This is a genomic window from Pantoea sp. AG702, from assembly GCF_003182295.1.
GTDB classification, from domain to species: Bacteria; Pseudomonadota; Gammaproteobacteria; order Enterobacterales; family Enterobacteriaceae; genus Pantoea; species Pantoea ananatis.
The window spans coordinates 1-228,090 of the sequence record NZ_QGTU01000008.1; the positions used below are offsets into that span (position 1 = coordinate 1).

Consider the following 228,090-nt stretch of genomic DNA (forward strand, 5'->3'; position numbering starts at 1 on the left):
GAGTCAGAAGCCGCTTAAGGATGCGGGCTGGCTCATGAAGCTACCCGAAGATGAGTTAGCAGAACAGAGCGCCGCGCTGGCGAAAAGCCTTCCGGCTGGCTGGCTGCCGCGCATTCAGGAACTCCAGAAAAAAATGATGGAATGGCTGGAGGCCAAAAAGGCCGAAGCCGCCGCCAGGGAGAGCGTTGAGGCGCTGCGCCAGAGCCAGGCGCAGACGGAGCAGGCAGGCCAGGACAACCGGGCGCGCTTTCGTGAGCTGCTGGAGCAGAACGGCGGCACCGTCACGCCTGAGATGAAGGCGCTGCGTGCAGAATATCTGGAGCAGCAGGAAACGGCGACCGAGCTGGCCGGACTGATTACCCAGAGGGAAAAGCAGCTGCCGGGGCTGGCCGACGTGACCGGGCAAAAGGCTCACGCTTACATCACCTGCCATGAGCGCATCATGGACGAGCGCATTGATGCGCTCATTGATGAATTCTTTATCTTCCACGCCATTGAGCTGAGCAGCCTGCTGAGAATGAAGTACAGCCAGTTTGAACGCGATGGCTCACCCCATGCGCCGGGTGTGCTTGAAGGGGCAAACGATGCAGACACGCTGTACCGTGGATATATTATGGAACTGATGCTGCGCTGGACGAACACAAAGCTGCCGCTGATGTTCCGTGATGACGTCATCAGCCTTGCAGGCACGCACCCCTTCCGGGGAGCCTGGCAGGACCGGCGTAAGCGTAAACGGTTCCCCGGCCAGAAATAACCCCTCAGCCCGGCACCTGCCGGGCTTTTTTACGTCTGCTGCGTGAGTGCATGTCTATGCTGCATGAAAACGCATGAGTCTCAGGCATCCAGACATGGCAGCAAAGGCCAGCAGCGGCGCGGCGCGAAGCCACTCATGCAGGTGCATGAAAACCGCTACATGAAGTGCGCAGGCGTGGCGGGGCTACGAGCGCGCGCGGTGATGTCAAATGGGTGCCATACTAACTATTTTAGATATGACCGAATTTGTTGACGTTATCGTTAGTTACTCAGAAATGCGGCCTTTGAAACTATTGACGAGGTAAAGTTAATCCGTATCTCGGTGCCAACGACAACTCACCTCCAACAAGTAAGAGCCAAGCTAAGAAAACATGGCAAGATCATAATAAAGTGATATCACTCTCACTTAAGATAACAGCGAGTGATACAATATTGTGGACTATTCAATCATAAATGGAGAAATGGATGACCCAGCCCAAAGTTTTCATATCGTATAGTTGGAGCACCCCAGCGCATAAGGAAAGGGTTAAGTCAATTGCAGACAGGCTTTTAAGTGACGGAGTAGATGTTGTAATTGACATTTACGATTTACAGGAAGGCAATGACAAAAATGCCTTTATGGAAAAAATGGTTATTGATACCAGCATTACAAACGTACTTGTAATGTGTGACAAGGCATATTCTGAAAAAGCAGACCATAAAAAAAATGGGGTGGGAACTGAGTCGCAAATCATTTCGCAGCAAGTATATACAAAAGTCGATCAGTCGAAATTTATTCCTATTGTTTGTGAATACGATGAACAATCTGAGCCTTGCCTACCGATTTTCATGAGTTCATTAATATGGATTGATTTGTCAACCCCTGAGAAAGAAAATCATAATTGGGAAAGACTGGTTAGACTTCTCCATGGAAAACCAGCAGATATCAAACCAAAGTTAGGAAAGAGCCCTAGTTACTTAGAGAGCGGTCAATATGAGCCTGTAAGTGAGCCCCATGCTAAATTCAATAGTCTAAAGCAGGCTCTCATGCAAGGTAGATCTGGAATTAATTATTATCGCCGTGATTTTATTGATTCAGTAGTACTCTACCTTGATGGTATGAGAATTCGTATTCAACCTGAAAATAATGACACAATTTCGTTAGGTAAAAAAATTATTAGCGATATTGCTGCAATGAAACCAGTCAGAGATTATATATGTGAATGGCTCGCCCTCGAATCAGAGTTTACAGAGCACCAAGTGCTTTCTTCAGAGTTATTAAAGTTCTTTGAGAGAATACTCGCACTAACCTATGTCCCAAGCGGCGTCAACTCCTGGTCTTCAAATTGGTATGATGCGCAAAAAATATTCGCATTTGAAATGTTTCTATATACCATAGCCACCTTCATTAAATTGGAGAAATTCCAGTTAATTCGTGATGTATTATCTGCAAGATTTCTTTCAATTGATAACAATCTGGCACCAGAGCGCAGACTTGTTTCAATAAGTGCTTTTTTAACCGAATCAGAAACCTTGCAAGCAGGATTTGAAGAGAGCTCCAGATACTACTCTCCAGTAGCAGAACTGATAAAAAGAAACGCTGATAGAAATGATTTTAATTTCAATGACCTAATGCAAGCCGACCTCTTAATTCTTTTTTATGCATTCTGTAACGAAGGTATATATTGGTATCCTAACACCCTTCATTATGCAGGTTTTAACTATAAACCAGAGTTATTTATACGAGCCACTCAACATTCATATTTTCAAAAACTAGCATTCCTTGTTGGAGGGAAATCTACACAAGATATTAAAGATAAAATTAATGCTGGTGCCGACAGGCTATACTCATCCAACTATAGGTCTAGTATGATTGGCTCAGGTTTTTCAAGCATGATGAACAGTGACTATCTTGATTCTATTCAATAATAAAAGCCGCTCTTAAGAGCGGCTTTATGAAACATACATTCTTACTGATCATTCTCGCGCCTGGTAGTTAGAGAATATAGTCAGCGCGGATATTTAATAGTTTTTCAGCTCGAATCTCTTGATTATTAATCCATCATGAAGTTCAAAATATAAATTGCTCTCAATGCTCTTTCTTAACCAATAATATTTATGAACTAATGGTATCACTGATGGTATCACTGATGGTATCACTGATGGTATCGAAAGAACCTCATAAAAAAATAATAATTAAAAACAGTCACATAGGGCCTTTTTCGATTCCTGCAGGGGACACCATATGTTAGCCCACCTAAGTATTTTAAAGTCTAGTCAACTCTTCAACTTCAAACACTTACCTTCCGTTTGTAGCCCGTTAACGTACACTGTCATATTTCAAAATCCACGCTGTTTTGTTGGTACATATGTTGGTATTTTAAGTTCGATAATGCAGATACCATCAGAAGAGGGTTTTTAGTATGGCGCTAACTGAGTTAACAGTAAGAAATACAAAGCCTTCTGATAAACCTGTCAAATTGACAGACGGTAATGGTATGCATCTTTTGATCACCACAAGTGGTTCCAAATACTGGCGTTTCCAGTATCGCTTCGCTGGCAAACAGAAAATTCTCGCACTGGGTGTATATCCTGAGGTTTTGTAAGCACACCCGTTTTAGTTCCACGCACTTTTTGAGGTTTCCGGTTTTTCGGCCATCAGCCGGTACTCCTCCGGCGTCAGGTTATTCAGGGATTCATGAGGCCGCTCGCTGTTGTATTCCATCAGCCAGCGACTTGTGATTTCCCGAGCTTCATTCAGCGTTCTGAACAGGTAAAAATCCAGGATTTCTGTTCGGTACGTCCGGTTAAACCGTTCGATAAAGGCGTTCTGCGTTGGTTTTCCCGGCTTGATAAATTCCAGCATCACTCTATGCTCTTCAGCCCACTGTGCCAGCGTCAGTGAGACCAGTTCTGGTCCGTTGTCCATCCGCAGTTTCAGTGGATAACCCCGGTTTGCCACGATTCTGTCCAGCACCCTGACCACCCGCTGTGCCGGGATATTCAGATCAATTTCTATGGCGAGGGCCTCACGGTTAAAGTCATCAACCACATTAAAGGTCCGGAAGCGTCTGCCGCAGACCAGCGCATCATGCATAAAATCGATGGACCAGCTCTGGTTAAGCGCTTCCGGCGTAGCCAGTCGCGCCGGGTTACGTGCGGGTAAACGCTGTTTTCCCTTGCGACGAAAATTCAGTTTCAGCAGGCAGTGAATCCGGTGAACGCGTTTATGGTTCCGGGTGTTACCCTGCCTGCGCAGCAGCTGGAACAGCTTTTTGAAGCCGTATCGCGGGTAGCGCTCTGCCAGCTCAGTGAGCACCTGGATCACCGGTTCATCACGCCGGGTATCGGGCTGGTAACAACAGACCGTCCTGCTCAGCGATAACGTCCTGCAGGCCTGGCGAATGCTCATGGTAAATTGCGCAGTCAGGTAACCGACGAGCTCACGCTTTATCGCTGGTTTTAAAGCTTTTTTTCGATGACTTCTTTAAGTGCCCGGCATTCAAGGCTGAGATCAGCAAACATCTGTTTGAGGCGACGGTTTTCATCCTCCAGGTCTTTCATCTTTTTTATATCAGAGGCTTCCATACCGCCAAACTTCGCTTTCCAGTTGTAATAGCTGGCTTCAGAGATACCGGCTTCACGGCAGACATCTTTAACGGCACGTCCGGCTTCGACGGACTTCAGAACGGCAATGATCTGGTGTTCGGTGAATCGGGCTTTACGCATGGTGATCTCCTCACAGGACATAATCAGTATGTCGGAAGATATCTAAAAGTGAATGGTTCGGTTTACCGGGATACTTACACAGTTTTTACTCTCCAAAGTCAAATATAAGCCAAGCTTATGTATAATTTCAAAAACAACCAATCCAGATGACAGGAAAATTCTTAACTAGTTGTTTTAAAATTAATTTAAAGGAAGAGACTACAATTAATTAGAAAATTCTTAATTTTTCCACTGAAACATTCTAATATGTACAGAAAAATTGCAGTGATTTAAAGCTATTAGCATAACTCACTGATTAAACGATAAATTCTCAATTCAAGGTTATGCGTAATGGACGAAATTGAAGGCTCGCTTTACAAAAACTCCAATCTGTCACTCAGCCAGAAACTTGAAAAGTCGCGAGCAGAGTTACTTGATCTGACAGCAAGAAATCGTTTACTCAACATACCAAAATCAAAAACTACAAAATTTTTAGAAGTAGTTAATGAAAGGTCTGACATTCTGTACAAGATGCTTTTTGAAGAAGGCAAGCCGTTCACTTTTCTTCATGGTCGAGAAGATAAAAAGGCAGATGAAAACAATGAGAATAGTGAGACAGACTCAGATTCCGAAGATATTATTTTCTTAGATGACTCTGAAACCAACCATAATGATACAAAACTTCAGACAAAGCTCACGCCAAAAACATTACAAAAAAAATTATTAGATTTATATTATGACTCAAAGACCCTTGAGGAAGAGCAAGGCGTAAACATCCTGTTTCTATCGCTAGGAGCGCTTAAATGGATAGATCCTAATAACAAAGCAAACATACGGCATGCACCTCTTGTATTGTTGCCAGTTGAATTAATGCGAGCTAAAGCAGGAGAACGCTTTAAAATTAAAGTCAGGGATGAGGACATCATTAGCAACCTGTCGCTTGAGACATTCCTCAGCCGTGTTCACCAAATCACCCTACCTCCCCTGAGTATCGATGACGATTTTTCTTTAACGAATTACTTCGCAGAGATAAAACAAGCTGTATCATTTAAAGAAAGCTGGGAAGTATTAGAAAATGAAGTCAATCTAGGTCTATTTTCCTACGCTAAATTTATGATGTATATGGATTTAGATCCTGATAACTGGCCTTCGGATTCAAAAATCACAGATCAGGAATCAATAAAGTGTCTTTTAGAAACAGGCTTTTCTGGTGGAGAGTTAATCTCTGACGACATTGTAATTGACTCAGTCATTCCCCCCCGAGAAATGCTTCATATTTTGGACAGTGATAGCTCACAAACTCTTGCCATTCACGAAGTACGTAATGGTAAAAGCTTGGTTATTCAGGGTCCTCCAGGAACTGGTAAATCTCAGACAATCGCAAACATCATAGCTTCAGCTATAGCAGACGGTAAAAAAGTATTGTTTGTAGCTGAAAAAATGGCGGCCCTTGAAGTAGTTAAGCGCAGACTTGATCAGGCGGGTGTTGGAGATGCTTGTTTAGAGCTACATAGCAATAAAACCAACAAAAGAGCATTCCTTGAAGAACTGAAGCGAGTCTGGGAACTCGGTTCACCTCGAGGAGAATTTCCAGATACATTAGTCAATAATCTCACAGAAAGCCGAGATATTCTCAACAATCACCCCGCAAGAATTCATAAAACGTACATGCCATCTGGATTAACGCCATATAAGGTTATGGCGCAACTGGTACGTCTCAGACAATCAGGTTTTGATCCTAATGATTATAAGCTTAGCGGGTATGAATCATGGAGTAACGACGATTTCGCCAAAAGACATGCACTTATTGATGAATTAATTGAGAGGATAAGTGATATTGGCATTCCTGATTCGCACCCATGGAATGGTATCGATAGAACTGAGATACTTCCTAGTGAAGTTGAAAGACTCACTGCTTCATTAACGAACCTGAAGTCTGAACTTTCAGATTCTATTGAAGAGTCTATCAATCTTTCTAAACTAACAAATGAAGCCTATCATATAAGCTCATTAAAAGAATTACAGGAATTCATTCAAATAGCTGAATTAATTAACTCAGCGCCTAATTTATCACCTGAATCGTTAAGTTCGCCATTGTGGGCCACTTCTAAATATGAGACAAAAACGTTAATTGAAACTGGATTCTCATTTAAAGAGCTCTACAGCAAGCTTGAAAAAGAATTACATGCAGATAAATTCAACACCGAGGTCGCCAGCCTTACAGAAGACTATCGTAAATTACCTGTAGATATTAATATTAATGCTTTTACTACTGCCAATAAACTGAAGACACTTACACCTAAAATCTTAAAAGAGTCTTCAAGATTACAGCAGGAGTTGGGTTCTAAAATCGGATTCTCGACTTTAAGTGAGATTGAAAGTCTTATTGAGTTGGGTGAAAGTATTACTCAAGCTCCAAATGTGAGTCCAGAAGCATTCATTGCCACTGTCTGGGAAGGTGGTATTGAAAAAGCGGCAAGTCTGGTTGCAGATATTAAACAACTTAGTATTTATAAAGAAAAAATCAATCTCATCTTTGTTGAAAAGGCGTGGGAAACAGATGTAGAAAGCACACGAAACAGCCTTGAAAACAACACTGGCGCTTTTAAATTCCTTAATAGCGAATGGCGAAAGTCGAAAAAGCTTACCCTTTCATTGATAAATGATAAAGGTTTGACGATCCCTCAGCAGGTTGAGTACCTCGATCTGTTGATAAAAGCACAGAAATTAAGAAAATCCATCATTGATTTGAATGAGTTCGGACAGTCTGCATTTGGTTCAGACTGGCGAGGTGAGAATAGCGATAGTGAATTGCTGAAATCACTTGTAGAATGGATGCGTACCTTACGTGGTATCAACTCTGAAGCTCGAATAATTGCAAGTCGCCTCTCCAATAAAGACGCCTTAGCATATCAAGTGAGTCAGCTTAAAAAACTCACCCATGAAGTTTTAGATGAAAGCCGTATTCTTTGGGATTCATTGGGAGCCACACCAGAAGAGTATTTTGATAACTATTATTCCGTTAAAAGCATTCCACTGGAATCACTCCTTGTAAAGTCTGATGTGCTAAGCACTATGGACTCCGCGTATAAAGATGTTTTCGTCAAAAATGAATCCTCTGTTTCTGATCGTATTGAATTGTTGAGTTTGTTATCAAGCGCCCAGCAAAAAATGAATATCATTTATACTTTCGATAATTTAGCTCAGTCAACCATGTATCCATTATGGTTGAAAGAAAACAGTGACTGGGATCTGTTACTTCAATCTCATTCCTGGATTGAATCAAATGACGACTTAAGAATCTTAGCGTCTAAAATAGATGACAGACAGGGTTTAGTTCATAAATCAAGAAGTTTGAGTGAGTCTATCCAAGCGCAATTTGCGAAACTCACATCAGTGATTACTTCTCTTAAATCTTCCTATGGATCAATTTTCAAAAATGAAAATGTTCATGAAATACCATTTAATCTAGTCTATGACAAGATTACTCTTTGGATAGATAATTCTGAACAACTTTCAAAATGGGTTGCCTGGCAAAACCGTGTAGAGCTGGCGAAAACATTTGGTATTTATCCATTAATCTCCGATTTGAGTAGTGGAGTTCTTTCCTCCGAACGTTTACTAGGTACTTTTGACAGAACTTATTTCGACTCAATTCTGTCTTTAATGGTCGAAGATGAGCCAGAACTGGCTCGTTTTGATGGTGATTTGCATTCAAGAAGAGTAGCAAGCTTCGCTGAGATGGATCTGCGAAGAATTAAAGCTTCGAGTTTTGAAGTCGTAAGAGCTCACCACAGAGCAATTCCCTCTAAAGTTGGCGTAGGCCCTATAGGTGTACTGCGGGGTGAGATGGCACGCAAACGCGGTCATATGGCGATTCGACAGCTCATGACAAAAGCTGGAGCAGCTATTCAGGCATTAAAGCCAGTTATGATGATGAGTCCTCTGTCAGTTGCCCAGTTTTTAGTGCCAGGTAAGCAGTCGTTTGATTTACTGGTAATGGATGAAGCCAGTCAGATTCAACCTGTAGATGCATTAGGAGCTATTGCACGAAGTAAGCAGATAGTTGTTGTCGGAGACGAACGTCAGTTACCTCCAACCTCTTTCTTCGCCAAAATGACAGGTTCCGCAGATGAGCAGGATGATGACGAGTCAGCACAAGTGGCAGACATTGAGAGCATACTGGGACTTTTTGTTGCCAGAGGGTTGCCTCAAAAAATGCTTCGCTGGCATTACAGAAGTCGTCACCAGTCATTGATTGCTGTGTCGAATAGTCAGTTTTATGAAAACAAGCTTTTTATAGTTCCCAGCCCCTATACACAAGAAGCAGGTATGGGCCTGCGTTTCCATAAAGTTGAAGATGGCGTATTCGAATCTGGAAGCAATGCAAATGAAGCAAAACGCGTAGCAACAGCAATTCTCGAACATGCAAGAAGCCACCCTCATTTATCTTTAGGTGTGGCTACCTTTTCTGTTACCCAGAGAAAGCGTATTCAGGACGAGCTTGAAGTGCTTCGCAGGCTGAACCCTGAGTTCGAGGATTTTTTCTATGCGCACCCAAGCGAACCGTTTTTTGTTAAAAACCTTGAAAACATTCAGGGTGACGAACGCGACGTCATTATCATTTCTGTTGGATATGCCCGAAATCCACAAAACTATATGGCAATGAGATTTGGTCCCCTTGGAGCTGAGGGCGGTGAGAGACGTTTGAACGTTCTAATCAGTCGCGCCAAAAGGCGTTGCGAAGTCTATGCCTCTATTGATGACGATGATATCGATCTTGAAAGAGCTAAAGGCAGAGGTGTATTCGCTTTTAAACTTTTCCTGCAATATGCAAGAACAGGTCGCTTGTCAGTAGCAGAGCAGAGTGGCCGTTCAATGGACAGTCTTTTCGAAGAACAGGTTGCAAATGCTCTGCAAAAAGAAGGCTTTCAGGTTCACCCTCAAGTTGGTATTGCAGGTTTCTTTATTGATTTAGCCATTGCCGACCCTGATATGCCAGGCCGCTACCTTATCGGGATTGAATGCGATGGTATGACTTACCACTCTTCCCGTTCTTCGAGAGAAAGAGATCGCTTACGTCAGGCAGTGCTTGAGGATCATGGTTGGATCATTCACAGGATTTGGAGCACGGATTGGTTCCAGCGCCCCGAAGAGCAACTACAGAAAACTCTCTCTGCTATTCAGGCGGCTAAGAAAGAGCTCGAAAATCGTTCTGAAACTTCTCTATCTCGGTCAAGAGCTGTACCTGTCGAGATAGTGACAGTTGAAAGAGAGACTGTCACAGAGATTGGTCTTGAGACAATTGAAGGCAGTTTCAATGAAGCTGTGGCATATGTTGAGGCGGTTCCTGACGTTGACACAAGATTCCAGATTCATGAAACCCCAGTTGGCGTGCTAGCTAAGATAGTTGAGCAAATTGTTCTTGTGGAAGCCCCAATACATGTGAATGAAGTGATTACACGTGTCAGGTCCGCATGGGGTCTGCAACGTGCAGGGGCCCGTATTGAAGCCATTGTTAAAGATGCGATAAAAATTACAACCTCAAATTCCTCATTTTTCATGGAAGATGACTTTTTGTACAACGATAATCTTTCCATAACATTGAGAGACAGAACGAATGTTAAATCAGCAGGATTAAGAAAGTCGGAAAACATATCTAATAAGGAAATGGAGACAGGAATTATTGAAATTATTAATAAAAGTTTCGGTGCTACCCAAGACGAGCTAGTCAATTCTGTATCAAGGGCTATGGGCTTCAAGGCTACAAGTGGTACTTTAAAAGGCATCATCACTTCCATAATTCAAAAAATGGAAAGTGATAATAAAATCGTTTTTAAAGAACCAATGTACTATATCATGTGATACTATTTTTGTGGCTTGCACTCTAAGGCCGCTAAATGCGCTGAAACCTGAGACACAAGAATATCATTCTCGTGTCTCACTTAATAAAGAGCCCCCGTTAAGCTCGCTCGGATCTGTTAATTTAAAAGCATATATGCTGAACGGAAGCACTTACCCCCATTTTAATTTGAGCTGCGTATAGTGTTTTATATCCAAGGTGAAGAAGATGAAAAAAAATCTAAGATTTATAACTTAAAGAAAACTCTTCTTATAGTTGCTTTTTTTTGATTTTTTCTTACGATAATCGCTGTTAAATTTAGATTAGGAACAAAATCAGCATTACTTTTTCTTCCAGTTTTAATTGCAATAACTTTTACTCGTTGTGCTTATCCCAAATACAAAAAAACCATTAAGTCCCCTGTCGATTTTATACTTTATTTTTCAGCTTCTCTTACTGCTGTGAGCTATATTGTAATAAAGGATGGTTACTTAAATGAGATTCAATCGAAAAATTGAAATTGATCCTCTGTTAATATTCATCATCACATATAGCATGGCTATAACTACATTAGTGAAATGTTGCATTTCTTACTGTGATGCTTACACAAGAGACTGGAGCGTGTCTGATTTATTCTCATCTCTGGTGAGAATCTCATTAAGCTTACGGATGCCCTTCACTGAAAAAACATTTTTAAGAAGATTTTGCTCATACTCGTTCATTTAAATCACCCTGCATACATTTTCACATACCGCATAACATAACATGTTGTATAATAGCTTATCACATAAGTCTGAGCGAGTGTTTACTTGCAACAGTGAATAAATGACACTTCGAGTAAGTTAAATAAACTTTAACTTTCCAAATGCAAAAAATTCAATCCTAAACTAATTTCTCATGGTGAATCGGTATGATTTCCAAGCCAACCTTATAGGAGTTACAAAGTAGATAATAACGAATGAAAAAGCCAGAACAACAATATATGGAATAGTATTTGAAGCTTCAGCATTCATAATACCATCGAATCCAATAAGGGCCAAAATAAAAAAAGCAATCATCCCTCCCCAAAACCGCTTACTAAGATCGCTAACAAGTTTCTGAAGAGTGTCTTTATTTTTTCCATCTTTTTTTAAGATGCTTTTGAGTTTATCAATATCCTTGATTGAAAAGCCGTTATCACGAAGCTCTTGCTCAAAATTGCTCATTTAATTATTCCTGAATCGATATAAGACAACTGGAATATATCATTAAATCAAGCCAATTTACCACAAAATTCGTTTGCCGAATACTCACCATCAAGTCAGAACGTATAAGCCATGTCTCATAGACATTTACACATCAGATTAATATTTAACGATAAAACATTAAGCATGTATATTTAAAATCTGCCCTCAAATTAGATTGACTGCCTTGTGGTGAAGTTGTGTCTAATTGATGCTGAAATCAAATATATAAAAACCTCGTTTATCTTTTTTTAAAAATTAACTTTATCAGCATTACAAGCAATTAAAAAACATCTTTCAATACCTGTTCAGCACTCTCGAATTTATCGCATCGGAAATAGACGTGATATACCAGTACCAAAAAACCTGGCTTTATGAGTGTTACTTTAATTTATATATAAAAAACCCTCCATACAATTAAAAGTCACATAAAACTAATAATTTCAAATAATCAACCACTAGTTCCTGCACCGTCACCTTAAAACAGTTTTTTACCTAAGGTTTATTAAACTTATTAATACCTAATTAGCTTAAATTAGAATTACGATTCATGATTGCCGGACGTTACAAAACAGTACTATCCGTATCTCATATTCGGGATAGACAGTATGTTCTTGATAGCGACAACTGCTTCCGGCTCACCGTCAACATCGAAGTTATAGTGAAAATGTTCTGGCGGCATCCCTGCCTGAGGCTATTATCTGGCATCGCGAGAAAAGCATACTCGATCGCATAAAATACGTACATAAGTTATCGCTTCAACGAATCTCTGAAGGGCAATCTCCCGACATCCCTTCCCTGTCTGTTCATCCACCGCCGCGTAAATTTTGCAGACAAGATCGAGCCTTAACGATTAGCCTATCTCCAGCACTAACGTCGAACGGTACTAAAAATATCCGGCCGATTAAGGTTAATATAATCGACGCCCGCCGCCGCGATTTCCTGATGAATTGCTATGTCGTCACCACCGTAATAAACCATGATTTCAAGCTCGGCCTGACGGCTCGCTTCAAGGATGGCTCGATTACGCATCTGTTCTACGCTCAACTCAATGAGCGATGCATGATGGACGGTTCTCACAAGAGAGGGCGACATCGCGATATCAAGGGTGATCATTTTACGAAAGTCCGGCGCGGCGGCCTGAAGACCGCGGCGCATTTCCTCGGAAAACGAAAAGAAGAACGTGTCGCGGACCATACCGAGATCCCGTACCAATGCAGCTACTTTAACCGGATCGCAGTATTTCAGCTCGATATAAACGCCCGCGCGACCGCGCAGATGTTCAAGATAAGCATCAAGCCGCGGCACCATGGCACCTTTAAAGCGCTCGTCGAACCCGCTTCCTGCATCCAGCGCATCGATATCGCGCGATAAGGCATGACCCACAGGGCCGGTGCCGTTAGTGGTACGATCCAGCGTTTCATCATGGATGACATAGAGCACGCCATCGGCACTTTCCCGCACATCCAGCTCAATGTAATCAGCCCCCTGTTCCAGCGCCAGGTCTGCGGAAAAGAAGGTGTTCTCTGGCGCGAAATGGTTGGCGCCACGGTGTGAGACGATTCGGGTCATTAGGGTAATTTCCTGTTAGCTGGCAGCATGGACATGTTTGCCGGGATGGCAGAATACGGAGAGGTTGGCATGAAGATCGACGATGCGTTTACCGGACGAATTAAAAATCAGGGTCAGCGCGGATTGGCATGCGATACCGATTCGGGAACCGGGCGCATGACGCACTGCTTCACCGTATTCCAGTGCATGGAGCCTGCCGGCTGGCGTGTCGATCGTGTAAAACACTTCGCGTCCCATCGGCTCAACGGTCATCACCTCTCCACACAGCGGCGCATCATCAGGGGCAACCAGGCTGATATCCTCCGGACGCAGACCAAAACAGACGGGGCCATCGTATCCGTGATTCAGTTCGAGTGACATTTGTCCCAGTTGCAGAAAGCGCCCCAGGGCTTGCCCCTTCACCAGATTCATTGGCGGCGAGCCGATAAATCCTGCCACAAAAAGATCGTCAGGACGTCGGTAAAGATCCTCTGGCGTACCGATCTGGACGATTTCGCCCTGATTCATACAGATAATCCGATCGGCCATGGTGATGGCTTCCATCTGGTCATGAGTGACGATCAAGGTGGTGAAGCCAAGACGCTTCTGAAGATTCTTAAGCTCTGTCCGCATGGTGATACGGAGTGTTGCATCAAGGTTAGAAAGGGGTTCGTCAAGTAACAGGATATTCGGTTCCTTGACCAGGGCGCGAGCCAGCGCCACGCGCTGCTGCTGCCCACCTGAAAGCTGCGACGGACGTCGATCGAGTAGTGCGCTGATTTGTACAAGACTGGCCGCTTCTTCCACGCGCCTGGCGATTTGATCTCTATCTAATTTTTTAAAGCGCAACGGAAACGCGATGTTCTCACGCACCGTCAAATTCGGGTAAAGCGCATAAGACTGAAAGACGATACCGACATTACGATCGCGGGCATCAATGCGATTGACATTGTGCCCGTCAAACGCGATCTCACCACTGCTTGGCGCATAAAGCCCCGCCAGCAGAAACAGCGTCGTTGATTTACCACATCCAGATGGCCCGAGGATGGCGACGAATTCGCCGTTCTCAATGGTAAGATTGATCGGTTTCAGGACCTGGGTCTCGCCCCAGTTTTTGGTGACATTGTTGAGAGTGATCGAGGCCATGACAATTATCCCTTAATACCGCCAAAACTCATTTGGGTGATGTATTTCTGCGTGAAGGTGTAGAGAACGAGCACGGGGAGCAGGTAAATAATGCCGACGGCGGCGATCATGCCGTAATCCGCGCCGGTATTGTCCTGTGCAACAAAGAAGAGGTAGAGGCTCATCGTCATCTGGCTTTTGTCGATGAGTAATGTCTGAACAAAGACGTACTCCTCCCAACCGCGCAGAAAGGTAAAGGTGGCGATCGCAATCAGTCCGCTGCGCACCTGGGGCAACACCACCATGCGGAAGGCCTGAAAACGGGTGGCACCATCAGTCACCGCACTCATCTCAATATCCCAGGGCACGCCGTCAAAAAAGCCTTTAAGAATAAAGATCGCATAGGGCAGTTCCAGCGCACTCATGACCATCACCACGCCGGAGAGATGGTTGAGCAGGCCCATATAGTGGAGCTGGATAAAGATGGCGATGGTGAGTGCCAGCGCGGGGAAAGCATGTAACAGCAGCAAACCGCGAAGAAAATTTTCCCGGCCGGCAAAGGCAAAGCGGGATAGCGCGTAGGCTGCTGGCGTGGCGACGATCGTCACAATCAGCGTCTGAGAGACGGCAAAGATCAGGGAGCTGCCCAGTGCCGTCCAGACCGACGGCATCAGATCCACACGCGTTGTGCCGGTATTCGCGATATCCCGCAGCCAGAGAAACCGGTAGTTGTGCAACGTCAGATAGGGCATCAGAAAGATCATCACGAGGAGCAGCACGATGATGCCGAGCGCACTCCAGGACAATACCGGCCTGCGCAAGCGCTCTGCCATAAAAGCAAGCACGATCGCGCCGAGATAAGCCACGCCCGCAATGGCGCTGGTGCGCCAAAGAACAAGCCGACTGATAGATGCATCAGAGGTGGTCAGGGATTTCGCAAGAAGCCAGAGGTAAGGCAGCAGGATCGGAACCGAAATCAGCGTCAGGAAGAGAATGACCACAGAAAGGAAGCCGACACGATTGACGGTACCTCTGCGTTCAAGACGGGCCCATTTCGATGTGGCAACCGATGTGGTTTGGACGAGTGACATCACAATACCTCGATTTTCGGCGCGGCGAATGTCGCGCGCATATTGCTGACACGCCACTGTATTAAGGTCGCGGCGACGCCGATCACCATCAACCCCAGCGCCAGGGCCGCACCATAGGCATAAGCACCATTTTCAAAGGCACGACGGTAGATGTAGAGCGCATAAGGTGTGGAGTCGTAAACGGGACCGCCCCCGGTGATGAGCAGAATGTATTCGTAGGTCGTCATCAGGGAGAGCCCCTGATAGATCGTAATAAATCGAATGGGCTGAGACAGCGCGGGGGCCACAACATAACGCAGCACGCCCCACTCGCTCGCCCCATCTATCCGTGCCGCATTGGCAAGATGTGAAGGGATGGAACGAATCGCTGACGTCAGAATGACCATGGCAAAGGATGCGCCGACCAGGCCATTTGCCACCACGATCAGAAACAAGGGGAAATCATTGCGCAGATTCATCGGCTGCAGCCCGAAGGAACCCGTTATCTGATTAAGCAAACCGGACGGCGTGGGATCGGCCACCCATATCCACAGAATGCTGTAGAGCACGGCCGGTGACATGCGCGGCAAAAGCCAGAGACCGCGAAACAGATTCCCGAGTCGGTCAGGGATTGCCGTTGATGTGATAGCCAGCAGCGCACCCAGCCCGACATTGAAAAGAAACAGCGTCGCCGTTACATAAATCAGCGTTGTTAGTAGCACGCCAGGAATACGCGCATCACGCGACACAATCCGCTCAAAGTTATGCAGTGTAAATTGACCGACCCGAAGATTCGCGCCCATATCGGTAAAGGCGATAACGGTATTGACGATGATGGGCGCCAGGAAAAAAACGACCAACAGCGCGATAGCGGGCGCGAGATAGAAGACGGGCCGGGCGGGCCGGTGCGCCCGAGGCTGGAACTGCGACATCATCTCACCTCCCTCAATATTAACGATCGCATTGGGCGGGCTAAACCCTATTTGCTGGCAACGGACGAACGGATTTCTATATCGTCGCCGAACTGGAGTTCTAACTCTTCAGCGATAAAATCCACGGCCTGTTTTGCGGTCATTTTCCCTGTTTCCACGGCCTGAAGGCCGCTGAACAGCACCTTGTTGTAGCTGCCAAACTGCGTCTGATTGGGCACGAACTTCGCATGCGCCATCATGGGCGAGGCAGCAGACAACACCCAGTTATCCCGGTATTTCGGCATCGCCGTTTGCGCGTTGCTGATGGCGGTGTGATAGGAGGTTACGGCATGTTCGTTGTTAAAATAGGGCAGCGTTGCTAATGCCACGAGTTCGGCAGCGATGTCGGCATTTTTACTTTTGGCATTCACCGTATAGAGAAGCGGATGCGACAGGTTTGAGGGCTGGCCGCCCTTTTTGGCCGCGGGGGCGGGGATCCAGCCTATCTTATGAAAATAACCGTCTTTGTCCGACGGCCAGACAGCCCCATTTTTGTCACCCAGTTGCCAGGCCACCGCCCAAACGCCCTGGTGGAAAATAAACGCCTTCTCCTGCTTGAACGCACCCTGAATGGCATCCCAGCTCATCGCCGTATTATCGACTGGCGTGACGCCCTGCTTAGCATTACGCGCATACCAGCCAAGGGCGTCGGCCATTTCCGCTTTGGGGAAGATGAGTTTGCCGGTCTTCTCATCCATAAATTTCACGCCGTATGACTGAAAAACCATAAGATAATCAATACCCACGTTCGGGCGGTGCAGCATGCCATACTGGGCCGCTTTACCGTCCACGACCTCTTTGGCCAGCGCAGTCAGATCGTCAAGCGTAAAATCACCGGATTCCACCCTGGCAGGGATAGCGTTAATAAAAGCTTCATCCTTGCCGATTTTTCTCAACATATCTTTGTTGTAGAAAAACATGCGTATTTCGGCATCCTGCGGTATGCCATAAATCTTGCCATCGTTTGCTTTTGCTGCATCCCACAGCACAGGCAGGATATCGCTGTAGACCCACGGCGCAGCAGCGATCTTATCGTTCATTTGCAAGGCATAACCGTCCTTAGCAAACTGGCCAATCCACTCATGAGGCAGTACATAGATATCCGGCCCCTGCCCGACGGACATCGCCTTCAGCATGTCCATCGCGAAGTCGTCCCAGCCTTTGACCGCACTGCTGTTGGCCTGAATCACAATATGTTTATCGACACCCGCAGCCTTGAATTGCTTGTTCATGATGTCGGCGGCATCTTCAATATTGGTGATGCGGTTGGGTGCGCTGCGCTCAGCAAGCGTGGAGAGTTTGATGGTGATCTCTTCGGCATGGGCAATGCCGACACAGAGCGCGGAAATCATTACGCTTGCCAGGAGAGTGCGTTTTTTCGACATGGTTTTTATTCCCGTTGTACCTATTATTTAAGTAAGTTAATTTATTTAAATGACAGGTTCATGACCACGCGACAACGACAGGGAGAAGCGGCATTGACTTCATCGAAGCATTGGGAAGGAATCGGAACAACGCAGTCTGCGGTGCTGCGTTATCTGCGTCGCAACCACGCCGCATCGCGTGCCGAGCTCGCCGAGGGCTGTGGCGTAACAGCGGCGGCCGTCAGCATGATGACCCGCGATCTCATCAGGCGAGGGATCATCGTCGAAGGGGCGCGTCGCCCGTCTGGCCGGGGCGCTCCGCACATTGATCTCACGCTGAATTCCGCCATTGGTTATGCCGTTGGAGTTCATGCCAGCCGCTTCTCCATTACGCTGATGCTGCTTGATTTCACAGGGAAGCGGGTTGACGAAATTGAGCTGCGCGGCCTTTACGATACCTTCGCCACGGCCCGATCAGCGATTCAGAAGGGTCACAGAGCCCTGCTTGAGAGAAACCACATTCCGGATACTTTAGTGATTGGTGCAGGCATTGCCATGCCCACGCGATTCCAACGGGGCGTTGCTCCCCTTCATCTGGCACCCGAGGTGCTTTCCTGGGATGAACCCGGACTATTCGAGTCCATTCAGCAGGCGCTGGGCTGTCCGGTGTTAATCGAGAATGATGCCAATGCTGCAGCGATGGGTGAAATGGCACTGGGTAATGCGGCTAATCATGAAGACTTTCTCTATCTCTATCTGTCAGAAGGCGTCGGCAGCGGCATTATTTTGAGTAGACAGCGTTATCGCGGTCATCTTGGCAACGCGGGCGAAATTGGTCTGTTACTGCCACTCGACAGGCCCCGCCCCTCCTTTACTGACCTTGCGGCGTGGTGTCAGCATCGCCTCGGCCAGATACCGGATGGGCGCTCACAAGACATCTGGCAGCGATTCCTTACTGAAAACGTCAGCGTTCTCGACGAATGGATCGAACGAACAGGCCCGGAAATCGCCCGTCTGGGCTTTATGCTGAACGCTGTTCTTGCCCCTGCGGCGATCTATGTGGGGGGAACACTGCCTCAAAGCGTTCGTGAACGGCTCGCGGTCTGGCTCGACTTCTCCAGGCTGGATAGCTTAAAGGGCAGCCGTGTCGTGCAACCCGAGATCTGCCTGCCGGATATCTCCGCCACGGATACCGTCGCATTTGGGGCCGCCGCCATGGTTCTGCATAACGTTGCCCAACAGGATGGCGGGGATCGCCAGGGATTTAGCTGACATCTCAGTCTCACTGCGTGGTTAAAATGCAGCGCCCATGAGTGGGGCGCATTCAACGTGAAAACAGTTCCCCCCTGTAATCCTGACTCAGAGGGCGATGATTAACAGGCCTGGCTTCCCACAGGCTTTTAGATCCGACCAGAATGGCCCGTTCAACATTGTGCCCTGTCAGGCCCGGTAAATATCAATCCTGCCAGCACGATTACGGGTAGGAAATAAACAGTATTGCTGTACTGTTAAAAGCCCCTGCCACAGGTTGCCCCTTCAATTCCGCTTGCAGCTTATAAGTCGTTGAGCCTTGCTCCGTTGAAACCAGCCTTTGGGATTGTATCAACTGCCCATCGATAGTTAATTCGGCTTTCATGCCGTTACTTAAAGGGACAGAGGAATCTTCACTTGTCAGATCGATAATATAGTTGGCCGGTCCCGAGCAATACACGCTGATATCCTTTTCCCGCGTCTGTCCTTCAGCCTCTCCCACATGGACTATGCCAAAATCGATATCCACATTAGGAGTTTCCATCGCGCACCAGGTTTGGGTCGGCGGCGATAACTTGCAAGAGTTATAACTGGAGGTAAACGTTGTGCCGAGCACCGAATTAACATCATTGAGATAGCGTAAACAAACCCGGCCGCGCGTCAGCCGCGAATCTGACCCCACATTGTCAGGGACGGTCGCCATATATTGCCCGCCTGGATCTATTTTCTCATGCAGACAATCGATAAATTGATGTATGTCATCGGTGGGGCAGCCTTCCCCGCGAGCAATGATATTTTCGGGTGGCACACTGGTATTCCCGGGGCCTACACAACTGCCACCACTTTGTGGATAGCTCGGGGATAATTCCCATTTGCAGACAACGCGCTTTATCCCGCTGATCGACAACCCTGGCCCCCATCACGCGTAGCGGAATGAGCACGCGCGGTAAGCCATCTTCCCGCATGTAACCTGAAACCGCGATTACAGACCATTCAGGCCTGGGGCTCATATATAACGCTGATTGCCCCTGCCGATGATAACGACCAGCACTTTGCGGCCCGGGCGCAGCGAGGACAGCCCGGGCATTCACAGATAACACCGCACGATAAAACTGGCCCGCAAGGGGCAAAAAAGCGTCAGGGTTCATCGTTCTCACCTTTTAACGTGCCCGTGAGGCATTCAGGCGGGTTAGCCTAAATGCTCTCAACGCTCCGCTGCGGGCCCCAGTGGTGTTTTTTGGCAGAGGGCGGATTGCACCGCTCCTGTGTACCCGGCAAATAAAAGTGACCGTCTGTTGAGCTTGGCGTGCCACCGGGACAGCCCGCCATCCCGCGTTGCCCGTTCTTTCCTGGAAGGCCACTTCCGCCATTGCTGTCCGCTCCGCCATGACCGGCGTAGCAGGCTGACACGGATAAGAGCCACACCATTCCTGTTAGCGCCGCTAAGTTACGCATATTCTTCGCCCTGATTATTCAACGGTGATGGTGTCCGGTTTTTGCGCCACGATGGTAAGTGAGGTGCCTTTAATCGCCTGACTGACCGCTTCCCGAATCGTCATGGTTCCCTGCACAGGATTGACGTGGACAGCGCCGGTTCGTGACAAGTCCGTCTCAATAAAACAGCCAGATGCATGGGCTAACTGCTGTGCCGTTTCGTCAAAGCGTGGGAAATTTATACTGTAAGTCCCTTTGACGTCACATTTACCCAGAGGAATGTGACCATTGGATGAAGGGCTGCATGCCGAAGCGAGGATAGCGAATATCATTACGCCAAGGCACTTGAGGGGGACTGAATTCATAAACCTCTCCGGCAGGGAAAACAGGCATTCATTATTCCCACAACGGATGTTGCCTGTCAGCAGGGGGAATATGTCTGAGTGTGATCACAGGTCCGCGGGCGTCTTTCATCCGATTCTTTGAACCGCCCCGTCCTGCGTCAGACTCACCAGAGCGCGGGCCGCAGCATCGGGAAGCGCCACAGCGCGAGACAGATCAGAATGTAAAGTGAAACGGCAGCCGGGTCAGGGAAGAGATCACTGGAGGAGATGAGGAGGTCGATGCCATCCCTGGCTTTACCACGATTTTACGGTCAGTTTTCAGGTGTGCTGTACGCGTTACGATTACGCGCTGTGCGTTACGCTGAACCGTACCGGGCGTGGAACCCTTTCCTGTCAGAGCCTCATGCCCATTGTTGCTGCTGATTGACAAGATATTGTGGTTGATTGATCGCCTTGCGCGCAATCCAGTAGAGCAGAACTCGCTCATCGTCGCTGTCACGATCCGCCATTGACAATAATTTTAGCGCCAGCGTAGATTTCGTGACAGGCTGCTGCTCTGTGCTCAATTCGATCACTGCCTGACCGATAATGCAGCAAACTTCATCCTCACTGGTGATGGATTCATATGTCCGGTCTTTCATATTTCCTCCTGTTGAATGGACTTTAAGCCTGGCAAAAAAACACGCAACCTGCCGGTAAAAACCGCTACCTGTAACATTCCCTTACTTCTGTTTACCTGAACTCATCCCATGGTTAGTCTGGTTACGTTTATCGTGCCTGCCATTCATGCCGCTCTCACGGCATTTCATTCCATTCTGCATTCCGTTCATGCTCTTTTCCCTCCCGCGCGTCAGGCATTTGTTTAATCTGGCCGCAGTTTCCAGTTTTCCTGTGGGAGTAAAAATAATGAATGAGCGACAACAGGCTGTTGGTCAGCGTACACGCTGGTTAACCCTTTTCGGCACAGTGATTACCCAGTTTGCGTTGGGATCGGTTTATACCTGGAGTTTGTTTAACGGTCAGCTGTCGCAAAAGCTGGCGGCATCGGTGAGCCAGGTGGCCTTTTCATTTGGATTACTGAGTCTGGGCCTGGCGGTAGCCTCTTCGCTTGCCGGTAAGCTGCAGGAACGTTTTGGTGTCCGTAAGGTGACGATTGGCGCGGGAGTAATGATGGCGCTGGGCTTATGGCTGACTTCACATGCCGATAACCTGGTCATGCTGTACCTGAGCGCAGGCATTCTGCTGGGGCTGGCTGACGGCGCAGGTTACCTGATGACATTGTCTAACTGCGTGAAATGGTTTCCTGAACGTAAAGGGATGATATCCGCCTGCGCGATTGGTGCCTACGGCCTGGGCAGCCTGGGTTTCAAATTTATCTGTGGGGCGCTACTCGCTGAGTTTGGGCTTGAAAAAACCTTTATTCTCTGGGGGTTATTAGCCATGACGATGATAGTTATCGGTGCGCTGATGATGCGCGATGCGCCATTGCAACGTTCGTCAACGGCGCAACATCAGGCAACCCGCAATTATACGCTCGCTGAGTCAGTGCGCCTTCCGCAGTACTGGATGCTGGCGCTGATGTTCCTGACGGCGTGCATGAGCGGGCTTTACGTCATTGGCGTCGCCAAAGATATCGGGGAAGGCCTGGTGCACCTCAGCACTCAGACAGCGGCTAACGCGGTCACCGTCATTGCCGTCGCTAACCTGAGTGGTCGGTTGGTGCTGGGCGTCCTGTCGGACAAAATGGTTCGTATCCGGGTTATTTCCCTGGCCCAGTTGATCGCTCTGACAGGCATGAGCGTATTACTGTTTACGCACATGAACCAGACCACCTTTTTCCTGTCGCTGGCCTGTGTCGCCTTCAGCTTCGGCGGCACGATTACCGTGTTCCCTTCCCTGGTCAGTGACTTTTTCGGCCTGAATAACCTGACGAAAAACTATGGTCTGATTTATTTGGGGTTTGGCATTGGCAGCGTGTTGGGATCGCTGGTTGCCTCACTGTTTGGCGGTTTTACCGTGACGTTCAGCCTTATCATGACGCTATTGGTCATGTCCTTACTGCTGTCGCTCACTATCCGGATGCCGCAGAGTCAGTCCGGGAGCGCGCCGCAGCTGCAACGCCAGTAATTTCAGAGGCCAGGACAGCCTGGCCTCCATTTTTAGCCGCGAAACAGCGGTTCCGCCATGCCGGCCACGTCCAGCTCAACCGCGAAAATATCTCCCGATTCCGGGTAACGTTCCCGATCTTCTTTACTGAGATTTTCTCGTGAACTGGTGATATACAACGTCTTTAACTCGCTGCCGCCAAAGGCCACCATCGTTGGCCACTTAACCGGCAGCCTGATCTCATCGACGATTTCACCATTCTGAGGATGGATGCGCACAACCCGGCCGCCATCGAAGAGCGCCGACCAGTAAAAACCTTCGCGGTCTACCGCTGCACCATCGGGTAAACCGCCGCTGGCGTCAAAACGTCGAAAAACCTCCCGCTCGCCTGGTTCGCCCTGCGCATCCAACGGATAGCGGTAAAGCACTGCATTGGGCGTATCCGTGTGATACATCCATTGGCGATCGGGGGAGAATGCCACGCCGTTTGAGATCTTGATATCACGCGCTTTCACCTCAAGTTTCAGGTCTGGCGTCACACGGCACAGCAAACCGCCGTTTTTATCCTGTGGCTCCCACAAGCTGCCGCACCAGAAATTGCCCCAGGGATCGACACGTCCGTCATTGAACCGGCTTTTCTCCGCGATACCGGGATTATCAGCCACTTTTTTCTGTGGTTTGCCCTGCTCATCCAGCAGCCACACGCCACCGCGCAGCGCGGCGATGATACCGCCCTGTTCACGCAAGCCTATGCACCCTACCTCCTCCTGCTGAGGAAAGGTCGTCAGTTCGCCACTAAGGGGATCAAAACGATGAATCGCCGGTGCCAGGATATCAACGCACCACAATACCTGCTCCTTTACCGACCAAAGCGGGCATTCCCCTAACTCCGCCTGAAGTGGCAGAATATTTTTTACCTTGTGAGCCATGTTTGCCTCCCTTTATAGACCTGCTAATAATGTAGCTCCGATTTCCCCAACCGGGACAACGCTTTTCTTACTTGTTTTTAAGACAGGTCTTACGCATATTAGCGCTTATTCATCCTGTTCTGATTGGAATAGTCAGATTCTTTATCCGCCACCGCCCATTTTGAAATATAAAGAAATAATTATCGAAGTAACTCTACACTGGCTACATGTTTACTCCACTATTTCAGCGTAATATTTTAAGCATCGAAAAAGTGGAGATGTCGTATGAAAGCATTAAGTACCACAGTCCTGTCCACAGTATCAGCGGGTTATTTTATCAGCGGGTCAAAAATGATATCAGGGCAGGATAGCGACAGGCGGCAACAGGAAAGGATGTCCGCCAGATATGAGAAAAACTGAAGGGCAAAGATTTCACACAGCATAATATAAAAAAGAAGGTGGGATTCAATCCCACCTCGTTTTATTCGTTAACTCTTCACCGCGTAATTACACTGATACCAGGTTTTCTTCAGGCCTGGTATTGTGCTGTCCTGAGCAGGCAGATTTTCTACCTTATCAAAACCCTTATCCATGCAGTATTTCGCCACATCAATTTCCATGGCATCGCGATTAACTTTTGACGGATCGAAACGGTACTGTACCGTATTTGAGGAGGTGTCTTCATCGACCCGCTCAAACGCCCCGGGTTTGCTGGCGGTACAGCCGCTCAGCAAAATAAGTGCCAGTGCACCAATAAGTGTTTTTTTCATTTTTCCCTCACATTTTGACGCAGTGTAAGGTGCTGCAAAATGCGTATCTATAGGAATAGTACGCGACTGTCGCGTATTTACGAAGTTTTACCAATTGATTCAATACGGTTAAACAGTTGGCATAATGTGCCATTAAACTGCGAAACTGCATCTAACGAGAAACAGTCAAAGCACAACACCAGGTATGACTCTACTAATAAAAAGCCTCACTAAAAAAAAGCCTCTCAATTTAGCCCGCGTTAAGCGGGCTTTTTTTGCTTATCCCTCACCGGAAAGCGCAATCATTCTACGAAGCAGATTCGCGGCCTGCTTGTCCGGGAGTGCGAGAATTGCACTATAGAGATCGATGGACATGGCACACATTGAAGAGCGGTCCACTGCCGTGTCTGCTGGCATATTGAGCTGCTGCAGCTTGTCGCCCCATTTCTGGTAAAGGCGATCAACAATATTCTTCAAATCATCCTGAGCCTGATCGCGATCCATCGGCTGTTCTTCCGCCAGGCTGTTAAGCAGCAAATATTCAGTGGCTTCCGCCTCTTTTTGGTTCAGCGCGGCCGGCAGCGTTTTTGCCAGATTCACGCCGCCCTTTACCTGCGGATAGAGAAACTGAAAACAGAGGCCGGGATCGCGTTTATTTAGCGCCTGCATTTCTTCGACAGAAACGCCAATGTAATTAACGATGGCATGGTTTGACGCGCGCATCAGACGCTGATTAATCACATCCGTCAGCCAGCCTCTCAGCTCGCCAACGGCCTGAATCATGGGTTCCCCTTCACGCAGTTTGTGGGCGAGTTCGCGTGTCAGTAATTGCCACAGGGCCGGTTCCTGAGTACGCAATACCCGATAGACCGTTGCCTGCGCCATATAGTCCGCAGCCCGTTCGTAGCGTTTTTCCTGCTGTTGCTGAGGCAAAATCCACTTGAACAATAAAATATTCGACAGGATGAGCGGCAGGATAAACAGGACGATGCCCTGCCAGACGCGCAACCGGGTCGTTCTGACCAACATAAAAATGATAATCGCCAGCAGCACAAAGGCCACCAGCGTAATTAAAAGCAGGGAAGTCATACTACGTTGTTAATCCTTACGCACATCAATCAGTACCGGGCAATGCGCGCGTTCAACAACGGCCGCACTCACAGATCCTTTCAATAAACGGTTAAAGGGAGACAAATGGCGTCGCCCCATAATAATCATGCTGGCGTTTAACTGTTGCGACTGCGCCACAATCGTGTCCGCCGCTTCGCCGGCCAGTATCATGCCCCGCGCCTTGATTCCAGCCTGCAATAAGGGGGCCAGCGCATGGCGCACCACCATTTCAGCGGTATTCTGTTCATCCTGAGCCGCGACAAAATCCGCCGGATCTTCACCTGCATCAATATCGATAGGCTGGTTGCAGGATGAATAAGCGGGATCGATGCAGCATAACACCATCACTTCTGCACGATGTGCCAGCGCTTCTTCAATCGTCAGGGAAATCACTTTCTTCGCAACGGGGGTGTTATCAATAGCCATTAAGACTGTTTTCATCGGGACGTTATCCTTCAACAGCGGCGATTTTGCCAATTTCGCGAATCAGCGCCTGTTTACATTGCAGCATTTCCTCACGATAACGTGCCTCGTGTTTCTTAAAACGTGCCGTAGGCACCAGTAATGACACCGCAAAGCGGCCGAAGATCGTATCCAGCGCGAAAGCCATGGTTGAAACGCCTTCAAGCGTTTCACCGCGATCGTAGGAAATACTGGTTTTACGCACCTCGTGAATCATCTGCAAAAGCGCCGCCAGCGTTTTAACCGTCTTATCGGTCAGTTCGCGCCAGTCATCGCCTACTCTCGCCTGCACGTCGGCATCGCTTTCCAGCGCCAGCAACGCTCTGCCGCCTGAGGTGCTGTAAAGCGGCAGATCCAGTCCGATGCGCGGCACCACGCGCAGCTCGCGTGACGCCACAACATAATGCACAACCGCCAGCTGTGAGCCGCTTGCGCGGGCCAGCGATACGGTTTCATTGGTATCGGCAGAGAGTTTTTCCAGCAGGGGTTTCACTAAATCCACCACATCCGTGTTGACGCTGGACAGAAGTTTCAGCAAAGCCGGCCCCAGGCGCAGCCCACCCGCCCCGCTGCTTCGCACCAGCTCTGCGCTATCCAGCGCCGCCACGATACGTTGTACGGTGGAACGCGGCAGATCGACCACCTGCGCAATCTCGCCCAGACTCATGCCACTGGGATGTTCGCCTAAGGCATTAAGAATTTTTGCCGCCCGGGCAATCACCTGAATGCCGCCCGTTTTTTCATCCTCGCGGCTGGATGATTGATGAGTCATAGCGTCGTCCTTTTTGAGCTGACTTACTGTAACCCGAAAAGCGCACGTTTTACAGCATGTACCGCATTGCAATACAGCATATTGCCATGTAATATCGCCGCGCTGTATCGCATTGCAATACATCGAACCATAATAATGAGAGCACCTGCTATGACAACCCGGCCCGGCAATGCGCCGACGCTGCATCCCTTTACCTTGCGACTGGCATTAGGCCTGCTTGGCGTCTGGATCGCCGCACTGACGTCAGGCCTTAACGATCGGGTCAGTGATATCGCCCTGGCCGATATTCGTGCCGCGCTGGGCATCGGCTACGACCAGGGTAGCTGGATTGTTTCTGTTTATCAGGCCGCCGAAGTCGCCGCCATGATGATTGCGCCGTGGTTTGCCGTGACGTTTTCCCTGCGCCGTTTTTCGCTGATCATGTCCGCCGGTTTTTTATTATCCGGCGTGCTGCTGCCGCTGATGACGAACCCTGCTCTGTTTATTGCCTTGCGCGTCGTGCAGGGCCTGTTTGGCGGCGCGCTTCCCCCGATGCTGATGACCGTCGCGCTGCGATTTTTGCCCCCTCCGGTTAAGCTTTATGGCCTGGGCGCCTATGCGCTTACCGCCACATTTGGCCCGAACATGGCCGCCTCGCTGGCGGCCTTTTGGACAGATGAAGTCAGCTGGATGTTTGTGTTCTGGCAGGTCGTGCCCGGCATGCTGATTGCCCTCGTATTGATGGCCTGGGGATTACCTCAGGATCCCCTGCGCACCGAACGGTTTCAGCAGATCGACCTGTTTGGCATGCTTACCGGCTGTAGCGGCATGGCGCTGGTCGTTCTGGTGCTCACGCAAGGCGAACGGCTCGACTGGCTGGATTCGCAGCTCATTGCGGCCATGCTTCTTGCGGCGTTGCCGCTACTGATTGTGTTTTTGATTAACGAGTGGTTTCATCCGCTGCCGCTGTTTAAGTTGCAGATGCTGAGGCGGCGTAATTTGATGCACGGCTTGCTGGTACTGGCGGGCGTACTCATTGTGTCACTGTCCGGCTCGGCGCTGCCCTCAACCTATTTTGCTCAGGTTGAGGGGTTCCGTATTGCCCAGTTTGCGCCGCTGGCCTTAACCATCGGCTTACCGCAGCTGATTATCGCGCCCTTTATCGCCGCCCTGCTGAATATTCGCTGGATCGACTGTCGCTGGGTGCTGTCGCTCGGCCTGGGGTTGCTTATCGCCGCTTGTCTGCTCGGCATGCAGATCACCACCGGCTGGGCGAGAGACAACTTTTGGCTGATTCAGGCCTTACAGGCCGCGGGCCAACCGATGGTCATTTTGCCGGTCCTGATGAGCGCCACCAGCGTCGTTGCCCCGCCGGAAGGCCCGTTCGCCTCGGCGATGTTTAATACCGTCCGGGGATTCTCCAGCATCGCCGCCTCAACCCTGGTGTCATGGTTCGTCAGCCATCGTGAGCAGTTTCACTCCAGCATCCTGATTAATCAGGCGGCCAGCAGACCCTGGCTGATGACGGCCCCCGACAGCGGCCAGGCCAGTGGCCGCTATCCGCTTCTGCCAGACGGCAGCGCAAGCTCTGTTGAAAACCTGCGCGCTTTCGCCACCCAGGTCAAGCACCAGGCGCTGGTGCTCGGCCTGAGTGATACCTGGCTGCTGCTGATCGGTTTTGCGCTACTGCTGCTGCTGATCACTGCTCTGCTACCCAAACGGGTCTGGCCGCCACAAACCTTGATCCACTCTGCAACCTCCACGTCGGGATAACTGAATATGCGTGCTTTAGTAATGAGAAAAAACCTGCTGCTTTCACTGCTGCTGCTGGTTTTACTGGCGATGGCGCTGGCTGTCTGGGCGGTCATGACCCGTAACGATCATCGTACTAATGATGCCTGGGTGAATGCTGATTACACCATCGTCGCGCCAAAAGTGTCCGGCTATGTCGCCCATATCGACGTGAAGGATAACCAGCAGGTGGCGGCGGGCGAACGCTTAGCCACGCTGGACGATCGCGATTATCGCGTGGCGCTTGAAAGCGCCGAAGCTGATTTGCAGGTCAGTGAAGCCAAACTGTTGAGCAGCCAGGCACAGCTGGAGCAACAGCAGTCAGTTATTGCGCAGCAAAAGGCCAGCGTCGCGGCCAGCCAGGCCACGGCTCAGTATGCCGGTCAGAGTGCTGAACGTTATAACCGCCTTTATAAAAGCGGCACGGTGGCCGCAGACGAGCAGCAAAAAGCCAGTTCTGCACAGCGTTCGGCCACGGCCACGGTGCGCCAGAGCGAAGCGGCGCTGGCTGCCGCCATTAAGCAGGTTGGCGTATTGCAGGCGGCCGTCAGGTCGTCACAGGCCGATGTCGCCGCGGCGAAAGCCAACGTCGATCAGGCACGTCTGAATCTTTCCTACACCCGTATTGTGGCGCCGGTGGCAGGCATGGTGGGACAGCGTACGGTACGGCTGGGGGCCTGGGTTTCCGCTGGCACGCGTCTGCTGGCGGTTGTACCGCTGCAGCAAACCTATATCACAGCCAACTATCTGGAAACGCAGCTGAAAGATGTTCGCCCCGGGCAACCCGTGCGCATCAAAGTGGATGCGTTACCCGATCAGGTCTTTACCGGCCATGTTGACAGCATTGCACCCGCGACGGGCGCGACATTCTCGGCGATTTCTCCCGACAATGCGACCGGCAACTACACTAAGATCGTTCAGCGCTTGCCGGTGAAAATTGTGCTGGATAAAGGGCAGCCGAATCTGGCCCAGTTACGTGTCGGGATGTCCGCCGTTCCGGAAATTAACACTCAGTAAAAAATGTGAACAAACTCTCAGAACCAAACTATTTCTTTTCGGTCTGAATACGCGTAGATTAGCCCCGATCCTGTACTGAGTTATTCAGTTCGTCCGGGAAACCGTTGACCGTTGACCTGAACGGCGGCCTTATCCCTTCTGTCCGCGTTGCGCTGGATCGGGATCGCCAATATCGTAACCGCTCAGAGGAGTTCGTGTGTGAAATATGCATTGATGGGAATTTCTTTCTTCGTACTGCTTTGGGTCGGCACCTTTGTGCTGATGCTGTAGTTTCTGCAAGCAGTCCGTAGGGGGCGACAGACGGTCGCCCCAGTGGCGTACTATATTTGTTCTTCCATGCTTTTCACGCTGCCCGGCAGAATGCCATCAGCACGAAACATCGCTTTAATCCCTCTTACTGCCTGACGAATACGATCGCTGTTTTCAATCAGCGCAAAGCGGACATGCGTGTCACCGTAATCACCAAATCCCACGCCTGGCGAGACGCAGACTTTCGCCTCCTGCAGCATATGCTTGGCAAATTCCAGTGAACCGAGATGAGCGTAGTGGTCAGGTATTTTTGCCCACACGTACATAGAGGCTTTAGGGATATCAACCATCCAGCCCGCTTCGTGGAGCCCTTTTACCAGCACATCGCGACGGCGTTTATATTGCTCGGCAATATCACGCACGCATTGCTGATCGCCTTCCAGCGCCGCAATCGCCGCCACCTGCAAGGGCGTAAAAGTCCCGTAATCGTGATAGCTCTTGATACGTGCCAGCGCAGCGACCAGTTCTTTGTTCCCGACCATAAAGCCAATGCGCCAGCCTGCCATGTTGTAGCTTTTAGACAGGGTAAAGAATTCGACTGCCACATCGCGTGCACCCGGCACCTGCATGATAGAAGGCGCTTTCCAGCCGTCATAAACGATATCGGCATAAGCCAGATCGTGGATCACCAAGACGTTATACTGCTTCGCCAGCGCAATCACGCGTTCGAAAAAGTCCAGTTCAACGCATTGAGACGTCGGATTCGAGGGAAAGCCCAGTACCATCATCTTAGGTTTAGGATAGCTTTCCCGGATGGCACGCTCCAGCTCATTGAAAAAATCAATGCCTTCCACCAGCGGTACAGAACGCACCTGGGCACCGGCGATCACTGCGCCGTAGATATGAATAGGATAACTGGGGTTAGGCACCAGCACCGTGTCGCCGTGATCGAGCGTTGCCAGCATCAGGTGGGCCAGGCCTTCTTTGGAGCCAATCGTGACGATAGCTTCAGATTCCGGATCGATATCAACCTGATAACGCTCTTCATACCAGCGTGAAATCGCGCGGCGCAGACGAGGAATTCCCCGCGACGTCGAGTAACCGTGCGTATCTTCGCGTTGAGCCACCTGGCACAGTTTTTCTACGATATGAGGCGGCGTCGCCCCATCAGGATTACCCATTGAAAGATCAATGATGTCTTCACCGCGCCGACGCGCAGCCATCTTCAGTTCAGCGGTGATGTTAAATACGTAAGGCGGCAGGCGTTCTATGCGTGAGAAACGACGGGTTGTGCTGTTATCAGCCATGATATCCTCTGGAAAACGTTAGCGCCCGGACCGTCCGAGCGACGCTGGTCACTGCGGTGACCACAACAAGAACATAACGTGCCAATAACAACTTTGTCGATAGGAGCAGAAAATTTTTTATATTTGCGGATGGAGCCGCTCAAGCAGCCAGTCATTCACCCAGCGGTCATTTAACAGATAATTATGTTGTAGTGTGCGCTGTAGCGTGAAGCCATTTTTTTCCAGAATCCGACGTGATGCCCAGTTCCCCTCTACCACCATCGCCTTGAGTTTGAGGAAATCAGCATCAAACAAACACTCACACAGTGCCTCCAGGGCTTCACTGCCAAAGCCCTGGCCACAGTGGCGATGCAGCAGCATGTAGCCGATCTCGGCCTGGCGGGCAGGCTGCCACTCCGGCGTGCAGCCCAGTAAGCCAATGGCCTCTCCGCTATCGCGCCGCCTGACGACCAGACACAACATGTGAAAGCTGCCCACCTGCCAGGGTGCCAGACGTTGGGTGAAACGTTCACGGATATCATCTTCGTCGGGAATGTCACTCACCCACTTCATCGTATCGCGATCTTCATGCACAGCCCTGAACAGTTGCCAGTCTTCAGGACGTAATGTCGTTAGCGTCAAACGTGAAGTCATTACCTGCATACTCTACTCCCGAGCGAGGGCTTAAACGAGGATAACGGCGCGAATCACCTTGTCAGGCGTCCGCGCCCTGCCCCAAATTCAGCGAGGAATAATCTGTTCCCCTTTAATGCACTCAACATTTCCGCTTTTCCCTGTTTTAGATAAATTGATCTAAAACATGAACAGCCGCGCTGACCGTCAGGCATGCTGGCGCATCATCATCACATTTTTTATCATAGCGTTCTTTAACATAGCTGAAGAGTCGCCTGTGACTTCACACTTTAACATGCTCCTCGCCGTCTTTGATCGCGCCGCGCTGATGCTGATCTGCCTGTTTTTTTTGACGCGAACCCGGCCTTTTCGTCAGCTGTTGCAAAAGGATGAGCATACCTCGCTGGAAAAAGCCGCCGTCATTGCGATTTTTTCCCTGTTCGCCTTATTCAGTACCTGGTCAGGCGTTAACGTGGAGGGATCACTGCTTAACGTGCGGGTGATTGCGGTGATGGCGGGCGGCATTCTCTTTGGCCCCTGGGTGGGAATTGCCACAGGCGTGATTGCCGGCCTGCACCGCTTTCTGATTGATGTTCATGGCGTTACCTCTGTGCCTTGCCTGATCACCAGCATCATAGCCGGGATCGTCTCGGGGGGAATCAACCGTCGGGTGCAGCGCGAACGGCGCTGGTTGGTAGGGATTCTGGGCGGTATGTTTTGTGAAAGTCTGACGATGCTGCTGATTGTGCTATGGGCCAAACCTGTCGCGCTGGGGCTGGCGATTGTGTCTGAAATCGCCCTGCCGATGATTCTCGGTGCCTCCAGCATTGGCTTAATCGTGTTGCTGGTGCAGAGCGTAGAGGGCGAGAAAGAGGCCATTGCAGCGCGTCAGGCCAAGCTGGCGCTGGATATTGCTAACCAGACGCTGCCGCTGTTCAGGCAGGTGAACAGCGATTCACTTCGCAACATTTGCGATATTATCCGGCGGGAAATCAAAGCGGATGCCGTCGCCATGACCAATAAACAGAAGATTTTGGCCTATGTTGGCTATGGCGAGCACAACTATCAGCACGGCGATGACGGTATCAGCCCCACCACGGCTCAGGCGATTCACAGCGGAAAAATCATCATTAAAAACAATGATGAAGCCCATCGGACAAAAGACATTCATTCAATGATCGTCATTCCACTGCGGGAAAAAGGACAGGTTACCGGCACCTTAAAAATCTACTATCGCCGTGCGTACCGTATCACGGGTTCACTAAAAGAGATGGCCGTGGGCCTGTCGCAGATAATCTCCACCCAGCTTGAAGTTTCCCGCACCGAGCAGCTGCGAGAGATGGCCAATAAAGCGGAACTGCGTGCGCTCCAGAGTAAAATAAATCCGCATTTCCTGTTTAATGCGCTCAATGCGATTTCATCTTCTATCCGCCTTAATCCGGATACGGCGCGTCAGTTGGTCATTAACTTATCGCGTTATCTGCGTTACAACCTCGAACTGAATGACGATGAGCTGATCGATATTAAAAAAGAGCTGTGGCAGGTAAAGGATTACATCGCCATTGAACAGGCTCGCTTCGGCGACAAGCTGACGATGATTTATGACGTGGATGAGGATTTGCATTTCTCGCTGCCCAGCCTGCTGATTCAGCCGTTGGTCGAAAACGCCATCGTGCATGGCATTCAACCCTGTAAAGGCAAAGGCGTGGTCACGCTGAGCGTGCGCGATTTGGGCGACAAGGTCCGCATTGCCGTGCGGGATACAGGACAAGGCATCAGCGATGAGGTGATCGACAAGGTCGCGCGCAACGACATGCCGGGCAATAAAATCGGTCTGTTAAACGTGCATCACCGGGTCAAATTGCTTTCGGGCCAGGGGCTGCATATCGTGCGTCATCAACCCGGCACAGAGATTGCCTTTACGCTGGGCAAAAACGGACAGCCACTGGTGGGGAATCTTGCATGAAAGCCATCATCGTAGAGGATGAATTCCTTGCCCAGCAAGAGCTGAGCTGGATGATTCAGCAGCACAGTAAAATTGACATTGAAGCCTGCTTTGATGACGGACTCGACGTGCTGAAATATCTGCAACAGCACCGGGTTGATGTGATCTTTCTCGACATTAATATCCCGTCTCTGGATGGCATGTTACTGGCGCAGAATATCCATCAGTTCGTTCACAAGCCGCTCATTGTCTTTATTACCGCCTGGAAAGAGCATGCGGTCGAGGCCTTTGAGCTGGAAGCATTTGACTATATTCTCAAGCCCTATCATGAGTCACGTATTATCACGATGCTCAACAAGCTGGAAGCCAGCTGGCAACAGCAGCATACGATTACCCAGGCACCGAGTGCGCAACATGCCCTCACGGTTAACCTGATCAAAGATGAGCGCATCATCGTGACCGACGTAAACGATATTTACTACGTTGAAGCCCACGAAAAATTAACCTTCGTGTATACGCGCCGCGAAGATTACGTGATGTCGATGAACATCAGCGAATTTTGCGCACGCCTGCCTGAACAGCAATTCTTTCGCTGTCACCGCTCGTACTGCGTCAACCTGAATAAGATCAGAGAGATTGAACCCTGGTTCAATAATACTTATCTGCTGAAGCTAAGGGACAAGGATTTTCAGGTGCCGGTCAGTCGTAGCAAGGTCAAAACCTTCCGGCTGCTCATGCGTTTGTAGGGGAATGGCGGAATGGACACAGCCCTTCCCACCGGGAAGGGCAACGGCAGGCATTAGATAATGCGGCCCAGCGTTTGGCGCAGGTGCGCGCCAGCGCCTAATAATCCGGGTTGATCGTGGGTGATCATATAGACCGGAATCGTGGCGACATAATCGCGAAAGCGCCCTTTGTCTTCGAAGGCCGCCCGGAAGCCCGACGATTTGAAGAACTCCAGGAAGCGCGGCACGATACCGCCCGCGATGTACACTCCACCGAAGGTGCCAAGGTTCAGGGCCAGGTTACCGCCGAAACGTCCCATAATCACGCAGAACAGCGACAGTGCACGACGGCAGTCGGTGCAGCTGTCAGCAAGCGCACGCTCACTCACTTCTTTGGGCTTGAGATTTTCGGGTACGCGATGATCGACTTTCACAATCGCCCGATAGAGATTGACCAGCCCCGCGCCGGACAGAACGCGCTCGGCCGACACATGGCCTAGCTCTTCCCGCAACACTTCGAGGATTTGATCTTCTTCTTCGCTGTTGGCCGCAAAGTCAACGTGGCCGCCTTCGCCGGGCAGACTGACCCAACGCTTATCAACATGGACCAGATGACTCACGCCCAGCCCGGTACCCGCGCCGTAAATGGCCACAGGCTTATCCTTGATCGGCTCTTTGCCACCAAACTGAATGACATGTTCCGCACCCAGCATAGGGATGGCCATGGAAACCGCGGTGAAGTCGTTAATAATTTCCAGGTGTTCAAAACCGATGTTTTCTTTCAGCTTTCTGGTCGAAAATGCCCAGTCGTGGTTGGTCATCTCAACCCAGTCATCGGTAATCGGGCAGGCAATGGCGATACAACCGTCTTTGATATCCTGCTTTTGTTCATCAAGATAGTGGCGGATGACGGCTTCGAGGCTGTCGTAGTCTGATGTTGCGAATGTTTTGGCCTGGGAGATGCTGCCGTTTTCCACCTCACACAAAGCGAGACGGGCATTGGTGCCGCCGACATCGCCGACCAAGGCATAAGTTGTCATTCTTCTGGTGCTCCGCTTGGGGGTCTTAAAGAGTTGGAGGACACTATAAAATCCTGCCGATAAAACAACAACGCTCACCGAAGTTATTGGTGAGCGTCTGACTCGTGTGTGCAACAGCCTAACCGCGTTAGGCTGGCCTGCACAGAGGCAACTTTCCGAATCTCAACCGCCGTTGCGCTGGCTCAGGCAGGCTGAGACTTTGCGCAATAACGGCGGCAGGTCATCTTTTTGCATCACCACTTCAATAAACGACAGCCTGCGCTGCTGTGTGAGCTGCGCCATCAGCGCCTGGAGCTGCACGGTTTCACTGATGCGCCAACTCTGCGCCTGGCATTCCAGGCTCATCGCCTGCGGCAGCGCTGTCCAGTTCCATTGGGCAATATCATTATAACGTTGCGCGGCGCCGTGAATCGCCCGCTCCACAGTATAGCCTTCATTGTTTAGCAGAAAAATGAGGGGATGCTGTTGATCTCGCAGCATGGATCCTAACTCCTGGATGGTCAACTGGGCCGAACCGTCGCCAATAATCAGGATAACGCGCTGCCCGGGCCAGGCCGTTTGCGCACCAAACGCGGCGGGTAACGTATAACCGATAGAGCCCCAGAGCGGCTGCACTAAAAGCTGTGCCCCAACGGGCAACCGCAGAGATGCGGCACCAAATGCCGCCGTTCCCTGGTCCGCCAGAATAATATCGCCAGGCTGCAGAAACCCCTGCATCGCCTGCCAAAAAGCAGACTGGCTGATAAGAGCGGCGTCGGGAACCGGCTCTGCCGCCCGTGGCGCACAGGCGGCCTGCCAGCCTGCCCCCAGGCGTTCGAAGACGGGCAGCAGCGCCTGCAATGCCTCTGCCATCGACAACGGGGCAAACGTCTGTCCCGCTACGCTCGCGCTGTGCGGCTGAATATCGATAAGTCGTGCCTGACTGAACTGCTGCGTAAAACCCGCCGTAATGGTGTCGGTAAACCGCACGCCAGCACAAATCGTCACGTCCACCTCTTCAATTTGCTGCCGCACGTCACCTTCACTGCCTTCGCCGGCATAGGTACCGACAAAGCCCGGCTGCTGTTCATCCAGTACACCTTTACCCATTAACAACGTGGCACAGGGAAACGCACGTCCTGCCCGTAAGGCCGCCAGCGCCGGCTGCTGTTGCCAGCGCTGGGCAAGAAAATCGGCGAGCAGCGAAACCCGCTTCGCAGGTGCCAGCAACCGCTCTGCCGCCTGCTGAAATGCGATGCGCACCTCATCAGACGACGCGGTAATGGGCATTAGCGGCTGATCAGGCGCAGAGGTTTGCCGCTGTGCAACGTCAACCGGCAGCATTAAATAGCCCGGACGATGCTGCTGAAGCGCAGTCAGTATAACCCTGTCGATTTCAGCCGTGGCATTGTCAGCCGTCAACGCTGCCGTTGCGGCGCTGACCTCCTTCGCCATTCGGATGAAGTGACCGAAGTCCCCGTCTCCCAGCGTATGATGCACACAATCCCCCTGCTGCATCGCCTGGCTTGATGGCGCGCCCACGATGTGGATGACCGGCAGGTATTCGGCAAAGCTGCCCGCCAGACCATTAATGGCGCTGAGTTCTCCCACGCCAAAGGTGGTCAGCAAGGCGGCTGCGCCCGTGCAACGCGCGTAGCCGTCTGCGGCGTAAGCGGCGTTCAGCTCATTGGCGCATCCCACCCAGCCAATATCCGGGTGCGCAATAACGCGGTCCAGAAACTGCAGATTGTAGTCACCCGGTACGCCGAACAAATGCCTGACGCCGCACTCCTGTAAGCGAGCCAACAGATAATCACCAACCGTAAAATCGGACATAGCGAATTCCTTTGAGGGGATTGTTCTGATAAGTATCTGACATGGCGAAAATTTGGCGAGAATGGCAGCAAATTTAGCCGATGCATTGCATGGCAAGCCCGCGTTACGACCGTGCATTATTCCGTGAATATGCGACTTCACACGAATTAATACTGAGTGTAAGCGTATACACTGAGGCGTTTTTGGCACATTTATTTGTTTTTCACTCAGGACCTTACTATGACAGCTTTCCCTCATCCGGACCGATATCAGCATATGCAGTGGCGTCGCAGTGGGCGCAGCGGCCTGAAACTTCCCGCGATTTCACTGGGCCTGTGGCATAACTTTGGCGACAACACGCAACTGGACGTGAGCCGTCAACTGCTGCGCCACGCGTTTGACCACGGCATTACGCATTTCGACCTGGCGAATAACTACGGCCCGCCTCCCGGCTCCGCCGAAGTGAATTTTGGCCGCATCATGCGTGAAGATTTTCAGGCTCATCGCGATGAACTGATTATTTCGACCAAAGCCGGTTACACCATGTGGGAAGGTCCTTATGGCGACTGGGGCTCCCGAAAATATCTGGTCGCGAGCCTGGACCAGAGCCTGCGTCGGATGGGGCTGGAATATGTCGATATCTTCTATCACCACCGTCCGGATCCGGACACGCCGCTAGAAGAAACCATGCGGGCGCTGGATCATGTGGTCAGGCAGGGTAAAGCGCTGTATGCGGCGATTTCAAACTATCCCGCGGAACGGGCGGCCGACGCGATGGCGATTCTGCGCGATCTGGGTACGCCGTGCCTGATCCATCAGCCTCGTTATTCGCTCTTTGAACGTACACCGGAACAGGGATTACTTCAGACGCTGGATGCGCATGGAGCAGGCTGTATTGCGTTCTCGCCGCTGGCGGGTGGCGTGCTGACCGATCGCTATTTGCAGGGCATCCCGCAGGATTCTCGCGTTGCCAGCGGCAGCAAATTCCTGAACGAAAGCCAGCTTACCGACGAAAAGATGGAAAAAGTCCGCAGGCTTAATGCTATTGCGCAACAGCGCGGCCAGAAGCTGGCACAGATGGCGCTGACGTGGGTACTGCGCGATCCCCGCATTACCTCGGTACTGATAGGCGCGAGTAAAACGGCGCAAATCGATGATGCCCTACAAATGCTGAGTCAGGCGCCCCTCAGGGATGATGAACTGGCCGCAATTGAGTCCGCGCTGCTGTAACCGCACCGCCTGGTTCGCCAGGCGGCTGCGCCAGAAAACTCTCAAACCTTTAGCTTTAACGGTTTTTCAGACGGCTTCCACAGGTTTCTCCGGCCTGATACCGACAAAATAGCGTATCAGCAGCGGAGACACGCTGCCGTCAGGAGAAAATCATGATTCGTGGAATCTTACTGGCTGCCGTTGTAGCCATGTTAATGCCGCTGGCAATGCACACCGCTCAGGCCTCAGATACATCCGTGCGTCTCGCGCCCGGCGTAACGCTTCATCTGGGCGATCGCGACCGCCGAGGTTATTACTGGGACGGTCACCACTGGCGTGAGCCGCGCTGGTTTAACGATCGCTATGCTTATAAAGAGCGTCGCTGGTGGCGACACGAAGCGTGGCGACGTCATCAGCAGTGGGAACGCGAACGCCGCTGGCACGCACGCGACAGACAACGTCGCTGGGAGCATGAGCATCGCCACTGGCACGCTGAACGCCGCGAACACCATCGCTATCCTGAACGCTATCGCTAAAGCGCGCCTGTTGGCCCGAACGGGTTGGCAGGCCACCTGAGGTGTAGTGCCAGCTCTACTTCACTCTGGCCATGACAAAGCCATCCCAGCCCTTTTCGCCTACGGTTTGAATCGCCGTCGCGTCCAGCCGGGGATCGCTGGTAAGCAGTTGGAAAAATTCACGCACGCCCTGCACGTTGCAGTCTGTGGAAGCCGCCTCTGTTACCGCCCCGCCTCGTACAACGTTGTCGGCAATAATGACCGTGCCGGGGCGCGCCAGAGTGACTGCCCAACGCAGGTAGTGCGGATTGTTTCGCTTATCCGCATCGATAAAGATCAGGTCGAACGGCCCCTGCAGTTGAGGCAGCACGTCCAGCGCTGCACCGAGACGCAGATCGACACGTTCGGCCAGCCCTGCACGGTGGATGTTCTGCCTGGCAACCTGCGCATGATGGCTGTCAGCTTCGAGAGTGGTAATTTTCCCTTCCGCACCCAGCGCCTGAGCCATCCAGAGGGTGCTGTAACCTCCCAGCGTGCCAATTTCCAGCACGCGTGAGGCATTAATCATTTTGATAAACAGCCCGAGCATCTTGCCTTGCAGGGCAGAAACATCGTGAGCAGGCAGCCCCGCCTGACGGTTGGCGACAAGCGCGGCTTGAAAATGGCTATCGGCAGGAATAAGTTGCTGAGAAAAGTAGTCGTCGACCGCAGCCCATTTTGGCTGGTCTTCTGAAGGATAATCCGGTGTCCGCATCGTTCCGCTCCTGAATCAACAAGACAGAAGAAAATATAAACGGATGCGGATAAAGCTCAAGGCAACAGGCTTTAAAAGCTAAAGATGGGCTGCCTGACGGGTTGCCAGGCAGCGGCATTACATTCCCATCATCTGGCCGATCAGCAGATAGGCGTTAAGACTCACCACCAGCACCACGATGACGCGGCCGGTGTTTTGCATCAGTCGTGAATTGACCAATGCCTCGCCCATCAGCTCACGGTTGCCGGTGAAGGCCAGCAGCGGAATGAGAGCCAGCGCGATACCAAAGCTCAGCAACACCTGACTCATGACTAACACGCGCGTAGGATCCCAGCCGGCCCAGATCACAATAAACGAAGGCACCATGGTTACTGCGCGTCGCACCCACAGCGGAATATAGAATTTTATGAATCCCTGCATGACCACCTGTCCGGCCAGGGTGCCCACCACGGTAGAAGACAGCCCCGCCGCGACCAGGCTTAAGCCAAACACCGTGGCGGCAGCGTGGCCCAGTAACGGCTGCAACGTGGTGTAAGCCTGATCGAGCTCGGCAATCCCGCTGTGGCCGCTAAAATGGAAGGCGGCAGCGGCCGTGGCCATCATCGCCAGATTGACAAATCCCGCAATGGTCATGGCAATGGCGACATCAAGCTTGGTGGATGAATAGCGCCGGGCCTGACTGTCACTGCTTTTTCCCTGGGTCAATGCAGAATGCAGATAAATCACGTGCGGCATAATGGTGGCGCCCAGCACACCCGCAGCAAGAAAGACCGCATCCGCGTTGGGCAGAGACGGCAGCGCCATGCCTGTCACCAGTTCACTGACCTTGGGCTGGGAGAAAAACAGCTCCACAATGTACGCTGCCGCCACAAACAGCAGCAGGCCACCAATCACCAGCTCCAGCGGCTTTTGCCCACGGTTTTGCAGCATCAAAATAAGCACGGTGGCCACGCCGGTAAGCACAGCGCCCTGCATCAGGGACACACCCAGCAGCAGTTTAAAGCCCAGAGCGGCACCGATAAATTCTGCGAGATCGGTCGCCATCGCGATGATCTCCGCCTGTACCCAATAGAACCACACCGCCGGACGGGGAAAACGATCGCGGATGTGTTCCGCGAGGTTTTTGCCCGTCGCAATGCCCAATTTGGCTGACATCAACTGGATAAGCATCGCCATGATATTGGCCCATACCACGACCCAAAGGAGCTGGTAACCGTAAGCAGCACCCGCCTGGATATTGGTCGCAAAGTTGCCCGGATCGATATAGCCGATAGCGGCGATAAAGGCGGGCCCCAACAGGGCGAGTTTCACTTTTCTTGCTCCGCGAGCGGCGCGCTCGGCGGCACGGCTTTCAAACATATTGGCTACCCTGTCGTTGGTTTACCTGTGCAGCTTAAAGCGACACAGGTGCAAGTGAAATGCGGTTTTAGTAATCAGTGTAATAGATAGTGCTATAAAGTATAGCCATTGCTATAAATTGGAGGTGCAGAAAGCCTCAAGGTCAGGCGCAATTCCCCTACTCTACGTGTTGTTTAAATTACAGACAATAGGTTTAAGTGAATATGATGTGAACAATTTGGTTACAGGGCGTGATCGGTGAGAGTATTCTGAGAAAATTGGCGATATTGAATACTTATATTGTGGTGGAGATCTCGTTTTTCGGTAAGCCGTTACATAGAATACGCAGCAAAATACAATCCTCCTCAAATTTGGAGCAATCATGTCCCATATTTTGCAGTTTCTTTTAGCACTAGTGGTCGTTGGCGTGCTGGCCCTGCTGGTCAGCCACGACAGAAAAAGTATTCGGGTTCGCTACATCGTACAGCTTCTGGTTATCGAGATCGTTCTGGCATGGTTCTTCCTGAACTCGGAAGCCGGTCTGGGATTCGTCAAAGGATTTGCCGGTTTCTTCGATCATCTTCTGAAATATGCCGCTCAGGGTACCAACTTCGTGTTCGGTAACATGAATGATAAAGGCCTGGCGTTCTTCTTCCTGAACGTATTGTGCCCCATCGTGTTCATCTCAGCCCTGATTGGTATTCTTCAGCACTTCCGCATCCTGCCATGGGTCATCCGTGGAATTGGTACCGTGCTGTCTAAGATCAACGGCATGGGCAAACTGGAATCTTTCAACGCCGTAAGCTCTCTGATTTTGGGACAGTCTGAGAACTTTATCGCGTACAAAGATATTCTGGGCAAAATGTCTCAACGCCGTATGTACACCATGGCGGCCACTGCGATGTCGACGGTTTCCATGTCTATCGTGGGAGCTTACATGACCATGCTGCAACCTAAGTATGTTGTCGCCGCGCTGGTGCTGAATATGTTCAGTACCTTTATCGTGCTGTCGCTCATCAACCCTTACCGCGTTGACAGCGAAGAAGATCTGCAACTGCAGGATCTGCATCAGGGTCAGAGCTTCTTTGAAATGCTGGGCGAGTACATTCTTGCCGGTTTCCGCGTCGCCATCATCGTTGCAGCCATGCTGATCGGTTTTATCGCACTGATTTCGGGCCTGAACGCGCTGTTTGACTTCATCTTCGGCGTGACCTTCCAGGGCGTGCTGGGTTATGTCTTCTACCCCTTTGCGTGGGTGATGGGCGTGCCATCAGGCGAAGCCCTGCAGGTCGGCAGCATCATGGCAACCAAACTGGTTTCCAACGAGTTTGTAGCCATGATGGATCTGCAGAAAATTGCCGGTCAGCTGTCACCGAACGCGGAAGGCATCCTGTCAGTATTCTTAGTCTCATTCGCCAACTTCTCGTCTATCGGCATCGTCGCTGGCGCCATCAAGGGACTGAACGAAGAGCAAGGTAACGTGGTTTCACGCTTCGGTCTGAAACTGCTGTACGGCTCAACGCTGGTCAGCGTGCTGTCTGCGGCGATTGCAGGCCTGGTACTGGCATTCTGAGTTCGCGTTCTGCCCACATTAAGGCGAGTCAAACGACTCGCCTTTTTTGTCACCCTCTCATCCATAACCCCTTGTCCGCCGGAACCTGAGTGCCGGGCAAGAAAGTTGACCCCATCTGTCGCCCTGATAAATACTGCCCTTGTCTGCTAAGCGGAAGATCTCGCGGTTTACCACGCACCTCCGCATCGTTCAGTTATCGACTGTGTTTGCCATACAGGAGCCATTATGAGTCTGGATCCACAGGGTTTTATTCTTACCCTGCCCTTTGCAGACGTTCAGCCCGCGTTTCAGGCTGTCATTGACGATGCCCTGGCCCACCTGAGCGCTGACTATCGGGATAGCCTGCACAGCGTTTATCTTTACGGCAGCGTAGCGTCGGGAAACGCCGTTGAGGGAGAATCTGATTTGGACCTGTGCCTGATATTCCGCCATTCACCTGATCGGGCGCAGCAAAACAGCATGGCCGATCTGAAAAAGGCGCTGGCCGTGAAGCATCCGGTAGTGAGTAAAGTCGATTTTGATATCGGCACGCTCAATGAGGCCCGCGCGCCGGAGAACAGCCTTTCCTGGGGATTCTGGCTGAAGCACCATTGCCGCTGTCTCTATGGCCAGGATCTCTCTGTGCTTTTTGGGCTTTACAGGCCATCCCGCGCGCTGGCCTGGGCGATAAACCGCGATGTCACAGAGGTGCTGAGCGAGTATGCAACGCGCCTGTCCCGCGCCAGCCAGCCCTGGCAGCAGCGACCACTTCAGCGCGCGGCTGCCAGAAAACTGATTCGCGCCACCAATATGTTACGTAAAGATAGCGACACGGACTGGCCGCGCAGCCTTGAGGAGCACGTTGAGCGGTTTGTTGCGCGTTATCCGGCGCGTGAAGCGGCAATGGCCTTCTTTTTCGCAGAAAGTCAGGCACCACGGGCGACGGCTGAGGCGTTTATTCTACAGCTTAATGACTTCCGTCGATGGCTGACGCAACAATTAGGCTGAATTCAGGCACAACGCCAGGTGATAAACGCCTGCTGTGTTGCAGAAAGATAACGTCAAAGAGGATAAATCGCACAGGCACGCTATATACGCTTGTGTGTGGATTGACGAAGAGAAATATCAGAAAGGCTGAGAAGCCAGAGATTTGGTGGAGATAAGCGGGATCGAACCGCTGACCTCTTGCATGCCATGCAAGCGCTCTCCCAGCTGAGCTATACCCCCACATCTGGAAATCATTTTTTCAGTGCCAAACTTTTGGGAAGAAGTTTGGTGGAGCTAAGCGGGATCGAACCGCTGACCTCTTGCATGCCATGCAAGCGCTCTCCCAGCTGAGCTATAGCCCCGAACCGAAAAAACCGTCGTGTTAAGCGACGGACGGCATAATATGCAACCCCCCATGGAGTGTCAACGGCAAAATCACATTCTGTGTTTGATCGCTGAAAAAGACGGCAAACTCAGCGTGATGACGTGCGTTTGTTTCTCTCCTGCCCTTGTTAACATCGTGAAAGGAGCCTGGTTGAAGAGTAACTTTTTATCGGCAGTTAAGTTAATTCACGGTTAAATATGTTATGGGAATTATCTTGTCTTCCCGGTAATGTCGTGTAAAACTTAGCCCGCTATCTAATACGGCTGCATGGTTTTCTCCAGCGCACCGTTCTTCAACCAGGCGTTTTCGCTCCAATACTAAAATCAATAGAGAATATATGTCGCTGCATACACCCAAAGAGATCGCCCAACTGGCGATTCAGGCTGGCGTGGCAAAAAGCCATGCTTCCATTAGCTCCTTAATCATTCTTGGCTTCATGGCAGGTGCCTTTATTGCTACAGGTTTCTTGCTGGATGTTCATGTCATTAACTCTCTCCCTGCTGACTGGGGCTCATTTGGCGGCTTCTTAGGGGCTGCGGTGTTCCCGGTGGGATTGATCCTGACCATTCTGGCCGGTGGCGAACTGTTAACCGGTAATATGATGACGTTGCCTGTTGCCTGGTTTGCACGCCGTATTAGTGGCTACAGCGTATTACGCAACTGGTTCTGGGTAACGATTGCCAACTTCCTTGGCAGCATCGCTATCGCCTGGTTCTTTGGCCACATGCTGGCCATGACCGAGGGTGATTACCTGAAAAAGACGCTGGCGATTGCGAATGCCAAAGTCCATGCCGATTTCCTGCATGCGTTCATTTCTGGCATCGGTTGTAACTGGCTGGTATGTCTTGCCGTGTGGCTGGCCTTCGCCAGTAAAGATGTGGTCGGCAAAATTTTCGCGATGTGGTTCCCGGTCATGGCGTTTGTGGCCATTGGTTTCCAGCACGTTGTGGCGAATATGTTCATTATTCCTGCTGCGATCTTTGCCGGACAGATGAGCTGGGCTGAATATTTGCCTAACTTCGTGGCGGTATTCTTAGGTAATGCCGTCGGCGGTGCCGTTTTCGTTGGTCTGGCTTACTTCCTCGCTTTCCGCCCCGCAGCCGAGCAGCCAAGCACTGCGCAATAAACAATCCCCTGCCTTTTGTTGAGAGACAAAAGGCAATTTCGTTTCCTGTTACTTTCACGCGTTACGATTTGCTGTAATATGTATGGCTAATGTATTGAACAGGGACAGCATCGTGAAAAAGGAATGGCTAACTCCGGAAGAACTGGCAATCGAAACGGGCTACAGTCGGCAGACGGTGAACAAATGGATCAAACGCGAGAACTGGACGACCACGCCAAAACCCGGCGTTCAGGGCGGAAAAGCCAGACTGATTCATATTGATGAACGCGTGAAAAGTTTCATTCAGTCGACGCGCAACCTTAATGAACCCACGGCAAATTATACTCCCCCACCGAATTCATTACCTGCGTTATTGATAAGTTCTGTCCAGCAAATGAGTCAGAACGAGCAAGATCAGCTCACGGCGTTGATTTTGCGGGAAGGGATAAAAGGTGTGCTTGACCGACTGGGCATTCACGAACAATAAAAAAACCGGAAGCGCGATGCTTCCGGTTTTTTTTCGTCTCAGACAATCACGTCCCGCGGCCTGGCCTTCATCGGTTAATGCCAGAAAGCGCTCGGCCGCAAGCCGCCTCTCGTGGAAGAGAACGGTTACTGGCTCTGTGCTTCACGCTCAGCAATAAAGGCCAGTGCTTTTTCAATACGCTCAACGCTGCGGCTACGGCCAATGGCTTCCACCGTCACATCCAGTCCGGGAGACTGACCGGCGCCGGTGACGGCGACGCGCAGCGGCATGCCGACTTTGCCCATGCCCACACCCAGCTCATCCGCGCTCTGCTGAATAGCCTGATGCACCGTTTCTGCATTCCAGTCAGTCAATGCGACCAGCTTGTCGCGAACCACTTCCAGCGGCTGACGCGCGACTGGACGTAAATGCTTTTTCGCGGCATCGGCATCGAATTCTGAAAAATCCTGATAGAAATAGTGACACGATGCGGCCATCTCTTTCAGCGTCTTGCAGCGCTCGCCCAGCAAGGTCACCAGCTTTGCCAGTTCCGGGCCAGTGCGGGTATCAATGTTCTGCTGTTCAATATGCCACTGCAGATGGGTTGCCACGTACTCAGGCGGCAGCGCATTAATATAGTGGTGATTTAGCCACTGCAGTTTTTCGGTATTAAAGGCGCTGGCCGATTTACTGACCGCGTCCAGGCTAAACAGCGCCGTCATCTCTTTGACAGAGAAAATTTCCTGATCGCCATGTGACCAGCCCAGACGTACCAGATAGTTAAGCAACGCCTCTGGCAGATAGCCGTCATCACGGTATTGCATCACGCCTACTGCACCATGACGTTTAGACAGTTTCTTACCGTCGTCACCCAGAATCATCGAAACGTGGGCATAAACCGGTACCTGTGCGCCTATCGCCTTCAGGATATTGATCTGACGCGGGGTGTTGTTGATGTGGTCTTCACCGCGCACAACGTGGGTGATGCCCATATCCCAGTCATCGACCACGACGCAGAAGTTGTAAGTCGGTGAGCCATCGGTACGGCGGATAATCAGATCGTCCAGCTCCTGGTTACTGAACTCAATCGGACCGCGAATCTGATCGTCAAAAATAACAGAGCCTTCCTGTGGATTACGGAAGCGCACTACATGCGGCTCATCAGCGGCATGATGCTCATGGCTGTCACGGCAGCGGCCGTCATAGCGGGGTTTTTCGCCGTTGGCCATCTGCGTTTCACGCAACGCTTCAAGACGTTCTTTCGAGCAGTAACATTTATAGGCAGTACCCGCTTCCTGCATTTCATCAATGACGGCGTTGTAGCGGTCGAAGCGTTTGGTCTGGTAATAAGGGCCTTCATCCCAGTCCAGGCTCAGCCAGTTCATCCCATCCATAATAGCTTCGATGGCTTCCGGTGTAGAACGCTCAAGATCGGTATCTTCAATGCGCAGTACAAACTCGCCCTGATGATGACGGGCAAAGAGCCATGAGTAGAGTGCGGTACGAGCGCCACCTACGTGTAAGAAGCCGGTAGGGCTTGGCGCGAAGCGAGTTTTGATTTTCATTCAGTATTGCCTTAAATGCGCAGGTTCGTTGTCTGGATGACAAAAAACGGGTTAGACGCGAAAACAGTGCGCATATTCTAGCATCTGATGATGAATCCTCAATGCATGCAAGACAGCAGAGCGGCAGCAAAGCCTGTATTTCTGCTAAGAAAACCAGCACATTGGATAAAATCCCTACGGGATGTTTAAAATTAAACCGAACGCACAATTATGTTTTAAAAAGCGTTGACTCAAAATCAACTATCCCTATAATGCGACTCCACACAGCGGGGGTGATTAGCTCAGTTGGTAGAGCATCTCCCTTACAAGGAGGGGGTCGGCGGTTCGAACCCGTCATCACCCACCACTCTTAAGAAGGTTTAAGGTGGCCCGCAGTGACAAGAGATAAGATATGGGTGATTAGCTCAGTTGGTAGAGCATCTCCCTTACAAGGAGGGGGTCGGCGGTTCGAACCCGTCATCACCCACCATATCTTAGTCAGATGACACTCTTGTGAAGCAGTACCGAAGTGGGTGATTAGCTCAGTTGGTAGAGCATCTCCCTTACAAGGAGGGGGTCGGCGGTTCGAACCCGTCATCACCCACCACTTCGGGTCGTTAGCTCAGTTGGTAGAGCAGTTGACTTTTAATCAATTGGTCGCAGGTTCGAATCCTGCACGACCCACCAAATTCAGAAAAAAGCGCCTTCAGGCGCTTTTTTCGTTTCTGTGCGCCAGTGTCTATAGTGCAGGATGAGAACCTGCTGCAGGTTCGACTGAATCGCAAAGCGGTTCAGGCTGATGCGTCAGCATCACCCGAAGGGCGAGGCCCACCGGGCCGAGGCAATCCTGCACGACCCACCAATGTTGAAAGGCGCCTTTTTGCTGTGCGTAAAACGTGCGGGATGAGAACCTGCCGCAGGTTCGACTGAATCGCAAAGCGGTTCAGGCTGATGCGCCAGCATCACCCGCAGGGCGAGGCCCACCGGGCCGAGGCAATCCTGCACGACCCACCAAATTTATCCGTCCTGACGCCAGACTGTAAGAATCTTTTCGTAAAATTAACATTTTGGGGCATTAAGCTTTTGCGGCAAGCGTCCGATAACCTAAAACGTCTATTTGCAAGGAGATCATAATGACAACGATATTAACCAGCACGCCGAGTATCGGAAGCAGCAGTTCATCAGACACAACCAACTCAAGTGATACCGCATCACAAATCGCCAGCCTGAATAAGCAGATTTCTCGTCTCAACGACCAACTGAAAAGTTTGGGTGACGATAAGACGATGACCACAGAGCAGAAAAAGAAGCAGCAAGATACGATTAAGGCACAAATCCAGGTTTTAGAAGCGCAAATCCAGCAGTTACAACGCAAAGAGCAACAGAAAGCTGAAGCAAAGCAGGCGCAAAAAGAAGGTAATACTGCATCTGCAGATGGCGTTAACCGCCCGACGCAGACCAATCAACTCGATGTCTATATCTAAAACGCCGGTCTTGACTCGCGTTGTTGCGTCAGCAATCTTGCCTGCTGACGCACCTCCTGCCAGATCGCTTCGGCCGCTGGCGTTAATGAGCGATTTTTACGCTTAATTAAAGTCAGGGTGCGATTGATCTCCGGATAAAGACGGCGCACCGTCAGCGCCCGTCCTGCCGGAAGCGGTAACGCTAGCGCCGGTAAAATGCTAATCCCAATGCCGGCATCGACCATAGGAAACAGCGTCGCGGGATGGCCGATCTCCTGAACGACATTAACGTTGATATTTTGCTGGCGTAAAGCCGCATCAATTAATACCCGGCTACCTGACGCGTAATCCTGCAGCACCATCGTTCGCCCATCTAACAGAGACCAGTTTGCCTGAGCAACGTCGGCAAGCGGATCGTCCTCACGACATAACAGCAAAAAAGGTTCATCCAGAATAGCGCAGCCGTCAAAATCGGTGTCGTTAAGCGGTCCGATCACGATGCCAAAATCCACTTCAGCATTGCGGACGCTTTCTAACACCCACTGCTGTACGCGGTCGTGCAAAATGATTTTTATGTCCGGATAGCTATGCTGGCTGGCAGCAAGGCACTGCGGCATCAGGTGCGCAGAGATGGTCTGACTGGCCGCGATTCGCACCGTGCCACTGCGCTGTTCACCGTAGCTGCGAATATCAAGCAGCGTTGTGTTTATCTCTTCGAGCAGCCTTTCCATGCGGGAGGCCAGCTGTTGGCCGGCCTCGGTCAGCACGACTTCGCGCGTCGTCCTGTCCAGCAGGCGAACGCCAATTTCATTTTCCAGCTCTTTTATGCTGTGGCTTACGGCCGACTGGCTCAGACCAATAGCCTGCCCTGCCTGACTAAAACCGCCGTAATGCGCTACAGCAACAAAGGTGCGTAGCTGACGCAAAGAGTAATTCATCGATTTCTCACATAGATTAATCTAATAAATCAATTTTATTTCTAAACCCACATCGCGCACAATCACCTCAGCCTAAATTTAACCGGATTTTAACGATGGGATTTTTACGTATAGACCCAATGATGATAAAGCTTATCATCACCGTATTATTGGCCTCTTTTATTCCTGCCAGAGGTCATTTTGTTGACTTTTTTCAGTACCTGACCACCGCCGCGATTGCGCTGCTTTTCTTTATGCATGGCGCCAAATTGTCGCGGGAAAAAATCATTGCCGGTAGCAGCCACTGGCGGCTCCATCTCTGGATTATGTGCAGTACCTTTGTGCTGTTCCCGGCTATCGGTATGTTAATTGTCTGGTGGCATCCGGTGAAAGTTGGTGCCGAGATTTATACCGGCTTCCTCTATCTGTGTATTTTACCGGCCACGGTACAGTCAGCTATCGCCTTTACCTCAATGGCGGGCGGAAACGTTGCTGCCGCGGTCTGTAGCGCCTCGGCATCTTCCCTGCTGGGCGTATTTATCTCCCCCCTGCTGGTGAATCTGGTTATGGACGTTAACAACAGCGGACCGGGTGATGGCCTTGAGCAGGTGGGTAAAATCATGCTGCAGCTGTTGGTGCCTTTTGTTTTAGGCCATCTGTCACGTCGCTGGATCAGCGGCTGGGTGGAAAGAAACCGGAGTCTGATTGGTATTACGGATCAAACCTCTATTCTGTTGGTGGTCTATTCCGCCTTCAGTGAAGCGGTGGTAAACGGCATCTGGAAACGGGTTGGCGTTGATACGCTGCTGTGGATTCTGGCGGGATGTCTACTGCTGCTGACTATCGTTCTGTTGATTAACTACTTTGCCTCTCGCCTGTTTGGCTTCAGCCGTCAGGATGAGATCGTTGTCCTGTTCTGTGGTTCCAAAAAGAGTCTGGCAAACGGTGTGCCGATGGCGAACATTCTGTTCCCCGCCAGCGCCGTGGGCATTATCGTCTTGCCACTGATGATCTTTCATCAGGTGCAGCTGATGGTGTGTTCGTTTATTGCCGGGCGTTATAAGAAAACCAATGCGTTGCAGGCTAAAAAAGATAAAGCCGCCGTGGTGGAATCGCAGAAATAACCGAAACGCGTAGGAAATCGCTGCCTCGTTTGCTCAATATAACGAGGCAGCGTAATTACTCACCGCGCTTCAGGGGCTTCACCAGGCCTTCCAGCCCTTCAATTTTAATCGTCAACGTCAGTTGCATCAGCTCACCTAAACGTCCTGAAGGAAAGTCGCCACTGCGGGCGAACCACAGCAGGTAAGGCTCAGGCAAATCAATCAGCACCCGGCCTTTGTATTTGCCAAACGGCATGACCGTGTTAGCTATTTCAACCAGATACTGTTTGTCCATGTCAGGCTCCCAGCAGACGAATCATTTCAGCTTCATCGATCACTTCGATGCCCAGTTCCTGCGCCTTCGCCAGTTTTGAACCGGCCGCTTCGCCCGCGATAAGCAGATCGGTTTTCTTCGATACGCTTCCACTGACTTTCGCGCCGAGTTCGGTAAGGCGCGCTTTCGCGTCGTCACGGTTCATCTGTGACAGCGAGCCGGTGAGCACCACGGTTTTGCCTGCAAACGGACTGTCAATCTCTTCCGCTTTAACCACCATCACCTGGGGCCAGTTGATACCAATGTCTTCGACCAGTTGGCGAATCACGTCGCGATTGCTCTCTTCTTCCATAAAGTGACGTACGTGCTTCGCCACCACGGTGCCCACATCCTGCACTGCGATCAGCGCGTCCAGATCGGCATCCATTACCTTTTGTAGCTCGCCAAAGTGGTTAGCCAGGTTAGCCGCGGTCGCTTCGCCAACCTCGCGAATACCGAGCGCATACAAGAAACGCGCCAGCGTAGTGGATTTGGCTTTTTCCAGAGCGTCGACCACATTCTGCGCCGATTTCGCCCCCATCCGATCCAGGCCGGTTAAGGTTTCACGGGTTAATCGAAACAGGTCTGCCGGCGTCTTGACGTACTCTTTCTCTACCAGTTGATCGATAATCTTATCGCCCATCCCCTCGACGTCCATGGCGCGGCGCGAGACAAAATGTTTCAGCGCTTCTTTACGTTGAGCACCACAGATCAACCCGCCGGTACAGCGTGTGACAGCTTCGCCTTCGACGCGTTCAACATCGGATCCGCATACCGGACAGTGGGAAGGGAACAGGATTTCACGCGCGTCTTCAGGGCGTTCGCTGACAACGACATTCACCACCTGAGGAATCACGTCACCGGCACGGCGAATCACAACTTTATCGCCAATACGCAAACCAAGACGTTCTATCTCATCGGCGTTATGCAAGGTCGCATTGCTGACCATTACGCCAGCGACCTGCACCGGCTCCAGGCGCGCCACAGGCGTAATCGCGCCAGTGCGGCCCACCTGGAATTCAACGTCGCGCACGACGGTCATCTGCTCCTGAGCGGCAAACTTAAAGGCTACCGCCCAACGCGGCGCACGGGCGACAAAGCCCAGCTTCTCCTGCAGATCCTGAGAATCGACTTTGATCACGACGCCGTCGATGTCAAACCCCAGTTCTGCACGCTGCGCGTCAACCTCGTGGTAAAAGGCCAGCGCTTCATCCACGTTATGAACCAGACGAATACGATCGCTGACCGGCAAGCCCCACGCTTTAAACTGTTGCAGACGCGCCATATGGCTGCGCGGCATCTCGCCGCCTTCCAGCAGGCCAATGCCATAACAGAAAAACGTGAGTGGTCGTTTTGCCGTAATACGGGGATCGAGCTGGCGCAGTGAACCTGCCGCGGCGTTGCGCGGATTGGCAAAGACTTTGCCTTCGGTGCGGCGCGCTTCCGCATTCAGCTTTTCAAAGCCGTTTTGCGTCATAAACACCTCGCCCCGCACTTCGACGCGGGCAGGAATGTTCTCGCCTTTGAGCCGCAGTGGGATCGCGCGGATTGTCCGCACGTTGCTTGTAATATTCTCGCCGGTTGTGCCGTCACCGCGGGTTGCCGCACGGGTTAACAGTCCGTCTTCATACAACAGGCTCACGGCCAGGCCATCCAGTTTGAGTTCACAGCAGTAGACCAGATCGTCACTGCTTTTTAGCCGATCCTGCACGCGCTTGTTAAATGCTCTGAAGCTGGCTTCGTCAAAGGCATTATCCAGTGACAGCATAGGCACTTCATGGCGGACCTGCTCAAACACCATTAAGGGAGCCGCCCCGACGCGCTGCGTGGGTGAGTCAGGCGTAATCAGGTCAGGATGCTGTTCTTCAAGCTCGCGCAGCTCGCGCATCAGGCGGTCATATTCCGCATCCGGTACTTCCGGTGCGTCCATAACGTGATAAAGGTATTCATGATGGCGCAGCGTCGTGCGCAGTTCGGTGATGTGTTCCTGGACGGATTTCATATAACCCCATCAGATAAAAAACCCCCGACAGGCGGGGGTTTATCATAACAAATTGAAAAAGTGTGGATTAGTCCCGGGATTCAACCACATCGCGGATACGCGCTTTGTAGGTTTCCAGTTTTTGTGGCGTCATCATACGGCGCTCGTCATCGAGAACCACACCGCCCACATCGTCCGCAATACGCTGTGCGGACTGTAGCATCAGCTTAAAGTTTTGATTCGCATCGCCATACGACGGCACCATCATAAAAATAGACACGCCGGGCGTGGTGAAATCAGTCATTTCATCCGGATTGAACGAGCCAGGTTTCACCATATTGGCCAGGCTAAACAGCACAGGGCCGCTGCCCGCCGGGCTGAGGTGACGATGGAAAATATTCATTTCACCAAACTGAAAACCGGCCTGCAAAATCCCCTGTAACAGGGCTTCACCATTTAGCTGACCACCGGAATGAGCGGCGACATGCAGAACCAGCACCGCTTCTTTCGGCTTGCTGCTGGTTGCAGGGCGCGCTTCAGGTTGCTTAGGCGGCGGCGGGCTGACGACCTCAGGCGCGGGTTCAGGCTCAGCCTGATAAACGGGATTGGGCTGAACGCTATCCAGCGGGTCAGAATCCAGCAGAGGATCTGCCTGTACCGGTGGCGCAACAAAGGTTGGCTGAGGCGCGGGCTGTTGGCGTGCAGGCGCTGGCCGCGGCTGTGCGGATTCAGGCTTAGGTGCTGGCGCAAACAGGGGATCGCTTTCCGGCGCTGATGTGGCAGGCTGGCGTGCACGCTGTGGCGTTACAGGCGCGTGCTGCTCGTCTGGCTGCGTATCGCGAATATCATCGAAGTGAGGTTCCTGATGGTCGCGGGCATGGCGCACACGCACTTCACCCACGCCGTCATCAACGTCGTCGGTAAGCGTCTCATCATCATGTTCATCACGTTGTTTCAAACGTTTGTGCGGGCGATCGCGGAACACTGAAGAGCGCTCTTTACGGCTGGTCCACAGTCCGTGAATAAGAAGCGCTATAATGGCGATCGCGCCAACAACGATTAATATCAGACGCAAATCCTGCATCATTGTATTCTCTGTTGTTCCAATACCTTGCCACCGCGGCAAACTTTATTCTCTAACTGTATTTGCCCTGCCAGATAAGTGCAAGTCTGTGCAGTATTTTCTCACAAATAAGATAGACCACCCACGCTTTTTCGCTGTTTTTTTACCCAAACGGCACCTGGAGAGGTGAAAAAGCCAGGTTATAGTAGACGCGCCTTACCATCTTCAGGAGAACGGGCTTTATGGTTGTCAACAATTCGGTTTCCGCTTTTAACGGTTTGCATTACTTCAGCGAGGGCTGGAAGCTGGTCAGATTGCCCGGTATTCGACGCTTTGTGATTATCCCTTTACTGGTCAACATCCTTCTGCTGGGCGGGGCTTTCGTGTGGCTTTTTTACCAGCTTGATAGCTGGATCCCGCAGTTAATGTCCCACGTTCCCGACTGGCTACAGTGGCTGAGCTATTTGCTGTGGCCGCTGTCGGTGATTTCCGTGGTACTGGTGTTCAGTTACTTCTTTTCCACCCTTGCCAACCTGATTGCCGCCCCCTTTTGTGGGCTACTGGCCGAACAACTGGAAGCGCGCCTGACCGGGAAACCGCTACCTGACAGCGGCTGGGTAGGCCTGCTCAAAGATGTTCCCCGCATTATGAAACGCGAATTGCAGAAGCTGGGCTACTACCTGCCACGCGCGCTGGGCTTACTGCTGCTCTACTTTATTCCGGGCTTTGGGCAGACCGTCGCGCCCGTTTTATGGTTTATGTTCAGCGCGTGGATGTTATCAATTCAGTACTGTGACTATCCTTTCGATAACCACAAGGTGGGTTTTCAGCAGATGCGCCAGGCGCTGCGTCAACACAAGACGGCAAACATGCAGTTTGGTGCACTGGTCAGCCTGTTTACGATGATTCCGGTCGTTAATCTGGCCATTATGCCGGTAGCTGTTTGTGGCGCAACGGCAATGTGGGTCGATCGTTATCGTGCGAAGCTTGCTCGTGGCACCTGAGCTAAATCATCAACTATCCTTATGCAATTTTTGGCAGGTCTTATTGCCATGAGACATATAGATATATGATTTCTTTCCTTCCGCCAGAAAGAAGAACAGGTATGCTCTGAGGGTTCCCAATAATTCATACAGTTAAGGACAGGCTATGAGCAAGATTTATGAAGACAACTCTTTAACAATTGGTCATACGCCGCTGGTTCGACTGAACCGCATCGGTAACGGCCGCATCCTGGCGAAGGTGGAGTCCCGTAACCCGAGCTTCAGTGTGAAATGCCGTATCGGTGCCAATATGATTTGGGACGCGGAAAAACGCGGTATTCTTAAGCCTGGCATTGAACTGGTTGAGCCGACGAGCGGCAACACCGGCATCGCGCTGGCCTACGTGGCGGCGGCACGCGGCTATAAACTGACACTCACCATGCCGGATACCATGTCTGTTGAGCGGCGCAAGCTGCTGAAAGCGTTAGGCGCAAATCTGGTGTTGACCGAAGGCGCAAAAGGCATGAAAGGTGCCATCTCAAGAGCTGAAGAGATTGTTGCCAGCGATCCAGACAAATTCCTGCTGCTGCAGCAATTCAGCAACCCGGCTAACCCGGAAATTCATGAAAAGACCACCGGCCCGGAAATCTGGGAAGATACGGATGGCGAAGTGGACGTGTTCATCGCCGGTGTGGGTACCGGCGGTACCCTGACCGGGGTAAGTCGTTACATAAAAAACACCAAAGGCAAAAAAGAATTGATCACGGTCGCGGTTGAGCCAACCGACTCACCGGTCATTGCCCAGGCAATGGCGGGCGAAGAATTGAAACCCGGCCCCCACAAGATTCAGGGGATCGGTGCTGGCTTTATTCCAGGCAACCTGGAGCTGTCGCTGATTGACCTGGCAGTGGCTATCACCAACGAAGAAGCTATCTCCACTGCACGTCGTCTGATGGAAGAAGAAGGCATCCTGGCCGGTATTTCATCTGGCGCCGCCGTTGCTGCCGCGCTGAAGCTGCAGGAAGATGAAGCTTACGCCAATAAAAATATCGTCGTGATTCTCCCCTCTTCCGGCGAACGCTATCTCAGTACCGCCCTGTTTGCCGATCTCTTTACCGAAAAAGAGCTGCAATAGCCCGAAACGGGTGCGGATAAATGCCTAAAAAGCACCCGGATGGGTGCTTTTTTGTGGCCCAGATCTCACTTTCACCATGTCGCAGATTGATTTCACTCACGTGGCTCTGGTATTTAGACTGCCAATTATTTCGAAGCCTGAAATTAATCCTCCTTTGAAGTGGATCAAGCTGAGTCAAGATTCAGATTTAGTGAAAGGGCAAATCACGGCATAATTAACCGGTGACGTGCTCAAATCGCTTTTTGACACTCAGCGGGAATGAAAGACTCATTCAAGCGCATTATTAGACAGTAAGATGTATACCCGCGCACCTTCACAGGCTAAAGTTAGGGCTCCAGGCTAGACTTTAGATCCATAACACTAATCCTGAAAAAGTTGGGGAAATAGAATGTTCCAGCAAGAAGTTACCATTACCGCACCAAACGGACTGCATACTCGCCCTGCTGCGCAATTTGTCAAAGAAGCTAAAGCCTTCCAGTCAGAAATCACTGTCACCTCCAATGGTAAATCTGCCAGCGCTAAAAGCCTGTTTAAGCTGCAGACACTGGGTCTGACCCAGGGCACCGTTGTGACCCTTTCTGCGGAAGGTGAAGATGAGCAAAAAGCCGTAGAGCATTTAGTTAAGCTGATGGCGGAACTGGAGTAATCTCCTTTCTGCACCGCTTTAAAACGACTCTTCTGCGCCATTGCGTGCAACATCTTGATCGCGGACAAACTGTCCGCGTTATTGCTTTCGTAGAGTACGTGTCCCACGACTATGGCAATGCAACGAGTCCAGTCAGCCATCGTGATTAAAAGGTAGGGTTATGATTTCAGGCATTTTAGCATCACCAGGTATCGCTTTCGGCAAAGCTCTGCTGCTGAAAGAAGACGAGATCGTCATCAACCGTAAAAAGATTTCAGATGATCAGGTTGAGCAGGAGATCCAGCGCTTTCTTCAGGGCCGCGGCAAAGCGGCTGAACAGCTGGAAGCCATTCGCATCAAAGCCAGCGAATCCCTGGGTGAAGAAAAAGCAGCGATCTTCGAAGGCCACATCATGTTGCTGGAAGATGAAGAGCTGGAGCAGGAAATCACCGACCTGATCAAAAAAGATCACGCAACTGCCGATGCCGCGGTGAATTCCGTGATTGACGCTCAGGCTAAAGCGCTGGAAGAGCTGGATGATGAATACCTGAAAGAGCGTGCGGCGGACGTGCGCGACATCGGTAAACGCCTGCTGCAAAATATTTTAGGTCTGCACATTGTCGATCTGAGCGCAATCCAGGACGAATCTATTCTGGTGGCGAAAGATTTAACGCCGTCAGAGACCGCACAGCTAAACCTGAAAAAGGTGCTGGGCTTTATTACCGACCTGGGTGGTCGGACGTCGCACACGTCTATCATGGCGCGTTCGTTAGAAATCCCTGCGATCGTCGGCACCGGTAACGTGACCACCTCCATTAAAAACGGTGACTTCATCATTCTGGATGGCGTGAACAATGCGATTCACGTCAATCCGTCTGACGCCGTTCAGGAAGAGCTGAAAGCGGTTCAGAACCAGTACCTGTCCGAAAAACATGAACTGGCTAAGCTGAAAGATCTGCCCGCGGTAACTCTGGATGGTCATCAGGTTGAAGTCTGCGCCAACATCGGCACCGTGCGAGATATCGCCGGCGCAGAGCGTAATGGCGCTGAAGGTGTCGGTTTGTATCGCACCGAGTTCCTGTTTATGGATCGCGATTCGCTGCCGACCGAAGAAGAGCAGTTCCAGGCGTACAAAGCCGTTGCTGAAGCGATGGGCTCGCAGGCCGTTATCGTGCGTACCATGGACATTGGCGGTGATAAAGACCTGCCTTACATGAATCTGCCAAAAGAAGAGAACCCCTTCCTCGGCTGGCGTGCTATTCGTATCGCGATGGATCGTAAAGAGATCCTGCATGCTCAGCTGCGCGCCATTCTGCGTGCCTCCTCGTTCGGCAAGCTGCGTATCATGTTCCCGATGATTATTTCGGTCGAAGAAGTCCGCAGTCTGAAAGCCGAGCTGGACATGCTTAAAGCGCAGTTACGCGAAGAAGGCAAAGCGTTTGATGAGTCAATCGAAGTCGGCATTATGGTCGAAACGCCTGCCTCAGCCGTGATTGCCCGCCACCTGGCTAAAGAAGTCGACTTCTTTAGCATTGGGACAAACGATTTGACGCAGTATACTCTCGCAGTAGATCGTGGTAATGATTTGATTTCGCACCTGTATAACCCAATGACACCGTCAGTGCTGAACCTCATCAAGCAAGTTATTGATGCGTCTCATGCTGAAGGTAAATGGACTGGCATGTGTGGTGAGCTGGCAGGTGACGAACGTGCTACACTACTGTTACTGGGAATGGGGCTGGACGAATTCAGCATGAGTGCCATTTCTATCCCTGGCATCAAGAAAATTATTCGTAATACACATTTCGAAGATGCGAAGGCGTTGGCAGAGCAGGCACTGGCTCAACCTACGGCGGAAGACTTAATGAACCTGGTTAACAAGTTCATTAAAGAAAAAACGCTCTGCTGATCCACGAGATGCTGGCCCCAAATTACTGCTTAGGAGAAGATCATGGGTTTGTTTTCTAAACTTTTTGGCGAAAAAACAGATAGCGCTGGGACAATTGATATCGTAGCGCCTCTGTCAGGCGAAATCGTGAACATTGAAGACGTACCAGATGTGGTGTTTGCAGAAAAAATCGTGGGTGACGGTATTGCGATCAAACCAAGCGGCAACAAAATGGTTGCTCCGGTTGACGGGACTATCGGCAAGATTTTCGAAACCAACCACGCATTTTCAATCGAATCAGATAACGGCATTGAGCTTTTTGTTCACTTCGGTATTGATACCGTTGAACTTAAAGGCGAAGGCTTCAAACGTATCGCTGAAGAAGGTCAGAAGGTTAAAAAAGGCGACGTGGTTATTGAGTTCGATCTGGCGCTGCTGGAAGAGAAAGCGAAATCAACCTTGACGCCTGTTGTCATCTCCAACATGGATGAAATCAAAGATCTGACGAAGCTTTCTGGTCAGGTCATTGTGGGTGAAACCCCTGTGATTCGCATCAGGAAGTAAACGAAAAACGGCACCTGAGGGTGCCGTTTTTTTATGTTCGTTTTCCGCGTTAATCCGGCTGCCAGCGCGGCAAACGCAGCGTGAGCTCCAGCCCGCCTTCCGGTCGGTTAACGGCGTGCACTTCCCCATGATGCGCCAACACCACTTTACGTACGATAGCCAACCCCAGCCCGTAACCTTTGCCCATCAGCGGAGAATTCACGCGTACAAACGGGTCAAAGATACTGGAAAGTTTGGTTTCTTCCACACCCGGCCCCTGGTCACGTACGTGAATAGCCAGCCACTGCGATTCCACCTTCAGGCTCACATGAATACGTTGTCCCGGCAGCGAGAAGCGCAGGGCATTACGTAATACGTTTTCAATGCCACGGCGGCACAGTTCCGCATTACCACGCACCGTATGATCGGCGCGCTCATCAACGTCATACACGACATCCACACCGGGGATCTGCGCTTCATAACGTAAGTCTGTCACCACCGCCTCCAGCAATCCCGCAAGGTCAAAATAGTGTTCTCCCGGCATGCTTTCGTGTTCTGCACGCGCCAGAGTCAACAGCTCGCCGATCATCTTATCAAGTCGTTGCGCTTCTTCGTCAATGCGATCCAGTGAGGTACTGACATTCTCTGGCCTTTGACGTGCCAGCCCGGTGGCCAACTGCAGGCGAGCAAGCGGTGAGCGCAGTTCGTGAGAGATATCATGAAGCAGCGCCTCACGCGCCTTCACCAGCGTATCCAGCCGTTCTACCATGGCATCGAATGCCTGAGCCACGCTCGACAGCTCATCGTGGCGTTTACGCAGTGCCGGATAAAGCCGGACGCGTAAATCCCCATTAGCCACGCGCGAAAACCCTTCGCGTAGCTGTCGCATTGGCCGGGTCAGGTTCCAGGCCAATAGCAAACTGAACAGCAGCCCTACCGAGCCAGCAAAAATAAACATGGGTTCAGGTATGTTCAGAAAGTTGTGTGGTCGCCCTTCCCGACTCAGCTCACGCATTCCTCTGAGGTCGTACATCAGTTCATAATCGTTGCCGTCTGCACCCTTTACCTGACGCACCAGCCGATTGGGGAAAAACGATTTATCAGTGGTATCGGAAACCGGCGGCGGCGCGCTGGCGGCGGGCTGAAGGTCATCAACAGGACTTATGCTCAGGAACTGGCGTTCCTCAGGCGTCCACTCTGCTGTCATCACCTTGAGTGCGGCTGGCCCTTCACGTTCCAGCACGGACGTGGCGGATGCCATTAACACATCCGCCAGACGCTGTGTTACCTGGAGTTCAGGCGGATGGTGGCGGGTTCCGGAAAGTGAAAACCCCAGCCAGATAAGCTGGCTGATGATGAAAAATACCAGCCAAAAGCCCAGCAGGATTTTCCAGAACATGCGTCCGCGATAGCTGTGACTCATCGAATGCGATAGCCAATGCTGCGAACGGTTTCAATCGTAATGCTCTCCGCCGTGAGCGCACTGAGCTTCTGACGAATATTACTGATGTGAACATCCACGCTGCGATCGTAAGCTTCGCGCGGTCGGCCCAGACCTTTTTCTGACAGTTCGTCTTTCGTCACTACCCGGTCGGGTGAACGCAGCAGCAAATCGAGCAGGTTAAATTCTGAGGCGGTCAGGTCAAACGTTTTGCCCTTCCACTCCGTAATCCGCCTGGCAGAGTTAAGGGTGAGCTCGCCCCACTGCAGTATCTCTTTTTTGTCCTGCTGCGGTGCAAGCTCCTCAACCCGGCGCAGGACCGCGCGCAAACGCGCAACCAGTTCACGGGGATAACAGGGTTTGGGCATATAGTCATCCGCGCCCATTTCCAGCCCGATGACCCGATCAATATTATCGCCTTTGGCGGTCAGCATAATTACCGGCAGGCGGCTTTGCTGACGTACCTGGCGCAGCACGTCGGTGCCACTCATATCGGGCAACATAATGTCCAGTATCATGGCGCTAAACTCCCCCGACAGCGCTCCCTGAACCCCGGCACTGCCGGTTAACACCAGCTGAGCGTCAAAACCTTCTGTTATCAGGTATTGGCTTAACATGGTGCCTAACTCTACGTCGTCATCTACCAGCAAGATTTTCATTGTTATCTCTCATGCGTAACTGGCGCTATTTTGAACCGAGCCAGCGTAATGCGCAGCCGGTTTTACGCGATCCTTACAGATGCGACTAAGCATAGTGCCAACTCCGGTAAATAAAAAAGGCTTATGCGCCCTGGTGGGCAACACACGCCTTTTTTAACGCATCGGTATTGAGGAGGACGCTACTGATAAATTCCGGTTGAGAGATAGCGATCGCCCCGGTCGCAGACGATAGCCACCACCACACTCCCCGGATTCGCCCGGGCGATGCGCAGTGCGCCAGCAACCGAACCGCCGGAACTGACGCCGCAGAAGATGCCTTCACGTCGCGCTAACGCGCGCATGGTTTCTTCGGCTTCCTGCTGTCCCATATCAATGATGTCATCCACCAACTCAGGGCGATAAATGCCCGGCATGTAAGCCTGGGGCCAGCGGCGGATGCCGGGAATGCTGCTGCCTTCGGTAGGCTGCAGGCCAATCACTTTAACGCCGGTCTGGTGATCCTTTAAAAACCGGCCTACGCCAGTAATGGTTCCCGTGGTACCCATGCTGGAAACAAAGTGGGTCATTCGCTGTTTCGACTGCTGCCACAGCTCAGGCCCGGTGGTTTGGTAATGGCCGAGCGGGTTATCCGGGTTATTGAACTGGTCCAGTACCCTTCCTTCGCCCCGTGCCGCCATCTCCTGAGCCCGATCGCGTGCGCCTTCCATCCCCTGCTCGCGGCTAATCAGCACCAGTTCTGCGCCGTAGGCGCGCATCGCATCCTGCCGCTCCTGACTCATGTTGTCGGGCATCAGCAGCCGCAGCCGATACCCCTTCATCGCGGCAATCATCGCCAGCGCAATGCCGGTATTGCCACTGGTGGCTTCGATCAACTGGTCGCCCGGCGTAATGTCGCCGCGCAACTCGGCCTGGTGGATCATCGACCAGGCGGCCCGATCTTTCACTGAACCGGCAGGGTTATTGCCTTCCAGCTTAAGCCAGACTTCACTGCCGTTGTCAGGCGCCAGGCGCTGTAATCTGATGAGCGGCGTATTGCCGATGGTGTCTTCCAGAGTGGTCACGATGCATTTCCTGGCAAAACCCTCTCCGCCCTGATCCAGGCCACAGCCCGGGTTATCGCGGTATTCAGGTCATTAAAAAGGCGGGACACTGTCCCGCCCTGCGTGAAAAAAGAAAATATCAGGCGCTGTGTGCAAAGGCAACCGCCCGTAACGGTGTCGCGCCCTGGTACAGTCGGGCCTGCTGCAGCCCCACGAACAGGCGCTCTCCGCGCAACGGCGCGGTCTGTTCACCGTCAAAGACCAGCGAGAAGGGCTCGCTCTGCCATCCCGTTGGCTGCACCACCAGCTGCCAGAAGTGACCACGAGGACTGACTTCTAAGACCTGAACGGGCAGCGGCGTTTCCAGGCTACTTCTGCGCGAAACGTCGATTTCCCACGGGCGCAGGAACAGATCGACCGCGCCCTGATGTGCAGAGGTATAGCCTAACGGCCAGTGGTGCGCCCCGACATGGAACTGAGAACCATGCACTTCACCGTCGAAGCGGTTAACCTCACCCAGGAATTCCAGCACGAAGCGCGTGGCGGGATCGCGCCAGACTTCATCCGGCGTCCCCACCTGTTCGATGCTGCCCTGGCTCATCACCACCACGCGATCGGCCACTTCCATCGCCTCTTCCTGATCGTGGGTGACGAACACGCTGGTGAACTTCAATTCTTCGTGCAGCTGACGTAACCAACGGCGCAGCTCTTTACGCACCTGAGCGTCCAGCGCACCAAAGGGCTCATCCAGCAACAGGATTTGCGGTTCCACGGCCAGGGCTCTTGCCAGCGCGACGCGCTGCTTCTGCCCTCCCGAAAGCTGGGCCGGGAAACGGTTCGCCAGATGGGAAAGCTGCACCATCTCCAGCAGGCGCGTGACGCGTTTTTTAATTTCCGCACTGGACGGACGCTCACGGCGCGGCAGCACGGTCAGGCCAAAGGCAATATTGTCGAAGACCGTCATATGACGGAACAGCGCATAGTGCTGGAAGACAAATCCGACCTGGCGATCGCGGGCGTGCAGGCGGCTGACATCGTGGTCGTGAAAACGAATCTGACCGCTGTTCTGATGTTCCAGTCCAGCAATGATGCGCAGCAGCGTGGTTTTACCGGAACCGGACGGCCCCAGTAAGGCCACCATCTGGCCAGACGGAATATCCAGTGAGATATCGTTCAGCACCGCTGTGCGACCAAAGGATTTGTTGATCTGGTTAATCTCAATGCTCATGATTGTCCTCCAGTTGCAGGCGTTTGTGCTGTTGCTCTAAACGCCATTGCACAATGCTTTTCAGAAACAGCGTCACGATTGCCATCACGGTCAGTAAGGCTGCGGCAGTAAAGGCGCCCACCGTGTTGTAATCCTGATGCAGTAATTCAACCTGAAGCGGTAAGGTGTAGGTTTCACCGCGAATAGAACCCGAAACCACGGAAACCGCGCCAAACTCACCAATCGCGCGGGCGTTGGTCAGCACGACGCCATACAGCATGGCCCAGCGAATATTCGGCAGCGTCACGCGACGGAACATCTGCCAGCCCGAGGCACCTAACAGCACCGCGGCTTCATCTTCATGACTGCCCTGGCTCAGCATCACCGGCACCAGTTCGCGCACCACAAACGGACAGGTAACGAAGACGGTGACAAGCACCATGCCAGGCCAGGAGAACATCACCTGAATATTATGGGCATCCAGCCAGCCGCCCGCCGGGCCGTTAATGCCCCAGAACAGGAGATACATCAGGCCCGCCACGACAGGCGATACCGCAAAGGGAATATCGAACAGCGTCAAAAGCAGCTGACGTCCCGGAAAGGTAAAGCGTGTCACCAGCCAGGCCAGCAGCGTGCCGAACACTAAATTCACCGGCACGGTAATCAATGCGACCAGCACCGTAAGCCATATGGCATGGAGCATATCGCTGTCGGTCAGATTGCTTAAGGTGACGCCCAGTCCTTTATGCAGGGCCTCCCAGAAGATGGACACCATCGGCACGACCAGCAGCAGCAAGGATATCAGCGCACCGATACCAATAAGCAGCCACTTGGCCCAGTTAACAGGCTGGCGGTCGGCATGATTGAGTTGCGAAATCTCTGCCATTAATGGCCTCCCAGACGACGACCAAAGCGGCTTTGTAAAGTGTTGATAGCGAAAAGTAACAGCAGCGATGCCGCCAGAATGACCGAGGCAATGGCGCTGGCTGCCGGATAGTCAAACTCCTGCAGGCGCACGAAGATCATCAGCGAGGTCACTTCGGTTTTCCAGGCGATGTTGCCGGCAATAAAGATTACCGCACCAAACTCGCCCAGGCTGCGGGTAAACGACAGCGCGGTGCCCGCGAGTAAGGCCGGTGCCACTTCAGGCAGAACGACCCGGCGGAAGCTCTGCCAGGGCGTGGCGCCCAGCGTTTGAGCCGCTTCCTCATATTCAGGCCCCAGCTCTTCCAGCACCGGCTGCACGGTACGCACCACAAACGGAATACTGGTGAAGGCCATCGCGAGCGCGATACCGATCCAGGTATAGGAGATCTTGATATCAAAATGCGCGAACCACTGTCCATACCAGCCGTTCACGGAAAACAGACCGGCCAGCGTCAGGCCAGCAACCGCGGTCGGCAGCGCAAACGGCAGATCCATCAGACCATCGAGCAGCGTGCGGCCCGGAAAACGGTAACGCGTTAAGATCCACGCCATTAACATGCCGAATACGGCATTAAACAGTGAGGCCACACCGGCCGACAGCAGCGTGACCTTATAGGCTGCGATGAGCTGCGGATTGGTGACCACGTCCCAGTATTGCTGCAACGTCATCTGCGACAGCTGCATAATCAGTGCGCTGATTGGCAGCAGCAGCACCAGACAGGTAAAGAGCAGGCTGGTGCCCAGGCTGAGACCGAAACCGGGCAGGACGCGTTTTTGGCTGGCTGCAAACATGATCACCGCCCCGCCGCTAATAACTGGTCTAGCTCGCCACCGCTGGCGAAATGGGTTTTCATCACGTTATCCCAGCCGCCAAAAATGTCTTCAACACGAAACAGGTTCGTGGCAGGAAAACGGGCTTTTTGCTGCGCCATTAACTGCGGATTGTTCACGCGGTAATAGAAATCCGTAATAATTTTCTGCGCCGCAGGAGAATACAGCCAGGTCAGATAGGCTTTCGCTGCATCGGCTGTTTTATTCTGCTCGACGTTTTTATCTACCCAGGCAACGGGAAACTCCGCGAGAATATCGGTTTTAGGCACCACGACTTCGTAGTCGTCTTTGCCGTACTGGTTGCGGATGTTATTCACTTCAGACTCAAAACTGATCAACACATCGCCCAGACCGCGTTCAGCAAAGGTGGTCGTAGCACCTCGGCCACCGGTATCGAAGACTTCAACATTTTTCAGAAATTTTGTCATAAAAGCGCGGGTTTTAGCCTGATCGCCCCCGTCAGCGTTGCTGGCGGCGCCCCAGGCAGCAAGATAGGTATAACGTCCGTTGCCCGAGGTTTTGGGATTAGGAAAAATCAGCTTCACATCGTCACGGGTTAAATCGGACCAGTCGTGAATCTGCTTTGGGTTTCCCTTGCGCACCAGGAACGCCATGGTGGAGTAAAACGGCGAACTGTTATTCGGCAGGCGGGTTTGCCAGTCGGCAGGGATCAGTTTGCCTTTATCGTGCAGCACCTGCACATCGGTGACCTGGTTATAGGTCACCACATCGGCACGCAGGCCTTGCAGGATCGCCAGCGCCTGTTTGGATGACCCGGCATGGGACATCTTAATGGTCAGCTTGTCGTCAGGATGGCTGGCATCCCACTGGCTGACAAAAGGCGCATTCAGGGCGACAAATAATTCACGTGCGACATCGTAAGAGCTGTTCAACAGCTCGGTCGCGTTTGCGGCACCGGCCAGACTCAGCGACAGTGCGAGTCCGCTCACGATTTTTTTCATCGCTGGTAAGGTCATGGTTCACCCTGAGGAAATTTGATGCAGATCTCATCTGCAGATACAGCAGTTTATTTATAACTCAGCGTAAACCCGTAACGGTTTTATATATCGTTTGCTGATTTCAAAGTCGAAAAAGGCATAAGGCGGCGGGAAAAGACAGACGAAAAACAGAATTGGACGCGCAGGGCCGGTTATGCCCTGCGGTTGAGCAGTGTGAAAAAAGACTTAGCGCTGCCAGACAATTTTGCTGAGCGTCCAGCTCTTGAGTGTGTCATCCGACGGCATCAACCCTTCTGGCCCGTGCCAGGTTCCGCTGTAGACATAGCGAAGATGCTGACTGTTGGGCGCGCGGCACTCCACGTCACGGTTGTCCAGTCCGCTCGCCAGCACGCAGTTGTTGAAGGCTTTGTCGAATTTGGCGCTGAACGCGTCACCGATTTTGCTGCCATCGGCGCTGGCGATACGGCTGTCCAGCACCTCAACGCGATCGACCTGCGTCTGACCATAAATCACCAGCATCACTTTGCCGTCATCCATAGCCTGCCAGAACGACACCACCTGGCCGTTATGGCCGCGCATGCCCTGACGCAGATCGTACTTCCCTTTTAACCCCTCTTTTATGGCGGCTTCGGTCATGGCCGTTGAGCCATTGATGCCGCCCACGCCCTGCTCTGTGGCCGTAAGCGAGGAACCAAACCAGTTCCACGGCAGCGCAGCAGACCAGTGATAGCTCAGTGGATTCCACCAGCTTACCTGCTGGCTGCTGTTAGCATCAGTACCGGAGGAACTGGCACACCCACTGACCAGCATGGCCACAGTCAGTAACGTGTAACGAACAGCTTTCATGAAAACTCCTGTTAATAAAAGAACATTAAGGCAGAACTGATTGGAGTCGCAAAGCAGCAAAAAGTTTATTCAGCATGCGGTTGGGGTAAAAAGCAGGCGCGAAGCCGAACGCTGCTGAATAACCAGAGCAGCGCGAGCAGATCGAATAGCGTCAGTAACAGGGGAAGCGGTGAACTGAGGAAGTCCGCCAGATACAGCTGTACGCCTTGCCAAATCAGGTTAATTGCTACGGAAAGCATCAACACCTGACGCCAGCTGCGCCACAGTCGGGGCAGACGCGAACGATAGCCGGTCAGCAGCAGGCCCGCCAGCGCCGGTAAGCCAAGCGCCAGCCCTACCCAGAAGGCCTGGCGATCGGGGTAAAAGAGCGCCAGAAGATCGTTTCCCTGCTGGCGTGAGGCGCCAGCCATGATCAGCAGCAGCCAGGTACGCGACTGCAGCAGCAGAATCAGCCAAAAAAGAAACGGCAGACGCAGCTGACCTTTATCGTCGTACTCTTCAGGCGGCCAGACGGAATTAATATTCACGATCTTCGATTAAACGTTTACCCAGCAACACCACATCGACCGTTTCATAGTCGAGTTTTTCATAGAAGGCGACGACCTGATCGTTCTCTTCACGCACCATCAAATGGATTTTTGGGCAGCCGCGCGCAATGAGTTTTTTTTCAAGCCGGTTCATCAAGGCATTGGCAAAACCACGCCCCTGATAATCAGGATGCACGGCCAGATAGTAGGCCGCCCCGCGATGCCCGTCGTAGCCGCCCATGACCGTTCCGACAACTTCACCGCCCACTTCAGCCACCAGAAAAAGATCGGCGTCGTGATGCATTTTGCGTTCGATATCCAGTTCCGGATCGTTCCACGGGCGTAACAAATCACAGCGTTCCCAGAGCGTGATCACTTCTTCAAAGTCTTCCTGGCGGAAGGTGCGGATTTCCATCTTCTTTTCCTGCTATTTACCACAATTTGCTGATTATCACGCTTTCTTCGTCAGGCGCAACCCTCCCCACTGGCGGCAACGTTAAAAAAAGGGATTTGGCTGTTAGTGGGCTGAAATACAAAGTAATAACCTGAAATGCTTGAAAGATCGCCCTGTCGCTAACGTTACGCTATAACACTTTGCATGATTGTTGCTTATGGACCTGCACATGCATTTGCTTAAACGTTTGATTCACCGCCGCCAGCTTCTGCTGTCAGGACTGGCGCTGGCTGTTTTGTCCCCGCGCGCCGTACAGGCGAAAGAACAGCAGGCTTCGCTCTCTTCTCGTCACTCCTCACCCAAGCCACCCGCCAGTAACGGTAAACGCATTGTGATGATCGATCCGGGGCACGGCGGGATTGATTCGGGCGCCGTGGGCGAAGAAGGCGCGGAAGAGAAACATATTGTCTTAGAAATCGCCAACAACGTGCGCCGTGAGCTGCAGTCCCATCCGCGCATTGAGGTGCGGCTGACGCGCGACAGCGATCACTTTATTCCGCTTTATCAGCGCGTGGAAATTGCCCATCAGCATGGCGCGAATCTGTTTATGTCCATCCATGCCGATGGCTACACCAGCCCGGATGCCAACGGCGCCTCAGTCTTCGCCCTGTCCAACCGCGGTGCCAGCAGTAGCATGGCGCGCTATCTGTCAAACAGAGAGAACGATGCCGACAAGGTCGGTGGCGCAAAGGTGGAAGCGCAGGATCACTATCTGCAGCAGATCCTGTTTGACCTGGTGCAAACGGATACCATTAAGAACAGCCTGACGCTGGGTAAACATGTGCTGGATCAGATCCGGCCGGTGCACCACCTTCACAGTCAGCACACCGAACAGGCCGCTTTTGCCGTATTAAAATCGCCGTCGATTCCCTCGGTACTGGTGGAAACCTCGTTTATCACCAACCCACGGGAAGAGCAGCTATTGGGCACCAGCGCGTTTCGTCAAAAAATCGCGTCGGCTATCGCCACGGGAATAATCAACTACTTTGATGAGTACGATCGCCGAATGTCATAATGAATCAGCTATAATCACGTCCAATTTTTACCAAGAGAAGCTCATCACATGCCAGATATCTCCCGTGTAAAAACGTTCCTGTTGGATTTGCAGGATGAGATTTGTCGCAAGCTGACCGCCGAAGACGGCGGTGCCCATTTTATTGAAGACAGCTGGCAGCGCCCCGGCGGCGGCGGCGGACGAAGCCGCGTGCTGCGTGATGGCGCCGTCTTTGAACAGGCCGGCGTCAACTTTTCGCACGTTCATGGCGATCAGATGCCCGCGTCCGCTACCGCGCATCGGCCTGAACTGGCCGGGTGCAGTTTTGAAGCCATGGGCGTGTCGCTGGTGATTCATCCGCACAATCCCTATGTTCCGACCAGCCATGCCAACGTCCGTTTCTTTATTGCCGAAAAACCGGGTGCCGAGCCTATCTGGTGGTTTGGCGGCGGCTTCGATATGACACCGTTTTACGGTTTCGAAGAGGATGCGCTGCACTGGCATCAGACGGCTTTTGATCTCTGCCAGCCTTTTGGCGAGGACGTGTACCCGCGCTTTAAAAAGTGGTGCGACGACTATTTCTACCTAAAACACCGTGACGAGCAGCGCGGGATTGGTGGCCTGTTCTTCGATGATGTTCATCTGCCCGGCTTTGAAAAAAGCTTCGCGCTGATTCAGGCGGTGGGCCGGGGATTCCTGGACGCCTATCAGCCTATCGTGGCACGCCGCAAGTCGTTGCCGTTTGGCGAGCGTGAACGTCAGTTTCAGCTCTATCGTCGTGGTCGCTACGTGGAATTTAATCTGGTGTGGGATCGCGGCACGCTGTTTGGCCTGCAAACCGGAGGCAGAACGGAATCGATTCTGATGTCTCTGCCGCCTCTGGTACGCTGGGAATATGATTATCATCCTGAGCCGGATTCGCCAGAGGCCGCGCTCTACCGCGATTTTCTGCCGGTGAAGAACTGGCTTAACCTGCCCGAGTGACGTTCGTCTTCCTGCCCCGCGTAACGGGCAGGAAGACAAAGTTAACAGCGCTTTCATGCGCGAAGGTGAAAATTGGGGCTGCATGCGGCCCCGTTGTGTTACAGCGGCTGGGTTTGTGCTTCTACCACCGCCAGCGCCACCATATTAACGATGCGCCGCACGGAGGCGATGCGGGTGAGTACGTGCACGGGTTTGGTCATCCCCATCAGCACCGGCCCCACCGTCACGCCGTCAGCGTGCGAGACGCGCAGCAGGTTGTAGCTGATTCGTGCCGCCTCCACGTTGGGCATAATCAACAGGTTGGCGCTGCCTTTCAGCGGGCTGTCGGGCATGATCTCCCGACGAATGCTCTCTACCAGTGCCGCATCGCCGTGCATCTCGCCGTCAATTTCCAGCTCAGGTGCGCGCTGCTGCACCAGCGCCAGTACGTCACGCATTTTTCGAGCGCCAGGAGAATTTGAGGTGCCAAAGCTGGAGTGCGACAGCAGGGCAACCCGCGGTTCAATACCAAATCGCCGCACAGTTTCGGCCGCCATTAACGTGATGTCCGCTAACTGCTCGGGTGTGGGATCTTCATTTACGTAGGTATCCGCAATAAAGGTGTTGCCGTGCGGCAGCAGCAAGGCATTCATGGCCCCTGCCACTTTCACATCGGAACGCAGGCCCAGCACTTTCTCCACAATCTCGTAGTGCTCGTTGTAATCCCCGATGGTGCCGCAGATGAGCGCATCCGCTTCACCGCGATAGACCATGATGGCCCCAATGAGCGTCGGATTACCGATCACCGCGCGCTGTGCCTGCTCGGGCGTTACGCCGCGCCGCTTCATCATCTGGTAATACTCGTTCCAGTATGCTTTAAAACGGGGATCGGATTCGTTGTTGACGATTTCGAAATCCTTTCCGGCTTCGATCTTCAGCCCCTGCTTTTCAAGGCGCATCGCGATAACGTTCGGGCGGCCTATCAAAACAGGTTTTGCAAGCCCCAACGACACTAATTCCTGCGTCGCATGCAGCACCCGAACCTCTTCCCCCTCTGCCAGCACCACGCGCTTCGGCGCTTTGCGCGCCTGAGAGAAAATCGGTTTCATAAACAGATTGGTTTTATAGACGAATTCCGTGAGCTGTTCGCGATAGGCGTCGAAGTCGCTAATGGGCCGGGTCGCCACACCGGAATCCATCGCCGCCTTCGCCACCGCCGGGGCGATCTGCACAATTAACCGGGGATCGAAGGGTTTGGGGATCAGATATTCCGGGCCAAAGCTCAGGTCCTGATCGCTATAGGCCGAGGCCACCACATCGCTCTGCTCCGCCTGCGCCAGCTCGGCTATCGCGTGCACCGCCGCCAGCTTCATCTCTTCATTGATGGCCGTTGCGCCAACATCCAGCGCTCCCCGAAAGATAAACGGAAAGCACAGGACGTTATTCACCTGATTAGGATAGTCAGAACGGCCGGTGCAGATAATGGCGTCGGGCCGCACGGCCTTAGCGAGCGGCGGCAGAATTTCTGGCTGCGGATTCGCCAGCGCCAGAATCAGCGGATCGCTGGCCATGGTTTTGACCATGTCAGGCGTCAGGACGTCCGGGCCAGAGCAGCCCAGGAAAATGTCGGCGCCTTCAATAACCTCGGCCAGCGTACGTTTTCCCTGATCCTCAACCGCATATTCGGCCTTGGTCTCCGCCATATTGGGCTCGCGCCCACGGTAGATCAGCCCTTTTGAATCGCACACCTGAATATTGTGCTTCTGCAAACCCAACGCGACCAGCAGATTCATGCAGGCAATCGCCGAGGCGCCCGCGCCGGAGACCACCAGCCGCACGTCGGAAATCGCCTTCTTGATAATACGCAACCCGTTTAACACCGCCGCCGTGCAGATAATCGCCGTGCCGTGCTGATCGTCGTGGAACACCGGGATTTTCATGCGTTGCCGTAGCTGCTGCTCAATGTAGAAACACTCTGGCGCTTTGATATCTTCCAGGTTGATGCCGCCGAAGGTGGGTTCCAGCGCCGCGACAATCTCGATCAGCTTATCGGGATCGTGCTCATCGACCTCAATATCAAAGACGTCAATACCGGCAAACTTCTTGAATAAAACGCCCTTGCCTTCCATCACCGGCTTACCGGCCAGCGCACCAATGTTGCCCAGGCCCAGCACCGCCGTGCCGTTAGAAATGACCGCCACCAGATTACCGCGTGCGGTGTATTTATGGGCGGCCAGAGGATCGGCGGCAATTTCTAAGCAGGGTGCGGCGACGCCGGGTGAATAGGCCAGGGCCAGATCGCGCTGGGTGGCCAGCGGTTTAGTGGGCGAGACCTGAATCTTGCCGGGAGTGGGATACTGGTGAAAATCGAGCGCACTTTGCTTCAGTTGGTCATCCATTTGACATCCTTCTTCGCAAGGTAAGTGAACGCCCAGTATAGAAAGCAGACAACCACAAAGCGGTGAGGCGCTTCAAAGAACCTCATTTCTTAAGGCACAGATTGTTACAGTCTGGTCTGCGTCATTTGTCATGGCTGCTATTCTTAATAACCGGGCAGTCGTTATCCGCAGAAATGTCATCTCGGATGATTGCGCGCTACCCCCATCGCACAACATTCAGAGAAAACGCATTTTCACTGCACCCTGTCTGTTGCAAGGTGGTGAGTCGGCGTTACTGCGACCGGTAATGTCTGCACTGATTAGGGCACGAGGCCAGAGGTGTTCCCTTTCGTTACAACGTTTTTTTCAAGGAGTGTAGAAATGAACCAGCTTGAAGCCCTTAAACAGTTCACTACCGTGGTGGCTGACAGTGGCGATATCGAATCGATTCGAAATTATCACCCACAAGATGCGACCACCAACCCCTCGCTTATTCTGAAAGCATCTGCTCTCCAGCCTTACAAACACCTGATTGATGACGCCATCGACTATGCGAAAAAGCAGGGCGGCAGCAAAGAGACGCAGATCATCAACGCCAGCGACAAAGTGGCAATCAATCTCGGTATGGAAATCCTGAAAAGCATACCGGGCCGTGTTTCGACCGAAGTGGATGCGCGCCTCTCCTTCGATCGTGGCATGTGCGTCACGAAAGCGGAAAAGCTGGTTCGCATGTATGAAGAACACGGCATTGACCGCTCACGCATCCTGATCAAACTGGCTTCCACCTGGGAAGGCATTAAGGCGGCTGAAGAACTGGAAAAAAATGGTATCCAGTGCAACCTGACCTTGCTGTTCTCCTTCGCGCAGGCCCGTGCCTGTGCCGAAGCCGGTGTTTACCTGATTTCACCTTTTGTGGGCCGTATTTACGACTGGTACAACACCCGCAAACCGATGGACCCGTATCACGTGGATGAAGATCCCGGCGTGAAATCCGTACGCCGCATTTACGATTACTACAAGAAGCACCGCTATGACACCATCATCATGGGCGCCAGCTTCCGTAAAGTTGAGCAGGTGCTTGCCCTGGCCGGTTGTGACCGCCTGACGCTTTCGCCTAACCTGCTGGAAGAGTTGCAAAACAGTGAGGAGCCCGTAGAGCGCAAGCTCGAACCCTCAACCGAATGTTTCCACCAGCCTTCCCCGCTGTCCGAAGCCGAATTCCGTTGGGAACATAATCAGGACCCGATGGCGGTAGAGAAACTGGCTGACGGTATTCGTCAGTTCGCCGTTGACCAGCAAAAACTGGAAGATGTGCTGGCAGCGCGCCTGTAGTTTTCCCCCTCTTTTACCGGGCGGGAGCACTCCCGCCCTGATGCTTAACAAGGGAGACCCTTTATGTCCTCACGCAGAGAGTTGGCTAATGCGATTCGCGCATTAAGTATGGATGCGGTACAAAAAGCAAAATCAGGTCATCCTGGTGCGCCAATGGGCATGGCTGATATCGCCGAAGTCCTGTGGCGCGATTTCCTCCAGCACAACCCAACCAACCCCGCCTGGCTGGATCGTGACCGCTTTATCCTTTCAAATGGCCACGGCTCCATGCTGCTGTACAGCCTGTTGCACCTGACCGGATACGATCTGCCGATTGAAGAACTGAAAAACTTCCGCCAGCTCCACTCTAAAACGCCGGGCCACCCGGAAATTGGCTATACGCCAGGCGTGGAAACGACCACAGGTCCGTTGGGCCAGGGCCTGGCGAACGCCGTTGGTCTGGCGATTGCTGAGCGCACGCTGGCGGCCCAGTTTAACCGTCCCGATCACGATATCGTCGATCACTTCACCTATGTTTTCATGGGCGACGGTTGTCTGATGGAAGGCATTTCTCATGAAGTCTGCTCGCTGGCCGGTACGCTGGGACTGGGCAAACTGATTGGCTTCTACGATCACAACGGTATTTCTATTGATGGTGAAACCGAAGGCTGGTTTACCGACGATACGCACAAACGCTTTGAAGCCTATAACTGGCATGTGGTGGGTGAAATCGACGGTCATGACGCCGATGCGGTTAAAGCCGCGATTCAGGAAGCGCAGAGCGTCACCGACAAGCCGTCACTGATCATCTGCCGTACGGTCATTGGCTTCGGCTCACCGAATAAAGCCGGTAAAGAAGAAGCCCACGGCGCGGCGTTAGGCGAAGAAGAAGTGGCGCTGACCCGTAAGCAACTGGGCTGGAACTATCCGGCGTTTGAGATCCCCAAAGAGATTTACCAGCAGTGGGATGCCAAACAGGCCGGCGCTGAGCGCGAAAAAGCCTGGAACAACAAACTGGCGGCCTATAAGCAGGCTTATCCAGAGCTGGCGGCCGAGTACGAGCGCCGCATGAACGGCGGCATGCCGGCAAACTGGGAAGCGGAAACCGCGAAGTTTATTGCCGAGCTGCAGGCCAATCCGCAAAAAATTGCCAGCCGCAAGGCCTCGCAGAATGCCCTGGAAGCCTATGGCAAACTGCTGCCAGAGTTTCTGGGCGGTTCTGCCGACCTGGCACCGAGCAACCTCACCATCTGGTCTGGCTCAAAATCCATCAAAGACGATCCGGCCGGAAACTACATCCATTACGGCGTGCGTGAATTTGGCATGACGGCGATCGGTAACGGCATTGCCCACCACGGCGGCTTTGTGCCCTATACCGCCACCTTCCTGATGTTCGTTGAGTACGCCCGTAACGCGGCGCGCATGGCGGCACTCATGAAGGCCCGGCAGATCATGGTGTATACCCATGACTCCATTGGCCTGGGCGAGGACGGCCCAACCCACCAGCCGGTTGAGCAAATTGCCAGCCTGCGCGTGACGCCAAACATGAGCGTATGGCGCCCCTGTGACCAGGTGGAGACGGCAATAGCCTGGCAGGCAGCGATTGAGCGCCACCATGGCCCGACAGCGCTGATCCTGTCGCGTCAGAACCTGGCTCAGCCTGAGCGTACCGCAGAGCAGGTGGCTAACATCAAGCGCGGCGGTTATGTGCTGAAGGAGTGCGACGGCACGCCAGACATCATCCTGATTGCGACCGGCTCCGAGGTAGAAATAACCCTGGGTGCCGCGACGAAGCTGACAACTGGCGGTCACAAGGTGCGCGTGGTTTCACTGCCCTCCACTGACCTGTTTGACGCACAGGATGCCGCTTACCGTGAGTCGGTGCTGCCTTCTGCGGTTAAAGCGCGCGTGGCGGTAGAAGCAGGCATCGCCGACTACTGGTATAAATATGTTGGCCTGGACGGTGCCATTGTGGGCATGACGACCTTCGGCGAGTCGGCGCCGGCCGAGAAGCTGTTTGCTGAATTTGGCTTTACGGTGGAAAACATCGTCAGCCATGCAGAAGCACTGCTGAAACCCGCATAATCCACTTGCTGCTGAGCGACCTGCTGCTTTGCGTCAGGTCGCCTGGCCAACACGACGTGCCAGCCCTGCGCTGGCACGTCGCTTTTCTGAACGCCTGTTTTCGTCTCTCTCAGCCTCTCCCACTTTCTCAGCCCTACTCCCGGCAAGGGATGCAGGCTATCTCACGCCTGCACCGTTCGGGAGCCATGCTGCTTTGCGAGCGCTTCAGTCGGCGTAACAGGTTTACTTGAGAAAATGGCTCAGTAATAACAACGAGAGCGAAACGTTAATGGCCCCGCCGATGCGCGTGGCGATCTGCGCAAACGGCATCAGGCCCATGCGGTTACCGGCGGTAAGAATCGCCACATCGCCCGTACCGCCCTGCCCACTCTGGCAGCAGGAAACAATGGCAACATCGATGGGATGCATGCCAATCTTTTTCCCGACAAAGAAGCCCGTTGCGACCAGCGCACTGACCGTGCTGATAATCACCAGCAGGTTGGTGAGCGTAAACGCGGTAACCAGAATATGCCAGGGCGTGATCGCGACACCGACGGCAAACAGAACCGGATAGGTTACCGCCGTGCGGAAGAAGCGATAGACCACCTGAGAACCGGCCAGAATACGCGGAGAAACCCCATTCACCAGTTTTACCAGCACGGCCAGAAACAGCATCCCTACCGGCGCAGGCAGCCCTGTCAGCTTCTGCCCTAACATCCCTACCATATAGAGCAGCACCGCCAGCAGCGCCCCGGACGCAATCGCCGTCACGTCAACTTTACCGGAGAAAACGGACTGCAGCGGCTCGGGTTCAACATTGGTCACGTTTGGCATCAGCTGGCCTTCCCCGGTGAGGTGCGGATAACGTTTACCCAGTTGGTTCAGACAGCCGGAGATAATAATGGCGGTCACGCCGCCCAGCATAACCATGGGCAGGATGCGGCCCAGCGCCACGCCCTGATCCATATGGAGCAATGCCGCATAGCCGATGGAGAGCGGAATGGCACCTTCACCGACGCCTCCCGCCATAATGGGCAGAATGATGAAAAAGAAAATCTGGAAGGGTTCCAGCCCCAGCGCTAAACCCACGCCCATGCCGACGATCATCCCCACGATTTCACCACAGAGCATGGGGAAAAAGATGCGCAGAAAGCCCTGGATCAGCACCGTGCGGTTCATGCTCATGATGCTGCCGACAATGATGCAGCAAATGTAAAGATAGAGAATATTGGTCGATTTGTAGAATTGCGTCGTGGACGTTACCACGATATCGGGAAGCAAACCGTAGTACACCAGCGCAGAAGGAATGAAGGTGGCGCAGATAGCTGCTGCCCCTAAACGGCCCACCACGGGCAGGCGTTTGCCAAACTCTCCGCAGGCAAAGCCAAAAAAGGCCAGCGTGGCGACCATGACCACGATATCGCTTTTTAGCGTTCCACTCAGGCAGTCTACCGCAATGAGCGCACCGGCCAGCACAAACAGCGGCAGAGGAATAATCCCGACTTTCCAGTTATCCATAATATGCCACCACTGCTCTTTCAGGGTTTTCCTGCGCGGTGAACGGGTCAGCGTGTCAGACAGAAAAGAATTATCAGGTGAGCTCATTATTATCCTCTTTGCGTCATCGTTTTTTTTTCAGGATGCCGGGAAAAAAGGCGGAATTACGTGAAGAAGAAGGTATCTGGCATAAAGTTTTAATGGTGTTATTTCCAGAGCGTGATCCGCATCGTGATAATCGCCGTGGTGTTTATGGTTTTTATTCCCCGCTGCCGTTACTCAGCCTTTCAAGGGGCTTTTTTAGCGTAGGTAATCGATAAAAATCACTATTTATCAAACAATTAAACCGATGTAGTTGCTATTGTTAAAAAGATGATACATTGAAGTTATTATTCCAAAATACGTGTGACAGTCATGAAGTTGTCATTTCAAACGAAGCTGTTTCTTTCGCTCGTGGTTTTTTCGTCTGTCCTGTTCGTGTTACTGGGAAGCTATTATTACGTCAGCATCACCCGGCAGCTTTATCAGGCGATGAGCATGCGCGCGAAGGTTCAGGCAGACGAGATCGCGCTGATTCCGGAACTGAAAAAAGCGGTGGCGGATCGTGACATCACGACCATCAATGTGCTGATGAAGGCTATCGCTCGGAAAAGCGATGCCAGTTTTATTGTGATTGGCGATAACCAGGCCCTGCATCTTTTTCACTCGGTGACGGCGGACCGAATTGGCAAACCGCTGGTGGGCGGCGATAACGCAGCGGTGCTGGCAGGGAAAAGTATCACCACCATTCGGACAGGCGGCCTGGGAATGTCACTGCGAAGTAAGGCGCCTATTCTCAACGATCGCGGCCAGGTCGTCGGTATTGTTTCTGTTGGCTACCTCGCCCGCTATCTGGATGCCATCACCTTCAGCAACATGATCAACCTGTTGATCGTGGCGGCGCTGGTGCTTATTGCCCTGTTTATTTTCTCCTGGTTTTTTACCTGTAATATTAAAAAACAGATTTTCTCGCTGGAACCGCGCGAGATCGGCCTGATGGTCCGCCAGCAAAAAGCCATGATGGAATCGATCTATGAAGGCGTCATTGTTATCAATGAACAACTGCGGATCGAAGTGATTAATCAGGCTGCCCGCAAGCTGCTGGGACTGTCACAGTCCGCCGAGGCGCTGCGCGGCGAGTCTGTCAGCCAGATCGTCTCCCCGGTGCCCTTTTTATCGCAGCCCGTAATGCTGGAAAAAGATACCCACGATGAGATTTGCCAATTTAACTCGCTGACCGTCATCGCCAGCCGGGTGCGCATCATGCTGGAGGACGCGCTAATGGGATGGGTGATCACCTTTCGCGATTTTAACGACATCGATTCCCTCAGCGCCCAACTCAGCCAGGTGAAACGTTATGTCGATAACCTGCGCATCATGCGTCATGAACAGCTTAACCGCATGAACACGCTTTCCGGGCTGCTGCACATGGGGCGTTTTGACGAAGCGATTGGTTACATTGAAGCGCAGTCCGAGCACGAGCAGGAGTTGCTGGACTTTGTCTCGGCCCGATTCACTTCGCCTCTGCTGTGCGGCTTATTACTGGGCAAAGCCGCTCGCGCCAGAGAAAAAGGCGTCATTCTCCACTTTGATCCCGCGTGCCTGATGGATAAGCCGTTTCCCGCGCTTTCCGATGCCGAACTGATTTCGGTGATTGGCAACCTGCTGGACAACGCCATTGAAGCCACCCAGCGCGCCCCGTTGCCTCATGAACCTGTTGAAGTACTGATTAAACTCAGTACCCGTGAGCTGATCATCGAAGTGGCGGATCGCGGCGTGGGCATTACGCCGGCAATCCGCGAGCGCATGTTTGAACGTGGCATGACCACCAAAACCCGAGGCGATCACGGCATCGGGTTGTATTTAACCGAAAGCTATATTACCCGTGCAGGGGGAACCATTGAGGTCAGCGACAACGTGCCCCGTGGCGCGGTGTTCTCGCTGTTTATCCCCTGTGCGCAAACCAACAGCTGTCCCGTAACGGAAACGGAGAACGTCCGCGATGCAACATGATCCTGTTACCGTCCTGATTGTTGAAGATGAGCCTGAACTGGCTCAGCTTCATGCAGAACTGATTGGTAAGCACCCTGAGCTCAGGCTGGTCGGCATAGCCAGCTCCCTGGCAGAAGCCAGACAGCAGCTTGAACTGACCGCGCCACAGTTGGTGCTGCTGGATAACTACCTGCCTGATGGCAAAGGCATCACCCTGATTGGCGATCCGTTGCTGGCCAACGCGAACTGCTCCATTATTTTTATTACGGCGGCCAGTGATATGGATACCTGCAGCCAGGCCATTCGCAACGGTGCCTTTGATTACGTGCTTAAACCGGTATCCTGGAAACGCCTTAACCGCTCGCTTGCCAACTTCATCGCCTTTGCAGACCAACAGCGCACATGGAAAATTGTCGATCAGAAAAATGTCGATGTGCTGTATCAGTTGCAGGCGAAGAACTACCCGCACGATAACGGCAGCAAAGGCATTGAGGAAAATACCCTGGCCCGGGTTCAGACACTGTTTACGCCCGCCACAACGCGCGTTTTTTCGGTCGATGAGGTGATGACAGAAACCGGGCTGAGTAAAACGACCGCCCGCCGCTACCTGGAGCACTGCGTGGAAACCGGCTTTCTGACGGTCGAAATGCTGTATGGCAAGGTGGGCCATCCCCGGCGCATGTACAAACGCACCTGACCGAACGGGTGTCCCGTGCTCGCCCTGCGCCGGTTCAGTCAGGTGGCTTTCAGGGGCAAAATGCGGCGCCAATCCCATGACGTCACCGGTACGTCTGGCCCGCATGCTGTAATCCGAAACAAAAAAAACTGTCCTTTGCTCTTCCCGTCATCCGCAAACTGATTACTATAGGTTTTCACCCGATTCCTATAGCGAAGCCCTCTCCGTTGAAAATGCGCACTCCTTACGTACTGGCTCTACTGGTTTCTTTGCTTCCCCTTAAAAGCATGGCGCAGGTTGCGCCCGATCCGTTGCTGGCATCCCAAATTGTTGACCGCTATGCGGAGCATATCTTCTATGCCAGCGGTGCGACAGGCATGGCGCTGGTCGCAATAGATGGTAATCAGCGGGTTTTCGCCAGCTTTGGTGACACGCGGCCAGGAAACAATATTCGTCCCCAAAAGGATTCGTTAATTCGTATTGCCTCACTCAGCAAGCTGATGACCAGTGAAGTCATGGTGAAGATGGCCGAGCGCGGGGAGATTCGCCTTGACGATCCGCTCAGTAAATATGCACCGCCCGGAAAGCGGGTGCCCAGTTTTGATGGTCAGCCCATTCGGCTGATTAACCTGTCTACCCATACCAGCGGTCTGCCGCGAGAGCAGCCCGGCGGCAAACCCCATCGTCCGGTGTTTGTCTGGCCGACACAGAGTGAACGCTGGCGTTGGTTAAACACGGCCAGCCTGAAAGCCGCCCCCGGCACCAATGCGGCCTATTCCAATCTCGGTTATGACCTGCTGGGCGATGCGCTGTCGCGCGCGGCCGGTAAGCCTTATCCTGCCCTGCTGCAGCAGTTAATTACCCGTCCACTGGGGATGAAAGACACCACCTTTACGCCGTCACCTGAGCAGTGCGCACGCCTGATGGTGGCGGAAAAAGGCGCCAGCCCCTGTAATAACACGCTGGCGGCCATCGGCAGCGGTGGCGTATATTCGACGCCTGATGATATGGGCCGCTGGATGCAGCAGTTCCTCAACTCCTCGGTAAATCACCGTACGCCACAGATCGACCGCCTGCAGACGCTGATCTACCGTCGCGACCAGTTGCATAAAGTTGACGGCATGGACGTGCCGGGCAAAGCCGACGCGCTGGGAATGGGGTGGGTTTATATGGGGCCGGCCAACGGTCGCCCTGGCATTATCCAGAAAACCGGCGGCGGCGGCGGCTTCATCACCTATATGGCGATGGTTCCCCAGCAAAACGTCGGGGTTTTTGTGGTCGTTACCCGCTCGCCTCTGACGCGCTTTACGCCGATGAGTGACGGCGTAAACAACCTGCTCGCTGAGCTGGTAGGCAATCAGAACGGCTCGCCGATGATGGTCCAGGCGATTCCTTAACCGCTCACCGCTGATGAGGCTGACTGGCTCACCCAAAGCGTGGGCCAGTCGTCACTGCTGTGCCAGGCATCGCAGGTTGACTCCTCGGCATACTCGGCTAAAACAAAATGCTCGCCGTCAAACTGCCAGCGGGTCGCGGTACCACAGTCGCCAAGTCCGCGTCCTTTGCCAAAGGTATAGAGCTGCCCGCTTGCCGCATCATAATCTGCGTTAATCAGCTCCAGCTGGCGCTCTGATGCGCCCGGCGGGGTAAAAGGCAAGGTCAGCGTAATCCCACGCGCCACATAGGGCGGCGCACGCGTTACTTCAAAAGCCAGATCGATCACGTTATATGCGCCCATTTCACAGCTGACCAGCAGCAGCGCTTTTTTGTCTGTCAGCGGCGAGACGCTGACTTCGCGGCGCAGGGGATCAAGGGAACAGGTATCCGAATTTACCCGCCACGTTCCGTAGTCGATCAGCCCGCTGGTCTCGTCACGCGTCAGTGGCGCAGGCGCAGCCATCGCCGGCGGCAGTTGCGGTACGGCCGGTGCGGCCGGGACGCCGGTTCTTCCTCCGCGCCTGACCCAGGCACTCATGCTATTCACCCGGCCCTGCACATCGTCCATAAATAACAACGCGGCTTTCATACCGCGCAACGAAATCTGCGGACCGGCATTGAACGTCAGCTGCAGGCTTTTCGCATCCATGGTCAGTTCAAGAAATTCGTTAATGGCGATAGGATTGCTGGTAGCAAGATGGTGTGGCTCAACCGTCCAGTGCTTGAAGTCAGGCCGCAGCCGACGTTGATCGACTAAAAGATTATCTTGCAGCGCCGGGCCGGGCAGCGCGCCGCTGTATGCACTGCCGTAATCGATGCGCAGTAACGGTTTGTCATCGGATCCCGCACTGCGGGAAAGCGTCATAACCAGGCCCTGGTCGCCAGGTATGCTGCGCGCAACGCAATGCGCCGCATTATTGCAGGTGAGTTGCCAGTCAGAAAACAGCTTCTGTACCGGATCAGCCTGAGCAGCGGCAACCATAAAAACAGACAACGCAAACAGCGATTTCATCCCATACCACATTAAGAAAATCGAACCCCAACTTCTTTGAGTGGAAGATGATAGCGCAATAGCGCACGTCACGAGGGCCGCATTCTGTGAAGTGCTCAGCAAGCGCAGCTAACCGACTAAAAAACATCCGCTTTACAACAAAAGAAAGGCGGTGATCTCTGCAGAATAGTCATCATGCTGTTTCACTCTGTTGCGCTCAATCGGATTCGTCGGACATTCCCGCCAGTCGAATCGGTCAAATACACATAAACGGTCAAAAACAGGCATGTTATAGTCGCCACAGGTGCAGGCATAAAAGCCTGTCAGGCCTGTTTCTTACGGTTAATTAACCCTAATTTAGTGATATCAGTCACGTCTTTAATATACCTATTACATAGTTTTTCATAAAAAACCCAACAAATATCTCTTTACGCACGCTGTGAGAAGAGTGACCTGCGTAGCCACGCTCAGGCCACATTTTTGCCGCGTGCCTTCCAGTACTTTATAACCCTCGGAGGCCAGCATGTTGCCGATTGAACGCCAGCAGAGAATTATTGATGAATTAATGCGTAATGGACGCGTGATTGTCGCTGAACTGACCGCCTTATGTCAGGTTTCGCAGGAAACGATTCGTCGGGATTTAGCCCAACTGGAAAAGAAAGGCATACTCCAGCGAAGCCATGGCGGCGCTGTTCCGGTTAAACAATATAATGCAGCCATTCAGATAAATAACCGGGCCATTAATGAGTATGAATTATCTTTCCGGCAGCGAATTAATGAACATGTCGATGCCAAAATGACCATTGCTAAGCGGGCGCTGGGGTTTATTAGCCCAGGCGATTGTTTATTACTCGATAGTAGTACCACGTGTTTTTATCTGGCCCGACAGTTACCGGATATTGAATTAACTGTATTAACTAATTCTTTACGCATTGTGCAGACCCTGGCGGCGCGCAGCAGTATTCGCACGATCTGCCTGGGTGGCGAATATTCCGATCGCTATGAAGATTTTCACGGCATCGTAACTGAACAACCGTTAAAAGAGTTTCAAATAAATAAAATCTTTTTTTCCTGTAGCAGTTTGGGCAACGACGGTTATTTACGCGAGGGGAATGAACATAATGCACATTTAAAACAACAACTCATTCTGGCAGCTGAACGCAAACATTTATTAATGGATAGCTCTAAGTTTCTTCGGCCCTCATTCGCGCGTGTTTGTCATTATCGCGATGTGGATTTTCTTATTACCGACCAGTTAAAAGATAAAGAGCTGGAACAGGAACTGGCGTGGAACGGGGTAAATATTATCGACTGTTCACAACGGCCTCAGTCCGTGCAGCTTATTAATCAATAAATGGAGTCACTATGAAAAAACAGCTTATCGCCTGCTCCCTGATCGCATTATTCGCATTCCAGGCTCAGGCAGCAGAAAAAATACGTATGGGCATCGTGGTGAAAATTGGCGGTATTCCATGGTTCAACGCGATGGAAGCCGGGATTAAAAGTGAAGCGGCGAAAAGCGGCATAGATGCATGGATGGTCGGACCCACCGCAGCCGATCCCGCCTTGCAGGTTCGCGCTATTGAGGATTTGATTGCGCAGAAAGTCGATATCATTGGCGTGGTTCCCAACGATCCTAAAGTCCTGGAGCCCGTCTTACAGCGGGCGCGCGATGCGGGCATCAAAGTGATTACCCATGAATCACCGGGTCAGAAATTCGCCAACTGGGACTTTGAGTTAGTGGATGCAGCCACCCACGGCATCAACCATATGAAAGCGCTGGCAGCCTGTATGCACGATGAAGGGCAATACGCCATGTACGTTGGCAGCCTGACGGTGCCGCTCCACCAGCAGTGGACCGACGCTGCGCTGGCGTATCAAAAACAGCATTATCCCAAAATGCAGTTGGTCACCGACAAATTTGGCGTAGGCGAATCGCTGGATGATTCTATCCGTACCACCAACGAGCTGATGTCTAAATATCCCAATCTGAAAGGGATTTTAGCCTTTGGCTCACAGGGCCCTATCGGCGCAGGCCGGGCCGTAATGAACCGCAATAAGGTTAACCAGGTGTGCGTCATCGGAGCCTTCAGTCCGGGCCAGGGCGCGCAGCTCGTCAACCGGGGCGCGATCAAAGGCGGCTATATCTGGAATCCCCATACGGCCGGTGAAGTGTTTGTCCGTCTTGCCGAGATGATGGAGAAAAACACGCCCATTAAAGATGGCATGACCATTGAGGGATTAGGCAAGGTCCGGGTCGATGACACGACGCACACCCTTCTGGGCAATAACACCGAAAGCCTGGATAAAGCCAACCTGCCGAAACTGATTAAGCTGGGGCTGTAGAGATGAGACCTGTCGCACCGCAGACGCTCGTGACGTTAGATGCGTTGTCGAAAACGTTTGGTGGTCATCGTGCGCTGAGCGATATTTCGCTGACGCTGCTGGCCGGAGAAGTGCACTGCCTTGCCGGGACCAATGGTTGTGGCAAAAGCACGCTCATTAAGGTGATTTCAGGCGTTCATGCGCCGGATGAGGGCAGCGAGATCCGTCTGGGCGAAGGGGAAATTTTGCCCCGCCTCTCGACCCAGCAGGCCAGAGACTTTGGTATACAGGTGATCTATCAGGATCTGTCTCTGTTCCCTAACCTGAGCGTGGCCGAAAACATTGCGTTTGAACACAACCTGCGTGGCCTGTTCGGCTGGCATCAGCGTAAAAGACTGCATGCCAGCGCCCGACGTATCGTTGACGAGCTTCAGTTTGAACTCGATCTCAACGAGAAAGTGGCGCACCTCTCCATTGCTCAGCGGCAACAGGTCGCGATTTGCCGGGCACTGGTTGCCGATGCCAGGCTGGTGATCATGGACGAACCCACAGCCTCGCTAACCCGAACAGAAGTGAATCAGCTGCTGCGCACGGTGCGCTATCTCAAACAGAAAAACATCTGTGTGGTGTTTGTCAGCCATCGACTAGATGAAGTACTGGAAATCTCCGATCGGGTGACGGTTATTCGGGATGGCCGCAGGGTTGGCAGCTGGCCAGCACAGGACATGACGCCGCACCGTCTGACGGAACTGATGACCGGACAGAAGCTGGAATATCCGTTGAAAAACGTCACGCGCAGGCGCGATCGCGTGTTGCTGGAAGTCGAGCACCTCAGCCGGAGCGGGCAGTACCACGACGTGAATTTTCGTTTGTACGAAGGCGAGGTGCTGGGGCTCTGTGGCCTGCTGGGTTCGGGTCGTACCGAGCTGGCTCTGTCGCTATTTGGTATGACCCAGCCCGACAGCGGCAAGATTTGGCTGGACACGAAACCGGTACGCTTCCGTAGCCATGAAGACGCCATCAAAGCCGGTATTGGCTATGTCTCAGAAGACCGTCTGACGCTGGGGCTGGTTCAGCAACAGTCGGTGGCCGATAACATGGTGTTGCCGATTCTCGATAAGCTGCAAAACCGCTTTCACCTGATTGATGAATACCGTAAGAACAGGCTAATCCTGCAGTGGATTCAGCAGCTTGGCGTCCGGGTTGCCGATCCCGAGCAGGCAATTTCCACGCTTTCCGGCGGCAACCAGCAAAAGATTGTTTTAGCCAAGTGGGTACTCACTCAACCTCGCCTGTTAATTCTTGACTCGCCCACCGTCGGCGTCGATGTCGGCGCGAAGGCCAGCATCTACCAGCTGATCCACGAACTGGCGCGAGAAGGCTTATCAATTATGTTGATTTCCGATGAAGTCCCGGAGGTCTGGCACAACTGCGACCGCATTTTGCATTTCCGCGAGGGGACGATCCATGCCGAATACCAGCCAGACCGAGTGCAAGAACAGCAACTGGCGGAGGTCATCAATGCCTGACTTATCCCGTTTACGTCCTCATTCCAGCCAGGGCTGGCTGACCTGGGTTTTACTGCTGTTTATTGGGGTGTTTTCGCTGTCCAGCGACCAGTTCCTCAGCGTACAAAACCTGCTGGATTTAGCCGAAAGCTATGCGGTCACCGGCATCTTCGCACTTGGGCTCTTTGTGGTGCTGGTCACCGGCGGCATCGATATCTCCTTTGCTGCCGTGGCCTCGGTGGTGCAGTACTTCATCGCCTCCCTGTTTGTGCACTATCAGTTTGATCACGCCCTGCTGAGTATTGGCCTGGCGGTGGCCTGCGGCACGCTGTTCGGCATGATCAACGCCTGGCTCATTACCTGGCTGCGGGTGGTCTCCATCATCATCACGATCAGCATGCAGTCGCTGCTGTTTGGGCTGCTGATGTGGTCAACCGGCGGACGCAGCCTCTATCAGTTGCCTGAATGGTGGATCACCCTTCGCAGCGTGCTGCCGTTTGAGTGGCAGGGCCAGACGTTTCAGCTTGGCCTGCCCCTGCTCGTCCTGCTGGTCATCGCCACCCTGACGGCCGTGTTACTCAACAAAACGCATCTGGGCCGCCAGCTTTATGCCGTGGGCGGTGATGCGGAGTCCGCGCGGCGCATCGGGATTCGCGTTGGTTTGATTCACCTCTTTGCCTACGGCTGGCTGGGGGCGATGGCGGCCATTGGCGGACTGGTGCAGGTTTATCGCATGGGTGAAGTGGTGCCAAACGCGTTGGTCGGCGGTGAACTGGATGTGCTGGCTGCCACCGTGCTGGGTGGTGCCAGCCTGATGGGCGGAAAAGGCACGGTCAGCGGCACCTTAATGGGGGTTTTCCTGATCGCCATTTTAAAGAACGGCCTCAACCTGATTGGCGTATCCAACTATTTCATGAACATCGTGGTCGGTGGCGTGATTATGGTCGCCATCGCCGTCACGCACTATAAAAAGCGCAAAGAGACTGACGTCAGCTTTGTCTGATGGGAGAAGCACACATGAAACCTTTAACTGCGTTGAAACCTGACGGTACCAATACCGGCCTGCTGCTGCTCATCGCGTTTGCGCTGGCGCTGTTCAGCATCCTGCTGCCCGGCCGTTTTTTTACCGATTCCACCTTTCTCAGCATGGCCTTTCAACTGCCTGAGCTGGGCTTGCTCACCCTGGCGATGTTTATTGCCATTCTGAGTGGCGGATTAAACCTGGCGATTATTACCACCGCCAATCTGACCAGCCTGTTCATCGCCTGGGTGCTACTCGGCATGTTGCCAGACGGGGCGGGAACCGGTCAGCAGCTGGCCTGGCTGCTGCTGGCGGTGCTGGGTGCCATGTTGATTGCTGCACTGATTGGCCTGATCACCGGCGTGATGGTAACCCGCATCGGTGCCCATCCCATTCTGGTGACCCTGGCCACGATGATTACCCTCAACGGCATCGGCATCTGGCTGACAAAAGGCGCCGCGGTGAGCGGCATGCCGCCGGTGGTGCGCGCTTTGGGCGCCGACACGCTGCTGGGCATTCCTCTGCCGCTGTGGGTCTTTTTCGTGGCCGCGGCGCTGCTGGCGGTGTTCCTGGGGAAAACCCGTGCAGGTAAGTGCATCTATATGGGCGGAAGCAACATTAATGCCACCTGGTTTAGCGGAATTAATACGCATCGCATGATCGTGCTGGTGTATGTGATTTCCAGCCTGCTATGCGTGCTGGCGGGGCTCGTGATGATGGCGCGATTTAACTCTGCGCGTATGGGCTATGGCGATGCGTACCTGCTGCTGACCGTGCTGGCCATTATTCTTGGCGGCACCGATCCCAACGGCGGTTTTGGCCGTGTGACCGGCGTCGTGCTGGCGCTGATTGCCCTGCAGATCCTCTCAACCGGCTTCAACCTGATGAATATCAGCCAGCACGTCAGCCTGGCGATGTGGGGCGCAGTGCTGATTGTGGTGCTGGCCGTGAAACAGGGTAAAGCCCGACTCAATGAACGCCGTGCCATGAAGCGCAGCAAGCGCCTGAGTGCGGTACTGAATCCTCTGACTGAGAAAAAGGAAGTATGATGCGAATTCAAATCTCCCCGTCGTTGATGTGTATGAACCTGATGGAGATCAAGCAGCAGTTGGCTGTGCTGAACACCCGCGCTGACTTCCTGCATGTTGATATCATGGATGGTCACTACGTCAAAAATATCACGCTCTCACCGTTCTTTATTGAGCAAATTCGCCCGCACACGCCAGTGGCTATCGATGTGCATTTGATGGTTGAGCAGCCCACCGATTTTATTGAGGCAGTCGCCAACGCCGGAGCGGACTATATTTGCCCGCACGCAGAGACGATCAATCGGGATGCCTTCCGGGTGATCAACCTGATTCGCAGTTTGGGGAAAAAACCGGGCGTGGTATTGAACCCCGCCACGCCGGTGTCCTTTATTCACCATTACCTGCATCTGCTGGATAAGATCACGGTGATGACGGTGGATCCGGGTTATGCCGGGCAACCCTTCATACCGGAAATGGTGGAGAAGATTCGGGCACTCAGTGCGTTAAAACGCGCCCACGGCCACCACTATTTGATTGAGATCGATGGCTCCTGTAATCAACGCACTTATCGCACCCTGCTGGAAGCCGGAGCGGAAGTGCTGATTGTCGGCACCTCGGGCCTGTTCAACCTGCATGACGATCTCTCCACCGCCTGGACAATGATGCGCGACAGTATTGATGCCGCGCAGGGACTGGCGCAGGAGTCTGCATGAAATCACGCTGGCTTGGCATTGATATTGGCGGCACCAGTACCCGTTTGCAGCTGATGGAAGAAGGCCGGAACTGGTGCGGCTTCCGTAAAGTGCCGACCGCCAGTTGGTCGCAACAGGCGGATGCGCTGGTCGCGCTTGGCGATCTGATTTGCGAAACGCTGGAGGCGCAGCCGGTAAGCGGGGTGATGCTTGGCCTGCCCGGCATTCTCAGTCGTGACCGCCAGCAGGTGATCTCGCTGCCCTTTATTCAGGCGCTGGATCAACAACCCGTCGTGGCACGGCTCAGCGCGCGCCTTGGCGTTCCGGTTGCCATGGATAAAGATGTGAACCACCTGATGCTGTGGGATCTGCTGCAGCTGGAGACGTTACCCAATAATGCCGTGGGGTTATATCCCGGCACCGGTCTGGGTAACAGCCTGTGGCTGGAAGGCCGCTTTTATCATGGTCATCATGGCGGCTCAGGCGAGCTGGGCCATATTCCGCTGGCGAACAACGACCTGCCCTGCCCGTGCGGCAACCGGGGCTGTGCCGAAACCCTGATATCCGGTCACTGGCTCAGCACCTGGGCGGCAGCACAACAGCCGGATACGGGGATTTCGCAACTCTTTACCCGGCATGGCGATCACCCTGATCTGCGGGCGTTTGTGCAGCGGCTGGCACAGCTGATCGCCAGCGAAATGAACATTCTGGATCCCGAGTACCTGATTCTGGGCGGTGGCGTACTGTCGATGGCGGATTTTCCCTTGGTGCAGTTGCGCAGCGCCATTCAGCAACATCTGCGACCGCCCGTTACGCGCCAGGGTTTAAAAATCGTTTTCAGCCATGCGACCGATCATACGGGCTGTCGCGGTGCCTGTCTGGCCGCCGAGCGCTGTTTTGGAGGGGAAAAATGAAAGGCAAAGTGTGCGTGTTCGGTTCCTTCAACCTGGATATCGTGGCAGGCATGGCCCGCTTTCCGCTACCGGGTGAATCATTAATTGCCCAGCACAGCATGATGGGGCCCGGCGGCAAAGGGGCGAATCAGGCCACCGCCGCGCTTCGTGCGGGCGCCCGGGTGCACTATATCGGCAAAGTGGGCAACGACGACTTCGGCATATTTGCCCGCCGGCATCTGGAAAAAACCGGCTTTGATGCCATTACGCTGTTCACCTGCAAAGAGAAACCCACCGGCAATGCGTTGATTTACGTGGCCGGTAATGACGCTGAGAATATGATTTCTGTTTATCCTGGGGCGAATCTCACCGTCAGCGCAGCGGAAGTGACGCGCTGCAGGCCGACTGTTGCCGCGGCGGATATTTTGCTGGTACAGCTGGAAAATAATCTGAGCGCGATTCAGCGCATGATCGATCATGCCCGGGCGGCAAATACCTTTGTCATCCTTAATCCGGCACCGTTTCAAAAAATCAGTGACGCTCTGCTGGCAAAGGTCGATCTGCTGACGCCCAACAGTACCGAAGCCATGCTGCTGACCGGCGTGAAGGTCACGGACCTCGCCAGCGCCCGGCAGGCCGCCCTTGTGCTGCACCGCAAGGGCGCACGTCAGGTAATTATTACCCTGGGTACGGCGGGGGCCTTACTGTCTGACGGGCAACAGCTGCTGCATATTCCGGTGTTTCCCGCCACGCCGCTTGATACAACCGGCGCGGGCGATGCCTTTAACGGTGCGCTGGCTGCCCGGCTGGCCGCCGGCGTTTCTCTGGAACAGGCTGCACTGTTCGCCGCAGCGTTTGCCTCCCTGTGCGTTGAACGACAGGGAGCCGCTCATGCTATGCCCGCTTATGCCGATGCACTGGCGCGCCTGCAGTCGCACCCGGAATGCGTGGCCGAGAGCGTGCTGGCCTGCGCGTAACATTCAGGCAGAGGCGCCTGGTGGCGCGTCTGCTCTGTACTCCATCAGAGCGTGAGCCAGCCTGCAATAAGCGCATGCTGCAATAACATAATGGTTTTGCCATCGCGGATGCGCCCCGCTTTCACCCACTGCATGGCCTCAGGAAACGTGATTTCCAGCACGTCGATGGCTTCATCCTCTACACCGCCGCCCGCATTTTCCCGCAGCGCGTCGTGATATTCAGCCGCAAAGAAATGCACCAGCTCGGTCACGCCGCCCGGCGACATGTAAACCGAATAGAGGGTTTCCACCTCGCCCACCGCATAGCCGGTTTCTTCAATGGCCTCTTTGCGAATGCAGTCTTCAGGCGAGTCATCATCCAGCAAGCCTGCACAGGCTTCAATCAACATACCGTCTTCATTACCGTTAACGTAGGTGGCAATGCGGAACTGGCGCGTCAGTACCACGCTGTTCTTGTCACGGTTATACAGCAGAATGGTGGCACCGTTGCCGCGGTCGTAAACTTCACGCTTGTGACGCACGAGTTCGCCCCGGTTGTCGGTAATCTCATAAGTGATATTACGCAGGACAAACCAGTTCTCTGACAGCAGCTTATCTTTGATGATGTTGATCTTGAAGGACATGGACGCTCCGCAGCGACAGAAAGGGAGCCTGAGATAATAGGACGTACGTTAAAAGAAAACTATCTGAATTACGGGCCTTGCGCACGTCATCGTCCATCCTCACAGGCAAAAAAAATGCCAGCACGCTGGCTGGCATTCTATGCGAAACGTCTCGGTTACGACGATTTACCGTCGTGCTCGTGATGATCGTGTTCGGTCGCTGCAATGGCGTTCACACGCTTACGCACGCCAAACCAGCCCAGTACCAGAATCACCGCAATCAACGGAATGGAGGCGATAGTATAGGTGCCGTTTGGATAGTCGAACGCCATCAATACCAGTACGCTGAACAGGAACAGCAGCGTCAGCCATGAGGTAAAAGGCGCGCCTGGCAGCTTGAAGCTGACGTCGTCTGCCTTGCCTTCTTTGATCGCTTTACGCAGGCGTAGCTGGCAAAGCACGATAAAGCCCCAGGAAGAGATAATGCCGAGTGACGCCACGTTTAATACGATCTCAAATACCTGAGACGGCACATAGTAGTTAAGCACCACGCCGATGATATAGACGCCGACGGTCACCAGAATCCCGGCATAGGGCACCTGCTGGCTGCTCATTTTAGACATGAACTTCGGTGCGGAACCGCCCATCGACATTGAGCGCAGAATACGGCCGGTCGAGTAGAGACCGGAGTTCAGGCTGGATAACGCCGCACTCAGCACCACAATATTCATAATGCTGCCAATGTAAGGCACGCCCAGCTTAGAGAAGAAGGTCACAAACGGACTTTGCCCAGCCTGGTAGGCATTCCACGGCAACAACATCACTAACAGCACCACGGAACCGACATAGAACAAACCAATACGCCAGATAACGCTGTTGATCGCCTTCGGCAACATGGTTTCCGGATCTTTACACTCGCCTGCTGCCGTACCGACCAGTTCAATCGAGGCGAAGGCAAATACGACGCCCTGCACCAGCACCAGCGCCGGCAACAGGCCGTGCGGGAACAAGCCGCCGTTATCCGTGATCAGGTGGAAGCCGGTTGCATTTCCATCGAGCGGTTTACCCGTGCCGAGGAACACGACACCGACAACCAGGAAAATGACAATCGCCAGCACTTTGACCAGCGCGAACCAAAACTCCATTTCGGCGAACCACTTTACGCCGATCATGTTCATGGTACCGACAATCGCCAGCGCCCCTAACGCAAATACCCACTGCGGCACATCACCAAACGCGCCCCAGTAATGCATATAAAGCGCAACGGCAGTGATATCCACAATCCCGGTCATGGCCCAGTTAACAAAGTACATCCAGCCCGCCACATAAGAGGCTTTCTCGCCCATGAACTCACGAGCATAGGAGACAAAGCTTCCGCTGCTGGGACGGTGTAAAACCAGTTCGCCCAGTGCGCGCAGGATGAAGAATGAGAAGATACCGCAGACCAGATAGATGATGGCGAGGGCCGGGCCTGCCGCCTGTAAACGGGCGCCTGCGCCCAGAAACAGCCCCGTACCGATGGCTCCCCCGATGGCAATCATCTGCACGTGACGATTGCCCATGGCCTTCTTATAGCCGGAGTCGTGGGAATTGAGCCAGCGTCGTTTCGCAGCGCGCATGTCCGCTGCGGATTTCTTTGTAGATTTCATAGCCTTCCTGTTTGTCCTGACCATAAGTCATAGCGCATCCAAACGATTGCGTTCAGCACTGCGAAATGGGTTGTCTTCCTCTGTGCGTCCGCCTGTGAGTTTACGGAAAGCGGCGCGGGAATTTACGGCGATGAATCCTAACCGTTATGTAACATCGAAGCAAAATATACCGAGGGGATATGCGGGACGATTTGTAAAAAATTTTTCTGAGATCACAAAAAAACCGGCCATTGGCTGGCCGGTAAACACTACAGGGATGGAATAGAGAGGGTTTAGCGGTAAATCTCTGCGGTGCCGGTCCAGAGGCTGGAATCACCCGGCGTGTTCACACCGATGACCCGGAAGTGGCTGGCGCCTTCGGCTTTCGCCTGTTGTGAAAGCTGGCGAGTCACATCGTCAAGTGAACCATTTACGCTGGAAACAGAGACGCTGCCGATTTTTTGCAGATCCTGTGCCTCGCGTTGGTCCACCGCCGTGGCGGCCAAGGTAGAAAATGACGCAGTGGCCAACAGGGCGGCGGTGAGGTAAGCAGGTAATCGTTTCATAAATACTCCTGTACTCGCGTTGGTCGCTGTGGTTAAACACGTTATTGATTATTGGCGAGACAATGCAAGGCAACCTTTGTGAGTTGTAAAGCTGTGCGAGTAATGGTCGGTCTGACGTCGGGATTCCTGGGAAACGTCAATCCGGGTGAGTAAAGCTGCTGAACGGTCTCATTTCGGGCTATTTCATGACAGGTCGCCTGGCGTCCTCTGCCACCTCTTTTATCCTTCCCTGTTACTGAAGGGGTTATTTGTTGTGATTGTTAAACGCTCTGTTACCCGAAGTATTGCGCAGTCTTTAACGCTGATTGTGTTGCTGGCTTTGCTGACAACCGGTCTGGCTCTGCTCACCCTTTCCAGCAGCCTGCGTGACGCGGAAGCCATTAATCTGGCCGGTTCGCTACGGATGCAGAGTTACCGGCTGGCCTGGGATGCCAGGCTGGAGCCTCGCCTGCTGGTAGCGCATCTGGCGCAGTTCCAGCACACCCTTGATGCCCCCGTTTTACAAGGCCTCGACCGCCCCTGGGTGCCACATAAAGTTATTAACCACTATCAACGTTTGCGCGCGGGCTGGCCGGAGTTAGCTCAGCATCTTGATGCCGATGCAGCAGAAGCCTGGCAGCTTCAAATGCCGGTCTACGTGGGGGAAATTGACCGCTTTGTCCTGGAACTGCAGCGTTATGCTGAACTGAAAATGCGGGTGGTGGCGATCAGTAGCCTGACGGGCCTGGTGGCGATCGTGGCGCTGGCGTTGATGACGATACGCTTTACCCGTCAGCAGGTCGTTAAGCCGCTGAACGCGCTGGTCACCGCCAGTCGTTATGTGGAAAAGGGCAATTTTGCGTTCCCGCCTCTGCACGTCGAGCAGCAGAATGAACTTAAGGTGCTGTCACACACCTTTAGCAGCATGGCCGCCCAGTTGCACGCGCACTATCAGCTTCTGGAGCAGCGGGTCCGCGATAAAACCCGGGATCTGACCCAGGCAAACCGCACGCTTTCGCTGCTCTATCAGAGCTCTCAGATTTTAACGCGCGGCCCCCTGCATCCGGCTCTGTTCGACAGCGTGTTAGCCAGCGTGCTTGACAGAGAAAAGCTTGCGTTTATCCGCATGGAAGGTGAGCAGTTTACCTTTGAGTCCGGGCAAATCGCCCCTTCTCAGGCCTGGCATCAGTTACCCTTGCAGCAGGGCGATCACCCTATTGGCACCCTGCACTGGCAAACGACCGTTACGACGCCGCCTGCAGCATTAATGCAGAGCCTGGCGGCAATGCTGGCCCGGTCAGTCTGGATCTGGCAGACCCAAAAACAGCAGCAGCAGATGCTATTAATTGAAGAGCGCGCCACCATTGCACGCGAGCTGCATGATTCGCTGGCTCAGGCACTGACCTACCTGCGTATTCAACTGACGCTGCTGCGGCGCACTGTCGATGCGCGCGATAGGGCAGCACATGACATTATTGCCGAATTCGATCTTGCGCTGGCTGAAGCTTACCGTCAGCTCCGTGAGTTGCTTGCCACCTTCCGTTTAACGATTGAAAAATCCGATCTGATGGCCGCACTGCACGCAATGATCGCCTCCTTGCAGAAGCAGTCTGAGGCCGACATCCATTTCACCTGCCAGCCAGGGCTTGAGGCGCTGGATGCTCAACAGCAGGTACACGTACTCCAGATTGCCCGCGAGGCGCTGCTTAACGCCATTCGCCATGCAAATGCACAGATGATTACCCTCGACTATCAGCACTCAGATGAAGGCGAACATATACTGAGCGTGACGGATGATGGTATTGGGATCGGCACGACAGAGGAACCGCAGGGGCATTACGGGCTGACGACCATGACGGAGCGGGCTGAACGGCTAGCCGGATCCTTACAGATTAAGGCACAGCCACGCGGAACACGTGTCACACTGCGCTTTCCATCGCGTCCGGCGCTGCCGCGTGAGTAGTGCTGTTGCCCGCCATTGTGTATTTTAATAACATCCTGAGATCATACAAGATGTGGCAGATCAACACCTGAAGGCAGAATTAACCATTACAATCAACATTCTGCGCATCACCATTCTGGAACGGTCTGGAAAGCCGATCGTTCGCATTGCCCGTACCGCCGTCTGACATCCAGTGCACAGGGAGCTAACATGGCACAACCTGCTTTAACCATTATGATCGTGGACGATCATCCCCTTATGCGCCGCGGCATCCGCCAGCTACTGGCGCTGGAGCCGCAGTTGCAGGTCATCGCTGAAGCCAGTAACGGGACTGAAGCGCTGGCGGAAGCCCGCCGTCTGACACCGGATATCATCCTGCTCGATCTCAACATGAAAGGGATGTCAGGGCTGGATACGTTAAAAGCGCTTCGTCATGAAGGCATCAGCTCACGTATTCTGGTGCTGACGGTCTCTGACGCGCGCAGTGACATTTACGCCCTGGTGGATGCAGGAGCGGACGGCTATTTACTCAAAGACAGCGAACCCGAAATCTTGTTGCGCCAGATCATGCAGGCCCTACAGGGTGAGACGGTGTTTAGCGATGCGGTAAGGCACGCTCTGTCCATGCGACATAACAGTGACGATCCCTTCCGCTTGCTGACCGAACGCGAACGCGGCGTGATGCAGGAAGTGGCGCGGGGCTTGTCCAATAAAGACGTGGCTCATGCACTTCATATCTCGGAAGAAACGGTGAAGGTCCACATTCGTAATGTCCTGCGCAAACTTGATGTACGTTCACGCGTTGCTGCAACAATTATGTGGATTGAGCGCCGAAACAGTTGATAAAAAACGCGCAAACTTACACATTCTCTACAATTTCTCCACTTTTCAAACCCGCCTCGCACGTAAAGTAGAGTCCTACCCGTGCGTGGTTTGCGTGGATTTTTCCGTGCGTCACGCGCTGCATCGCTCATATTAATAATAAAAGCAGTGAGGAGTGTCGGTTCAATGTCGAATTTCTTTATCGACCGCCCAATTTTCGCCTGGGTTTTGGCTATTTTATTGTGTCTTTGCGGCACGCTCGCCATTATTTCACTTCCTGTTGAGCAATATCCCGATCTCGCCCCGCCCAACGTGCGTATTACCGCCACTTATCCCGGCGCCTCAGCGCAAACGCTGGAAAATACCGTCACTCAGGTTATCGAACAGAACATGACCGGTATCGATAACCTGATGTATATGTCCTCCAACAGCAGTAATACCGGCCAGGCGCAAATCACCCTCACCTTTACCGCGGGTACCAATCCTGATGAAGCCCGTCAGCAGGTTCAGAATCAGTTGCAGTCGGCCCTGCGCCAGTTACCTCAACCGGTGCAGTCACAAGGGGTGACCGTCAATAAAACCGGCGACAGTAACATTTTGATGGTGGCGTTTGTCTCAACTGACGGCAGCATGAACAAACAAGATATTGCTGATTATGTCGCCAGTAATATTCAGGAGCCCTTAAGCCGTATTGATGGGGTGGGTGAAGTGGATGCCTACGGTACGCAATATGCTATGCGCATCTGGCTCGATCCCTACAAGCTAACCGCCTATGCCCTGACCACCGATGATGTGGTCAATGCCATCAAATCCCAGAATACCCAGGTTGCAGTGGGCCAGGTGGGCGGGCTACCGGCCGTCAATAATCAGGCGCTGAACGCCACGGTGAACGCGCAGGCGATGCTGCAAACCCCCGACCAGTTTAAAGCGATTACCCTGAAGAATAATCCCGATGGCTCCGTGGTGACGCTAGGTGATGTCGCAACGGTGGCGCTCGGCGCTGAAAAATACGATTCCCTCAGCCGCTATAATGGCCAGTCCGCCTCCGGCCTGGGCATAAAACTGGCCTCCGGTGCCAACGAGATGAACACCGATAAACTGGTGCGGGGGCGGCTGGATGAATTATCACACTATTTTCCGCACGGGCTGGAAGCGAAAATCGCGTATGAAACCACGCCCTTTGTTAAAGCCTCTATCACCGACGTGGTCAAAACCCTGCTGGAAGCTATTCTGCTGGTATTTGGCGTGATGTATCTGTTTATGCAGAACTTCCGGGCCACGTTAATCCCTACCATCGCGGTGCCCGTCGTGCTGCTTGGCACCTTTTGTGTGATCTTTGCCTTCGGCTACAGCATCAACACCCTGACCATGTTCGCTATGGTGCTGGCGATAGGCCTGCTCGTGGACGATGCGATTGTGGTCGTGGAGAACGTTGAACGTATCATGAGCGAGGAAGGGATCTCGCCGCGCGCTGCCACCCGCAAATCGATGGGGCAAATCCAGGGGGCACTGGTCGGAATTGCGCTGGTACTCTCCGCCGTATTTATTCCTATGGCCTTTTTTGGTGGCACCGTCGGGGCAATCTACCGCCAGTTTTCGGTGACTATTGTCTCCGCCATGATCCTGTCGGTGTTGGTCGCGATGATCCTGACACCCGCCCTGTGTGCCACGCTGCTTAAGCCCATCGCCAAAGGGGAACATCACGGCGAGCGCGGCTTCTTTCGCTGGTTTAACCACCATTTCAACCGCAACGCCGACCGCTATCAGCGTGGTGTCGCCCACATTCTGCGCACGGGCGGCCGCTGGCTGCTGTTGTATGTGGGGATTATTGGCATCATGGCGTTCCTGTTTCTTCATCTGCCTTCGTCTTTTCTGCCCCAGGAAGATCGGGGCATGATTTTGACCCAGGTCCAGCTTCCCGCCGGTTCCAGCATGAATCAGACCTCGGCGGTAGTGGCAAAAGTGGAAAAGTACTACCTGACGAAAGAGAAAGATAACGTGCTGTCGGTCTTCTCAACGATCGGTTCCGGCCCTGGCGGGAACGGGCAGAACGTCGCGCGTCTGTTTATTCGTTTGAAAGACTGGGGTGACAGACCCGGGGCCGATCGCACGTCGTTCGCCATCATTAAGCGCGCCGGAAAAGCGTTCAAACACATCAATGAGGCCACGGTCATTGCGAGCAGTCCGCCGGCGATTACCGGTCTGGGCAGCTCATCGGGCTTTGACCTGGAAATACAGGATCATGGCGGCATCGGGCATGACAAGCTCATGGCGATGCGCGACATGCTGCTCGACAAGGCCAGCAAAGATAAGCTCCTGTCCCGTGTCCGTCATAACGGCCTTGATGACAGCCCGCAGTTGCAAATTGATATTGATGAGCGCAAAGCCCAGGCATTGGGCGTATCACTGGATACCATTAACGACACGCTAGCCACTGCCTGGGGCTCAAGCTACGTGAACGACTTTCTGGATCGTGGACGGGTAAAAAAAGTGTATGTACAGGCTGATGCGCCCTATCGCATGCTGCCCGGCGATGTCGATAAATGGTACGTGCGTAACAGCAGTGGCACCATGGTGCCCTTCTCGGCATTTGCCACCAGCCGCTGGCAAACCGGTTCACCGCGTCTGGAACGCTATAACGGCTACTCCTCCCTGGAAATCGTGGGGGAAGCCGCAGAGGGCGTGAGTAGCGGTACAGCGATGAATGAAATGGAGAAACTGGTCGAATCCCTGCCGCTTGGCGTGGGTTTCCAGTGGACGGGAGCATCCTATCAGGAGCGGTTATCGGGCTCTCAGGCACCCGCGCTGTATGTGGTTTCGCTGCTGGTTGTCTTCCTCTGCCTGGCAGCCCTGTATGAAAGCTGGTCGATCCCGTTCTCTGTCATGCTGGTCGTCCCGCTTGGCGTGATCGGTGCGCTGATTGCCACCTGGACGCGCGGGCTGGAGAACGACGTCTATTTCCAGGTGGGCTTGCTGACCGTGGTCGGGCTTTCGGCCAAGAACGCCATCCTGATTGTCGAGTTTGCTAACGAGCTTAACAGTAAGGGAGGCGAACTGATTGAATCGACGCTGGCGGCGTCACGCCAGCGCCTGCGGCCGATCCTGATGACGTCGCTGGCCTTTATCTTCGGTGTGCTGCCGATGGCGATCAGCAGCGGCGCAGGCTCCGGCAGTCAGCATTCTGTGGGAACGGGCGTGATGGGCGGGATGATTTCTGCCACGATTCTGGCCATTCTGTTTGTGCCGCTGTTCTTTGTGCTGGTGCGTCGCCGCTTTCCCCTGAAAGAGAAGCATCGGGACTGATTAACCCGCTTTCCTGACGGCGCCTCAATCAGGCAAAAAAAACGGCCTCTGTTCGCAGCGGCCGTTTTATTCGTGTGTGTGGTCAGAATTACAGCAGAGGGGAAAGTGCCCTGCTTTTCTCCTCACGTGTTACTTGTTGCGTAACATCGCTTCGATGAATTCTTTCCAGTTCCCCATTTCGGTGTCAATCATAGAACCCTCTCTTATTGTAGTGGCAATATTACGCCTTTTTTTTCGCCTGGTGAATACGTTTACACCTGTCATTACTATCGGCAAAGGCGACAAAAAGCTGAGTATTTTCTGATCTGCTGGCTGACGCACACTTCAGCAAGGGCCTAAGCTGACAGGTTTTAATGCGGTTTTGACCAGGACGTAGCCTAAAAATCGCAATTAAGGAAATTCTTAATTCCGAAATGATAAACCGCGAAATCATTAGAGGCAAAACTGAAACCGTTTACCCCTGACGGGAAACGCCTCCATGCAGGGTATTTTTCGGTACAGGCGCGATCGGGCGGATGCTGCATCAGATCACACTATGGTAAACTCCAGAGCTGATTTTAATGACAGGAGCAGGCGATGAGCGCGCAGTGGGTCATGTTTGGGATTAAAAATTGCGACACGATTAAAAAAGCACGTCGCTGTTTAGAGGCGGCGGGCGTGGACTATCGCTTCCATGATTATCGTGCTGACGGCCTGACCGGTGACCAGCTGCAGCAGTTTATCGACGTACTGGGCTATCAGGATCTGCTCAACACGCGCGGCACGACCTGGCGTAAGCTGCCCGAGGCAGAGCGCGAGGCCGTCACCGATGCCGCCAGTGCAAAAGCGCTGATGCTGGCCCAGCCCGCTATCATCAAGCGCCCTGTCCTGCGCGCACCCGACGGCTCGCTGCTGCTGGGCTTCAGCGAATCTCTTTACCAGAATCGTCTTCAGGAGAAGTCATAATATGTTTTGTCCGGTCATTGAGCTGACGCAGCAGCTTATTCGTCGCCCTTCTCTCAGCCCCGATGACGCCGGATGTCAGGCGCTGCTGATTGCACGCCTGGAAGCGATAGGTTTCCACATCGAAACCATGAACATCAACGACACGCTGAATTTCTGGGCCACGCGCGGCGAAGGCGAAACCCTGGCGTTTGCCGGCCACACCGATATTGTTCCCCCGGGCGATGCCAGCCGCTGGATTAATCCCCCGTTTGAACCCACCATCCGCGACGGCATGCTGTTTGGGCGCGGTGCAGCGGATATGAAAGGATCGCTGGCCGCCATGGTTGTTGCCGCCGAGCGGTTTGTCGCCGTTCATCCTCATCACAAGGGGCGTCTGGCCTTTTTAATTACGTCTGACGAAGAAGCCAGCGGCGCGAACGGAACGGTAAAAGTGGTTGAGCGCCTCATGGCGCGTAACGAGCGTCTGGATTATTGCCTGGTCGGAGAACCTTCCAGCAACGAAGTCGTGGGTGACGTCGTGAAAAATGGTCGTCGTGGCTCCATCACCGCGAACCTGACCGTGCATGGCGTACAGGGCCATGTAGCCTATCCCCAACTGGCGGATAATCCCGTGCACCGTGCTCTGCCGGCGCTTAACGAGCTGGTCGCCACGGAATGGGATCAGGGTAACGCCTTTTTCCCGGCCACCAGCATGCAGATCGCCAACATTCAGGCGGGAACCGGCAGTAACAACGTCATCCCCGGCGAGCTGTTTGTGCAGTTCAACTTCCGTTTCAGTACGGAACTCACCGATACCCTGATTCAGCAGCGTGTCGCAGAACTGCTGGACCGCCATCAGTTGCGTTACACCATTGAGTGGAAGCTTTCCGGCCAGCCATTCCTGACCTCACGCGGCAAGCTGGTTGATGCCGTGGTCAACGCCGTTACGCACTATAATGAAATTAAGCCGCAGTTGCAGACTTCTGGTGGAACCTCTGACGGACGTTTTATCGCTCGTATGGGCTCGCAGGTGGTGGAACTGGGTCCGGTGAATGCCACGATTCACAAAATTAACGAATGCGTGAAAGCATCAGACTTACAAATGCTGAGTCGGATGTATCAACGCATCATGGAACAATTGATCGCCTGACAGCGAGGGAAGGAGCGGGCCTATGGAGTTTATTAAAGATTACTGGTGGATCCTGGTGATCCTGCTGATGGTGGGCGTGTTAATGAACGTCTATAAAGATCTGAAACGCATCGATCATAAAAAATTTATGGATAACAAACCCGATCTCCCGCCTCATCGTGATTTCAACGACAAGTGGGACGAGGACGACAACTGGCCGAAGAAAAAATAACGGTCATGCGCCCCCGCCATCGCGAGGGCGCGCGGTTACATCATCATAATGACATCGTCATCGCCAGGTTTTGCCCCGCCTGAGGCTTCATCGAAGTAACGTTTCGGCACGGTATACTGCAAATGATGCAGCGCAAAATCCATGCTGCGCTGATCGATGGCATGCGCCAAATCCTCTACGATATTCAGCGTGACATCACCGCCTAGCGCGGTTAAACGCTGTTCCGCCTGTTGCGCCTGCATCAGCGGGATATGGTCATCATAATCACCATGGATCAGATGCACGGTAGTCCGCGTGCTGGCCTTTTCCGGTAGCGTCACAAAGCGACCGCTAAAGGCAACCGCCCGGCCAGCCAGATCGTCGTGGGCTTTGATGCCTTCCAGCACCATGCTGGCCCCCTGTGAAAACCCCACCAGTGCCGTGGCTTCGGGACGCACCCCGCTTTTCTGCTGCCAGTGACGCACGGACTCGACAAACTGCGGCATGCTGCTGTCTACACAGGCCTGCTCGCTTTTATCATGCAGGCCGGCTTCGTTAAACCATTGACCGCCCGGCCCCGGCGATCCCACCGACACCACCAGCGCCGCCGGAAACGTTTTAGCAAACCAGCTGCCAATTTGGCCCATCGCGTCGGGATTGTCCCCCACGGCATGATAAAGCAGAAACAGCTGGGCAGCCTGAGTGGGCTGCTGAACAATTACATATTTCAGTGTCATATCGACCTCCTGCGACTACTCTACGCCCCCGGGCGCAGGATGATAGTGGGAATATTTGAATGTCTTGGTGGATTTATTGCAATTGCTCACGCAACGCTTCGCCTTCTCTGCCGGGTAACGCCAGTAGCGCAGCGGCGGCTTCAGCGCGTAAGGCCGTAATCAGCGTCTTGCGTCCGTTGAGCCGGGCAGACTGAGCCAGTTCAGCCAGGCTGGTGTCGGCATTCACCGCCTGTCGCAGGAGCGGCAAAGGCTGCTGGCTGATGCCAACCAGCCGCTGAAGCACCGCCAGGCTCGCTTCCAGCGGGCGTTGCGCCCAGGCAAAACCGGCGGCCAGCCAGGCATCGTGCCGGGTAAACGCGTGGTCACAGGCTGCCGGTAGCGGCAGGTCCAGCGGAATATGCGGTCTGAGCAGCGGCCAGTCACGGGCCAGGCTTCCCTCCGCCTTCTGCTGCAGCGCTTTGCCGGCCGTCGTCAGCCCCAGCACGGCCATCGCCGCATAACAACCGCTGCTGGCTTCTCGCTGACTGCCAATTCGCGCCAGCGTAAAGCCACAGGCTTGCCAGAAAGCCCAGAGAGGTTCAGTGTAGCCAAAGCTGACCGAGAGGTAATCATATCCGGCGGCATCCGCGCAGGCGGCGGCCACCAGTTGCTTACCGATTCCCCGGCGGCGCGCAGGTGCGGCAATGGCAATCCGGCTAATTCGCAAGGCGCGCAGCGTGGCGGCTTCCGTCAGCCCGGCGTGCGCGGCCAGCGACTGCGCCACCAGATTACCGCGAGGCCGCCTGTGGCCCGCCCATACCGCTTGCGCCAGTTCATCCGTCAGCCCGCCCTCTTCTACCAGCCATAGCGCGCCCTGTAGCGCCGGAACCTCGCCCGCCAGCCACAGATGCATGCCTGGCGCATCCAACAGGCGACGCAGATCCAGCGGTGAGGTGCGGTAATGCGCACTGGTCAGCAGTTGGTAAGCCGCCTGCTGGGCGGCGAAATCAGACGCCTCTGCTCGCCGGGGCGCACGCTCCTCCAGGGACGGGGTTTCAGCGGCATCCTCAAACAGCAGAGCCTGGTTGAGCCAGTGTTCCAGGGGATCGTGGCGAGCCCAGCGTAACGGTTCGTCCAGCGTAAAGTAGCGCACCTGCTGCAGCTCAGCGCAGAACTTGAGCATAAAGCCACGGCCGCTGCCTTCGTAACCCTGAATGGTCGTTACCAGCAACACGCGCGGGAAACGTGCTACCAGCGCATGGAGCAGCGGAGCGGGAATGGCCGCGGCTTCATCCACGATGAGCCAGTCAAACTCAGGCTGGTCGGGCAGCGCCAGAATCGCATCCGGTGCCATAAACCGATAATGTTCTCCGGCGAAAGAGGCTAACACTGTGGTGGTAATTTTTGCCGGTGCGGTTACCAGGCAGCGCGTATTCTGTCGCGCCAGCATGCCTGCGAGCGCCGATTTGCCTCTGCCGCGCGCGGCGGTGATGACCGCCACGCCAGCGGAAAAATGCGCCAGCTCTTGCAGAATGCTTTGCTGCTGACTCGCGGCCTGACAGTGCCAGGCCGGCCGTGACGACCAGTTGGGCAGCGCGAGCGGCTGCGGCTGCTGATGCAACAGCGCCTGCTTATCGTCTTCCGTCAGGCGTTGCAGGTGATGGACAAAATGGGGCGTGGCAATCGGCTCGCTGACATCAGCCCAGCGCAGGCTGTCCGCATCGGGCTGCTGCGCCCAGCGCGCCCAGGGGGGCACTAACAGAAGCAGCCAGCTACCGGCCGTCAGCGTTCCGGCCAGCGCCGCCAGCGCCTCGGCATGGAACCCCTGACGGGCATCAAACACGGCATGATGGAATTCACGCCCCAGCAGCGTACGAAATGCGGTCGGGGCGCAGTGCGTGCCGGTTTCCGGCGGGTTATCGCTCAGCCACAGCCAGTCGCCTTCCAGCGTCTGGCTCCATGAGAGCGCGGTGTCCCGGCACCAGTCGGCTTCGCCGCCGATCACGGCCAGCCGCCGTATACCGGCGGCCTGCATGGCGCAGGTCGCTGCTTTCAGGTTCATCCTTTAAGAGCAAAGGTGTCGCACTGGCCAGGGTTACCGCTGTCGAATCCGCGTTTGAACCAGGTATACCGCTGCGCGGACGTACCATGCGTAAAGCTTTCCGGCACAACCCGGCCCTGGGTTTTCTGCTGCAGACGATCGTCACCAATGGCTTCGGCTGCGTTTAACGCTTCCTGTAAATCCCCCACTTCGAGGATTTTTTCCTGTTCCATATAGTGGCCCCAGACGCCCGCAAAGCAGTCGGCCTGAAGCTCCATTTTCACGGACAGTTGATTAATCTGAGTCTGGCTGGCCCCCTGCTGCATCTGACGTACCCGGGGTTCAATGCCCAGCAACTTCTGCACATGGTGGCCGACTTCATGCGCAATGACATAGCCCTGGGCAAAATCGCCGCCTGCCCCAAGCTTGTTTTTCATTTCGTCATAGAATGACAGATCGATATAAACAGTCTGGTCTGCCGGGCAGTAAAAGGGCCCCATAACAGACTGTCCGGTGCCGCAGCCGGTGCGCGTAGCGCCGCGATACATCACCAGCTTCGGCGGCGTATACTGTTTGTTCATCTGTTTGAACAACTTGTCCCAGGTGTCTTCGGTTGTCGCCAGCATGACCGACGTAAACTTTGCCGCCTCATCCTGATTCGGGTTGGCGGTGCGCTGCTGCTGTTGGTTGCCCGATGTCACCTCGCCCCCGGTCAGCAACGGGGTCAGGTCATAACCGTAATAACCCGCCACCGCGACCAGAATCAGCATGATAATGCCCGCCTTGCCGCGTGGCAGAGGAATGCGTCCTCCCCGGTTACCGGATGACTGATTACGGCGATCTTCGACATTGTCGCTTTCGCGACGTCCTTGCCAGCGCATGGTTTTTGCTCCCTGTGGCGTATTAACTCAGATGGCATGATTTTAGATGCGTGACGGCGCAATCACCAGCTTTACACCAAAATGAAAAAGGAGAGCCTGCGCTCTCCTTTTCGTGACCTGCTGAGCGTTACTCAGTCAAGTTTGACGCCCAGGCGACGGGCTACCGCTTCATAGGCTTCAATCAGGCCACCCAGGCTCTGACGGAAACGGTCTTTGTCCATTTTATCCAGGGTTTCTTTGTCCCACAGGCGCGCACCATCGGGTGAGAATTCGTCCCCCAGTACCACTTCGCCGTTGAACAGGCCAAACTCCAGCTTGAAGTCCACCAGAATCAAACCTGCCTTATCAAACAGGTTGCTCAGTACGTCGTTGGCTTTATAGGTCAGCTCACGCATACGGGCCAGATTCTCTTTGCTGACCCAACCAAAGGTTTCGCAGTAAGATTCGTTAACCATCGGATCGTGTTTAGCATCGTCCTTCAGGAACAGGTCGAACAGCGGCGGGTTCAGCACAATCCCTTCTTCGACGCCAAGACGCTTCACCAGCGAACCGGCCGCACGGTTACGGATTACGCATTCGACCGGGACCATGTCCAGCTTTTTCACCAGCGCTTCGTTATCTGACAGCAGGGCTTCCATCTGTGTCGGGATGCCCGCTTCCTGCAGCTTCGTCATGATGAAATGGTTGAACTTGTTATTCACCATGCCCTTGCGATCAAACTGCTCAATGCGGGCGCCGTCGCCTGCTGATGTATCGTTGCGGAATTCAAGTATCAGCAGATCCGGGTTATCGGTGCTGTATACGGTTTTCGCTTTACCGCGATACAACTCAGCTCGCTTTTGCATCTTATTTAACTCCAAACATGAAAGATCCGGTTCTGAGGCAGGCATTTTGCGTTGATTGCCGTGACGCAATCGATTACCTCGTCTCGCGCTATTATGCCAAAAAACGAAATAAAAAGGCCGGAGAATCTCCGGCCTGGGGTAATTTTTTATTTGTTCATTGCGGCCTGGAACACTGCCACGAGCGCGTCGTTTTGCGCCTGCGTCAGCACATGGCCTTTAGGATCAATAAATTGCAGGCTGGTACGGTTGTCGAGGTCACCAACCTGAACCTTGTAATCGCCGTTTGGCAACTCAGGATCTTTGGCGCCCACGCTGTCCCAGGTGCTGCTGCCCGGCGCTTTGTAGGTCACTTTCATGCTGCCGGTTGAGCGCGTGCTGTCGGTGACGTCCATTCCTACACGGCTCATGGCCGCAGGCAGACGCTGCCAGGCAACATTGAACGGCGTGCGTAACACCAGCATAGGCAGGCCGGTGTCGTCGGCACCGCTTTGCACATCAATCGCACCACTGACGCGGCCGGCGGCAGCGTTTTCATTCGCGGTGGCGATCTTGTCCATCCCTGCGGCGATGTCGTTCAGCATCTGCGCGGTATAACGCTGAATCTGCACTGGCGAGGTCACGCTGTTGCCTTCCTGCTGCAGCTCCAGCAGACGGACGGTCAGGACCTGCTGATAACTCTGCGACTGAACGCTGATTTGGTAACGACCACGGTACTGCTTATCTTCGTCTGCACGGTTCCACTGTACCCAGTCGGTGGTCAGCTGTTGTCCGGCGTCATTACGGGAAGCGATCGGGAAGTTATTAGACTGGACGACACCCACAACCTGCGACCAAATCGATCCGCGGCTGTTATCAAACATCAGCACACCAGTGTTATTACTGAACTGGGCGCGTGAGCCGTTCATCAGAGCCAGAGGCTGGGCTGGTGGACGAATATCTAGCTGCTTGCCAACCGGTGCTTTGCTGGTTGAAGGCGGAATATCGTATTCCCCGTTCTGGACAGGCAGAATCATGCCCGACGGTGCCTTCAGCTCCCGCAGACCACTGGCCTGCAGGTAGGACTCATCACCGCTGACCTGGCGTTTGTAACGCTGATCGTTCGAACAGGCCGACAATAGCATCAGGGTGGAAAGCCCCACCACTGTTGCAATCGTTGACCGCTTTACTGAGTAATTCATTCAAACTCCCTAAATTATCGCAAACCCGCTTTCACCAGCGCCTGCTCCACTTTCGGCTGTGCAACCGCAGTCAGTGGTGTCATTGGCAGACGCAGCGTGTCATTAGCGATTAATCCTAGCTGTTTTGCCGCCCATTTAACCGGGATTGGATTAGGTTCACAGAAAAGCGTCTGGTGCAGGTGCATCAGACGCTGATTGAGACGGCGAGCTTCAACGAAATTACCCTGCTGTGCGAGCCTGCACAGCTCGGCCATTTCGCGTGCTGCTATGTTAGCCGTCACCGAAATGACGCCTTTGCCGCCCAGTTGCATAAAGTCCAGTGCGCTGGCATCGTCGCCGCTCACCAGGATGAACTCATCATTAACCAGCTCTTGGATCTGGCTGACACGGGATAAGTTCCCCGTTGCCTCTTTGATTCCGATAATATTTTTGATTTCGGCGAGGCGGGCAACGGTTTCCGGCAACATATCACAGCCGGTGCGCGAAGGTACGTTATACAGCATTTGTGGCAGGCTGGTACTGTCGGCAATCGCTTTAAAGTGCTGAAACAGGCCTTCCTGCGTGGGGCGGTTATAGTAAGGCGTGACGGTGAGGCAGCCAATAACGCCAGAATTTTCAAAGCGTTTGGTTAGAGAGATGCCTTCAGCGGTGGCATTCGCACCGGTTCCGGCAATCACGGGAATACGCCCATCCGCCAGTTCCAGGGTTTGCAGCACGACATCACCATGTTCGTCATGGCTCAGCGTGGCAGACTCGCCGGTGGTGCCGACGGAAACGATCGCCGCCGTACCGCTGGCGACATGGTAATCAATCAGTTTTCTCAAACTCGCACGGCAGACATTACCTTTGTCATCCATCGGCGTAACGAGTGCAACAATACTTCCCGTAAACATTGGCGATCCCCTCGACAAACAAGTGCTTCATGGTACGTTTTACACTTAGGGAAAAGCAAGCAAGCTCCGCTATTCCCGCGCTTGTCAGCAGTTTTTTTTATGTTTACCTTATGGTTATTAGCAAATGCACAGGGAATCCTATTTTGCAGCAATCTCAACCCCACCACTTGGTGATCACCGCACTGGGTGTTGACCGCCCGGGTATCGTCAATACGATTACCCGTCACGTCAGCAGTTGCGGTTGCAACATCGAAGACAGTCGCCTTGCCATGCTTGGGGATGAATTCACGTTCATTATGCTGCTGTCCGGTAGCTGGAACGCCATTACGCTGATTGAGTCAACGCTGCCGCTTAAAGGCGCAGAGCTGGAGCTGCTCATCGTGATGAAACGCACCCATGCGACCGCCCGCCCTCCGATGCCGGATACGGCGTTTATTCAGGTCGAAGTCGCTGACTCACCGCATATTATTGAGCGCTTTACGGATTTAACGGACAAGCACCTGATGAACATCGCTGAACTGGTGTCACGCATTCAGCCAGCCCAGCACGACAGGCCCGCTACGCTCTATATTCAGATGACGGCGCACAGCCCGACGCGGAGCGATGGTCCGGCCTTTGAGCAGGCCTTTAATGAATTATGCCAGGAGCTTAACGCGCAGGGTTCGTTGCGTCTCTACAGCCTGAGCGATGCCGATAATCGTGAACTGGCCGCACCCGGCAGGTAAAGACGAGCGCCCCCGTGACTGTTCTGCTACGTTAAAAGTGCAGTCAGGTGAGGAATACGTCTGAAACAGATAATTTTCCATTTGGCAGTTTCTCGCCTCTTGGTGTATTAACCACAGCATGAACTCAAAATGGAGAGATGTGATGAATCCACTGAAAGCCGGTGATACCGCACCGAAATTTAGCTTGCCCGATCAGGATGGCGAACAAGTAAATTTAGCCGACTTCCAGGGGCAGCGTGTTCTGGTCTATTTCTATCCAAAAGCCATGACGCCGGGTTGTACCGTGCAGGCATGCGGTCTGCGTGACAACATGGATGAGCTGAAAAAAGCTGGCGTCGAGGTGCTGGGGATCAGCACGGATAAACCCGAAAAGCTGTCACGTTTTGCAGAAAAAGAGCTGCTTAACTTCACGCTGCTGTCGGACCAGGAGCATCAGGTTTGCGAGCAGTTTGGCGTCTGGGGTGAAAAAACCTTTATGGGGAAAACCTACGACGGCATTCATCGCATCAGTTTCCTGGTGGATGCGAATGGCAAAATCGAAAAGGTGTTCGACGATTTCAAAACGTCAAACCACCACGACATCGTGATGGACTACCTCAAGTCAGCCTGATGTCTTCAGGGCGCGGCATCGTCCGCGCCCTGAACGTTTAGCGACTCAGCGTTTCATCCAGCGGGGCTTCAGGCCACGCGTGCACCACCGCCTTGACCAGGGTGGCGAGCGGAATCGCAAAAAACACGCCCCAGAATCCCCACATTCCGCCAAAGATCACCACTGACAAGATGATCACCAGCGGATGCAGATTGACTGCTTCTGAGAACAAAATCGGCACCAGCACATTGCCGTCCAGTGCCTGAATCACCAGATAGACGGTTAACAGCGTCCAGAACTCGCTATCAAGCCCCCACTGAAACAACCCTACGCCAATAACCGGAATGGTGACCAGCATCGCGCCGATATAGGGGATCAGAACCGAAACCCCCACTAATACGGCCAGCAAAAGCGAGTAGTTAAGGCCGAGGAACATGAAAGCCAGCCAGCTGGCGATCCCAACCACCACCATTTCCAGCACCTTGCCGCGAATGTAGTTAGTAATTTGCTGATTCATCTCCTGCCACACTTCCCCCGCCAGCCCGCGATTGCGCGGCAGCACGCGCCGAACGGCGTTCAGCATCTGCTCTTTGTCCTTCAGCAGGAAGAACACCATGAGCGGCACCAGCACGAGATAAATCATCAGGGTCATCAAGCCTACCAGCGAGGCCAGGGAATATTTCACCAGCGAATCGCCTACCCCGCTAAGACGACCGCGCAGGTTTTCAACGATGACGTCAATGATGCCCGCATCGACCAACGCGGGGAAACGTCGGGGTAAACCCGCCGCATACAGATAGAGCTTGTTCAGCATGTTGGGCAGATCCCGCGTCAGGTTAATGCCCTGCTGCCAGGCGACGGGGGCGACAATCAAGACCAAGACCAGCAGAATCCCGGCAAACAGCACCAACACGATGCTGGTCGCCCAGCTCCGCGTACAGCCAATGCGTTGCAGCCGTACCGTCGGCCATTCAAGCAGGTAAGCGAGAACCAGCGCCACCAGCAAGGGCGCCAGCAACCCACTCAAAAAGAAAAGAATGCAGAATCCCGCCAGCAGAATCACCAGCAGGCCAATCGCCTGCGGATCGCTAAAACGGCGTTTGTACCATTGAATCAATAAAGCCAGCATGCCGTTGGGTCCATAACGTCAAAAAGGGCCATGATTGTACCGGATATTCTGGTGCGGGAAAGATGTGAAAAGCAGTCTGTGGCCTGACAGCTTTCGTTGACCGGGCGATGGCAGGCCTGCACGGCCCTGTTAACGGGAGTTTGAACCTGGCTGAGGCTGTGTCCACTGGCAGGCGAATCACCACCGATTCTATTTACAGCGGGCCGAACGCCTTTCCGGCCCGCTGTCGGTCAATGTTCTGGGGTCAGGCTTCGTTTACCCAAATACGCATCTCCCCTTCTCCCCGGTTCGCCCAGCAGAACCAGGGAATAAACGTTAACGTCTGGCTCTGCGGTGCAGCCGGTGCGCGGTCGTAGTTCCACAGCGGCTGTTGCGCTGGCTCGTGGGCGGTCTTTTTCACCCCTTCAGCCTGGATTAACACCTTGTGCGCAAAGACGCCTTTCCCTTCAAAGGTGTTGAACGCCGCAGACGCGGGCAGCCATACATTGTGTAACTGCTCGCCGTTATCGGCCTGCTCCAGGCAGTAGACTATCGGCCCGCGCTGGACAGCCACCTTACCCGCCACATGACGCACGAGCGGATTACCGTACACCCGGCGCACCGGCATCGGAAGCGTTAGCGTGAGCGTGTCGCCCTCCTGCCAAATCCGTTCAATGTACAGGTAGCCTTTGCGGGCGCGATCCGTCACCACCTCACCGTTACAGCTCACCTGCGGCGCCTCGCACCAGTCAGGCAGTCGTAACGCCAGAGTATGTTTTACGGGCTGGGTGGCATCCACAGAAATCGTGACCGTTTCCTCCCAGGGAAAGTTACCGCTGATACGGATACCCAACGTGCGATCGCCGACGGGCACATCAACCCGGTTGCCGACGTAGAGATTGATAAAGAGCGCATTCTCGTGCGGCGTATAGATATAGTGACCGAGCGAGGTCAGTAAACGCGCGATGTTTGGTGGGCAACAGGCACAGCCAAACCAGCGCTGGCGCACCGGTTTCACATGATCGTAAAGATGGTTGAAATGCAGGGTTTTCGGCTGCACCTCCAGCGGATTGACGTAGAAGAAATGTTTCCCGTCCAGCGCCATACCGCCCAGTACCGTATTATACAGCGCGCGCTCCATCACATCGGCGTACTGGCTGTCGGCTTCCATTTCCAGCATACGTCTGGCAAACATCATCAGGCCGATGGACGCGCAGCTTTCGGCATATACCGTGTCGTTAGGTAAATCATAATCGCTGCTGAACGCCTCACCGCTGCTTTGGGAGCCGATTCCGCCCGTAATATAAAGCTGCCGCTGAGCCATGTTGTGCCACAGCCGCAGGCAGTCCTGACGCTTTCCTTCGTCCTGACTCAGACGCGCGAGGTGCGCTACGCCGGTCATCAGATAAACAAACCGCACCGCGTGGCCCACTGCGTGCTGCTGTTCGGCAAGAGGCTGATGCGCCTGGCTGTAAGCCTTGTCCTTCACCATCCATGCCGGGCCATAGGTATGCCAGTAGGAAGTCTGTCCGCGTTTCTCGTACTCAATATCATAGAAGTGAGGCTGGGTGCCGCGCTGCGTGACAAACGTATTCACCAGCGCCAGATAGCGTGGTTGCTGAGTCACTTCATACAACCGCATCAGCGCCAGCTCGATCTCGGGATGGCCAGGATAACCGTGCAGCTGATGCTCCTCAGGGCCAAACACGCTGTCGATATGGTCGGCGAGCCTGCACACCACCTCCAGTAAACGGCGTTTGCCGGTCGCCTGATAAAATGCCACGCCCGCCTCAATCATGTGCCCGGCGCAGTAAAGCTCGTGGCACTCAGCAAGGTTGGTCCAGCGATCTTGCGGCGCTTTCACGGTGAAGTAAGTGTTGAGATAGCCATCCTCGCACTGCGCCGCCGCGATCAGCTCAATCACCTCATCGGCCGTTTTCTCCAGTTCCGCGTCAGGCTTCTGGCAAAGCGACCAGGCCACCGCCTCCAGCCATTTCGCTACATCGCTGTCCTGAAACACCATGCCATAGAATTCCCCGTCCTGCTGGCCAGCCGCGATGCGAAAGTTTTCGATGGCATGGCTGGGATCGGCTTCCTCGATCCGATCGTTAAGCGCCTCCCACTGATAAGGAATGACCACCTCCCGCACCAGTTGTTGATACTTACCGAGAAACGGATCGTGGATAGTCAGCTTATGCAGATCGACTTCATTGACAGACATCTTACTCTCCTCAAGACGGAACATGGCGAATACGCAGGTCGTGGGCGATCTGCGCCATCATCGGGTTAGTGAGCTTGCAGGCGCTGATGGTGAATGCCAGCAACAGATGGAACAGCGCCGGTAACAGGGTTTCCGTGGCGGTAATACCGTGCAGGGAGGCAGCCGTCTGATTGCCGATCCCCGGCTTATAAGTCACGATGACAAACAGCAGGCTGATAATGACGGCGCTGGAGGCCCAGGCAAGCTTGATAAAGAACAGGTTAAACGCGAAATTCATGCCCGACGAGCGGACACCGTTTTTCCATTCGCCGTAGTCATCAGCAAAGGCCATCAGGGCAAAATGCAGCGGCAGAGTGAACCCGAGGATGATGCCATTACTGAGGATCACCACCAGCCACAATATCTGCCATGACGGCCCGACCGGCAGGAACCACATCATGACTGCGAGTGCGGCCAGCACAAGGTTGGTCCAGTAATACAGCCGGACGGTGTCAATCCGCCTGGAAAGCGGGTTCACGATCACCGATCCCACAATGGAGGCTAACGTCACCATGGTAAAAAACAGCGACGTGAAAGCCGTGCTGCCCTGTAACACATAGGTAATGAAGTACATGTAGCCGCCGCCGCGAATGTTAAACACGTTAATCAGCAAAAAAGACATCACCAGCATCAGCAACAGCTGATCGTTTTTGCGTAGCCCGGCCAGATGCTCACGCAGGGTAAATTTGCCCAGGCTGTCCAGCGGTACGCGCTCGCGGACCCAAAAGAAGCAACACAGGAACATCACGACCGCCAGAGCGCACAGGATACCGACGCCAGACTGATAGCCCAGGGCCGCATTTCCCTTACCCAACACCGCGACCAGCCACGGCAGCCCTACCGAAACCAGAAACCCGGCCACCCCGCACAATACAAAGCGCCATGACTGGCAGGCCAGCACTTCTGTGTGGCGGGTGGTCATGGTGTTGATCAGCGCGCAATAGGGCACGTTGATGGCGGTATAGCTGACAGAGAGCAGCAGATAGGTGGCAAACGCCCAAACAATTTTCATGTCCATGCTGACGGCGGGCACGGTGAACGTCAGCGCACCAATGAGGCCAAGGGGAACGGCCACCCAGAGCTGCCACGGGCGGAAGCGCCCCCAACGGCTATGGGTTCTGTCGGCAATGACGCCCATCACCGGATCGGAGACCGCGTCAAACACGCGCAGCACCATAAACAGGGTGCCGACCAGCGCGGGCGTTAAGCCAAACACATCGGTGTAGAAAAACGTCAGGAAGTTGGTGATCAGGCAGGTGATCACCGTGCCACCGGCGTCACCCAAGCCGTAACCTATTTTCTCTCGCAGGGACAGCGCACTCTGCGTAGCCGACGGGCTAAGATCGGCCTGAGCGATAGTCGTAGAAGTCATTTAAAATGCCTCATGCAGGACAGAGAGGATTGCCCGCTTTATGCCGGGCTTATTGGTGTTTTAGCGCTTAACCCGATTTATTTTGTCAGGAATCCGTTCACCAACAAGAGCACAAAAAAGTATAAAAACGGGGTAATTCCGACCTGTGAAGCAAAGTGTGAACTGGATCAGGTACATGTCTTTTTTTTAGTTAATAATCAGAGAGAAAGACATTTATTACCTCTGTAGCAGCGGGAAAATGAATAACGATGTTCGAATTATCCATAACGTTTCCGATACAGGTGCAAAATGGCGGGCTGTTTATTTCGCGCGGCGTGGGAACCCATCCTGCACGCAGGCTGACCTCCTGGGAGATCATTTTCGTTGAACGCGGGCAGTTAACGATTCGGGAGGATGGCGAGCTGTTCAGCGTGCAGGCGGGCGAAAGCCTGCTGCTGAGGCCAGGGCATTTGCATGTGGGGGAAGGGATTTTTCCGGCCGATCTGAAATTTTACTGGCTGCATTTTGACTGGCAGAAACAGCCTGAGCAGCATGGCTTACACCAGGCACTGCTCCACCTTCCCCAGCATACTCGTGTTGGCGATCCGGCCTATATCATCGCCCTGTTCCGGCAGTTCCTCAGCGAGCAGGAAAACATTCATCGCAGCGTCGCACTGGAATGTATTTTACTGCTTATACTGCAGCAGCTCGCGGCTCCGGCGCTGCACGAGGATGTTGTCGACAGCCCCGGCGTTGACCTGGCCTGGAAAGCCAATCAGCTTATTCGCACGCAGTATCACCTGGCGCTTTCACCCTCCACGCTGGCGAAAACGCTGCATTGCAATGCCGATTATCTGGGACGTGTTTACCGGCGCGTGTTTCGCCTGACGCTGACGGAAGCCCTTCACCGGCAGCGCGTATTAATGGCAGAAAAGCTGCTGATCGGCGATAAGCTGCCGTTAACCGAGGTAGCGCGTCAGTGTGGGTTCAATGATGTGGGCTATTTCCGTCAGATATTCCGTAAGCATACAGGCTTAACACCTGCCAGCTGGAAGCGACGCTACTGCCGCGAGCATATCAATTCCTGATGGCTCGCCCGGATTGCCGGGCGGGCCAGAAACCGTTAGCGCACAGTCTTGATCAAGAGGCTTTTACGCGTTTGGCAACCACGGTGCAGTTGCGACCGCTGTTCTTAGCCTGATACAGGGCATCGTCAGCCCGCTTCAGGCTGCTTTCCAGCGGCGGCCGCCGGGCATCCCATTCCGCTACGCCGATGGAAATCGTGATATGGCCGACCGCCTCGATAGCGTTATCCGCGATGCTGATGCGAATGCGCTCGGCCGTCGCCTCAGCTTCTTTCAGAGGCGTGTTAGGCAACAGCATTAAAAACTCTTCACCACCGTTACGGCAGACCACATCCGACTGCCGGGCGCTCTGTCGTAGCGTCTGCGCCACCTGCCGAATCACCCGATCGCCGACGTCGTGTCCCCAGTTGTCATTGACGCTTTTGAAATGATCGATATCCAGGGCGAGCACGGCAAAAGGCTGGCGCATCGTCTGGTAGTAATCGAGTACCGCGTTAAGCCCGCGGCGGTTGAGTAACAGCGTTAGCGAATCGGTCTGCGCTTCCGAACTCAGGCGACCAATTTTGTCCTGTACCAGCCCAATACCGGTTAACAGCGCCCGTTTAACCTGGGCGGCCTCAAAGTACCATGCCCGAATGCCGCCAATTTCGTAGGTGGCGCTTGAGGCATCAATCTTGCTGGCCTTGCGGGCCAGTTGCCAGAGCGGCATGGCAATCATCCGTGCCAGAATGACCGCCACCAGCAAGGTCAGTAAGGCAAAGGGCACTGAATGCTTCAGGACTTTCAGGAGCAACCCCGACAGCGGTTGCAGCGTGACGTCGACAGGTTTCAACGCCACCACCATCCAGCCCGTCGTGGGGACGATGGCGTAGCCGGCCAGCCGGGTCGGTTTGTCGGGCTCAGTTAAGACCAGCGAGCCGTTATCTTTTTCCTGACGTTCCCGATCGCTCATCAGTGGCGACATGGTTTTGCCCACCATCTGGCGGTTCTGGTGATACAGCACCTGATTATCGCCGTCGAGAACAAATACGCTGGTGCCGTCGCGATAAAACTGTTCACCCAGCAGCGCATTCAGAATACTTTTCTTTTTCAGGTAAATCGTCCCGCCAATATAGCCCAGATAGCGTCCCTGGTTATTCCAGATGGGCCATGAGACAAAAATCAGCAGGTTATTGGCGGCAGAGAGTGTCGGTCTGCTAATCAGCGGTTGCCGGGTCTGCAGCGCTTCGCGGGCCGCATCGCTGGTCAGATGCATCCCGGTTAAGGTCAGCGATTCGGGAGAAATTGCGCGCACCGTACCCGTTTCATCCACCACGGCGACCGAGTTAAAACTGTCGGTCTGCTCACGTAGACGGTTCACTTCCGCTTTGAGCAGTGCCTCATTATTGAAATCTTTTCCCAGTAAATTAGCACTGAAGTGCAACTGGGACTGCGCCAGCCGGAAAAAGACTTCGCTGGTGGAGGCCAGTTTGGCAGCGTAAGCGCGGTTAGCTTCCAGGGTGCTGTCGATCAGCACCATGCGTTGCACACGCCAGGTTGCATATAAATTATTGGCAAGCGTGATGACTATGCTGGCAATAACCAGCAGCGCAATAAGCGTGCGTAAGTCCGCCCGGGGACGGAAATTTATGAGCATGGCGGGAACGCCACAGTGCAAAGATTCATTTTGCTGTGCCTGACTCTGTTGTTTTTATCGTGATTTGGGTCCTACAGCGTGTAAGTTTACACGCTGTAGGACAATTTGAGCAGGTTTAAGCGCGGCATTAACCAAAAAGTCAGCCCGTATGGCTTTTAATCGATTAACCCGTTTTGATCATAAAAGGGCCAGGGGCCATCATAGTCTCCAATCGCACACTGATGCGTGGTCATTCCCTGCTGCGGATGCCAGCGATGCAGTAAAAATCCTGCCGGTTCCAGCATGAAGTTTGCCGGGCCATCCGGTTGCAGATCCAGCGCAACCTGATGAGATACGCCGGGGGCAATGCAGGCCAGCGTACCGGCAAAGCGGGTCTGAATCGCGCGGTGTACATGGCCACACAGCACACGTTCGACCTGCGGATGACGACTGACGATCGCCGCCAGCGCATCAGGGGCGCGTAAACGCTGGCGATCCATATGATCGATACCGCAGACAAAGGGCGGATGATGCAGCATCACCAGCGCGGGGCTGTCCGGTGACGCGGTCAGTGCGGCATCCAGCCAGTCAAGCTGCTGTTCATCAAGCTCGCCCCACGGCTGCTGCGGCACGCTGGAATCGAGCGCCAGTAGCTGAACCCCCTTAACCTCCCGTTGCCAGTTGAGCGTCGGGCCCTGTTGCAGATAGGGATGATCGGGAAACGCCGCCCGTAGCGCCTGGCGATCGTCATGATTTCCCGCCATCAGGTAAAACGGCAACGCCAGGGTGGCCAGCGCCTGCCGCAGCGTCTGATACTCTTCTGCCGTACCAAAATCCACCAGGTCGCCGGTTATGACCACCGCATCGGGCCGGGGCGTCAGGCCATTCAGGGTTGCGATCGCCCGTAACAGGGCATTATACGTATCGACTTTTTTATACGACAGACGACCGTGCGCTTTAATATGCAAGTCGCTGATTTGAGCAATCAGCACAGGTTTAACGGACAAACGTTGACTCCTTAAAGGGTAAATTCGAGTGCGGCCTGCTTAGCCAGCGACCAGCTCACTCGCTGCCCGGCGTGCCAGGTTTCCCGTGCGTGACGTTCAACCTGAATCGGCTTGTCCAGCCCGATATCAATCATCAGGCGTTGAGACGCGCCGAGAAAGGTGCTGGCAACAATGCAGCCGTGCTGCGCATAGCGGCCTTCGTCTGCCAGCAGCACATCCTCTGGTCGACAAAAACGCACCGGATGGCCTTGATCGTCACGTGCGATGCAGTTAATCGCGCCAACGAAATCCGCCACAAAACGCGAGGCCGGACGCTGATAGATGGCCTGCGGCGTATCGATCTGCACCAGGCGCCCCTGCTCCATGACGGCGATACGATCGCCAAGCGCCATAGCTTCCTGCTGATCGTGAGTGACATACACGGCGGTGATAGCCAGCTTTTTTAACAGGCCCCCGATTTCCAGACGCAGACGCTCACGCAGTTTGGCATCCAGCGCCGCCAGCGGTTCGTCAAACAGCAGCACTTTAGGCCGTGCCGCCAGCGCTCTTGCCAGCGCCACGCGCTGTTTCTGCCCGCCGGAGAGCTTGTCGATATGACGATGTGCCAGTGACGTGAGATCGACCAGTTCCAGCATCTCATTGACCCGGGCCTCACGCTCGTGGCGCGGAATGCCCTGCACTTTCAACCCATAGGCTACGTTCTGCGCCACGTTAAGCGTGGGAAACAGGGCGTAGTTTTGAAACACCATTCCTACGTTACGCTTCTCAATAGGCAGGTCGGTCACGTTGCGATCGTCAAACCAGACTTCACCCGGCGCGTCAGTGCTCTCCAGCCCACTGATAATGCGCAACGTTGTCGTTTTGCCACAGCCGGACGGGCCCAGCAGAACCAGGGTTTCCCCTGCGCGTACGCTAAGATCCAGCGGGTGCAGCGCCTGATGGTGATGAAAGCGACGCGCACAGCCGCGTAGCGTGACGTTAACCGCATCAACAATCATGCTTTTTCCTCCCTTGGTTGTTGGCGAGACTGGCGTTCAAGCCAGTGATTACAGGCGTTGAGCATCAACAGCAGCGGTAGAATCATTAAAATAAAGATCAGGGTATAAGCAGAACCGACTTCCAGCCGCATCGAGGCGTAGCTGTCGGCCAGGCCCACTGGCAGGGTTTTGGTCAGTGGCGTATGCAACATCCAGGTGATATTAAATTCGCCTACCGATAACGTAATTACCATAAAGGCCCCGGCGAGAATGCCGTTGCGGCAGTTGGGAACCACCACGGTGAAAAAGCGACGCCAGAAGCCGGCCCCGAGGCTGGCGGCAGCCTCCTCCAGTCGGGGCAGTTGTATCGCCTGCATCACCGCCAGTACCGGGCGGATCATAAACGGCAGCGTAAAAAGGACGTGACCAATCAGGATAAACACCCAGCTGTCACGCAGGCTGCTGAACTGGCCATACAGCAGGATAATGCCCAGTGCGGTGGCCAGGCCCGGAAGCGCCACCGGCAACATCAGGCACTCTTCAATGCGCGATGCCCAGCGAGAGGGCGATTTCAGTAAGCCCCAGGCGGCCGGTACGCCGATCGCCACGTTGACGATCAAGCAGCTGACGGCAATGAGCAACGACAGCCAAAAGGTGTCGCTGTACATCTCCCAAACCTGCGCCACCCATTTCAGCGTCAGTCCGCTGCGCAGGCCAACAAAATAGTTCTGCGTCACGCCCGCCAGCATAGACAGGATCACCGGCACAATCATGAACAGTGCAGTCAGTGTGGTGATCGCGACCTGCAGGTAAAACAGCCCACGGCGCTTCATGATGACGGCTCCTGTTTTGACTGGGTGAGTACGCGCGCCAGCATTAAGCCAGCCCAGGCGACAGCGCCCATGACCACCGATAACGCCGCCGCCGTGGCGAAGTTAGCGTAGTTGGTGAATTCGCCATAAATGGTCAGCGGCAGCACACTCAGGTCGGTTCCCAGGGTAAACGCGGTGCCAAATGCGCCCATACTGGTGGCAAAGCACAGCGCACCGCTGGAGAGCAGTGCCGGTTTAAGTCCCGGCACGATCACATCCCAGACAATGCGCCACTGGCTGGCGCCTAACGAACGGGCGGCTTCTTCCAGCGAGCGATCCAGTTTTTCACTCGCGGCCACCAACGTCACAATGGCGCGCGGCAGCGAAAAGTAGAGATAACCAATGAACAGCCCGGTGAGTGAGTAAGCCAGCGTCCAGCGCTCATCAAACAGGCGCAGGCTGATCTGCGCCAGCACGCCCTGTCGTCCTGCCAGCATCACCACTAAAAACCCCACCACCACGCCGGGAAACGCCAGAGGAAAGGTCAGCAGTGCCAGCAGAGTGCCGCGTCCGGTGAAACGCTGGCGAGCGAGGAAGCACCCTACGACGGTGGCGATGACCAACGTCAGTAGCGTTACCGTCAGCGACAGCAGCACGGTATTCACCAGGCTTTGCAGATACTGCGGCTGGGTAATTACCGTCCAGTAGCCACTGTGATGTGTGCTGCGATCCGGCGTCATGCCCATCTGTAATAATCGGGCAAAAGGTAACAGCCAGAACGCGGCAAAAAACAGTAAGGCTGGCAGCAGCATCCATGGCCAGTTTGCCCCCTGCTCGCGTCGGCGTGACCGGTGGCGCGTTGCCACCGGTAAATCGCTGCGGGCGTCAGACGCTGCCATTACCGAATCTCACTCAAGTAGCGGGCAGAGAAGGCTTTCTGTGCATCGGCCATCTGCTGATAGTCCACGGTATGCGCGCGCGCGTAATCACTGTCTGGCAGGAAGCGCTTTTTGGCCTCGGCAGACATGGCTGAAGGCCGTACCGGGCGCAGATAGGCATTGGCCCAGATAGCCTGGCCTTTATCCGACAGCACGTAGTCCATGACTTTTTTGCCGTTAGCGGCGTGCGGGGCGTTTTTCACCAGGCTGATGACATAAGGCACCGTGACCGTCCCTTCCTGCGGGATCACGAACACCACATTGGCATGATCTTTATATTTGGCGCGATAAGCGTTGAAGTCGTAATCCAGCAGAATGGGGATCTCGCCGGAGATCACCCGGGCATAGGCCGTCTGTTTCGGCACGACAGGCTTGTTCGCCTGCAACTTTTTAAACCAGGTCAGCGCGGGAGTGAAGTCCTGCATACTGCCGCCTTTGGCCTGATTCACCGCCACGGCGGCCACGTAACCCACAAACGCACTGGCCGGATCGAGATAGCCCACCATCCCTTTGTATTCTGGCTTCAGCAGATCGTCCCAGGATGTTGGAATGGGTGCACCGCCCAGCGCATCTACGTTGACCATAAAGCCCATCGTGCCGGAATGCAGCGCAACCCATTTCCCTTCCGGATCTTTCATGCCTGCCGGCACCTGATCCCAATTGGCCGGCTTATAGTCAGCAATCACGCCTGCCTGAGCCGCCTGGATACCAAAGCTGACGCCGTAATACACCACGTCGGCAACGGGATTATCTTTCTCGGCGACCAGTTGAGCCAGTGCCTGCCCGGAGTTCTTGTTGTCCTGCGGCACCACAATGCCGGTATCTTTTTTGATGGCCTGAAGCTCGGTCGCCCAGTCTGCCCATTCAGGTGGACAGTTGTAGCAGATAGCATTCTCAGCAGCCTGCACCAGCTGGCTGGAAAATGCACAGGCGGTGAAGAGCGCCGCCCTGGCAAGCACGGTGATTTTATTGTGTGTAGACATGATGGTTCCCTGATGTTGACGAATGAAAGACTGCAGCGATGCTCTCGCCTGAACGCAACCAGTGGTCCAGCAGGCACGAGTCATCATGAGAGGGTTGAAGAAGCATATCGATGGCACAGGCACCTAACCGATCGCTGGGCTGTACCACGCTGGCCAGCGAGGGTGAAAGCTGTTCGCCTATAGCAATGCCGTCAAACCCCATGACCGACAGCTGGTGCGGGACCTGAATGCCGGCACGGGCGGCCGCGCCCAGCAGGCTGATCGCCAGGAGATCGTTACTGCAGATGACGGCGGTCAGTGGGTCCGGGCTGTTGATCAGCGGTAAAAGGGGCTCGAATCTGGATTGGGTATGGCTGGGCATATCAATTAGCGCCCTCGGGACAAATCCTGCCTGCTGCATCGCATCGCAATAGCCAAGATAGCGCTGACGGGCACGATCCGACTGCAGCATCGGTCCCGCCGCCATCACGATATGCTGATGACCCAGCGCAATAAGGTGCGCCGTGGCTTCGGCCATTGCGCGGCGGTTATCGACATAGACACAGCGCCAGTTTTGCTGTTGCGGCACGTTATGCGCCAGAACAAAGGGCATTCGCGCCTCTGCCAGCGGGGCTAATACGGTGCTGCTGTCCGCGTCGGAGACGGTCAGCACCATGCCCGCGACGCGCTGGCGCAGCATATGTTCAATCATGGCGGCTTCACGCTCTGGCTGGTAATCGGTCGTGGCCACCAGCAGGCCATAGCCCGCCAGACGCGCCTGTTGCTCCATGGCCTGAAGCTGCAAGGCAAACACCGGGTTACTGAGCGAAGGCAGCAAAACGCCCAGCGTCGTGGAGCTTTGCGTACGGAGCTGGCGCGCAATGTGGTTAGGTCTGAAACCCAGTTGCTCCGAGGCCTCCAGCACTTTTTTCAGCGTGCCGGGCTTAAGCAGATGGGGATCGGAAAAGGCACGCGCCGCGGTTGCTCGCGAAACGCCGGCCAGAACCGCCACGCTGATTAAATCACTCATTTCACCCCCGGTTAATCGATAATGAGATCGATCTCATTGGCGCTTAACCTAACGGGGTTGTGTGACATCAACATCACGGGAAGATGACATTGCGGTGACAGCGGTTCACCACGTCGTCAATGCGCGGGCAGCAAGACGAATGCCTTTTTCTGACTACTGATACAGGGCGGTTGGGGTTGGCAAGCACCCGATAAGCCCGGAAGGGGCAATGCGCCAATCCCGACTACCATAACGCCATTTCATTCTTCCCTGGCTGTGGTTAAGATACGAAGACCGTAGCGCTGTTGATGAAAAAACAGAACATTTCCGCTGCTTACCTGTCCAAATCAGGGATTCATTACAGGATTAAGGCATGTTGAACCGGTTTAAAAAGACGCTGCTTGCTGCGCTACTCCCTGCACTGATGTTATCCGGCCCGTTGACCGCCCGTGCGGATATCAGTGATTCGCTGCCGGATATGGGGACCACGGCAGGATCGACCCTGTCGATTAATCAGGAGCTACAGATGGGCGACTTCTACGTCCGCCAGCTCCGCGCCAGTGCCCCGCTGATTAACGATCCTTTGCTGAATCAGTACATCAACCAACTTGGGCAGCGGCTGGTTTCGCATGCGGACGCCGTTAAAACGCCCTTCCACTTTTTCCTGATTCAGAACGATGAGCTCAACGCCTTCGCCTTCTTTGGTGGCAACGTGGTGTTGCATGCGGCCCTGTTCCGTTTTACGGATAACGAAAGCCAGCTGGCCTCAGTCATGGCCCATGAAATCTCCCACGTCACGCAGCGCCATCTGGCGCGGGCAATGGAAGATCAAAAACGTAATGCCCCGCTCACCTGGGTGGGCGCGCTGGGTTCAATTTTACTGGCGATGGCCAGCCCACAAATGGGCATGGCGGCATTGACCGGTACGCTGGCCGGCACCCAACAGGGGATTATCAGCTTTACCCAAAATAATGAACAGGAAGCCGATCGCATCGGTATTCAGGTGTTACAGCGCGCCGGTTTTGACCCGCAAGCCATGCCCAACTTCCTGCAAAAACTGGCCGATCAGAGCCGCTTTTCTTCGAAGCCTCCGGAAATCCTGTTAACCCATCCCCTGCCTGACAGCCGTCTTGCCGATGCGCGCAACCGTGCGAACCAGATGCGTCCGGTGGTGGTGCAGTCGTCTCAAGACTTTTATCTGGCCAAAGTGCGGTCCTTAGGCATGTATTCGACTGGCCGTAACCAGTTAACGGACGAACTGCTTACGCAATATGCTAACGGTAATTCCCGCGAACAGCTGGCCTCGCAGTACGGTAAAGCTGTGCAGTTCCTGCAGGCTAAAAGCTTTGGTGAGGCGAAAAGGATCGTGGCACCGTTACTGGCGAAACAACCTGAAAATGTCTGGCTGCTGGACCTGATGACTGACATTGATATCGGCCTGAATCAGCCGCAGCAGGCGATAGCGATGCTGACCGCGACCCAGGCCTCAAAAACCAGCCCGGTCGTCCAGTTGAACCTCGCTAATGCCTATGTGGAAGCGAAACAGCCGGCGAACGCCAGCCGCATTCTCAACCGCTATACCTGGACCCATAAAGACGATACCAACGGATGGGATCTGCTGGCCCAGGCTTCCGCGCAGCAGGGGCTGACAGATGAGGAGCTCTTTGCCCGCGCCGAAAGTCTGGCGCTGAGTGGCCAGCTGGATCAGGCCATTAGCGCCCTAAGCCGGGCCAGTTCACTGGTGCCGCTCGGCAGCCTGAAACAGGCCCGTTACGATGCCCGCATCGACCAGCTACGCCAGCTCCAGCAACGCTTTAAGCAGTATCAACGAGGATAAACAGTATGGTGACCTTTTATCATAATCCGCGCTGCAGCAAGAGCCGGGAAACCCTGGCGCTGCTAGCAGAGCGCGGCATCGCCCCGGAGATCGTGCACTATCTGGACACGCCGCCGGATCGCCAGACGTTACAGATCCTGCTGCAAAAGCTGGGTATGCAAAGTGCCCGTGAGTTAATGCGTCGTAAGGATCCGCTTTATGCGGCGCTGGGGCTGGATCGGCCTGACATCGGGGAAAGCGCGTTGCTGGACGCGCTGCTGGAAAATCCCAAACTGATTGAGCGACCGATTGTGATCAACGGCGATCGCGCCCGCCTGGGACGTCCGCCAGAAGCGGTACTGGAAATCCTTTAGAGGCCAAGGGTTTCTTTTACGAAGGGAATCGTCAGCTTACGCTGGGCGCTAATGGATGCGCTGTCGAGACGATCCAACGTATCAAACAGCGTGCGCATTTCTCGGTCAAGGCGCTTTAGCAAAAAGCGCCCGACGTCTTCAGGCAGTTCAAATCCCCGCAGTCCGGCGCGCAGCTGTAAAGCCTGCAGTTTATCCTCATCGGAGAGCGGCTGTAGACGATAAATCTGCCCCCAGTCGAGGCGCGATGCCAGATCGGGCAGATGCAGATTGAGCTGACGCGGAGGACGATCGCCGGTAATAAACAACCGGGTATTTCCGGTTTCCAGAATGCGGTTATAAAGATCGAAAATCGCCATTTCCCAGGCCTCTTCTCCCGCAATGCACTGAATATTATCGATGCAAACCAGCGGCAGTTGCTCCATGCCTTCCAGCACGTCCGGGACAAACCAGGTGCGTTTATCGAGCGGCACATAGCCCACGGCTTCGCCGCGTGCAGACATTTCAGCGCAGGCGGCATGCAGCAGATGGCTGCGACCGCCCCCTTCACGAGACCAGAAATAAAGATAGCTGCCATGTTGCTGGCTAAGCGCACCCTTAATCGCGGCAATAAGCGAGGGGTTTTCACCCGGCCAGAAGCTGGCGAAGGTTTCGTCGTCAGGTAAATAGAGTGGCAATGACAATTGTGCCGGCGTGTTCAGAAGCACCTCAGCAAGAGAACAAGCAAAAATCGGGGCAAGTCTATCATAGTTTTCGGCCAGAGATGAATCGGGCATCCCTGCCCGACTTTTGACCGCTGACGGTGGGATTACGGCTCGCGGTTGTCTTCCGCATCCAGAATCACTTCTTCTGGACGCAGGAGGGAAATGACGCGAAAAATTAAAGCCAGCGCAACGCCGACCAGCGTGGCCAGCGCCATGCCTTTCAGCTCGGCAGCCCCGATATGCACTTTCGCCCCGCTGACGCCAATAATCAGGATAACGGAGGTCAGAATCAGGTTTTGCGCTTTGTTGTAATCCACTTTGGACTCAATCAGGACACGGATACCTGACGCGCCGATAACGCCATACAGCAGCAGGGATACGCCGCCCATCACCGGCACCGGAATCGCCTGAATAGCGGCCGCCAGTTTGCCGACGCAGGAGAGTAAAATCGCGAAAATGGCCGCGCCGCCAATCACCCAGGTACTGTAAACGCGGGTAATCGCCATGACGCCAATGTTTTCGCCGTATGTCGTGTTCGGGGTGGATCCAAAGAACCCGGAAATGACCGTCGATAAGCCATTGGCGAACATGGAACGATGCAGTCCGGGATCGCGCACCAGATCTCTTTTAACGATATTCGCCGTCACGACCAGATGGCCCACATGCTCGGCAATGACCACCAGAGCGGCGGGCAGAATGGTCAACATGGCAATCCATTCAAAGCGCGGCGTATAAAACGTCGGCAAGGCAAACCAGTGCGCCTGTTCAACACCGCTCCAGTCCACGATGCCCATGAAGGCGGAAAGCGCGTAACCGGCCAGCACACCGATCAGGATAGGAATGATCGCCATAAATCCACGGAATAAAACCGATCCAAAAACGGTAACCGCCAGGGTCACCAGCGAAATCAACACGGTTGTGCCGTTTGGCGACTGGCCTTCGGCTGGAAGCAGCCCCGCCATATTCGCGGCCACGCCAGCCAGTTCCAGACCAATGACGGCGACGATGGCCCCCATTGCTGCTGGCGGAAACATCACGTCCAGCCAGCCTGTTCCGGCTTTTTTAACGATCAGCGCGACAAGGCAGAACAACACGCCACACAGAATAAAACCGCCCAGCGCCACTTCATAACCCAGCGGCAGCAGGAGCAACACGGGTGAAATAAAGGCAAAGCTGGAACCCAGATAGGCGGGGATTTTTCCCTTACAAATAAACAGGTACAGCAGCGTGCCGATACCGTTAAACAGCAATACCGTCGCCGGATTGATGTGGAACAGAATTGGCACTAACACGGTGGCGCCAAACATGGCGAACAGATGCTGCAGGCTGAGCGGAATCGTTTGCAGTAATGGCGGCCGTTCGCTAACGCCGATAGCGCGACGAGTCATTAAAAGTCCCCTTGAGTGAGTGGTCTGTTTTCAGGCAAAAAAAAGCCGACTCTCTGGTCGGCTGGTTCATTTCTTTATGTGTTACAACAGAAAAAAGCGGCTCGGCCTGCTTCTGCAGGCTGAAAACAGCGTGATGCATGGCGCCGCGGATTTTCGTCATTACTTGGTGCCGAAGATTTTATCACCGGCATCACCCAGGCCTGGGATGATATAACCCTTGTCGTTAAGCCCCTGATCCACAGAAGCGGTGTAAAGCTCCACATCCGGATGCGCTTTTTCCAGCGCGGCAATCCCTTCAGGTGCCGCAACCAGCACCAGCACTTTGATACTGCTGCAGCCCGCTTTCTTTAACAGGTCTATCGTGGCAATCATTGAGCCGCCCGTGGCCAGCATGGGGTCAACCACCAGTGCCAGGCGCTCTTCGATATTCGAAACCAGTTTCTGGAAGTAAGGCACCGGCTCCAGCGTTTCTTCATCACGGTAGACGCCAACAACGCTGATGCGCGCGCTGGGTACGTGCTCCAGTACGCCTTCCATCATGCCCAGACCGGCACGCAGAATAGGCACGACGGTGATTTTTTTACCTTTGATTTGATCAACCTGAACCGGGCCATTCCAGCCCTCAATGGTGACCTTTTCGGTTTCCAGATCGGCGGTCGCTTCATACGTCAGCAGACTGCCGACTTCAGAGGCCAGCTCGCGGAAACGCTTTGTACTGATATCATGCTCACGCATCAGTCCCAGTTTATGTTTGACCAGCGGGTGTTTGACTTCCACGATCTTCATTGTTGTTCTCCCGGAGTGAGTTGAGCTAAAAAAAAATCGCGGGATTATACCGCCTTTTCGCCGCAGTGCCACATGTGCTTGCGCAATCAGAGGCATTTTGTCATGGCAAAGTAAGGATTGATGAAAATCGCCGGGGACGCAATCTGAGACTCGCAAACGTTTGCCTGCGCTGGTAGAATTGCCGCGCTTTATATTAAACCACCAACCGCAACTCGCGTGGGGACCTCGCAGTGACCGACAAGACCTCTCTCAGTTACAAAGACGCCGGTGTTGATATTGATGCTGGTAACGCTCTGGTTGACCGTATTAAAGGCGTAGTGAAAAAGACGCGTCGCCCGGAAGTCATGGGTGGACTAGGCGGCTTCGGTGCGCTTTGTGCGCTGCCGCAAAAATACCGTGAACCCGTGCTGGTCTCCGGCACCGACGGCGTAGGCACCAAACTGCGTCTGGCGATGGATCTTAAGCGCCACGATGCTATCGGCATTGATCTGGTCGCGATGTGTGTCAACGATCTGGTGGTACAAGGCGCTGAACCGCTCTTCTTCCTGGATTACTACGCCACCGGCAAACTGGATGTGGATACCGCGTCGGCGGTCATCACCGGTATCGCCGAGGGTTGCCTGCAGTCAGGCTGTGCACTGGTGGGCGGCGAAACGGCCGAAATGCCGGGCATGTATCATGGCGAAGACTACGACGTGGCCGGCTTCTGCGTTGGCGTCGTTGAGAAATCAGAAATCATTGACGGCAGCAAAGTGCAGGACGGCGATGTCCTGATCGCATTAGGCTCCAGCGGCCCGCACTCCAATGGTTATTCTCTGGTGCGCAAAATTCTGGAAGTCAGCGGGACCGATCCGCAGGTTGAGCAGCTCGAAGGCAAACCGCTGGCCGATCATTTGCTGGAACCTACCCGCATTTATGTCAAAAACATTCTGAGCCTGATCGAACAGGTCGATGTGCATGCTATCGCGCATCTCACCGGCGGCGGCTTCTGGGAAAACATTCCACGCGTGCTGCCCGATAACACCCAGGCCGTGATTGACGAAAAAAGCTGGGAATGGCCGGCTGTGTTTAGCTGGATGCAGCAGGCTGGTAACGTCAGCCGTCACGAAATGTACCGTACGTTCAACTGTGGCGTGGGTATGCTGATTGCTCTGAGCCCTGCCGACGCGGATAAAGCCGTTGAACTAATGCGCGCCGCCGGTGAAAATGCCTGGAAAATCGGCGTGATTAAGGCATCAGAAGCGGAAGAGCGTGTGGTCATCACGTCATGAAAAAGCTGGTTGTGCTGATCTCCGGCAACGGAAGTAATCTTCAGTCCATCCTTGACGCCTGTGCAAACGGGCGTATTCACGGCAGCGTCGCTGCCGTGTTCAGTAATAAAGCCTCCGCCTATGGCTTAGTCCGCGCAGAGCGGGCAGGCATTCCGGCTATTGCCCTGGACGCCCGTGACTTTAGCGACCGTGAAAGTTTTGATCGCCAGCTTATGCGTGAGATCGACGCCTGTGCGCCGGATGTTGTGGTGCTGGCAGGATATATGCGCATTTTAAGCCCGGGTTTTGTGGCGCATTATCACGACCGACTGCTGAATATTCACCCGTCGCTCCTGCCCAAATATCCCGGACTGCATACTCACCGCCAGGCCCTGGAAAATGGCGATGCGGAGCATGGCACGTCAGTGCATTTCGTAACGGATGAACTGGACGGTGGTCCGGTGATTCTGCAGGCCAAGGTGCCCGTTTTTGCCGAAGACAGCGAAGCGGACATTACCGAGCGCGTACAACATCAGGAACATGCCATCTATCCGCTGGTAATTAACTGGTTTGTTGAAGGCCGCCTGGCCATGCGTGAGGGAAAGGCCTGGCTGGATGGTAAGCCGTTACCGCTTCAGGGCTACGCCCACGAGTAACAGGCAGGGAGCCAGGCTCCCTGCCCTTTTCAGCCATAGCGTCCGGTGATGTAATCTTCCGTCCGGCGCACCTTCGGCGTCGTGAAAATCTTGTCTGTTGTGTCGAACTCCACCAGCGATCCCTGATGCATAAAGGCCGTGTAATCCGACACACGTGAGGCCTGCTGCATATTATGGGTGACCAGCACCAGCGTGAAGTGCTGTTTCAGGGTGCTCATCAGTTCTTCGATCACCAGCGTTGAAATCGGGTCCAGCGCCGACGTCGGCTCATCCAGTAACAGCACGTCCGGCTCAATCGCAATGGCGCGGGCGATAACCAGCCTCTGCTGCTGCCCCGTGGAGAGCGTCAGGGCATTCTGTGCCAGCTGATCTTTCACTTCTCCCCATAACGCCGCCGCACGGAGTGCGCGTTCACAGGCCTCATTCAGTACCCGCTTGTCGCGCACGCCCTGCAAGCGCAATCCGTACACCACGTTTTCGTAGACCGACTTCGGAAAAGGATTGGGCCGCTGGAAAACCATACCGACCCGGCGACGCAGCGCAGAGACATCCTGGGCAGGCCGCATGATCGACTGCTGCTCCAGAAGAATCTCGCCGTCGATGCGGCAGTTATCGATCACGTCATTCATACGATTAAAGCAGCGCAGCAACGTTGATTTGCCGCAGCCGGACGGCCCAATCAGGGCGGTAATACGGTTTTTGGGTAGCTGCAGCGAGACATCCTGAAGCACCTGGCGCTCACCATACCAGAGCGAAAGGTGATCAACGGTTAGCGCAATATCAGTTTCGGGCATTGTAGTCATCGTCAGTTATTGAGTCATCAGGCGATAGCGTTCACGCAGACGGTGACGCAGGCCCATGGCTAGCAGGTTCAGCAACAGAATAATGAGCACCAGCAGCAGCGCCGTGGCAAACACCAGCGGCCGGTCGGCTTCGGTATTGGGGCTTTGAAAGGCTAAATCATAAATCTGAAAGCCCAGATGCATAAATTTTCTGTCGAGGTGCAGATAGGGAAACACCGCATCAACCGGCAATTCCGGTACCATTTTTACCACGCCGACCAGCATCAATGGCGCGGTTTCGCCCGCGGCGCGCGCTACCGCCAGAATCAGCCCGGTTAACATCGCCGGAACCGCCATCGGCAGCACCACGTTCCATAAGGTTTCGGCCTGCGTCGCCCCGAGCGCCAGCGATCCCTGCCTCAGACTGTTCGGTATGCGGGATAAGCCCTCTTCCGTTGCCACGATCACCACCGGCAGGGTCAGCAGGGCCAGCGTGAGCGATGCCCAGAGCAAGCCCGGCGTACCGAAGGTGGGATTCGGCAGCGCGCTGCTGTAGAACAGCCGATCGACCGAACCGCCCACCAGCCAGACAAAGAAGCCCAGACCGAACACACCATAGACAATGGATGGCACGCCCGCCAGGTTCACCACCGCGATGCGTACCAGTCGGGTCAAGGCATTGCGTCCGGCATATTCATGCAGCCAGACGGCTGCAATCACCCCCAACGGCATAACAACCACGGACATCAGCAGCACCATCAGAACCGTGCCGAAGATGGCGGGGAAAACGCCAAAATCGCTTTCGCCCTCGGCAGGCGAATCACTGACGAAGCGCCACAGTTGGTGGAAGAAGTGCCCTGTTTTTTCTGTCAACGTCATGGCATTGGGTTGCCAGGCCGCCACGATCTGCGACAGCGGGATACTGTGCTCGATACCGTTAACGTCACGCAGAATTAAGGCGTCACGCTGACTTTCCTCTTGCAGATTGTTCAGCCTGTCATTGAGCTGAATAAGCCGACGCTCAAGTGCAGCCTGATTGGCGTCATATTCTGACTGCGCCTGCAAATCAAACTGCTTTGCCTCACGCTGCTGTTCAGCCTGATCGTCTAGCTGATCCAGTTGCTGGTTCAGCCGGGCCATATCAACACGACGGATTTCGTTGGCCTGACGTACCAGGATCTGCACCTGTTCAAGGCGCTGCTGTAAAAGTGCATTGATGTTTTTGGCCGTCAGCGCTTCATTGTCTTCGCGCAGGCCCACAAGCCAGCCGTAAGCATTGCCGTGACTGCGGCGCTGTAACACCATGATGGCCTCCGGCTGGCTGACTGCCGGTGTATTCTTGCTGAGCGCAATACGAAAATCCGGTGCGGCCCAGTCACGGTTGCCGGTTTTAATCAAATAGCGATGCAGCGTCGCGTGCGGGTCATCTGCATTGCCAGCCGGGGCCGGATACTGTGACTGCCGCTCAAGGGTTTCACCCAGCAGCCGGGTGTGACTGCCGTCAGGCTGCGTAAAGGTATAGAGCTCAACCTTATGAGGCCAAAAGGTACGCAGCCCCTGCCATCCCAGCAATCCTATCAATAAGGTAAACGCCAACAGGCACACCGTCACGGCCCCGGCCGTTAACCAGCGCCAGCGGTCGTTTTGTCGCATCACCGTCATGCCTGCTCCTTGTACTGACTAAAGCGATGACGCAGGCGCTGCCGGATGAGTTCTGCCAGGGTATTAATCATTAACGTAAATATCAGCAATAAAAACGCACTCAGGAACAAAATTCGGTAATGGGCGCTGCCCACGGCCGCTTCAGGCATCTCGATCGCGATGTTGGCGGAAAGCGTACGCAGGCCGCTGAACAAGCCGCCTTCACTTTGCGGCGTATTACCCGTCGCCATTAATAAAATCATGGTTTCGCCGACCGCCCTGCCAAAGCCAATCATCAAGGCGGCAAAAATCCCCGCCGACGCGCCCGGCAGCACAACTCGCGTCAGGGTTTGCCAGGGCGTGGCACCCAGCGCCAGCGATCCTTGTCCCAGCGAAGCGGGCACGCTAAACAGGGCATCCTCAGCCAGGGTAAAAATTAACGGTACCAGCGCAAACCCCATCGCCAGCGCCGCCACCAACAGGTTACGTTGCGCGTAATGCGGTAGCCAGTCGCCGGCATCGGGTACGATCAGGGTCGGCAACCCTAACGTCAGCAGAGTGACACTCAGCAGCACAGGCAGAAGCAACAACACCTCTCGTCCTGGCTGGCGCCAGCGCTCAGGCAGGCGACGGCTCACTACGCCACAGCCGAGCAGGCTGCCGGCAAGCGTCACGGGCAGCAGCAGCACGCCCACTAACGCCTGGCCTATGTGCGGCGCTAACCATAATCCGGCGATCAGTCCGATCACCACGCTGGGCAGCGCCCCCATCATCTCAATGGCGGGCTTAACCCAACGACGCAGGCCCGGTGCCATAAACCACGCGGTATACATCGCGGCGGCCAGCGCCAGCGGCGTGGCAAACAGCAGAGCCATACTGGCCGCTTTAAGCGTGCCCACGACCATTGGGATCAGGCTGAATTTCGCCTGGTAGCTGTCTCCAGCATTGGTGGATTGCCAGACCCAGTCGGCCTTGGGATAGTTTTCATACCAGATTTTTTGCCAGAAATTACGCCAGGTCACATCCGGCCAGGGATTCGTCAGCTTCAGCGTTTCCCAGCCTGACTGCCGCTCCAGCAGCAGGCTGTCACCACGGGGGGAGAATTGGGCCTGAAGAATACCAGCGGCCAGTTGCCGTTGCAGGATAGGCCCGTTCTGTTTACTGGCAAACACCTTCAGCATGCCGGTCTGATCAACCGTGGCAAACACCCGTCGCTGTGGCTCACCGATCATCGTGGCCTGTCCGGCGCTGTGCTCAAAGGTCCGGATGCGGTGTAAGCGCAGGCCGTGCTGACCCGCTATGGAGAACCACTGAGAAATGCCGCTGTCATCCTGGATCAGCAGGCTTTGCCCGCCAGCCAGTAACAGCAACTGCCGGGGCGGCTGAGCCAGCGTCTGCGTTTCGCGCAGCCAGGCTCGCCCGTCATCAATTTGCCAGACCTGCAGCAGGTTACCTTCGGTGGTATACAGCAGGTCGCCTTTGGGTGACAGTAACAGATGCTGAGGTTGCTGGGCCGGCAGCGTAATCAGCGACGCCTGCTGGTTGGTGCCCAGCGTCAGTAGGTTTACTCCGGACTCACCGGAGGCGGCGATGCGCCACTGGTCAGGGCTAATCGTGGCCAGCGCCATCTTTTTTATTCCGCCCTGTGGCAGGCGAAACACCTTATCGCCCAATGGGAAATGCCATTCGCCTTCGCCCTGGCTTATCACCGGTTGCAGCAGGGTTAAACTGCCCTGGGCATTAAGCAGCAACGTCTTGTCGTCTGCGCTGGTTACTATCTGCTCCGGCACGGGCGAAAGCCCTAATGCCGGAGCTGCCGGTTGTCCGTTCAGCGGAATAAAGCGCGCCCTTCCATCGCGGCTGATGCGCCAGCCTACGTCGCCCAGATTGCCTATCGCCAGAGCCGGTGCCGAATCCCACAGACGTTGGCTGCTGACGCTTTGCACGCCCGGCGCGCTGAATAACGGCAGGACCACCCAAAGCAACCAAAAGAACAACAGCATCATCAGTAGCAGAATGGCCGCTCCGCAACACGTGACGAGGCGCCGCGTGAAACGGTCAATAGCACGACGTCGGCGATCGCTAAACTGCACAGGAATATGGTTTACGCTCATGCGGCCCTGGTTATGCGGCGGAAATGAGTCGCTATGTTGCCCGTAGCTGGTTGATAAGACAACTTTTGCTGTTGGACAACCCTGCCATACTCTCGCCATAATGCTGTTGGATACTGTATCGTCGTCAGTCCTGCAACCGTCATACGGAGTGAGAATGGGTCAGGTAAAGCTTTATATCGAAAAAGAAATGAGCTGGTTGTGCTTCAACGAACGTGTTTTGCAGGAAGCGGCAGATAAAGGTAATCCGCTGATTGAACGTATGCGTTTTTTAGGTATTTACTCGAACAACCTCGACGAATTTTACAAGGTACGTTTTGCCGATCTGAAACGCCGTATCCTGATTGGCGAAGAGCAAGGCTCCGCCAGCACGCCACGCCATTTGTTAAAAAAGATCCAACAGCGCGTCCTGAAGTCAGATCAGGAATTTGACGCCCTGTATAACGACCTGCTGCTGGAGATGGCGCGTAATCAAATATTCCTGATAAACGAACGTCAGCTGTCACCTAACCAGCAAAGCTGGCTGCGCCACTACTTTAAGCATGAGCTGCGTCAGCACATCACGCCGATTTTGATTACTCATGAAACCGATTTAACCGAGTTTCTGAAAGACGATTACACCTACCTGGCGGTTGAAATTATTCGCGGTCAGGATATTCAGTACGCCCTGCTGGAAATTCCATCGGATAAAGTGCCACGCTTCATCAATCTGCCAGCCGAACCTCCCCGTCGCCGTAAACCTATGATCCTGCTTGATAACATCCTGCGGTATTGTCTGGATGATATTTTTAAAGGTTTCTATGACTACGACACGCTCAACGCCTATTCGATGAAAATGACGCGTGATGCGGAGTACGACCTGGTGACAGAAATGGAATCCAGCCTGCTGGAACTGATGTCATCCAGCCTGAAACAGCGTCTGACCGCTGAACCGGTGCGTTTTGTTTATCAGCGCGACATGCCGGATTCGATGGTGGCGCTGCTGTGCGACAAGCTGTCGATTTCAAATTACGACTCCGTGTTGGCGGGGGGGCGCTACCACAACTTTAAAGATTTTATCGGCTTCCCTAATGTCGGGAAGAACAACCTGATTAACCGGCCGATGCCGCAAATCCGCCATATTGGCTTTGACGGTTTCCGCAACGGTTTCGATGCCATTCGTAATCGCGACGTGCTGCTTTACTATCCGTACCACACCTTCGAGCATGTTCTTGAACTGTTACGTCAGGCGTCATTCGACCCGAGCGTGCTGGCGATCAAAATCAATATTTACCGCGTCGCCAAGCATTCGCGCATTATGGATGCGATGATTCATGCCGCCTATAACGGGAAAAAAGTGACCGTTGTAGTCGAGCTGCAGGCCCGTTTCGACGAAGAAGCCAATATTTACTGGGCAAAACGCCTGACGGAAGCCGGTGTACACGTTATTTTCTCTGCGCCCGGGCTGAAGATTCACGCCAAGCTGTTTTTGATTTCCCGCCGGGAAGGCGAGGAGATCGTGCGCTACGCCCACATCGGTACGGGTAACTTCAATGAAAAAACGGCACGCCTTTACACGGACTATTCCCTGTTAACCGCCGATGCGCGTATCACCAATGAAGTGCGCCGGGTCTTCAACTTTATTGAAAATCCCTATCGCCCGGTGACCTTTGACCATTTAATGGTTTCTCCGCAAAACTCGCGTCGCATGTTGTATGATTTGATCGATAACGAAATCGCCAACGCGCAGCAAAAACGCCCCAGTGGGATTACGCTGAAAATTAACAACCTGGTGGACAAAGGGCTGGTAGACAGGCTTTATACCGCATCCAGCGTTGGCGTAAATGTTAATTTACTGGTGCGCGGAATGTGCTCATTGATTCCAGACTTGCCCGGGATCAGTGAAAACATTCGTGTGATCAGTATTGTTGACCGCTTCCTGGAACACGACCGCGTATACATTTTTGAAAACGGTGGTGATAAGAAAGTGTTTCTCTCGTCCGCGGACTGGATGACGCGTAACATTGATTATCGCATCGAAGTGGCCGTGGCGATCCTTGATCCACAGATAAAGCAGCGCATCCTGGACATTATTGCTATTCAGCTTAGCGACACCGTTAAAGCACGTGTTGTGGATAAAGAGCTGACTAACCAGTACGTTCAGCGCGGTAATCGTCGTAAAGTACGGTCGCAGATGGCCATTTACGATTACATTAAGAAGCTGGAACAACCTGAATAACGCCTATGCCTATCTCCCAAAAAAGTACGCCGAAACCTCAAGAGTTTGCGGCAATTGACCTTGGCTCCAACAGTTTCCACATGGTAATTGCCCGCGTGGTGGATGGCGCTTTGCAGGTTCTGGGGCGTCTGAAGCAACGGGTACATCTGGCCGATGGGCTGGATGCCAAAAATTACCTGAGCGAAGAGGCGATGGAACGCGGGCTGAACTGCCTGGCGCTGTTTGCTGAACGTCTGCAGGGCTTTAACGCCAGCAACGTGACGATCGTGGGCACACATACGTTACGGCAGGCGGTGAATGCCGAAACCTTTTTGCAGCGCGCGGCTGACGTTATTCCTTACCCGATTGAGGTGATTTCCGGTCACGAAGAAGCGCGCCTGATTTTTATGGGCGTTGAACATACGCAGCCGGAAAAAGGCCGCAAGCTGGTCATCGACATCGGTGGCGGTTCAACGGAATTAGTGATCGGTGAAGATTTTGAGCCGCAGCTGGTAGAAAGCCGTCGCATGGGCTGCGTGAGTTTTGCCCAGCTTTATTTTCCCGGCGGTGAAATCAGCGTTGAGAACTTTCGTCGCGCCCGCCTGGCCGCCACGCAGAAGCTGGAAACGCTGGCCTGGCAGTACCGTCTGCACGGCTGGCAATATGCGCTGGGCGCGTCTGGCACCATCAAAGCCGCCTGTGAGGTGCTGCTGGCGATGGGTGAGAAAGAGAAGCTGATTACCCCTGAGCGCCTGACGAAACTGTATGACGAAGTCATTAAGCACAAGTCCTTTGCTGCGCTGAGCCTGCCGGGCCTGTCTGAGGAGCGTAAAAGCGTGTTCGTTCCGGGCCTGGCCATTCTCTGCGGCGTCTTTGACGCGCTGGCTATCCGTGAACTGACGCTAAGTGATGGCGCACTTCGTGAAGGTGTGCTGTACGAAATGGAAGGCCGTTTCCGCCATCGGGATATTCGCAGCCGTACGGCTCAGAGCCTGGCGAATCACTACGCCATCGACAGCGATCAGGCTCGACGCGTACTGGAGACGACGGAACAGCTCTATCTGCAGTGGCGCGATCAAAATCCCAAACTGGCGAATCCGCAGCTGGCTGCGCTACTGAAATGGGCTGCCATGTTGCATGAGGTGGGGCTGACCATTAATCACAGTGCTTTACAGCGCCATTCAGCCTATATCCTGCAGAACACCAACCTGCCAGGCTTTAATCAGGATCAGCAAATGCTGCTGGCGGCGCTGGTCAGATTTCACCGTAAAGCGGTGAAGGTAGATGAGCTGCCGCGCGTGACGCTGTTTAAGAAGAAGCAGTTTTTGCCCCTTATCTTTCTGCTTCGTCTGGGGACCTTGCTGAATAACCAGCGCCAGGCCACGACTCGCCCGGACGCGTTAAAACTCACCTGCGATGACGGCCACTGGACGCTCACTTTTCCGGCAGGCTATTTCAGTCAGAATAACCTGGTGCAACTCGACCTGGAGCGTGAGCAAACCTACTGGGATGAAGTAACCGGCTGGAAACTGATTCTCGCAGAAGCCTGATCGTGCGGGCACTGACTGCCCGCATCACCGAACCGATGACGATGACATTACGAACTGAACATTATTTTGCCGATACCTACGGCTTAACGCCCACCCATTCTGAAGTGGTTGACGCCTTGCCTAAGCTGACGCCCGGCAAAGCGCTTGACCTGGGATGCGGAAGCGGGCGCAACACGCTGTTTCTGAATCAACATGGATTCGAAGTGACTGCCTGGGACCATAATCCGGCAAGCCTGGCACGCCTGAATCAGATTATTACCGCCGAAGGGCTGACCGGCATTCATACGGCGCAGCAGGATTTAAACCAGGTGCGTTTCAACGGCGCGTACCAGCTGGCGATCTCTACGGTGGTGATGATGTTTTTACAGCCGGAAACTATCCCCCAGCTGATTGCCGATATGCAGGCCTGCACCGTGAAAAATGGCTTCAACCTGATTGTTGCCGCCATGAATACCGAGGATGCCCCCTGTCCGTCTGACTTCCCTTTTGCCTTTAAATCCGGCGAGTTAAGTCATTACTATCGCAACTGGCACATTGTGAAGTACAACGAAAACTGGGGTCACTTACACCGCAAAGATGAAAATGGCAACCGGATAAACTGCCGGTTTGCGACGCTCCTGGCGCAGAAAGCCAGTTATTAACATTGTTGTATTTTTTTTAAACAGCGGTTGATTTCAGCGGGCGACTGTGACTAAATATTGCTGTCGCCCGTCTTGGGTTTTTACAGGAATTACACTGCGTGAACAGCGCCCTTTCTCCACGAAGACGTAAAAAAAGCGTCAGCATGACGCGGATTGTTTTACTCATCAGTTTTATCATTCTGTTTAGTCGCCTCATCTTTATCCTGCCCGCGGCTTTCGAGCATCATCAGCAAAAACAAACCGACTCGCCTCCGGCGATCACCACGCTTTCTGACAGCCGTTAATCATAAGATGTCATAACCTGATTAATCGACGCGCGATCCCCTGCATCAGCGCCATTTTTTACATCCCTTTTTCGGTCAAAACGCTACACTTCGTGCAAGTGCTTTCAGACTATAGGGATGCAATGTGTCTGCCTCACACACTCAACGTTTAAGTGAAATTCGTCATCGTATTCTGACGCTGCTGCTCAATGAGCACGATCTGGTGGATGAATTGCTGGATAAAGCCAGCCATCTCACCGCTGAGCAGCAACGTGAAAATGCGATAAATCGTGAAATTCTGCAGCAAGACATCAGCCAGCTTCATGCCGCTGACCTTGCCGATATTCTTGAAGCCTTGCCTGAAGAAGCGCGTCTGGCACTCTGGAGCCTGGTACCGGGTGAGAAACGCGGTCATGTGCTGGTTGAAGCCTCTGAAACCGTCTGGGACAGCCTGACCGAAGAGATGAGCGATCGCGCCATCCTGCAGGCTATGGAACCCCTGGACATTGACGATCAGGCCTGGCTGGTACGTTACCTGCCACGCGACCTCACCGGACGCCTGCTGACCTCGCTTGAGCCTAACCTGCGCGCCCGCATCCTGAGCGTGATGCAGTTCGACCGGGATCGCGTGGGCCGGATTATGGACTTCAATATCCTCACGGTGCGCGAGGATGTGACCTTAGCCACAGTGCAGCGCTTTTTGCGGAAAGGCAAAAGCATGCCGGACGGTACAGACAAAATCTTTATCACCAATGAAAACAACCAACTGCTGGGCGAACTGCTGTTAACCGCTATTCTGCTGAATAAACCCAAGACCATGGTGAGCGACGTGATGAATTCGCATCCCACCACGTTTCAGCTTGATGATAAAGCCGAAGATGCAGCCAGTGCCTTTGAACGTTACAATCTGATCTCAGCGGCGGTCACTGACGCGCAGGGTAAACTCATCGGCCGCATCACCATTGAAGATGTTGTTGATCTGGTTAACAAAGAGAACGAAAGCAATATCCGAAAAATGGGCGGGATCAGCCAGGAAGAAGATGTTTTCGCGCCGGTGCGCAAATCCGTGCGCAACCGCTGGGCATGGCTGGCAATCAATTTGTGTACGGCATTTATTGCCTCGCGCGTCATTGGTCTGTTTGAAGGCACTATCTCGCAGATTGTCGCCCTTGCTACGCTCATGCCGATTATTGCCGGGATTGGTGGGAACACCGGTAATCAGACCATCACCATGATTGTTCGCGCCCTGGCCCTGCATCAGGTTGAGCCGGGCAACTTTTCGTTCCTGTTTATGCGTGAACTCGGCGTCGCTTTGATTAACGGCCTGTTCTGGGGCGCCATTATGGGCGGAGTGACCTGGCTCATGTACGATAACATGGCGCTGGGCGGCGTCATGATGCTGGCGATGGTGCTGAATCTCCTGCTGGCTGCGGTTATGGGTGTCATGGTGCCGCTGGTCATGACGAAAATGAAACGCGATCCCGCCGTGGGCTCAAGCGTCTTGATTACCGCCATCACCGATACTGGTGGTTTCTTTATTTTTCTGGGCCTGGCGACAATCTTTCTGATACCGCACTGATCACGAATGTTGATAACCGTAGCGCTGCAGGGATCCCATCACGTTAAGCCGACGCGTCACCTGTGCCAGCTCACAGGTGACCGCAGGCAGTTGGTAGTGATTACGCTGCGCCAGCCACTCCAGCACATCGGCTAAATGCCAGATGGCCGTTTTGCCATCGTGAACCGGTAGCGGAAACTGTTTGCTGTGCGTGATCATCAGTTTCCGCATGTTCTGACGGGATACGCCGATAAGATCGGCGACATCGGTTAAGCCGACAAAGTCAGGTGCGGCTTCAACCATGACTGCGCCCGGAATGGCAGACTGCACATCCTCTATCGCACTGCCGAGTGCGTGACTCGCCGAGTCGGCGTGGCGCGTAAACTCCAGTGCCAGCTTACCTGCCATACCGGCACCGACCAGCGCGTCGTCGCATCCTGCCTCCGCCAGTTTTTCCAGTAATGCGTCGATGGATTTGGCTGATTCAGGCAGTTCAAACCGCAGGGTGAAATGATAGTCCGTCATAATCCTTCCCTCTTTTTCCACTCACGGGTGGCGATACAGTTGTCTACCACGCGCCGCAGCGCTTTGGCATGGTTTTGCGCGCTTTTCGGGGTGCGCCAGATACAGGTCAGACAGTATTCACCACAGCGGCACGCCGACAGATTTGCCGGGCAGTACATTTTGCCCCATGCGTGATGGCCCTTAGCAACCACCAGCCACCCATGGAACTCTGCGTAACATAATGCGGCTTCTATCTCTTTGCTGGGATGTCGCTTTCTGTCCACCATGGTGCATATCATTCCTTGTTTTTAATAGGTTGTCAACTGACAACTTATTTATACTTAATGCGGTAGATGAGCAGCATGGGGGTTGTCGGGCAGCAGGTAAAACAGGTTGCGGCTAAAATGGAAAAGGTTACGCAAAAAAGTGTCAGTCTGGCGTGATGGACTAAAATCAATACTCACAACGGAGGAAATATGTTTAAAACTGATGACCTGGTACAATCGAAAACGGGCGGCCCCAAAATGGTGGTGCTACGTGCCGAAGGAGAAACGCTGTGGTGCGCTCGCGTGGACGATGCCACTCAAAAAGAAATCGAAGTTAACGCGGACAGCGTAAATCTCTACCATGAAGATGGCGATTTTGGCGTCTGTTAAAACGGGTGATGTGACTCAGGCAGACCGTAACGGTTAAGACAACCCGAAGTGGGGTTACGCGGCAACCCAACACTCGGGTAACCTGTTTCGCCTGCCGCGTCATCCACCAAACGGCTGTCAGATTTTATTTTCCTGCAGATTATTTTTTCCTAAACCGCCAATAAAAGGCAGTCTCAGCCGAAACGGCGCAAAGCCTATCCCCGCGCTCAGTCCCAAAAGATTCACTTCAACCCCTTCTTCCGCCCCCAGCGTAATGCCCGCGACGCCAAGTATTGATACCTGAACCCCACGACCTGACGGCGGCAAGCCCACGGGGCGCCATAATGGCCGGTAGTCTTTTCCCAGGGCGTTGGCAGGCAGATCAAGCTTGAGATCCGGCACATTGCGACCAATGTGCGCCATAAAGGTATTACTGTTCGGCCCGGGCCAGGCGCGATAGGTGGTGGGCCAGGGGTAGGATTTTATGGCGGCTTCAATCTGCGGGATCAGCTTTTGCGCATCCGGGCCACGATGCTCGACCAACAGCCGTGGTTTTGCCCCGTACCAGTAGCCGTCAGGCAACGATGAATTACGTCTTACCTTATCGCCGCTCCCCCAGCTAATGACTTCGTAACGTGTATAGCGGCTTTCACCTGCACGTTTAAAGATAATCCACGGGTGCACCGCGATGGCGCCTTTCCAGCCGTATGTCGGTGCGGCATAGACCTGAACGATGGCCTGACTGGCGTTGGCCTGTGGATCGGGCGCGACACCGGCCGAATCCCTTCGGGCCGTTGCCCAGCCACCCTGGCCGGTAGCGTTGTTGCCATGAGTGGCTTGCGCCAGGCTGGCCGCAAGCGACAGCAAAATCACGGTGAGAAAACAGAGACTGAAGATTTTCAGAGGCAGCATCGCGGTTCCTGCAGGTAAAAGATAAGGGATGATTTTGCAATGAAATATAGGGTTTGTATTCACTAACTATGCTGCGATGTCATCGCAATATTTGCTCACGCTGGTGAGTGGCTGCTGACGCAACGCCCGCCATCACCCGACGTCAAGGGGCCGTGATGGCTGTCACCACCAGTGTGCTCAGAGGCGGGCTATACGCAGAATCAGCCAGCCTGAAACCCGCCGCGACTCAGGCTCAGGAAGCAAGCAGGGATACTCGCCGCGCGCATTTAGCAGGCGACCGGTCTGGGCTACCCTTTGCTTTGCGTTCAAAACAGAAGGCGTCAGAGCCAATCCCGAAGGCACGCGAAACCTGCACTTCACCCATGCTCGAAGCAGATAACAGATCCCAGATGCATTTCATGCCTGGCGATTTCAACAACAGCATAGGTTGTCTTGAACCCGCCGTCTGAAAACTAGCCTGTTATCGCCTTTTCCGCTACACGTTGCAACCACGCTTCATAGCGCTGCTGCGCCTCCGGCGCGACAGGTTGGCTGCGTGAGTTTATCTCACCTTCGATGCCAAATATTTTCCACATCAGCGGCGCGAGTCCTGCAATCACGCTGCTTTGACTGCTCTCCATTCTCAGCAATTCCAGGCTGGATGCTTGGTAGCCCGGCAGTGCCTCCGAGTGATAATCGAAAGCTTTGCCCAACCCGGAAAGATAAATGATTTTAGCGGCAGTCAGAGATGGCCAGTGACGGAGAATATTCAGCGGCCAGTCCAACATGGCGCGCTCATTCCAGACCTCCGAATACGGAACCTGTTGGTTAGCCAGCAGCGTCAGCATTAACGATTGCCCCAGCCCGGTCAGATAGACAGGCAACGCGTCAGCCGGAGGACGTTGATAAAAGGCATCCAGTGGTTGTTCACGCTTCAGGCCGGCCTGCATCAGTAATTTTTGCTCCAACGCCTGCATCACGTTGCCTAACCCGGCATCCGTTACCTCTTCAGTTTCAGTCGACTGTTTACTGCGCGTGGTACAGTTCCACAGCGACAACGCAATCTGCCAACGACGCTGTTCGCCCTCGCCAGTGCAGCCAATTTCCCCCGTCACCACATACTTCATGTCAGGCGGCAGGATCTCATAAATATCCTCACCCACCATCGGTTGGCCAGTGAGAACAGGACCGTGGCCCTCCGCCATCAGAAAATAGGTGCACGCCGCATAATCACTCCAGTAATGTACGGCTTCAGCGAGATAGAGCGGAATCGCGCGCGACAGTCGGCCAAGCTCATCTTCGCGCTGTATGCCCTGGGCTGCGGTGCCATCCGGTATTTTTGATAACGCAAAGAAACCGATCTTCGCTGTCTCTTCAGGTTTTTGGTTAAACAGCCAGTCGGCTTTGCATAAGCCGTAATGCCAAATGGGCTGCGTAACGGATAACGTTGTGATTTTCACATCATCAGGCGCCACCTGCTGAACGGGTTCCGTTTGGCGGCGTTTCTCTTCAAACGCTTGTCTGTAATAATCAAGATGCTGCTTGATCGGGGCAAAATTGAGTGCATACAGCTGGTTAAGAAGCGTGAGCCCCTGATCCGTCTGCCCCAACTCAAGATAAGCCTGCAATAAATTTATACCGGCCATAGGATCGTGCTTTTGAACATCGTAATGGGGCGCAACCAGCGAAATCAGAAGCGGAATCTCGCCATTTTTCCCCAGGTCGCCAGAGATCATATACAGCGCCTCAGCATCGTACCGTCCACCCGACAGCACCTCTTCATAAAGTCCACGAGCCTTGTCGGTTTCGTTATGCTCCAGATAAAAACGGGCCATCCAGAGCTGTGCTCGCCAGCTTCCCGGCATCGCGGCAACGCTGCGCAATCCCTCAATGTAAGCGCCCTCGCCTCCGCGCTCGCGCTGAATGCTCACCCACCAGAGTAAGCCGTTATCCAGGTTCGGATCGGTTTGAATAGCCTGCCAGAGCGTGTCATCTGCCCGTTTGTCCTCACCGCGCTCGGCAAAGACTTTCGCCAGATTGGTGAGTAAGGTTCCTGTCGCGCCTGATTTATCCATTCCCTCTCGCAGGGTTTGTTCTGCCGCATCCAGGTGGCCGGTTTCCATCAGTACAATGCCGTGGAGGGTATGACTTCGTTCAGGATTACGGTCAATGTCCACCAGGCGCTCCGCTGCCGCAACCAGATCGGAAGCAAAGGCATCTTTCAACCCCATCAGAATCGCGGTGTACAAGGCGTCCGCATCATCCCACTTCTTTTCCAGATCCGGCAGAAAGACCTTCTCACGCCATTCATTGCGTGCAATGTGCATTTCCTGTCCATGAGCATCGTAAGCAACAATCATCTCCCGTTCTTGAGCGGGCTCGTCTGGTGCGGTATCGGCGGGTTGGTTTTTATTGCGCAGAGAAGAGAGAAGACGCTTAAACATGGTTAATTCAGTCCTTGAGTTTGAGTCATCAAAAAGCCTGATTGCCCGTCGCTATCATGCCGTGAAATGGACACACGCAGGCTGTTTTACAAGCTGACAGCGTTGCGGTTCAGAGATGAGTGTAGCGCTCAAAAAAACAACTGGCACGAAATTGATTCACCCACGGGTAAATCGTAAAAAATGCCATCCAATACAGACGCCACGCCTCTTCCCGCGCCTTTTCGCCATCAGCATTGTTCTCGCGTCAGTCATGAAATTTAAATAGCGCACTATTTAGTAGTTTACAACTCAAGAAATACCTGCCATCTTAGCCAAACTAAATAGCGCACTACTTAATCGCAAACACAAGGAAATTAAAATGAACGTGAAACTCACCGCAGGTGCTTTATTGTTAGCCAGCCAGATCACATCAGCATGGGCCAGCCCTGTGGAGAATGCGCCTGAACCTACCGTTGGCGTCGCCGCCTTTCTTAAAGCACTGAACAGTGGCGGCGGTAAGCCCATTGAGACCTTAACGCCTAAAGAAGCACGCGCGGTACTCACCGGCGCGCAGCAAGGTGCCACACTGCCACCCGCACAGGTTTCTGAAAAAACCATCACAGCATTGGGCAAGCCGCTCAAACTGACGATTGTCAAACCCGAACACGCAACCGGCGTGCTCCCGGTATTCATGTTCTTCCACGGTGGCGGCTGGGTGCTGGGTGACTTCCCGACGCACGAACGTCTGGTGCGAGACCTTGTGAACGAATCCGGCGCTGCGGCGGTATTTGTGAATTACGAGCCATCACCGGAAGCCCATTATCCGGTCGCGATTACCCAGGCTTATGAAGCGACAAAATGGGTAGCCGAACACGGTGCTGAAATTGGCGTTGACGGTAAGCGCCTGGCGTTGGTCGGTAACAGCGTGGGAGGCAACATGGTGGCCGCCGTCGCGCTGCAGGCCAAACAACATAAAACCCCGGCGATTCGTTACGATGTGATGCTGTGGCCCGTCACCGATGCCCATTTTGATGATGCGTCTTATCAGCAATTCGCCAACGGCTATTTCCTGACCCGAAACATGATGAAGTGGTTCTGGGATAACTACACCACGTCAGATAAAGATCGGAATAACATTCTGGCTTCTCCGCTGCGTGCCACTGAGGCGCAACTGGCCGGTTTACCGCCAACGCTGATTCAGACTGCCGAACTCGACGTGCTGCGCGATGAAGGTGAAGCCTTTGGACGTAAGCTGGATGCCGCCGGTGTACCGGTGACGGTGACCCGCTATAACGGCATGATTCACGACTTTGGTTTGCTGAATGCCTTGAGTAAAGAGCCTACCGTGCGTACGGCGATTAGCCAGGCGTCAGCGGAATTGAAGGAACACCTTAAGTAAACATCGCCCGACAGCGGATTCATATTTTTTGTTCGTACAGACATGCGGTAAATAAAATCAGCCGGATAGCACCGGCTGATTTTTTTCTGGCTTAAAGGCTGACAGGCATCAGGGCGTGATCACCCTTCTCCACTCCGCGCAAGTATTTATGCCTTCACCCAAAAACGGCCTTCGACCAGTGAAAGGAAAAACCCGCCGTTAAGCAGGCTTGTAGCGAGGCAGTAATGTTATCAACGTCTGCTCATTGCTCATCCCGACCACCACCAGCCACAGAACCCTGACCTTATCAAATTCCCGGTTGCTGGCACCTTGTACTGCCCCCTTCTAACTCGCTACTTCGCGTCATCAACAGTTGAGATTTCGGATAGCCGCCGCAGGAACAGCGTTAAGGATTGCCAGGATCTTTTTACTGAATTATCGTAAGCCGCTTTGGGTACCGCTGACATACAATTCTGGGCCAGGCATTCGGTATAAATGCCTGCCTAAGGGACAACTATGTCATATCGCATCCTTTGGTCAATCGCGCTTTTAGCCGTCACGGCGGTGTGGGGCTGGAGCTTCGTTGCGAAGCACGACACGCTGGGCGTCATGGCCGCATCCACCCTGAACGCGTGGATGTTTACCCTGGCGGCTTTTGCGCTTCTCCCCTTTTCGATCCGTTCTTTTCGCCACCTGAAGCCACGTGACTCGGTGAGTGCGGTATTGGCAGGCATCGTGCTCTTCGCTGCATTTTCCCTACAGACATCCGGCACAGCTTACACAACGCCCTCCAATGCCGGCTTCATCACAGGCTTGTGCACCGTTTTCACGCCGTTGTGTATCTATCTCATCGGCAGAGGACGCCCCAGTGCTAAACAGGCAGCAGGAACCGCCATTGCCGTGTTTGGGCTTGGCTTACTCAGCCTTGACGGGTTCAGGGTGCACTATGGTGACTTACTTATTCTGGGTTGTGCGGTGTGCTTCGCCGTACACATCGTCATCGTGTCGACTTTCACAACGCCTGACATTTCCCTGGCATCAACATCGATACAACTCGGCATCGTTGGCGTGCTTTCTTTGTTATGGAGCGTCGCCCGTGACCAGTTTTCTTTACCTCACTCGCTGCCGACAGCATTAACAATCCTGTCACTGGCCCTGTTCGCAACAGCCCTGGCGTACGCCATTCAGAATCGTGCTCAGGCTGTGCTGGCCCCGGAAAAGGTCGCCCTGATACTGATTTGCGAACCTGTGTTTAGTGGGATTTTTGGTTATTTTCTCGCGGGCGATCGTCTGCCGCCGGAAAGACTTGCAGGAGCGGCGCTAATCCTGGTGGGGATTGTCGTCACCGAGCTTCGCGTCGTACGTCTCCTGCCTGCCGCCTGGCGTAGATCCTAAGTTCGCTTCAGCGCCGTGCGCTGTTCAACGCGAACTCATTTTGCAGGCGAAATTCAGTGATATCCCTCGCCGTTCCGGCGAAGCGACTATCGGCCAGACAATGCGGGATCTAAAATGCAAAAAGCCCGCATAACGCGGGCTTCGTTTTACACTGCTTACTGTCGGTCTGAGCCGGACGCTAAATCATTCCCACTCAATCGTCGCCGGTGGCTTGCCCGAAATATCATAAACTACCCGGGAAATACCGTTAACTTCGTTGATGATGCGGTTGGACACGCGGCCCAGGAAGTCGTACGGCAGGTGCGCCCAGTGGGCGGTCATGAAGTCGATGGTTTCTACCGCGCGCAGTGAAACGACCCAGTCATACTTGCGGCCATCGCCCATAACGCCAACAGAACGTACAGGCAGGAACACGGTAAAGGCCTGGCTGACTTTGTTGTAGAGATCGGCTTTATGCAGCTCTTCAATAAAGATGGCATCCGCACGACGCAACAGGTCACAGTACTCTTTCTTCACTTCACCCAGTACGCGCACGCCAAGGCCTGGCCCCGGGAATGGATGACGATAGAGCATATCGTAAGGCAGGCCCAGCTCCAGACCGATCTTGCGCACTTCATCTTTAAACAGCTCGCGCAGCGGCTCGACCAGGCCCATCTTCATCTCTTTCGGCAGGCCGCCGACGTTGTGGTGCGACTTGATCACGTGCGCTTTACCGGTAGCAGAGGCAGCCGATTCGATCACATCAGGGTAGATGGTACCCTGCGCCAGCCACTTCACGTCTTCCAGGCGCAGTGCCTGCTCGTCAAAGACTTCAACAAAGACGCGGCCGATGATTTTACGCTTCGCTTCCGGATCGTTTTCCCCGGCCAGGGCGTCCAGGAAACGCGCTTCGCCATCAACGTGAACAATGTTCAGACCAAAATGGTCGCCAAACATGTCCAGCACCTGCTCGGCCTCGTTCAGACGCAGCAGGCCGTTATCGACGAATACGCAGGTCAGGTTTTTACCGATGGCGCGATGCAGTAGCATGGCGGTCACTGACGAATCCACACCGCCAGATAAGCCCAGAATCACTTTGTCGTTGCCGATCTGCACGCGCAGACGCTCGACGGCATCTTCGATGATTTTTGCCGGTGTCCAGAGCGCTTCACATTCACAAATATCGATAACAAAACGTTCCAGCATGCGCAGCCCCTGACGCGTATGCGTCACTTCCGGATGGAACTGCACGCCGTAGAAGCGTTTCTCTTCGTTCGCCATGATGGCAAATGGACAGGTTTCTGTACTGGCAACGGTAACAAAGTCAGCAGGGATAGCGGTCACTTTGTCACCGTGACTCATCCAGACATCCAGCAACGGTTTACCGGCTGCGCTGATGGCGTCTTCAATATCGCGAATCAGGGCGCTTGCCGTGTTGACTTCAACCTGCGCATAGCCAAACTCACGCTCGTTGGATCCTTCCACCTTGCCGCCCAACTGCATCGCCATGGTCTGCATGCCATAACAAACACCCAGAACCGGCACGCCAGCCGTGAACACATAGTCAGGCGCGCGCGGGCTGCCATGCTCAGTTGTGCTCTCCGGGCCGCCAGACAGAATGATGCCGCTTGGATTGAACTGGCGAATCTGCTCTTCGGTGACATCCCAGGCCCAGAGTTCACAGTACACGCCAAGCTCACGTACGCGGCGCGCAACCAGCTGCGTATATTGAGAACCAAAATCGAGAATCAGAATGCGGTGCTTATGGATATTTTCCGTCGTCATTGAGGGGTTTCCAGAACGGTGACTTAAAGTAAAGCGCCCGGCTGTTGCCGGGCGGGAAATCTTACGGGGTTATGAACCCATGCGGTAGTTCGGTGACTCTTTGGTGATGGTCACGTCGTGCACGTGGCTTTCATTGATGCCCGCGCCGCTGATGCGCACGAATTCGGCTTTGGTACGCAGATCATCAATGGTCTGGCAGCCGGTCAGGCCCATGCAGGAACGCAGGCCGCCCATTTGCTGATGCACGATTTCTTTCAGGCGGCCTTTATAAGCCACGCGGCCTTCAATACCTTCTGGCACCAGCTTGTCCGCAGCGTTATCGGTCTGGAAGTAACGATCCGACGAACCTTTAGACATGGCGCCCAGCGAGCCCATTCCACGGTAGGATTTAAAAGAGCGGCCCTGATAAAGTTCAATTTCACCCGGTGATTCTTCGGTACCTGCCAGCATCGATCCCACCATGACGCAGGATGCGCCTGCGGCAATCGCCTTCGCGATATCACCAGAGAAACGAATACCGCCGTCCGCGATAACCGGAATGCCGGTGCCTTCCAGCGCAGCCACGGCATCTGAAACGGCGGTGATCTGAGGGACACCCACACCGGTAACGATACGCGTAGTACAGATGGAGCCCGGGCCGATACCGACTTTAACTGCGCTCACGCCAGCTTCAACCAGGGCCAGCGCGCCCGCACCTGTTGCAACGTTGCCGCCGACGATTTCAAGGTCAGGATACTTAGCGCGGGTTTCACGGATACGCTGCAGTACGCCTTCTGAATGGCCATGTGACGAGTCAATCAGCAGTACGTCCACACCGGCAGCAACCAGCGCATCTACGCGCTCTTCGTTGCCCGCACCGGCGCCTACAGCCGCACCGACGCGCAGACGACCCTGCGCATCTTTACAGGCGTTAGGTTTACGTTCGGCTTTCTGGAAGTCTTTAACGGTGATCATCCCCAGCAGGTGGAAGCTGTCATCCACGACCAGCGCTTTTTCTACGCGCTTTTCATGCATTCTGTGCAGGACGACATCACGGGCTTCACCCTCTTTCACTGTCACCAGGCGCTCTTTTGGCGTCATCACGGCCGTCACGGGCTGGGTAAGATCGGTGACGAAGCGCACATCGCGACCGGTGATAATGCCCACCAGCTCGTTATCCGCGTTCACGACCGGGTAACCGGCAAAGCCGTTGCGTTCGGTCAGTTCTTTCACTTCCGCCAGCGTAGTGGTGGGCAACACGGTCTGCGGTTCGGTGACGACGCCGCTTTCATGCTTTTTAACCTTACGCACTTCATCTGCCTGGCGATCAATCGACATATTTTTGTGAATGAAGCCCAGACCGCCCTCTTGCGCCAGCGCAATAGCCAGACCCGCTTCGGTCACGGTATCCATTGCAGCAGAAAGCATGGGAATATTCAGACGAATGTTTTTGGTCAGCTGAGTGCTGAGATCGGCCGTATTCGGCAGGACGGTGGAGTGTGCAGGAACGAGCAGGACGTCGTCAAAAGTGAGTGCTTCTTTAGCGATTCTTAACATGGCAATACTCCACCTCGGGTGCGTGAGAATAGATAAAATATTGCCGCGGCATTATACAGGCCGTAATCGATTGCCTCCACTATTATTTGAGAAAAAGTCTTGATCCGCGCAATCAGCAATGTAGTATCGACTGATTAACCTACTGATTTGGAATTTGATCTTCGTCACATGTCGCTGCCGCCAAACGCCAATATTTTTACCGTCAGCCGTCTCAATACGACAGTGCGTCAGCTGCTGGAGAATGAGATGGGCCTGGTTTGGCTCAGCGCCGAGATCTCCAATTTCACCCAGCCCGCTTCTGGCCACTGGTACTTTACCCTGAAAGATGATGGCGCCCAGGTCCGCTGCGCCATGTTCCGTAACGGTAATCGTCGTGTGACGTTCCGTCCCCAGCACGGCCAGCAGGTCCTGGTTCGCGCAAATATCACACTCTATGAACCGCGCGGCGATTATCAGCTGATTATTGAAAGTATGCATCCCGCCGGTGAAGGCCTGCTGCAGCAGCAGTTTGAGCAACTGAAAGCCAGGCTGGCGCAGGAAGGCTTGTTCGAAGCCGAACACAAGAAGCCCTTACCACAGCCGGCTAAGCAGGTTGGCGTGGTCACCTCTGCGACGGGTGCAGCCCTGCACGATGTTCTGCGCGTGCTGCATCGTCGCGATCCCTCACTGCCCGTTGTGATTTATCCCACTGCCGTTCAGGGTGTAGATGCGCCTGCCGCTATCGTGCGCGCCATTGAGCTTGCGAACCAACGTGCCGAATGCGACGTGCTGATCGTGGGTCGCGGCGGCGGTTCGCTGGAAGATCTGTGGAGTTTTAATGACGAGCGCGTTGCGCGTGCGATTTTTGCCAGTCGCATTCCCGTGGTCAGCGCGGTTGGCCATGAAACCGACGTCACCATTGCCGATTTTGTTGCTGACCTGCGCGCGCCAACGCCTTCCGCTGCGGCAGAGATTGTCAGCCGTAATCAACTTGAACTCCTGCGCCAGCTGCAGTCACAGCAGCAGCGGCTGGAGATGGCAATGGATTATTATCTGGCGCGCCAGCAGCGGGTATTCAGTCGCCTGGATCATCGCCTGCAGCAGCAGCATCCTCAACTGCGTCTGGCCCGCCAGCAAACCGCACTGTTTCGCCTGCAGCAGCGGTTGGGCGAGGCGATGGAACAGCGGCTTCGCAATGTCACTCGCCAGCAGGACCGCCTGTCACAGCGCCTGGCGCAGCAGCAGCCACAGCAGCGCCTGTATCTGGCGCAAAAAAGCCTACAAAGCTGGCACTATCGCCTGCAACAAAGCATGGAAAAATTGCTTAACCGTGACAAAAACCGCTTCGGTCAGCTTGCGGCCCAGCTGGAAGGCGTCAGTCCGTTAGCCACGCTGGCGCGTGGATTTAGCGTCACGACCGACAACGCTGGCCAGGTGGTGAAGAAAACGCGTCAGGTGAGCACAGGCGATTTACTGCGTACCCGTCTCGATGATGGTTGGGTAGAAAGTCAGGTCACGCAGCTTATTCCCGAAAAACCGAAACGAAAGAAAAGCATTTCTTAACTATACTTCCTGGTACATCCCTCGTGCCAAGGAGTCTACAATGGCTTTCAGCGTTATCCCTCCCTATATTCTCCGTAAGATTATCGCCCACGGTTCCGGTCATCAGCAGGAGCAGGCGCGCCGTACCCTCACCCACGTTCAGCACCTGATGGCGGAGCACTGGCAAAAGACGGCTGCGCCGAAAACCACGCAGGCCGGGAAGATTGAGCGTGAAATCTATGATGCCAAAAACAAAGAAACGTTGCCGGGAACCCTGGTGCGTAAAGAAGGCCAGTCTTCAAATGGTGACGTTGCCGCCGACGAGGCCTGGAACTATCTTGGCGTCACACACGATTTCTTCTGGCAGATATATAAACGCAATTCTCTGGACAATAACGGTTTGAAATTAGCGGGAACCGTTCACTATGGTGAAAAATATCAGAACGCTTTCTGGAACGGACAGCAGATGGTGTTCGGCGACGGCGATGGTGAGATCTTTAACCGTTTTACTATCGCTATCGATGTTGTTGCGCATGAGTTATCGCACGGTGTCACAGAAACCGAAGCCGGTTTGATCTATTTTGAACAGGCTGGCGCGCTAAATGAATCCATGTCCGATGTCTTTGGCTCCCTGGTGAAGCAGTTCAGTAAAAAACAGACTGCCGATAAGGCCGACTGGATTATTGGTGAAGGCCTGCTGGCGAAAGGCATCAATGGCAAAGGCTTGCGATCGATGTCGCACCCCGGCACCGCTTATGACGACCCAATGTTGGGTAAAGATCCGCAACCGGGCCATATGGACGACTATATTAAAACGCGAGAAGACAACGGCGGCGTGCACCTGAACTCTGGCATTCCTAACCGTGCCTTTTATCTGGCAGCACAAGCACTAGGTGGTTTTGCCTGGGAACAGGCAGGGCAAGCGTGGTATGACACCTTGTGTGATGATAATTTGCATCAGGATGCTGACTTCAAAACCTTTGCACAGTTGACCGTGCAGCACGGTGAAAAGCGCTTTGATCGTTCCGTCGGCAGCAAAATTGAACAGGCGTGGAAAGAGGTAGGCGTATTATGAGTCAACTCCCCGAACTTACCGACGACGCCACCATTGTGGTGACGCGCGAAGGTGGCTTTGCTTTTATCCCCGGCTTACGCAGCGAGCGTCGTTTTCCCTTAGGTGAACTTCCTGCGCCAGAGAAACAGCGCGTCTGCAAAGTGCTGGAGCAGGCGATGCCGCTGGGCGAGTCAGAGGATAAAGCCACTAAGGTAGGATGCGGGGATCAGCGCTATTTTCGTATTCAGATCCAGTACGCCACGCGCCGTGAGGCCGGTACGGTGGTGATCCTGATACCGGAACAGTCGGCCCCGCCGGAGCTGGTATCGCTCTTCCGCGACGGAAAATAAGCACAAAAAAAGGGCCGCGAGCGGCCCTTTTATTTTACCCGTTATCGCTGTTACTTGCTGTCTGGCAGCGCATAAGCAATCACGTAGTCACCGCGATCCGGTGACTGACGCGCGCCGCCTGCTGAGATCAGAATGTACTGCTTGCCGGTTTTCGGCGAGACGTAGCTCATCGGGCCGCCCTGACTGCCAACGGGCAGACGCGCTTTCCACACCTCTTTACCCGTTGCGCTATCAAACGCACGCAGATAGTAATCCTGCGTACCGGCGATAAACACTAGGCCGCCCTGGGTTGCCAGCGTGCCGCCCAGCGTTGGCATGCCGATTGGCATTTTCGCGCGCATTTTGATCCCGAACGGACCGGTATCCTGCACGGTACCCACCGGAACCTGCCAGACGATTTTCTGCGTTTTCATATCGATAGCAGACAAGGTACCGAACGGGGGTGCTTGGCAAGGAATGCCCAGTGGTGACATAAAGCGGTTCTTATTCACCGCATAAGGCGTACCTTTCAGTGGAACGGCGCCCATGCCGGTATTGATCGCCTCACCGCCGTTGCTGCCACGGGAAACCTTGCTGGTATCAACCGGAATCATCTGTACCCACAATCCTAAACGCATGTCGTTAACAAACAACAGGTTGTTATTCGGATCGGTGGACATACTGCCCCAGTTCATTCCGCCCAGCGAACCCGGAAAACTCAGCGACTTATCCGTGCCCGGCACGGTAAACAGGCCGTCATAGCGCATAGATTTAAAGGCGATACGGCAGGCAAGCTGATCGAACGGCGTGGCCCCCCACATATCGGACTCTTTCAGCGTCTGATTACCAATCATCGGCATACCGGTCGAATGCGGCTGGGTTTTAGTGTACTGCTCGTTAGGGATATGTCCCTGCGGCATTGGCAGCTCTTCCACTTTGGTCAGTGGCTTGCCGGTCATCCGGTCCAGCACAAAGATCATGCCGGTTTTGCCGCCGATCACGACCGCAGGCTTGGTGCTGCCGTCTTTCATCGGGAAGTCGATCAGGCTCGGCTGCATCGGCAGATCGAAGTCCCACAGATCGTTATGCACGGTCTGATAAACCCACTTCTCTTTACCGGTTGTTGCATCGAGTGCCAGTACGGAGGCACCGTATTTATGATCGAGTGCGTTGCGGTTTGCGCCCCACAGGTCAACCGATGAGCTTCCCATCGGAATAAACACGGTGTTCATGGCCGGATCGTAGGACATCGGCGCCCATGAGTTTGGCGTACTCCGCGTATAGTCCTTGCCCGGCATCAGAATAGCATTGGGATCGGTATTGCCCGGGTCAAAGGCCCAACGCATCTGGCCGGTGATCACGTCAAAACCGCGTAACACGCCGCCAGGCATATCTGTTTTAACGTTGTCAGCCACGCGCCCGCCTACGACAACGGTGGTACCGGCAATCGTGGGTGCAGAGGTGAGCTGATAAAGCGGATCGGGCGCATCGCCCAGGCCCTTTTTGAGATCCACGATGCCGTGGTTACCAAAGTCCTCACAGAACTCGCCGTTATCAGCATTAATGGCAATCAGGCGCGCATCGATGGTATTCATCAGAATACGGCGCTGGCAGCTGTCTCCGGCCGCCAGCGTAACGCCAGGAACCGGCGTAGAACCCGGTTGGGTCGGCTGGGTAAGCGGTTTCGTCGCATCAAAATAGGCCAGACCACGGCAGCGCGGCCAGACTTCTGCCTGAGCATTGATCTCACGCTTCCAAATCTGCTTACCGCTGTCGGCTTCCACCGCGATCACGTTGTTGTGCGGGGTGCAAAGATAAACGGTATTTCCCACCTGCAGCGGCGTTTGCTGATCTTCAGCGCCATTGCCGGTTGGGCTTTCAGGGATATCACCGGTGTGATAAGTCCAGGCGACCTGCAGATCTTTCACGTTATCGCGAGTAATCTGGTCCAGCGCAACAAAGCGGCTTCCCCCTGCGGTATTCCCGTAGTGATCCCAGTTTTGCTGTTGCTTTGACTTATCTACCGGAATCAGCGGCAGTTCCTGACCGGTTGAGGCAACGGTAGGATGGGGCTGAAACATCTGAACTAAGGTAGCGACCATGCCTACGGCAATCACGGCAGAAAAGGCATACGACACTTTTGCCAGCGAAGGCTTGTTTTCGCGCTTGCGCAGCGCAGGCCAGGTGATGAACGCCAGAATCATCAGACCTGCAGGCACCATCAGGCGGGAAACCAGAGGCCAGAATTGCAGTCCGGCGTCAATGACGGCCCAGATTAACGTTCCTACAAACACCAGCAGGAACAGGACAACCGCGGAGGATTTCGCACGGAAAAACTGAATGGCTGACAGCACCGTAACGATGCCTGCAACCAGAAAATACCAACTGCCGCCAAGCGTCGCGAGTTGTCCCCCGCCAACCGCAAAGAACAGGCCGGTTGCCAGTAGCACCAGCCCGAGCAGCACGGACCATATTCTCAACCCTTTACCGGATCGAGATGATGTTTCAGCCATAACACTTACTCTCCTGATAAACAAAACCGCTCCAGCCCTGTGCGCGACCCGGCTCATCGCCGGTCACGTTGCAGGTAAAAGAAGCAGCGTTGTTTTATTCCAATTAAAGCGGACCCGCGTTCATGAAATGAATGATGTGTTCCGGAGACAGCCCGCACGGGGCGCCCCCGTCATGACGCGGCAAAATTGTACCACCTGGTACGTTATCCCGTGAAGGTTTAAACGGGTTTGTTACGAAGCAATAGCATTTTCGCTACAAATTTTTACGCCGTTACGGTTCGCAGCGTTGGGATCTTCATGTGTTGCAGGTTGAAGTGGCCAGGCGTCAGACAGGAAAAATCCTGTAAGTGAGACGACGTCTGGAAATTAAGCCGTGACTATGATGACAAAAATAGTCGGTCGCGCCGCAACTTTTGAGTTGCTCAAGGGGCTGATGGCAGTCGGGGCAGACAGGCTGGTAGCGATAACGAACACCGCACCCGGTGCAAATAAGATCGATCTCGTCAGGGGCCAGGGGTTGATAACATTTTTCACACGTTGCGCGCATATTTTCATCCGACTATGCAAATAAACGCAATCTTAGGGCAAAAAAAAGAGGGCCACCTGGCCCTCGATCAATTAACGCTTATTCTTCTTCATATGCGCCATCAGACGCTTACGCTTGCGCTGTTGCGTCGGCGTCAGCAGATTGCGTTTGCCTTCGTAAGGGTTTTCACCCTCTTTAAACTGAATGCGGATGGGCGTTCCCATCACGTTAAGTGAACGGCGGAAATAGTTCATCAAATAACGTTTGTAGGAATCCGGCAGGTCTTTAACCTGATTACCGTGGATCACCACAATCGGAGGGTTGTAACCGCCCGCATGGGCATATTTCAGTTTAACGCGACGACCGCGAACCAGCGGTGGCTGATGGTCTTCCGCCGCCATATTCATGATGCGCGTCAGGAGGGAGGTATTGACACGTTTTGTAGAGCAGTCGTAGGCTTCCGTAACGGACTCAAACAGGTTGCCTACGCCGCTGCCGTGCAGCGCAGAAATAAAGTGCACGCGTGCGAAATCGATAAAGCCCAGGCGGAAATCCAGCGTCTCTTTGACTTCGTCACGCACTTCCTGCGACAGGCCATCCCATTTATTCACGACGATAACCAGGGAGCGTCCACTGTTGAGAATAAAGCCCAGCAGCGACAGATCCTGATCGGAAATGCCGGCGCGGGCGTCAATCACCAGCATGACGACGTTGGCATCTTCGATCGCCTGCAACGTTTTAATGACTGAGAATTTCTCTACCGTATCCGTAATTTTACCGCGCTTACGTACGCCCGCCGTATCGATCAGCACATACTCGCGACCGTCACGTTCCATCGGAATGTAGATACTGTCACGGGTGGTGCCCGGCATGTCGTAAACGACCACGCGATCTTCACCGAGGATACGGTTAGTCAACGTAGACTTACCTACGTTAGGACGGCCAACAATCGCCAGCTTAATCGGTAAGGTTGTGGGATCGAAATCGTCTTCTTCTTCCTCTTCCTCACCGTTTTCTTCTGCAGCTAAGGCTGCCCAGTAAGCTTCGTTTTCATCTTCTTCGGTGACCTCAACCGGATCGACCTTTTCCATCCACGGCAGCAGCGCCGTTTCCAGCAGGCTGGTTACGCCACGACCGTGCGAGGCCGCGATAGCGTGAATTTCACCCAGGCCCAGAGAATAGAAATCCACCACCGCCTGATCCGGATCCAGTCCGTCGGTTTTATTCGCCACCAGAAACGTTGCTTTTTGACGAGAGCGGAGATGCTTTGCAATTTGCTGATCGGCGGCCATCATGCCTGCGCGAGCGTCGACCATAAACAGCACAACATCGGCTTCTTCGATCGCCAGCAGCGACTGCTCCGCCATGCGTGTTTCAACACCGTCTTCGGTGCCATCAATACCGCCGGTATCGATAACAATAAATTCGCGCCCTTCCACTTCGGCGCGACCATATTTGCGATCGCGAGTCAGTCCAGGAAAATCCGCTACCAGCGCATCTCGTGTGCGGGTTAAACGGTTAAATAGCGTAGATTTTCCCACATTGGGACGCCCAACCAGCGCGACCACAGGTACCATAACAATGCCTCAATAATGTATTAAATCGCCCGAATGGCGTGATTATAACGGCTTTAGCCGCTCAGTTCAGGCTTAAGGCACTAAGGATACCATGCCTGACTAAAAACGAAACGGCCCCTGATGAAATCAGGAGCCGTTGTGCCAGGGAACCACCCTGCCTGACAACTTACCCGTTAGCGAGTAATGGCGTAAACTTCACCGTCTTTCGACTGAATCAGCAGTTTGTCGCTGGCGACCACTGGCTCAGTCTGGAAGCCTGAGCTGTCCAGCTTTTGCTGGGCAACAAAACGACCATCGGTGGTGTTCATCCAGTGCAGGTAACCTTCGCTGTCGCCGACCACAAGGTAGCCGTTATAGAGAACCGGTGAAGTCAGATTACGATGCAGCAGCTCGCTTTGACGCCAGATAGCGACACCGCCATCCGCATTCAGCGCAATCACACGATCGTCCTGATCGACCAGGTAGATGCGACCCGCATCGACAATCAGATCTTTAACGCCGCCGATTTCACGTTTCCATAAAATCTGACCTGAGCGTAAATCCAGTGCGGTCAGGTTGCCATTGTAAGCCAGCGCATAGACCACGCCGTTGACAATGACCGGCGTGGTATCCACATCGCTCAGGCGATCAATTTCCGTTGCGCCGCTGGGCTGTGAAATACGCTGCTGCCAAATCAGCTGGCCCTGGTTCAGGATAACGGCACTGACACGGCCGTTATCGCCGCCCACAATGGCGCCACCAAAGGCCACAGACGGCGCAGATTCTCCGCGCAGTGACAGCGCAGGCATATCCAGGTTGACGGTCCACTTCACCGCTCCCGTGGCCTGATCCAGGCCCTGCAACATGCCATTACTGGTATGAATCAATACCAGACCATCGCTGACCACAGGACGCGACAGGGCTTCACCCGCTGCTTTCGCCTGCCAGGCAATGGCACCATCGCTGGTGTTCAGTGCATAGACCTGCCCGCGTTCGCTGCCAATATAGAGGCGATCGCCGCTCACGGTGATGCCGCCGGACAGCATGGCAGAACGGTTTTTCGAGAAGAAGCCGGTTTTCTCAGAGAGATCGACTTTCCATTTTTCTTTACCATCGGCCGCGTCGAGCGCTTTTACGATACCAAAGCGGTCAGCAGCATAAACGGTGCCGTCTTGCCAGGTGGGGTGCAGGTTGGAGTAAAAATCACCGATACCATCACCCACGCCGGTACTCCATACCGTCTGAGGCGTAAACTGGTTTTCCACCTTCGGCAATGGGGCCATTTTCACTACATCTTCTTCGCCGCTGAACAGCGAGCAACCGCTGAGCAAGGTGACTGAGATCAGCCCCGGCAGCAGGTATTTACGTAATTCCATGCGCTCTCTCTTGACTGGCTTAGCTTAAGTTATTCATCTTCATCTGCATCATTTGCTTCAGTGCAGGAGACGCGTCAGATTCTACGCCTTTGCTCCATGCATCGCGCGCGCCCTGCTTATCGCCCTTGCTGAGCAGCGCTTCGCCGCGGATATCAGCGACAATGGCTGTCCAGCCATCACCCTTCACACTGTCAAGGGTTTTAAGTGCCGCATCAGCCTGATTCTGTTGCAGTTGAATGCGTGCCAGGCGCAGGTTGATAACCGCCTGCAGGTTGGCATCTTTAGTATCTTTCAATCCGTTTTGCAGCAAGGTAGCGGCTTTGTCCAGCTGATTGCTGTCGACATACTGCTTAGCCAAATCCAGGGCCGCCAGGGCGCCGTAAGTATTGCTGTTTTCGCTGGCGAACGTGTTGACGGCTTCCAGGGTTTCTGGCTTACCGGCCTGCATCGCACGGGTGACTTTTTGGTATTCTGCCGATATGGTTTTCGCGGAATCCTGCTGATGGCTGGACCAGTAGCGCCAGCCGCCCAGTGCAGCAATCCCGATAACCACGCCTACGGCTAAGGCTTTACCGTTGTTGGCGAAAAAGCGACGCAGCGCATCAACCTGTTCGTTCTCATTGCTATAAACTTCCACGCAATCCTTCTCCTTTCAATGGTTGTGCTTTGACACGCTTACTGCAACAGCGTGCGCAGTGCAGCAGCCGCGTCCGCCTGCGCCAGCGTTTGCTGTTCGCCATTGCGCAGGTCTTTAATCACGACCTGACCGGCCTTCTGTTCATCTTCGCCCAGCACCAGGGCAACGCGGGCGCCCCATTTATCCGCACGGGCGAACTGCTTCTTGAAGTTACCGCCGCCAAAGTTGGTCATCAGTTTCATTTCAGGCAGGTGATCGCGCAGTTTTTCTGCCAGCTGCATCGCCGCTGACTGAACGCCCTGACCTGAAGCGATAACATAGACATCGACATTGCGCGCGGGTTCAAATTCCGGATTTACCGCCTGCACTAACAACACCAGGCGTTCCATTCCCATTGCGAAACCGACACCCGGTGTGGCACGGCCACCCAACTGTTCTACCAGCCCATCATAACGACCGCCACCGCAAACGGTACCCTGGGAGCCCAGGCTGTCGGTAACCCATTCAATCACCGTGCGGTTGTAATAATCCAGCCCACGCACCAGCCGCTGATTCACCCTGTAAGCAATACCCGCGTCATCTAACAGCGCGCGCAGCCCGTCAAAATGCTCGCGTGACTCCACATCCAGATAATCGCCCAACTGAGGCGCATCGTTCAGCAGCGTCTGAATATCAGGATTTTTACTGTCGAGCACGCGCATCGGGTTACTGTACATACGGCGCTTACAGTCTTCATCCAGCGCCTCTTTATGCTGTTCCAGAAACGCCACCAGCGCATCGCGATAGTTGGCACGGGCTTCAGGCGAACCAATGGAGTTCAGTTCCAGACGAACATGGTCGGCGATGCCCAACGCTTTCCACCAGCGTGCGTTCAGCATGATCAGTTCGGCATCGATGTCCGGCCCCTGCAGACCAAAGACTTCAACGCCTATCTGATGAAACTGGCGATAACGTCCTTTCTGAGGACGCTCGTAGCGGAACATCGGCCCCATGTACCACAGGCGCTGTTCCTGGTTATAAAGCAGACCGTGTTCGATACCTGCGCGCACGCAGCCCGCCGTGCCTTCCGGACGAAGCGTCAGGCTTTCGCCATTGCGATCGTCAAAGGTATACATCTCTTTTTCAACCACATCGGTGACTTCACCAATTGCGCGTTTGAAAAGAGGAGTCTGCTCTACGATGGGTAAGCGAATTTCGCTGTAACCATAACTCGCCAGCACTGACTTCAGTACATCTTCAACCCGTTGCCAGATGGCCGTATCCGCAGGCAGGAAATCGTTCATCCCGCGAATCGCTTGAATATTCTTCGCCACGTTAAAATCTCTTAATGCAAAAAAACCTGTCCGGCATCATACCTCATGAGGATGAAACCGCACAGGTTCAGCTAAAAAAGTCATGCACGCCGTACACGCAACGGATTATTTTTCCAGTTGCTGCACGTCAATACGACGGGTTTCATCCAGCATGGCCGCTTTGGCACGAATGCGCGCTTCCAGTTGATCGATCATATCGTCATTGTCCAGACGTTCGCGCTGGCGCACGCCATCTTCATAGAAGCCGCTTTTCTTATTACTGCCGGTCACGCCAAGCGTAGAAACGGTGGCTTCGCCAGGCCCATTCACCACGCAACCGATGATGGAGACGTCCATCGGCGTGATAATGTCTTCCAGTCGCTGCTCCAGCGCGTTTACCGTGCCAATGACGTCAAACTCCTGACGTGAACAGGTCGGACAGGCGATGAAGTTGATCCCGCGAGAGCGGATGCGCAGCGACTTCAGGATATCAAAGCCAACCTTTACCTCTTCAACCGGATCGGCTGCCAGAGAAATACGCAGCGTGTCGCCAATGCCTTCGGCCAGTAACAGCCCCAGACCAATCGCCGATTTCACCGCACCGGCACGTGCACCGCCCGCTTCGGTAATACCAAGATGCAGCGGCTGCTCGATCTGCTTTGCCAGCAGACGATAGGATTCAACCGCCAGAAAAACATCAGAGGCTTTCACGCTGACTTTAAACTGATCGAAGTTAAGACGATCCAGATGATCGACATGGCGCATCGCCGATTCCAGCAGGGCCTGCGGTGTAGGCTCACCGTATTTTTCCTGCAGATCTTTTTCCAGCGATCCGGCGTTAACACCGATACGAATGGGGATATTGTTATCGCGGGCGCAGTCAACCACCGCACGAATACGCTCGTTATTACCGATATTACCCGGATTGATACGCAGGCAGTCCACTCCATACTCCGCGACTTTTAGCGCGATACGGTAGTCAAAGTGGATATCAGCCACCAGGGGGACGTTCACCTGCTGCTTAATCAGCTTAAACGCTTCGGCGGCATCCATGGTGGGCACCGAGACACGGACGATATCGACGCCTACGCGCTCAAGGGCTTTGATCTGATTGACCGTCGCGGCTACGTCAGTCGTGCGGGTGTTGGTCATCGACTGAACGGCGATTGGCGCACCGTCGCCAATGGGCACCTGGCCGACGTAAATACGTTTAGACTTACGACGGATAATGGGTGCTTGGTTATGCATATTTCTTCTCCACAATTGCCCGGTACACGCGATACGCTGTTATTGCGCACCCAACGTCAGGCGAGCAACCTGGTTATTACGGATAAAGCGACTTAAATCAACGGGTTTATTCTGATATTGCACCTGAACCACGGATGGCGCACCAATTTTCAGACGATAGGGAGCCGTGCCAGACAGGCTCAGCTTGCCACCGCTGCGCTGGATACCGCTAAACAGTTTCTTACCCGTTGCATCGCTGACTTCCAGCCAGCAGTCGCCGGTAAAGGTCATCACCACGGCATTCGGATCCGCCGCTGGTTCGCTAACCGCCGCCGCGCCCACTGGCATCTGCTGCGCCGTATTGGTGCTGGCCGGTGCGGGGCTGGTCGAAGTCGGTGCCTGAGAAGGCGAAACAACGGCGTTATTCTCTTCCTGCTGGGCAGCCGCGGCAGTGCTGTTACTGTTTTCAGCAGGCGCCGTGCCGGTGGATTCATCGGCGTTCGCCGGTGTGCTGGCGGCATTATTGCTCAACGGCACGCTGGTGCTGTTATCGGTTGATGCGCCGTTCGTCTGTCCCAGGGGGATAGACTGGCTGCTGTCGCTGTTACTGCCGTTTTGATCGGCCATCGACACCAGCTCATCCTGTGAGGCTTTATGGTTCTGCCACCACCAGGCGCCTGTCAGGCCGATCACGACAAAGACCACCAGCCAGGTAAAAATCATCAGCCAGCCGTCGCGTTTCTTACGCCGTTTGCCCAGGGAGAAGCTTTGCATCGGCTCAATTTTTGCGGCACGAACCGGCGTCTGCTTTTCCATCATCGGCAGCAGTTCCTCTTCAGGAATGTGCACCAGACGCGCATAAGAACGGATGTAACCGCGCAGGAAGGTAGAGGCTAAATCCGCAGGTGATTTGTCTTCTTCAATATCACGTACGGTAGTAAGTTTCAGGCACAGGCGTTCAGCAACATGTTGCTGCGTGAGTCCCATTTGTTCACGGGCCAGACGCAGGCGTGTACCTGTGGAATGAACTGCAGAATTTTCTTGAGTGGCTTCAGTATTCATTAGCTAAATAACGCTGGTACTGTATCGATTGCGGAAAACGTCGCGCTAACTGGTCGCCATAACGTGAAACGTCTGCGGCATTTCCCTGTTGCGCGGCGAAACGTATGTGTAACGCCAGGCTGCGTGCCGTCTCCGGCAGCGGCTGGTAAAGCTCTAATAATAGCGCTACGTTAGCCCACTGGTCATTTTCGACCGCGCTTTCAGCTTCGGCTAGTAGCGACGCTCCTTTACTCTGGTCCGCATCGAGCGCATACGACAAAGCAGCACGCGCTGCTTCTCTGTTTCCTGCCCGCAGATAACAATACCCCGACAGTTCATACGCATCGATACGGGCGTCTCCTTCCTGCGCACCCTTCGCCCGGATAAACTGTTGATGCGCTTCATCATACTGCCCTAAAGCGCAAAGAAACGCACCGTAATTGTTAGGGATGTAACCATTATGTGGCGCAATTCGCTGCGCGTGCTGAAAATGATAATGCGCTGCGGCAGTGTGCCCCTGCCGCTGAGCCAGCCGGGCCAATGCCAGGGGCACGCGGTAATCCTGGGGAGCGGCCGCCTGCGCCCGTAAGAGATTACGGCGCGCAGCAGGATAATCCTCTACCGCGAGGTAGTGCATACCCAGTTGCAAACGAAGCTCCGCTGCCCCCGATTGGGTCGGCGAACGGACACAACCGCTTACAACAAAAACGGCCAGTAATGCCGTGCACATCCCTTTGCCCATCGCCTTTCCATCCTGTTATCCCTGTGGCTGGCAGCAGCCTGCCACGCAGAGACGGAATGGAAAACCCTGTTAGTCAGCCTTTCAGAGCGCCTTCACAGATATGGCTTCGCCCGCCATTTTCTTACGCAGGGTGCGTTTCGTACGGTCAATCACTTCCCCGGCCAACTGGCCGCAGGCGGCATCAATATCATCACCACGGGTTTTACGCACGATAGTGGTAAAGCCGTAATCCATTAACACCTTGGAGAAGCGGTCAATCCGGCTGTTCGAGCTGCGACCATAAGGTGCCCCAGGGAAGGGGTTCCATGGAATCAGGTTGATCTTACACGGCGTTTCTTTCAGCAATGCCGCCAGTTCATGCGCGTCATCGGTGCTGTCGTTGACATGATCCAGCAACACGTATTCGATCGTGACGCGTCCCTGGTTCGCATTGGACTTACCAATATAGCGTTTAACCGCCGCCAGGAAGGTTTCAATATTGTATTTCTTGTTAATGGGTACGATGTCATCACGCAATTTGTCGTTTGGCGCATGCAGCGAAATCGCCAAGGCAACGTCGATCATGTCGCCCAGCTTGTCCAGGGCAGGCACAACGCCCGAGGTCGACAGGGTGACACGGCGTTTCGACAAACCAAAACCGAAGTCATCCAGCATGATTTCCATGGCCGGAACCACATTATTCAGGTTGAGCAACGGCTCACCCATGCCCATCATCACCACGTTGGTGATAGGACGCTGACCGGTCACTTTGGCCGCACCGACGATTTTTGCGGCACGCCAGACCTGACCAATAATTTCTGACACGCGCAGATTGCGGTTAAAGCCCTGCTGCGCCGTCGAGCAGAATTTACATTCCAGCGCGCAACCCACCTGAGAGGAGACACATAAGGTGGCGCGATCCCCTTCCGGGATATACACCGTTTCAACCAGCTGATCGCCGACGCGAATAGCCCATTTAATGGTGCCATCCGTCGAGCGCATCTCTTCAGCCACTTCCGGGGCGCGAATTTCGGTGAGTTCCATTAACCGGTTACGCAGCTTCTTGTTAATGTCGGTCATCTGCTCGAAATCATCGCAGCAGTAGTGGTAAATCCACTTCATCACCTGATCGGCACGGAAGGGTTTTTCACCGAGCGAGACAAAAAACTCACGCATTTGCTGACGGTTGAGATCCAGCAGGTTGATTTTTTGGCTTTTGGGTGAGACGGAAATAGGCGAGGTGGACGCGGACGTCACAATCTGTTCGGACATAATGTTCTCTGGCCTCGTTGTTACACGTTATGGCGCTGTTGGGAAAAGAAAAAAATTGCGCCTTCACTAAGCTGGCTCAATGAAGGCGCAATATTGTACAACATCTGCTGCCTGATAACAGGCTAGAGTTGCCCGTGTTCAGCAGATTTTTGTAAAGCCCTGTACGCGTCAGTCGCTAAGCAATTAACGGGTGCGCGGGCAGATTTCGTTTTCGCCGAAGAAATAGGCAATTTCACGAGCGGCTGATTCGGCAGAATCTGAACCGTGGGTTGCGTTCTCGGTGAAGCTGTCAGCGTAGTCTGCACGCAGTGTGCCAGCCAGCGCGTTAGCAGGGTTAGTTGCACCCATCAGGTCACGGTGACGCTGAACGGCATTTTCACCTTCCAGTACAGAAACCACAACCGGGCCAGACGTCATGAATTCAACCAGACCGTCGAAGAACGGCTTGTCCTGGTGCTCTGCGTAAAAACCTTCAGCCTGCTCTTTGCTCAGCTGCAGCATTTTTGCGCCAACGATTTTGAAGCCTGCGCTTTCAAAACGGTTGTAGATGGCACCGATCACGTTTTTAGCGACGGCGTTTGGCTTGATGATAGAAAAAGTACGTTCGATTGCCATGATGACCTCTGTCTTGACGTTCTGAAGAAACCGAGGGCGCGCGCCCCGGCTAAGAAACGGCGCCGATTATAGGGGTTGAGTGTGACGTTGCCTATCACCGAACCCATAATTTATTGAAAAATCTTGATCTGAGTCGGGGCTAATACTTTTCAACTCTGATTTAGCGCAAAAAACACTCACCCACGGGTAAAAACGACAGAGGCCAGCTGACCGGCCTCATCCATGACCACCAGCTGATAATCCCCAGCCCGATCAAGAGGTAGCGACAGGGTGCCGTTCTGACTTTGCGTTTCGAGCGGCTCGCCGTTTAAAAACCACCAGCGCTGAACGCCCTGACCGCCCTGCACCGCAACCGGTATCACCAGCGTAGTATTGCCCGGCAGCGGCTGAACGCGCTGCCCGTCAATAACGCCAGTCACAATCAGCGGCGCGCTACTGCCCTGATGCAAGGGCGGACACCGGGGATCAACCGCCGGTAAGCGCTGCGCCCGACGCTCCTGCGGCGGCAGCCAGGCTTCCAGCGGCAAAGGCCACACCAGACGTTCATGGCTGATGGCTCGCGGGCAATCCGCCGCAACCCGTAAGCCCTGTTCGTTCTGCCAGTAACGCAGGTGCAATCCACTCAGGCTTTCCTGCCCCGGTGCCAGCAAGGTCGGCGGCAGCGTGTCGTTCAGCACCCAACTCTGCCGCCGTTGTCGGCAGTTTTCGTCTCCCTCGGGCAGCGGCTGCCCGCCGGGCCAGCAGATGCCTGCCACGCTGACCGACGCCGGTCGCGGATCGGTGGGGATTGCCCGCCCGGCCAGGCGGTTCATCAGTACGTTGTTAACCTGATTCATGACGGGAACCGCAGACGCGAAACCAAACTGCCCCGCAACCGGCGTTGCATCGGGTCGTCCGACCCAAACGCCAATCAGATAACGCGGATTGATTCCCACGGCCCAGGCGTCACGGTAGCCGTAGCTGGTGCCGGTCTTCCATGCCAGCGGTACCACCGCAGGCGCGCTGCCATTACCCGCAGGCTGAGCCTCACCGCCCAGAATACGGCGGATAATCCAGGCCGCACCGGGCGAAAGCAGTGGGCGTTCCTGTAAGGGCTGGTCTGCCATCCAGCGCAGCTGACCGGCGTTGCCATGTCGGGCAAAGGCGCTATAGGCCGCCACGATATCATCCATGCGCGCTCCGGTGCCGCCGAGAATCAACGACAGGTTAGGCTCTGCACCCGGTGGGAAACGTAGATTTAGCCCCACATTGCGCAGGCGTGCGGCCACATTTTTTGGGCCCAGCGCCTCCAGCAGCTGCACGGCGGGCAGATTGAGTGATCGCACCAGCGCTTCGCTGGCGCTGACCGGGCCATGAAAACCGGTATCGAAGTTACCCGGACGGTAATCGCCAAAACGACGTGGAACATCCTGCAGTAAAGACTCGGCATGGATGAGCCCCTCGTCCAGCGCCATGCCATAGACAAAGGGTTTCAGGACCGATCCCGGCGAGCGAACGCTGGCAATCATATCCACATGACCAAAACGGCTGTCGTCGCCGAAATCGGCGGAACCGACGTAGCCACGCACCGCCATAGTAGTGTGATCCACCACCAGTATCGCCAATGAGGTGCGCGGAGGAAGCTGGTTTTTCACATTCAGCGCCATGCTTTCCAGCTCGCGCTGCAGCGACGGATCCAGCGTAGAGACGATTTTATCGTGCGTAGTCATCGATAACAGTCGCCGCGCCAGTAACGGCGCCATCTGCGGCATCTGGCGCGGCGGGAGCCAGACCGGTTCCTGGCGGATTTCAGCGACCCGTCGGGGCGACCAGACATGATACTGCGCCAGCCGATCCAGCACCTTATTACGTGCCGCTTCAGCCCGCTCTGGCCAGCGATCGGGCCGCAAACGACTGGGTGCCTGTGGCAATACGGCCATTAGCGCCGCCTCGCCCCTTGTCATCTGTGACGGCGCTTTACCCAGCCAGCTCCAGCTTGCCGCTCCAATCCCTTCCAGCGTCCCGCCAAAGGGCGCACGATTAAGATAAAGCGTTAAGATATCGTATTTAGAGAGATGCCACTCCAGTTGCAGAGCGCGCCATGCCTGAATCAGCTTGCCCCGCAGCGTTCGCGGCTGTGGGTCGATGATTCTGGCCACCTGCATGGTTAAAGTGCTGCCACCCGAAATGACGCTGCCATGACGCAGGTCCTGCCAGGCCGCGCGAAGCAGGGCGAGCGGATTAATCCCGGGATGGTACCAGAACCAGCGATCTTCATAGGTCAGCAACGCCTGTATGTACGTCGGCGACACGTCAGCGGGAGTGACCGGATAGCGCCAGATGCCCTGGTCGTCAGCGAAGCGCCACAGGGGTGTGCCGTCCTCGGCGACCACCACACGTGCGGGCTGAACCTCTTTAAGGGGCAAGGGGAATAACCGATCCAGAATCAGCGGGATAAGCAGCAAGGCCAGAATAAAAAGCGGCAGGGCTACCCACCGCTTTTTGATGTGCCGGTTTTTGATCACAACCCGGCCCGGCTACTGTTGTACATGCAGCTGTTGCGGCGTCGCACCTATCGCCCGCCACTCAGGTACGTACATCGATTCCACCTGCGGTGGCGGCATATGGTAGATACCCGGCGTCACTGCGCGCGCCAGATACATCAGGGTTGCAGGACGATACGTATCCACTGCCAGCGCGGCAACGAAGCGATCGTCACGGAACTCAATATGCCGGATGTTGGCCTGCTGCATATCCATCATGCTCTCTTTTAGCGCATCCGCACTGTCACCCAGGCTGGCACTGCTGTCTGCCAGATTCTGGTTTTCCAGCTCCAGTCCGGCCGGTAACAGATCCACGACCAGCGCATCGCTGATGCGGCGTTTCGCGGCCACGGTAAGACGGACCACCAGCAATTCACCGCTGCGCAGATTATTGAGATCCGCCGGTTTACCGTCCAGGGTGAAGTACTCTCGCTTAACGGACAGCATATGGCTGACGGGTTGCGGCGGCGTCAGCGGATAACCCACCACGTTCAGGCTGCCATACAGCGGTGCCGTGCCGGGATTGCTCACGTCAACGCCTTGCGTCAGCTGTTGACTATCCAGCCCTTTATTCACAGGCCCACTGCTGCTTACGGGCGGTTGATGACCCTGTAGTATCGCCTGCCAATCCTTACCCTGTGCGGTTTGCAGCGTGCGCGCCGCCAGGTAAAGCGCATTGTTCTCCTGGGTAGAGAGCCAGCGCTTGCCGTTCAGCTCTTTTGACAGTGACAGCAGCAGGCTGTTTTGCAGTTCCGGCTGCAGCTGATATTCCGCTAACAGGGCGATCATCATCCCCTCATCGCGCACCGTGCTGCCATAGTCGCCAAACCAGCTGCTTTCAGGTCGTGACAGCGTGGCGCCCTGCATCACAGCCAGCGGCGAACGCTGCCCATCGCCCATCAGCTTCAGCGCGACACCCAACTGCATCAGCGCCAGCCCCGATTTGGCCTTGTCACGCTTTTCGTAAAGCGCACGCAACGCGCCCAGTGGCGCACGCTGCTGACGCGCCAGCACCAGGCCGGCATAAGCCTGAACGCTGAAACGCAATGCATCGGTGTCGGCACTGCCACCGGCGGTGATTTGTGAAGGGTCCTGTAAATAACGCAGCAACCGAGCGTTAGCCCGATCAATCACGTCAGGGGGCAAGGCATAGCCCGCTTCGCTGGCGCGCAGTAAAAAGTCAGTAACGTAAGGTGTGAGCCAGAACTCCTCTTCACTCTGCTTACTCCACAACCCAAAGCTGCCGTCAGCACGCTGCATCCCGGCCAGACGGGCGATGCCGGTGTCAACGGCGGCCCGACGAACGTCATCACTGCTGGTTTTTATCCCCATAGCGCTGAGCTGCGCCTGACTGGTATAGAGCGACGGCCAGAGACCGCTGGTGGTCTGCTCCAGACAGCCATAGGGATAGGCATAAAGCGCACTGATGTAGCTGGCGATATTTAAAGGCGGACGATTACTCAGGGTCAGTTGTCCACTCAGGGTTTCTGCATCCAGACCCGCAAATGCCGCCGCCGTGACCTGCCAGGGGCGATCGTGGTCAATCACAGCGGCAAAATTGAGGGTTTGCGCAGGATAAGGCGGCCTGACGCCAATCTTCCACGTCTGCTGGCTGGGCCGCACCGTCTCACCGGGCAGGTTCAGCCCTGAAATCTGCACCTGCACTTCGCCGTCACCAAACCCGGTTTTCGCCGTCACGGGCACCTGCAGGGTGGTCCTTTCGCCTTTTGCCAGCGTCACATTTTGTGTGGCCGCGCCCGACAGTCCTATCAGACCTTGGGCAGTCAAATCGACCTTCAGCGTTTGCGGCAGGTCCGTCAGATTGGTGATATCCAGCGCCAGTGAAGCGCTGTCGCCGCTGGCCAGAAAACGCGGCGTGGCCAGTTCGCTCACCAGCGGGGCAGCCACCACCAGCTTACGTTCGGCAGCGCCAAAGCTGTCATCGCTCCAGACCTGCGTCATTAAGCGCAACTCGCCGTTAAAGGCCGGAATGGGCAGCGTAATGGCACCCTTGCCGTTTTTATCCAGCGTAACGGCCTGCAACTGCTGCGCCACGATATTGACGTGGGTGACCGGTTTTTTACCGCCGCGCGTCATGGATTCGTCTTCACCGTCTCCGCCAAAGCGCAGAGCAGCCAGCCGTCCACCGCTTTCAATCAGTTGACCAAACACATCGTACTGATCGACGTTATAACGCTTGCGACCGAAAAAAGCCGTCCAGGGATCGGGCGTTTTATAATCCGTCACGCTTAACACACCGCTGTCTACCGCTGACAGCAGGACGTGCACCTTGTCAGGCAGCGGGCCGCCTTCACGGCTGGCCTGAACGTTCACCGTCAGGTTCTGCTCAGGACGAACCTTATCGGGTGCGTCCAGCGTCAGCGTTAAACGTCGCGCCTCGGTCGCCATCGGCAGATGTAACAGTCCGACCGCCCGTTTCGGCGTGGCACCACTGGTTTTGTCCCCTTCCCGCACCACAATGGCACTGAAATAGAGATCGTGGCGCTGCCAGTTGGCCGCGATCGGCACGTCCACCTGGGTTCCACCCTGCGGCACCGTTAAGGGTTGCCACCAGAGCGTCCCGCTGCTGGATTCCACCATCAGATAGCCTTTTCCGGCCGTGGGCGATTCGACCTGCAAATGGACGGTTTCACCCGGTTGGTATGCCGCTTTATCTAGCTTTAGTTTGACCTGGTCCGGACGCAGTGCGCCTGTACCATTGGTATTATCCTGCCAGTCATAGCCCGCCTGAAAACGCACGCTGCTGATGATTTTTTCACCCGACTGGACCTCTAGCCGGTAGCTGCCCCACTCAACCGGGAAGCTGACCTTGGTGCTGCCGTCAGCGGGAATGCTGACAGATTGCTCATCTTCCTGCAGGTCTTTGGCATCGTAACGTGACTGCCAGCCTTCACTGTCCGAGAAGCTCCAGTAGTAGTCACGCCGTTCACGAATTAAGCGTACGTCAAGCTTATCTGCCGCCAGCTTAGCGCCCTGACTGTTGGCATAAACAATATCGAATTCTGCCAGGCTGTTTTCCGGCACGGTCGGCTCATCGTGATAGCTGTCACTGCGGTAATCGTAGATCGCCTTATTGCCAAACAGCGGACGGATACCGGGCAACGCGTCCGCCGGCCAGATGGCCTGAGTAGCACGTCGGGTGACCGGACGACCGCCGGTTTCCAGCAGGCTGGCCTGCAGTATCAGGTTCAGCGGTGAGTGAAGCTGATCCCACTGATTATCCACGGTCAGTTGCGCCTTGCCGTTGGCGTCAAGCTTAAGATCGACATCGTCCAGACTGCGCTTCAGGCCCTGTTCGGTGATGTCACCAAACTGGTAGCCCGGCAGCGCAGCAACCGCCTCACGGGCCGGACGCAGATAGAGCTGTCCCTGCAGCTGATTCCCTGCCGCAGGCGCGCCATACAGATAGCGCCCCTCAATGTCGAACGTAATATCGGCATCCGCAGGCTGGGGTTGTTCATCGTTTTTCAGCGTTAATGCCATGCGCTCAGGCAGAAAATCCTCAACGCGGAAATGCCACTGCCGCAGCTGGTTATCACCGGTATTCAGCCGCAGCATCCAGCCGCCGGTCATCGCCGAAGCCGGTAAAGCAAACCGCTGCTGATAGAAACCGTCCTGCGGCTGCCAGACCACCGTGCGCACTACCTCGCCGTCGGGCTGTACCAGCTCAGCCTTAACCGGTTGGGCAGGTAAAGGCTTGCCGTCCGCATCGCGCAGCAGCGCATTGACGATCACTGTTTCGCCAGGCCGATAAATATCTCGTGGGCCGAAGACGAAGAGCTGTTTGTCATAGCCTTCGGGCCCCGCTACGGGGAATTCGGCTAAATCCAGAGCAGGGCGCGCCAGGTCGATCAGCGAAGTTTGTTCGCCCTTCATGGCCAGCAGGAACTTGCCTTTTTCGTCTGCATTAAGGCGCAAATGACCGCTGCTGTCGCTGGTGCCGTTTTGCAGCACCAGGCCTTTATCATTCAACAGCCTGATACTGACGCCGGAAAGCGGTGCGCCGTTTTCCAGACTCTGTGCGAAGAGTTCAAACTGGGTGGGAAAGCGGTGCAGCGACAGGCCGATATCGCTCAGGGTAAACAGCGTCGCAGGCATGCTGTAGTGATAAGTGCCCGCCTGCTTCATGACCGCCAGATAAACCCCTGGCTGCTGAAGCGGCTTAATGTCTTTCAGCGGCAACTGCAGTTTTTCCCGCGTGTTACGGGCCGGGTTGAGTTCAAAGCGGCCGGTATACACCAGTTGGCTGGTTTTCAGCAGTTCCTGAGATTGCCAGGTAGAGAGGTTGTTACCGTAATTCCACTGGGAAAGGAATTCCGCCAGGCCCGCATTTTTGATTCGGAAAAAATCCACATCCACCTGGTCTACGTTCAACGCCAGTACCGGCAGCCCCTGCGCGATACGCAACGGCAACAGGGAGCCTCGGCTGGCAAAGCCCACCATCGGCTCAATGTCGCGGGTAGTGATTTTTTTGCTGTAGGCCGTTGTAAGCGTCTCACCGCTGGCGGCGCGCAAGCCCGAATCGACGGTCACGGTGAAGTGACGAGAGGGTTCAGGATGGCGAAAACGCAGGGCTTTACGATTGCTGGAAAGCTCCCAACCACCATCGACTTTGCCGTGTTTATCGTCGATCAACCTGACCTTTTGCGCCAGATCCTGCTTGTCATACAGCGGCTGATTAAAGGTTAAAACCAGCGCCGCCGCGCCATCAAGCTGTAATTCAGAGAGATCGATAATGGTGAGTGGTTTGCTGGCCTGCGCGCTGGCTGCAGGGGTTTCTGCACTGACAGGAAAAACAGGTAAGGTGGCGACAGACAGCAGCGAACCACCGATCAGCATGCTGAACAGCAGCCGGTTAATGCGTTTTTTCATGGTAAATCCTTCACCGGGCCCCAGGGGAATTGTTATATAACGCTGGGCAATTTCACATCAACGCTCGCATTTAATCAACGCTTCTCTTGAGATGGTGTGCACATTACCCGACACTGGCATGACAGATTGCTGAGATGAGGTTGTTATGACGACGCCACTGTTTGTGTCCGCCGACTGGTTACAAGAACACTACAACGATGAAACGCTGCAGGTACTGGACGCACGTATGCTGCCGCCAGGCATGGATGCGGTTCGCAATATCCAGGCTGAATACCTGGCGGGTCATTTGCCCCAGGCACCTTTCTTTAATATTGAAGCACTTTCCGATCACACCAGCCCCTATCCGCATATGCTCCCGCGCGCTGAAAGCTTTGCCGTGGCCATGCGCGAGCTTGGCGTCAACAGTGATAAACATCTGATTGTTTATGATGAGGGCAACCTGTTTTCTGCCCCGCGCGCCTGGTGGATGCTGCGCGCTTTCGGCGTCGCCCAGGTTTCCATTCTGGCTGGCGGTTTGCAGGGCTGGAAAGCCGCAGGCTTTGCGCTGGCGGAGGGGGAAGTGAGCCTGCCTGAGGGCGAATTCGAGGCTGAGTTCGATGACGGGTTGGTGAAACGCCTGACTGACGTGCTGTTGATTAGCCATGAAGGTGGCGCACAGATTGTGGATGCCCGTGCGGCTAACCGCTTCAATGCCGAGGTAGATGAACCGCGTCCTGGTTTACATCGCGGGCACATTCCCAACAGTCTGAATCTGCCGTGGAACCTGTTGGTTGAACAGGGACAACTGAAGCCAGAGTCCGAACTGCGCGCCCTGTTTGCCCAGGCGGGCGTGGACCTGACGCAACCCGTTGTCGCCACCTGTGGCTCAGGCGTTACGGCGGTCGTGTTGATTCTGGCGCTGACGTCGCTGGGCGTTCGGGAGGCTACGCTCTATGACGGTTCCTGGGGCGAATGGGGAAGCCGGGACGATTTGCCGATTGCGAAATAAGAAGACGCGCGGCCGGTGAGGCCGCGCGCGTTGTCAGATAATACGCTGACCGCCTTTGAACTCGCGCAGGAAACTCCCCCAGCGACGTTCATAAAAGGGCGTGATGTGGGCGGTAAAGAAGTGGCTGATGCCGCGATCGTCTGCCGTGACCTCGCAGATATCAATGGGTGCGTCATCCAGTAACGTGTCGCTGGCGACGCTGCCAGCGGCCTGAATAATGGCCTCAATATCGCAGTCCGCTTCAATCCCAATCAGCAGGTTGGGTTCCTCATCCGCGCGTTCACGAATGCTGGCAACAAAGGCGCGTTTCACCTGCTTATATTTGCTGAGCAGCTGGGTCAGAGAGTCAATCATCTGGGCAGGCGGTTGTGCCACTTCCGACAGCAGCAGTGACTGCCCGCCTTCCAGCACGCTTTGCTGAGTGAGTGCACTGCCCTCCTCGCCCAGCAGATGGCTGATTTCCGCCGCGGAGAACTCTTTTCCCGTCGGCAGTTTTGGGTTCAAAAACAGGGTTTCGCCACGCGTCATGTCAAACAGGGTGCGCACGGGTAAACGTAAATACGCCTGTTCGCTCTCGACGGCTTCGCTCATCGCCTGTTCGGAGGTAAAAAACGGAATAACGCTGCTGCCATCCTCTTTTTCCCAGTGCTGGAGATCCACCGGCGTACTGGCATCCAGTTGCTGGCTGGTGCTTTCGCCGGGCACCCAGACGTCAGCTTCCAGCAACAGCTGGAAAAATTCAGGCCGGTGCGCAGGCTCGGTCGCGGCCAGCTTCAGCACCTCTTCAAGACGGTTCATAGTTTACTTCTACCTTGAGAAAGCGGTGACCAGGTCACCGCTGGATTGCGCTTATTTCAGTAACAGGTTGGCGAGGGTACGGACACCCAGACCGGTTGCACCGGCAGCCCACTGATCGACCGCGCTTTTGCGATAGGTCGCTGAGCAGTCAATATGTAACCAGCCCTGCTGATAGTGGCTGACGAAGTACGACAGGAACGCGGCAGCGCTGCTGGCACCTGCCGAATGCGCCGGACTGGCAATGTTGTTCAGATCGGCAAAGTTCGATGGCAGATGGTTGCGATGGAATTCCGCCAGCGGCAAACGCCAGAAAGGTTCGTTTTCGCTGACTGCGCTGCCCATCACCGACTGCGCCAGGCCATCGTCAAAGGTAAACAGCGCGTGATAATCATTGCCGACCGCCGTCTTCGCGGCACCGGTCAGGGTTGCCGCATCGATCAGAAGCGTCGGGTTCTGCTCGCTGGCATCAATCAGGCCATCAGCCAGTACCAGGCGGCCTTCAGCGTCGGTGTTCATCACCTCTACCGACTTGCCGTTACGGTAGCGAATGATGTCGCCCAGTTTGAAGGCATTGCTGCTGACCATGTTATCCGCGCAGCAGAGGTAAAGTTTAACCCGCTTATTCAGCCCGCGCGCGATCGCCAGCGCCAGCGCACCGGTGACGGTGGCCGCACCGCCCATGTCCGACTTCATTGAGTCCATGCCAGCGCTCGGTTTCAGGCTGTAGCCGCCGGTATCAAAGGTAATGCCTTTGCCCACCAGACAGGCGTAAACAGGCGCCTCGCTGTCTCCGGTTGGGTTGAAATCCAGCGCCAGAAAGACCGGCGGGCGGTTAGAGCCGCGACCCACGGTGTGCAGGCCCATGTAGCCTTGTTCGCGTAAGTCGTCGCCTTTGGTAATGCGATAGCTGACGGCCTCACCACCCAGCTCACTGAGTAAGTCAATGGCGCTGTGCGCCAGCGTTTCCGGGCCCAGATCGTCGGCTGGTAAATTAATGGTGTCGCGCACCCAGCCAACAATTTTGCGGCGGCGATCGAACTCCGCCTGCTCGTGTTCACCCAGTTGCGGCCAGTCCACCTGGTTTTTGCCCTTAGGCCCGCGATAACCCTGCCAGAATGCCCAGCACTGCTCAAGGTGCCAGCCTTCGCCAGCCAGTGACACATGACGAATGCCCTGGCCATCCAGTTTACGGGCGGCTCGTTGAATGGTCATCAAGGCATCCGCTTCACGCAGGTGCAGGGTCATGCCGTTATCATTGCTGCTTAACAGCGCTTTTTCGCCCCAGCGCGCATCGGCGGGCTGGCTGCTGAGCGTAATATTCATCGGTTGTGTATTCATTGTAGGGCTCCGTATTCGTTATTCGTTTCATCCAGCCTGTTTTAAGACGGCTTTTTCATTCAGATGTTACGCTGCACGCCGCAGATGTTGTCGGCGCACAGTTTGTCAGCCTCGGCTGGCAAATGCATCATGACTTCATGAGTTCACGCAGGCGCGTAACGGACTTCTGCACCAGCGCGATGGCATAATCGATCTCGTCTTCCGTGGTAAAACGGCCCAGCGAGAAGCGAAGCGAGCTGTGTGCCAGCTCTTCGTTCAGGCCAAGCGCACGCAGGACATAGGAGGGTTCAAGACTGGCAGAAGTACAGGCCGATCCAGACGACAGCGCAAGATCTTTTAACGCCATGATCAATGACTCACCTTCAACGTCAGTGAAACTTACGTTGAGAATGTTGGGACAGCTGTGCTGCAAATCGCCATTTACGCTGACGCCGCCGGTCTGGCGCAGCCCCTGCCACAGCCGATCCCGAAGGGCAGACAAGCGGGCCATCTCTTCTTCGCGGACTTCACGGGCAATGCGATAGGCTTCACCCATCCCCACGATCTGGTGCACAGGTAAGGTGCCCGAGCGCATATTGCGTTCATGGCCGCCACCATGGATTTGTGCATCGATCTGAACGCGCGGCTTACGGCGCACATACAGCGCGCCGATCCCTTTGGGGCCATACACTTTATGGGCGGAAAAGGACATCAGATCGACAGGGAGTTCACTCAGATCGACAGAGAGCTTACCTACGCTCTGTGTGGCATCAACATGGAACAGGATGCCACGTTCGCGACAGAGCGCGCCCATCGCGGCGATATCCTGAATCACGCCAATTTCATTGTTCACGTGCATGATCGACACCAGAACGGTGTCATCGCGCAGTGCAGCACGCAAATCCTCAATCGCGATCAGACCATTCGCGGCGGGCGTCAGCCAGGTGATCTCGAAGCCTTCACGTTCAAGTTGCAGGCAGGTATCAATCACCGCTTTATGTTCGGTTACGCTGGTAACGATGTGCTTGCCGCGCGCCTGATTAAAGTGGGCTACGCCTTTAATGGCGAGGTTGTCGGATTCGGTGGCACCGGAGGTAAACACGATTTCACGCGGGTCAGCATTCACCAGCTCTGCCACCTGATTACGCGCAACGTCTACCGCTTCTTCGGCCTGCCAGCCAAAACGGTGTGAACGGGAGGCCGGGTTACCAAACGTGCCATCCAGCGTCAGGAATTGCATCATTTTGCTGGCCACACGCGGATCGGCCGGCGTGGTAGCGGCGTAATCCAGGTAAATCGGTAATTTCATTGCGCTACAGCTCCGTATAGAAAATCATACGTATTTATAGCAGATTCAGCCCCTACCGCGTTAGCAGTAAGGGCCGGAGAAGAGGAGGATTACGAGGCGCGAAGGTTCACGTTGATTTCCTGAGAACGGGAGTTCTGGAAACGGCGGTTGTCATTGGCGTTCTGACGGTCGGCCACGTCCAGGATTTCCTGATTATTCACCAGCTCAGCCAGCGTAATGTTGTTCAGGAACTCACTAATGCGCACACTCAGATCGCGCCACAGGACGTGAGTCAGGCAGCGTTCGCCGCCCTGGCAGCCCTCTTTGCCCTGACACTTGGTGGCGTCCACGGACTCATCTACCGCCGTGATCACTTCTCCCACCGCAATCGCATTGGCTTCTTTACCTAGCAGATAACCGCCGCCCGGCCCGCGGACGCTTGCTACCAGGCCATGCTTGCGTAAACGCGAGAATAACTGCTCCAGATAGGAGAGCGAAATGCCCTGGCGTTCAGAGATATCTGCCAGTGGAACCGGGCCCTGGTGAGAGTGAAGGGCAACGTCCAGCATGGCGGTAACAGCATAACGTCCTTTGGATGTCAGTCTCATAGCATACAACCTCAATAGCGTCCGGTTATCGGAGGATTAGCGAAGATGGCAGCAAGTCTGACATTCCTGAGTAATTTGGTCAACTATTTAACCAAGTAAATTACTCAAGTATTTAACCTGGTAATTTACTCAACTATTATTCGCCGTCCGTTCTGGTTCCTTTTCGCTTCTCGAAAGACGAGAGCATACCGCGCAAAATATTGAGCTCATCGCGTTCAGGACGGGCGCGCGTATACAGACGACGCAGTTTGCTCATGACCTGGCCCGGGTTGGCTTCACGGATAAACCCGCTTTCCAGCATCATGTTTTCCATGTGCTGATAGAAGCGTTCCAGATCATCCACCAGCGGATAAGGGGAAGCGTCGTACTGCGGTTTTGGGGTTTGGTTCTCTTGCGCCTGAAGCCAGGCCATACGCACTTCATAAGCAATGATCTGCACGGCCATCGCGAGATTCAGCGAGCTGTATTCCGGATTCGCCTGAATGGCCACGTGGTAGTGACACTTTTGCAATTCGTCGTTTGTCAGTCCGACGCGTTCACGGCCAAACACCAGCGCGACAGGCGCCTGCTGCCCTTCTTCAATACTTTTCACGCCGCATTCCCGGGCGTCCAGCATCGGCCACGGCAGAGATCGCGAGCGGGCGCTGGTGCCGACCACCAGGCTGCACCCGGCAATGGCTTCATCCAGGGAGTCTACAATCTTTGCCTCACCGATAACATCACTGGCACCCGCTGCCAGAGAGATAGCCTGAGAGTCTGGCTTCACCAGCGGATTCACCAGATAGAGGTTAGTTAACCCCATGGTTTTCATGGCGCGCGCTACGGAGCCCATGTTGCCGGTATGAGAAGTTTCCACCAGCACGATACGAATATTTTGCAGCATAAGAGTTGGGATCGGTCAGAAAATGATGACGCGTACTCTAACATAAAGCAGGACATTTACCGAACACCCTGCTATACTCCGCGCCGTTTTCCCCGTTCTTTAACATCCAGCGAGAGATACCGATGCATCCAATGCTCAACATTGCCGTGCGCGCAGCGCGCAAGGCCGGAAATTTAATTGCCAAGAATTATGAAACCCCGGACGCTGTCGAGGCCAGCCAGAAAGGCAGCAACGACTTCGTAACGAATGTTGACCGCGACGCAGAACGCCTGATTATCGAAGTCATTCGTAAATCTTACCCAAAACATACCATCATCACTGAAGAAAGCGGTGAGCTTGAGGGCGAAGATCAGGATATTCAATGGGTAATCGATCCGCTGGATGGTACCACCAACTTTATTAAACGCCTGCCCCACTTCTCTGTTTCTATTGCCGTTCGTATTAAAGGCCGTACAGAAGTGGCTGTCGTTTACGATCCTATGCGTAATGAACTGTTCAGCGCCGTACGCGGACAGGGCACGCAGCTGAATGGTTACCGCCTGCGCGGCAGTATCGCTCGCGATCTGGATGGCACCATTCTTGCCACCGGTTTCCCCTTCAAGCTCAAACAGCACGCCCCAGCTTATATGAACATCATGACCAAGCTGTTTACGCAGTGTGCCGATTTCCGTCGCACCGGCTCCGCTGCGCTGGATCTGGCGTACGTCGCCGCAGGCCGCGTTGATGGCTACTTTGAAATTGGTTTGAAACCGTGGGATTTCGCGGCGGGTGAACTGCTGGTGCGCGAAGCGGGCGGACTGGTCACTGACTTCACCGGCAACCACGGCTACCTGCATTCAGGCAACATCGTTGCCGGTAACCCTCGCGTGGTGAAATCGCTGTTATCGGCGATGCGCGAAGAGCTGAGCGAAGCGCTGAAGCGCTAAAAGAAAAGGCGGCACGATAACGTGCCGCCTTTCTTATTGCCTTGGGATTAACGACGTTCGTGCGTTAACACCTGACGTGGCTGAGTACGACGTCCTACCATTCCCATCACGCCTGCCAGTACCGCTTCAATAATCAGGATAAAGAAAGCATACCAGCTGGCTTTCGCGGTTGCTTTCGCCGCCTGCTCGCCGGCTTCACGCGCTTTCTGCTCTGCCTGTTTTTTCAGTTCCTGATATTTCTGCATAGCCTGTTGATAGCTTTGTTCTGCCTGATTGACGATCTGTTCAGCTTCCTGATCGCTTTTTCCGGTCCGCGCTTTAATAATATTTTTTAAAGCATCACGATCGGCGGCCTGTAAAGTATCTGAATGACGAGCAATAACGCCTTTAAACCAGTTTGCTAAATCTGTGTCTGCCGTTTGTGGATGATTAGACGTGTTATTTGCCTGATTTTCGGCATTCTGCGCTTCATTATTCGCATCCTGCTTCAGATTTTCCGGTTGTAATTCAGGCTTACCCGTTTGACGCAGCGTCGTTTCCAGTTCTTGCTGCATATTGTCTAAATTAATATTATTTTGCTGCAGTTTTTCTTTAGCCATTTGGGTAACCGATGGCGCAGCGGCTGAAATACCACTTCCTACTGCCTGGAAACCCGTACCAAGAATATTCATGGCGCCGCCTAATACGCTACTGGCAAGGCTCACGGCCAGGTAAATAGTTAAGACGGTACTAATACCAAACATCAGCAAGCCGTGCAGTGCGCCTTCACGCTGCGCCAGGCGACCGGCGACGTAGCTACCGGCGGCAATAGCGATCAGCATTTCAATGGCCGTCCAGACCAGGGCACCCGTTCCCAGATGTTTAAATGGATTATCTTCCTGCAAAGGGTCAATGGTGGTAGCACCAATTGCCGTACCCAGCAAGGTTAATAATATGTGAATAATCAAAGCACAAATTACACCGGCAAAAACGGCACTCCAGGAAATGCGTTTAAGGGGTAAGCCTGCCGCTCCGGTGACGAGCGGATCGTTGTAGCCATTATTAATACGGGTATCAGCCATGAGATATTTCCCTCGCAACACATAGCAGGTGAGTGTCGTTTTTTTCATTCCCAGATAGGGGTTCGCAATAACTATAAACAGCGTAGTCAGTGAAAACTATTTTCACCACTCAACGTGCAAGAGAAAATAAAAATAGTTGCGATGCGAAAATGTGAGGATCCCGGCAGCGGGGAATATCTTCCGCCGCCGCAGAAATTAAAAGGGTCGGATACCGCCGGTAAAACCAGGCTGAGCAGACTGCCAGAGCGCACAGCCCACAACAATCAACGTCAGGCTGCCCACTAACGCCAGCACAGGCAACAGGCTGCGCGCACCTTTACCCACCTGGCTGTCCGCGCCAAGACGCTGCGCCAGCGCGCGGGAACGCTGCACCAGTAAGCCAATGGCAGAAATGGTCAGGGCGGTCCCCACCGCCATAACGGCGGCAGAAAGGACGCCCCACAGATACACGCCAATCACTTTAGAAAACAGCAGCATCATGATCGCGCCTGAACAGGGACGCAGCCCCATGGAGATCACCACCAACAGCTGCGTTTTGCCATTAACGGCGCCCGCCATTTGCTGTGCGCTGGGCAAATGCGCATGGCCACAGCCACAGTGTTCATCATGCTGATGATGAGGGCGCAGCGCATGAATCCTCATTGTCGGCTGAGGACGCAACAGCAGCAAAAGCGCTTTTATCGCCCGGTAGCCTATCCAGATACCTAAGGCAATAACCAACACATAACTGCTCTTCTCCAGCCAGAAACTGCTGAGGTGCAGCTGCCGCGATGAGGTTTTCAGCACCACCAGCATCAGCGTGACCAGGATGATAGCCACTGAGCCCTGTAGCAACGAGGCCAGTAGCGTGAGTTTCATGCTGGTTTTTAGTTTTGCCGGATGCGTTGCCAGAAAAGTCGTGATCACGACTTTACCGTGACCCGGCCCTAAGGCATGCAGGACACCATAGATCAGGCTGAATGCCAGTAACGACAGTCCGGCATGATGAGGCTGCTCGGCAACCTGCTGCAGGAGCTGAGTCATCTGGCGATGCAGCACTTTTTGCCAGAGCACGCTTTGCAGAAGTATCTGGGGCCAGTGCAGCCAGATGGCCGCGCCCAGAGTAACCAACCCTGCCGTAAACAGTGCCAGCGGCCACAGCCGTTTTTTGGCTTGGGTCGTGAGCGTCAGTGACATGTCAGTATCACCGTTTGTGCAAACTGCCTTCCCAGATCCATATCCTCAGGCGGCGCATCTGCCTTGTCGAGCGAGAGCGCATACTGTTTCAAAGAGTCATCCGGTTTGGGCGTATGTAAGGTGAATGCACAGCGTGACTGTAAAGCTTGCGGTACAGTTAACGCCTCAGGTTTGTCGTAGAACATATCCACGAAGTAGGTCGGATCGAAGGTTAAAATCTCAAAGCGTTCATTTTTGAGTAAAGGCGGCTCGGCCAGTGGCAGAACAAATTCCAGTACCGCCTTATTGCCGCTGCGCGACAGATTGTATTCCGTTGGTAAATTCAAGAACTTCACCCGCTGCTTGTTATGCCAGATTTCGGAAAAGTAATGTTGCCCGAGCACGTTCGCCATCACACCCGCCGCCAGTTTCTTCCATACCACCGTTCCCGGTTTGGCATCGCTCGCGTCATACAGCAGGTCGGCGGAGGTAATCTCATCCATGGTCCACGTCATTTTCAGGCCGGTAAAACGATCGTCCTTCGTGACCAGCTCGGTTTTCATATCAATAAAGCTGTGTGGATGTGCCAGCGCTGACGAACTGACCAGGGTAAATAGTGCAAAAAACATGCGTCTCATAATGTTATAAAGTAACGTTCCTGATGAAAAGGTTTCTTAAGTAACAAAATTTTGTGACCCGCCTTAAACCTCTGAACAAAAAAACGGGTAAACCGTTCAAGGGTTCAGGAGGTTGACTATTCTTAGCTAAAAATAGCCTGCTGGAATAATGATTGATGAGTTCTGCTACATCTTCAGCACCACTCTTCACCGGTTCACAGCGTCGCTGTCATCTGTTGTTACTGCTGTTTCTGCCCGCTCCCGCACTGACGCTTAAAAGATTAAGCCTGCTAAACGGAGTGGACATCGCCACCGCGAGACAGGACCTCGCGGAAGTGGGTGATGAGATACAGCGCTATCATCGACTGGAACTTCATCAGATGGTGGATGGCAGCCTGCGCATTCATGGTACAGAGCTGGATCGACGCATTTGTTTAATCCATAATTTGCGACGCAGCCTGCGACTGTCGCAGGCCTTTGTCTGCGAGCATTTTGCCGCGCCCTTACGCCTGCGTCTGAAGCAGATGAAAATTGAAAAAGCGCTGTACGATGAAACCAATTTACAGGCGCTGATCCAGCACTGCAGCCTGTGCCTTAATCGCCCGTTCAGCACGCGCGATCAACTCTTTTTACAAATATTTATGAAATACGGCCTGTGCCAGCGCCAGCCTGCGATCTTTACGGCGCAGCAACAGGCATGGCTGTCAGCGAAAGCAGAACGTCAGGCCGCAAAAGATGTTATTCATCACTGGCAAAAGCGCTGTCATCTGACGCCGGACGCCAGCGAAACGGATTTCTGGACGCTGTTATTTAGCCTGATCCATTTTCCGGACGCCAGCCTTGTCGACCATCCCAGCGAGCAGCGACTGATGCGCGCCACACAGCGGCTCATTGATGATTTTGAGCACGTCGCCGGCACCACTTTTCATGACCGCACCGAACTCCAGCAGCAGTTATATACCCACCTGGCACAGGCGCTGGATCGCACCTACTTTACAATGGCTATTGATGACAGTGTGGCACAAGACGTAACCAGGCTTTATCCGCGCCTGCTGCGCACCACACAGCAGGCACTGGACGCTTTCGAGCAGACATTTCAGGTTCAGTTCGCGCCGGAAGAGGTCAGCCTGGTGACGGTGATTTTCGGTGCGTGGCTGATGCAAAGCAGCGCATTGCAGGAAAAACAGGTGCTGCTGCTTACCGGTGACGATCCCGAACTGGAACAGGATGTCGAGCAGCAAATCCGCGAGATCACCTTGCTGCCTGTTAACATCACCTATCAGCGCGTTGAAGATTTCCAGCGCGACGGCGCACCGCGCGAAGTCGATGTCATTATTTCGCCTTATGTCACCTCGCTGCCCCTTTTCTCTCCCCCACTTATCCACGCCGAACTGCCGCTGACTGAATACCATCAGCAACGCATTCGCTATTTGCTGGAATCCTGACGCGGCCGCAGGAACAGTGCGGGCAGTGCCACCAGCGCCATCACCCAGAAGAGATGACCGTGCAGGTGAGTAAAGAGTACGCCGCAAATCATGGTCATGACGGCAATTCCGCCGCCCATTGCCAGCGCCGAATAGAGCGACTGCAAACGGATCACATCCGCCCCCTGCCGTGAAGCGATAAAGCGCATTGCGGCCAGATGACATACCGTAAAGCTACCGCAGTGGAGTAGTTGCCCCACAATTAGCAGCGGCAACGCGGTGCTGGCGCCGAGCAGTCCCCAGCGAACCAGCGCACAGATGCCTGACAGCAACAGCAGATCCCGTGCGCGCCAGCGGTGAAACAGTCGATGGCTTAAGGCAAACACCACGATTTCCGCTACCACGCCCAGCGACCAAAGATAACCCACTACCGATGCAGAATAACCGCTCTCCTGCCACCAGATGGCGCTGAAGCCATAATAAGCCGCATGTGCGCCCTGTAATAACGTCACGCACACCATAAAGCGCCAGACCGCGTTTTCCTTTATCAGATCGCGCCAGGCCTGCCAGCCTCCACCCACTCTGCCCTGCCTTTCGCTGCCCTGGGGATGGGTACGCGGGGTAAGCAGCATTCCTGCCAGCATACTGACCAACCCAACCGACAGCAGCATTAAGATCGCCTGCGAAGAGAAGGCGCTCACCAGCATACCGGTCAGGGCTGAGCTGATCACAAACGCCAGCGAACCCCACAAGCGAACGGGCCCGTAGGCAAGGCCAATTTGCTGCGTCCAGGTGGCGGCCAGTGCATCGCTTAAAGGAACCAGCGGCGAGAAAAACAGGTTAAAACCGGTCATGACTAACAGCAGCCACATCCACTGCTGCCCAACCCAATAGCCCGCCGCAATAAAGCAGGTCAGTAGGGCCAGCAGGCGTAATGCCGTAATCAGTTGTCCGGGATTTTTAACCTGAGAGGCGATGAATAAACTTCCCACAAAGCGCGCCACCATGCCGCACCCCAATAGCAGACCAATTTGTTCAGCATTCAGGCCCACACCTTTGAGCCAGACGCCCCAGAAAGGAAGATAAATGCCGTAGCAGAAAAAGTAGGTGAAGTAGCTTAGTCCAAGCCACTTGGCGGAGCCGATTGCCATGTTCCCTCCAGCAATGATGCTTCCAGGCAATGATATGTGGTCGTTACTTTGTCAGAGCCGGGTTATGCAGGCAATAAAAAAGGATGGCCATGGCCATCCTCTTGTCAGACTGTGTTTTCAACAGAAAGGATTACGCGTAAACCGGCAGGCGCGCACAGATATCCAGTACTTTCTGCTTGGTACGCTCAATGGTGGCTTCATCGTTGATGTTGTCTAACACATCCGCGATCCAACCGGCCAGTTCGCGTACGTCTGCTTCTTTAAAGCCACGGCGCGTAACGGCAGGCGTACCAATTCGAACACCAGAGGTGACAAACGGGCTTTTCGGATCGTTTGGCACGCTGTTTTTGTTTACGGTGATATTCGCGCGGCCCAGTGCGGCATCGGCTTCTTTACCGGTCATGTTTTTGCTGACGAGATCGATCAGGAACAGGTGGTTATAGGTGCCGCCTGATACGATGTTATAGCCACGCGCGATCAGCACTTCTACCATTGCCTCAGCGTTTTTGGCGACCTGCTGCTGGTAGGCTTTAAACTCAGGCTCCATGGCTTCTTTGAAGGCCACGGCTTTACCGGCGATCACGTGCATCAGCGGGCCGCCCTGTCCACCAGGGAAGACGGCTGAGTTAAGCTTTTTGTACAGCTCTTCATCGCCGCCCTGCGCCAGGATGATACCGCCGCGCGGACCAGCCAGGGTTTTATGCGTCGTAGAGGTCACGATATGTGCATGTGGAACCGGGTTAGGGTAAACATCCGCAGCAATCAGACCGGCAACGTGCGCCATATCCACAAACAGCCATGCGCCAACGCTGTCAGCGATTTCACGCATTTTAGCCCAGTCGCAAATCCCGGAATACGCCGAGAAACCGCCGATGATCATTTTAGGCTTATGAGTCTGTGCCAGCTCGGCCAGTTCGGTATAGTCAATTTTACCGGTTTCGTCGATGCCGTAAGGCACAACGTTGTACAGTTTGCCCGACAGGTTAACCGGTGAACCGTGTGTCAGGTGACCGCCGTGTGCCAGGTTCATGCCCAGAATGGTATCGCCGGGCTGCAGCAGCGCGGTGAAAACGGCAAAGTTAGCCTGAGAACCAGAATGAGGCTGCACGTTCGCATAGTCAGCGCCAAACAGGGCTTTAGCACGGTCGATAGCCAGTTGTTCAACAATGTCTACGTATTCGCAGCCACCGTAGTAGCGCTTGCCCGGATAGCCTTCGGCATATTTGTTAGTGAGCTGAGAACCTTGCGCCTGCATAACACGCGGGCTGGTGTAGTTTTCAGAAGCAATCAGTTCAATGTGCTCTTCCTGACGCACTTTCTCTTGCTCCATCGCCTGCCACAACTCGGCATCATAATCGGCAATGTTCATTTCACGCTTTAACATCCGCATCTCCTGACTGGCTATCTTTAAATCGGCAATTTACGCCCCCTGAGGGCGAAGGCAGACAGTGTAAACCGTTTTATCGGGGTAAGGTAGGGTGAATTCCCTCTTTTTACGCAAACGTTTGGCTACCGAGACGCCATGCCTTTTTATCCCTTTTTTGCAACGATTGCCCGCCAATATCATTTTTTCACTCTGTAAAAGATTTTTTGCGCTTTTGTCGCGAAAACCGGCCAGTTGCTGCCAGTAAAACCCAGCATGAGATTTACAGCATGAAAGAAACGATCATAAGATGTATTTAAAATGCAACTTTAAATGAGGTGTTGCCATGCTTGATGCTCAGACTATTGCTACCGTGAAATCATCCCTTCCCGCCCTTGCCGCCTGCGGCCCCGATCTGACTGCTCATTTCTATGACCGCATGCTTGCTCAGCATCCTGAACTAAAAAATGTCTTTAACATGAATAATCAACGTAACGGCGGGCAGCGTGAAGCCCTGTTCAATGCGATATGTGCCTACGGCGCAAACCTCGAAAACCTGACGGCGATACTGCCGGCCGTTGAAAAAATTGCGCAAAAACATACCAGCCTGAATATTCAGCCCGCGCAGTATGCAATTGTGGGTGAGCATTTACTTGCTACCATCAAAACCCTGTTGAATCCCGGTGATGACGTGCTGGCAGCATGGGGACGTGCTTACGGTGTACTGGCGGATGTGTTTATCCAGCGCGAAGAAGCGATTTATCAGGCATCGGAGCAGCAAAAAGGCGGATGGCGCGGGACGCGGCCGTTTCGCATCAGCGCGATTGAGCAGCAGAGTGCCGTGATTAAAAGCTTTACTTTTACGCCTGTGGACGGGGGTCCGGTTGCCCCCTTTAAACCCGGTCAGTATCTGACGCTTCACTTGCAGCCCGCAGGTTGTGAATATCATCAAATTCGTCAGTACTCACTAACCACAGGGAGCAACGAGAAAATGTACCGTATTGCGGTGAAACAGGCGCCGCAGGGAATCCTGTCCGGCTGGCTACATCAGCATGCAGAAGTGGGCAGTGAAGTGCAGTTGGCCGCTCCGCACGGCGATTTTTTCCTGCAGGTGAGCCCGACAACGCCGGTCACGCTCATTTCCGCCGGCGTTGGACAAACCCCAATGCTGGCAATGCTCCACGCGCTGGCTGCACAGCGGCATCTGGCGCCCGTCAACTGGCTTCACGCCGCCGAAAATGGCAAACAGCATGCCTTCGCAGACGAAGTGACCACCACCGGTGCCCTGCTTCCTGATTTTGCACAGCACATCTGGTATCGCAAGCCGGACGAACCCGATGCAGGCCGCTACGATGCGCAAGGTATGATGGATTTGGCGACCCTGTCAGCGCGGCTGCGGGATGTGAATACCCACTTTTATCTCTGCGGGCCACTTGGCTTTATGCAATTTATCGTTAAGCAGTTGCATGCGGTCGGCATTACGGCGGACAGAATTCACTATGAGCTGTTCGGTCCACATAAAGAGATATGATCGGCGACTGCGAACGGCGCCCTTGAAGCAGTGGTGCCAGCCGTTCGGTGTGCAGTGCTGCGTTAACGCGGGCGGGGTAACACTTTGTGGTGAAACAGACAGCTTTTCGCCCCTCCCTTATATCAGGACGGGGCGAGATCTCGACGAATGAAACTTTTCCAACATCGCCGGGATTTCAGCTAAAGATTTTGCATCTAAAGTGAATTAAATCGCTTCTTCGTCTTCTTCGCCAGTACGGATGCGCACTACGCGGGCAACATCGAAAACAAAGATTTTACCGTCGCCGATTTTTCCGGTTTGTGCGGTGCGCATGATGGTTTCGACGCAGGTATCAACGATATCATCTCCGACAACCATTTCGATTTTCACTTTGGGCAGGAAGTCCACCATGTACTCTGCGCCACGGTAGAGTTCCGTATGGCCTTTCTGGCGACCAAATCCTTTTACTTCGCTCACGGTCATGCCGGTAATGCCGACTTCAGCAAGTGCCTCACGCACGTCATCGAGCTTGAAGGGTTTAATAATTGCATCGATCTTTTTCATGTCAGATCCTTTCCTCGAGCCCTCCATGGTTAGAGGGTTATTAAAGTATAAATGTCGCTGGCAGCGCCGCAGACTATGGGGGCAAAAAATTACTCTTTAAAGTCGCTGGCGTCCAGTTCATGCCGTGACAGCAGCTTATAGAATTCGGTACGGTTACGTCCAGCCAGACGCGCGGCGTTGGTGACGTTCCCTTTGGTCATCTGTAACAGCTTACGCAGATAGTTAAGTTCGAACTGATTCCGTGCTTCAACAAAGGTCGGTAGCGCGCTGTTTTCGCCACTCAGCGCCTGCTCTACCAGCGCATCGCTGATAACGGGCGAGGAGCTGAGCGCGACACACTGCTCAATAACGTTAACCAACTGACGCACGTTACCTGGCCAGCTGGCAGACATCAGCCGCTTCATCGCATCGACGGAGAAGCTGCGGATCTGCGGCTTATGCCGTTCTGCCGTTTGACGCAGCAAATGGTTAGCCAGCAGTGGGATATCTTCGGTACGTTGATGCAGCGCGGGGATTTTCAGGTTCACCACGTTCAGGCGGTAAAAGAGATCTTCGCGAAACGCATTCTTTTCCATCGCTTTAGGCAGATCCCGGTGCGTGGCCGAGATAATCCGGACATCAATATCGATATCATTATTGCTGCCCAGCGGCCGGACTTTACGCTCCTGCAGCACGCGCAGTAACTTCACCTGCAGTGCAGGCGGCATATCGCCAATTTCGTCCAGAAACAGCGTGCCGCCTTCTGCGGCTTTAAACAGGCCGTCACGCGCGCTGACCGCGCCGGTAAAGGCGCCTTTGGCGTGACCAAACAACTCTGATTCCAGAAGCTGCTCAGGTAAGGCACCGCAGTTAATGGCCACAAACGGCTTTTGCGCGCGCGGGCTGGCGGCATGGATAGCCTGTGCCAGGACTTCTTTACCGGTGCCGCTTTGCCCGTTAATCAGCACGCTGACGTCTGACTGGGCAACCATGTGTGCCTGTTCAAGTAAGCGCAGCATCTGCGGGCTACGGGTCACTATGGCTTCACGCCAGCGGTCGTCGCTGACTGGCGCTCGCTGCGCCAGGGCTTCGTCTATCGCCTTATACAGTGCATCGCGATCAACGGGCTTGGTAAGGAAGCTGAACACGCCCTGCTGCGTTGCCGCTACGGCTTCCGGAATTGAACCATGCGCCGTTAAAATGATGACCGGTAAACCCGCGTGACGCTTTTGAATTTCAGCAAATAATGCCAGGCCGTCCATTTCATCCATGCGCAGATCGCTGATGACCAGCTCGATCTTCTCTTTCTGCAACAGCCGAAGCGCATCGGGCCCACTGGCCGCGGTCGTCACCTGATATCCCTCACTGGTCAGGCGCATACCTAACAGTTTGAGCAGGCTGGGATCATCATCCACTAAAAGCAGGTGGGCCGCTTGTTTCACCATTACTGATCTTCCTCTTGTGGCAGTGCCGTTCCGTGACTGCCGTCAGGCATATCAGAGGTTTTGCGCGACGAAAGCTGGCGCTCAATATCGGTTAGCCGCTCCAGTTTGCGCTGGGTATCACTGAGCTGCTGACGCAGTTTTATCTGTTGTTGACGCAGCGAATCTGACTGGGCATCGCTGCTCTGTTGCAAATGGGCGTAGCGTGACCGCATGGCGCTGAGTTCAAGCTGGGCGACCTGATTACTGCGCCAGAGCTGAATTAACGCACGCATATTGGGGGGGAACTGCTCGCTGTAGCCATCAAGCACGTTGATGTAGTCGCGGCGTTCCAGTGGCGTCACATTGCCGTTTGCCATTAATACCCCCTGCTTAAAGGCGCGCGACCAGCTGTCCACCGGCCAGCGGTGGGCCTCCGCTCGTGCTTCAGCGGGAGAAAGTCGTTCGGCACAGTCTATACTGCGCATCCAGTAAAGGGGATTCGTCATGGCGGCGCTATTCTCAATACGCCAGATATCGACGCAGCGCATAGTGAGATAGTCGACCAGCCGTGCTTCGGGCACCACAACGCTGCCCGAAGCGGGCTGGGCTGTTGTGGTGACCGGGGATGAGGCACACCCACTGAGCATCATACTGCTCAGTGCGCTTATCACGAGGGCGGTGAAAAATTTCATGCTTCAGACTTTCCCGGCTGTGGTGTTCAGTTCGATGCGAAAACAAACATCAGCGTCGTCACGGGTAACCAGTTGCAGGCTACCGTGCATGCGGCGCAGACAATCCTTTGCGATGCTTAACCCCAGTCCGCTGCCTTTGACCGGCCCTTTACGCTGATGACTGCCCTGGAAAAAAGGTTCAAAAATCATCTCCTGCTCATTTTCGGGAATGGGCGTACCGCTGTTAGCGACATCGATGATTATCCGATCACCCTGCCGCTGGCTGTGCAGCCAAATGTTACCGGATTCATTGCCATAGTTCACGGCGTTAGAGTAGAGGTTGTCAATCACGCTCATCAATAGCATAGGTTCTGCCAGGCAATCTGTGGCTTTAAGATCGATATTGACATGCATAAGCTTGGTTCGGGCTGAGAGTGCATGCGCATTAACAACGTCATACACGATGTCATTCAGATCCACCGTTTCCAGGGTAATCGGGCCATCAGCCAGTTTGCGGTTGTAATCAAGTAGCTGTTCGATAAGGCGTTGCAGGTGGCGACTGCTGTTATCCAGTATTGAGACGATTTCTTTCTGTTCAGGATTCAGTATGCCCGCAACCTCATCAGCCAGCAGTTCTGTACCTTCACGCAGGCTGGCAAGCGGCGTTTTAAGTTCGTGTGAAAGATGACGTAAAAATTCATGTCGCTGGGTTTCCAGCCAGGCCAGGCGTTCACTTAACCAGATAATACGCTGCCCCAAGGAGCGTAACTCGCGCGGACCGCGAAACACCATGCTGCTGCCCAGTTCGCGTCCTTCGCCAAGTCGGTTAATCATCCGCTCTACGCTTTTTACCGGGCCGATGATCATGCGGGTAAACAGCAGGGTTAACGTCAGGCTGATAATGAACAGGATAAGCGCCTGCCAGCCAAAAAACTGACCACGGTCGGCTATTTCACGTTGCAGTTGCAGACCACGTGCAAACACCACTTCTCGCGTATCCTGCACCAGTTGCACGTTTGTCGCTGAAAATTTTTCCAGCGCCTGTGACGCACCGGTCACAGGATTACCATTATCGCACTGCATGGTTTCCAGCTGCGGCAAAATGGCCTGCAACGTTTTAAACGCCGGTAAATCGGGCAGGCTGTCGGCATGGGAACTGAGCATCTGACCATAGCGGATACGCTGCGTCTGATAGAGCTTTGCCAGAGACGTATCGCCCAGCACACAGTACTGGCGATAACTCCGTTCCAGCTCGATAGCGGTGCGTGCCATCGCCTCGCTGCGCCTGACGTCAGTAAAGGTATTTCGGTTAGTGTCGGCAGCCTGATTACTTAACGCTGAGAGACTTTCCCAGGCCTGCCAGGCCAGCACCAACAGCGGCAGGAGCACCAGCAAAAAGGCCATCAGCACCAACTGGCGCAGGGACCCGGGAAATAAACGCCATTTTTTCACGCGACGGCTTCCTTAAAGATACGCTTACCGGATGCTAGCGGAGTCAGCCCAGAGAAGGAAGAGGTAGAAAAGAAAACGGCAGGCGCGACGGCCTGCCGTTGACGCACCGCCATAGCAGTACGCGAGAATGGGTGGAGCCTAACTCAACGTTGCGTCCGATGCTTGATAACGATGCAGAACATACGATTATCGGTTGGGTGGACGACAGGCTCCGTTTGGTGCGTCATTCGGATTTTATGAGCTCTTCCCGCTGTGGGGTGGCGATCATAAACAGATGAATGAGCAACAGTCATAGTATAGCAAGGTTCATGCCAGTTTTTAAAATACCTTTGTAATCAATATTTTGAAAAAACCATTCAGCTGACTTCGCTCATTTCAGACTGTCTGGTCCGCTAAAAGTGTCGCCAGATACCAACACAATTTTGCCTTTCCCTTTCAACCTATAAAAATCATAAAGATAGATGTCACCAATCGGCGACAACAAAAGGTGACGTATGTCTCCTTTTGCCAACAAGTGGGAAATAAAAAAAGGGAGGCACTCAGGCCTCCCGGTCTTTTTTCGCCGTTCTTAACCCAATTGTTTCCGTGCATTGCGGAAAATGCGCATCCAGGGGCTGTCTTCGCCCCATTCAGCCGGGTGCCATGAGTTGCTGACCGTGCGGAACACACGCTCTGGATGCGGCATCATAATTGTGACGCGTCCACTTTCATTGGTCACCGCAGTAATACCGTTTGGCGAGCCATTCGGGTTTGCCGGATAGGCTTCCGTCACCTTGCCTGTGTTATCGACATAACGCAGCGCCACCAGCCCTTTCGATTCCAGTGCGGCAAGGTGCGCGCCATCACGCACCTCCACGAAGCCCTCGCCGTGCGATACGGCGATCGGCATACGGGAACCGGCCATGCCATCCAACAGTAACGACGGGCTGGCAGCCACTTCAACCAGGCTGAAGCGTGCTTCAAAACGTTCAGACTGGTTACGGACAAAGCGCGGCCACAGCTCACTACCCGGAATCAATTCACGCAGGTTAGACATCATCTGGCAGCCGTTACACACGCCCAGTGCCAGCGTTTGTGGGCGATGGAAGAACGACTCGAACTGATCGCGTACGCGCGGGTTAAACAGAATGGATTTCGCCCAACCTTCACCCGCGCCCAATACGTCACCGTAGGAGAAACCGCCACAGGCCACCAGCGCCTGGAAAGGTTCCAGATCGATCCGGCCCGCCAGCAGGTCACTCATATGCACGTCAACCGCCGTAAACCCTGCCCGATCAAAGGCGGCCGCCATTTCCACATGCGAGTTAACGCCCTGCTCGCGCAGCACGGCAACGCGTGGACGCGCGCCCGTCGCAATCATCGGTGCCGCAACGTCTTCGTCTGGCTTAAAGGTCAGGCTAACGTTCAGTCCGGGATCGGCGTCATCCTGCTTTGCCTGATGTTCCTGATCGGCACAGGTCGGGTTATCACGCAGACGCTGCATCTGCCAGGTGGTTTCTGCCCACCATGTCCGCAAGGTGGTTCGGCTTTCGCTGTAAACCGCGCTGTCGCCTGAGCGAATCACAAAGCGATCGCCCGACTGTGCGCTGCCCAGCACATGGCTGCAGTGCGCCAGGCCATGTTCAGCAAGAATCTGCTCCACGGCTTCGCGATCCGCCGCGTTGATTTGAATCACCGCCCCCAGCTCTTCGGTGAACAGCGCAGCCAGTGCATCGCTGCCCAGCGCCGCGATATCGACCTCAATACCACAGTGACCGGTGAAAGCCATTTCCGCCAGGGTAACCAGCAGGCCGCCGTCTGAGCGATCATGGTAAGCCAGCAGTTTTTGCTGGCTGACCAGGGCCTGAATGGCATTAAAGAAGCCAGCCAGCTGCGTTGCATCACGGACATCAGCAGGCTTGTCGCCCAGTTGACGATAAACCTGAGCCAGCGCCGTCGCGCCTAAGGTGTTAGCGCCGTTGCCAAGGTCGATTAACAGCAGCAGGTTGTCCCGATCGGCGACCAGCTGTGGCGTCACATTGCGACGTACGTCTTCGACCCTTGCAAAAGCCGTGATCACCAGCGACAGCGGCGAGGTCATTTCGCGCTGTTCGGTGCCTTCCTGCCAGCGGGTTTTCATCGACATAGAGTCTTTACCCACCGGAATGGTGATCCCGAGCGCCGGACACAGTTCCTCACCGACGGCTTTTACAGCGTCATACAGGCCCGCATCTTCCCCCGGATGGCCTGCTGCAGACATCCAGTTAGCCGAGAGTTTCACGCGCTTCAGCGAACCGACCGGCGTCGCCGCCAGGTTAGTCAGCGCTTCACCCACGGCCAGACGGGCCGAGGCGGCGAAGTCCAGCAGTGCGACAGGCGCACGCTCGCCCAGCGCGAAGGCTTCGCCATGGTAGCTGTCGAGACTGGCCGTCGTAACGGCGCAGTTAGCAACAGGGATCTGCCAGGGGCCCACCATCTGATCGCGCGCCACCATGCCGGTTACGCTGCGATCGCCGATGGTGATCAGGAAGGTTTTTTCCGCTACGGTTGGCAAGTGCAGCACGCGATTTACCGCGTCCGTCAGCGTAATGCCCTCGCGCTGCAAGGCATCGCCCTTCGCCTGCAGTTTCACCACATCGCGCGTCATTTTCGGGGTTTTGCCCAGCAGGACGTCCAGCGGCATATCAATCGGGCTGTTATCAAAGTGGCTGTCGTTCAGGGTCAGGTGCTGCTCTTCGGTGGCTTCACCAATCACCGCATACGGCGCACGTTCGCGCTGACAAATGGCAGCAAACTCGGCCAGCTTTTCAGGGGCAACGGCCATCACATAGCGCTCTTGTGATTCGTTACACCAGACTTCAAGCGGGCTCATTCCCGGTTCATCACTCAGGATGTCGCGCAGGTTGAAGCGACCGCCGCGTCCACCGTCGCTGACCAGTTCCGGCATGGCGTTGGACAGGCCGCCCGCGCCCACATCGTGGATAAACAGAATCGGGTTGTCATCGCCCCGTTGCCAGCAACGGTCAATCACTTCCTGGCAGCGACGCTCCATTTCAGGGTTGTCACGCTGCACCGATGCAAAGTCGAGATCCGCATCGGACTGGCCTGATGCCATGGATGATGCCGCACCACCGCCCAGGCCGATATTCATCGCCGGCCCGCCCAGCACGACCAGTTTGGCCCCGACGGTGATTTCACCTTTCTGAACGTGGTCCGCACGAATGTTTCCGATGCCGCCAGCCAGCATAATGGGCTTGTGGTAGCCGCGCAGTTCAGTCCCGTTGTGGCTGTTAACCTGCTCTTCATAGGTCCGGAAGTAGCCGTTTAAGGCCGGACGACCAAATTCGTTGTTAAAGGCTGCGCCGCCCAGTGGGCCTTCGGTCATAATATCCAGCGCGCTGACGATGCGCGCTGGCTTGCCAAAATCCTCCTCCCAGGGCTGTTCGAAGCCGGGGATGCGCAGGTTCGACACCGAGAACCCGACCAGGCCCGCTTTCGGCTTGGCACCGCGCCCCGTGGCGCCTTCATCACGAATTTCACCGCCGGAGCCGGTTGCCGCGCCAGGCCAGGGCGAAATCGCGGTTGGGTGGTTGTGCGTTTCAACCTTCATCAGAATGTGCGCGGCTTCCTGGTGATAGGCGTACTCACCCTTTTCTGCGTCCGCGAAGAAGCGACCGACCTCCGAGCCTTCCATTACCGCCGCGTTATCTTTATAGGCTGACAGAACATAATCCGGCGTTTGCTCGAAGGTGTTCTTAATCATTTTAAACAGTGATTTAGGCTGTTTTTCGCCGTCGATGATCCAGTCAGCGTTAAAGATTTTGTGGCGACAGTGCTCAGAGTTCGCCTGGGCAAACATATAAAGTTCAATGTCGTTCGGATTGCGTCCCAGCCGGGTAAAGGCCGCCAGCAGGTAGTCAATTTCGTCGTCGGCCAGCGCCAGGCCGAGCGTCATATTGGCCTGAACCAGCGCCTGACGGCCCTCACCCAGCACATCAACGCTTTTGACCGGCTGAGGTTCATGGTGAGCAAACAGCTGCTCAGCCTCGCTGAAATCGCTGTAAACCGTTTCCATCATGCGGTCGTGCAGCAGTGCGGAGAGCGTTTGCCATTGGCTTTCAGAAAGCTGAGGTGCCTGGACATAAAAGGCCATGCCTCGTTCCAGACGACGCACCTGCGACAGATCGCAGTTATGAGCAATGTCTGTGGCTTTTGATGACCACGGCGATATCGTACCAGGACGTGGCGTGACCAGAATTAAACGCCCTTGTGGCGCATGTTCAGCGAGAGAAGGACCGTACTTGAGCAGGCGCTGCAGACGGGATTTTTCATCCTCACTCAGCGGCGCGCTGACATCGGCAAAATGGACGTACTCAGCGTAAATATCACTCACCGGCAGATGAGCGTCCTGAAAGCGGGCCAGCAATTTGTTTACACGAAATGCCGACAGGGCGGGCGAACCACGCAGAATTTCCATCATAAGATCTCTCGTCTTCGAAGCGCCGGGCGACGCTTCATTGGGCGCAACAGGGGAAAACGGGGCGTATTATAAAGAAACCCACTCCGCGACGAAACCGTTTGCGCAAAATTTATGGCCATCAAGATTTGCCTGAAATTTGCGCAAAAATTGCTTTATAAGTTGCTCTGCCGGTGTTTGTTGCGCAAAATGCCCCTCGCTCTGGGAGTTAAAACAAGATCAATACTGCCTTAAAAGACAGAGGCCTTGGAGCCATCGAGAGATAACTATTTGAAACGCCTAAAATTTAATTATCTGGTTATCGGTCTGCTTACCGTGCTGCTGGCTCTGGCACTGTGGCCGTCTATTCCCTGGTACGGGGGAGGACAAGATACGATTTCACAGATTAAATCACGGGGAGTGCTACGCGTCAGTACCGTAAACTCGCCGTTGACTTACTACACCGTGAATAAAGCACCGGCCGGGATGGACTACGAGCTGGCGAAGCGTTTTGCCGATTATCTGGGCGTTAAGCTTGATATAACGGTGCGCGCCAACCTCAGCGATCTGTTCGATGCCCTCGACGACGGCAAAGCGGATCTGCTGGCGGCAGGTCTGATTTATAACGATGAGCGTTTGTCGCGTTATCAGATCGGCCCGGGCTACTACAGCGTTTCACAGCAGCTGGTCTATCGCGTGGACAAACCGCGGCCAAAAAACCTGGGTGACTTAAAGGGGCGACTGGTTGTTGCCTCTGGATCGGCTTATCTGTCGACGCTTAAAAACGCCCGGGCGAATCACTATCCCGATCTCGACTGGGCCATTTCGACCGATCAAAGTCCGAAAGCCCTGCTGGAAGCCGTGGCGGAAGGCAAGCTGGATTATACGATTGGCGATTCCGTGACGATTGCCCTGCTTCAGCGCATTCATCCCCAACTGGCTGTGGCTTTCGACGTCACCGATGAAGAACCGGTAACGTGGTATTTACCGCACGAAAGCGATGACAGCCTGAACGCCGCCATGCTGGATTTCTTTAACAGCATGGGAGAAGAAGGGGCGATGGCAAGACTTGAAGAGAAATATCTCGGTCACGTCGGCACCTTCGACTACGTGGATACCCGCACCTTCCTGCGCTCTATTGACAACGTGCTGCCCGATATAAAACCCCTGTTTGAAAAGTACGCCAAAAATATCGACTGGCGGCTGCTGGCGGCGATCTCCTATCAGGAGTCGCACTGGAATCCGCAGGCGACGTCGCCTACCGGCGTCCGCGGCATGATGATGTTAACGCGGAATACCGCTGACAGCGTTGACGTAGGTGACCGTACCGATCCTGAGCAGAGCATCCGTGGCGGCAGCGAGTATCTGCAAAACATGATGGAAAAGGTGCCACAAACGATTCCGGAAGATGAGCGTATCTGGTTTGCCCTGGCGGCCTATAACATGGGCTATGCGCATATGCTGGATGTGCGTAAGCTCACGGCTAAACAGGGTGGAAATCCCGACAGCTGGGCAGATGTCAAACTGCGGCTCCCCATGTTGAGCCAGAAGCGCTACTACTCACAAACCACCTATGGCTATGCACGCGGGCAGGAAGCCTATAATTACGTGGAGAATATCCGCAAATATGAAATTAGCCTGGTGGGTTATTTGCAGGAGCAGGAAAAACGCATTGCCCAACAGGCGGCCCTGGAGGCAGAGCTGGGCAAAGGTTATCCTGCCGTCACGCCTGAGGTGGCAATGAATTAACTTTCGCGCTGCGCCTGACGCAGCGCTTTTTGTTGCTGGCGGCGCATGCGGAAAAAGTCGCTCAGCATTGCCGCGCACTCCTCTTCCAGCACTCCCTGATGCAGCGCCACCTGATGATTCATTCCCGGATGTCCCAGAATATCAATCAGTGAGCCGGCTGCGCCGGTTTTTACATCGTGCGCGCCATAAACCAGACGGCCAATGCGACTGTGCACCATCGCGCCCGCACACATAATGCAGGGCTCCAGCGTGACGTAAAGCGTGGTATTGAGCAGGCGATAATTCTCCAGCACTTTCCCGCCCTGACGTAAGGCCATGATCTCCGCATGGGCGGTGGGATCGTGCTGCCCGATAGGCCGGTTCCAGCCCTCGCCTATCACCCGATCGCCCTGAACCAGCACCGCACCGACCGGCACTTCGCCCTGCTCCCATGCGCGCTGCGCCAGCGTAAGCGCCCGGCGCATCCAGTATTCATCTTGTTCTTGAGTCACGCAGACCACTCCCGGCAGCAAAAAAGCGGCGCATTATAACCATCGAATCCGTAAAACCGAAGCGTGACAGCGGTTATTCCAGCTGTTGTAATTCGCCACCCGGGGTGACGCGCCAGCGGTGCTGGCAGAAGAACAGCAGCGGGTTATCCTGTTTGCTGTCGCTGTAACCGCTATACAGCTGTAAGGGCGTGCCGATTTGCTCTTCAAGCTGCACCACTTTTTCATGGCCGAGACAGCGCATTTTCAATATGCGTCCGCCTAAACCGGGCTGCATCTGGCTGGCGATGAGCTTCACCCGCGGTAGAAATGCGGAGTCGTAATAGACCTGCTCCACCAGCGACTGCGGTGAGCCCGTAATCAGCCAGACATCGGCATCATCACTACTAAGGTATTCACTGAGTCGTTTCTGCACCACGGGAAATGCTTTAACGCGTTGTCGAAACCATTGCGCGAATTCGGCTTCCAGCCGCAGCAGTGTGGCTTCAGAGCGGCCAAAGGTGATCGACCACAGCAGCAAACTCATCGGCCAGCGCGCGGCGCGTCCCTTAAACAATAAACCCGCGCCCACAACCGGCAGCAACGGCACCACCAGCAGCAGATTAAGCGGCTTGCGGCGCAGCAGATAGCGCATGAAGGTGCCAAACATGTCCTGTTGGTGCAATGTGCCATCAAGGTCGAAAAACACCACGCGACGTTGTATATCGTTGGTCAAACAACACTCCTTTTTACCTAATTGGCATCAACAGCCTCTATTGTAGTCATCTTCGTCCAACGAGGCGATGGCTGTCATTTTTTATTCCAGTGACTACAATGCGCATAGAATCATTTATTCCATGCGGAACATCCGCTAAATCATGAGGATTGAGCATGAGTTCATTGCTGCGCATTCGCCAGCTTTATCCCTCTCTGGCGCTGAACGAGCGTCGGCTGGCGGATTTTTTACTGTCACAACCGGATCGGGCACGGCATCTGAGTTCACAAAAGCTGGCGGAAGAATCCGGGGTCAGCCAGTCGAGCGTGGTTAAATTCGCACAAAAACTGGGATACAAAGGCTTTCCGGCACTTAAGCTGGCGCTGAGTGAGTCGCTGGCGGATAAAGATGCCATCACCGTGCACAACCAGATCCTGAGCGACGATCCGCTCAAAGCCGTGGGGGAAAAATTACTCACGGAGAAGCTCTCTGCGATTCGTGCCACGCTGGATATCAACAGTGAAGAGAAATTAAACGCCATCCTGCAGTTGCTCAAGCGCGCACGCCGCATTTTGCTGGTCGGCATTGGCGCGTCCGGCCTGGTGGCAAAGGATTTTTCATGGAAGCTGATGAAAATTGGTATCAATGCGGTGGCGGAACAGGATATGCACGCGCTGCTGGCCAGTGTTCAGGCTATGTCATCTGGCGATGTGCTGCTGGCGATCTCCTACACCGGCGAACGACGTGAAATCAACCTTGCCGCTCAGGAAGCCGTTCGCGTAGGGGCGGATGTGCTGGCCTTTACCGGCTTTACGCCTAACACACTGCAGCAGTGCGCCACGCATTGCCTGTACACCGTGGCAGAAGAGCAGAGCACGCGCAGCGCCGCCATTTCATCTACCACCGCGCAGCTGGCGTTGACCGACCTGCTGTTTATGGCCCTGGTGCAGAACGATCCTGAGCGAGCATCCAGCCATATTCGTCACAGCGAAGCTCTGGTTAAGAAACTGATCTAGCCAGAAAGCTCAACGCAGATATTTTGCCGAGAACATAACGAAAGAAGCCAGCATTCGCGCTGGCTTCTCAGAGAACTTTAACTGTTAACCGGTATGAACGGATTAGCTACCGCTGGTATCTTGCGTCGAAATAGGCAGGTACTGGCTCATACCGGTGCTGGCAGAATCCACAGCAGCCTTGTTTTTAGCAACCAGATAGAAGGTGTCAGCATAAGAATGCGGAGCGTGATCTGCGGAATAAAGCGCGAATTTTACGACTTTCTTTCCACCCTCATACTTACATTCCATGTCCCAGCTAATAGTCGAGCCAGGTGTCGCTTTACATTTTCCCTTTCCATAGGTGTATTGCAGGAAATTATTCGTTTTATTTTCTGCCGACGCAACGAAATCTGGTCGAGATCCGCCCGCTGACAGGCTTCCGTAAGCGGTTGTTGCGGCAAGAACAGCTACGCCCACAATCAAAAGAATTCTTTTTTTCACCTGACACAATCCATCGATATTGTTGATGAATAGATATTATCGGAAAAATCCTAAGCCCGCATCTGTTCTTCGCATTTTCTATGACAAAATATTTCTATTGAACATTTTCCCTGCTAAATCCTTACAAATGGTGGACGGGATGACGTGAGGCACTTTTAACGCCTTCTCTCTCTTTAACCACTCAGGTTGCTGCTCAAAGAAAGCCATCATTCATCATAAAATTCAGCTCTGAACTTCATCCACAAAAAAAGAAATTTATAAACATTGAGTTATGCAATGCTGTAGCAGCATTTGTCACTTTAGCCCCTCGCCGTCATTTTTGCTTAAGGCAGAATATGATACTGTTCGCCACGTTTATCACAGCCGAATCCAGTTTGCAGGTCATTGACACAGTCTGCTAGCTTAAAAAGGCAATATTGTAAGGTATGTCGGGAAATGAAAGTGTCATGGCAGGCTGTCTCGATCGCCGTCTTTGCCAGGCAACGCATAAACGACAAAAATTATTTATCGATTAAGATACCGCGATGTCTCTACTGATTACCGAACGATGCATTAACTGCGATATGTGCGAACCTGAATGCCCGAACCAGGCGATTGCGATGGGTGAGGCAATCTATGAAATTGATGTGGGCCGCTGCACGGAGTGCGTGGGTCATTACGATCTTCCAACCTGTCAGCGCGTTTGCCCGATTGATAACACGATCGTCATTGATCCACAGCACATCGAATCACGCGATGCGCTGTGGGATAAGTTTATGCAGTTGCACGGTTAACTTTCGATGATCACCGTTGCGCAGGCATAGTGACGCTCATCTGCCAGCGTGACATGCACATGCTGCACGCCAAGACGTTGCGCCACCTCGGCGGCATGATCGAAGAAACGCAGCAGCGGTTTACCCAGCGCGTCGTTATAAACTTCGAACTGGTTAAAAGCCAGCCCGCCCCGAATGCCGGTACCAAAGGCTTTTGCCGCCGCCTCTTTAACCGCAAAACGTTTGGCCAGGAAACGAACCGGCTGACGGTGCTGTTGATATTGCTGCCACTCGGCCTCGCTCAGGACACGCCGCGCCAGACGATCGCCTGAACGTGAAATCACATCGGCAATGCGTTCTATTTCGACGATATCGCTGCCCAGTCCCAGGATAGCCATTAGCGACGCGCTTCTCGCAGCAGTGCTTTCATGGCTTTCACCGCCTCAGGCAGACCACTCATCACGGCACGTCCAATAATCGCATGACCGATATTCAGCTCATGCATTTCCGGCAGGGCGGCGATTGGCAGTACGTTGTGGTAAGTCAGCCCATGACCGGCGTTAACTTTTAACCCACGGCTGGCAGCAAAGGTGGCGGCCTGACGGATACGTGCCAGCTCAGCGTCGCGCGCTGGGCCTTCAGGCGCTTCAGCATAGGCACCGGTATGAATTTCAATATAGGGCGCGCCGCTGGTCACCGCCGCCTCGATTTGGCGGTGATCGGGATCGATAAACAGGGACACCAGAATGCCCGCTTCGCTGAGCTGTTTCACCGCGGCGTTCAGCTTCTCCTGCTGGCCCGCGACGTCCAGTCCGCCTTCGGTGGTGACTTCCTCGCGCTTTTCCGGCACCAGGCAGCAGAAATGCGGTTTGATTTCACAGGCGATAGCCAGCATCTCCTCGGTCACGGCCATTTCGAGATTCATGCGCGTTTCAATGGTATCGCGCAGGATGCGCACATCCCTGTCGGTAATGTGGCGACGATCTTCGCGCAGGTGCACGGTAATGCCGTCTGCACCCGCCTGTTCGGCGATAAACGCCGCCTGTACCGGATCGGGATAATGGGTTCCACGCGCATTGCGAACGGTAGCGATGTGGTCGATATTCACGCCTAACAGTAACTCAGCCATGACAATCCTCGGTTCATTATGGTCATTGCGTTGAGTGTACCGCGCAGAGATAAGGCCAGGCTACGGTCAGTGCTCTGTCTCGTCAGAAATAGTGGGCTTTTTTTTCGGGGTAAACTGGCGAAAAAGCTCCTGGCTTTTTAGCGGCTTACCGCCCAGGTAGGGTTTGAGGGCCATACGCGTGAAACGTTTGGCTGCGCGCAGGGTTTCTGCATCCGGGAATTCACGGGTAAACAGCGCCTGCAGTTCACGCCCGGTGAAGCTACGCTGGTTCAGCACCAGGCTGGCAATAAAGCCTTTCTCTTCACGGTAGCTGTAGGTCATGGCTTCGCTGACCGGTTCACCACTGCCCGCACAGTGCAGGAAGTCTACGCCGTAACCCAAATGCCCCAGCAGCGCCAGCTCAAAACGGCGCAGCGCAGGCTCTGGTGATCCTTCGCCTGCCGCCAGCATCTGAATGCATTGCAGGTAGTCGAAAAACAGTTCCGAGAAGGGAATGTGCTGTTCCAGTACTCGAGATAACAGCTCGTTAACGTACAGGCCGCAGTATAGCGTGATGCCACTGAGAGGTAATGCCAGGGAGACCGCTTCAGCGTTGCGCAGGGTTTTGACTTCCCCACGCCCGCTCCAACGCACCAGTAAAGGCGTGAAAGGCTGTAAGGTGCCTTTCAGTTGGGAACGCCGTGAACGCGCCCCTTTTGCCAGAACACGTACGCGGCCTTCACTTTCACTAAACAGATCAAGCAGCAGGCTGGTCTCGCTGAAAGGACGACTATGCAGCACAAAGGCGCGTTGCCAGCCTTCCATTTAATCAGAGATCGTCTGTGTAACCCAGGCTGCGCAGCGCACGTTCGTCGTCCGCCCAGCCGGATTTAACTTTGACCCACAGTTCGAGATGCACTTTCGCATCGAACATCTCTTCCATGTCTTTACGGGCTTCGATACCGATGGTTTTGATTTTGGCGCCTTTGTTGCCAATCACCATTTTCTTCTGCCCTTCTCGCTCGACCAAAATCAGACCGTTGATGTCATAACCGCCGCGCGCATTCGACACGAACTGTTCGATTTCAACCGTGACTGAGTAAGGCAGTTCAGCCCCCAGAAAACGCATCAGCTTTTCACGGATGATTTCTGAGGCCATAAAGCGCTGCGAACGATCGGTAATGTAATCTTCCGGGAAGTGATGGTCAGATTCCGGCAGATGCTTACGGGCAATGGCGGCGATGGTATCCACATTTTTACCGGTTTCTGCTGAAATCGGCACAATATCGATAAAGTTCATTTGCTGGCTCAGGAACTGCAGGTGCGGCAGCAGAATACTTTTGTCCTGAATATTGTCGACTTTATTGATCGCAAGCAGCACGGGCACTTTACCATCGCGCAGCTTGTTTAATACCATTTCGTCATCCGGCGTCCAGCGCGTGCCGTCCACCACAAAGATGATGAGTTCAACGTCACCGATAGAACTGCTGGCAGCACGGTTCATCAGGCGGTTAATCGCCCGTTTCTCTTCCATGTGCAAGCCTGGCGTATCCACATAGATCGCCTGGTAGGCGCCTTCCGTATGGATACCCATAATGCGGTGACGAGTGGTTTGCGGCTTACGCGACGTAATCGAAACCTTCTGCCCCAGTAGCTGGTTCAGTAAGGTGGATTTACCGACGTTGGGTCGGCCAACTATCGCGACAAAGCCGCTGTATGTAACGTTTTCGCTCATTCGAATCCTGAGGTTTTAGCGCCGGTTAAAGCGCCGGGATAATACTATTCCAGACCAAGTTTAATCAGCGCCTGTTCGGCGGCTGCTTGTTCGGCTTTACGGCGGCTGGAGCCTACGCCCACCACCGGTTCTGCCATGCCACTCACCTGACAGTGAATGGTGAATTCCTGATCGTGGGCTTCGCCACGTACCTGCACGACTAAGTAACTGGGTAGTGGCAGATGCCGGCCTTGCAGATACTCCTGCAGGCGCGTTTTGGGATCTTTTTGTTTGTCACCCGGACTGATTTCATCCAGGCGCGTCTGATACCAGTCGAGGATCAGTTTTTCCACCGTCTGAATATCACTGTCGAGGAAAACGCCGCCAATCAGCGCTTCGACGGTGTCCGCCAGAATGGACTCACGGCGAAAGCCCCCGCTTTTTAATTCACCGGGGCCTAAACGCAGGCATTCTCCCAAATCAAACTCGCGCGCCATCTCTGCCAGCGTATTTCCCCTGACCAGGGTTGCACGCATACGGCTCATATCCCCTTCATCCACGCGTGGAAAACGGTGATAGAGCGCGTTAGCAATCACATAGCTGAGAATGGAATCGCCTAAAAACTCAAGACGTTCGTTATGTTTACTGCTGGCGCTTCGATGGGTCAGGGCCTGCTGTAAAAGTTCAGAATGTGTAAAAGTGTAGCCCAGTTTGCGCTGAAGCTTGTTAATCAAGATGGGGTTCATGCGATTCCAGTTCTGTTTTGCGTCTGTCACTCTGCATACCAAACAGGGCTGGAGAACCAACTCATTCTGTTTGGTGTGCAGTGGCCCCCCACCTGGAGGGCCACCCTTTTCACCTGACTGTCAGGCTATGGTTAGTGGATACCACCGATACGACTGAGTCGTACGCCGGTTGGCCACTGACCTTCTTGTTTTTCGAAACTCATCCAGATGGCGACCGCTTTACCCACCAGGTTACGCTCGGGAACAAAGCCCCAGTAGCGGCTGTCGGCGCTGTTATCGCGGTTATCACCCATCATGAAATATTGCCCCTGCGGCACGACCCAGCTGGCCTGCGGCTGGCCGGGCTGCTGATAGTACATGCTCGCCTGGCTTTGTGCTTCTGTCACCAACAGGATGTCATGCGTTACATCGCCCAGGGTTTCTTTGCGCGTGGCCAGACGTAATCCCCCCCGCATGGTGTCATTCAGCGGTAGCTGATAGAAACCGTTACCCGCTTCGTTACCATCAAACCCGCTAAACGTTTGAACAAATTTGCTGGGTTCAATATTGCTATAGGTGACGGGCAGCGCTTTGCTACAGGGCTTGCCGTTATCGCAGGCCGGATTAATGGTCAGCGTTTTACTGTACGGATCGTAGGTCACCCGATCGCCAGGCAGACCGATCACGCGCTTGATGTAATCCAGGCTGGGATCCTTCGGGTATTTAAACACCGCGATATCGCCCCGTTTTGGATGCCCGGTAGGGATCAGCGTCGTTTGCGTAATGGGATCTTTAATGCCATACGCAAACTTTTCGACCAGAATAAAGTCACCAATTAGCAGGGTTGGCATCATAGAGCCGGACGGGATCTGGAATGGCTCATACACAAACGAGCGCACAAAGAACACCACGGCCAGCACCGGAAACACCGATGCGGCGGTTTCAATCCAGCCCGGCTTAGGGGCCATCTTCGCCAGCGCTTTGCTGTCGAGTGTTCCGCCCGCCTGCGCCTGCGCCGCTGCCTGCAACGCACGGCGCTTTGGTGCCCACTTAATACGATCGATCACCCAAAGAATGCCGGTAATCAACGTCGCTATCGCCAGTATCAGGGCGAACATATTAGCCATTTGAGATCCTTATTTGCTGTCTTTTCCGACATGCAGAATGGCGAGGAATGCTTCCTGCGGCAGCTCAACGTTACCGACCTGCTTCATTCGCTTCTTACCATCTTTCTGCTTCTGCAACAGCTTTTTCTTACGACTGACGTCGCCGCCGTAACACTTGGCGAGTACGTTCTTACGTAGCTGTTTAACGGTTGAGCGAGCGATAATGTGGTTGCCGATTGCCGCCTGAATCGCAATATCAAACTGCTGACGTGGGATGAGCTCTTTCATTTTCTCAACCAGATCACGTCCACGGTAAGGTGCGTTTTCACGGTGGGTAATCAGCGCCAGCGCATCAACACGTTCTGAGTTAATCAGAACGTCAACGCGCACCATGTCAGAGGCCTGAAAACGTTTAAAATTGTAGTCCAGTGAGGCATAACCCCGAGACGTTGATTTCAGACGGTCAAAGAAGTCGAGAACCACTTCCGCCATCGGAATCTCATAGGTCAGCGCCACCTGGTTGCCGTGGTAAACCATGTTGGTCTGAACGCCACGTTTCTCGATGCACAGCGTGATGACGTTGCCCAGGTATTCCTGCGGCAGCAGCATATGACACTCGGCAATCGGTTCGCGCAGCTCTTCAATATTATTAAGCGGTGGCAGCTTCGAAGGGCTGTCCACGTAGACGACTTCACCGCTTGTGGTTTCCACTTCGTACACCACCGTCGGCGCGGTCGTAATCAGATCCAGATCGTATTCGCGTTCCAGACGTTCCTGAATGATCTCCATGTGCAGCAGCCCAAGGAAGCCACAGCGGAAACCAAAGCCCAGCGCCGTTGAGCTTTCTGGCTCGTAGAACAGCGAGGCATCGTTCAGGCTCAGCTTGCCCAGCGCATCACGGAACGCTTCGTAATCATCAGAACTGATGGGGAATAGACCGGCATAAACCTGCGGCTTCACTTTTTTAAAGCCGGGTAAGGCTTTATCCGCAGGGTTGCGTGCCGTGGTCAGCGTATCGCCCACGGGTGCGCCAAGAATGTCTTTAATGGCGCACACCAGCCAGCCGACTTCACCGCAGTTCAGCTCGGTACGGTCAACCTGCTTCGGCGTGAAGATACCCAGACGGTCAGCATTGTAGACCTGCCCGGTGCTCAGCACCTTGATTTTGTCGCCTTTGCGCATAGTGCCGTTTTTCACGCGCACCAGCGATACAACGCCGAGGTAGTTATCGAACCAGGAGTCAATAATCAGCGCCTGCAAAGGGGCATCCGGATCGCCCCCTGGTGCCGGGATATCGCGAACTAAACGCTCCAGCACTTCAGGTACGCCCACGCCAGTTTTGGCTGAGCAACGCACGGCGTCGGTCGCGTCAATGCCTACGATGTCTTCGATTTCCTGCGCGGCACGATCGGGATCGGCGGCTGGCAAATCGATCTTATTCAGCACCGGCACTACTTCCAGATCCATCTCAATCGCGGTGTAGCAGTTGGCCAGGGTTTGTGCTTCAACGCCCTGTCCGGCATCAACCACCAGCAGTGCGCCTTCACAGGCGGCCAGTGAGCGGGAAACCTCATACGAGAAGTCAACGTGTCCCGGCGTGTCGATGAAATTGAGCTGGTAAGTTTCGCCGTCTTTTGCTTTGTAATCGAGCGTTACGCTCTGCGCCTTAATAGTAATGCCACGTTCACGCTCCAGGTCCATTGAGTCAAGAACCTGCGCGGCCATCTCGCGATCGGTTAATCCCCCGCAAATCTGAATTAAGCGGTCAGAGAGCGTGGATTTACCGTGGTCAATATGGGCGATGATGGAGAAATTTCTTATGTGCTTCATTTATAGGAATATCTTCACGTAGAGAATCAGTTAGAAACCTGAGCACAGACACATTCAGGAAGATCGCTCTTAACCCACAATCCTGTCAGCCTCATTAATGACGACGCATATTACACTGTTAAGGCCGCGCATAAAAGAATGGAACGTTGTGGAAGCGAAACAGTTTTTGGCGAGGCGCCATAATGACAGAAGCCGCAGCAAGTGCGGCTTGAGTGAGGATCAGGCTTCGCTTTCAACGCGCAGTGCATCCGGCGGCAAAGCGATGTTCAAAATAACGGGCTGGAATGCCTCGCGATCGCCAAATTTCATCGAAATACCTTTGGCCACGATAAAGCCCCCCACGCCGCCTAACAGCGCGCCGCAGGCCGCAGCGAGGTCGCTACCAAACAGCGCCTGAAACAGGCCGGCAAACAGGAACAGGCCAAACAGAGGCGTCATATAAACCAGCAGCGCGGAACCCAGCAGGCTGCTCTCTTTGATACCGAGTTCAACACGCTGGCCCGGCGTCAACGGCTTGCTGCTGGCGATCTGCATCACGTGCGCGTTCTTTGGCCCCAGCTTATTCAGCATATGGCTACCGCAGCCTTTACGTGCCTGACAGCTGTTGCAGGACGTTTTAGCTTCAGTGTGCAGCGTGGCGATGCCATCCTGCCATGCCACCACAGTGGCCCATTCTCTCATCATTTTTTTGCCCCGAATTCGACGCTGTCTGCGATACGTTTGGCCGTCACGGGCGGTAGTTCGCCGACGACCGTAATTTCGTTATTATCGCGTATTACGGTTTGCACCGTACGACGTCCCGTGCGCAATGTCTGTGCGGTGCTGTTTTTATCTGCCGGAGTGACATTGACCGCAAAGCTAAACAGGCCATCGCTGTAGAGCCGTGATTCAACCGATTTATTTAACGCGGGAATGGTGCGACGACTTTGCGAGACCAGCGTCATGCCGGCGGGGAGCCAGGCGGGCTGCCAGTCTAACGAAACGTTATCGGTTTTAGTTAACGACAGCGATGGCGGCAAATTCGCTTTCTCCAGCCCCTGCATCAGATTGCGAACGCCATCGTCCACCGCGAAGCTGATAACGCGAAACTGCTCCATCGTTTCACCATCCCGGTCAAGCAAATCGACCCGGAGCGGCAGCTTGGTATCCACGTCCAGCCAGACAACGTAGCTGTAGCGCGTGCCATCGCGTGAAACGATGCGCACTACGTCGCACATCTGGTCGGCAATGCGTGAACGGCCCACGGTGATAAAATCGTAGGCGGTATCCAGCTTGCCAAAGTCGGCGTAAATAATGGACGGTAGCGCATCCACAATGTGGTTGCCCGGTAGCGAGAAAGGCTCAATGCCAGGTTCAAAATAGCTGATGTCGTTGCCGCGTTGAATCACTTCACGACGCGGACCGTCCATCTGCAGCACCTGCGCATAAACGCGATCGTCGATAACCGCATGACGATAGCGCAGAGATTCCATGCCAAGGCGGGAAACGTTAATGTAGGCGAATTCGTAGTTGAGGGTCTGGCTTGCCTGCTCCATCTGCTGCAATAACGCCCCAGACGCAGAAACCTGCGCTGGGGCGGCAGATGACCACAACAGGCTGCCTGCCAGAAGGCTGACGGCATACCATAGCGGCTTCATTACTGCTGCTGCATTCCTAATGACTGATTACCAGGGACATTGGCCTGCGCTTGTTTAGGCGCATTGGTTTCGAACTGCAGCTGATCCGCATGCAGGCGACGCTGGAGTTCATAGTCCTGCAGCATGGCATTCACGCGACGACGTTGATCCTGCACCTGCTGAGTCGCATTACCGTTGCCAAAGGCATCCGATGGCACCCCAAGGCTCACGGGAGAGGCTTTACCCATGACAGGTAAGGTGTTGAAGACCGGCGAATCAGAACTTTCGACGCTGCCGCTACCCGGTTGGTTATAGTGCTGAACGCCAACGATAACAGCCAGGGAAACACAGGCGGCGACACCAACCTGGGTAATCTGTGCCGCCCACGGGCGAGCTTTATGCCAGAACGGCATTTTTTCCCAGCGAGAAGGTTCGGGCTGTGCTTCGGGGATCAAGGTTGTGACGTTGCGCTGAGGCTCTTTTTCAATCGCAGCAGCGACGCGTGCAGCAATGTCAAAATGCAGGTGCTCGCCCACGTCACCGCGCATGGTATCGCGGATAAGATGGTAGCGTTCCCAGCTTTTTTGTAATTCTGCGTCTTTGGACAGCGCTGAAAACAGCTCACTGTCTAAAGCCTCACCATCCATTAAAGCGGAAAGTTTTTCTTTCTGCATGCCTAATACCCTTCCAGTAGCCGTTATCACTGACGTTGGATAAGCGGTTGAACTTTATTATCAATGGCCTCACGTGCACGGAAGATGCGGGACCTGACCGTGCCCACCGGGCAATCCATAATGACGGCGATCTCTTCATAGCTCAGACCGTCAAGTTCCCTGAGGGTAATTGCCATTCGCAAGTCCTCAGGAAGCGCCTCAATGGTACGAAAGACGATTTGTTTCAGTTCATCTGACAACATTAAGTTCTCAGGGTTCGAAATTTCTTTCAATGCGCCCGCACTTTCGAAGTTTTCAGCATCAATTGCATCAACATCACTGGAAGGCGGACGACGCCCCTGAGCGACCAAATAATTTTTTGCTGTATTCACTGCTATACGATACAGCCAGGTGTAAAACGCGCTATCGCCCCGGAACGAGTCCAGCGCACGATAAGCCTTAATAAATGATTCCTGAACGACATCAGGCACATCGCCTGAAGGGACATATCGTGAGACCAGGCTCGCCACTTTATGCTGGTAACGAATTACCAGTAAGTTAAACGCCTTTTGATCCCCCTTCTGAACCCGTTCAACAAGAACCTGGTCCGCTAACTGCTCGCTCATCCGAGGTAATGTCTCCCCAAATACTTTCTTATGCGTTAAGGAACTGCCAGCACACCGCTATTGAGCAAGCATGCGCTTTGAGTCATTGCGTGGCAAAAAGTTCACTCTCGGCCTCTTTTAAGCCACTTTGCGGCAAAATCACACAGTTTGTTCATTTTCGTTCAGTGTAACGCGCGCAAATCGCAGGCAGAGTAACCTATGACAACAGCTTTTTCATCTTTAAATCCTTGTAATCGATTAAGTTTGGTATAAAAAACCCGATTTAAACCTGCAAAACATTAACCTCTTGATATCACTAATGAATTAATTTTCAGACACGCATATCGCCGCGTTTGTGTTCAAAATACTTCACAAAAAACGTCCAAAAGCTTATGCTCGGTCCATTCTTGTTTAGTAAATTAAACACTATGACAACTTTCTCTTCCTCTGATTATCAGTGTGATGTCCTTATCGTCGGCAGCGGTGCAGCAGGATTGTCGCTGGCATTGCGTCTGGCAGAGCATTATCAGGTCACCGTATTAAGCAAAGCGCAGGTCAATGAAGGCTCGACGCTGTATGCGCAAGGCGGGATTGCGGCGGTTTTTGACGAAACCGACAGCATTGATTCACATGTGGAAGACACGCTGATCGCGGGGGCAGGTTTATGCGATCGGGCCGCCGTCTCCTTTGTGGCCAGCAATGCGCGGCACTGCGTGCAATGGCTGATTGATAACGGCGTGGCATTTGATACCGATCCGCAGGCTGCAGGCGAGATGCGCTATCACCTGACGCGTGAAGGCGGCCACAGCCACCGCCGTATCCTGCACAGCGCGGATGCGACGGGTCGCGAAGTGGAAACCACGCTGGTAGGCAAAGCGTTGCATCATCCCAATATCCGCATTCTCGAGCGCACCAACGCGGTGGATCTGATTCTTTCGGATAAGCTCGGCCTGCCGGGCCCGCGCCGGGTGACCGGCGCCTGGATTTGGAACCGTAATCGTGAACGGGTTGAGACCTGCCGCGCACGTGCCGTGGTGCTGGCGACGGGCGGCGCGGCCAAAGTGTATCAGTACACGACTAACCCCGATATCGCCTCCGGTGATGGCATTGCGATGGCCTGGCGGGCGGGATGTCGCGTGGCTAATCTGGAGTTTAACCAGTTTCATCCGACCTGCCTGTTTCATCCCCAGGCACAAAACTTTCTGCTCACTGAAGCACTGCGCGGCGAAGGCGCCTGGCTGGTGCGGCCGGACGGCTCGCGTTTTATGCCCGACTTCGATGCGCGCGCTGAACTGGCGCCGCGCGATATTGTCGCCCGCGCCATCGATCACGAGATGAAACGCCTTGGCGTTGACTGTATGTATCTGGATATCAGCCATCAGCCTGAAGCCTTTGTGCGTTCACACTTCCCGATGATCTACGAAAAACTGCTGACCTTTGGTTTCGATCTGACCAAAGACAGGATCCCGGTGGTGCCTGCCGCGCACTACACCTGCGGTGGCGTCATGGTCAACGCGCAGGGCCGTACGGATATCAACGGCCTGTATGCCATCGGTGAAGTCAGCTACACCGGCCTGCACGGTGCCAATCGCATGGCCTCCAACTCGCTGCTCGAATGCCTTGTATATGGCTGGTCGGCAGCAGAGGATCTGCTGCGTATTTTACCGGAGGTCGAAGCCGTTGATAACCTGCCGGCCTGGGACGACAGCCAGGTGGATGATGCCGATGAACGGGTGGTGATTCAGCATAACTGGCATGAGCTGCGGCTGTTTATGTGGGATTACGTGGGCATTGTCCGCACCACCAAACGGCTGGAGCGGGCACTGCGCCGCATTACCCTGCTGCAACAGGAGATAGACGAGTATTACCATCATTTCCGCCTGTCCAATAACCTGCTGGAGCTGCGTAACCTGGTGCAGGTGGCTGAGCTGATGGTGCGCTGTGCGCTACAGAGAAAAGAGAGCCGCGGGCTGCATTTTATCCGCGACTATCCGGATTTGCTCCCTGAGGCCCAGCCTACCGTGCTGCAACCGGGTCAGGACATAAACAAATAGAAGTCACGCGTCAGGCTTTGCCAGGCGTCTGAGTACTGTCTGTCTGCATCGCGAATAGCCAGCCGCTCAAACAGGGTTTCGCCGGGGCTGGGAGAAAAGCCCAGCAGAACCCGATGCGGGGGACGATGTGCGTACTCTGCGACATCAAAACGAAAGCGTAAGTGCCAGCCGTCAGCCTGTGCCAGCGCGATAACCTGCTGCCCTGTCGCTTCGGGTAAGACCACACAGAAAAATCCCTCTTCTTCGATCAGCGCGGCCGCACAGCGCAATAACGTCTGATGATCTAATGAACCGGTGGCACGTGCGCTGTCTCTAGCCGGGGTTGCGCAGGCCACACCGGGATCAAAGTAAGGAGGATTACTGACGATAAGCGAGTAACGCGCTTCGCAGTTTTCAGCCCACTGGGCGATATCCTGTTGATGAACCTGCATTCGCGCTCCCCACGGCGACTGCTGGATGTTTTCATGCGCCTGCTGTGCGGCGTCCGGATCTAACTCTACGGCATCCACGTCGACATTCGACGGAGTACGCTGGGCCAGCATCAGGGCTATCAGGCCCGAACCGGTGCCGATATCGAGAATCCGCTTCACCCCGGCGACCGGTGCCCATGCGCCCAGCAAAATACCATCTGTGCCGACCTTCATCGCACAGCGGTCATGTGCAACAAAAAACTGCTTGAAGGTAAAACCGTTCTTTTTTAATTGTGGCCGCGCCTGCGGCTTGTCCTGCATCATACTCAGCGACCATTCACCTTTTATCCTGCCGTACGGCAAGGCGTAAGTGTAACGTGGTGGGTTGGGGAATTCACGCCGTTGACGTAATCTGGCGCAGTCAATACCGATAAACAGATGAAGATTATGTTCGATCTGTCTATAATCAGCGCCCCAAACTGAGGTAGAACATGACCGTAACCACATTTTCCGAACTTGAACTCGACGAAAGCCTGCTTGAAGCGCTGCAGGAGAAAGGCTATACGCGCCCGACAGCAATTCAGGCTGCTGCCATTCCCCCCGCGCTGGAGGGCCGCGACGTTCTAGGTTCGGCACCTACCGGGACCGGGAAAACCGCCGCGTATTTATTACCGGTGTTGCAGCACCTGCTCGATTTTCCGCGCAAGAAGTCTGGCCCGCCGCGTATTTTAATTTTAACGCCAACCCGTGAGCTGGCCATGCAGGTTGCCGACCAGGCACGGGAACTGGCGAAACACACGCATCTGGATATCGCCACCATCACTGGCGGCGTGGCCTTCATGAACCACGCTGAAGTGTTTAGCGAAAATCAGGATGTCGTGGTTGCCACCACTGGTCGTCTGCTGCAATACATTAAAGAAGAAAACTTTGACTGCCGCGCCGTAGAAACGCTGATCCTGGATGAAGCCGACCGCATGCTGGACATGGGCTTTGCTCAGGATATTGAAACCATCGCGGGCGAAACGCGCTGGCGCAAACAGACGATGCTGTTTTCTGCCACGCTGGAAGGCGAGCATATCAAGGATTTTGCCGAGCGCCTGCTGAATGAACCGGTTGAACTGGAAGCCGATCCCAGCCGTCGCGAGCGTAAGAAGATTCAGCAGTGGTATCACCGCGCCGACGATCTTGAGCACAAGACAAAGCTGCTGGTTCATCTGTTAAAGCAGCCGGAAGTGACCCGTTCAATTGTGTTTGTGCGCAAGCGCGAACGTCTGCATGAGCTGGTCAGCTGGCTGCATGATGCCGGTATCCGCACCAGCTACCTCGAAGGTGAAATGGTGCAGGCTAAACGCAATGAGGCGATTAAACGCCTGGTCGAGGGCCGCGTCAATGTGCTGGTGGCGACCGATATTGCCGCACGCGGCATTGACGTCGACGATGTCAGCCACGTCATCAACTTCGATATGCCGCGCACCGCTGACACCTATCTGCACCGCATTGGCCGTACTGGCCGGGCCGGTCGTAAAGGTATCGCGATTTCGCTGGTTGAAGCACACGACCATCTGCTGCTGGGTAAAGTCAGCCGCTACGTTGATGAACCGATTAAAGCCCGGGTGATTGACGAGCTGCGTCCTGTTACGCGCGCGCCATCGGCGAAAACGACGGGAAAACCGTCGAAAAAGGCGCTTGCCAAGCGTGCAGAGAAAAAAGCGAAAGAAGAAGAGAAACCGCGGGTTAAAAAGCGTCACCGTGACCTCAAAAACGTGGGCAAGCGTCGCAAGCCGAGCGGCAGTACGCCGGGCAGCGAGAGTGCGGAATAAATCAGCACGGACTTAAAAAAATCGCCTCCAGTGAGGCGATTTTTGTTTTTGAAAGGCCTGTAAATATGCGTTTAGCGTGATTTTAGCATCGAACAGCCCACGCTGGCCTGCCAGCCCAAACGCGCGCTTACCCAATAAAATTTATCATATTGTTAACATTGATAAATTTTGCAGACAGGCGCTGCGTTTTATTTCAGCGCCCGATCCGTTACAAACTTTCAGTAAAGGTACGGGCAATCACATCGCGCTGCTGTTCCGCGGTCAGTGAGTTAAAGCGCACGGCATAGCCCGAAACACGGATCGTCAGCTGGGGATACTTTTCGGGATGTTTCACGGCATCTTCCAGCGTTTCGCGGCGCAATACGTTGACGTTGAGATGCTGACCGCCCTCTACGCGAACCTGAGGTTTCACCTCAACCGGCACGTCGCGGTAAGCCACGTCGCCTAACTCCCCAATCTTCACAATCTGATCCTCCTGATAGCCTGCAACGGCACAGAGGCAGCTCGCTTCGGCTTTTTCTTCGTCCAGCAGCCAGAAAGAGTTAATTAACGCCGGATTACTCGATTGGGTAATCTGAATACCTGTGATCATTTCAATCCCTCCTGCAAGGTGCGACCTTCGTCTACACCGTGACTCAGTCAATTTGAGCTGTTGGTATACCACCCGATGTCTGCCATAGTTTTGACCTGCATCAATTACCGCCGGGCGTTTTATCGCCACCCTGGTAAGCTTTTGATTTTAAAAACCCGCCTTAGGAAAATTTTGTTTAATTCTTCAAAAATTTTTGGGCTTCATGTCTGAAGACTGAACCGCTAAGCTTAGGGTTCGAAATACAAGGGAGTTGATCATGGCTGAAAAGCTGACCTGGCACGACGTGCTGGCCGAAGAGAAAGAAAAACCCTACTTCATTGAAACCCTGAAGCATGTCGCGAATCAGCGGGCCGCAGGCGTAACGGTTTATCCGCCACAGAAAGATGTGTTTAACGCGTTTCGCTTAACCGAATTAGGTGACGTTAACGTCGTGATTCTGGGGCAGGACCCTTATCACGGCCCGAACCAGGCACACGGGCTGGCTTTCTCTGTGCTACCGGGCGTGCAGACGCCGCCGTCACTGCAGAACATGTACAAAGAGCTGCAGCAGGACATTCCGGGGTTTGAGCGGCCCAGCCATGGTTATCTGGCAAGCTGGGCGGAACAGGGCGTGATGTTACTGAACACCGTACTGACCGTTGAAGCCGGTAAAGCGCACTCTCACGCCCGACTGGGATGGGAAACCTTTACCGATACGGTAATTAAAGCTATCAACGAACAGCGTGAAGGCGTGATCTTTCTACTGTGGGGCTCGCACGCCCAGAAGAAAGGCAGCATTATCGATCGCCAGCGCCATCACGTGCTGCAGGCGCCGCACCCTTCCCCGCTTTCCGCGCATCGTGGCTTCTTTGGCTGCCAGCATTTTTCCCAAACCAATGCGCTGTTACGCGATGCCGGTAAAACGCCGATTAACTGGACGCCGGTATTACCTGAGTAAACGCCATAAACACAAACGGCCGCGTCAGTGCGCGGCCGTTTGCAGGGTAAGACAGTAATCAGGCTTTCGCTTTCGCCACGGCAACCATGGCCGGACGCAGCAGGCGGCCGTTAAGTGTATAACCGCGTTGCATGACCATCATGACGTGGTTAGGCTCGACATCCTCAGACTCCATCATCGACATCGCCTGGTGCACTTCAGGATTAAAGGGCACACCGGTTTCGCCGACCACTTCAACACCGAATTTACGCACCGCGCCCAGCAGGGATTTCAGCGTAAGCTCAATACCTTCAACCATAGAGGCAGACTTCTCGTCTTCTTTGTTGGCCAGTTCCAGTGCACGTTCCAGGCTATCGATCACCGGAAGCAGCTCATTGGCAAACTTCTCCAGCGCAAACTTGTGCGCTTTTTCAATATCCATCTCGGTGCGGCGGCGAACGTTTTCAATTTCTGCCTGCGCACGCAGCTGCGCATCACGCACGCCCGTCTGCAACTGGGCTAACTCAGCTTCAAGCTGAGCGATGCGCTCATCACGCGGATCCACCTCTACTGCTGTCTCCGCGTCCTGAGGTTGGTGTTGATCCTGTTGAATTTCGTCTGAGACTTGCTCGTTTGGGGTGTTCTGTTCTTTACTACTCATGAATTTCTCCGCGTTTTGCACATTCACGTCGCTGGTTGGCTTATTATGGGGATTGGTTTGACGGATTCAAGGGAACACGTCACATCATCGTGCCGATTTGGCTTATGAGGAACACCCACTCGATGAACAAACACTTTAACTGCATTGGTATTGTGGGCCATCCACGCCATCCTACCGCGCTCACCACACATGAGATGCTGTGTCGCTGGCTGACTGCCAAAGGCTATCCCGTTATCGTTGAACAGCAGATTGCACAGGAACTGTCGCTGGGGGATGTTCAGACCGGTACGCTGGCTGAAATTGGCCAACAGGCCGATCTGGCCGTCGTGGTGGGCGGCGACGGCAATATGTTAGGTGCCGCCAGAGTACTGGCGCGTTATGACATAAAAGTGATTGGCATTAACCGCGGTAATTTAGGGTTTTTAACCGATCTTGACCCCGATAACGCCCATCACCAGCTCGATGAAGTGCTGAACGGCAACTATTTTGTCGAAAGCCGCTTTCTGCTGGAAGCGCAGGTCTGCAAGACGGATTGCTCCCCGCGTATTGGCAGCGCCATCAATGAAGTGGTGCTGCATCCGGGCAAAGTCGCGCACATGATCGAGTTTGAAGTGTACATCGACGAAGTCTTTGCCTTCTCGCAGCGTTCTGATGGCCTGATTATTTCCACGCCTACCGGTTCCACCGCCTATTCGCTTTCAGCGGGCGGCCCGATTTTAACGCCCTCTCTGGACGCCATTACCATTGTGCCCATGTTCCCGCACACGTTGTCGGCGCGCCCGCTGGTGATCAACAGCAGCAGTACGATTCGGCTGCGTTTCTCGGCACGGCGTAACGACCTTGAGATCAGCTGTGACAGCCAGATTGCGCTGCCTATCCAGGAAGGAGAAGATGTGCTGATTCGCCGTAGCGAAAATCATCTCAACCTTATCCATCCTAAAAATTACAGTTATTTCAATACGCTGAGTTCAAAACTGGGCTGGTCAAAAAAATTGTTCTGAAAATGAGCGCGCCCTCTTTACTGGATAAAAAACCAGTTTATACTGTATGAAAAACCATATGTGTTTATTCATACAGGTGACGCTATGCTGGCACAACTGACCATCAGCAATTTCGCTATCGTTCGTGAGCTCGACATTGATTTCCAACGCGGTATGACCGCCATCACCGGTGAGACCGGTGCAGGCAAGTCTATTGCTATCGATGCGCTTGGGTTGTGCCTCGGCGGTCGCGCCGATGCGGACATGGTGCGTCAGGGGGCCAGCCGTGCTGACCTGTGTGCGCGCTTTCAAATTAAAGCGTCGCCGTCTGCCCAGCGCTGGCTGAGTGATAATCATCTCGACGACGGCAACGAGTGCCTGCTGCGCCGCGTCATCAGCGCCGATGGTCGCTCACGCGGCTTTATCAATGGTACGGCCGTTCCTCTCTCGCAGTTACGCGATCTGGGCCAGTTGCTGATCCAAATCCACGGCCAGCATGCCCATCAGCTGCTGCTCAAACCCGATCATCAAAAGCACCTGCTGGATGCCTACGCCGGTCATGACGACCTGCTCGTTCAGATGCGGGCATCCTATCAGACATGGCACCAGAGCTGCCGCACGCTGGCGCAGCATCAACAACAGGCGCAGGAGCGGGAATCCCGCCGTGAGCTGTTGCAGTATCAGCTTAAAGAGCTGAACGAGTTTGCGCCGGTGGCAGGAGAATTTGAGCAGATTGACGAAGAGTACAAACGCCTGGCGAACAGCGGCCAGTTGCTGTCGACCAGCCAGCAGGCGCTGCAGCTGTTAGCCGACAGTGATGACACCAATCTGAACAGCATGCTGTACAGCGCGCGTCAGATGCTGTCTGAACTCACTGCGATGGATGACAAAGTCAGCGGCGTTTATAACCTGCTGGAAGAAGCCGCCATTCAACTGAGCGAAGCCAGTGACGAACTGCGTCACTACTGCGACAGTCTGGATCTGGATCCGAACCGCCTCTATGAGCTGGAACAGCGCATCTCCCGGCAAATCGCCCTGGCCCGCAAGCACCATGTGGCACCAGAGGGCCTGCCCGCCGTGCACCAGCAACTACTCGATGAAGCGGAACTGCTGTCACAGCAGGAAAGCGATCAGGAAAGCCTGCAGACGTTGGTAACCGAACACTACAAGGCTGCCCTGGCGTGCGCGGAGCAACTGCATGCGCAACGCACCCTTTATGCCAACGAGCTACAGCAGCTGATTACCCAAAGCATGCATCTGCTTTCGATGCCGCACGGCCGCTTTGCCATTGAGCTGATTTTTAACCCGGAGCAACTGACCGCCGACGGCGCCAGCCGCATTGATTTTCAGGTAACAACCAACCCCGGACAGCCGTTGCAGCCGCTGGGGAAAGTCGCCTCGGGTGGTGAGCTGTCGCGTATCGCGCTGGCGATTCAGGTTATCACCGCTAAGAAAATGGAAACGCCGGCGATGATTTTCGACGAAGTTGACGTGGGGATTAGCGGTCCGACGGCTGCGGTAGTGGGTAAAATGTTGCGTCAGTTGGGCGAATCTACCCAGGTGATGTGCGTAACCCACCTGCCGCAGGTTGCGGGCTGTGGCCATCAGCATTTCTTTGTCAGCAAGGAAACCGATGGCGAAATGACAGAAACGCATATGCAGCCTCTGGATAAGCGCGCACGCCTGCAGGAACTGGCGAGGTTACTGGGCGGCAGCGAGGTCACCCGCAACACACTGGCTAACGCGAAAGAACTTTTAGCGGCCTGATATGCACTTTTTTACCACAGCGTGGTCATATGCATGCTCTGTAGAGGTTTCCAATAGCGAAAAGGTTTATTATCATCGACAGCTAATGTCGCCTGAATAATAAAGCCTGCCGCAGGCAGAGTTCAGAATTTGATGGCAGAAGAACAGCCTGTAAAAGGCGTTTCGCCCCGGAAAAGGAATGTATAGATGCGCTGTAAAACGCTGACTGCCGCGGCAGTGGTAATGTTAATGATGACCGCCGGATGTTCCACTTTAGAGCGCGTTGTTTATCGCCCCGATATCAATCAGGGCAACTATCTGGTTGCTAACGATGTTGCCAAGATTCACACCGGTATGACTCAGCAGCAGGTTGCCTATACGCTGGGTACGCCAATGATGAAAGATCCCTTTGGCAGCAATGTCTGGTACTACGTCTTCCGTGAGGAGCCAGGCCACGAGAAGGTAAAACAGCAAACGCTGACCCTGACCTTTGACCGTAGCGGCGTACTGACCAACATCGATAACAAGCCCGCGCTGTCTTCTTCACAGGATAATTAATCCAGGACGCCAGGTTCGTTACCGACAAGCGACTTAGCACCATCGAACGCAGTAAGAGCGAACGTAAAAGACAGAACGTAAAAAGGCGCTAATCAGCGCCTTTTTCATGCTCAGAAATCGAACCGAGATTATTTTTTACTGCTTGCCGCGCGCTCTGCTCGTTGACGACGAAGCTCTTTCGGGTCGGCAATCAGCGGGCGATAGATCTCAACCCGGTCGCCTTCCTGCACGGTATCGCTCAGTTTTACCGGATGGCTGTAAATCCCCACCTTGTTGCTGGCGAGATCGATTTCAGGCCGCAGTTCCAGCAAGCCTGATTTGCGGATAGCCTGCTCAACCGTGCTGCCCTCTTCCAGTTTTACGTAATGCTGATACTGTTTTTCAGGCAGGGCGTACACCACCTCGACAGAGATATCAGGCACTGTAAACCTCTTTGGCGCGCTGGGTAAAGGCCTGCACCATGCTGTTGGCCAGCTCTTTGAAGATTCGACCAAATGCCATTTCGACCAGCATGTTGGTGAACTCAAACTCCAGGCTCAGCTCGACCTTACAGGCATCATCCCCGAGATCGACAAAGCGCCAGCCGCCGGTGAGCTTACGGAACGGCCCATCGACCAGTTGCATATGAATGCTCTGGTTGTCGGTCAGCGTATTTCGGGTGGTAAATGTTTTGCTGATGCCCGCTTTCGACACATCGACTGAAGCCGTCATTTGATTCTCTGAGGCATCCAGTACGCGGCTTCCGGTGCAGCCCGGCAGGAATTGCGGGTAAGCATCCACATCATTTACAAGTTGGTACATTTGTCCGGCGCTAAAGGGGACAAGCGCCGAACGACTAATCTGAGCCATAATGGTTCCTGTTCGTCACAAAACCGCTAAATAATAGCATTTTCAGCGATTAAACAAAAATTCCTCATTGCCATGGTGTGCTAGAATACCCTGTTTCCTGCTGCCCCGCTGGACTGGGGATGCGATAACCGACCAAGTGATGTAAAATACGCGGCATTATGACAAAGAAAAAAGCACACAAACCCGGTTCTGCCACCATTGCCATGAACAAGCGCGCCCGCCACGAATACTTCATTGAAGAAGAGTTCGAAGCCGGCCTGTCGCTACAGGGATGGGAAGTTAAATCACTCCGTGCAGGTAAAGCCAACATCAGCGACAGCTACATTCTGCTGCGTGATGGTGAAGCTTATCTGTTCGGCTCCACTTTTCAACCGCTTGCGGTGGCCTCATCGCACGTGGTCTGCGATCCCACCCGCAGCCGTAAACTGCTGTTAAAGCAGCGTGAGCTGGACTCACTTTACGGCCGTGTGAACCGCGAAGGCTATACCGTTGTGGCGCTGTCGCTCTACTGGAAGAACGCCTGGTGTAAGTTAAAAATTGGCGTTGCTCGCGGTAAGAAAGAGCACGACAAGCGCAATGACATCAAAGATCGCGAATGGCAAATGGATAAAGCGCGTATCATGAAGAACGCCAATCGTTAAACACTGGATTTCGATACGCTTTTTTGCTAGTATTTGAAGTTCTGGGGCTGATTCTGGATTCGACGGGATTGTGAAGCCTTAGGAGCATGCCGAGGGGCGGTTGGCCTCGTAAAAAGCCGCAAAAAAATAGTCGCAAACGACGAAAACTACGCACTAGCAGCTTAATAACCTGCTTAGAGCCCTCTCTCCCTAGCCTCCGCTCTTAGGACGGGGATCAAGAGAGGTCAAACCCAAAAGAGATCGCGTGGATGCCTTGCCTGGGGTTGAAGCGTTAAACTGAATCAGGCTAGTCTGTTAGTGGCGTGTCTGTCCGCAGCTGACCGGCGAATGTAAAGACTGTACTAAGCATGTAGTGCCGACGGTGTAGTAATTTCGGACGCGGGTTCAACTCCCGCCAGCTCCACCACACAATGATCCGGATACGTCCGGTGAAATCCTGAAAGCCCGCACGGCACAAGCCCTGCGGGCTTTTTTGTGTCTGTAATAGTCCGAGCTAATCCGGTGAAATCCGGTGATTATTGGTATACGAATTGGTATACGATAGAATGTATGCCAATAACGTATACCAATTCACGCAGGAAAGCCCCGCATGGCAAGGACTACGCGCCCTCTCACCAACACAGAAATACTTCGTTCCAAAGCCATTGATAAAGATCTGACGCTGCATGATGGCGATGGACTTTTTGTGGTGGTGAAAACCACAGGAAAGAAGCTTTGGCGTTTCCGCTATCAAAGGCCAGCGACAAAGCAGCGTACAATGATGGGCCTCGGTGCCTTCCCTGCTCTGTCGCTGGCTGATGCCCGACGCCTACGCGCTGAATACCTCTCGTTGTTAGCTAACGGCATTGACCCACAAACTCAGGCCGAACAGGCTACAGAACAGCAGCAGATTGCCTTAGACAGCATTTTCTCAACCGTGGCGGCTAATTGGTTTCAGCTCAAAAGCAAAAGCGTTACACCGGATTACGCAAAAGACATTTGGCGCTCATTAGAAAAAGATGTATTCCCTGCCATTGGTGAGATACCTGTTCAGCAAATCAAAGCTAGAACATTGGTTGAAGCACTTGAGCCTATCAAAGTGCGTGGTGCGCTGGAAACAGTTCGTCGCTTAGTACAACGTATCAACGAAATAATGATTTACGCGACTAATACTGGTTTGATTGATGCCAATCCAGGATCAGGTATTGGTATGGCTTTTGAGAAGCCTAAAAAGCAGAATATGCCAACGCTGCGGCCAGAAGAGTTATCAAGGCTGATGAAATCCTTAGCCATGTCAAATTTATCAGTTTCGACTCGCTGCCTAATAGAATGGCAACTCTTGACGCTCGTGAGGCCATCCGAAGCTTCAGGCACACGTTGGAAAGAGATCGATCTTGATACAAAAATTTGGACAATTCCAGCTGAGCGTATGAAAGCTAAGCGAGAGCACCTAGTTCCTCTCTCCCAACAAGCACTAGAAATTCTTGAAGTTATGAAGCCTATCAGTTCCCATCGAGAATTTGTTTTTCCTAGTAGAAATGACCCTAAGCAGCCAATGAATAGTCAGACTGCTAATGCTGCGCTTAAAAGAATCGGATATGGTGGAAAGCTTGTTGCACATGGTTTGCGTTCTATCGCCAGTACAGCTATGAATGAAGCTGCTTTAAACTCTGATGTTATTGAAGCAGCTTTAGCTCACACTGATAGAAATGAAATAAGGAAAGCATATAATCGCTCCACTTATCTGGTGCAGCGTATTGAATTAATGGATTGGTGGGGAAGATATATTAAGAGTGCAAAGACTTAATCTTTTACTTCACGGCACAGCCTTAAACATTCAACCAAATCAATAAGTTGGGAGTTAGTTGCGCATTTTTTGATATAATCAAAGAGCGTTTTGACTGCTGCAATTTCCTTTAGGGCGCGATTAACCATTAAAATATAATCCTTATAAAGCCCAATTCTAAAGAAGGAATTTGCTGCGCAAAGTAACATAATCACTTCAGTCATGGCAGGAAGGTTCAAACGATTGGGCTTAAACTTATTTTTATCGTAAACTTCAAAAACATTTAAAAAATTCCTAAGCGTCTTAAGATTGGCAACTCCATTAATAGTATTTGTAAAAGATGAATACAAATAAGGAGAACTTGCATACCAATATATATCTTCAATTAGTATATAACTGCGCTTATTGGCAAATTCATACCATTCACACCTATCTTCGTTATGAATTAAATTGTAAAAAAAATAGAAGCTTAGCAGGCCATTTTTATATTCTTTTTTTGATTGATCGTAAATATTTTCAATCTTATCCATTATAGCTTGCAAATTCGTTACCTTTTTAAAATTCAGCATATTTAGATATTCACTGAACCATTTATTTACGCCTTGCGCTGTAAAGCCACTTGGTTCCCAAAGCCAATGGTGTGCTGATACTTGAGCAACCATCACACTAGATGTTTCCATAACCCAATTGATGGACTCACGTTTATGACTAGGATTTTTTTTACAAAAATTCATTATCACATGGCGTAGTAATCGAAGTAGTCCAGAGTAAGTAAAGTAAGGCTCACCAAAAAGAACCAGATTATCACCAACAGGATTGTAAGCCTTAGATATCATTGCATCTAATGGTTTAAGCTCATGTACAAAAGAAGATCTTATTTTGTATAAATTATCTAACGCCCTACCAAGAAAACTATAACGAATAGGATATCGTGTAGACTCGTAAAAATAAGAATCTTCAATATTGTTGAATATAAAATCTTTAAATCTTTTTTGCAATTTAAACTGTTTACCATCAATTAGAATACCCTTAATCCTATCAACTTGTTCGCTTGAAATATTTTTAAACACAACATCAAGCTCCCCCCTACCTTTTTGATCGTAGTCATCCCAAACTGATCTATAACTATCATTTTTTTGAGATAGGGACTCAAGTGCATAAACTAACATTGAATATGTTAAGTCAAAGTTAGTTGATAAAGATTCTTTTGAGTCACTAATTATTTTTAGAGCCGCTATTGTTGATTTATAAGCAGCACGTTCTAAGCTAACTACATTTTTAACGAACTCAGAAAATCCATTAGCATTTTCAATTGAGATATGTTTGTTTATCTCAACCAAATAAGGTGCAACCTCAAGTACAGTTTTTGAATACTTCTTATTGAAATTTAGCTGTGCGCATATATTTTTTACCGATTCTTTTTCTACCCGAGCCACACAATCAAAATAGAACTCCCACAACAAAATAAACTGCTGCATATAGTCTTCATCTCCTGCTCGGATAACAACGCCCGCTTCAATTCTTTCAGGCTTTTCAGTGAGAAGATTGTAATTAACGACATATGAATTCACACCATCATGACTTGTTTTATTGATTTTAAAATAGGGCAACTCATTCTCTATTGGAAAAAAAACATCAACATTGGAATAAAAAACAAAAATACCATCGTGTTTTTCAATTTTATTCTGTTCGAAGAATACGCCAGCAGATATTTGGAACATTATGATCTTCCAGTCATTACTTGATTAATCTACGTAGAGTAACTGATGCATCAGTACAGTGAAATAAATTTACATATCACGCAATTGTCAGTACCGCGTAGCATAATGATGCCAGCGCGCTCTCGTAGCCCCGCCACGCCTGCGCACTTCATGTAGCGGTTTTCATGCATCTGCATGAGTGGCTCCGGCCCGCGCCGCCACTGGCCTTTGCTGCCGCTTTTGGGTGTCTGAGACTCATGCGTTTTCATGCAGCATAGACATGCACTCACGCAGCAGACGTAAAAAAGCCCGGCAGGTGCCGGGCTGTGGGGTGTTATTTCTGGCCCGGGAACCGTTTACGCTTGCGCCGGTCAGTTCCGGCCCCCCTGAAGGGGTAGGGTCCGGCAAGGCTGATAACATCATCACGGAACATCAGCGGCAGCTTTGTATTTGTCCAGCTCAGCATCAGATTCATAATATACCCACGGTAGAGCGTGTCTGCATCGTTCGCCCCTTCAAGTACACCCGGCGCATGGGGTGAGCCATATCGTTCAAACTGGCTGTACTTCATTCTGAGCAGGCTGGTCAGCTCAATGGCGTGGAAGATAAAGAATTCATCAATGAGCGCATCGATGCGCTCGTCCATGATGCGCTCATGGCAGGTGATGTAAGCGTGGGCCTTTTGCCCGGTCACGTCGGCCAGCCCCGGCAGTTGCTTTTCCCTTTGAGTAATCAGTCCGGCCAGCTCGGTCGCTGTTTCCTGCTGCTCCAGGTACTCCGCACGCAGCGCCTTCATCTCCTGCGTGACGGTGCCGCCATTCTGCTCCAGAAGCTCACGAAAGCGCGCACGGTTGTCCTGGCCTGCCTGCTCCGTCTGTGCCTGGCTCTGGCGCAGCGCCTCAACGCTCTCCGTGGCGGCGGCTTCGGCCTTTCTGGCCTCCACCCAGGCCATCATTTTTTCCTGGAGTTGCTGAATGCGGGGCTGCCAGTCAGCCGGAAGGCTTTTCGCCAGCGCGGCGGTCTGTTCTGCTAACTCAGCTTCGGGCAGCTTCATGAGCCAGCCCGCATCCTTAAGCGGCTTCTGACTT

Annotated in this window: 198 protein-coding genes, 6 tRNA genes, 3 other RNA genes and 1 pseudogene; 86 read left to right on the forward strand and 122 right to left on the reverse strand. The window is 53.9% G+C overall.

What is annotated here, in order from left to right; all coding sequences use genetic code 11:
- The 3 genes and pseudogenes from DFO57_RS18130 to DFO57_RS18145 form a co-directional block, all read left to right on the forward strand.
- Window positions 1-754 (forward strand): hypothetical protein (locus tag DFO57_RS18130; protein WP_110015566.1); only part of this gene is annotated, 754 nt, incomplete at its 5' end.
- Between the two features lie 464 nt (window positions 755-1,218).
- Window positions 1,219-2,661 (forward strand): toll/interleukin-1 receptor domain-containing protein, encoded by a 1,443-nt coding sequence (locus DFO57_RS18140; RefSeq protein ID WP_158279694.1) that lies wholly within the window; start codon window positions 1,219-1,221, stop codon window positions 2,659-2,661.
- Window positions 2,662-3,155: 494 nt separating this feature from the next.
- Window positions 3,156-3,332, forward strand: a pseudogene (locus DFO57_RS18145) (Arm DNA-binding domain-containing protein); the annotation flags it as partial.
- Between the two features lie 17 nt (window positions 3,333-3,349).
- Here DFO57_RS18145 and DFO57_RS18150 read toward each other — a convergent pair.
- Window positions 3,350-4,461 (reverse strand): IS3 family transposase gene (locus DFO57_RS18150; protein ID WP_110015569.1). Its coding sequence is split into 2 segments (ribosomal slippage): window positions 3,350-4,200 and window positions 4,200-4,461, totalling 1,113 coding nucleotides; the frame shifts between segments, so codons are not numbered across the junction.
- A 330-nt stretch (window positions 4,462-4,791) separates the two neighbouring features.
- Here DFO57_RS18150 and DFO57_RS18155 point away from each other — a divergent pair.
- Window positions 4,792-10,305 carry a DUF3320 domain-containing protein gene (locus DFO57_RS18155; RefSeq protein WP_110015570.1) on the forward strand — a complete coding sequence of 1,838 codons (5,514 nt, stop codon included), beginning with the start codon at window positions 4,792-4,794 and terminating at the stop codon, window positions 10,303-10,305.
- Window positions 10,306-11,169: 864 nt separating this feature from the next.
- On the opposite strand, the gene DFO57_RS18160 is transcribed toward DFO57_RS18155, so the two are convergent.
- The 6 genes from DFO57_RS18160 to DFO57_RS18185 all read right to left on the reverse strand — a co-directional run bounded on the left by DFO57_RS18160 (window position 11,170) and on the right by DFO57_RS18185 (window position 17,607).
- Window positions 11,170-11,487 carry a hypothetical protein gene (locus DFO57_RS18160; protein ID WP_110015571.1) on the reverse strand — a complete coding sequence of 106 codons (318 nt, stop codon included), beginning with the start codon at window positions 11,485-11,487 and terminating at the stop codon, window positions 11,170-11,172.
- Between the two features lie 888 nt (window positions 11,488-12,375).
- Window positions 12,376-13,077 (reverse strand): glycerophosphodiester phosphodiesterase, encoded by a 702-nt coding sequence (ugpQ, locus tag DFO57_RS18165; RefSeq protein WP_110015572.1) that lies wholly within the window; start codon window positions 13,075-13,077, stop codon window positions 12,376-12,378.
- A 15-nt stretch (window positions 13,078-13,092) separates the two neighbouring features.
- Window positions 13,093-14,202, reverse strand: coding sequence for an ABC transporter ATP-binding protein (locus DFO57_RS18170; protein ID WP_015699810.1), 1,110 nt, complete (start codon window positions 14,200-14,202; stop codon window positions 13,093-13,095).
- 5 nt (window positions 14,203-14,207) lie between these two features.
- Complete coding sequence (locus DFO57_RS18175) at window positions 14,208-15,272, reverse strand: carbohydrate ABC transporter permease (RefSeq protein ID WP_110015573.1); 1,065 nt, start codon at window positions 15,270-15,272, stop codon at window positions 14,208-14,210.
- Window positions 15,272-16,186, reverse strand: a complete 915-nt coding sequence (locus DFO57_RS18180) for a carbohydrate ABC transporter permease (protein WP_199226579.1) — start codon at window positions 16,184-16,186, stop codon at window positions 15,272-15,274. The genes DFO57_RS18175 and DFO57_RS18180 overlap by 1 nt, the downstream gene beginning before the upstream one ends.
- A gap of 44 nt (window positions 16,187-16,230) precedes the next feature.
- Entirely contained in the window at window positions 16,231-17,607 is a 1,377-nt protein-coding gene (locus DFO57_RS18185) for an ABC transporter substrate-binding protein (protein ID WP_014594220.1), read from the reverse strand.
- Between the two features lie 60 nt (window positions 17,608-17,667).
- Between DFO57_RS18185 and DFO57_RS18190 the strand changes: the two genes are divergently transcribed.
- Complete coding sequence (locus DFO57_RS18190) at window positions 17,668-18,858, forward strand: ROK family transcriptional regulator (protein WP_049800811.1); 1,191 nt, start codon at window positions 17,668-17,670, stop codon at window positions 18,856-18,858.
- Between the two features lie 202 nt (window positions 18,859-19,060).
- On the opposite strand, the gene DFO57_RS18195 is transcribed toward DFO57_RS18190, so the two are convergent.
- The 3 genes from DFO57_RS18195 to DFO57_RS18215 all read right to left on the reverse strand — a co-directional run bounded on the left by DFO57_RS18195 (window position 19,061) and on the right by DFO57_RS18215 (window position 21,256).
- Window positions 19,061-19,645 carry a hypothetical protein gene (locus tag DFO57_RS18195; protein ID WP_227022909.1) on the reverse strand — a complete coding sequence of 195 codons (585 nt, stop codon included), beginning with the start codon at window positions 19,643-19,645 and terminating at the stop codon, window positions 19,061-19,063.
- Window positions 19,646-20,306: 661 nt separating this feature from the next.
- Window positions 20,307-20,636: an STN domain-containing protein gene (locus DFO57_RS18210; RefSeq protein WP_013026607.1), complete on the reverse strand. Its 330-nt coding sequence runs from the start codon at window positions 20,634-20,636 to the stop codon at window positions 20,307-20,309.
- A 380-nt stretch (window positions 20,637-21,016) separates the two neighbouring features.
- Complete coding sequence (locus DFO57_RS18215) at window positions 21,017-21,256, reverse strand: hypothetical protein (protein WP_013026608.1); 240 nt, start codon at window positions 21,254-21,256, stop codon at window positions 21,017-21,019.
- A gap of 265 nt (window positions 21,257-21,521) precedes the next feature.
- On the opposite strand from DFO57_RS18215, the gene DFO57_RS18220 reads away from it, so the two are divergent.
- Window positions 21,522-22,742, forward strand: coding sequence for an MFS transporter (locus DFO57_RS18220; protein ID WP_014605324.1), 1,221 nt, complete (start codon window positions 21,522-21,524; stop codon window positions 22,740-22,742).
- A 32-nt stretch (window positions 22,743-22,774) separates the two neighbouring features.
- Here the strand turns inward: DFO57_RS18220 and DFO57_RS18225 are convergent, their stop codons facing one another.
- From DFO57_RS18225 to DFO57_RS18245, 5 genes are all read right to left on the reverse strand, one after another.
- Complete coding sequence (locus DFO57_RS18225; RefSeq protein ID WP_110015575.1) at window positions 22,775-23,650, reverse strand: SMP-30/gluconolactonase/LRE family protein; 876 nt, start codon at window positions 23,648-23,650, stop codon at window positions 22,775-22,777.
- Window positions 23,651-24,117: 467 nt separating this feature from the next.
- Window positions 24,118-24,399 (reverse strand): lipoprotein, encoded by a 282-nt coding sequence (locus DFO57_RS18230; protein ID WP_014605322.1) that lies wholly within the window; start codon window positions 24,397-24,399, stop codon window positions 24,118-24,120.
- A 258-nt stretch (window positions 24,400-24,657) separates the two neighbouring features.
- Window positions 24,658-25,467, reverse strand: a complete 810-nt coding sequence (locus tag DFO57_RS18235; RefSeq protein ID WP_013026612.1) for a hypothetical protein — start codon at window positions 25,465-25,467, stop codon at window positions 24,658-24,660.
- A 9-nt stretch (window positions 25,468-25,476) separates the two neighbouring features.
- Window positions 25,477-25,929 carry a universal stress protein gene (locus DFO57_RS18240; protein ID WP_064374155.1) on the reverse strand — a complete coding sequence of 151 codons (453 nt, stop codon included), beginning with the start codon at window positions 25,927-25,929 and terminating at the stop codon, window positions 25,477-25,479.
- A 7-nt stretch (window positions 25,930-25,936) separates the two neighbouring features.
- Window positions 25,937-26,722 carry an IclR family transcriptional regulator gene (locus tag DFO57_RS18245; RefSeq protein ID WP_072138917.1) on the reverse strand — a complete coding sequence of 262 codons (786 nt, stop codon included), beginning with the start codon at window positions 26,720-26,722 and terminating at the stop codon, window positions 25,937-25,939.
- A 150-nt stretch (window positions 26,723-26,872) separates the two neighbouring features.
- Between DFO57_RS18245 and DFO57_RS18250 the strand changes: the two genes are divergently transcribed.
- From DFO57_RS18250 to ypdK, 3 genes are all read left to right on the forward strand, one after another.
- The gene (locus DFO57_RS18250) at window positions 26,873-28,474 is read left to right on the forward strand and encodes an MFS transporter (RefSeq protein ID WP_105091648.1); all 1,602 of its coding nucleotides are present in this window, start codon (window positions 26,873-26,875) and stop codon (window positions 28,472-28,474) included.
- Between the two features lie 6 nt (window positions 28,475-28,480).
- Entirely contained in the window at window positions 28,481-29,509 is a 1,029-nt protein-coding gene (locus tag DFO57_RS18255) for an HlyD family secretion protein (protein WP_013026616.1), read from the forward strand.
- A 198-nt stretch (window positions 29,510-29,707) separates the two neighbouring features.
- The gene (gene ypdK / locus DFO57_RS22935) at window positions 29,708-29,779 is read left to right on the forward strand and encodes a membrane protein YpdK (protein WP_006120362.1); all 72 of its coding nucleotides are present in this window, start codon (window positions 29,708-29,710) and stop codon (window positions 29,777-29,779) included.
- A gap of 50 nt (window positions 29,780-29,829) precedes the next feature.
- Here the strand turns inward: ypdK and alaC are convergent, their stop codons facing one another.
- Together alaC and DFO57_RS18270 are read right to left on the reverse strand one after the other, a co-directional pair.
- Window positions 29,830-31,065 (reverse strand): alanine transaminase, encoded by a 1,236-nt coding sequence (gene alaC, locus DFO57_RS18265; protein ID WP_013026618.1) that lies wholly within the window; start codon window positions 31,063-31,065, stop codon window positions 29,830-29,832.
- Window positions 31,066-31,182: 117 nt separating this feature from the next.
- Window positions 31,183-31,707, reverse strand: coding sequence for a GNAT family N-acetyltransferase (locus DFO57_RS18270; RefSeq protein ID WP_013026619.1), 525 nt, complete (start codon window positions 31,705-31,707; stop codon window positions 31,183-31,185).
- A gap of 265 nt (window positions 31,708-31,972) precedes the next feature.
- On the opposite strand from DFO57_RS18270, the gene DFO57_RS18275 reads away from it, so the two are divergent.
- Complete coding sequence (locus DFO57_RS18275) at window positions 31,973-33,643, forward strand: sensor histidine kinase (protein WP_041931014.1); 1,671 nt, start codon at window positions 31,973-31,975, stop codon at window positions 33,641-33,643.
- Window positions 33,640-34,368 carry a LytTR family DNA-binding domain-containing protein gene (locus DFO57_RS18280; RefSeq protein ID WP_013026621.1) on the forward strand — a complete coding sequence of 243 codons (729 nt, stop codon included), beginning with the start codon at window positions 33,640-33,642 and terminating at the stop codon, window positions 34,366-34,368. Before DFO57_RS18275 ends, DFO57_RS18280 begins: the two co-directional genes overlap by 4 nt.
- 53 nt (window positions 34,369-34,421) lie before the next feature.
- Here DFO57_RS18280 and glk read toward each other — a convergent pair whose 3' ends face one another.
- Both glk and DFO57_RS18290 read right to left on the reverse strand, forming a co-directional pair.
- Entirely contained in the window at window positions 34,422-35,387 is a 966-nt protein-coding gene (gene glk, locus DFO57_RS18285; protein WP_105088647.1) for a glucokinase, read from the reverse strand.
- Between the two features lie 162 nt (window positions 35,388-35,549).
- A complete protein-coding gene (locus DFO57_RS18290; protein ID WP_072138192.1) occupies window positions 35,550-37,202 on the reverse strand; it encodes a thiamine pyrophosphate-binding protein in 1,653 nt (550 codons plus the stop codon).
- Between the two features lie 219 nt (window positions 37,203-37,421).
- On the opposite strand from DFO57_RS18290, the gene mgrA reads away from it, so the two are divergent.
- Both mgrA and DFO57_RS18300 read left to right on the forward strand, forming a co-directional pair.
- Window positions 37,422-38,411 (forward strand): L-glyceraldehyde 3-phosphate reductase, encoded by a 990-nt coding sequence (gene mgrA, locus DFO57_RS18295; RefSeq protein WP_014594242.1) that lies wholly within the window; start codon window positions 37,422-37,424, stop codon window positions 38,409-38,411.
- A gap of 152 nt (window positions 38,412-38,563) precedes the next feature.
- Window positions 38,564-38,926 (forward strand): DUF2502 domain-containing protein, encoded by a 363-nt coding sequence (locus DFO57_RS18300; RefSeq protein ID WP_013026625.1) that lies wholly within the window; start codon window positions 38,564-38,566, stop codon window positions 38,924-38,926.
- A 55-nt stretch (window positions 38,927-38,981) separates the two neighbouring features.
- Here DFO57_RS18300 and DFO57_RS18305 read toward each other — a convergent pair whose 3' ends face one another.
- Both DFO57_RS18305 and DFO57_RS18310 read right to left on the reverse strand, forming a co-directional pair.
- The gene (locus DFO57_RS18305) at window positions 38,982-39,659 is read right to left on the reverse strand and encodes an O-methyltransferase (protein WP_014594243.1); all 678 of its coding nucleotides are present in this window, start codon (window positions 39,657-39,659) and stop codon (window positions 38,982-38,984) included.
- 117 nt (window positions 39,660-39,776) lie between these two features.
- On the reverse strand, window positions 39,777-41,018 hold the full coding sequence (locus tag DFO57_RS18310) for an Nramp family divalent metal transporter (RefSeq protein WP_013026627.1): 1,242 nt from the start codon (window positions 41,016-41,018) through the stop codon (window positions 39,777-39,779).
- A gap of 361 nt (window positions 41,019-41,379) precedes the next feature.
- Here DFO57_RS18310 and DFO57_RS18315 point away from each other — a divergent pair, with 361 nt between their 5' ends.
- On the forward strand, window positions 41,380-42,570 hold the full coding sequence (locus DFO57_RS18315; protein ID WP_014594244.1) for a NupC/NupG family nucleoside CNT transporter: 1,191 nt from the start codon (window positions 41,380-41,382) through the stop codon (window positions 42,568-42,570).
- A gap of 225 nt (window positions 42,571-42,795) precedes the next feature.
- On the forward strand, window positions 42,796-43,557 hold the full coding sequence (locus DFO57_RS18320; protein WP_110015576.1) for a nucleotidyltransferase domain-containing protein: 762 nt from the start codon (window positions 42,796-42,798) through the stop codon (window positions 43,555-43,557).
- Window positions 43,558-43,700: 143 nt separating this feature from the next.
- On the opposite strand, the gene DFO57_RS18325 is transcribed toward DFO57_RS18320, so the two are convergent.
- Window positions 43,701-43,776: transfer RNA gene (locus DFO57_RS18325), tRNA-Ala, on the reverse strand.
- Window positions 43,777-43,822: 46 nt separating this feature from the next.
- Window positions 43,823-43,898: transfer RNA gene (locus DFO57_RS18330), tRNA-Ala, on the reverse strand.
- A gap of 360 nt (window positions 43,899-44,258) precedes the next feature.
- Between DFO57_RS18330 and DFO57_RS18335 the strand changes: the two genes are divergently transcribed.
- Window positions 44,259-45,047 (forward strand): formate/nitrite transporter family protein, encoded by a 789-nt coding sequence (locus DFO57_RS18335; RefSeq protein WP_013026630.1) that lies wholly within the window; start codon window positions 44,259-44,261, stop codon window positions 45,045-45,047.
- A 112-nt stretch (window positions 45,048-45,159) separates the two neighbouring features.
- Window positions 45,160-45,513: a YfeC-like transcriptional regulator gene (locus tag DFO57_RS18340; protein WP_024471562.1), complete on the forward strand. Its 354-nt coding sequence runs from the start codon at window positions 45,160-45,162 to the stop codon at window positions 45,511-45,513.
- 125 nt (window positions 45,514-45,638) lie between these two features.
- Here DFO57_RS18340 and gltX read toward each other — a convergent pair whose 3' ends face one another.
- The gene (gene gltX, locus DFO57_RS18345; protein ID WP_029569055.1) at window positions 45,639-47,057 is read right to left on the reverse strand and encodes a glutamate--tRNA ligase; all 1,419 of its coding nucleotides are present in this window, start codon (window positions 47,055-47,057) and stop codon (window positions 45,639-45,641) included.
- 270 nt (window positions 47,058-47,327) lie between these two features.
- On the opposite strand from gltX, the gene DFO57_RS18350 reads away from it, so the two are divergent.
- The 7 genes from DFO57_RS18350 (at window position 47,328) to DFO57_RS18380 (ending at window position 48,520) form a co-directional block, all read left to right on the forward strand.
- Window positions 47,328-47,403 (forward strand) — tRNA-Val (locus DFO57_RS18350).
- 47 nt (window positions 47,404-47,450) lie between these two features.
- A tRNA-Val gene (locus tag DFO57_RS18355) sits at window positions 47,451-47,526 on the forward strand.
- 41 nt (window positions 47,527-47,567) lie between these two features.
- Window positions 47,568-47,643, forward strand: a tRNA-Val gene (locus tag DFO57_RS18360).
- Window positions 47,644-47,647: 4 nt separating this feature from the next.
- Window positions 47,648-47,723: transfer RNA gene (locus DFO57_RS18365), tRNA-Lys, on the forward strand.
- A gap of 43 nt (window positions 47,724-47,766) precedes the next feature.
- A non-coding RNA gene (locus DFO57_RS18370) (RtT sRNA) lies at window positions 47,767-47,898 on the forward strand.
- A 20-nt stretch (window positions 47,899-47,918) separates the two neighbouring features.
- A non-coding RNA gene (locus DFO57_RS18375) (RtT sRNA) lies at window positions 47,919-48,050 on the forward strand.
- A gap of 119 nt (window positions 48,051-48,169) precedes the next feature.
- Window positions 48,170-48,520, forward strand: coding sequence for a FlxA-like family protein (locus DFO57_RS18380; protein ID WP_013026633.1), 351 nt, complete (start codon window positions 48,170-48,172; stop codon window positions 48,518-48,520).
- Here the strand turns inward: DFO57_RS18380 and DFO57_RS18385 are convergent.
- A complete protein-coding gene (locus DFO57_RS18385; RefSeq protein WP_013026634.1) occupies window positions 48,517-49,437 on the reverse strand; it encodes a LysR family transcriptional regulator in 921 nt (306 codons plus the stop codon). The genes DFO57_RS18380 and DFO57_RS18385 overlap by 4 nt on opposite strands.
- A 95-nt stretch (window positions 49,438-49,532) precedes the next feature.
- Between DFO57_RS18385 and DFO57_RS18390 the strand changes: the two genes are divergently transcribed.
- Window positions 49,533-50,540, forward strand: coding sequence for a bile acid:sodium symporter family protein (locus tag DFO57_RS18390; RefSeq protein WP_013026635.1), 1,008 nt, complete (start codon window positions 49,533-49,535; stop codon window positions 50,538-50,540).
- Window positions 50,541-50,595: 55 nt separating this feature from the next.
- Here the strand turns inward: DFO57_RS18390 and DFO57_RS18395 are convergent, their stop codons facing one another.
- From DFO57_RS18395 to zipA, 3 genes are all read right to left on the reverse strand, one after another.
- Complete coding sequence (locus DFO57_RS18395; protein ID WP_013026636.1) at window positions 50,596-50,814, reverse strand: DUF3820 family protein; 219 nt, start codon at window positions 50,812-50,814, stop codon at window positions 50,596-50,598.
- A 1-nt stretch (window position 50,815) separates the two neighbouring features.
- Window positions 50,816-52,834, reverse strand: a complete 2,019-nt coding sequence (gene ligA, locus DFO57_RS18400) for an NAD-dependent DNA ligase LigA (protein ID WP_014594249.1) — start codon at window positions 52,832-52,834, stop codon at window positions 50,816-50,818.
- Window positions 52,835-52,901: 67 nt separating this feature from the next.
- Window positions 52,902-53,900: a cell division protein ZipA gene (gene zipA, locus DFO57_RS18405; protein WP_014594250.1), complete on the reverse strand. Its 999-nt coding sequence runs from the start codon at window positions 53,898-53,900 to the stop codon at window positions 52,902-52,904.
- A 218-nt stretch (window positions 53,901-54,118) separates the two neighbouring features.
- Between zipA and cysZ the strand changes: the two genes are divergently transcribed.
- From cysZ to crr, 5 genes are all read left to right on the forward strand, one after another.
- On the forward strand, window positions 54,119-54,880 hold the full coding sequence (gene cysZ / locus DFO57_RS18410) for a sulfate transporter CysZ (RefSeq protein ID WP_013026639.1): 762 nt from the start codon (window positions 54,119-54,121) through the stop codon (window positions 54,878-54,880).
- A gap of 145 nt (window positions 54,881-55,025) precedes the next feature.
- Window positions 55,026-55,994 carry a cysteine synthase A gene (gene cysK / locus DFO57_RS18415; protein ID WP_013026640.1) on the forward strand — a complete coding sequence of 323 codons (969 nt, stop codon included), beginning with the start codon at window positions 55,026-55,028 and terminating at the stop codon, window positions 55,992-55,994.
- 388 nt (window positions 55,995-56,382) lie between these two features.
- Window positions 56,383-56,640, forward strand: a complete 258-nt coding sequence (ptsH, locus tag DFO57_RS18420) for a phosphocarrier protein Hpr (protein WP_003848868.1) — start codon at window positions 56,383-56,385, stop codon at window positions 56,638-56,640.
- Window positions 56,641-56,800: 160 nt separating this feature from the next.
- Window positions 56,801-58,528 (forward strand): phosphoenolpyruvate-protein phosphotransferase PtsI, encoded by a 1,728-nt coding sequence (gene ptsI, locus DFO57_RS18425; protein WP_013026641.1) that lies wholly within the window; start codon window positions 56,801-56,803, stop codon window positions 58,526-58,528.
- 42 nt (window positions 58,529-58,570) lie between these two features.
- The gene (gene crr / locus DFO57_RS18430; RefSeq protein ID WP_013026642.1) at window positions 58,571-59,071 is read left to right on the forward strand and encodes a PTS glucose transporter subunit IIA; all 501 of its coding nucleotides are present in this window, start codon (window positions 58,571-58,573) and stop codon (window positions 59,069-59,071) included.
- Between the two features lie 49 nt (window positions 59,072-59,120).
- Here the strand turns inward: crr and DFO57_RS18435 are convergent, their stop codons facing one another.
- From DFO57_RS18435 to DFO57_RS18480, 10 genes are all read right to left on the reverse strand, one after another.
- Window positions 59,121-60,473 (reverse strand): ATP-binding protein, encoded by a 1,353-nt coding sequence (locus DFO57_RS18435; protein ID WP_110015577.1) that lies wholly within the window; start codon window positions 60,471-60,473, stop codon window positions 59,121-59,123.
- Window positions 60,470-61,150: a response regulator transcription factor gene (locus DFO57_RS18440; RefSeq protein ID WP_013026644.1), complete on the reverse strand. Its 681-nt coding sequence runs from the start codon at window positions 61,148-61,150 to the stop codon at window positions 60,470-60,472. The genes DFO57_RS18435 and DFO57_RS18440 overlap by 4 nt, the downstream gene beginning before the upstream one ends.
- A 179-nt stretch (window positions 61,151-61,329) precedes the next feature.
- Entirely contained in the window at window positions 61,330-62,211 is an 882-nt protein-coding gene (gene cysM, locus DFO57_RS18445; RefSeq protein WP_028725107.1) for a cysteine synthase CysM, read from the reverse strand.
- Between the two features lie 118 nt (window positions 62,212-62,329).
- Window positions 62,330-63,418, reverse strand: a complete 1,089-nt coding sequence (gene cysA / locus DFO57_RS18450; RefSeq protein WP_013026646.1) for a sulfate/thiosulfate ABC transporter ATP-binding protein CysA — start codon at window positions 63,416-63,418, stop codon at window positions 62,330-62,332.
- A complete protein-coding gene (cysW, locus tag DFO57_RS18455; RefSeq protein WP_013026647.1) occupies window positions 63,408-64,283 on the reverse strand; it encodes a sulfate/thiosulfate ABC transporter permease CysW in 876 nt (291 codons plus the stop codon). Before cysW ends, cysA begins: the two co-directional genes overlap by 11 nt.
- A complete protein-coding gene (gene cysT, locus DFO57_RS18460) occupies window positions 64,283-65,116 on the reverse strand; it encodes a sulfate/thiosulfate ABC transporter permease CysT (protein ID WP_014594252.1) in 834 nt (277 codons plus the stop codon). The genes cysW and cysT overlap by 1 nt, the downstream gene beginning before the upstream one ends.
- Before the next feature lie 2 nt (window positions 65,117-65,118).
- Complete coding sequence (locus DFO57_RS18465; protein ID WP_015699780.1) at window positions 65,119-66,132, reverse strand: sulfate ABC transporter substrate-binding protein; 1,014 nt, start codon at window positions 66,130-66,132, stop codon at window positions 65,119-65,121.
- A gap of 207 nt (window positions 66,133-66,339) precedes the next feature.
- Window positions 66,340-66,960 (reverse strand): RpoE-regulated lipoprotein, encoded by a 621-nt coding sequence (locus DFO57_RS18470; protein WP_015699779.1) that lies wholly within the window; start codon window positions 66,958-66,960, stop codon window positions 66,340-66,342.
- Between the two features lie 65 nt (window positions 66,961-67,025).
- Window positions 67,026-67,487, reverse strand: a complete 462-nt coding sequence (locus tag DFO57_RS18475; RefSeq protein WP_015699778.1) for a DUF2919 family protein — start codon at window positions 67,485-67,487, stop codon at window positions 67,026-67,028.
- Window positions 67,477-67,902, reverse strand: coding sequence for a GNAT family acetyltransferase (locus DFO57_RS18480; protein WP_006117810.1), 426 nt, complete (start codon window positions 67,900-67,902; stop codon window positions 67,477-67,479). Before DFO57_RS18480 ends, DFO57_RS18475 begins: the two co-directional genes overlap by 11 nt.
- A 208-nt stretch (window positions 67,903-68,110) precedes the next feature.
- Here DFO57_RS18480 and amiA point away from each other — a divergent pair, with 208 nt between their 5' ends.
- Both amiA and hemF read left to right on the forward strand, forming a co-directional pair.
- The gene (amiA, locus tag DFO57_RS18485; RefSeq protein ID WP_029568366.1) at window positions 68,111-68,956 is read left to right on the forward strand and encodes an N-acetylmuramoyl-L-alanine amidase AmiA; all 846 of its coding nucleotides are present in this window, start codon (window positions 68,111-68,113) and stop codon (window positions 68,954-68,956) included.
- A 48-nt stretch (window positions 68,957-69,004) separates the two neighbouring features.
- The gene (hemF, locus tag DFO57_RS18490) at window positions 69,005-69,919 is read left to right on the forward strand and encodes an oxygen-dependent coproporphyrinogen oxidase (protein WP_013026653.1); all 915 of its coding nucleotides are present in this window, start codon (window positions 69,005-69,007) and stop codon (window positions 69,917-69,919) included.
- Between the two features lie 98 nt (window positions 69,920-70,017).
- On the opposite strand, the gene maeB is transcribed toward hemF, so the two are convergent.
- Window positions 70,018-72,297 (reverse strand): NADP-dependent oxaloacetate-decarboxylating malate dehydrogenase, encoded by a 2,280-nt coding sequence (gene maeB, locus DFO57_RS18495; RefSeq protein WP_019106052.1) that lies wholly within the window; start codon window positions 72,295-72,297, stop codon window positions 70,018-70,020.
- Window positions 72,298-72,657: 360 nt separating this feature from the next.
- On the opposite strand from maeB, the gene tal reads away from it, so the two are divergent.
- Both tal and tkt read left to right on the forward strand, forming a co-directional pair.
- Entirely contained in the window at window positions 72,658-73,608 is a 951-nt protein-coding gene (gene tal / locus DFO57_RS18500; protein ID WP_014594257.1) for a transaldolase, read from the forward strand.
- A 63-nt stretch (window positions 73,609-73,671) separates the two neighbouring features.
- Window positions 73,672-75,672 carry a transketolase gene (gene tkt / locus DFO57_RS18505; protein ID WP_019106053.1) on the forward strand — a complete coding sequence of 667 codons (2,001 nt, stop codon included), beginning with the start codon at window positions 73,672-73,674 and terminating at the stop codon, window positions 75,670-75,672.
- Between the two features lie 222 nt (window positions 75,673-75,894).
- Here tkt and DFO57_RS18510 read toward each other — a convergent pair whose 3' ends face one another.
- Complete coding sequence (locus DFO57_RS18510) at window positions 75,895-77,256, reverse strand: 2-hydroxycarboxylate transporter family protein (RefSeq protein WP_014594259.1); 1,362 nt, start codon at window positions 77,254-77,256, stop codon at window positions 75,895-75,897.
- On the opposite strand from DFO57_RS18510, the gene DFO57_RS18515 reads away from it, so the two are divergent.
- The 4 genes from DFO57_RS18515 to ampH all read left to right on the forward strand — a co-directional run bounded on the left by DFO57_RS18515 (window position 77,247) and on the right by ampH (window position 81,252).
- The gene (locus DFO57_RS18515; RefSeq protein WP_146206691.1) at window positions 77,247-77,468 is read left to right on the forward strand and encodes a hypothetical protein; all 222 of its coding nucleotides are present in this window, start codon (window positions 77,247-77,249) and stop codon (window positions 77,466-77,468) included. The genes DFO57_RS18510 and DFO57_RS18515 overlap by 10 nt on opposite strands.
- A gap of 94 nt (window positions 77,469-77,562) precedes the next feature.
- Window positions 77,563-79,200: a sensor histidine kinase gene (locus tag DFO57_RS18520; RefSeq protein ID WP_015699773.1), complete on the forward strand. Its 1,638-nt coding sequence runs from the start codon at window positions 77,563-77,565 to the stop codon at window positions 79,198-79,200.
- The gene (locus DFO57_RS18525; protein ID WP_110015579.1) at window positions 79,190-79,876 is read left to right on the forward strand and encodes a response regulator; all 687 of its coding nucleotides are present in this window, start codon (window positions 79,190-79,192) and stop codon (window positions 79,874-79,876) included. The genes DFO57_RS18520 and DFO57_RS18525 overlap by 11 nt, the downstream gene beginning before the upstream one ends.
- Window positions 79,877-80,088: 212 nt before the next feature.
- The gene (gene ampH, locus DFO57_RS18530) at window positions 80,089-81,252 is read left to right on the forward strand and encodes a D-alanyl-D-alanine-carboxypeptidase/endopeptidase AmpH (protein ID WP_014594262.1); all 1,164 of its coding nucleotides are present in this window, start codon (window positions 80,089-80,091) and stop codon (window positions 81,250-81,252) included.
- Here ampH and DFO57_RS18535 read toward each other — a convergent pair.
- Entirely contained in the window at window positions 81,249-82,316 is a 1,068-nt protein-coding gene (locus tag DFO57_RS18535) for a DUF1176 domain-containing protein (RefSeq protein ID WP_014605307.1), read from the reverse strand. The two genes, ampH and DFO57_RS18535, sit on opposite strands and share 4 nt — an antisense overlap.
- Before the next feature lie 490 nt (window positions 82,317-82,806).
- Between DFO57_RS18535 and DFO57_RS18540 the strand changes: the two genes are divergently transcribed.
- From DFO57_RS18540 to DFO57_RS18575, 8 genes are read left to right on the forward strand one after another with little or no spacing between them, the layout of a single operon-like run.
- Entirely contained in the window at window positions 82,807-83,637 is an 831-nt protein-coding gene (locus tag DFO57_RS18540) for a DeoR/GlpR family DNA-binding transcription regulator (protein WP_013026662.1), read from the forward strand.
- An 11-nt stretch (window positions 83,638-83,648) separates the two neighbouring features.
- Complete coding sequence (locus DFO57_RS18545) at window positions 83,649-84,629, forward strand: substrate-binding domain-containing protein (RefSeq protein ID WP_019106056.1); 981 nt, start codon at window positions 83,649-83,651, stop codon at window positions 84,627-84,629.
- Window positions 84,630-84,631: 2 nt separating this feature from the next.
- On the forward strand, window positions 84,632-86,137 hold the full coding sequence (locus tag DFO57_RS18550) for a sugar ABC transporter ATP-binding protein (protein ID WP_013026664.1): 1,506 nt from the start codon (window positions 84,632-84,634) through the stop codon (window positions 86,135-86,137).
- Window positions 86,130-87,119, forward strand: coding sequence for an ABC transporter permease (locus DFO57_RS18555; RefSeq protein WP_022623478.1), 990 nt, complete (start codon window positions 86,130-86,132; stop codon window positions 87,117-87,119). Before DFO57_RS18550 ends, DFO57_RS18555 begins: the two co-directional genes overlap by 8 nt.
- Before the next feature lie 14 nt (window positions 87,120-87,133).
- Window positions 87,134-88,186, forward strand: coding sequence for an ABC transporter permease (locus tag DFO57_RS18560; RefSeq protein ID WP_072138199.1), 1,053 nt, complete (start codon window positions 87,134-87,136; stop codon window positions 88,184-88,186).
- On the forward strand, window positions 88,186-88,878 hold the full coding sequence (gene alsE, locus DFO57_RS18565) for a D-allulose 6-phosphate 3-epimerase (protein ID WP_015699768.1): 693 nt from the start codon (window positions 88,186-88,188) through the stop codon (window positions 88,876-88,878). The genes DFO57_RS18560 and alsE overlap by 1 nt, the downstream gene beginning before the upstream one ends.
- The gene (alsK, locus tag DFO57_RS18570; protein WP_014594269.1) at window positions 88,875-89,771 is read left to right on the forward strand and encodes an allose kinase; all 897 of its coding nucleotides are present in this window, start codon (window positions 88,875-88,877) and stop codon (window positions 89,769-89,771) included. Before alsE ends, alsK begins: the two co-directional genes overlap by 4 nt.
- The gene (locus DFO57_RS18575) at window positions 89,768-90,727 is read left to right on the forward strand and encodes a ribokinase (protein ID WP_013026668.1); all 960 of its coding nucleotides are present in this window, start codon (window positions 89,768-89,770) and stop codon (window positions 90,725-90,727) included. Before alsK ends, DFO57_RS18575 begins: the two co-directional genes overlap by 4 nt.
- 44 nt (window positions 90,728-90,771) lie before the next feature.
- On the opposite strand, the gene nudK is transcribed toward DFO57_RS18575, so the two are convergent.
- The 3 genes from nudK to DFO57_RS18590 all read right to left on the reverse strand — a co-directional run bounded on the left by nudK (window position 90,772) and on the right by DFO57_RS18590 (window position 93,523).
- Window positions 90,772-91,350 carry a GDP-mannose pyrophosphatase NudK gene (gene nudK, locus DFO57_RS18580; RefSeq protein ID WP_013026669.1) on the reverse strand — a complete coding sequence of 193 codons (579 nt, stop codon included), beginning with the start codon at window positions 91,348-91,350 and terminating at the stop codon, window positions 90,772-90,774.
- A 155-nt stretch (window positions 91,351-91,505) separates the two neighbouring features.
- Window positions 91,506-92,978 carry an L-asparagine permease gene (gene ansP, locus DFO57_RS18585; protein WP_014605303.1) on the reverse strand — a complete coding sequence of 491 codons (1,473 nt, stop codon included), beginning with the start codon at window positions 92,976-92,978 and terminating at the stop codon, window positions 91,506-91,508.
- A gap of 272 nt (window positions 92,979-93,250) precedes the next feature.
- A complete protein-coding gene (locus DFO57_RS18590; protein ID WP_013026671.1) occupies window positions 93,251-93,523 on the reverse strand; it encodes a DUF1471 domain-containing protein in 273 nt (90 codons plus the stop codon).
- Between the two features lie 253 nt (window positions 93,524-93,776).
- On the opposite strand from DFO57_RS18590, the gene narQ reads away from it, so the two are divergent.
- From narQ to acrD, 3 genes are all read left to right on the forward strand, one after another.
- Window positions 93,777-95,465, forward strand: a complete 1,689-nt coding sequence (narQ, locus tag DFO57_RS18595) for a nitrate/nitrite two-component system sensor histidine kinase NarQ (protein ID WP_110015580.1) — start codon at window positions 93,777-93,779, stop codon at window positions 95,463-95,465.
- A 189-nt stretch (window positions 95,466-95,654) separates the two neighbouring features.
- Window positions 95,655-96,287 carry a response regulator gene (locus tag DFO57_RS18600; protein ID WP_013026673.1) on the forward strand — a complete coding sequence of 211 codons (633 nt, stop codon included), beginning with the start codon at window positions 95,655-95,657 and terminating at the stop codon, window positions 96,285-96,287.
- 165 nt (window positions 96,288-96,452) lie between these two features.
- The gene (gene acrD, locus DFO57_RS18605) at window positions 96,453-99,569 is read left to right on the forward strand and encodes a multidrug efflux RND transporter permease AcrD (protein WP_110015581.1); all 3,117 of its coding nucleotides are present in this window, start codon (window positions 96,453-96,455) and stop codon (window positions 99,567-99,569) included.
- A gap of 129 nt (window positions 99,570-99,698) precedes the next feature.
- On the opposite strand, the gene ypfM is transcribed toward acrD, so the two are convergent.
- Entirely contained in the window at window positions 99,699-99,833 is a 135-nt protein-coding gene (ypfM, locus tag DFO57_RS23110) for a protein YpfM (protein ID WP_022623485.1), read from the reverse strand.
- A gap of 312 nt (window positions 99,834-100,145) precedes the next feature.
- Here ypfM and DFO57_RS18615 point away from each other — a divergent pair, with 312 nt between their 5' ends.
- From DFO57_RS18615 to DFO57_RS18625, 3 genes are read left to right on the forward strand one after another with little or no spacing between them, the layout of a single operon-like run.
- Entirely contained in the window at window positions 100,146-100,514 is a 369-nt protein-coding gene (locus tag DFO57_RS18615; protein ID WP_014605300.1) for an ArsC family reductase, read from the forward strand.
- Window position 100,515: 1 nt separating this feature from the next.
- Window positions 100,516-101,643 (forward strand): succinyl-diaminopimelate desuccinylase, encoded by a 1,128-nt coding sequence (dapE, locus tag DFO57_RS18620; RefSeq protein ID WP_013026676.1) that lies wholly within the window; start codon window positions 100,516-100,518, stop codon window positions 101,641-101,643.
- A 22-nt stretch (window positions 101,644-101,665) separates the two neighbouring features.
- Complete coding sequence (locus tag DFO57_RS18625) at window positions 101,666-101,854, forward strand: YpfN family protein (protein ID WP_013026677.1); 189 nt, start codon at window positions 101,666-101,668, stop codon at window positions 101,852-101,854.
- Window positions 101,855-101,889: 35 nt separating this feature from the next.
- Here DFO57_RS18625 and ypfH read toward each other — a convergent pair whose 3' ends face one another.
- From ypfH to dapA, 6 genes are all read right to left on the reverse strand, one after another.
- Window positions 101,890-102,570, reverse strand: coding sequence for an esterase (ypfH, locus tag DFO57_RS18630; RefSeq protein ID WP_014605298.1), 681 nt, complete (start codon window positions 102,568-102,570; stop codon window positions 101,890-101,892).
- A 73-nt stretch (window positions 102,571-102,643) separates the two neighbouring features.
- Complete coding sequence (locus DFO57_RS18635) at window positions 102,644-104,611, reverse strand: tRNA(Met) cytidine acetyltransferase TmcA (RefSeq protein ID WP_110015582.1); 1,968 nt, start codon at window positions 104,609-104,611, stop codon at window positions 102,644-102,646.
- A complete protein-coding gene (locus DFO57_RS18640; protein ID WP_110015583.1) occupies window positions 104,608-105,471 on the reverse strand; it encodes a neutral zinc metallopeptidase in 864 nt (287 codons plus the stop codon). Before DFO57_RS18640 ends, DFO57_RS18635 begins: the two co-directional genes overlap by 4 nt.
- Before the next feature lie 131 nt (window positions 105,472-105,602).
- Window positions 105,603-106,316 carry a phosphoribosylaminoimidazolesuccinocarboxamide synthase gene (gene purC, locus DFO57_RS18645; protein WP_014605296.1) on the reverse strand — a complete coding sequence of 238 codons (714 nt, stop codon included), beginning with the start codon at window positions 106,314-106,316 and terminating at the stop codon, window positions 105,603-105,605.
- Between the two features lie 146 nt (window positions 106,317-106,462).
- Window positions 106,463-107,494 (reverse strand): outer membrane protein assembly factor BamC, encoded by a 1,032-nt coding sequence (bamC, locus tag DFO57_RS18650; RefSeq protein WP_015699760.1) that lies wholly within the window; start codon window positions 107,492-107,494, stop codon window positions 106,463-106,465.
- 14 nt (window positions 107,495-107,508) lie between these two features.
- Complete coding sequence (gene dapA, locus DFO57_RS18655; protein ID WP_014594282.1) at window positions 107,509-108,387, reverse strand: 4-hydroxy-tetrahydrodipicolinate synthase; 879 nt, start codon at window positions 108,385-108,387, stop codon at window positions 107,509-107,511.
- 143 nt (window positions 108,388-108,530) lie between these two features.
- Between dapA and DFO57_RS18660 the strand changes: the two genes are divergently transcribed.
- Both DFO57_RS18660 and bcp read left to right on the forward strand, forming a co-directional pair.
- Entirely contained in the window at window positions 108,531-109,112 is a 582-nt protein-coding gene (locus DFO57_RS18660) for a glycine cleavage system transcriptional repressor (protein ID WP_089517136.1), read from the forward strand.
- A gap of 142 nt (window positions 109,113-109,254) precedes the next feature.
- The gene (gene bcp, locus DFO57_RS18665; RefSeq protein ID WP_014605294.1) at window positions 109,255-109,722 is read left to right on the forward strand and encodes a thioredoxin-dependent thiol peroxidase; all 468 of its coding nucleotides are present in this window, start codon (window positions 109,255-109,257) and stop codon (window positions 109,720-109,722) included.
- A 37-nt stretch (window positions 109,723-109,759) separates the two neighbouring features.
- Here bcp and DFO57_RS18670 read toward each other — a convergent pair whose 3' ends face one another.
- The 3 genes from DFO57_RS18670 to DFO57_RS18680 form a co-directional block, all read right to left on the reverse strand.
- The gene (locus DFO57_RS18670) at window positions 109,760-110,830 is read right to left on the reverse strand and encodes an AI-2E family transporter (RefSeq protein WP_013026686.1); all 1,071 of its coding nucleotides are present in this window, start codon (window positions 110,828-110,830) and stop codon (window positions 109,760-109,762) included.
- 244 nt (window positions 110,831-111,074) lie between these two features.
- The gene (locus DFO57_RS18675) at window positions 111,075-113,030 is read right to left on the reverse strand and encodes a glycoside hydrolase family 127 protein (protein WP_019106063.1); all 1,956 of its coding nucleotides are present in this window, start codon (window positions 113,028-113,030) and stop codon (window positions 111,075-111,077) included.
- A gap of 10 nt (window positions 113,031-113,040) precedes the next feature.
- Window positions 113,041-114,441 carry an MFS transporter gene (locus tag DFO57_RS18680; protein ID WP_110015584.1) on the reverse strand — a complete coding sequence of 467 codons (1,401 nt, stop codon included), beginning with the start codon at window positions 114,439-114,441 and terminating at the stop codon, window positions 113,041-113,043.
- A gap of 248 nt (window positions 114,442-114,689) precedes the next feature.
- On the opposite strand from DFO57_RS18680, the gene DFO57_RS18690 reads away from it, so the two are divergent.
- A complete protein-coding gene (locus tag DFO57_RS18690; protein ID WP_110015586.1) occupies window positions 114,690-115,508 on the forward strand; it encodes an AraC family transcriptional regulator in 819 nt (272 codons plus the stop codon).
- Window positions 115,509-115,560: 52 nt separating this feature from the next.
- Here the strand turns inward: DFO57_RS18690 and DFO57_RS18695 are convergent, their stop codons facing one another.
- The 7 genes from DFO57_RS18695 to DFO57_RS18725 all read right to left on the reverse strand — a co-directional run bounded on the left by DFO57_RS18695 (window position 115,561) and on the right by DFO57_RS18725 (window position 122,846).
- Window positions 115,561-117,141 carry a sensor domain-containing diguanylate cyclase gene (locus DFO57_RS18695; RefSeq protein ID WP_014594286.1) on the reverse strand — a complete coding sequence of 527 codons (1,581 nt, stop codon included), beginning with the start codon at window positions 117,139-117,141 and terminating at the stop codon, window positions 115,561-115,563.
- A gap of 155 nt (window positions 117,142-117,296) precedes the next feature.
- Window positions 117,297-118,127, reverse strand: a complete 831-nt coding sequence (locus DFO57_RS18700; protein ID WP_028715449.1) for a phosphodiesterase — start codon at window positions 118,125-118,127, stop codon at window positions 117,297-117,299.
- Window positions 118,128-118,138: 11 nt separating this feature from the next.
- A complete protein-coding gene (locus DFO57_RS18705; RefSeq protein ID WP_110015587.1) occupies window positions 118,139-119,125 on the reverse strand; it encodes an ABC transporter ATP-binding protein in 987 nt (328 codons plus the stop codon).
- A complete protein-coding gene (locus DFO57_RS18710; protein ID WP_013026694.1) occupies window positions 119,122-119,937 on the reverse strand; it encodes an ABC transporter permease in 816 nt (271 codons plus the stop codon). The genes DFO57_RS18705 and DFO57_RS18710 overlap by 4 nt, the downstream gene beginning before the upstream one ends.
- Window positions 119,934-120,815, reverse strand: a complete 882-nt coding sequence (locus tag DFO57_RS18715; protein ID WP_110015588.1) for an ABC transporter permease — start codon at window positions 120,813-120,815, stop codon at window positions 119,934-119,936. Before DFO57_RS18715 ends, DFO57_RS18710 begins: the two co-directional genes overlap by 4 nt.
- Window positions 120,815-121,837, reverse strand: a complete 1,023-nt coding sequence (locus DFO57_RS18720) for an ABC transporter substrate-binding protein (protein ID WP_014605289.1) — start codon at window positions 121,835-121,837, stop codon at window positions 120,815-120,817. The genes DFO57_RS18715 and DFO57_RS18720 overlap by 1 nt, the downstream gene beginning before the upstream one ends.
- Complete coding sequence (locus tag DFO57_RS18725) at window positions 121,821-122,846, reverse strand: substrate-binding domain-containing protein (RefSeq protein WP_013026697.1); 1,026 nt, start codon at window positions 122,844-122,846, stop codon at window positions 121,821-121,823. Before DFO57_RS18725 ends, DFO57_RS18720 begins: the two co-directional genes overlap by 17 nt.
- Window positions 122,847-123,198: 352 nt before the next feature.
- Here DFO57_RS18725 and DFO57_RS18730 point away from each other — a divergent pair, with 352 nt between their 5' ends.
- Together DFO57_RS18730 and arsC are read left to right on the forward strand one after the other, a co-directional pair.
- Entirely contained in the window at window positions 123,199-124,662 is a 1,464-nt protein-coding gene (locus tag DFO57_RS18730) for a M48 family metallopeptidase (protein ID WP_014594290.1), read from the forward strand.
- Window positions 124,663-124,667: 5 nt separating this feature from the next.
- The gene (gene arsC / locus DFO57_RS18735; protein ID WP_013026699.1) at window positions 124,668-125,015 is read left to right on the forward strand and encodes an arsenate reductase (glutaredoxin); all 348 of its coding nucleotides are present in this window, start codon (window positions 124,668-124,670) and stop codon (window positions 125,013-125,015) included.
- Here the strand turns inward: arsC and hda are convergent.
- The 3 genes from hda to upp form a co-directional block, all read right to left on the reverse strand.
- Entirely contained in the window at window positions 125,012-125,788 is a 777-nt protein-coding gene (gene hda / locus DFO57_RS18740; RefSeq protein WP_014594292.1) for a DnaA inactivator Hda, read from the reverse strand. The two genes, arsC and hda, sit on opposite strands and share 4 nt — an antisense overlap.
- A 32-nt stretch (window positions 125,789-125,820) precedes the next feature.
- The gene (uraA, locus tag DFO57_RS18745; protein WP_029568381.1) at window positions 125,821-127,104 is read right to left on the reverse strand and encodes a uracil permease; all 1,284 of its coding nucleotides are present in this window, start codon (window positions 127,102-127,104) and stop codon (window positions 125,821-125,823) included.
- A 159-nt stretch (window positions 127,105-127,263) separates the two neighbouring features.
- Window positions 127,264-127,890 (reverse strand): uracil phosphoribosyltransferase, encoded by a 627-nt coding sequence (gene upp, locus DFO57_RS18755; RefSeq protein ID WP_013026702.1) that lies wholly within the window; start codon window positions 127,888-127,890, stop codon window positions 127,264-127,266.
- 230 nt (window positions 127,891-128,120) lie between these two features.
- Here upp and purM point away from each other — a divergent pair, with 230 nt between their 5' ends.
- Together purM and purN are read left to right on the forward strand one after the other, a co-directional pair.
- Entirely contained in the window at window positions 128,121-129,161 is a 1,041-nt protein-coding gene (purM, locus tag DFO57_RS18765; protein WP_013026703.1) for a phosphoribosylformylglycinamidine cyclo-ligase, read from the forward strand.
- Window positions 129,158-129,796 (forward strand): phosphoribosylglycinamide formyltransferase, encoded by a 639-nt coding sequence (gene purN, locus DFO57_RS18770; protein ID WP_013026704.1) that lies wholly within the window; start codon window positions 129,158-129,160, stop codon window positions 129,794-129,796. The genes purM and purN overlap by 4 nt, the downstream gene beginning before the upstream one ends.
- Before the next feature lie 29 nt (window positions 129,797-129,825).
- Here purN and pstB read toward each other — a convergent pair whose 3' ends face one another.
- Genes pstB through DFO57_RS18785 form a run of 3 tightly spaced genes read right to left on the reverse strand, consistent with a single transcriptional unit; the run spans window position 129,826 to window position 134,333 of the window.
- Window positions 129,826-130,599 (reverse strand): phosphate ABC transporter ATP-binding protein PstB, encoded by a 774-nt coding sequence (gene pstB / locus DFO57_RS18775; protein WP_013026705.1) that lies wholly within the window; start codon window positions 130,597-130,599, stop codon window positions 129,826-129,828.
- A gap of 6 nt (window positions 130,600-130,605) precedes the next feature.
- Entirely contained in the window at window positions 130,606-132,240 is a 1,635-nt protein-coding gene (gene pstA, locus DFO57_RS18780; RefSeq protein ID WP_014594294.1) for a phosphate ABC transporter permease PstA, read from the reverse strand.
- Window positions 132,237-134,333, reverse strand: coding sequence for an ABC transporter permease subunit (locus DFO57_RS18785; protein WP_110015589.1), 2,097 nt, complete (start codon window positions 134,331-134,333; stop codon window positions 132,237-132,239). The genes pstA and DFO57_RS18785 overlap by 4 nt, the downstream gene beginning before the upstream one ends.
- Before the next feature lie 154 nt (window positions 134,334-134,487).
- Here DFO57_RS18785 and ppk1 point away from each other — a divergent pair, with 154 nt between their 5' ends.
- From ppk1 to mgtE, 5 genes are all read left to right on the forward strand, one after another.
- On the forward strand, window positions 134,488-136,548 hold the full coding sequence (gene ppk1, locus DFO57_RS18790) for a polyphosphate kinase 1 (protein WP_014605285.1): 2,061 nt from the start codon (window positions 134,488-134,490) through the stop codon (window positions 136,546-136,548).
- A 5-nt stretch (window positions 136,549-136,553) separates the two neighbouring features.
- Window positions 136,554-138,077: an exopolyphosphatase gene (ppx, locus tag DFO57_RS18795; RefSeq protein WP_110015590.1), complete on the forward strand. Its 1,524-nt coding sequence runs from the start codon at window positions 136,554-136,556 to the stop codon at window positions 138,075-138,077.
- 2 nt (window positions 138,078-138,079) lie between these two features.
- A complete protein-coding gene (tehB, locus tag DFO57_RS18800; RefSeq protein WP_110015591.1) occupies window positions 138,080-138,718 on the forward strand; it encodes a tellurite resistance methyltransferase TehB in 639 nt (212 codons plus the stop codon).
- A 98-nt stretch (window positions 138,719-138,816) separates the two neighbouring features.
- Window positions 138,817-139,002 (forward strand): YfgG family protein, encoded by a 186-nt coding sequence (locus tag DFO57_RS18805; protein ID WP_110015592.1) that lies wholly within the window; start codon window positions 138,817-138,819, stop codon window positions 139,000-139,002.
- Between the two features lie 124 nt (window positions 139,003-139,126).
- Window positions 139,127-140,560 carry a magnesium transporter gene (gene mgtE / locus DFO57_RS18810; RefSeq protein WP_013026712.1) on the forward strand — a complete coding sequence of 478 codons (1,434 nt, stop codon included), beginning with the start codon at window positions 139,127-139,129 and terminating at the stop codon, window positions 140,558-140,560.
- Here the strand turns inward: mgtE and DFO57_RS18815 are convergent, their stop codons facing one another.
- Both DFO57_RS18815 and DFO57_RS18820 read right to left on the reverse strand, forming a co-directional pair.
- A complete protein-coding gene (locus DFO57_RS18815; RefSeq protein WP_072404098.1) occupies window positions 140,561-141,064 on the reverse strand; it encodes an AlpA family transcriptional regulator in 504 nt (167 codons plus the stop codon).
- Window positions 141,061-141,330: a hypothetical protein gene (locus DFO57_RS18820; RefSeq protein ID WP_015699752.1), complete on the reverse strand. Its 270-nt coding sequence runs from the start codon at window positions 141,328-141,330 to the stop codon at window positions 141,061-141,063. Before DFO57_RS18820 ends, DFO57_RS18815 begins: the two co-directional genes overlap by 4 nt.
- Before the next feature lie 189 nt (window positions 141,331-141,519).
- Here DFO57_RS18820 and DFO57_RS18825 point away from each other — a divergent pair, with 189 nt between their 5' ends.
- A complete protein-coding gene (locus DFO57_RS18825) occupies window positions 141,520-141,699 on the forward strand; it encodes a hypothetical protein (protein WP_013026715.1) in 180 nt (59 codons plus the stop codon).
- Window positions 141,700-141,816: 117 nt separating this feature from the next.
- Here the strand turns inward: DFO57_RS18825 and DFO57_RS18830 are convergent, their stop codons facing one another.
- Window positions 141,817-142,590 carry a DUF3750 domain-containing protein gene (locus DFO57_RS18830; protein ID WP_015699750.1) on the reverse strand — a complete coding sequence of 258 codons (774 nt, stop codon included), beginning with the start codon at window positions 142,588-142,590 and terminating at the stop codon, window positions 141,817-141,819.
- Between the two features lie 452 nt (window positions 142,591-143,042).
- Window positions 143,043-145,013, reverse strand: coding sequence for a lipopolysaccharide assembly protein LapB (locus tag DFO57_RS18840; RefSeq protein WP_072404099.1), 1,971 nt, complete (start codon window positions 145,011-145,013; stop codon window positions 143,043-143,045).
- Window positions 145,014-145,371: 358 nt separating this feature from the next.
- Here DFO57_RS18840 and DFO57_RS18845 point away from each other — a divergent pair, with 358 nt between their 5' ends.
- Together DFO57_RS18845 and DFO57_RS18850 are read left to right on the forward strand one after the other, a co-directional pair.
- Complete coding sequence (locus tag DFO57_RS18845; RefSeq protein ID WP_072404100.1) at window positions 145,372-146,391, forward strand: alpha/beta hydrolase; 1,020 nt, start codon at window positions 145,372-145,374, stop codon at window positions 146,389-146,391.
- Window positions 146,392-146,886: 495 nt separating this feature from the next.
- On the forward strand, window positions 146,887-147,765 hold the full coding sequence (locus DFO57_RS18850; protein ID WP_072404101.1) for a DMT family transporter: 879 nt from the start codon (window positions 146,887-146,889) through the stop codon (window positions 147,763-147,765).
- A gap of 183 nt (window positions 147,766-147,948) precedes the next feature.
- Here DFO57_RS18850 and guaA read toward each other — a convergent pair whose 3' ends face one another.
- Both guaA and guaB read right to left on the reverse strand, forming a co-directional pair.
- Window positions 147,949-149,529 (reverse strand): glutamine-hydrolyzing GMP synthase, encoded by a 1,581-nt coding sequence (gene guaA, locus DFO57_RS18855; RefSeq protein ID WP_022623503.1) that lies wholly within the window; start codon window positions 149,527-149,529, stop codon window positions 147,949-147,951.
- A gap of 69 nt (window positions 149,530-149,598) precedes the next feature.
- Window positions 149,599-151,065, reverse strand: coding sequence for an IMP dehydrogenase (gene guaB, locus DFO57_RS18860; RefSeq protein WP_013026725.1), 1,467 nt, complete (start codon window positions 151,063-151,065; stop codon window positions 149,599-149,601).
- 168 nt (window positions 151,066-151,233) lie between these two features.
- Between guaB and xseA the strand changes: the two genes are divergently transcribed.
- Genes xseA through DFO57_RS18875 form a run of 3 tightly spaced genes read left to right on the forward strand, consistent with a single transcriptional unit; the run spans window position 151,234 to window position 153,990 of the window.
- Window positions 151,234-152,607 (forward strand): exodeoxyribonuclease VII large subunit, encoded by a 1,374-nt coding sequence (gene xseA, locus DFO57_RS18865; RefSeq protein WP_014594311.1) that lies wholly within the window; start codon window positions 151,234-151,236, stop codon window positions 152,605-152,607.
- A 40-nt stretch (window positions 152,608-152,647) separates the two neighbouring features.
- Complete coding sequence (locus DFO57_RS18870; protein ID WP_013026727.1) at window positions 152,648-153,661, forward strand: M4 family metallopeptidase; 1,014 nt, start codon at window positions 152,648-152,650, stop codon at window positions 153,659-153,661.
- Window positions 153,658-153,990, forward strand: a complete 333-nt coding sequence (locus tag DFO57_RS18875) for a protealysin inhibitor emfourin (protein ID WP_015699744.1) — start codon at window positions 153,658-153,660, stop codon at window positions 153,988-153,990. The genes DFO57_RS18870 and DFO57_RS18875 overlap by 4 nt, the downstream gene beginning before the upstream one ends.
- A gap of 50 nt (window positions 153,991-154,040) precedes the next feature.
- Here DFO57_RS18875 and DFO57_RS18880 read toward each other — a convergent pair whose 3' ends face one another.
- The 13 genes from DFO57_RS18880 to DFO57_RS18940 all read right to left on the reverse strand — a co-directional run bounded on the left by DFO57_RS18880 (window position 154,041) and on the right by DFO57_RS18940 (window position 174,160).
- Complete coding sequence (locus DFO57_RS18880) at window positions 154,041-156,482, reverse strand: glucose/quinate/shikimate family membrane-bound PQQ-dependent dehydrogenase (RefSeq protein WP_028715463.1); 2,442 nt, start codon at window positions 156,480-156,482, stop codon at window positions 154,041-154,043.
- A gap of 325 nt (window positions 156,483-156,807) precedes the next feature.
- Window positions 156,808-157,029, reverse strand: coding sequence for a zinc ribbon domain-containing protein (locus DFO57_RS18885; RefSeq protein ID WP_014605275.1), 222 nt, complete (start codon window positions 157,027-157,029; stop codon window positions 156,808-156,810).
- Between the two features lie 71 nt (window positions 157,030-157,100).
- A complete protein-coding gene (gene der / locus DFO57_RS18890) occupies window positions 157,101-158,585 on the reverse strand; it encodes a ribosome biogenesis GTPase Der (RefSeq protein ID WP_013026730.1) in 1,485 nt (494 codons plus the stop codon).
- 173 nt (window positions 158,586-158,758) lie between these two features.
- Window positions 158,759-159,940, reverse strand: coding sequence for an outer membrane protein assembly factor BamB (bamB, locus tag DFO57_RS18895; RefSeq protein ID WP_013026731.1), 1,182 nt, complete (start codon window positions 159,938-159,940; stop codon window positions 158,759-158,761).
- Window positions 159,941-159,959: 19 nt separating this feature from the next.
- On the reverse strand, window positions 159,960-160,577 hold the full coding sequence (locus DFO57_RS18900; RefSeq protein WP_013026732.1) for a YfgM family protein: 618 nt from the start codon (window positions 160,575-160,577) through the stop codon (window positions 159,960-159,962).
- Between the two features lie 38 nt (window positions 160,578-160,615).
- Window positions 160,616-161,890, reverse strand: a complete 1,275-nt coding sequence (gene hisS, locus DFO57_RS18905; RefSeq protein WP_072404102.1) for a histidine--tRNA ligase — start codon at window positions 161,888-161,890, stop codon at window positions 160,616-160,618.
- A 105-nt stretch (window positions 161,891-161,995) separates the two neighbouring features.
- Entirely contained in the window at window positions 161,996-163,117 is a 1,122-nt protein-coding gene (gene ispG / locus DFO57_RS18910; RefSeq protein WP_014594315.1) for a flavodoxin-dependent (E)-4-hydroxy-3-methylbut-2-enyl-diphosphate synthase, read from the reverse strand.
- A 39-nt stretch (window positions 163,118-163,156) separates the two neighbouring features.
- Window positions 163,157-164,158 (reverse strand): cytoskeleton protein RodZ, encoded by a 1,002-nt coding sequence (gene rodZ, locus DFO57_RS18915; protein WP_019106080.1) that lies wholly within the window; start codon window positions 164,156-164,158, stop codon window positions 163,157-163,159.
- Window positions 164,148-164,879 (reverse strand): type IV pilus biogenesis/stability protein PilW, encoded by a 732-nt coding sequence (pilW, locus tag DFO57_RS18920; protein ID WP_013026736.1) that lies wholly within the window; start codon window positions 164,877-164,879, stop codon window positions 164,148-164,150. Before pilW ends, rodZ begins: the two co-directional genes overlap by 11 nt.
- Window positions 164,880-164,960: 81 nt before the next feature.
- A complete protein-coding gene (locus DFO57_RS18925; RefSeq protein WP_013026737.1) occupies window positions 164,961-166,130 on the reverse strand; it encodes a bifunctional tRNA (adenosine(37)-C2)-methyltransferase TrmG/ribosomal RNA large subunit methyltransferase RlmN in 1,170 nt (389 codons plus the stop codon).
- Window positions 166,131-166,313: 183 nt separating this feature from the next.
- Window positions 166,314-166,745, reverse strand: a complete 432-nt coding sequence (ndk, locus tag DFO57_RS18930; RefSeq protein WP_072404103.1) for a nucleoside-diphosphate kinase — start codon at window positions 166,743-166,745, stop codon at window positions 166,314-166,316.
- A gap of 176 nt (window positions 166,746-166,921) precedes the next feature.
- The gene (gene pbpC, locus DFO57_RS18935; protein WP_019106081.1) at window positions 166,922-169,249 is read right to left on the reverse strand and encodes a peptidoglycan glycosyltransferase PbpC; all 2,328 of its coding nucleotides are present in this window, start codon (window positions 169,247-169,249) and stop codon (window positions 166,922-166,924) included.
- 12 nt (window positions 169,250-169,261) lie between these two features.
- Window positions 169,262-174,160, reverse strand: a complete 4,899-nt coding sequence (locus tag DFO57_RS18940) for an alpha-2-macroglobulin (protein ID WP_110015593.1) — start codon at window positions 174,158-174,160, stop codon at window positions 169,262-169,264.
- Between the two features lie 145 nt (window positions 174,161-174,305).
- Between DFO57_RS18940 and sseA the strand changes: the two genes are divergently transcribed.
- Window positions 174,306-175,148, forward strand: coding sequence for a 3-mercaptopyruvate sulfurtransferase (gene sseA / locus DFO57_RS18945; RefSeq protein ID WP_028715471.1), 843 nt, complete (start codon window positions 174,306-174,308; stop codon window positions 175,146-175,148).
- 33 nt (window positions 175,149-175,181) lie between these two features.
- Here sseA and sseB read toward each other — a convergent pair whose 3' ends face one another.
- The 5 genes from sseB to trmJ all read right to left on the reverse strand — a co-directional run bounded on the left by sseB (window position 175,182) and on the right by trmJ (window position 180,042).
- Window positions 175,182-175,946, reverse strand: coding sequence for an enhanced serine sensitivity protein SseB (gene sseB, locus DFO57_RS18950; protein WP_110015594.1), 765 nt, complete (start codon window positions 175,944-175,946; stop codon window positions 175,182-175,184).
- Window positions 175,947-175,997: 51 nt separating this feature from the next.
- Window positions 175,998-177,284: an aminopeptidase PepB gene (gene pepB / locus DFO57_RS18955; RefSeq protein ID WP_013026742.1), complete on the reverse strand. Its 1,287-nt coding sequence runs from the start codon at window positions 177,282-177,284 to the stop codon at window positions 175,998-176,000.
- A gap of 127 nt (window positions 177,285-177,411) precedes the next feature.
- Window positions 177,412-178,572, reverse strand: coding sequence for an IscS subfamily cysteine desulfurase (locus DFO57_RS18960; RefSeq protein WP_014605269.1), 1,161 nt, complete (start codon window positions 178,570-178,572; stop codon window positions 177,412-177,414).
- An 89-nt stretch (window positions 178,573-178,661) separates the two neighbouring features.
- Window positions 178,662-179,159, reverse strand: a complete 498-nt coding sequence (gene iscR, locus DFO57_RS18965; RefSeq protein ID WP_014594322.1) for a Fe-S cluster assembly transcriptional regulator IscR — start codon at window positions 179,157-179,159, stop codon at window positions 178,662-178,664.
- A 136-nt stretch (window positions 179,160-179,295) separates the two neighbouring features.
- On the reverse strand, window positions 179,296-180,042 hold the full coding sequence (gene trmJ, locus DFO57_RS18970) for a tRNA (cytosine(32)/uridine(32)-2'-O)-methyltransferase TrmJ (protein ID WP_013026745.1): 747 nt from the start codon (window positions 180,040-180,042) through the stop codon (window positions 179,296-179,298).
- A gap of 122 nt (window positions 180,043-180,164) precedes the next feature.
- Here trmJ and suhB point away from each other — a divergent pair, with 122 nt between their 5' ends.
- Complete coding sequence (gene suhB / locus DFO57_RS18975) at window positions 180,165-180,968, forward strand: inositol-1-monophosphatase (RefSeq protein WP_013026746.1); 804 nt, start codon at window positions 180,165-180,167, stop codon at window positions 180,966-180,968.
- Window positions 180,969-181,015: 47 nt separating this feature from the next.
- Here suhB and DFO57_RS18980 read toward each other — a convergent pair whose 3' ends face one another.
- The 3 genes from DFO57_RS18980 to DFO57_RS18990 form a co-directional block, all read right to left on the reverse strand.
- Window positions 181,016-182,029 (reverse strand): YrzE family protein, encoded by a 1,014-nt coding sequence (locus DFO57_RS18980; RefSeq protein ID WP_110015595.1) that lies wholly within the window; start codon window positions 182,027-182,029, stop codon window positions 181,016-181,018.
- A gap of 195 nt (window positions 182,030-182,224) precedes the next feature.
- Window positions 182,225-183,205: a nickel/cobalt transporter gene (locus DFO57_RS18985; protein WP_072404106.1), complete on the reverse strand. Its 981-nt coding sequence runs from the start codon at window positions 183,203-183,205 to the stop codon at window positions 182,225-182,227.
- On the reverse strand, window positions 183,196-183,822 hold the full coding sequence (locus tag DFO57_RS18990; RefSeq protein ID WP_013026749.1) for a DUF1007 family protein: 627 nt from the start codon (window positions 183,820-183,822) through the stop codon (window positions 183,196-183,198). Before DFO57_RS18990 ends, DFO57_RS18985 begins: the two co-directional genes overlap by 10 nt.
- 155 nt (window positions 183,823-183,977) lie before the next feature.
- Here DFO57_RS18990 and csiE point away from each other — a divergent pair, with 155 nt between their 5' ends.
- Window positions 183,978-185,246 (forward strand): stationary phase inducible protein CsiE, encoded by a 1,269-nt coding sequence (gene csiE / locus DFO57_RS18995; protein WP_072404107.1) that lies wholly within the window; start codon window positions 183,978-183,980, stop codon window positions 185,244-185,246.
- Here csiE and DFO57_RS19000 read toward each other — a convergent pair.
- Window positions 185,228-186,376 carry a 3-phenylpropionate MFS transporter gene (locus tag DFO57_RS19000; protein WP_014594325.1) on the reverse strand — a complete coding sequence of 383 codons (1,149 nt, stop codon included), beginning with the start codon at window positions 186,374-186,376 and terminating at the stop codon, window positions 185,228-185,230. The genes csiE and DFO57_RS19000 overlap by 19 nt on opposite strands.
- A 130-nt stretch (window positions 186,377-186,506) precedes the next feature.
- Window positions 186,507-187,760 (reverse strand): serine hydroxymethyltransferase, encoded by a 1,254-nt coding sequence (gene glyA, locus DFO57_RS19005; protein ID WP_072404108.1) that lies wholly within the window; start codon window positions 187,758-187,760, stop codon window positions 186,507-186,509.
- Window positions 187,761-188,085: 325 nt separating this feature from the next.
- Between glyA and hmpA the strand changes: the two genes are divergently transcribed.
- On the forward strand, window positions 188,086-189,270 hold the full coding sequence (gene hmpA, locus DFO57_RS19010) for an NO-inducible flavohemoprotein (RefSeq protein WP_105082813.1): 1,185 nt from the start codon (window positions 188,086-188,088) through the stop codon (window positions 189,268-189,270).
- 204 nt (window positions 189,271-189,474) lie between these two features.
- On the opposite strand, the gene glnB is transcribed toward hmpA, so the two are convergent.
- The 5 genes from glnB to purL form a co-directional block, all read right to left on the reverse strand.
- A complete protein-coding gene (glnB, locus tag DFO57_RS19015) occupies window positions 189,475-189,813 on the reverse strand; it encodes a nitrogen regulatory protein P-II (RefSeq protein ID WP_003848647.1) in 339 nt (112 codons plus the stop codon).
- 89 nt (window positions 189,814-189,902) lie between these two features.
- Complete coding sequence (gene glrR, locus DFO57_RS19020) at window positions 189,903-191,237, reverse strand: two-component system response regulator GlrR (RefSeq protein WP_014594327.1); 1,335 nt, start codon at window positions 191,235-191,237, stop codon at window positions 189,903-189,905.
- Window positions 191,237-191,908, reverse strand: a complete 672-nt coding sequence (gene qseG, locus DFO57_RS19025) for a two-component system QseEF-associated lipoprotein QseG (protein WP_015699730.1) — start codon at window positions 191,906-191,908, stop codon at window positions 191,237-191,239. The genes glrR and qseG overlap by 1 nt, the downstream gene beginning before the upstream one ends.
- 3 nt (window positions 191,909-191,911) lie before the next feature.
- The gene (locus DFO57_RS19030) at window positions 191,912-193,339 is read right to left on the reverse strand and encodes a HAMP domain-containing sensor histidine kinase (protein ID WP_014605263.1); all 1,428 of its coding nucleotides are present in this window, start codon (window positions 193,337-193,339) and stop codon (window positions 191,912-191,914) included.
- Window positions 193,340-193,907: 568 nt separating this feature from the next.
- A complete protein-coding gene (gene purL / locus DFO57_RS19035; protein ID WP_110015596.1) occupies window positions 193,908-197,798 on the reverse strand; it encodes a phosphoribosylformylglycinamidine synthase in 3,891 nt (1,296 codons plus the stop codon).
- Window positions 197,799-198,065: 267 nt separating this feature from the next.
- Between purL and mltF the strand changes: the two genes are divergently transcribed.
- Window positions 198,066-199,523 carry a membrane-bound lytic murein transglycosylase MltF gene (gene mltF, locus DFO57_RS19040; protein WP_014605261.1) on the forward strand — a complete coding sequence of 486 codons (1,458 nt, stop codon included), beginning with the start codon at window positions 198,066-198,068 and terminating at the stop codon, window positions 199,521-199,523.
- Here the strand turns inward: mltF and tadA are convergent.
- Together tadA and yfhb are read right to left on the reverse strand one after the other, a co-directional pair.
- A complete protein-coding gene (gene tadA / locus DFO57_RS19045) occupies window positions 199,520-200,014 on the reverse strand; it encodes a tRNA adenosine(34) deaminase TadA (RefSeq protein WP_014605260.1) in 495 nt (164 codons plus the stop codon). The genes mltF and tadA overlap by 4 nt on opposite strands.
- A 73-nt stretch (window positions 200,015-200,087) precedes the next feature.
- Window positions 200,088-200,726 (reverse strand): phosphatidylglycerophosphatase C, encoded by a 639-nt coding sequence (gene yfhb, locus DFO57_RS19050; RefSeq protein ID WP_013026761.1) that lies wholly within the window; start codon window positions 200,724-200,726, stop codon window positions 200,088-200,090.
- Window positions 200,727-200,881: 155 nt separating this feature from the next.
- Here yfhb and DFO57_RS19055 point away from each other — a divergent pair, with 155 nt between their 5' ends.
- A complete protein-coding gene (locus DFO57_RS19055; protein WP_072138963.1) occupies window positions 200,882-201,721 on the forward strand; it encodes a MurR/RpiR family transcriptional regulator in 840 nt (279 codons plus the stop codon).
- A 102-nt stretch (window positions 201,722-201,823) separates the two neighbouring features.
- On the opposite strand, the gene DFO57_RS19060 is transcribed toward DFO57_RS19055, so the two are convergent.
- A complete protein-coding gene (locus DFO57_RS19060; protein ID WP_014605259.1) occupies window positions 201,824-202,201 on the reverse strand; it encodes a hypothetical protein in 378 nt (125 codons plus the stop codon).
- 524 nt (window positions 202,202-202,725) lie between these two features.
- Between DFO57_RS19060 and DFO57_RS19065 the strand changes: the two genes are divergently transcribed.
- Window positions 202,726-202,974, forward strand: coding sequence for a YfhL family 4Fe-4S dicluster ferredoxin (locus DFO57_RS19065; RefSeq protein ID WP_110015597.1), 249 nt, complete (start codon window positions 202,726-202,728; stop codon window positions 202,972-202,974).
- Here the strand turns inward: DFO57_RS19065 and acpS are convergent.
- The 11 genes from acpS to rpoE all read right to left on the reverse strand — a co-directional run bounded on the left by acpS (window position 202,971) and on the right by rpoE (window position 212,331).
- The gene (gene acpS / locus DFO57_RS19070; protein ID WP_006120525.1) at window positions 202,971-203,351 is read right to left on the reverse strand and encodes a holo-ACP synthase; all 381 of its coding nucleotides are present in this window, start codon (window positions 203,349-203,351) and stop codon (window positions 202,971-202,973) included. The genes DFO57_RS19065 and acpS overlap by 4 nt on opposite strands.
- On the reverse strand, window positions 203,351-204,082 hold the full coding sequence (gene pdxJ / locus DFO57_RS19075; RefSeq protein WP_014605257.1) for a pyridoxine 5'-phosphate synthase: 732 nt from the start codon (window positions 204,080-204,082) through the stop codon (window positions 203,351-203,353). Before pdxJ ends, acpS begins: the two co-directional genes overlap by 1 nt.
- A 66-nt stretch (window positions 204,083-204,148) precedes the next feature.
- Window positions 204,149-204,886: a DNA repair protein RecO gene (gene recO / locus DFO57_RS19080; RefSeq protein WP_013026765.1), complete on the reverse strand. Its 738-nt coding sequence runs from the start codon at window positions 204,884-204,886 to the stop codon at window positions 204,149-204,151.
- A gap of 4 nt (window positions 204,887-204,890) precedes the next feature.
- The gene (gene era, locus DFO57_RS19085) at window positions 204,891-205,796 is read right to left on the reverse strand and encodes a GTPase Era (protein WP_013026766.1); all 906 of its coding nucleotides are present in this window, start codon (window positions 205,794-205,796) and stop codon (window positions 204,891-204,893) included.
- Window positions 205,797-205,840: 44 nt separating this feature from the next.
- Window positions 205,841-206,521 (reverse strand): ribonuclease III, encoded by a 681-nt coding sequence (rnc, locus tag DFO57_RS19090; RefSeq protein WP_014594336.1) that lies wholly within the window; start codon window positions 206,519-206,521, stop codon window positions 205,841-205,843.
- Between the two features lie 131 nt (window positions 206,522-206,652).
- Window positions 206,653-207,627 carry a signal peptidase I gene (gene lepB / locus DFO57_RS19095; RefSeq protein ID WP_014594337.1) on the reverse strand — a complete coding sequence of 325 codons (975 nt, stop codon included), beginning with the start codon at window positions 207,625-207,627 and terminating at the stop codon, window positions 206,653-206,655.
- Window positions 207,628-207,636: 9 nt separating this feature from the next.
- The gene (gene lepA, locus DFO57_RS19100; RefSeq protein ID WP_072137081.1) at window positions 207,637-209,436 is read right to left on the reverse strand and encodes a translation elongation factor 4; all 1,800 of its coding nucleotides are present in this window, start codon (window positions 209,434-209,436) and stop codon (window positions 207,637-207,639) included.
- Between the two features lie 219 nt (window positions 209,437-209,655).
- A complete protein-coding gene (gene rseC / locus DFO57_RS19105) occupies window positions 209,656-210,120 on the reverse strand; it encodes a SoxR-reducing system protein RseC (RefSeq protein ID WP_013026770.1) in 465 nt (154 codons plus the stop codon).
- The gene (gene rseB / locus DFO57_RS19110; RefSeq protein ID WP_013026771.1) at window positions 210,117-211,073 is read right to left on the reverse strand and encodes a sigma-E factor regulatory protein RseB; all 957 of its coding nucleotides are present in this window, start codon (window positions 211,071-211,073) and stop codon (window positions 210,117-210,119) included. Before rseB ends, rseC begins: the two co-directional genes overlap by 4 nt.
- A complete protein-coding gene (gene rseA / locus DFO57_RS19115; protein WP_014594339.1) occupies window positions 211,073-211,726 on the reverse strand; it encodes an anti-sigma-E factor RseA in 654 nt (217 codons plus the stop codon). Before rseA ends, rseB begins: the two co-directional genes overlap by 1 nt.
- Window positions 211,727-211,752: 26 nt before the next feature.
- Window positions 211,753-212,331 carry an RNA polymerase sigma factor RpoE gene (gene rpoE / locus DFO57_RS19120; protein ID WP_006120509.1) on the reverse strand — a complete coding sequence of 193 codons (579 nt, stop codon included), beginning with the start codon at window positions 212,329-212,331 and terminating at the stop codon, window positions 211,753-211,755.
- Window positions 212,332-212,702: 371 nt separating this feature from the next.
- Here rpoE and nadB point away from each other — a divergent pair, with 371 nt between their 5' ends.
- Complete coding sequence (nadB, locus tag DFO57_RS19125; protein ID WP_019106769.1) at window positions 212,703-214,364, forward strand: L-aspartate oxidase; 1,662 nt, start codon at window positions 212,703-212,705, stop codon at window positions 214,362-214,364.
- On the opposite strand, the gene DFO57_RS19130 is transcribed toward nadB, so the two are convergent.
- On the reverse strand, window positions 214,346-215,098 hold the full coding sequence (locus tag DFO57_RS19130) for a tRNA1(Val) (adenine(37)-N6)-methyltransferase (protein ID WP_110015598.1): 753 nt from the start codon (window positions 215,096-215,098) through the stop codon (window positions 214,346-214,348). The genes nadB and DFO57_RS19130 overlap by 19 nt on opposite strands.
- Window positions 215,099-215,265: 167 nt before the next feature.
- Between DFO57_RS19130 and srmB the strand changes: the two genes are divergently transcribed.
- On the forward strand, window positions 215,266-216,594 hold the full coding sequence (srmB, locus tag DFO57_RS19135; RefSeq protein WP_014594342.1) for an ATP-dependent RNA helicase SrmB: 1,329 nt from the start codon (window positions 215,266-215,268) through the stop codon (window positions 216,592-216,594).
- Window positions 216,595-216,802: 208 nt separating this feature from the next.
- Here srmB and grcA read toward each other — a convergent pair whose 3' ends face one another.
- Window positions 216,803-217,186, reverse strand: coding sequence for an autonomous glycyl radical cofactor GrcA (gene grcA / locus DFO57_RS19140; protein WP_110015599.1), 384 nt, complete (start codon window positions 217,184-217,186; stop codon window positions 216,803-216,805).
- A 256-nt stretch (window positions 217,187-217,442) separates the two neighbouring features.
- Here grcA and ung point away from each other — a divergent pair, with 256 nt between their 5' ends.
- Window positions 217,443-218,123, forward strand: a complete 681-nt coding sequence (ung, locus tag DFO57_RS19145) for a uracil-DNA glycosylase (protein ID WP_014594344.1) — start codon at window positions 217,443-217,445, stop codon at window positions 218,121-218,123.
- Window positions 218,124-218,181: 58 nt separating this feature from the next.
- Here the strand turns inward: ung and grpE are convergent, their stop codons facing one another.
- Entirely contained in the window at window positions 218,182-218,763 is a 582-nt protein-coding gene (gene grpE, locus DFO57_RS19150) for a nucleotide exchange factor GrpE (protein WP_015699722.1), read from the reverse strand.
- A 122-nt stretch (window positions 218,764-218,885) separates the two neighbouring features.
- On the opposite strand from grpE, the gene nadK reads away from it, so the two are divergent.
- The 3 genes from nadK to bamE all read left to right on the forward strand — a co-directional run bounded on the left by nadK (window position 218,886) and on the right by bamE (window position 222,047).
- Window positions 218,886-219,764 carry an NAD(+) kinase gene (gene nadK / locus DFO57_RS19160; RefSeq protein WP_015699721.1) on the forward strand — a complete coding sequence of 293 codons (879 nt, stop codon included), beginning with the start codon at window positions 218,886-218,888 and terminating at the stop codon, window positions 219,762-219,764.
- Between the two features lie 84 nt (window positions 219,765-219,848).
- Complete coding sequence (recN, locus tag DFO57_RS19165) at window positions 219,849-221,510, forward strand: DNA repair protein RecN (RefSeq protein ID WP_064352276.1); 1,662 nt, start codon at window positions 219,849-219,851, stop codon at window positions 221,508-221,510.
- 186 nt (window positions 221,511-221,696) lie between these two features.
- Entirely contained in the window at window positions 221,697-222,047 is a 351-nt protein-coding gene (gene bamE, locus DFO57_RS19170) for an outer membrane protein assembly factor BamE (protein ID WP_014605250.1), read from the forward strand.
- 128 nt (window positions 222,048-222,175) lie between these two features.
- Here bamE and DFO57_RS19175 read toward each other — a convergent pair whose 3' ends face one another.
- Window positions 222,176-222,469 carry an RnfH family protein gene (locus DFO57_RS19175; RefSeq protein ID WP_013026782.1) on the reverse strand — a complete coding sequence of 98 codons (294 nt, stop codon included), beginning with the start codon at window positions 222,467-222,469 and terminating at the stop codon, window positions 222,176-222,178.
- Window positions 222,462-222,896, reverse strand: coding sequence for a type II toxin-antitoxin system RatA family toxin (locus DFO57_RS19180; protein WP_013026783.1), 435 nt, complete (start codon window positions 222,894-222,896; stop codon window positions 222,462-222,464). The genes DFO57_RS19175 and DFO57_RS19180 overlap by 8 nt, the downstream gene beginning before the upstream one ends.
- Window positions 222,897-223,054: 158 nt before the next feature.
- Here DFO57_RS19180 and smpB point away from each other — a divergent pair, with 158 nt between their 5' ends.
- From smpB to DFO57_RS19195, 3 genes are all read left to right on the forward strand, one after another.
- Window positions 223,055-223,537, forward strand: a complete 483-nt coding sequence (smpB, locus tag DFO57_RS19185) for an SsrA-binding protein SmpB (protein WP_013026784.1) — start codon at window positions 223,055-223,057, stop codon at window positions 223,535-223,537.
- A 43-nt stretch (window positions 223,538-223,580) separates the two neighbouring features.
- Window positions 223,581-223,943: a transfer-messenger RNA gene (gene ssrA, locus DFO57_RS19190) on the forward strand.
- A gap of 183 nt (window positions 223,944-224,126) precedes the next feature.
- Window positions 224,127-225,323 (forward strand): integrase domain-containing protein, encoded by a 1,197-nt coding sequence (locus DFO57_RS19195; RefSeq protein ID WP_110015600.1) that lies wholly within the window; start codon window positions 224,127-224,129, stop codon window positions 225,321-225,323.
- On the opposite strand, the gene DFO57_RS19200 is transcribed toward DFO57_RS19195, so the two are convergent.
- Together DFO57_RS19200 and DFO57_RS19210 are read right to left on the reverse strand one after the other, a co-directional pair.
- On the reverse strand, window positions 225,320-227,023 hold the full coding sequence (locus tag DFO57_RS19200; protein ID WP_110015601.1) for a hypothetical protein: 1,704 nt from the start codon (window positions 227,021-227,023) through the stop codon (window positions 225,320-225,322). The two genes, DFO57_RS19195 and DFO57_RS19200, sit on opposite strands and share 4 nt — an antisense overlap.
- A gap of 313 nt (window positions 227,024-227,336) precedes the next feature.
- Window positions 227,337-228,090: hypothetical protein (locus tag DFO57_RS19210; protein WP_110015603.1), on the reverse strand; the 754-nt coding region annotated here is incomplete at its 5' end.

Coding starts and splice junctions, on each gene's coding strand:
- uraA (WP_029568381.1), bottom strand. CDS start 127,104: ATGACTCGTCGCGCTATCGGCGTTAGCGAACGGCCGCCATTACTGCAA.
- hemF (WP_013026653.1), top strand. CDS start 69,005: ATGCCAGATATCTCCCGTGTAAAAACGTTCCTGTTGGATTTGCAGGAT.
- DFO57_RS18465 (WP_015699780.1), bottom strand. CDS start 66,132: ATGACCTTACCAGCGATGAAAAAAATCGTGAGCGGACTCGCACTGTCG.
- DFO57_RS18715 (WP_110015588.1), bottom strand. CDS start 120,815: ATGGCAGCGTCTGACGCCCGCAGCGATTTACCGGTGGCAACGCGCCAC.
- gltX (WP_029569055.1), bottom strand. CDS start 47,057: ATGAAAATCAAAACTCGCTTCGCGCCAAGCCCTACCGGCTTCTTACAC.
- bamC (WP_015699760.1), bottom strand. CDS start 107,494: ATGAATTACTCAGTAAAGCGGTCAACGATTGCAACAGTGGTGGGGCTT.
- DFO57_RS18315 (WP_014594244.1), top strand. CDS start 41,380: ATGTCCCATATTTTGCAGTTTCTTTTAGCACTAGTGGTCGTTGGCGTG.
- lepB (WP_014594337.1), bottom strand. CDS start 207,627: ATGGCTAATATGTTCGCCCTGATACTGGCGATAGCGACGTTGATTACC.
- DFO57_RS18555 (WP_022623478.1), top strand. CDS start 86,130: ATGCCTGACTTATCCCGTTTACGTCCTCATTCCAGCCAGGGCTGGCTG.
- srmB (WP_014594342.1), top strand. CDS start 215,266: ATGACCGTAACCACATTTTCCGAACTTGAACTCGACGAAAGCCTGCTT.
- DFO57_RS18235 (WP_013026612.1), bottom strand. CDS start 25,467: ATGACTTCCCTGCTTTTAATTACGCTGGTGGCCTTTGTGCTGCTGGCG.
- glrR (WP_014594327.1), bottom strand. CDS start 191,237: ATGGTGAAACAAGCGGCCCACCTGCTTTTAGTGGATGATGATCCCAGC.
- DFO57_RS18720 (WP_014605289.1), bottom strand. CDS start 121,837: ATGTCTACACACAATAAAATCACCGTGCTTGCCAGGGCGGCGCTCTTC.
- DFO57_RS18290 (WP_072138192.1), bottom strand. CDS start 37,202: ATGTCCGATTTTACGGTTGGTGATTATCTGTTGGCTCGCTTACAGGAG.
- DFO57_RS18300 (WP_013026625.1), top strand. CDS start 38,564: ATGATTCGTGGAATCTTACTGGCTGCCGTTGTAGCCATGTTAATGCCG.
- DFO57_RS18140 (WP_158279694.1), top strand. CDS start 1,219: ATGACCCAGCCCAAAGTTTTCATATCGTATAGTTGGAGCACCCCAGCG.
- DFO57_RS18675 (WP_019106063.1), bottom strand. CDS start 113,030: ATGTCTGTCAATGAAGTCGATCTGCATAAGCTGACTATCCACGATCCG.
- rseB (WP_013026771.1), bottom strand. CDS start 211,073: ATGAAGCCGCTATGGTATGCCGTCAGCCTTCTGGCAGGCAGCCTGTTG.
- ansP (WP_014605303.1), bottom strand. CDS start 92,978: ATGAAATCTACAAAGAAATCCGCAGCGGACATGCGCGCTGCGAAACGA.
- arsC (WP_013026699.1), top strand. CDS start 124,668: ATGGTGACCTTTTATCATAATCCGCGCTGCAGCAAGAGCCGGGAAACC.
- DFO57_RS18990 (WP_013026749.1), bottom strand. CDS start 183,822: ATGAGACGCATGTTTTTTGCACTATTTACCCTGGTCAGTTCGTCAGCG.
- suhB (WP_013026746.1), top strand. CDS start 180,165: ATGCATCCAATGCTCAACATTGCCGTGCGCGCAGCGCGCAAGGCCGGA.
- crr (WP_013026642.1), top strand. CDS start 58,571: ATGGGTTTGTTTTCTAAACTTTTTGGCGAAAAAACAGATAGCGCTGGG.
- DFO57_RS18175 (WP_110015573.1), bottom strand. CDS start 15,272: ATGTCACTCGTCCAAACCACATCGGTTGCCACATCGAAATGGGCCCGT.
- der (WP_013026730.1), bottom strand. CDS start 158,585: ATGGTACCTGTGGTCGCGCTGGTTGGGCGTCCCAATGTGGGAAAATCT.
- DFO57_RS18440 (WP_013026644.1), bottom strand. CDS start 61,150: ATGAAAATCTTGCTGGTAGATGACGACGTAGAGTTAGGCACCATGTTA.
- DFO57_RS18875 (WP_015699744.1), top strand. CDS start 153,658: ATGAGTCAACTCCCCGAACTTACCGACGACGCCACCATTGTGGTGACG.
- csiE (WP_072404107.1), top strand. CDS start 183,978: ATGAGTTCTGCTACATCTTCAGCACCACTCTTCACCGGTTCACAGCGT.
- DFO57_RS18225 (WP_110015575.1), bottom strand. CDS start 23,650: ATGGCTCACAAGGTAAAAAATATTCTGCCACTTCAGGCGGAGTTAGGG.
- DFO57_RS18435 (WP_110015577.1), bottom strand. CDS start 60,473: ATGAGTCACAGCTATCGCGGACGCATGTTCTGGAAAATCCTGCTGGGC.
- pstB (WP_013026705.1), bottom strand. CDS start 130,599: ATGACTACAATGCCCGAAACTGATATTGCGCTAACCGTTGATCACCTT.
- DFO57_RS18390 (WP_013026635.1), top strand. CDS start 49,533: ATGGGATTTTTACGTATAGACCCAATGATGATAAAGCTTATCATCACC.
- DFO57_RS18510 (WP_014594259.1), bottom strand. CDS start 77,256: ATGAGCTCACCTGATAATTCTTTTCTGTCTGACACGCTGACCCGTTCA.
- smpB (WP_013026784.1), top strand. CDS start 223,055: ATGACAAAGAAAAAAGCACACAAACCCGGTTCTGCCACCATTGCCATG.
- maeB (WP_019106052.1), bottom strand. CDS start 72,297: ATGGATGACCAACTGAAGCAAAGTGCGCTCGATTTTCACCAGTATCCC.
- DFO57_RS18275 (WP_041931014.1), top strand. CDS start 31,973: ATGCTCCTCGCCGTCTTTGATCGCGCCGCGCTGATGCTGATCTGCCTG.
- ypfM (WP_022623485.1), bottom strand. CDS start 99,833: ATGACAGGTGTAAACGTATTCACCAGGCGAAAAAAAAGGCGTAATATT.
- DFO57_RS18680 (WP_110015584.1), bottom strand. CDS start 114,441: ATGACTTCTACGACTATCGCTCAGGCCGATCTTAGCCCGTCGGCTACG.
- pdxJ (WP_014605257.1), bottom strand. CDS start 204,082: ATGGCTGAGTTACTGTTAGGCGTGAATATCGACCACATCGCTACCGTT.
- guaB (WP_013026725.1), bottom strand. CDS start 151,065: ATGTTAAGAATCGCTAAAGAAGCACTCACTTTTGACGACGTCCTGCTC.
- acrD (WP_110015581.1), top strand. CDS start 96,453: ATGTCGAATTTCTTTATCGACCGCCCAATTTTCGCCTGGGTTTTGGCT.
- DFO57_RS18240 (WP_064374155.1), bottom strand. CDS start 25,929: ATGAAAACAGTCTTAATGGCTATTGATAACACCCCCGTTGCGAAGAAA.
- DFO57_RS18385 (WP_013026634.1), bottom strand. CDS start 49,437: ATGAATTACTCTTTGCGTCAGCTACGCACCTTTGTTGCTGTAGCGCAT.
- ligA (WP_014594249.1), bottom strand. CDS start 52,834: ATGAAATCCGTCCAGGAACACATCACCGAACTGCGCACGACGCTGCGC.
- DFO57_RS18550 (WP_013026664.1), top strand. CDS start 84,632: ATGAGACCTGTCGCACCGCAGACGCTCGTGACGTTAGATGCGTTGTCG.
- qseG (WP_015699730.1), bottom strand. CDS start 191,908: ATGAAATTTTTCACCGCCCTCGTGATAAGCGCACTGAGCAGTATGATG.
- acpS (WP_006120525.1), bottom strand. CDS start 203,351: ATGGCTATCCTGGGACTGGGCAGCGATATCGTCGAAATAGAACGCATT.
- DFO57_RS18815 (WP_072404098.1), bottom strand. CDS start 141,064: ATGACGGACTATCATTTCACCCTGCGGTTTGAACTGCCTGAATCAGCC.
- DFO57_RS18525 (WP_110015579.1), top strand. CDS start 79,190: ATGCAACATGATCCTGTTACCGTCCTGATTGTTGAAGATGAGCCTGAA.
- alsK (WP_014594269.1), top strand. CDS start 88,875: ATGAAATCACGCTGGCTTGGCATTGATATTGGCGGCACCAGTACCCGT.
- DFO57_RS18520 (WP_015699773.1), top strand. CDS start 77,563: ATGAAGTTGTCATTTCAAACGAAGCTGTTTCTTTCGCTCGTGGTTTTT.
- cysT (WP_014594252.1), bottom strand. CDS start 65,116: ATGTTTGCAGCCAGCCAAAAACGCGTCCTGCCCGGTTTCGGTCTCAGC.
- bcp (WP_014605294.1), top strand. CDS start 109,255: ATGAATCCACTGAAAGCCGGTGATACCGCACCGAAATTTAGCTTGCCC.
- glk (WP_105088647.1), bottom strand. CDS start 35,387: ATGACAACTTATGCCTTGGTCGGCGATGTCGGCGGCACCAATGCCCGT.
- DFO57_RS18245 (WP_072138917.1), bottom strand. CDS start 26,722: ATGACTCATCAATCATCCAGCCGCGAGGATGAAAAAACGGGCGGCATT.
- DFO57_RS18635 (WP_110015582.1), bottom strand. CDS start 104,611: ATGAACCTGAAAGCAGCGACCTGCGCCATGCAGGCCGCCGGTATACGG.
- DFO57_RS18230 (WP_014605322.1), bottom strand. CDS start 24,399: ATGAAAAAAACACTTATTGGTGCACTGGCACTTATTTTGCTGAGCGGC.
- DFO57_RS18155 (WP_110015570.1), top strand. CDS start 4,792: ATGGACGAAATTGAAGGCTCGCTTTACAAAAACTCCAATCTGTCACTC.
- DFO57_RS19130 (WP_110015598.1), bottom strand. CDS start 215,098: ATGATGCAGGACAAGCCGCAGGCGCGGCCACAATTAAAAAAGAACGGT.
- DFO57_RS18215 (WP_013026608.1), bottom strand. CDS start 21,256: ATGAAAGACCGGACATATGAATCCATCACCAGTGAGGATGAAGTTTGC.
- ptsI (WP_013026641.1), top strand. CDS start 56,801: ATGATTTCAGGCATTTTAGCATCACCAGGTATCGCTTTCGGCAAAGCT.
- DFO57_RS18380 (WP_013026633.1), top strand. CDS start 48,170: ATGACAACGATATTAACCAGCACGCCGAGTATCGGAAGCAGCAGTTCA.
- DFO57_RS18825 (WP_013026715.1), top strand. CDS start 141,520: ATGTTTAAAACTGATGACCTGGTACAATCGAAAACGGGCGGCCCCAAA.
- rpoE (WP_006120509.1), bottom strand. CDS start 212,331: ATGAGCGAGCAGTTAGCGGACCAGGTTCTTGTTGAACGGGTTCAGAAG.
- ypfH (WP_014605298.1), bottom strand. CDS start 102,570: ATGACACTGAAATATGTAATTGTTCAGCAGCCCACTCAGGCTGCCCAG.
- DFO57_RS18960 (WP_014605269.1), bottom strand. CDS start 178,572: ATGAAATTACCGATTTACCTGGATTACGCCGCTACCACGCCGGCCGAT.
- DFO57_RS18785 (WP_110015589.1), bottom strand. CDS start 134,333: ATGAGCGTAAACCATATTCCTGTGCAGTTTAGCGATCGCCGACGTCGT.
- rseA (WP_014594339.1), bottom strand. CDS start 211,726: ATGCAGAAAGAAAAACTTTCCGCTTTAATGGATGGTGAGGCTTTAGAC.
- rnc (WP_014594336.1), bottom strand. CDS start 206,521: ATGAACCCCATCTTGATTAACAAGCTTCAGCGCAAACTGGGCTACACT.
- DFO57_RS19180 (WP_013026783.1), bottom strand. CDS start 222,896: ATGGCTCAGATTAGTCGTTCGGCGCTTGTCCCCTTTAGCGCCGGACAA.
- DFO57_RS18870 (WP_013026727.1), top strand. CDS start 152,648: ATGGCTTTCAGCGTTATCCCTCCCTATATTCTCCGTAAGATTATCGCC.
- DFO57_RS18880 (WP_028715463.1), bottom strand. CDS start 156,482: ATGGCTGAAACATCATCTCGATCCGGTAAAGGGTTGAGAATATGGTCC.
- rseC (WP_013026770.1), bottom strand. CDS start 210,120: ATGATGAGAGAATGGGCCACTGTGGTGGCATGGCAGGATGGCATCGCC.
- DFO57_RS19195 (WP_110015600.1), top strand. CDS start 224,127: ATGGCAAGGACTACGCGCCCTCTCACCAACACAGAAATACTTCGTTCC.
- iscR (WP_014594322.1), bottom strand. CDS start 179,159: ATGAGACTGACATCCAAAGGACGTTATGCTGTTACCGCCATGCTGGAC.
- DFO57_RS18840 (WP_072404099.1), bottom strand. CDS start 145,013: ATGTTTAAGCGTCTTCTCTCTTCTCTGCGCAATAAAAACCAACCCGCC.
- era (WP_013026766.1), bottom strand. CDS start 205,796: ATGAGCGAAAACGTTACATACAGCGGCTTTGTCGCGATAGTTGGCCGA.
- DFO57_RS18830 (WP_015699750.1), bottom strand. CDS start 142,590: ATGCTGCCTCTGAAAATCTTCAGTCTCTGTTTTCTCACCGTGATTTTG.
- ndk (WP_072404103.1), bottom strand. CDS start 166,745: ATGGCAATCGAACGTACTTTTTCTATCATCAAGCCAAACGCCGTCGCT.
- glyA (WP_072404108.1), bottom strand. CDS start 187,760: ATGTTAAAGCGTGAAATGAACATTGCCGATTATGATGCCGAGTTGTGG.
- recN (WP_064352276.1), top strand. CDS start 219,849: ATGCTGGCACAACTGACCATCAGCAATTTCGCTATCGTTCGTGAGCTC.
- DFO57_RS18850 (WP_072404101.1), top strand. CDS start 146,887: ATGTCATATCGCATCCTTTGGTCAATCGCGCTTTTAGCCGTCACGGCG.
- sseA (WP_028715471.1), top strand. CDS start 174,306: ATGACGACGCCACTGTTTGTGTCCGCCGACTGGTTACAAGAACACTAC.
- DFO57_RS18615 (WP_014605300.1), top strand. CDS start 100,146: ATGAGCGCGCAGTGGGTCATGTTTGGGATTAAAAATTGCGACACGATT.
- nadK (WP_015699721.1), top strand. CDS start 218,886: ATGAACAAACACTTTAACTGCATTGGTATTGTGGGCCATCCACGCCAT.
- DFO57_RS19000 (WP_014594325.1), bottom strand. CDS start 186,376: ATGGCAATCGGCTCCGCCAAGTGGCTTGGACTAAGCTACTTCACCTAC.
- DFO57_RS18185 (WP_014594220.1), bottom strand. CDS start 17,607: ATGTCGAAAAAACGCACTCTCCTGGCAAGCGTAATGATTTCCGCGCTC.
- ung (WP_014594344.1), top strand. CDS start 217,443: ATGGCTGAAAAGCTGACCTGGCACGACGTGCTGGCCGAAGAGAAAGAA.
- DFO57_RS18540 (WP_013026662.1), top strand. CDS start 82,807: ATGTTGCCGATTGAACGCCAGCAGAGAATTATTGATGAATTAATGCGT.
- nadB (WP_019106769.1), top strand. CDS start 212,703: ATGCTCGGTCCATTCTTGTTTAGTAAATTAAACACTATGACAACTTTC.
- DFO57_RS18725 (WP_013026697.1), bottom strand. CDS start 122,846: ATGAGTGATTTAATCAGCGTGGCGGTTCTGGCCGGCGTTTCGCGAGCA.
- DFO57_RS18575 (WP_013026668.1), top strand. CDS start 89,768: ATGAAAGGCAAAGTGTGCGTGTTCGGTTCCTTCAACCTGGATATCGTG.
- ispG (WP_014594315.1), bottom strand. CDS start 163,117: ATGCATAACCAAGCACCCATTATCCGTCGTAAGTCTAAACGTATTTAC.
- lepA (WP_072137081.1), bottom strand. CDS start 209,436: ATGAAGCACATAAGAAATTTCTCCATCATCGCCCATATTGACCACGGT.
- DFO57_RS18480 (WP_006117810.1), bottom strand. CDS start 67,902: ATGGAAATCCGCACCTTCCGCCAGGAAGACTTTGAAGAAGTGATCACG.
- rodZ (WP_019106080.1), bottom strand. CDS start 164,158: ATGAATACTGAAGCCACTCAAGAAAATTCTGCAGTTCATTCCACAGGT.
- DFO57_RS18845 (WP_072404100.1), top strand. CDS start 145,372: ATGAACGTGAAACTCACCGCAGGTGCTTTATTGTTAGCCAGCCAGATC.
- alaC (WP_013026618.1), bottom strand. CDS start 31,065: ATGGCTGATAACAGCACAACCCGTCGTTTCTCACGCATAGAACGCCTG.
- DFO57_RS18670 (WP_013026686.1), bottom strand. CDS start 110,830: ATGCTGGCTTTATTGATTCAATGGTACAAACGCCGTTTTAGCGATCCG.
- DFO57_RS18395 (WP_013026636.1), bottom strand. CDS start 50,814: ATGGACAAACAGTATCTGGTTGAAATAGCTAACACGGTCATGCCGTTT.
- amiA (WP_029568366.1), top strand. CDS start 68,111: ATGCATTTGCTTAAACGTTTGATTCACCGCCGCCAGCTTCTGCTGTCA.
- DFO57_RS18705 (WP_110015587.1), bottom strand. CDS start 119,125: ATGATTGTTGATGCGGTTAACGTCACGCTACGCGGCTGTGCGCGTCGC.
- pepB (WP_013026742.1), bottom strand. CDS start 177,284: ATGAATACACAACCGATGAATATTACGCTCAGCAGCCAGCCCGCCGAT.
- DFO57_RS18690 (WP_110015586.1), top strand. CDS start 114,690: ATGTTCGAATTATCCATAACGTTTCCGATACAGGTGCAAAATGGCGGG.
- bamB (WP_013026731.1), bottom strand. CDS start 159,940: ATGGAATTACGTAAATACCTGCTGCCGGGGCTGATCTCAGTCACCTTG.
- ugpQ (WP_110015572.1), bottom strand. CDS start 13,077: ATGACCCGAATCGTCTCACACCGTGGCGCCAACCATTTCGCGCCAGAG.
- DFO57_RS18255 (WP_013026616.1), top strand. CDS start 28,481: ATGCGTGCTTTAGTAATGAGAAAAAACCTGCTGCTTTCACTGCTGCTG.
- tkt (WP_019106053.1), top strand. CDS start 73,672: ATGTCCTCACGCAGAGAGTTGGCTAATGCGATTCGCGCATTAAGTATG.
- DFO57_RS18695 (WP_014594286.1), bottom strand. CDS start 117,141: ATGCTCATAAATTTCCGTCCCCGGGCGGACTTACGCACGCTTATTGCG.
- dapE (WP_013026676.1), top strand. CDS start 100,516: ATGTTTTGTCCGGTCATTGAGCTGACGCAGCAGCTTATTCGTCGCCCT.
- dapA (WP_014594282.1), bottom strand. CDS start 108,387: ATGTTTACGGGAAGTATTGTTGCACTCGTTACGCCGATGGATGACAAA.
- zipA (WP_014594250.1), bottom strand. CDS start 53,900: ATGATGCAGGATTTGCGTCTGATATTAATCGTTGTTGGCGCGATCGCC.
- DFO57_RS19055 (WP_072138963.1), top strand. CDS start 200,882: ATGAGTTCATTGCTGCGCATTCGCCAGCTTTATCCCTCTCTGGCGCTG.
- purC (WP_014605296.1), bottom strand. CDS start 106,316: ATGCAAAAGCGAGCTGAGTTGTATCGCGGTAAAGCGAAAACCGTATAC.
- tal (WP_014594257.1), top strand. CDS start 72,658: ATGAACCAGCTTGAAGCCCTTAAACAGTTCACTACCGTGGTGGCTGAC.
- DFO57_RS18250 (WP_105091648.1), top strand. CDS start 26,873: ATGACAACCCGGCCCGGCAATGCGCCGACGCTGCATCCCTTTACCTTG.
- DFO57_RS18470 (WP_015699779.1), bottom strand. CDS start 66,960: ATGAAAGCTGTTCGTTACACGTTACTGACTGTGGCCATGCTGGTCAGT.
- DFO57_RS18170 (WP_015699810.1), bottom strand. CDS start 14,202: ATGGCCTCGATCACTCTCAACAATGTCACCAAAAACTGGGGCGAGACC.
- sseB (WP_110015594.1), bottom strand. CDS start 175,946: ATGAACCGTCTTGAAGAGGTGCTGAAGCTGGCCGCGACCGAGCCTGCG.
- DFO57_RS18940 (WP_110015593.1), bottom strand. CDS start 174,160: ATGAAAAAACGCATTAACCGGCTGCTGTTCAGCATGCTGATCGGTGGT.
- DFO57_RS18925 (WP_013026737.1), bottom strand. CDS start 166,130: ATGTCCGAACAGATTGTGACGTCCGCGTCCACCTCGCCTATTTCCGTC.
- DFO57_RS18600 (WP_013026673.1), top strand. CDS start 95,655: ATGGCACAACCTGCTTTAACCATTATGATCGTGGACGATCATCCCCTT.
- purL (WP_110015596.1), bottom strand. CDS start 197,798: ATGATGGAAATTCTGCGTGGTTCGCCCGCCCTGTCGGCATTTCGTGTA.
- DFO57_RS18560 (WP_072138199.1), top strand. CDS start 87,134: ATGAAACCTTTAACTGCGTTGAAACCTGACGGTACCAATACCGGCCTG.
- DFO57_RS18190 (WP_049800811.1), top strand. CDS start 17,668: ATGACCACGCGACAACGACAGGGAGAAGCGGCATTGACTTCATCGAAG.
- cysA (WP_013026646.1), bottom strand. CDS start 63,418: ATGAGCATTGAGATTAACCAGATCAACAAATCCTTTGGTCGCACAGCG.
- pilW (WP_013026736.1), bottom strand. CDS start 164,879: ATGGGCAAAGGGATGTGCACGGCATTACTGGCCGTTTTTGTTGTAAGC.
- DFO57_RS19200 (WP_110015601.1), bottom strand. CDS start 227,023: ATGTTCCAAATATCTGCTGGCGTATTCTTCGAACAGAATAAAATTGAA.
- ppx (WP_110015590.1), top strand. CDS start 136,554: ATGCCTATCTCCCAAAAAAGTACGCCGAAACCTCAAGAGTTTGCGGCA.
- DFO57_RS18210 (WP_013026607.1), bottom strand. CDS start 20,636: ATGAATTCAGTCCCCCTCAAGTGCCTTGGCGTAATGATATTCGCTATC.
- alsE (WP_015699768.1), top strand. CDS start 88,186: ATGCGAATTCAAATCTCCCCGTCGTTGATGTGTATGAACCTGATGGAG.
- DFO57_RS18640 (WP_110015583.1), bottom strand. CDS start 105,471: ATGCGCTGGCAAGGACGTCGCGAAAGCGACAATGTCGAAGATCGCCGT.
- DFO57_RS18280 (WP_013026621.1), top strand. CDS start 33,640: ATGAAAGCCATCATCGTAGAGGATGAATTCCTTGCCCAGCAAGAGCTG.
- ptsH (WP_003848868.1), top strand. CDS start 56,383: ATGTTCCAGCAAGAAGTTACCATTACCGCACCAAACGGACTGCATACT.
- bamE (WP_014605250.1), top strand. CDS start 221,697: ATGCGCTGTAAAACGCTGACTGCCGCGGCAGTGGTAATGTTAATGATG.
- hmpA (WP_105082813.1), top strand. CDS start 188,086: ATGCTTGATGCTCAGACTATTGCTACCGTGAAATCATCCCTTCCCGCC.
- recO (WP_013026765.1), bottom strand. CDS start 204,886: ATGGAAGGCTGGCAACGCGCCTTTGTGCTGCATAGTCGTCCTTTCAGC.
- glnB (WP_003848647.1), bottom strand. CDS start 189,813: ATGAAAAAGATCGATGCAATTATTAAACCCTTCAAGCTCGATGACGTG.
- hda (WP_014594292.1), bottom strand. CDS start 125,788: ATGCCCGATTCATCTCTGGCCGAAAACTATGATAGACTTGCCCCGATT.
- guaA (WP_022623503.1), bottom strand. CDS start 149,529: ATGACGACGGAAAATATCCATAAGCACCGCATTCTGATTCTCGATTTT.
- cysZ (WP_013026639.1), top strand. CDS start 54,119: ATGGTTGTCAACAATTCGGTTTCCGCTTTTAACGGTTTGCATTACTTC.
- DFO57_RS18980 (WP_110015595.1), bottom strand. CDS start 182,029: ATGGCTGATACCCGTATTAATAATGGCTACAACGATCCGCTCGTCACC.
- DFO57_RS18180 (WP_199226579.1), bottom strand. CDS start 16,186: ATGATGTCGCAGTTCCAGCCTCGGGCGCACCGGCCCGCCCGGCCCGTC.
- nudK (WP_013026669.1), bottom strand. CDS start 91,350: ATGTCCTTCAAGATCAACATCATCAAAGATAAGCTGCTGTCAGAGAAC.
- DFO57_RS18335 (WP_013026630.1), top strand. CDS start 44,259: ATGTCGCTGCATACACCCAAAGAGATCGCCCAACTGGCGATTCAGGCT.
- ppk1 (WP_014605285.1), top strand. CDS start 134,488: ATGGGTCAGGTAAAGCTTTATATCGAAAAAGAAATGAGCTGGTTGTGC.
- trmJ (WP_013026745.1), bottom strand. CDS start 180,042: ATGCTGCAAAATATTCGTATCGTGCTGGTGGAAACTTCTCATACCGGC.
- DFO57_RS18305 (WP_014594243.1), bottom strand. CDS start 39,659: ATGCGGACACCGGATTATCCTTCAGAAGACCAGCCAAAATGGGCTGCG.
- DFO57_RS18535 (WP_014605307.1), bottom strand. CDS start 82,316: ATGTGGTATGGGATGAAATCGCTGTTTGCGTTGTCTGTTTTTATGGTT.
- cysW (WP_013026647.1), bottom strand. CDS start 64,283: ATGGCAGAGATTTCGCAACTCAATCATGCCGACCGCCAGCCTGTTAAC.
- DFO57_RS18310 (WP_013026627.1), bottom strand. CDS start 41,018: ATGTTTGAAAGCCGTGCCGCCGAGCGCGCCGCTCGCGGAGCAAGAAAA.
- grpE (WP_015699722.1), bottom strand. CDS start 218,763: ATGAGTAGTAAAGAACAGAACACCCCAAACGAGCAAGTCTCAGACGAA.
- ampH (WP_014594262.1), top strand. CDS start 80,089: ATGCGCACTCCTTACGTACTGGCTCTACTGGTTTCTTTGCTTCCCCTT.
- upp (WP_013026702.1), bottom strand. CDS start 127,890: ATGAAGATCGTGGAAGTCAAACACCCGCTGGTCAAACATAAACTGGGA.
- DFO57_RS18730 (WP_014594290.1), top strand. CDS start 123,199: ATGTTGAACCGGTTTAAAAAGACGCTGCTTGCTGCGCTACTCCCTGCA.
- DFO57_RS18710 (WP_013026694.1), bottom strand. CDS start 119,937: ATGAAGCGCCGTGGGCTGTTTTACCTGCAGGTCGCGATCACCACACTG.
- grcA (WP_110015599.1), bottom strand. CDS start 217,186: ATGATCACAGGTATTCAGATTACCCAATCGAGTAATCCGGCGTTAATT.
- DFO57_RS18220 (WP_014605324.1), top strand. CDS start 21,522: ATGAATGAGCGACAACAGGCTGTTGGTCAGCGTACACGCTGGTTAACC.
- DFO57_RS18820 (WP_015699752.1), bottom strand. CDS start 141,330: ATGGTGGACAGAAAGCGACATCCCAGCAAAGAGATAGAAGCCGCATTA.
- purN (WP_013026704.1), top strand. CDS start 129,158: ATGAAAAAGCTGGTTGTGCTGATCTCCGGCAACGGAAGTAATCTTCAG.
- DFO57_RS18320 (WP_110015576.1), top strand. CDS start 42,796: ATGAGTCTGGATCCACAGGGTTTTATTCTTACCCTGCCCTTTGCAGAC.
- DFO57_RS18885 (WP_014605275.1), bottom strand. CDS start 157,029: ATGCGCGCAACGTGTGAAAAATGTTATCAACCCCTGGCCCCTGACGAG.
- DFO57_RS18545 (WP_019106056.1), top strand. CDS start 83,649: ATGAAAAAACAGCTTATCGCCTGCTCCCTGATCGCATTATTCGCATTC.
- mgrA (WP_014594242.1), top strand. CDS start 37,422: ATGACAGCTTTCCCTCATCCGGACCGATATCAGCATATGCAGTGGCGT.
- pstA (WP_014594294.1), bottom strand. CDS start 132,240: ATGACGGTGATGCGACAAAACGACCGCTGGCGCTGGTTAACGGCCGGG.
- cysK (WP_013026640.1), top strand. CDS start 55,026: ATGAGCAAGATTTATGAAGACAACTCTTTAACAATTGGTCATACGCCG.
- DFO57_RS19065 (WP_110015597.1), top strand. CDS start 202,726: ATGTCTCTACTGATTACCGAACGATGCATTAACTGCGATATGTGCGAA.
- xseA (WP_014594311.1), top strand. CDS start 151,234: ATGTCGCTGCCGCCAAACGCCAATATTTTTACCGTCAGCCGTCTCAAT.
- DFO57_RS18270 (WP_013026619.1), bottom strand. CDS start 31,707: ATGCAGGTAATGACTTCACGTTTGACGCTAACGACATTACGTCCTGAA.
- DFO57_RS18625 (WP_013026677.1), top strand. CDS start 101,666: ATGGAGTTTATTAAAGATTACTGGTGGATCCTGGTGATCCTGCTGATG.
- DFO57_RS18590 (WP_013026671.1), bottom strand. CDS start 93,523: ATGAAACGATTACCTGCTTACCTCACCGCCGCCCTGTTGGCCACTGCG.
- DFO57_RS18985 (WP_072404106.1), bottom strand. CDS start 183,205: ATGTCACTGACGCTCACGACCCAAGCCAAAAAACGGCTGTGGCCGCTG.
- DFO57_RS18160 (WP_110015571.1), bottom strand. CDS start 11,487: ATGAGCAATTTTGAGCAAGAGCTTCGTGATAACGGCTTTTCAATCAAG.